The sequence below is a fragment of the Arthrobacter sp. 2MCAF15 genome, assembly GCF_052115605.1.
In the GTDB taxonomy this organism is placed as follows: domain Bacteria; phylum Actinomycetota; class Actinomycetes; order Actinomycetales; family Micrococcaceae; genus Arthrobacter.
The window spans coordinates 57672-283343 of record NZ_JBFRGZ010000008.1 but is presented as its reverse complement, the minus strand read 5'-3'; the positions used below and the strand labels follow the sequence as shown (position 1 = coordinate 283343).

The following is a 225672-nucleotide window of genomic DNA, read 5'->3' as shown; positions in this document are numbered from 1 at the left end:
GCACTCAAACACAGCCCACTCAAACACAGCCCAGCCCACACTGTTTTGATGGCGGTGCTGCCAGCGAGCTGTTCCCGAGGAACGCGACCAGCGAGCCGCGTCCCCGGCAGGTGCCGGCCTTACAGCGCCTTGACCGCGCCGAGCACCTTCGCCAGCGAATCCTTGGCATCCCCGAACAGCAGGGTGGTCTTGGGATCGTGGAGGAGCTCGTTCTCGATCCCGGCGAATCCCGGGCGCATGGAACGCTTCAGGAACACGACCTGCTGGGCCTGGACCACCTCCAGGATGGGCATCCCGTAGATCGGCGAACCGGGAGAGGACTTGGCCGCCGGGTTGACCACGTCATTGGCGCCGACCACCAGCGCAATGTCCGTGGTCGCGAACTCCGGGTTGACTTCCGCCAGCTCCCGCAGCGACTCATAGGGCACGTTGGCCTCGGCCAGCAGCACGTTCATGTGGCCCGGCATGCGTCCCGCCACGGGGTGGATGGCAAAGACCACCTCCACGCCGCGGGCGGACAGGGCCTCGGCGAGTTCCGCCACGGTGTGCTGGCCCTGCGCCACAGCTAGCCCGTAGCCGGGGACAATCACCACGCGCTGGGCATAGCCGAGCTGGACGGCCACGTCTTCCGGTGACGAGGAACGCACCGGCCGGTCACTCAACGCGGTGGAACCCGCCGTCGAGCCGCCCTTGAACGCCCCGAACAGGATGCCGGCGACTCCGCGGCCCATGGCCGAGGCCATGACCTTGGTCAGGATGGTGCCGCTGGCGCCAACAAGCGTTCCCGCGACGAGCAGCAGGACATTCCCCAGGACCACGCCGGACGCTGCCACCGCCAGGCCCGTGAAGGCGTTCAGCAGGGAGATCACGATCGGCACGTCTGCCCCGCCGACGGGCAACACCAGGAGCAGCCCGGCGGCCAGCCCCAGGCCCAGCAGCGCGAGAGACCAGCCGAGCGACCCCGTCAGGACCACCAGCCCGCCCGAGACGACCGCTCCCAGCAGGACGGCCCCCATGACCCAGGGCATGCCGGGAAACATCAGCGGGCGGGTGCTGATGAGTTCCTGCAGCTTGCCCACAGTCACCGCCGAGCCGGCGAAGGACACCGCGCCTACCAGCATGGTGAAGACCACGGCCAGGCGGACCCAGGGGTCCTCGTTGTGGCCAAGTTCCAGGACGGCGACCAGCGCGGCCGCCCCGCCTCCGACGCCGTTGAAGAGCGCCACCAATTGGGGCATCTGGGTCATCTGCACCCGCCGCGCCACCGGGACGGCAACGGCGGAGCCGACGGCGATAGCGCCAAGGATGGGCGGAATGTTGTCCAGCCGCGCCGAGAGGAACACGGTGACCACGGCCAGGAGCGCCCCGGCGGCACCGATGAGGTTGCCGCGGCGGGCGGTCCGCGGCGAGCTGAGGCCCTTGAGCGCCAGGATGAAGCAGACGGCGGCCGCAAGGTAGAGCAGGGCGGTCCACTCGGCGGTCAGGAGGCTCATCGGACCTCCCCCGCGGCGCCGCCGGAGTTCGCGCCGCCGGAGTTCGCGTTGCTGATATGCCCGTCGCTGGTGGGTACGTTGCCGGCATGCCCGTCGCTGGTATTCCCGCCTGCTGCGGCGCCGCCGGCCTTGGCGGGGACGGTGCGCGCCGGGGTGCCTGACCGCTTGTGGGCGCTGAACATCTCCAGCATCCGGTCTGTGACCACGAAGCCACCCACCAGGTTGACCGTTGCCAGAACCACCGCCAGCAGGGCAATGCCGAGCACCCACGGGTCGCTGGCCTGTCCGGCCACGATGATGGCGCCCACCAGGATGATGCCGTGGATCGCGTTGGCGCCGGACATCAGCGGTGTGTGCAGCTTGCTGGTGACCTTGGAGACCACTTCGAATCCGACGAACACGGCGAGCACCACCACTGTCAGCAACGCGACCGGGCCCATCATGCCTCCGTTTCCAGTGCTGCTTCCAATGCTGCCGCGGTGGCGGCATGCAGCACGGCGCCGCCGTGCGTCAGGCAGGTCCCGGCGACCACGTCGTCCTCGAAGTCCGGGGCCACCGAGCCGCAGTCGGTCATGAGGGCGAGGAAGTTGCTGACGTTCCGGGCGTAGAGCCGGGACGCATCCGACGGCATGGCTGACGCCGCGTCCTGCAGGCCCACAAGCGTAACTGACCCGCCGTCGACCGGCACCTGGACGTCCTGGCCGGCGATCACGCCTTCGACGTTGCCGCCGGACTCCGCGGCGAGGTCGACGACGACGGAACCGGCCCTCATGCCGGCCACCATGGCGGTGGTCACCAGCAAGGGAGCGGGCCGGCCAGGTATGGCCGCCGTTGTGATCAGGATGTCCGCTGCGGCGACGTGCGGGGCGAGCAGGCTGCGCTGGCGTTGCGCCCTGTCCTCGCCGAGCTCACGGGCGTAGCCGCCGGTGCCTTCTGCCGCCGTATCGACGTCCAGGTTGATGAAGGTGCCACCCATCGAGGCGACCTCGTCGGCGGAAGCGGCCCGGATATCGTTTGCCGACACGCGGGCGCCGAGCCGCTTCGCCGTGCCGATCGCCTGCAGCCCGGCGACGCCGGCCCCGAGGACCAGCACCCGCGCCGGCGGGATGGTTCCGGCTGCTGTCATGTAAAGCGGGAAGAAGCGCGGATACCGCACGGCGGCTTCCAGCACGGCGCGGTAGCCGGTGACCAGGGACTGCGAGCTGAGCGCGTCCATGGATTGTGCCCGGGAGATCCGCGGGAGCAATTCCAGGGCGAACGAGGTGATCCCGGCCGCTGCCAGCGCCCGGACGGCGGGCAGCTCCGATGCCGGCGATCCCAGGCCAATGGTGACCGTGCCGGGCCGGAGCCGGGCCGCTGTCTCGACCGTTAGCGGGCGGACATGCAGCAGGACGTCCAGGGCCCCGTACGGGAGCTCGGAGATCACCGTCGCTCCGGCCTCTTTGAAGGCTGCGTCCGCGAACCCTGCCTCGGTTCCGGCGCCGCTCTCCAGCAGGACATGGAGCCCGAGAGCCGTCAGCTGCTGGACCGTCTCCGGGGTGGCCGCAACGCGGCGCTCTCCGGTTCGCTGCTCTCGTCCGACACCGACCTGCACGGGCCACTCCTCTCGATTGCGTTCAGAGTAGGCATACCCCTGACGGTTTGGCGAGAGGCGGGCCCCGGAAGCCCGTCGGAGCGTCGGAGTCAGCGGCCGGGTACGGCTCCCACTCCGCGGGGCCCGGTGGCGTGGACGGCGGCCAGCAGGGCTTCGACAATCGGAAGATCCGCCGGGATCCACGGCAGGTCCAGGACCTCGGCCGGGTTGCGAAGGTCCAGCCAGCGCAGTTGGTCGTGGTCCTCCAGCGGGCGGGGCTCTCCCTCGGCGAGCTCGGCGAACCAGACCCGCATGACCGCTTTCTCATTGAGCGGCCAGCCGGCGGCGGTCTCGGCGGGCAGCTCGGACCCGAGCCGCACCAGCACGCCCAGTTCCTCCCGGAGCTCGCGGTGCAAGGCGTCTTCGGCTGCTTCGCCTGGCTCCACCTTGCCGCCGGGGAACTCCCACATGCCGGCAAACTGCGGGGGCGCCGTACGCCGCGCCACAAGGAGCTTTCCCGGTTCGGCCAGGGAGTCCACTACTGCGCCGCCAACGACGCCAATGAGTCCAGTCACGCCACCAAGTCTATGGTGACCGCTCGGCCGGGCGGCTGCGGTGCCGGGCTCCCGGCTGCGGCGCCGGGCGTCACGGCGGGGCAGGACCGGGAGGCGGAAACCCGTGCCGGCCGGGTAGGGGACAATAGTGGAGGGGCCGACCGGACCAGCTGCGGAATATCCGGCGCCCCCTCCGTGTTCTTTAAAGCATATTTATCTGGCCGACTCCTCCGGACTTTCCCGGAAAATCTCCCCGAAAAGACGAATGACAACCACCACACACGCCCCGGTATCGTCCAAGTCCGGCACCCGTCACCTTGCCCTGGCCATCATTGCCCTGGCGATGGGCGGCTTTGGCATCGGCACTACCGAATTCACCATGATGGGCCTGCTCAAGGAGATCGAGCAGGGCCTGAACATCAGCACCCCCGAGGCCGGCCACCTCATTTCGGCCTATGCCCTCGGCGTCGTGGTCGGCGCGCCGGTGCTGGCCGCCGTCGGGGCCAAGCTCCCCCGGAAGTACCTGGCGCTGGGGCTCATGCTCTTTTTCAGCATCGCCAACCTCAGTTCTTTCCTCGCCCCGGACTACGGCTCCATGCTGTTGTCCCGGTTCGCCGCGGGCCTGCCCCACGGCGCCTTCTTCGGGGTCGCGGCCGTGATCGCTGCTTCGCTTGTGGCGCCGACCAAGCGCGGGTGGGCCATTTCGATGGTCATGGCCGGGCTGACGGTATCCAACGTCATCGGCGTCCCCTTCGCCACCTGGCTGGGCCAGAGCTACGGCTGGCGGCTCCTGTTCCTGCTGGTCGGCCTGATCGGCATTATCACGCTCGCCATGCTGTGGAAGTTCGTGCCGTTCCAGAAGCCGCACGCGGATGCCAGCTTCCGCCGTGAACTGGGCGCGCTCAAACGGCTCCAGGTCTGGCTCGCCATCCTGGTCGGCATTGTCGGCTTCGGCGGTTTCTTTGCGACGTACACGTACATTGCGCACACCATGACCTCCGTGGCCGGGCTGCCCGCGCCGTGGCTGCCGCTGGTTGTCGCACTGTACGGGGTGGGCATGGTGGTGGGCAATATCGTTGGCGGCAGGATCGCCGATAGGTCTGTCATGGGCACTATCTACTGGGTGCTGCCCGCCACGGCGGTGGCGCTCGTGGTCTATGCCGTTGCGGTGCATTGGGCCTGGTCCGCGCTGGTCATGGTGTTCGTGGTTGGCGCGGCCGGGTCCATGCTGGTTCCGGCCCTGCAGACCAGGCTCCTGGATGCTTCCCCTGACGCGCCGTCGCTGGCGTCCTCGCTCAACCACGCGGCACTCAACGTCGCCAACGCCCTGGGCGCCTTCCTGGGCGGTCTGGTGATCGCCTGGGGCTGGGGTTACATCGCGCCGGCACTTGTGGGCGCAGTCCTTGCCATCCTGGGGCTCGGGGTCGCGGCCATCAGCGGCGCCGTGGAACGCAGGCGGCCGCTGGCGTCCTAGCCTCCGTTCGCCATTCAAACGCAGTGATCAAAAGAACGGCGGCCCCGTCCAGTTGAACTGGACGGGGCCGCCGTTTCTATGGTCTTTCCGGGGTGTCAGGGGGCGCTGACGCGCTGCACGTCCGGTTCCAGGTAGATGACCCGGGCGATCGGGACCGCCGCGCGGATCCGGACCTCGGCGTCGTCGATCGCCTTGGCAATGTCCTGGCCAGAGTCCGTGCGGGCGATGCTGATCTTGGCCGCGACCAGCAGTTCCTCGGGGCCAAGGTGCATGGTCTTGAGATGAATGATGCTGGTGCCGCCGGCTTCGATCGCGGTGCGGATCTTGGCCACGTCATCGCGGGTGGCCGACTCGCCCAGCAGCAGGGACTTGGTTTCCATGGCCAGCACCACAGCGATCGCGACGAGCAGCAGGCCGATCATCGCGGTGCCCAGGGCGTCCCAGATGCCGTTCCCGGTCAGGAGGGTCAGGCCCACGCCGAACAGCGCGAACACCAGGCCCACGAGGGCGCCGAAATCCTCGAGCAGGATCACCGGGAGCTCCGGTTGCTTGGCATTGCGGATGAATTTAACCCAGCTCTGCTTTCCCCTGAGGGGGTTGGATTCGATGATCGCTGTACGGAACGAGAACGACTCGGCAATGATCGCGCCGATCAGGACGGCGAGCGGAACCCACCAGAAGTCCCCCTCGATGGCGTGCGGGTGCTGGATTTTCCCCCAGGCCTCGTACAGCGCGAACAGGCCGCCGACGCTGAACAGCACAATCGAGACTATGAAGGCATAGATGTATCGCTCGCGGCCGTAGCCGAAGGGGTGTTCGGGGCTGGCCTGCCTCTGCGCCCGCTTTCCGCCCACCAGGAGCAGCAGCTGGTTGCCGGAGTCCGCGAGCGAGTGGATCGCCTCCGCCAGCATGGACGAGGACAGCGTCAGGAAGTAGGCGACGAACTTCAAAACGGCGATGGTCAGGTTTGCGGCCAGCGCCGCGAGAATCGCCTTGGTACCGCCATTTGCAGCCACGTGAGCTTCTCCTTATGGGGTTCTTCCGGGGTGGACACGGACACCGGAAGAACCCAGCGCCCACAAGGAATACCGTACCCGTTTCCGGGTTGCCGCCGAACCGCAAAAGGGCCAATGCTGCCACGTAACGATTGGGCATTCCCCTGCTGACAAGTAATCCGGCCTATGTTAGCTTGAAGCCATGTTCGGGATTCACAATTTGGATGCCGACAATTATGTAGGAGGAGACATGGGCTTTCTTGGCTGGATCATTCTCGGACTCATAGTAGGTGCAATCGTCAAGGCAGTTATGCCCGGCAGGGTCGGCGGCGGTTGGGTTACCAGCCTCGTGCTCGGCGTCGTCGGAGCAATTGTCGGCGGCTGGATCGGGGACCTTCTGTTCGGCGGCGGCAAGATGGAATTCTGGAATCTCGGTTCCTGGCTCCTGGCCATTGTCGGCGGCCTCGCCGTTGCGGGCATCTACGGCGCCATCACCGGACGCAACAAGACCACATAATTTCCCACTGCGCCGACCGCACACTGCGGATGCAGCGCCAGTAACAGTACGACGGCGGGACCCACGATTTGGTGGGTCCCGCCGTCTGTTTGATGTGCTTCCCCGTCAGGCGATTCGGCAGGAACGCGTTAGCCGCAAGTCCCTGCAACAAGCCCTTTGCAAAGTCCCTTATGTGGCCTGCTGGGAGCGGGCGCTGGCATAGAGGCAGACGGTGGCTGCGGTGCCGAGATTCAGGCTTTCCGCTTCCCCATAGACCGGAACGGCCACCCGGTGGTCTGCCAGCGCGACCTCGTCCTCGGACAGGCCCTGGGCCTCGTTGCCGAACAGCCAGGCGGTGGGCTTTTCGAGCGCGTAGACCGATTCGGCGTCCGAAGATCCCAGGCGTCGGGCCGCGTTTTCGTCCTGGAGGCGGTCCAGGTTCAGCTGGCCGTATCCGTCGGCGGCGAGCACCCCGATCCCCCGTTCCTTGCAGCGGGCCGCCACCTCCGCCACGTCGGCGCCGAGGACGATCGGCAGGTGGAAGAGGGATCCCGCCGTCGCGCGCACGGCCTTGGGGTTGTAGATGTCAACGCTGGATGCGGTCAGGATGACGGCGTCCGCGCCGGCCGCGTCGGCCGCCCGCAGCACGGTGCCGGCGTTGCCGGGGTCCCGGACCTGGCACAGCACGGCAATCAGCTGCGGGCCGGCGTCGAGGACCTGTTCAAGGCTCACGTCAAGGAAACCGCAGACCGCGAGAATGCCCTGCGGGGTGACCGTGTCTGCCATCGCGGCCAGCACTTCGTCGGTGGCGAGGTACGCCGTGGTGCCCTCTGCGAGAGCCTCCAGGTCCGGGTGCCGGTCCAGGCAGGCCTCGCTCGCATAGACCTCATGGACGACGCCGGGCTGGCCCGCGGCAACCCTTTTCTGGTGCAGCGCCAAGGCCTCGCGCACGGCCTGCGGCCCCTCCGCCAGGAACTCGCTGCGCTTTAAACGCGCCGGGCGCCCGGCAAGTTGTGCCACCTTCCTCACCCGATCAGCTCGAGGATTGGAGAGTGCAATATCTTGCGGGCGCCCGGTTTCGTTCATATAAGAACCTTAGTTGCTTTCGCAGCCGGTTCTGGAACGAAGCAGTCTTTCGACTACGGCAGGAACTACTTTGCGGCCTCGGCGTCAGCCTTCTTGGCAGCAGGCTTCTTTGCGGGAGCCTTCTTGGCAGCCTTCGGAGCTGCGGCGGCCTCGGCCTGGACGGCCGGAGCGGACGTGTCGGCGGGCAGCGAGTCCTTGGCGACCTTGACCAGCGCGGCGAAGGCGTTGGCGTCGGAAACGGCAAGCTCGGCCAGCATGCGGCGGTCAACCTCAACCTCAGCGGCCTTCAGGCCCTGGATCAGTCGGTTGTAGGTCAGGCCGTTGGCGCGCGATGCAGCGTTGATGCGCTGGATCCAAAGACGGCGGAAGTCGCCCTTCTTCTTCTTGCGGTCGCCGTAGCTGTACACAAACGAGTGCAGCAGCTGCTCTTTTGCCTTGCGGTACAGGCGTGAACGCTGTCCGCGGTAGCCCTTTGCGCGTTCGAGGATAACCCGGCGCTTCTTGTGGGCGTTAACCGCCCTCTTCACACGTGCCACGTGCGTACTCCTTAGAAAATTCTGATCCCAAGCGTCTACTGCCGGAACGGTCCGGCTGGCCTGAGAAGCCTTTTTGGTAGTTGACTGCTGCCAGGTGGCGAACAGTCAGAGAACTTGGAACTTAGATGCCGAGCATCTTCCGGATGACCTTGGCGTCGCCCTTGAAGACGATCTTGTCGCCGGCGAGGCGACGGGTCAGCCGCGAGGACTTGTGCTCGAGGTAGTGGCGGCGGTTGGCCTGCTGGCGGCGCAGCTTGCCGCTGCCGGTCAGCTTGAAGCGCTTCTTAGCACCACTGTGGGTCTTCATCTTCGGCATGGGAACCGATCTCCTTACGTATCCGCAGAAAGTCTGCAGCTCTTTCGTGCAGCCGCCCCTGCAGGCGGCGTGCTGGTTGCTTGCTGCCGGACATTGCTGTCCGGCAGCCGTGAACTAGTTGGTCTTCTTGCTGCCAGGCTTGGCGGCAGCCCGGGGGGCGGCCGGCCGTGCGGCGGGCTTCGGCGCTGACGGCCTCGGCACCGGCTTCGGAGCAGCAACCGGCTTCGGTGCCGCTGCCGGAGCCGCCGGAGCGGCTGCCTTTTCCTCGGGAGCCTTGGCTGTTGCCGCCGGGGCCGGAGCGGCCTTCGGAGCCGCAGGAGCCTTGGCTGCCGCCGGCTTCTCGGCCGCCTTCGGAGCCGCAGGAGCCTTAGCTGCCGCCGGCTTCTCGGCCGCCTTGGGAGCAGCTTCCTTCGGTGCTTCCTGGACGGGAGCCTCCTCGGCTTTGGTCTCCTCGACCGGGGCCTGCGGAGCTGCCGTCTCTTCAACCGTCGTCTCTTCGACCTTGGTCTCTTCGACCTTGGCTTCTTCGACCTGGGCTTCTTCGGCTGCGGGGGCTTCCGTTTCGGGAGCCTCCGCCGAAACGACGAAGCCTTCCGGCAGGAGGTCGGACAGCGACTGGGTCAGCGGGGCATTGCCACCGGAGACGTCGACGCGGCCCGAAGCCTTGGCCTCGTTCTCCGCCTTGGCTTCTGCGCGCTGCGTTGCGCGGCGGGCCTCCGCCTTGGCCTCGGCCTTGTTCTTCAGCGGGCCAACCACCATGACCATGTTGCGGCCATCGATCCGCGGGCTGGACTCAACCACGCCAACTTCGGCGACGTCGTCGGCGAAGCGCTGGAGCAGGCGGATGCCCATCTCGGGACGCTGCTGCTCACGGCCGCGGAACTGGATCATGGCCTTGACCTTGTCACCGGCGCCGAGGAAGCGGAGCGCGTGGCCGCGCTTCGTCTCGTAGTCGTGGGTGTCAATCTTCAGGCGGAAGCGGATTTCCTTCAGGACCGTGTTGGTCTGGTTCTTCCGGGCCTCGCGTGCCTTGACAGCGGCTTCGTACTTGTACTTGCCGAAGTCCATCAGCTTGCACACCGGAGGCTTCGCCTGCGGTGCAACTTCAACGAGATCAAGATCGGACTCGGCAGCCAAACGCAGGGCATCCTCAATACGGACAATTCCTACTTGTTCGCCTGCAGGGCCGACCAGCCGCACCTCGGGGACGCGGATACGCTCATTGATTCTTGGCTCGCTAATGTTAAAGCTCCTGTGTTCGTGAGGGGTACTCCACCGGCAAAAAGAGAAGGCCCCCAATTGCCGGAGCAATCGAAGGCCTCGAGATCGGAGCTGCCAACCTCTGCGAGGGGCATGCACTTCCTGTGGACCGGAGTCCAAGGTAGCGCCCGACCAGTACCCGGCAACCTTGACTCCCGAAGGGAGGGGCTTCCCGAAGGAAGTTTCGCGGCTGACGCGGGTGGGAGAGATCTCCGCTTGCAAACTAAAGTCAACTCTACAGAAAGATGCCCGTTCAACGCACATGTGCGTCGCCGGGTGTCCCAAAAACGTGGATTCCAACTGACTTGGATTCAAACTGCAAAATAGCGACATTTAGTCGGTCTGTGACAAGCTTACCAGCATGAGCACATCAGAGCGTAATTCCCACGTCTTCGAGCCCGCAGCCGCCCCGGCCGACGTCTCGGCGCAGATCCGCGACATCTCGGAAGTCCCCGCGATCGAGGTCATCACCACCGCCGCCGTCCACCTGATGAGCGCCGCCGCGGTAAAGCTCGGCCTCGCAGCCGAGGAAAATGCCCAGGAACTCAAGGACCTGGATGAGGCCCGCAAACTGATCACCGCCCTGGCCGGCCTGGTGACCGCAGCGGCCCCGGAGATCGGCTCGCAGCACGCGGGTCCGTTGCGCGATGGACTGCGTTCGCTCCAGCTCGCTTTCCGCGAGGAATCGATCATTCCGGATGCGCCGGGCAAGGGCCCGGGCGAGAAGTACACCGGCCCGGTCAACTAGGCAAAATCGTCAGCACCAAACCGGCGGCGGGCGGACCACTGAGGTCCACCCGCCGCCGTCGTCGTTAACGCCCCAGGGCGCGCGCTGCCCGCGGCCTCAGCCCGGTCAGACCTGGGCGAGGCGGCGGCGGCGCACCTGCTGCAGGGCGAGTCCCACCAGGCAGAGGGCCACTCCGGCCAGTCCCACGGAGAAGAAGCCGGCAGAGGGGCCGATGACGTCGATGAACAGGCCCGCGAGCGGCGCACCCAGGGCCACGCCGCCGGTGAGTGCCGAACCGTACCAGCCCATCGCCTCGCCGCGCCGGCTCTCGTCAACAAGTTCGGCCACCTTTTCCGAGGCTGCGGACAACACCGGTGCGCACAGCAGACCCGGCAGCAACGAGAGCAGGCTCAGCGTCCAGACGTCGGTCGCGAAGGCCATCGGGATGGTCAGCGCGGACATCCCCAGCAACAGGAGGATCGGAGAAACGGGTCGGTGCATGGCGCCGTATAGGATGCCGCCCACCACCGAGGCCGCGCACCAGAAGAGGAACACCATACCGATTTCGGCCTGGTGGCCGCCGGTCTGGAGAGCCGCAACGATGCCGACGTCGGTGCCGCTGAGGACCATGCCGGCACCGGCCGCTACAGCGAATACGGCTCCCACGGCGGCGGTGAACCAGCTGAAGTTGTGGATGACTCGGTGGCGCAGGCCGGAGCCCCGCTGGCGCCGTTCCTCGGCGGCGGCCGCCAGGGGTGCCAGTTCGGCTGCGGCCTCCTGGAGGTGGGCCGGCGCCGCGGCGACGACGGCGGCTTCCGCGCATTCCAGCTCCTGCGCCTCGAGTTCAGCGTCGGGGGAAGCGCTCCGGGTGGGCGGGTTGAACCACATGAGGAAGAGTCCCGAGACGGATGTGGCCACGCCCACGATTGTCAGGCCCAGGACGGACTGGCCACTGGTGGCCACGACGGCACCGACTGCCGGGCCGATCATGAAGACCAGTTCGGTGGCGATGGCGTCCAGGGTGAAGGCCGTGCGGCGCTGTTCCCCGGGGGCCAGCACGCCCAGTGACTGCCGCACCACGCTGAAGATAGGCAATGTCAGCAGGCCCCCGACGAACACCAGGGGCAGCAGGACCTCGTAGGAGACGTGCGGCACGATCGACCAGATCACGGTCTCGGCGACGACGGACGGAATGAGCGCCTTACGCAGCCCCACGGTGTCGACCCGGCGCCCGCGCCAGGGCGCCCCCACGGCGATTCCGATCGTCATCACGGCGGCCGCAGCGCCGGCTGCGGCGTAGCCCTGGCCCAGGGTCAGGACGATGTGCAGGGTCAGCAGAACGCCCGCCGCCGAGTGCGGTATGCGGGCGATCATCCCGACCAGCAGGAGCCGCCTGATGGGCCGGACGGCCAGCAGCTGACGGTAAAGCGCGAAGTTCACGGACTACATCCTTCTGGTACTGCCCACGGCAGCACCGGGGATGTCCCCCGTTGGGCCGTCAGCTATGGTGCTGCGCGCTGCAGCTTGACCTCGATCGAATCAACCCGCTCGGCAAAGATTTCATTCCGGGCCCAGGCGTTGTTGAGGCCGGCGACGACGGACTGCACGCCGGCGGCGTCGAGCCCGTCTTCAAGGTAGAGGACCACACGGAGTTCCGGGCCGGCTCCCCCACCGGGGAGCCGCCTGCCATCGGCCGTGGCCGAGGCAACTCCACCCCCCGGATGAATTTCAACACGGCGGACCGCCGGAAAGCCAACTGCGCCTTCCCCGAGGGCACCTGCGAGATCCGGATCGGCATAGGACGGCGTCCAGGTCTTCTGCTGGGCGAGGGCCCACACGGCCGGCCGGCGCACCACGAACGTCGCGTCGGAGCCGGGATCCAGCACCAGGAGCTGGGCGCCTTCCGCGACCGCGGACAGCGCTGCTCGGGCCGCGTACACGGCCACCGGCCTGGCCTCCGGATGCCACGCCTCCAGTGCCGCCGCCGAGGTGAACACCGGCATGGCCGTCCGCCCGTCCGGTGCCTTGAGCGTCACCAGGGCCATATCGGCCTGCTTGTCGCCGTGAAGTTCGTCCCCGTGGGGTCCAACAGCGCCTTCGTCTTCTTCGGCGAGCTGGGCGAGGATCGGCACGAACACCCGGGCGGTGGCAAGCGCGGCCACCACGGCCGCCTCGTCTCCCGTGCCCGCGACGAGATCCGCCAGGGCCGCCAGGTAGCCGGCGTCGGCGGCGCCGTCGTCGTCCTCGAAGTTGTGGATCTTTGCGTCATCGCCGGACAAGCTGCGGCCTGCCCAGGGCTGGCCGGCAGAGTCCGTGGGCCCGCCGGCGCCGGCGAGGGCAGCCGCGATGTGGCCGGGCAGGTGCCGGACGGGTCCCGCTTCGGTGCCCGCCGGCAGTCCCGGCCCGGTTGGTTCGTGCGGCCCGGATGGTTCTTGCGGCCCGTGGGGGTGCGTCATGAGAGCTGACCGCCTAGCGGCGACCGGCGACGTCGAGGGCCTGGGGCAGCGTGAAGTTGCCGTTGTAGAGAGCTTTGCCGACAATGGCGCCCTCCACGCCGAGCGGCACCAGCGACCGCAGGACTTTCAGGTCCTCAAGGCTGGAAATGCCGCCGGAGGCTACCACCGGCTTCCCCGTCTTTTCGACCATCTGGCGCAGGAGTTCGACGTTGGGGCCCTGGAGCGTGCCGTCTTTGGTCACATCGGTGACGACGTACCGGGCGCAGCCGGCTTCCTCGAGGCGGCCGAGCACCTCCCAGAGGTCCCCGCCTTCCTTGGTCCAGCCGCGGCCGGCGAGTGTGGTGCCGCGGACGTCCAGGCCGACGGCGATCTTGTCGCCGAAGCGTTCGATCACCCGGGCCGTCCACTCCGGGTTCTCCAAGGCCGCCGTGCCCAGGTTCACCCGGGCGACGCCGAGGTCGAGGGCTTTTTCGAGTGATTCGTCGTCACGCAGGCCGCCGGAGAGTTCGACTTTGATATCGAGCCGCCCCACGACCTCCCGCAGGAGTTCGGCGTTGGAGCCGCGGCCGAACGCGGCGTCCAGGTCGACCAGGTGCACCCATTCGGCCCCCTGCTGCTGCCAGTTGAGCGCGGCCTCCAGCGGGGTGCCGTAGCTCGTCTCGCTGCCGGCCTCGCCCTGGACGAGCCGGACGGCCTGGCCGTTGACGACGTCGACGGCGGGCAGGAGCTCAAGTACGGGCAGCGGGGTTTCGGTGGTCATCGTGGGGTCCTCAGCTTGGGGATGGATACGTGGGAGCGCGGCAGAATCGTCAGGACGCCGGCAGGGTCAGGAGGTAGGCGGCCAGGAGCGACATGCCGGCGAGGATGTAGAAGACGATCTGCACCCAACGAGGACTTTTCTGCTGCCGGAAGGAGATCGCGCCGCCAACCAGGAGGCCGGCGAGGCCCATCAGCACCAGGGACCACATCTAGGCGGTCCGTTCCGGGGCGGCCGATTGTGCCGGTGCTGCGGGGCGCAGGCCCTGGACCCAGTTGCGCAGGAGCCGGGCGCCGGCGTCGCCGGACTTCTCCGGGTGGAACTGGGTGGCGCACAGCGGGCCGTTTTCCACGGCCGCGATGAACGGGGCTCCGTGGTCGGACCAGGTCACCAGCGGCGCCGCCATCCGGGGCTGGATGACGTCGAAGTCCCAGTGCTGGACGCCGTAGGAGTGCACAAAGTAGAAGCGCTCGCCCTCTACGCCGGCGAACAGCTTGGACCCTTCGGGGGCTGAGACGGTGTTCCAGCCCATGTGGGGCACGACGTCGGCGGGCAGCAGTTCCACTTTGCCCGGCCACTCCCCCATGCCTTCGGCTTCCGTGCCGTGCTCGACGCCGGCCTCGAAGAGCACCTGGAGTCCGACGCAGATGGCCAGCACAGGCCGGCCCCCGGCGACGCGGCGGCCGATCATGCGGATGGCGTCAACGGCCTTGAGTTCGCGCATGACGGTTTCGAACGCGCCGACGCCGGGAACAACCAGGCCGTCGGCATTGAGGACATCTTCGGGCTTGGAGCTGAGGACGACGTCGGCGCCGGCCCGTTCCAGCGCACGGACGGCGGACCGGACATTCCCGGAGCCGTAGTCCAGCACGGTAACGGTGGGCTTGCCTTCCGGGGACACCAATTTGGTCCCGGCGGCGGGGTCGATGATGGCCCCGTCGCGCAGTACCGGGCCGGTCACAAGGCGCCCTTGGTGGACGGGATGCCCTCGACGCGGGGATCCGGTTCCACGGCCGCGCGCAGGGCCCGGGCAAAGGCCTTGAACTGGGCCTCAACGATGTGGTGGGGGTCGCGCCCGGCAGTGACGTTCATGTGCAGGCAGATCCCGGCGTGCAGCGTGATTGCTTCAAAGACGTGCCGGGTCAGGGAACCCGTGAAGTGGCCGCCGATCAGGTGGTATTCCTGGCCTGCCGGCTCCCCGGCGTGGACCAGGTAGGGACGGCCGGAGACGTCGACGACGGCCTGCGCGAGGGCCTCGTCCAGCGGAACGGTCGCTTCGCCAAACCGGCGGATCCCGGCCTTGTTGCCGAGGGCGGTCTTCAGCACCTCGCCGAAGGTGATCGCTACGTCCTCGACGGTGTGGTGGACATCGATGTGGGTGTCACCGGTGGCCTTGACGGTCATGTCAATCAACGAGTGCTTGCTGAGGGCCGTCAGCATGTGGTCATAAAACGGGACCGACGTGCTGATGTCCGAGACGCCGGTGCCGTCCAGGTTGATCTCGACCAGGACCGAGGACTCACTGGTGGTCCGTTCCATGCGTGCGGTCCGACCCTCGGCGGCGGTGGATCCTGGGTTGCTCATGTAAATGTGTCCTTTGGAAGAAGGCAGGGGTGTTGGGCGGTCTGGCGGGACGCTCGGGCTCCCCACCAAGTCTAGGCCTGCGGCTTTGCGGAGCCTGTCAGGATGCGTTCAAGGGCCTCGAGGAAGGCTGTGGTTTCCGTCTCAGTGCCGGCGGTCACGCGAAGGTGCCCTGGAATGCCGACGTCGCGGATGAGGACACCGGCCTCGAGCAGGCCTTTCCAGACCTCGTGCGGGTTCTCCAGCCCGCCGAAGAACACGTAGTTCGAATCCGAGGCGGCCGGCCGAAGGCCCAGCCGGATCAGCTCCGACACGATCCGGTCGCGCTGGCGCTTGATGTCCTCGACGTCCGCCATGAGTACCACCCGGTGGCGCAGGGCGGCCAGGGCGGTGGCCTGGGTGATGGCGGAGAGGTGGTACGGCAGGCGGACCAGGCGCAGCGCGTCCGCGACCTCCGGGGCCGCGGCCATGTAGCCAAGGCGTGCGCCGGCGAGGGCGAAGGCCTTGCTCATGGTGCGCGAGACGATGAGCCGTTCCCGGCCTGGCAGCAGCGTGAGGGCACTCGGCGTGCCGTCGTGGGCGAACTCGTGGTAGGCCTCGTCGACGATCACAATGGTCTGGCTGGCCTCACCGGCGTCGTAGACGGCCTCGACGACGTCAAGCCCAAGACCGGTACCGGTGGGGTTGTTCGGGGAGCACAGGAAGACGATGTTGGGCTGAAGCTCGCGGACCTGCCGGGCTGCCGACTCCGCGCTGAGCCCATAGTCTGCCGCGCGGGCACCGACGATGTACTCCGTGTCGGTGCCCGATGCCAGCAGCGGATACATCGAATATGTGGGAGGGAACCCGAGGGCCGTCCGGCCGGGGCCACCGAACGCCTGGAGGATCTGCTGAAGGACCTCGTTGGAGCCGTTCGCGGCCCAGATGTTCTCCGCGTCCAGGCCGTGGCCAAGATATTCGGCGAGGGCAACACGCAGTTCAGTGAACTCGCGGTCCGGATAGCGGTTCAGCCCGGCGGCGGCGGCGCTTACGGCCTCGGTAATGGCCTCGCGGACATCCGCGGGGACACCATGGGTGTTCTCGTTGACATTGAGCAGGATGGGGACGTCCAGCTGGGGCGCGCCATAGGGACGCAGGCCGCGCAGATTGTTTCGGAGGGGCAGTCGGTTGAGGCGCTCAAGCTGGTCAGTCACGTGACCAGTTTAAGTGGTAGCGGGACGGGCCCTGAAACTGTGACGCCCGCGACGGCACATGGGGCCAGGTGGATGGAGCTACTTTGACGGCACGAACAGCTGCTGGCCCGGCATCACACGCGCGGCGTCCAGGTTATTCAGCTGCACGATATCGGCAACGACATCGCGGGGGTCGCGCTCCGGGGCGACGGAGCCCGCAATGGCCCAGAGGGACTCCCCGGGCTGCACAGTCACCGAAACGGTGGGCGTCAGCGAGAGCTGGTCCGCGGAATCCGCCGCTTTCGCGGGGGCGTTGAGGAATCCGCTGAACGAGAGGATGAGCGCCGCCAGCAGGATCAGGGGGACGCCAAAGAAAACGAAACGTCCGCGACGGGTGAGCCGCAGCGGCGGCTGCTTCCGGCTTACCGAAGTAACGGCACTCAGGCCCTGCACCGCGGCCGGTGCCGCGGAAGGCCGCCGGCCGGCGCCGATCGGGTACACGTTGCCGTGGCTGCCGTGACCAGTGACGTTGCGACCCGCACGGCGCTGCTGATTCGTGACGCCATGAACAAAAGTGCTGTGAAACGCGCTTGAAGCTGACATGAACTGAGCCCTCCTGGACCTTACGGTGCCGCCCGACGTATTCCGCGTACTCGCCGCCAACCGACCGAAACCTTCGAACATAGAACCGAACATTGCCTCCGGAGCCGGAGCTCTGAAATCGAACACATATTCGAACCTTGCTTGTTCTGTTTTAGCACTTACTAACGAACGATGTCGAGACTCGCTAGAACAAATGTTTGAAAAAGCCTTGCAGCTGGCCTATTTTTGAGGGACAGGACAACCACTTGTGACTCGAACATTTGCGACTCGAACTTTTTACGACTCGAACATCGCCGGTTGATTCGAACATTGGTAGTTGATCAGCAGGGTCTGACATTTTCAGGCCGGAAGTTCCCGGTGACCAGACATGGCGGCCGGGCGGAACGGAAAGGCATTGGCGAACATGGCAGCACAAGCCACCGGCGGCAGGGCCTCCTCGCGGAGCCCACAACCCGCACGGGCCCCCAAAAGCCTCACCGTCCGGCAGAAGAAAATTCTGGAAACCATTCAGCGCTCCGTCACGGACAACGGCTACCCGCCCTCCATGCGCGAGATCGGTGACACCGTCGGCCTAGCTAGCCTGTCCAGCGTGACCCACCAGCTCTCCCAGCTCGAAAAGCTTGGCTACCTGCGGCGCGACCCCAAGCGTCCCCGGGCCATGGAAGTACTCATGCCGCTGACCTTGGATGAGGGGACCACGGCGATTTCGGGGGTCGAGAAGTCCAGCGGCCTGCGGGCCGTCGGCGGCCTCTCGGTCACCGAACTCGCCAGCGCCACCGACACGGCAATGGTGCCGTTCGTCGGACGCATCGCCGCCGGCGGGCCGATCCTCGCGGACCAGGTGGTGGAAGACGTCATGCCGCTGCCCCGGCAGCTCGTGGGCCATGGCGAACTCTTCATGCTCAAGGTCGCCGGCGACTCGATGATCGATGCCGCCATCTGCGACGGCGACTGGGTGGTTGTCCGCCGCCAGGGCGATGCCGTGAATGGCGACATCGTGGCCGCACTGCTGGACGACGAAGCCACGGTCAAGACCTTCCGCCAGCGGGACGGCCACACCTGGCTGCTGCCGCAGAACACCCAGTACGAACCCATCCTGGGCGACCACGCCGTCATCATGGGCAAAGTCGTCTCGGTTCTCCGCTCCCTCTGACGGCTGCGGCCGGGGTCATCCCGGATTACGTACGCCCAAAGAACATGTGCACCCAAAGCAAGGTCCCCGCCGGCAATCCGGACGGGGACCTTTGCGATTCCTGGTCTGCTGGCTGCGCGGCCGCCTACTTGGCGGCCTGTGCCGACTCTTTGGCGAGCCGTTCGAGGGCCGCCATGGCAATGGCGGAATCGGTGGTCGGCCAGAACGGCGGCAGCGCGGCACGCAGGAATCCGCCGTAGCGCTCGGTGGACAGCCGCGAATCCAGTACGGCCACCACGCCTTTGTCCGACGTCGAGCGGATCAGCCGGCCTGCGCCCTGCGCGAGGCGGATCGCGGCGTGTGTGGCGGAGACGGACATGAAGCCGTTGCCGCCGGCTTGGGCGACGGCCCGGGAGCGGGCCGTCATCAGCGGATCGTCCGGCCGCGGGAAGGGAATCCGGTCAATGACCACCAGCCGGCAGGACACGCCAGGGACGTCGACGCCCTGCCAGAGGGACATGGTTCCGAACAGGCACGTGTCCGGTTCGTCGGCGAACTGGCGCACGAGTGCGGTCATGGTCGACTCCCCCTGGCACAGGATGCTCATGCCCAGCCGGGGCCGCATGGCCTCGGCTGCGTCCTCGGCCGCGCGCCGTGAGGAAAACAGGCACAGGGCACCGCCGCCGGACGCGCGGATCAGCTTCTCTAGTTCGTCCAGCGCTTCAGGGGATGTCCCGCGACCGGGTTTGGGCAGGTGCCGGGCGACATAGAGGATGCCCTGCTTCGGATAGTCGAAGGGCGATCCGACGTCGACGCCGGTCCAGCTGGGGGCGCCGTTGCCGACCAGGCCCAGGCCGCCGGCGGCAGGCTCGAAGGCTGCGCCGATGGCGAGGGTGGCCGAGGTCAGGATGACGGTGTGCTCGGCGAACAGGCCCTCACGCAAACGCCCCGCGACGCTCAACGGGGCCACGTTGATCAACGCCGGCGCGCTCTCGTCGGGCTGTGAGAAGCCCTGTGCCGGGTCGAAGCTGCTGTTGCGGGAGAACCACACGACCTCGCGGTTTTCGCGCGCGGCCAGGAGTCGTTCGCAGAGTTCCAGGATCACCATCAGGCGTGAGCGGGCGAGCTGGCGCCCGCCGTCGGCCGTCGTGGAACTGTCCCCCTTCGAGTCGGACAGTGCGGCGCGGCAGGCGTCGCGCAGCTGGTCGATGCAGTCCAGCTGTTCGGAGTTCAGGCCGTTGGGCATCAAGCCGCTGGGGACGCCGTCGATGGCCAGTTCCAGGTGGGCGGCGGCATTGTTCAGGGCGTCCACGGTAATGCCCGTGTGCTTTCGGGCCCCGGATGCTGCGGCGTGCACCATCGCCGCGGAGAGTTGGCCGGAGACCGCGCCCGTGACCCGGTCCTGAAGTTCGTGCGCCTCGTCCACCACCACCACGTCGTACTCGGGCAGCACCGCAAGGCCTTCGAAGGCGCTCACGGCGAGCATGGCGTGGTTGGTGACCACGACGTCGGCGTCGGCAGCGTTCTGCCGTGCCAGTTCGCTGAAGCATTCGGCCGCGAGCGGGCATTTCTGCGCGCCCAGGCACTCCATGGAGGTGACCGAGACCTGACGCCAGGCCCGGTCCGTGACGCCGGGCATGAGCTCGTCGCGGTCCCCCGTGGCCGTCTCCTCGGCCCACTCACGCAAGCGGACGACTTCTTTGCCCAGCTGGGAGGACGGCCCGCCAAGTGCCGCCGCGAAGTGCGGAACGCTGGTGTCCTCGCCGAGGGAAAACAGCTGGCCCTCGGACGGTTCTTCGGACGGGAAGCCGCCCTCGAGCTTGTGCCGGCACACATAGTTGGACCGGCCCTTCACCAGGGCGACCTTCACGGGCCGCTCCAGGGCGGGCGTAATGTTCTTGAGCAGCCTGGGCAGGTCCCGCCCGACAATCTGCGTCTGCAGCGCCAGGGTCGCGGTGGAGACCAGGGTGGGCTTGTTGCTGGTCAGCGAATGGGCGATCAGCGGAATCAGGTACGCCAGCGACTTTCCGGTGCCGGTTCCGGCCTGGACCAGCAGGTGGTCGCCGCTGTCAATTGCGCGCACCACCTGCCGGGCCATTTCGTGCTGGCCATCGCGGCTCTGGCCGCCCATGCCGGACACGGCACGGTCGAGCAGTTTGATGACAAACTCCTCACCGGCCGCGCCCTCGGTCGCATCCCCGTCGGCGTCGTCCGCGCCATCGGTTGCGTCGGCCGAACGTGCCAATCCGGCGTCGTCAGGTTCCGCGCCATCGGTTGCGTCAGCGTCCGCAGCTTCAGCGTCAGCCCTGGTCACCGCGGCCTCAGTCATTGCTGATGAAGGGATCCAGTTCAGCGGCGAGTCCTTCGCGCACCATCACCACGGCCCGCGTACCCGTTTCCTCGTGGTCGAGGCTGAGGATCTCGGCGTCGGTCTCGTGGAGCTTGCTGAGCAGGTCCCCTCGGTTGTACGGGATCAGCAGTTCAAGCTTCACGCTGGGCCGCGGAATGCCGTCGCTGATGGCCTTGAGCAGCTCCGGAATACCTTCACCGGTGCGGGCCGAGACCACCACGTGGCGCGGTTCGCGCTGCTTGAGCCGCTCGACCACGAACGGGTCCGCGGCGTCGGCCTTGTTCAGCACGATGATTTCCGGAACCTTGCGCGCATCGACCTCGCTGAAGACGCTCCGGACGGCCGCGATCTGGCCCTCCGGGTCCGGGTGCGACACGTCCACGACGTGCAGGATCAGGTCCGAGTCGGCCACCTCTTCCAGCGTGGAACGGAACGCCTCCACGAGCTGGGTGGGCAGTGATCGGACGAATCCCACGGTGTCCGCCAGGGTGTAGCCCAGCCCGTCGGCCGTTTCGGCCTTGCGGACGGTGGGGTCCAGGGTGGCGAACAGGGCGTTTTCCACCAGCACCCCGGCGTCGGTCAGTCGGTTCAGCAGCGAGGACTTCCCGGCGTTCGTGTACCCGGCGATCGCTACCGAGGGGACGGCATTACGACGGCGGTTGGCCCGCTTCGTTTCCCGGGCCGGCTTCATGGCGGCGATTTCGCGCCGCAGCTTGGCCATCCGGGTGCGGATCCGGCGGCGGTCCAGTTCGATCTTGGTTTCACCGGGACCACGCGAGCCCATGCCGGCGCCGGCGCCGCCCACCTGGCCACCGGCCTGGCGGGACATCGACTCGCCCCAGCCACGCAGGCGCGGCAGCAGGTATTCGAGCTGGGCCAGCTCCACCTGCGCCTTGCCTTCACGGCTCTTGGCATGCTGCGCGAAGATGTCCAGGATCAGTGCCGTGCGGTCGATGACCTTGACCTTGACGATGTCTTCCAGGCCGCGCCGCTGGGACGGGGCCAATTCGGCGTCGACGACGACGGTGTCGGCGCCGGTGGACATCACGATGGCTTTCAGTTCCTGCGCCTTGCCGGAGCCGAGGAAGGTTCCGGGATCGGGCTTGGCCCGCCGCTGGACGAGCCCGTCGAGGACCTCCGAGCCCGCTGTCTCGGCGAGGGCAGCAAGTTCGCGCAGGGAGTTCTCGGCATCCGCGAGGGTGCCTTCGGTCCAGAGGCCGGCCAGGACGACGCGCTCAAGGCGCAACTGCCGGTATTCGACCTCGGTGACGTCTTCGAGTTCGGTGGACAGACCCGCCTTGCGGCGCAGCGCATGGCGTTCCTCGAGATCCTGCTGGGCGCCGTCGAAGTTCGTGTACACCTCGTCCAGGCGGGAGATGGCCTGCGCCTTGCCGAGTACCGACTTGAGGCCACTGACACCCGGACCGCCCGCGTCGCCGGCGGCTCCGGAGCCGGCGCCACGGCCTGCACCAGGGGCGGGGGTGTCCTTGGAAAGGATCCGGTCGATAACAGCCTGGATCTCCTCAGGACTCATGTCCTGGGCTGCTGAATCGGGTCCGGTGTTGGGGTGGCTGGTCATGGTCTCCTTTAAGGGTTCGGCACTTTCAGAATAGTGCCGATTGTTGCTCTGTGGGGCGGTATTCGCGCTGGGCTGACGGCGAGGGGTCATTCGGGCCTCCTGGAATGCCCGCGGCAACGGTGCCGGAGGGCAGGGCTGGCTCCGTGCGGAGCGGTGGCTGGATGGGGAATGGGGCGTCTATGCGCCTGGCTGTGGGTGCGGCACCCGGGAACGGCCGTGGGGGACACCGTCTCGTGAACACACCGTCTCGTGAGCACACCGGGGTAGTCACCATCCGCGGAGCGGCCTCGGAACGGGCCAAGGTGGTCAGCGGGCCGACGGCGCACAGTGTCGGCGAAACACGGTGGCTGGGAAGGCGGCTGGATTCCAAGTGGTTCGGGCACCCGCGGTGAGAAAGCTCACTCTTGCGTTGGCGCACTCAGCGGAAGGCATTTACCTGCGTCGCTCCGGAGACGGGCCAGGACCCGTGCCGGCTACTTGGAGATCAGGATCATGTTTAAAGCCTAGCAGACGCCCTCGCGCACCTTCGGTTTCCCATTCAGGCGCGGCGCCAACTAATCTGGCCCATTATGGAGTCTGCACACTATTTCAGCGCCCAGCCGGCCGGGCCTTTCACCCGCAAGCCGCTCACCGTGGAGCTTGCCGGTGAAACGCGCCGGCTGCAGACCTCCTCAGGGATCTTCAGCCCGGACGGGATCGACAAGGGGACGGCCGTGCTGCTCGCCGACGTCCCTGCGCCGGCGCCGCAGGGAAACCTGCTGGATATCGGCTGTGGCTGGGGACCTATCGCGCTCACCATGGCCCTGCGTGCACCGCATGCGCATGTCTACGCGGTGGACGTGAACGAACGCTGCGTGACCCTGACCAATGAAAACGCCGGACTGTTGGGGTTGGGCAACGTCAGCGCCAGCACGCCGGACGCCGTCGATCCTGAGCTGCGCTTCGCCACCATCTGGTCCAACCCGCCTATCCGGATCGGCAAGGATGAGCTTCATGCCCTCCTGCGGCTGTGGATTCCCAGGCTGGCGCCGGGAGGATCGGCCTGGCTGGTGGTCCAGAAGAACCTCGGCTCCGACTCGCTGCAGCGCTGGCTGGCGGCCGAGCTGGACTCCAGCTTCAGCGTGACACGGGAGAGCACGTCGAAGTCGTTCCGGATCCTGCGGGTCAGGAAAGCGTCCCACTAGCCACGATCACGGCCGGGCCGCTGAGTTCGACGTGTTCGTGCCCTTCCGGACCCACGAAGAATTTCACCCCGACGACGCCGCCGGGAACGTGGACGTTCCACACGTCCGGTGCGCCCTGGCCTGCCCAGTGCCGGATAGCGACGGCGGCGGCGCAGGCGCCGGTGCCGCAGGACTGGGTCTCCCCCACTCCGCGCTCGTGGACCCGCATGGTGATGGTGCCGGTGCCCTCATGGACCAGTGGTTCGGACGGCACGACGAATTCGACGTTGGTGCCGTGCGGCGGCGTCGGATCCACGCGGGGGGCGGTGAACAGCTGGGTGGCCTCGAGTTCGGCGGTTTCGGCCAGGGCCACCACGGTGTGCGGGTTGCCCATGCTGACCGAAAGGGCTGGCCGTGCGACTTCGAGCCCGTCGGCACTGACCAGCGAGTCCATGGCCCGTGCGGTCGCCTCGCCGGGGAAAATAAACTCCCAGGGGCCCATGTCCACTGCGTAGCCCGCGGCTGTGCGGACGATCGTCTTGGCACCGCCCCGGGTTCCAATGACGAGGGACTCGCCGGCGGGAAGGTCCACCAGGCCCTCGGCGATGAGGAAATGCACGAAGACGCGGACGCCGTTGCCGCACATCTCAGAGAGCGAGCCGTCGCCGTTGCGGTAGTCCATGAACCACTCGGCGTCCGGGTGCGCGGTCAGCAATTCCTGTCCCTCAGCCAGGAACCGGGAAGGGACGGCACGGATCAGGCCGTCCCCGCCGATGCCGCGGTGCCTGTCGCAGAGTGCCGCGACGTGCTCGGCACCAAGCGACAGTGCGCCGTTGGGGTCGGCGATCAGGACAAAATCGTTGCCCGTTCCGTGGCCTTTGGAAAACTTCAGACCGCTCAGGGCTGCGGTGTCGCCGGCAGTACGGTCAGCGGCTACGGCTTGGGATTCGTCCATGCTCCAAGGTTACCGTTCCGCCCTCCCAGCTCCGGTACCGTGACCGGGACGCTACGCGGGAGGCGAAACAGGTGGCGTCCTTCCCGCTGAGTCCACCACGGCGTCGTTCAAACGCCGGCGGCAGAACCAGCGCCCTTCAACACAGTGCCGGTCACCACAGCGCCCTTCAACACAGCACCGGTCACCACAGCACCCATCAACACAGAGCAGCGGCCCGTGCCGCCAGGTCGGCATCCTGCCAGCCCAGCCACGTCACCCGGGGATCGGCGCGGAACCAGGTCAACTGGCGGCGCGCGAACTGCCGGGTGGCGATGATGGTTTCGTCCGCGGCCTGCTCCACGGTGGAGGCACCGTCGAGCACCCGGAGGAACTGGGCATAGCCGAGGGCCCGGGGCGCGGTCCTGCCGCTGCGGAGACCCGCGGCGTCCAGGCGGCGCACTTCTTCCAGCAGCCCCCGGTCCACCATGGCGTGGACGCGGTGCGCGAGCCGTTCCCGGAGCAGTTCCCGGTCCACGTCAAGTCCGATCTGGACGGCGGGCTGAAAATACTCCCGGGCGGGCATGAAGGAGCTGAACGGGCGCCCGGTGAGCTCGAAGACCTCCAGGGCACGGATGACCCGCCTCGCGTCGCCGAGCCGGCCCGCCGACACGGGATCCACCGCTTCCAGCCGCTCCCGCAGCGGTGCGGGTCCCGCGGTCGCCAGCTCCGTCTCGAGCCGGTGGCGGATGTCCGGATCCGTGCCGGGGAATTCCAGGACATCGAGGGCGGCCCGGACGTAGAGCCCCGATCCGCCGGCCAGGATGGCCCGTTTCCCGCGGCCGTGGATGTCCGCGATCAGGGCACGCGCCTGCTGCTGGAAGTCCGAGACGCTCGCTTCCTCAGTGACGTCCAGAATGTCCAGGAGGTGATGCGGCACGCCCCGGCGTTCGGCGTCGGTGATCTTGGCGGTGCCGATGTCCATGCCGCGGTAGAACTGCATGGAATCGGCGTTGATGACTTCCCCGTCGAGCTCGAGGGCGAGCGACACGGCCAGGTCTGACTTGCCGGACCCCGTAGGCCCGACGACGGCGATCACCGGCGGCGCGGCCTGAGCGGCGGCTTGGGCGGCAGTTTCGGCGGCGGCCTGCGGGCCCGGCACGGCGCTAACGGCCGCGGACCGGGAGGCTGGGCATGCCCAGCGATACGCCGGACCTGCCCGAGGCGCTGGACGGGGCCGGGGCGCCGCAGGAATCGGCCTGGGAACGGTCCCAGGCATCACCGGCACGGGACCGGCGGAGGCTGTAGTCCTCTGCCGAGGCCGGGTCGGAAATGAGGTGGAACGCCGCCGCTTCAGTGATGGTGACGGTCACCAGGTCGCCGGGCCTGGGTGCTTCGGCGCCGGCGGGCACCGAGAAGTGCACCAACCGCTGGTCCTGGGAACGGCCGGAAAGGCGGTGGGTTTCCTCGGCTTTGCGACCAGACTGTGCTGTCACCATGACCTCGACCCGGCGGCCGAGCTGGCGGGCGTTTTCCTCTGCCGCAATCCGGTCCTGCAGGGCCGTGAGGCGCTCAAAGCGTTCCTGAACCACGGCCTTGGGCAGCTGGTCAGGCAGGTCCGCGGCAGGGGTTCCGGGTCGCTTGGAGTACTGGAAGGTGAAGGCTGTGGCGAACCGGGACTTCTCCACGACGTCGAGCGTGGCCTGGAAGTCCTCTTCGGTCTCGCCGGGGAACCCGACGATGATGTCCGTGGAGATCGCGGCGTGCGGGATCTTCTCGCGGACCTTGTCCAGGATGCCGAGGAACTTGGTGGAGCGGTAGGACCGCTTCATGTCCTTGAGGACCTTGTCCGAGCCGGACTGCAGGGGCATGTGCAGCTGCGGCATGACGTTGTGGGTCTCTGCCATGGCGTCGATGACGTCATCGGTAAAGGCTGCGGGATGCGGGCTGGTGAAGCGGACGCGCTCCAGGCCTTGGATTTCCCCGCACGCGCGCAGGAGCTTGGAGAATGCCTGGCGGTCACCGAACTCGACGCCATAGGAATTCACGTTCTGGCCCAGCAGGGTCACCTCGATGGCGCCGTCATCCACGAGTGCCTGGATTTCGGCCAGGATCTCCCCCGGGCGGCGGTCCTTTTCCTTGCCCCGCAGTGCAGGGACGATGCAGAACGTGCAGGTGTTGTTGCAGCCTACGGAGATGGACACCCAGCCCGAATAGACGGAGTCCCGCTTGGTGGGGAGGGTCGACGGAAAGACGTCCAGCGACTCGAGGATCTCCAGCTGGGCCTCGTGGTTGTGGCGGGCCCGGTCCAGCAGCGCCGGCAACGCACCGACGTTGTGGGTGCCGAACACGGCGTCCACCCACGGGGCCTTCTTGAGGATGGTCTCCCGGTCTTTCTGCGCGAGGCATCCGCCGACGGCGATCTGCATCCCGGGGTTGGCTGCCTTGACCGGGGCGAGGATGCCGAGGTTGCCGTACAGCTTGTTGTCTGCGTTCTCCCGGACGGCGCAGGTGTTGAAGACCACGACGTCGGCCAGCTCACCGGCGGACGGAACGTAGCCTGCGGCCTCCAGCATGCCGGCCATCCGTTCGGAATCGTGCACGTTCATTTGGCAGCCGAAGGTGCGCACCTGGTAGGTGCGGGGCTGGGCGGGCCCGGAATGGTCCTCGGTTGCAGCTGTGTCGGCGCTGGATGTTGCAAGCGCTGCTGGAGAGGGCGTGCCGGCTGCTGGGGAGGGAATGGTAAAACTCACCTGTTAAGGGTAACGGGTCGGAGCCGGCATGCGCTGACTCCTGGCTGACTCCTGATCGGCGGCCCTAGTCCCAGGCTTCAGTCCCAGGCGTCGCCGCGGCCGGCGACGGAATCGAGAACCTCTCCGACTATCCGGAAGGCGAGCGAGGGCTGGTATCCCTTGCGGGCCAGCATGGAGGCGAGGCGGCGGGTGATCTTATCGCGCTCCGCACGGTCCTCGGCGCCGGCGAAGCCCCGCAGCTTGCGCTCCACGAGTTCACGGGCCGCGGCCTCCTCGTCGGCGTCACTGAGTTGATCCAGCGCGCCGGCAGCGGTCTCGGCGTCGATGCCCTTGTCCGCAAGTTCGCGCCGCAGGGCCCCCTTGGCGAGCTTGCGCGTTTGGGACCGGCTGCGGACCCACATGTCGGCAAACTCTGCGTCGTCAACCAGGCGCACTTCCTCGAAGCGGTCCAGCACGGCCTCGGCGACGTCCTCTGGAATGTTGCGCTCGGCCAGCTTGCGCGAGAGCTGCAGACGGCTCTTGGGCGAATTCGTCAGCTGCCGCAGCACGATGGACCGTGCCACCGCCGCGGGGTCGGCGTCAGGATCCAGTTCCGGAGACGGTGCCGCCCTTGAGCCGCGGGAACCACGGGACCCGCGGGACCCGCGGGAACTGTGCCCGGGGGAACCGGCATGCGGGTCGGCAGCGCCGTCCGGGTCAGGGTTCCTCTGACGAAACCCTGACCCACGGCTCGCTCCTGCGTTAGAAGCCGTCAACGGCCTTCAGCTTCGGTGATTCTTCGGTCTCGGCGGGGGTCTTCACGCCCACGCCGAGCTTTTCCTTGATCAGGCGCTCAAGTTCGGCCGCCAGCTCCGGGTTGTCGCGGAGGAAGCGGCGGGAGTTCTCCATGCCCTGGCCCAGCTGGTCGCCGTCGTAGGTGAACCAGGAGCCCGACTTCTTGATCAGTCCGTGCTCGACACCCATGTCGATGATGCCGCCCTCACGGGAAATGCCCTGGCCGTAGATGATGTCGAATTCGGCGATCTTGAAGGGCGGTGCCATCTTGTTCTTGACGATCTTGGCCTTGGTGCGGTTGCCGACAGAGTCCGCGCCCTCTTTCAGGGTCTGGATGCGGCGGACGTCGATGCGGATGGAGGCGTAGAACTTCAGCGCCTTACCACCGGTGGTGGTTTCCGGGGAGCCGAAGAAGACGCCAATCTTTTCGCGCAGCTGGTTGATGAAAATGGCCGTGGTCTTGGTCTGGCTCAGGCGGCCGGTGATCTTACGGAGGGCCTGGCTCATCAGGCGGGCCTGCAGGCCCACGTGGCTATCGCCCATGTCGCCTTCGATTTCCGCGCGCGGAACCAGGGCCGCGACGGAGTCGATGACGATCACGTCAAGGGAGCCCGAACCGATGAGCATGTCCATGATTTCCAGTGCCTGCTCGCCGGTGTCCGGCTGGGAGACCAGGAGCGCGTCGGTGTCGACGCCCAGTTTCGCGGCATATTCCGGATCGAGGGCGTGTTCGGCGTCGATGAAGGCGGCGATGCCGCCCAGGCGCTGGGCGTTGGCAACCGCGTGGAGCGCGACCGTGGTCTTACCGGATGATTCCGGACCATAGATTTCCACGACACGGCCGCGGGGCAGGCCGCCAATTCCCAGGGCGACGTCCAACGCGATGGAGCCGGTCGGAATGACCTCGATAGGCGCACGGACTTCGTCGCCGAGGCGCATGACCGAGCCTTTACCGAACTGCTTGTCAATCTGGGCAAGCGCTGCGTCGAGCGCCTTCTGGCGATCCGGGGCTGCGGCCATGATTCACACCTCTAATACTTTCTCGCTGTGGAGTGGCCTTGGAGGCCCTTCGTCTGTCATCACTGACGCTACTGGCCCCCTCCGACAAAGTTGCCGGGAGAACCGCGTATGTGGAAAACACGTGAGTGAAAACGCTCTGAAAAAAGCATATCCCCATCCGAACAGATATTCGAACAAGTGTGCGGCGTGTCAGGCGTTAGCCCATGCCGGCGGCGTCTCGGGGCGTCAGCGGGGTCCTGCGTTGTCGCGGGGCTTGACGTCCCGGCCGAGGCGGCGTTCCTGCGGGACATCCTGGACATCGCACACGGCAAGCCAAACCTGGCGGGGCGGGATGCCGGCGCTGAGCGCCTGGTCCGCCGTGCGGCCGCCGACCCCGGCCAGGACCAGCGAGCTGCTCAGGACGCGGGAGTAGCCCGCGCCGAACTCGTCGTCCATTAGCCGCCAAAAGTCACTGATTCGCACCAGTAAAGTCTCTCACGGCGCGGGACTCTAGAATGGTTGCCATGAGCAACCCAACTGAGGCCGCGGGAGATTCGCATCCCGGAAATGCCGGCACAGACGCCGCCCTGGACGCCGTCGAGGACCAGCTTAGCCTGCTCTGGCGCCGGGGCCGGTCGATTTCCCATCAGCTCTCGCGCCAGGTCCACCCGGACATGGAGCCGGCCGCCTACGGGCTGCTCAGCGTAATCCGCAAGCAGGGCCCCATCAGGCTGACCGAGCTCGCCTCGTGCATCGGCGTCGGCAAGCCTTCGGTGAGCCGGCAGATCGCATTCCTCGAGGGCCTCGGCCTGGTATCGAAGGAGGCAGACCCGCTGGACGGGCGGGCGCAGGCCATCCGCCTGACCCCCGAAGGCGAGGAGCGGATGCACCAGGTCCAGGACGCCAGGCGCGAGGTCTTCCGGGAACGCCTTGCGGAATGGCCCGCCGAGGAGCTGCAGGCTCTTGCCATGTACATGGCGAAGCTCAATGCCACCTACGAACGCGACGGCTTCCCCCGGGACGAGCCCGCCTGACCTACCCGCCCCCGGAACGCGGCATCACGCCCGGGAGACGCCAAGGACCCCCAGCCTGGGCCGGGGGTCCTTTCTTAGGTCTTAGGTGGGTGGCGGCTAGCGTGCTCCGGAGAGGAGGCCCTTCGCCAGCTCGTCGTTAAGGTCGGCGTTGAGCTCTCGGTCGAGGTCGCGGCCATAGCGCTGCGCGAACTCCTGCGGGACGGTGTCCGGAACGGCGACACCTTCGGCGACCGCAACGCGGTCGCTGACTTCGCGGAGCATGCTCGAAAGCGGAACATCGAGGGCCGAGCAGATCGAGGACAGCAACTCCGAGGATGCTTCCTTCTGGCCGCGTTCCACTTCACTCAGGTAGCCCAGGGAAACACGGGCACTGTGCGAGACTTCGCGGAGCGTTCGGCCTTGGCGCTGGCGGACATCGCGCAGGACATCACCGATTTCGTGACGAAGTACAACCATCTTGCGCTCCTTCTGTTCGCTCTTTGCCTGATCGGCGAGGCCCACATCCTTCCAGCGGACAACGCCGTTTACGGATACGGGCTGCTTTACCATCTGTATCGCCTTGCTCCTCGTACTGTCGAGTCCGCCGGTGGGGGCGGACTCTGCTGATGATTTCATCCTAGGCGCCTCCCTTATTTGGAAGCGACACAATGTAACAACTATTCGGAATCAACTTTTGTTCCCGGCAACTTTACGCCGGGTAGCCTTCGGAAGATAGGGCTTCAAGCAGGCGTTCCAGCGCCGCACCGCATGCGAGGGCGCGGATCTCGGCGCGGCTCCCCTCGAATGAGTAAGGGTACGACGTCGAGCCTCCCGCCGTGGCGATGCCGATAAAGACCGTGCCGACGGCTTTGCCGTCGTGCGATTCGGGCCCGGCGACGCCCGTGGTGGACACGCCGATGTCGGCCCGGCAGATCCGGCGCGCACCGTCGGCCATGGCCGCGGCGACTTGGCCGTCCACGGAACCGACGGCGTCGAGCAGCTCGGCAGGGACGCCCAGGACATCGGACTTGACCGAGTTGGCGTAGGACACCACGCCGCCCTGCAGCATCCCGGAGGCGCCGGCGGTGTCGGCCAGCACGGCGGAGATCATCCCGGCGGTGAGGGATTCCGCGGTGGCGGCCGTCATTCCGCGGCCGATGGCGCCGGTCACGGCCTGCTCCGCCAGGCGGTGCAGATTGGGGTGGAGATTGGGGTGCAGATTGGGATTCGGATGGTTCATGGCTTGTTCTCCCCTATCCGTTCTTTCGCTGCCCTGATGCCGGCAGCCCGCAGCTTGAGGGCCTCGATGACGTATTCGCCGCCGGTCCACAGTGTGATGGCCACGGCAGCCATCATCACAATGAACGCCACAACGCCCAGCCACGGAGCAAGTGATGCCAGCGGGAGGACGTAGAGGAAGATGGCCACCGTCTGCACTACGGTCTTGAGCTTGCCGCCGCGCGAGGCCGGAATGACGCCGTAGCGGATCACGAAGAAGCGAAGGGCGGTGATGCCCCACTCGCGGACCAGGATCAGGATGGTGACCCACCACGGCAGTTCGCCGAGCAGGGAGAGCATGACCAGCGCGGAGCCGATCAGGAGCTTGTCAGCAATCGGGTCGGCAATCTTGCCGAAGTCGGTGACGAGGCCGCGGGACCGGGCGATGTCGCCGTCGAGCTTGTCTGTGTAGATGGCGACCGCGAAGACGACGGCGGCCGCCCAGCGCCAGGGGCCGTTCTGGGCGTGCAGCCCCGGCGCGTCGAGGATGAGGAACCAGACGAAGAATGGCACCAGCACTATCCGCAGCATCGTCAGGATATTCGGCAGGTTCCAGATCTGCGAGGCGGACCCGGCATTGGCTTTGGCGCTATTCACCTTCTTAGGCTACCCGCTTCCCTCGCTAGCGTCCGGTGAGCGACCAGGCGTCCTCTGAGCCGTCCTCGTCGGAGCCGCCGTCGGCGCCGTCGTGGTACTCGATCGCCTGGGTGCGGTTCTCCAGGTCGGCCGCCACGAGGTCCTCCGCGTAACCGCCCTGGGCGATGTTCGCGTTGGCGTTATCGCTCAGGGCCGCCGTCTGGGAGTCGGCGGCGGCGGGCGCGTCGAGCCCCTTCATCGCGGCCAGCACGGCGGCGAGGTCGTCCGGTTTGACCAGCACGTCGCGCGCCTTGGAACCCTCGGAGGGGCCCACCACTCCCCTGGACTCGAGGAGGTCCATGAGGCGGCCGGCCTTGGCGAAGCCGACACGAAGCTTGCGCTGCAGCATCGACGTCGAGCCGAACTGGGTGGTGACCACGAGCTCCGTGGCCTGCAGCAGCACCTCGAGGTCGTCCCCGATGTCGTCGTCGATCTGCTTCTTCTGCGCCTCCGGCGCGACGTCGTCACGGTAGACGGCCTTGAGCTGGCCCTTGACGTGTTCGACCACCTTGTGGATCTCGGACTCGGTGACCCAGGCGCCCTGGACGCGCATCGCCTTGGATGCACCCATCGGCAGGAACAGGGCGTCGCCCTGGCCGATGAGTTTTTCGGCGCCCGGCTGGTCCAGGACCACGCGGGAGTCGGTGACGGACGACGTGGCGAAGGCCATGCGGGAGGGAACGTTCGCTTTGATCAGGCCGGTCACGACGTCCACCGACGGGCGCTGGGTGGCGAGGACCAGGTGGATGCCGGCCGCGCGGGCCAACTGGGTGATGCGGACAATCGAGTCTTCGACGTCGCGCGGGGCGACCATCATGAGGTCGGCGAGTTCGTCCACGATCACCAGCAGGTACGGGTAGGGCTTGATGACGCGCTTGGAGTCGACCGGCGGGTGGACCTTGCCGGCCCGGACGGCCTTGTTGAAGTCATCGATGTGCTTGAAGCCGTAATTGGCGAGGTCGTCATAGCGGGCGTCCATTTCTCGGACCACCCATTGCAGGGCCTCGGCTGCCTTCTTCGGGTTGGTGATGATCGGCGTGATGAGGTGCGGGACCCCTTCGTACGCCGTGAGTTCCACACGCTTGGGGTCCACCATGACCATGCGGACCTCGTCCGGGGTGGCCCGCATCAGGATCGAGGTGATCATCGAGTTCACGAACGAGGACTTGCCCGCGCCGGTGGCACCGGCCACCAGCAAGTGCGGCATCTTGGCGAGGTTGGCCACGACGTAGCCGCCCTCGACGTCCTTGCCGACCCCCATGACCATGGGGTGGTCGGTGCGGCGGGCGTTCTGGCTTCGCAGCACGTCGCCCAGGGATACGGTCTCGCGGTCCGTGTTGGGAATCTCGATGCCGATGGCGGACTTGCCCGGGATGGGGCTGAGGATGCGCACATCGGAACTGGCGACGGCGTAGGAGATGTTCTTGGACAGGGCGGTGACGCGTTCCACCTTGGTGCCCGGGGACAGCTCGATTTCATAACGGGTCACGGTGGGACCGCGGCTGAAGCCGGTTACCTGCGCTTCCACGTTGAACTGGTTGAGGGTCTCGGTCAGCGAGGCGACAATCGCGTCGTTGGCCTCGGTCCGTTCCTTCGGGATGGACCCGGGCGTCAGCACGTCCGACGCCGGCAGCGTGTAGGTGACGTCGCCCGCCAGGGACAGCTGTTCGGTGCGCTGCGGAATCGGGGTGGGCAGGGGTGCCGGCGCGACCGGGTTCGCCGGAACGGCCGCGGCCACGGCGGCGGCATTGAGTGATCCGGCGGCCACCATTCCGGGAGTAACCAGCGGAATGGCCTCGGTGGCGCCCTCGCCACTGGACCCCGCGGCACCGGCCGCTGATGCTGCTGCGCCCAGGCCCTGGGCGGCCTTGATCTTTTCGACGGCGATCTCGGCCTGGGTGGGGCGGCGGACGCCGGGAGCGACATCGGCCGCGGCGCCCGACGGCGTTTTGGCCCCCTTCGCACCCTTGGCGCGGGGCGCGTCGCCCGCTTCCTCATCGGCGATGAGGGCACGCTCGAACGCTTCATCGCCGACATAGCCCTCCAGGCCGGACTCGTCGTCCTGGTCCTTGCCGAAGAGGCGCTTGCGCCTCTTCTTGGGCGCGGCCGGGGCGTCGTTCTCGTACAGGTAACTGCGGTCGTGCCGGTCGTCGGCGTCGTCGTCCTGCAGGTCGATGCCCATCAGGTGCTCGTACGCGTCCCGCAGCCGGCCCGGGATGGCGCCGAAAGGAGTCGCGGTGACGATCAGCAGCGAGGTGAAGGCCAGCAGGCCGTAGACCACCACGGGGACGGCGGGGTGCAGGGCCGCAAGCGGGGCGGCGGCGAGGTAGCCGAGCATGCCGCCGGCCCTGCGCAGGCCGTCGAAACCGTCCGCGACCGTCGGCTGTCCGCCGATGATGTGGGCCAGGCCGGTCCCGGCGAAGGTCATGATGAGGAAGCCGATGCCGATCCTGTTGTTCCCGCGGCCGTCGTCGGGCTGGCGGAACAGGCGGAACGCGCACACGAACAGCATCAGGGGCAGGAGCAGGGCCATCCAGCCGAACGTGCCGTTGACGATCGCGAAGATGAGATCGGGGAGCCAGCCTTGGAACCCCCACCACGCGAAAGTGGCGACAAAGATGGCCAGGGCCAGGTTGAACAGGGCGGCGCCGTCGCGGCGGTCCTCTGGTGCGAGGTCGCTGACGTCGTGGCCGACCCGCCGGATGCCCGCGCCGATCACGTGGGCGACACCCAGCCAGGCGCCGGCCAGCACGCGCACGACCCACGGCTGGCGCGCCTCCACCGCAGGCAACTGCCGCGTCCGCGCCGTGGCTGTTGTCCTACCTGCCGTGGTCCGCGGCCGGGCGGATTTGGATGCGGCGGGACTGGACCCCCGGCCGGGAGAACTGCCTGATTTGCCGCTTGAGTTTCCTCTAGGCGCGGAAGAAGTACGAGTCGCCATACCCGCCACGGTACCGGATGCCAGCCAGAAAACCCCGAATTTCCGGGGCGGCCGGGATCATGTTGCCGGCCGCCGCAACGGGAAACGGCCTCCCCCGTCTGCCTCAGCCCTTAGGCTGCGGCTGGCCGGGAAGGCCGTTCTCCAGGCATGTGCCCGGTACGCAGAAAGTACTACGCCCGGTGAACCACCTGAGGCTTACGCCCGGTGAACCACCTGAGGCTTACGCCCGGCGAACCACCTGAGGCTTACGCCTCAAGGACCACCGGGATGATCATGGGCTTGCGGCGCAGCTTGCGGTTGACCCACGTGCCCACGACGCGCCGGACGACCTGCTGGAGCTGGTGCGTCGTGTGGTCCGTGCGGTTCTGCACGGCTTCCTCGAGGGCCTCGTTGATCTTGGGGATGATTTCGTCAAAGACGGAATCGTCTTCCGCCACGCCGCGGGCGTGGATCTCCGGACCGGACACCACCTTGCCGGTGGCGCGGTGGATGACGGTGATGATCGAGATGAAGCCTTCGTCGCCGAGGGTCTGGCGGTCCTTGAGGTCGGCTTCGGTGACTTCGCCCACGCTGGAGCCGTCAACGTAGACGAAACCGACCTCGACCTGGCCGACGATGTCTGCCTGGTGGTCACGCAGGTCGATCACGGTGCCGTTGTCCGCGAGCAGGATGCTTTCCTCCGGTACGCCGGATTCGAGGGCGATCTTGCCGTTGGCAATGAGGTGGCGGGTCTCGCCGTGCACCGGCATGGCGTTGAGCGGCTCAAGGATGTTGTAGCAGTAGAGCAGTTCACCGGCGGCGGCGTGGCCGGAGACGTGCACCTTGGCGTTGCCCTTGTGGATGACGTCGGCACCGAGCTTCAGCAGGCCGTTGATGATGCGGAAGACGGCGTTTTCGTTGCCCGGGATAAGGCTCGAGGCGAGAATGACGGTGTCGCCCTCGCCGACAACGACGCGGTGGTCGCCGTTGGCCATGCGGGACAGGGCCGCCATGGGCTCGCCCTGGGAACCGGTGGACATCAGCACCACGCGGTTGTCCGGGAGGTTGTCGATGTTCTTGATGTCGACCAGGATCCCGGCCGGCACCTCCAGGTAGCCAAGCTTCGCGGCGATGGCCATGTTCCGGACCATCGAGCGGCCCACAAAGGCGACCTTGCGGTTGTGGTTGGCGGCAGCATCGAGGACCTGCTGGACGCGGTGCACGTGCGAGGAGAAGGAAGCGACAATGATGCGCTTGGAGGCCTGCCCAAACAAACGGTCCAGGGTGGGGCCGATTTCCTTCTCGGCGGTGGTGAAGCCCGGGACGTCTGCATTGGTCGAGTCCGACATGAACAGGTCCACGCCCTCTTCGCCCAGCTTGGCGAAGTGGCGGAGGTCGGTGATGCGGCCATCGAGCGGCAACTGGTCCATCTTGAAGTCACCGGTGTGCAGCACGGTGCCGCCCGAGGTGCGGAGGAACACGGCCAGGGCGTCCGGGATGGAGTGGTTGACGGCGACGAACTCGCATTCGAAGGGGCCGTACTTCTCGACCTGACCCTCGACGACAATCTTCGTGTTGGGCTTGATCCGGTGTTCCTGCAGCTTGGCCTCGATGAGGGCCAACGTGAGCTGCGAACCCACGATGGGGATGTCGGCGCGCAGGCGCAGGAGGTAGGGGACGGCGCCAATGTGGTCTTCGTGACCGTGGGTCAGGACGACGGCGACGATGTCCTGGAGGCGGTTCTCGATGTAGGAGAAATCGGGCAGGATCAGGTCGACACCGGGCTGGGTCTCCTCGGGGAAGAGCACCCCGCAGTCAACGATGAGGAGCTTGCCATCGATCTCGAAGACGGTCATGTTGCGACCGATTTCCCCGAGTCCGCCGAGCGGCACGATCCGCAGGGTGTTCTTCGGGAGACGCGGTGGCGTGACAAGGCCGGGAAGGGCGGTTTGGGTCATAGTGCACTACTTTCCAGGCAGATGCCGGGCTGGTTCTTAACGATCAGGAGTGGCTCCGGATCAGGAAAAGACCATCCCCGCTTCCGCCAAATCCTCGCGGATGATTGCGATCTCGGCCTCGCCCGGCTCCACGAGGGGCAAACGGACAACCGAGTTGGGCAGGACTCCCTGCCACTTAAGAACCTGCTTGGCAGCGACAGCACCCTGAATGTGGGTCATCACTGCGCGGACCACGGGGTCCAGTTCGAAATGTATGGTGCGGGCGGTAGCAAAATCGCCTGCAAGGGCAGCATCGATCAGCGCGCGGAACTGCCGCGACGCGACATGCGCGGAGACGCTGACCAGCCCGACGGCGCCGGCGGCCATCCACGGTAGCGTGAGGCCGTCATCGCCGGAGTAGACATCAAGATCGGTGTTCGCCAGAACCCGTGTGACGGCGGCGAAATCGGCCTTCGCATCCTTCAGGGCAACGATCTTAGGGTGGTCGGCGAGCCGGATCATGGTCTCCGGCTCGATGGCCACGCCGGCGCGGCCAGGAATGTCGTAGACCATGACGGGAAGGTCCGCTGCGTCAGTCACGGCCTCGACGTGCGCCTGGATGCCGGCCTGGCTCGGCTTGTTGTAATACGGCGTGACGATCAGCTGGCCGTGGGCTCCCGCCTTGGCGGCGCGCTTGGCCATCTCAATCGAGTGGGACGTGTGGTTGGTGCCGGTTCCGGCAATGACCTTGGCTCGGTCGCCGACGGCCTCGACAATGACGCGGAAGAGCTTCTCTTTTTCGTCGTCCTCGAGCGTCGAGGTCTCGCCCGTGGTGCCGGAGATAACGAGGGCATCATTGCCGTCGTCGACGAGCTTGCTCGCCAGCTCCGCTGACTGCTTGTAGTCGACCTCACCGTCCGAAGTGAAAGGAGTGACCATGGCAGTCACGAGGGTCCCGAACGTGTAAGAGCGAATATCAGAGTCAGCCATATGAAAAACGTTACCTTGTCCGCGGCATGTTAGGACAATGGCGGCGGTGTGACGAACGTCAAACTCGCCCGCCCCCGCGTCACGTTTCCGCCGATTGTCCCGGCTCAGGGCCGCCGAAACCGCGTCAGGACACTGTGTTGGAGGGTTGCCGTCAAGACCTCGGTGCCGGTGCCGTGGGCCTGCCGGAACGAAAGCCCGTCCGGACCCCAGAACCCGCTCAGCCCGCAGGAGGCTCCGAGCGGCGTGAGCCCCGCGAGGTTGGCCAGGACCGAAAACATCCGGTTGTCCATGGCCCGGGCGCCGAGATGCAGTCCCAGCCGGTGGTCCTCGCCGGCCGTGTAGAGAGCCGAGACGGCGTAAACGTCCGCACCGGCAGCGGCGGCCCATTCCGCGTGGCCGGGGCGGGCGGCGTCGAAGCAGATTGCCAGGGCGACCTTCCAGCCGTCAATCTCCAGGACCGCGGGATGGCTGGCGGCAACGAAGAGATCCCGTTCCGCACCGTGGAGGTGCGTCTTGAAGCTGGCATCGATGACGCCCGAGGGATGGACGGCGAGGGAGGCCAGCCGCGGCGTGCCGTCCTCCTCCTTGAACGCGGCTCCGACCACGGCGGTAATTCCGGTGTGCCGGCAGATTTCCCGGATGCCGTCCAGCCGCGGGTCAGCCGCGTTCACCCACTCCTGCGGGCCCTCCAGTAGGTCCAGCCGGTACCCGGTCAGGGAGAGTTCCGGAAAGATGACCAGCCGGGCCCCGTGCGAGTCCGCGTCCTCGATCAGCCGGATGTGTTCGGGTACGTTGGCGGCAACGCCGCCATCCAGGGCCGCGTACTGGACGGCGGAAAGCGTCAGATCAGTGATTGAGCTAATGGTCACCCTGCCATCCTAGGCACCTCCTCTTTCGATGATCAGAAACTGCGCCCGAGGTCACACAGGCGACTAGCCGACTGCACAGGCCGGCTGTTCAGGCCGGCTCCGGCTCACACCACCTCAGGTCGAAGCGGCAGCCCCGCCGGAGGGTGCCGCAGGAGCCGAGCAGTAGCGCTCGACGGCGGTTTCCCGCAGGACCTCCGCCCACGCTGCAAGGCGCTGGGCCGCCCGCACGTAATGGAACAACTCCGTTGGCGTGAGGGCATCGAGGTCTGTTTCGGCCAGCCGCCGCGCCAGTTCCGCTCCCGGCGGCTGCATGTCCAGGGCCGTTCCTTCACTTCCCCACTGGACATCCTCTGCCGGCTCTCCGGCGACCAACCGGCGGAAGAGAAAGTCCACCACGCCCGGACTCATGGCCTTCAGGACTCCAGATACGGCTTCGCCGCCGCGGGAAGGTCCCCCAGGTGGGGCGCCGGTCCGTTCCGGGCCGCCGAATTGCCGATCCGGACTTTCCCCGCCCGTCAGTTCCCGGCCCGTCACGGCCTGACCTGGGGATGCTTTGCCTGTTGACTTTGACTCCCGGCCCGGCGATTCCCGTCCCGAAGACGTTCCGCCTGAAAACTCCCGGCCCGAAGACCGTCGGGCCGAAGACTCTCGGCCTGAAGACTGTCGGCCTGAAGACTTTGGAGTCAGGAATATGGGCTCGGAGGCGTTGTTCATGCGCCCACTGTATTCGAACATATATTCGAATACAAGGTTTTCCCGGGGAGGAATTGAAGCTGCGGCCAGGCCGAACATGAGACGATCAGAAGATGGCCACGCGCGGAACACCGACTGCTTCCCGGACCGTCAGGGGCACGTCCTCCGGCGCCCGGCTGGTCGGCATTGACGCCGCCCGCGGGCTCGCGCTGCTGGCCATGATGGCCACCCACGTGTTGGCCACGTTTGAGTCGGATCCGCACCTGACGCCCACCTGGATCGGGCTTGCGTTTTCCGGGCGGGCAGCCGCCCTGTTCGCGGTGCTGGCCGGTGTGGGTCTCGCCTTATCGACGGGGAAGCAGCAACCGCTGGAGGGCACTGAGCTGCGGGCGGCACGCCGCGGCATCGCCCTCAGGGCGCTGGTGATCGGCGCCGTCGGGCTCTCCCTGGGCGGGCTGGAAGTCAACATCGCCATTATTTTGGTCCACTACGCCGTCCTGTTCCTGTGCGTGCTGCCCTTTGTCGGGCTCGGCCTGAAACGCCTGCTCGCATTCGCCGCCGGCTGGATTCTGGCAGCCCCCGCCTTGGCCTATCTGCTGCGGCCCTGGCTGCTGTCCGCCGACCCCCCGCTGCGGCTGGGGCACAACCCCGGCTGGGAGGACCTGGCCACACCGGCGCGACTGCTGGGCGACCTCTTCCTCACCGGCTACTACCCTGTCCTGCAGTGGATCGCCTATCTCCTGGTGGGGCTGGCGATCGGCCGGCTGGCGCTGTCCAAAGCAGCCGTGCCGTTCCTGCTGGTGGCCGCCGGGACCGCGGTGGCCGTCAGTTCCAAGTGGCTGGGGACAGTCATGATGGAGGACTGGGGCGGCAGGCGCGCATTGGAGGCGCAGATCGGCGATCCCGCCTACCCGCTGGAGAGCCTGCTGCAGGTCAACCTTGCAGGCGTCGAACAGTCAGGCTCCGCGTGGTGGCTGGCAACCAGCGCACCGCACGCGGGAACCACGCTGGATCTGTTGCACACTTCGGGGGTGGCCGCCGCCGTGATCGGCGCGTGCCTCCTGCTGGGCCGGCTGGGCGAATGGGTGGAGCTTGACTTGCTGCTCCCGATCCGTGGAATCGGGGCCATGACTCTGAGCCTATACACGGCCCATCTGTGCATCATGGCGGCCCTCCACGATCAGCCGCTGGCGCCCGGATGGACCGTGGATGGCGTGTACTGGGCGCAGGCGCTCGGAATGCTGCTGGTCGGCGGGGTCTTCGCGGCGCTGGCCTGGCGCGGGCCCCTAGAGTGGGTGACCCATGCGGCCAACCAGGTTGGCCGCTACCAGCAGGCCCCCATCCGCCAGACATCCCGCTTCCGCTAGGTCCAGGTGCCGGCAGGTCCAGGCGCCAGTCGCCTCGGCCGCGCCTCAGCTTCCCGCTTCAGCCAGGTCTAGCCGTTGCTGGGTCCCGCTGTTGCTGAGTCCAGCTACTGCTGAGTCCAGCTATCGCAGGGTCCCGCTACGGGTTCTGGGCTTCTGCTCGGAACATCCGCACGGCGTCGCGCATCGAGGCACGGGCCCGCTTGCGGTCTCCGGCGGCGTCGTAAGCACAGCTGAGCCGGAACCAGGAGCGCCAGTCATCGGGGGCGGCTTCCGCTTCGGCACGGTACTTCTCAAATTCGAGATCCGCTGCTTCGCGGATGATCCGGCCGGCGGGCGTGCGCGGCAAAGTGTCCTCGGGCAGGCCCCCCTCGGCTTCGAGGATCTTCGCCAACCGCTCGGTGCGGGCACCAAACAGCAGCTCCCGGATCAGCGCCCAGGCTCCGATGACCGGCAGCACCAGGTAGGCGACGCCGATCGCCTTCGCCACGAGGCTGGGGTCGGTCATCAGGAGCACGGAACGCTGAAGGGACACCACCAGGTAGAACACGAGCAGCAGGGTGACGGCACCCACCCAGATCTTGGTGCGGTTGGCTTTCAGGGCAGTCAGAGCAGCGGACACGGGACTCAGATCCCCAGGTCCAGGTAGCCGTCGAGGCCCATGGTGAGACCGGGGTGCGCGGTCACGTTTCGGATGCCCAGCAGCACGCCAGGCATGAACGAGGCCCGGTCGAAGGAGTCGTGGCGGAACGTCAGCTGCTCCCCCGGACCGCCCAGCAGGACTTCCTGGTGCGCGACCAGGCCGCGGAGCCGGACGCTGTGGACCCGGACGCCGTCGACGTCGCAGCCGCGGGCGCCCGCGAGCTCGGTGGTGGTGGCGTCCGGGCTGGAGGGCACCCCGGCGGCGGTCCGCTCGGCCGCGATCAGCTGGGCCGTGCGCACGGCCGTCCCGGAGGGGGCATCCACCTTGTCCGGGTGGTGCAGTTCAATGATTTCAACGGAGTCGAAGTACTTGGACGCCTTGGCGGCGAAGGCGGAGGCAAGGACCGAGCCGAGGGCGAAGTTCGGGGCGATGAGGACGCCGACGCCGGGGCGGTCGGCGAGGAGTTCCTCCAGCCCCGCGAGCCGGCCGGCATCCCAGCCGGTGGTGCCCACCACGGCATGCATGCCGTGCTCGACGGCGAACCGGACGTTCGCCTCGGTGCTTTCGGGGACGGTCAGGTCCACCATGATCTGCGCGCCGGAGCTGACCAGCGTGTCCAGGGAATCGTTGCGGCCAAGGGCTGCGACGAGCGTCAGGTCCGCGGCGGCGTCGATGGCTTTCACGGCTTCGGCGCCCATGCGCCCGCTGGCGCCCAGCACGGCGACGGAGAGTTGTTCGGTCATGCCATCAACCCTACCGCCGGGGCCGTCGCCTTCCTGAACCGGCGGCCCCGGGTTACAGACCCTCCCCGCCCCGGCTCCGGTCGCCCCCATTCCGAACCTGTCAGGCTGGATTGACGGAATATGCCTGTCAGTCTAACCTGACAAGCATGGAACCTGACGACCTGTCCGCACATATTCATTCGCTTGACCCCGCGGTCGGCCTGCGGGCGGTCGGCGCCCTTCATCGCCTGGCGGAACAGGTCGAGGCAGCGCAGGTAAGGGCAGCTCGAGAACAGGGCTGGACCTGGGAGCAGATCGGGGACGCCCTGGGCGTCTCGAGGCAGTCCGTCCACGCAAAATACCGAGAGTGAGATCAACCATGTTTGAGCGATTCGCCGACGACACCCGCAGGATCGTTGGCTTTGCAATGGAAGAGGCCCGCTACAGCGGCGACAAGCGGCTGGGCACGGATCACCTGCTCCTGGGGGCGCTTCACGATCCAGGTCCGGCCGGCACCCTTGGCGTCACGCTGGATGAGGCCAGGGCGGCGGCAGCGTCGCTGGACCGCACGGCACTCGCGTCAATCGGAATAGACGCGACGGGATTTCAACGCGCCACCATGCCCAGCCGCGGCAAGAAGCCGCCGTTCAGCTCAGGGGCCCGGTCGGTAATCGAAGGCACGCTGCGGTACGCCATTGCCCAGAAATCGCGACAGATCACCACCGCGAATCTTCTGCTGTCGCTGCTGGACCGCGACGAACATGATCCGGCGGCCTCGCTCCTGAAGGAACTGGGGGTCGACCGGGCCGCGGCCCGGCGCAGGGTCCTCGACTCCTGACTCTGCCTCCTGAGGGCGAGCCACCGCCGGGGTCCGGAGGGGAACACTGTCCCGTGCCTACTCGCCGGCGCCGACCCATTCGACGGTGCCGTCGGCGAAGAACTGTTCCTTCCAGATCGGCACCTGGGCCTTGATCCGGTCCACGAGTTCGGCACACACCGCGAACGCCTGGCCGCGATGGGCCGCGGAGACGGCACAGACCAGGGCGGGGTCGCCGATCTCCAGCATCCCGATCCTGTGGGCTGCCCAGATCCGCACCGGCTGCTGCTCCCCGGGGCCTTCGGCGCCGGCGTCGCCGGCGTCGGACGCCCGGTCAGGGACCGCCGGGACTGAGTGCTCCGCCACGAGCCCGGCGACGACGTCGGCCATCACCTGGTGCGCGGTCGGGTGGGCGCTGTAGCTGAGCCGGGAAACCTGCCTGCCGCCGTCGTGGTTGCGGACGACGCCACTGAAGCTGACCACCGCTCCTGCGGTGTCCGACTCGACCGCCGCTATGGCCTGCTCCACGGAAATGGGCTCGGCGCTCAGCACGGCATGCACGATTTCAAATCCTGTGTCAGTGCCCATGGCTTCCTTCCAGCTGGTCGCAGAGGTGCCCAACAATGGGATCCAGCACGCCCAGCCCATCCATCACGCCCTTCGGGGATCCGGGCAGGTTCACGATGAAGGTCTGCCCTGCCGCGCCCGCGTGGCCCCGGCTGAGCATGGCCATCGGCGTCTTGGCCATGCCGGCGTTCCTGATGCCCTCCATGATGCCCGGGATTTCCCGGTCCAGCAGGGGCAGGGTCTGCTCAGGTGTGGCGTCGGTGGGGCTCAGGCCCGTTCCCCCGCTGGTGATGATGACGGCTGGCTGCTGGCTCAGCAGGGCACGGATTGCGGCTCCCACGGGCGCGCCGTCGGGGACCACCATGGCCGGATAGGGTTCGAAGCCGTGTTCGGTCAGCCAGTCGATGATGACCGGACCGGTGAGGTCCTCATAGATGCCGGCGGCCGCCCGGGTGGAGGCGATCACGACGCCGGCCTTCCGCCCGGTGGCTTCGCCGTGGCGGTGCGGTTCGGGCATGTTCATAGGGTCCAGTCCCCGCTCTTGCCGCCGCTTTTGGCGAGCACCTTGATGTCGGTCAGGACCGCGTGTTTGTCCACGGCCTTGATCATGTCGTACACGCTCAGTGCAGCGACCGACGCGGCGGTCAGTGCCTCCATCTCGACCCCGGTGACACCGCGGGTCTTGACCGTGGCAAATATCGTCACGGAGTCGGCGTCGAGCTCAAAGTCGATGGTGACCTTGGCGATCGGCAGCGGGTGGCACAGCGGGATCAGGTCGGGCGTCTTCTTGGCCGCCATGATCCCGGCGATGCGGGCAACGGCAAGGGCGTCGCCCTTGGGAAGCTCGCCGCCGCCGAGGAGGGAAAGGACCTCGGCAGTGCTGCGGACGGTCGCGGTGGCCGTGGCTTCCCGGGTGGACTGCGCCTTGTTGGATACATCCACCATTTGCGCCGTGCCGTCGTGGCGGAGGTGGGTCAGGCGGGTGGTCTCCGCTGGGCCGGCATTCGCTTCAGCGTTGTCTGCTTCATTCACAGGATCCATACTTCCACTTCATCGCCCGCGGAGAGCACCGCCGTACCCTCGGGGACGTGGACCAAGGCGTTGGAACGGGCCAGGGCATGGACCAGGTGTGAGCCGGCGCCGCCCTCCAGCCGGACTGTGCCGTCGGGGGCCAGCGTGCCGCGCCGGACCTGGTGCTTGCCCGGCGGGGAGGTCAGCGGCGCGGCGAGGCGGGCGCGGACGGAGGGCCGGGGCGCCGGGGCGCCGATCAGCTCCGTGAGGACTGGGCGCAGGAACATTTCAAAGGACACGAGGCAGCTCACCGGGTTGCCGGGGAATCCCAGGACAGGGACACCGTCGAAGCTGCCGATTCCCTGCGGGCCGCCGGGCTGCATCGCCACGGCGCCGAACTCGACGTCGTGATCCGCCATGGCCTGCCGGACCACCTCGTAGGCACCCTTGCTGACGCCGCCGGTTGTGACGATCAGGTCCACGGCGGGCCCATGCCGGCGCAACAGCTCGGTGAGCTCGTCCGGCTGGTCCGCGGAGACGCCGGTCCGGGTGACCTGGAGCCCAGCCTGGCGCATGGCGGACTCGAGCAGCGTGCTGTTGGAGTCAAAGATCTTGCCCGGTCCCAGCGGGCTGCCCGGTTCCACGACTTCGTCGCCGGTAGTGACCAGGAGGACCCGAAGGGATGGACGGACCGGCACCTCCGTGTAGCCCATTGCCGCCAGCAGTCCGAGCTGGCCCGGCCCGAGGAAGGTCCCGGCGCCGAGGGCGAGCTCGCCGGAGCGGATATCGCTGCCGGCGTCGCGCACGAACGTTCCTGCAGCCGCGGCGGGCAGGTGTACCGTGGCGGGCTCCCCGGGCACGGGGAAGGAATCGGGCACGGCCTGTTCGATGGGAACGACGGCGTCGGCCCCGGCCGGCATCATCGCCCCGGTCATGATCGGAGCCGCCGTCCCGGCGGCAAGCTCCACGGGTGAGGCACCCGCCGGGACGGGCGCGACGACGCGCAGTTCCGTGCCGCCGTCGGGCACGTCGGCGCTGCGGATCGCGAAGCCGTCCATTTGCGAATTGGCAAAGGGCGGAAGGTCCAGGGGCGCCACGATGTCGGCGGCCAGACCCCGGCCCAAGGCGTCGAGCAACGGGAGCCGCTCCACCCGCGCTTCGGTGAGGAGCGGCGCCAGCAGTGCACGCACCTTGTCCCGGTGTGCTTCCACGCTGACATGCCTTGTCTCGGTGCGGTGCATGCGTTTCCTGACCTTTGCTCGGCTCGCTAGGACTTCACGTCAACTCTAACCGTGTGGTAACCCGTGGCTCCGTTCGGCGCGACCGGCGCGGACTCCTCCACTTGCGGCACCCCGTCCAGTGCGGTGGCCCGGACCTGGACCTCGTACTGGCCCGGCGTCAGCGGAAGTGCCAGCTTCCATTGGTACCAAGTGTCCTTGGAGATGCCCGGGGCCAGCTCGGCCTGGTGCCAGTCGCCGCGGTTGATGCGCAACTCCACCTTGCCGATGCCCGTGTGCTGTGCCCACGCGACACCGCCGAACACCACCGTCCCCGCCGTCACGCTTTGCCCGTCGCGCGGCACGTCAATGCGGGATGATGTCTTGATGGGCCCCCGTTCGCTCCAGCCGCGGGGTGTCCAGTAGGCGACGTCGTCCGCGTAGCGGGTCACTTTCAGCTCGGTGATCCACTTCGTGGCCGAGACGTAGCCGTACAGCCCGGGCACGATCATGCGGACCGGGAACCCGTGCTCCAGCGGGAGCGGCTCGCCGTTCATTCCCACGACCAGCAGGGCGTCCCGGCCGTCGGTGAGGGCCTCGAGCGGGGTGCCCGCCGTCCAGCCGTCCGTGCTGCGGGACAGCACCATGTCCGCCCCGGCTTTGGGGCCGGCCATGGCGAGCAGTTCGCGCACGGGCCAGCCGAGCCAGCGGGCATTGCCGATCAGGTCCCCGCCAACCTCGTTGGAGACGCAGGCTATGGTCACGTGGCGTTCCGTCATCGGTTTGGCCAGGAGTGTGGCGAAGTCGAGTTCGATCTCCCGATCCACCATCCCGGTCACCTTCAGGGACCATTCCTGTGGGTCCACCAGTGGGACCCGCAGGGCGGTGTCAATCCTGTAGAACTGCCTGTTTGGCGTCACCAGCGGGCTCAGGCCGGCCAGCCGGATCTCGGCACCGGCGGGTACGGGCGGCTCGGGAGAGGCGGGCGCCGGGAGGACCAGCTTGCTGCGCACATCACTGACGACGGCGGCCGCTCCCCTGAGGGTGGAGGCGAGCACACCGACGACGGCGGCAACCGCGGCGGTCCCGCCGAGGGCCACGAGGAAACGGCGCCGGGCAGGCCCGGTTTCACCTGCTGTGTCTACCGTGGCTCCGGTCTCCAGGGGTTGCCACTCCAGCAGTTTCCGGATGAGCCACCGCAGCAGCGCGATTCCCACCAGCGCCACGAGCACCGGAACCGGGATACCGTTGGCGGTCAGGTCGGCCCGGCTGAGCACGGCCACGAGGCCCACAACGCCGAACACCGCAATCAGAACCACCCCGGCGAAACGGCGCCGCACTTCAAGGACCCCGGACAGGGCCGCGAGCGCGGCGATGACCAGCGCCATCCCGCCCAGGAGTGCCACTTTGTCCGCAGTGCCGAAGAGCGAGATGACCCACTCCTTGACGCCCGGGGGCACGATATCGATCACTGCCCCGCCAACGGCCGTCACCGGGGAAACCGTGGGGCTCACCAGGCTGGCCGTGAGCTCACCGAGCACCACCGCGGTCCCCACAGCCACCAGCCCGGCCGCGGCAGCCCATAGGTCGCGCCGTCGCCGGGCATGCCGCTGCTGGGGCCTCGGTTCGGGGGTCCGCAATTCGGGAGTCATCGGTTCCGGGGTTGTCGATTTGGGGGTACTCGATTCGGGGGTACTCGGTTGCCCGGTTGGTCCCTGCTGCGCCTGCGTTCCCGTCCGTTGCTGTTCCTTGCCGGCGACTGTCTCGCCCATTTCATGCCCCTGACCGTCAAAGCCCACGCCGCTGCTCACTGTGTCCGTCCTGTCCGTATGTTGTCGTTCGCCGAGCCTTGCGGAATCCTGCCCGGCACTCCCCCGGCTGCCGGCTCAACGGAAGCTTGTGCGTCCGCCGGGTGCCCTGCGGCTCTCTGTTCGGCGGAGCCCCGGCCGTCGGAGCCTTGAACGTCTGAACCCTGCCCCTCTGAACCCTGCCCGGGGAGCAACAGCGAGAACCTGCATCCGCCGTCGACGTTTTCCACGGTGACCGTGCCCTGATGGGCGCTGACGATTCCGGCGACAATGCTCAGGCCCAGCCCCGCCCCGCTGTAACGCTTGGCGCCCGCCGGCTCATCTGTGTCGGGCACTCCAGTGCTGCCCACCCCAGTTCCGTCCAGCCCAGTCCTGCCCAGCCCAGTTCCGTCCAGACCTGTTCCGTCCAGCCCAGTCCTATCCATCCCGGGGCCTTCCGGGGCGGCCCAACGGCCGGCCCGTCTCCGGGCCGGGTCCTTCTGCCATCCGGTCTCGAACACGTGCGGGAGGTCCGCTTCCGGGATTCCGCCGCAGCCGTCAGTAACCGCGACGACGGCCCGGTCCCCGTCCCTGCCGACTTCGACGGTGACATGGGACCCGGGCGCGCTGTGGACAATGGCGTTGAGCACAACATTCCGGATGGCGCGCCCCATCGAGGGACCGTCGGCGAGGGCCAGGCTTTCGCGACGCCCGCCGCCGTCGAGCGTAATGCCGTGCTGCTCCGCCAGCGCGGCGAGGTCGGCAATGGCGTCGCTGGCGAGGTCGTACAGGTCCAATGGCTCGGCCTTGAGCCGCATCGTTCCGGCGTGGATTTTCGAGAGCTCCAGGAGGTCATTGACCATGCCGGCCATCAGGTCGGTCTGCGCGATGATCTTGCGGTAATAGCCGGGAACGTCCGCCGCCATGCCATCTTCCAGGGCCTCGGCCATGGCCCGCATACTCGCCAACGGAGTCCGGAGGTCGTGCGAAATCCAGCTGACGAGCTCGCGGCGGGCGTTCTCGATGGCGGCCTCCCGCTGCCGGGATGCCTCCAGCATCCTGCTGCTGGATTCGAGCTCGGCCGCGAGGGCGGCAAGTTCGTGGCTCATGACCACGGACTGGATGCCGGGGCTCTCGCCGCGGCCGATGCTCCGGGCGGCCTCGGCCAGTTCCTTGGCGTTGCGCGACACCCGCGATCCCAGCACCAGGGCGATGGCCACAGCAACCGCCGAGGCCACGGCCAGGACGTACCACATCACTTCGAGATCCCGTGCCGAAATGAACATGGCGTTGAAGGCGCTGACCATTCCGGCCGTCAGGACCGCCACCGCGGCAAGCACCACCACGCAGATCTGGACCGCGAAGGATGCCCTGCGCAGCGGCTTGAGGATAAGGAGCGACGCGGCCCCGATCACGGCTCCCCAGGCCACGGCCCAGCCGACGATGGTGAGCAGTTCAGAGGTCTGCACCGGCGGACTCTTCCTCTTCGCTGGGGTCGCTGGAGTCGCTCGGGTCCAGCCGGTAGCCCACTCCCCAGACCGTTTTCAGGACAGAAGGGCGGGTGGGGTCGTCCTCGATCTTCTCCCGCAGCCTCCGCACATGGACCGTGACCGTGGACAGGTCGCCGTAGTCCCAGCCCCAGACGGCTTTCATCAGTTCTTCGCGGCTGAAGACCTGCCGGGGTCGGCGGAGCATGAAGGCCAGCAGGTCGAACTCCCTGGCGGTCAAGGCCAGCGGCTTGCCATGGCGGGACACCGTGCGCGCGGCCGGGCTAAGGTCAAAGCCGCCCACCTCGACCGGGGGCTCCGGGCTGAATTCAGGAATGCTCCGGCGCAGGACTGAGCGTACCCGCAGTACCAGCTCGCGGGGCGAGAACGGCTTGGTGACGTAGTCGTCCGCGCCGGCTTCCAAACCCAGGATCCGGTCATCCTCTGTCCCGAGCGCCGTGAGCATGATGACCGGGACGCTGTGCGTGGCCCGGAGCCGCCGGCAGACTTCCACGCCGTCCAGGCCCGGCAGCATCCGGTCCAGGAGCACCAGGTCCGGGCGGCGTTCGGCTGCGAGGCGCAGGGCAGTGAAGCCGTCGGCGGCGAGGTCCACCTGGAAGCCCGCCTGGACGAGGTAGTCACGGACCACTCCGGCGATGGTCGGCTCGTCTTCGACGAGCAGGATGCGCCGATGATCCGTTGCGTCCGGGGCCGGCTGGGTCTTGTTCACGCTTCCAGCATAGGTTCGCGGTCCCGTCGCGGGCAGGGCTCCGGATCCCCGCAGGGCATCCTTCCCGAACACGTAATATCCGTGCCGTCATGCGGCTGTGACGTGGGACGTCACGTGGCGTAGCCTGACACTATGACAGTTCAACTGGGTATGCCCCAGCCCCGCGTGGCAGGCAGTCCCGGAACGGGCGAAGTTGCTGCAGCCGCACTGTCCGGGCGCCCGGAGGGCCTGCCCGCCGGGCTCGTCGATCGTTACGGCCGCCGTGCCACGGACATGCGGCTGTCCTTGACGGACAAGTGCAACCTGCGCTGTACGTACTGCATGCCGGCCGAGGGCCTGGAGTGGTTGTCCAAGCAGGCGGTGATGTCCGCGGAGGAGATCGTGCGGATCGTGCGGATCGGCGTGGACATGCTCGGCGTGCGTGAACTGCGGCTGACCGGCGGCGAGCCGCTGGTGCGCGCGGACTTGGTGGACATCATCGCCGCGCTCCGCCGGGCCCACCCGGGGCTGCCGATCTCGATGACCACCAACGGCGTCGGCCTGGACAAGAAGGCTGCCGGGCTCAAGGCCGCGGGACTGACCCGGATCAACGTCTCGCTGGACTCCCTGCATGAGGAAACCTTCACGAAGCTGACCCGCCGCCCGTTCCTGGATAAGGTCCTCGCCGGCGTCGATGCCGCTTGGGCTGCTGGCCTGGGACCGGTCAAGCTCAACGCCGTGCTCATGCGCGGGATCAACGACGCCGAGTCCCCTGCCCTGCTGGCCTGGGCTTTGGACCGCGGCTATGAACTGCGTTTCATCGAGCAGATGCCGCTCGACGCGGACCACGGCTGGACCCGACGGAACATGATCACAGCCGCGGAGATCCGCGAGCTGCTCTCCGCCGACTACGTGTTCAGTTCCGACCCTCGGGACCGCGACGGCGCCCCGGCTGAACGGTTCGAAGTCCGGGCCCGTGTTCCCGGCACAGACCGTCCCACCGGCCCCGTCCTCGGCACCGTGGGCATCATCGCGTCGGTCACGGAGCCGTTCTGTTCCGACTGCCGCCGGACCCGCATCACGGCCGAGGGCAAGATCATGAGTTGCCTGTTCTCGCGCGAGGAAGTGGACCTGCTGGGCCTGCTGCGTGAGGGCGCAAGCGATGAACAGCTCGCCGAACGCTGGCAGGAGGCCATGTGGATCAAGCCCAAGGCCCATGGCATGGACCACGTGGGCCTCGACGCCCCCGATTTCGTCCAGCCAGACCGCAGCATGAGCGCCATCGGAGGCTGACTTTTTCGTGAACGTACGCTACTTCGCTGCCGCGCGCGCTGCCGCCGGCGTGGATGAAGAACGCTTCGACCTCGACGACGGCGACACGCTCGCCTCGCTGCTGGAGGCGATCCTCGCCGTCGAGCGCCCCGAGCCGCCGGCCGGCACGCCGCCGCTGGCACGCATCCTGTCCCGCTCCAGCTTCCTGCTCAACGAAGTTGCCGTGCACGACCACGCCGCGGCGCTCAAGCCGGCCGACGTCGTGGATGTGCTGCCGCCGTTCGCCGGCGGGTAGGCGCCGCCGGGACGTGAATCCGGGACGCCTGTCCCGGATTCCGGGGCTACCGCGTGGACCAGACCGGTCCTAGAGTGTGGAATATCCCCGCGGCAGGCGACAAACATCAATGAGGAGAGCGGCATGTTCACACTGCAGATCGAGCATGGGATCAAGGACTTCGGCATGTGGAAAGCGGCCTTCGACCGCGACCCGGTGAACCGCGCAGCGTCCGGGGTCACGGCGTACCGGATCAGCCGCCCGGTGGACGACCCGCTCTATGTGGTGGTCGAGTTGGATTTCGAACAGCGCGATCAGGCGGAAACAATGTTGGCCAATCTTCAGGCGAAGGTCTGGAACTCCGCCGACGTCGCCCCGGCCCTGCAAGGGGCTCCAAAGACCAGGATCCTCGAGGCCGCATCCTGAGAGCGCAGGCCTGGGCAGGGTGACCGGCTCAGGCCGGGGGCGGGCCTAGGCCGGGATGGAGGCGCCCTCGGCGACCCGCCGGCACACGCTGGTCATGAAAGGCGTGAAGTCGCTGGCTTTGCCCAGGCGGAGTCCGGCCGCGTGAGTCAGTTCGCCGTCGTCCACCCGGAAGGTGTGCCGTGCCGTGCCGCGGTCGCTGCGCCGTTCCACGGTCAGCGTCCCACCTTCCAGGCTGGCGCGCGCCGGAGCCTCGGGCGGCAGTCCCATGCTGTTGACGTGGTACCACAAGGTGTCCGGGTGGTCCGGGTCCATGGTGAAAACACCATGGCCTTCGGAACGGGTCCCGTCCGCATCCGTGTTGCGGTAGCTGTGCGTGACGGCCAGCCCGGCGGCGGCCAGGGAAAAGATGATCTCGGTGTCCGCGCTGCGCGCAGGACCCCACGCCGTTGCCTCCCAGTGCGTGGTCCCCGTCCACCGGCCCAGAAAACCCTCAAGCGCCTCGACTGCACTGCCTGGCAGTGGCCGGTCCACAGTTCCTCCTATACGGAGTTCGTTCCGAGTGACCCCGCCCTTATCATCACGCCGGGCGTGCCGCGGTGTAAAGATGTGCCAGTGCAAAGATGCTGCCGTACAGACGCACCTCCCGGGCACGGGCCCGGGAATTACCTACAGCCCAAATGTCTCGGTTTCCTCGAATGGGCCGACCACGGTGATGGTCCGCGGCGCGGCCGCCAGCTCACGGGCGAGCTGCTGGACCTCCGAGGCGGTGACGGCCTTGATCTGGCGCAGGGTTTCATCGATGTCCTGGTACTCGCCGGACACAAGCTCCGCGCGGCCCAGACGGGACATCCGCGAACCGGTGTCCTCAAGCGCCAGGACGATTCCGCCACACAGCTGCCCCTCGGCCTTGCGGAGCTCCTCGTCCGAGATGCCGTCCGCGGCCAGCTTGTCCAGTTCGGCGCCGAGCAGCTCGATGACCTGCCGGACCTTTGACGGCGTGCATCCGGCGTACATGCCGAAATAGCCTGCGTCGGCGTAGGAGGAGGCGAAGGAGTAGGTCGAGTAGACCAGGCCGCGCTTCTCCCGGACCTCCTGGAAGAGCCGCGAAGACATGCCGCCGCCGAGGACCGCGTTGAGCACGCTCATGACAAAGCGGCGGCCGTCGGTGGCCACCAGCGACGGGCAGCCCATGATGATGTTGGCCTGCTCCACCGGGCGCTTCACCACATGCAGGCCGGCGGTGCCGGTGATCGCGGCGCGCTCTGTGGACCGGCGCTGCACGGGCGCGGCAGCGGGCTCAAGGTTCCAGCCGGCGGTGTGCAGGGCATCCACCACGAGCCCGCAGACGACGTCGTGGTCCAGGCCTCCGGCCGCGGTGACCACGAGCTCGTCGGGACGGTAGTAGCGGCGGTAGTGGTCCCACACGGAGTCACGTGCCACGGCCCGGATGGCTGCCGGTGTGCCGCCGATCGGGCGGCCGAGGGGGTGTGACCCCAGGACGGCGGACACAAAGTGTTCATGCGCGACGTCGGTCGGGTCATCGCTGTCCATTGCGATCTCTTCGAGGATGACGTCGCGTTCCTGCTCCATCTCCTGCGGGTCCAGGACCGCGCCGGTGATCATGTCCGAGATGACGTCGATCGCCATGGGAAGGTCGCTGTCCAGCACGCGGGCGAAGTAGCAGGTGCTCTCCTTCGCCGTGGCGGCGTTCGATTCCCCACCCACCTCGTCGAAGGCCGAGGCGATTTCCAGGGCGGTGCGGCGCTTGGTGCCCTTGAACAGCAGGTGTTCCAGGAAGTGGGTGGAGCCGTGCTGCCCGGGGGCCTCGTCGCGCGAACCCACGCCGACCCAAAAACCGATCGTTGCCGACCGCTGGCCGGGCATGGCCTCGGTCAACACACGGACGCCACCGGGAAGGACCGAGCGGCGAACCTCGGAACCGCCGTCGGCTCCGTGGATCAGGGTGTCTGCGTGCTGATTCTGCTCAAGCGGCAGGGGGACGACTGTCATCAAGGCCTTTCCATAAAACCGTCAAAAAACGCATCAAATCTGCCTGCCATCGTACCAGCGGACCACTGTGCCGGCGGAGGCCGGCAAGGCATCTCCCGGGTGCATACCGGGTGTTATCCGTTGTTAACCAACGGCGGGGCCGGTGGATCATCCACCGGCCCCGCCATTTGGTCAGGAAAGACTACTCTGCGGCGTCCGCGGAGACCTCAGCGCTGTCAGCGTCTGCGGAGGCAGCCTCTTCAGCCACAACCGGCGACAGGGAAAGCTTGCCACGGTCGTCGATCTTGGTGATTTCCACCTGGATCTTCTGGCCCACGGAGACGACGTCCTCGACGTTGTCCACGCGCTTGCCGCCGGCGATCTTGCGCAGCTCGGAGATGTGCAGGAGGCCGTCCTTACCCGGGGTCAGGGAAACGAAGGCGCCAAAGGTGGTCGTCTTGACGACCGTGCCCAGGTAGCGCTCACCGATTTCCGGGATCTGCGGGTTGGCGATGGCGTTGATCGCGGACCGTGCTGCGTCGGCAGACGGGCCGTTGGTGGCGCCGATGTAGACAGTTCCGTCGTCCTCGATCGAGATGTCCGCTCCGGTGTCTTCCTGGATCTGGTTGATCATCTTGCCCTTCGGGCCGATGACCTCGCCGATCTTGTCAACCGGGATCTTGACCGCGATGACGCGCGGCGCGAACTCGGAGAGCTCGTCCGGGGTGTCGATCGCGGAGTTCAGGACGTCCAGGATGTGCAGGCGGGCCTCGCGGGCCTGCTTCAGCGCGGCGGCCAGGACCGAGGCGGGGATGCCGTCGAGCTTGGTGTCGAGCTGGATGGCCGTGACGAACTCGGAGGTACCGGCAACCTTGAAGTCCATGTCACCGAAGGCATCTTCGGCGCCGAGGATGTCGGTCAGGGCGGCGTAGCGGGTCTGGCCGTCAACCTGGTCGGAGACCAGGCCCATGGCGATACCGGCAACGGCAGCCTTCAGCGGCACGCCTGCGTTGAGCAGGGACAGCGTGGAGGCGCAGACGGAACCCATCGACGTCGAACCGTTGGAGCTGAGAGCCTCAGACACCTGGCGGATGGCATAGGGGAATTCCTCACGGGACGGCAGCACCGGCATGATGGCGCGCTCTGCGAGGGCACCGTGGCCGATTTCGCGGCGCTTCGGGGAACCGACGCGGCCGGTCTCGCCGGTGGAGTACGGCGGGAAGTTGTAGTTGTGCATGTAGCGCTTGCGCGTCACGGGAGACAGCGAGTCGATCTGCTGTTCCATCTTGAGCATGTTCAGCGTGGTGACACCCATGATCTGGGTCTCGCCGCGTTCGAAGATGGCCGAGCCGTGGACGCGGGGCAGAACCTCAACCTCGGCGGTGAGCTGGCGGATGTCCGTCAGGCCACGGCCGTCGATGCGGATCTGGTCCTTGAGGATGCGCTGGCGAACAACCTGCTTGGTGACGGAGCGGAACGCTGCGGACAGCTCCTTCTCGCGGCCTTCGAACTGGCCGGCCAGGGAGGAGGTGACCTCGTCCTTGAGCTCGTCGGAGGCGGTGTCGCGCTCCTGCTTGTCGGCGATCTGGAAGACAGCAGCCAGCTTCTCGGCTGCTGCGGACTCCACAGCGGCGTAGACGTCGTCCTGGTAGTCCAGGAAGACCGGGAACTCGACGGTCGGCTTGGCAGCGCGGGCGGCCAGGTCGGACTGTGCTTCGCAAAGGGCCTTGATGAACGGCTTGGCAGCCTCGAGGCCTTCGGAAACAACCTCTTCGGTCGGGGCGGTGGCGCCCTGTTCCTTGATGAGGTTCCAGGAGTTGTCGGTGGCTTCGGCTTCAACCATCATGATGGCAATGTCATCGCCTTCGGCGCCGCCGGCGATGCGGCCGGCAACGACCATGTTGAAGACGGCGTTCTCGAGCTGGGAGTGCTTCGGGAACGCAACCCACTGCGAGCCGTTCTCGTCGGCGACGAGGGCAACGCGGACGCCGCCGATCGGGCCGGAGAAGGGCAGGCCGGAGAGCTGGGTGGACATCGAGGACGCGTTGATCGCGACGACGTCGTAGAGCTCGTCCGGGTTGATGGACAGCACGGTGACGACGATCTGGACCTCGTTGCGCAGGCCCTTGACGAACGCGGGGCGCAGCGGGCGGTCCATGAGGCGGCAGGCCAGGATGGCTTCCGTGGAGGGACGGCCTTCGCGGCGGAAGAACGAGCCCGGGATGCGGCCGGCGGCGTACATGCGCTCTTCGACGTCGACAGTCAGCGGGAAGAAGTCGAAGCCTTCACGCGGGTGCTTGCCGGCGGTGGTGGCGGACAGCAGTGCGGTCTCTTCGTCGATGTAGACCATCGCTGCGCCGGCTGCCTGCTTGGCAAGACGGCCGGTTTCAAAGCGGATTACACGCTTGCCGAAGCGGCCATTGTCAATGACTGCTTCTGAGAACTGGATTTCGGGACCCTCCATAGAGAGTCACCTCCGTTTCATGGTTCACGGAGCCCAGCCGCATCAACCCAGTCCAGCATCTGTCTACTGGCCTGCACTGCACCCGGTCATCGATCGAGACCCACGGGCCGGGCCTCATTCCTTGAGGCCGTTCCCGGGGATCACTACCGAGGACCGCGAATGCGTGATGCGGTTGATCCTCCTGTTTAGTTTTGTCCTGAAGAGGGCGGCCCGTTCCGGTCCGGAAGGGGCCGCCCCTTAAAGCTGACTAGCGACGCAGGCCGAGGCGCTCGATGAGCTGACGGTAGCGGGTGATGTCAGTGTTCTTGAGGTAGGTGAGCATGCGCTTGCGACGACCAACCATGGCCAGCAGACCGCGCTGGGTGTGGTAGTCGTGCTTGTGCTCCTTCATGTGCTCAGTGAGATCCTTGATCCGCTGAGTCAGGACTGCAACCTGGACCTCCGGCGAACCGGTGTCGCCCTCGGACGTTGCGAAATCCTTGATGATGGACTGCTTTACAGCGGCTTCAAGTGCCACAATAACTCCTAGAGATGTGCCGTGAGGCCCGAATCAGTAATTCACTGCCGGGGGTGCCGTCCCGGAATCCCCCGCCGAAGCCGGGCATTCCGTACACAACAGGAACCAGCCGCCACGGACTGCAGCCGGATCCAACGTCCAGTTTAGTGGCACGTCCGCGATCTTGTCGAAACCGCCGGCCGCGCGCACCGGCTAAACGGCCGCGGCGTCCTGGCCCGCGAGCAGCTCGCGCACCGCCGCGACGCCCCGGTAGACCTCCGCGAAGGAGGTACTCAGCGGCGACAGCCCGATCCTGATGCTCTGCGGGGCACGGAAATCGGGAATCACATCCTGGTCCCACAACGTAGCTGTCATCTCACGGAAGGCAGGGTGGTCGATCGTGACGTGGCTGCCGCGCAGTGCCGGGTCCCGCGGGGTGGACAGCTGCACACCGGCCGGTGCCAGCCACGCATCGTAGAGTTCGAGGGCGAAGGCGGTCAGCAGCTCTGACTTCGACCGGAGCGCGGCCATCCCCGCTGCCTCGATCAGGTCCAGCGTGCCGCGCATGGCAAGCATCCCGAAAATGGCCGGGGTGCCGCTGAGGAAGCCCCGGATGCCGGCAGCGGCCTCATAGCCGGGACCCATCTCGAACGCATCCTTGCGTCCCATCCAGCCCCAGATTGGCTGCTGCAGCCCGGCCAGGTGCCGGGCGTTGACGTAGGCGAACGCGGGCGAGCCCGGTCCCCCGTTCAGGTATTTGTAGGTGCAGCCGGCCGCGAAGTCGACGTCGGCGTCGTCCAAAGCGATCTCCACCGACCCGGCGGAGTGGCAAAGGTCCCACACCACCAGGGCGCCGGCGTCGTGGACTGCGGCCGTGATGGCCGGCAGTTCCGCGAGGAAGCCGGAGCGGTAAGCGATCTGGCTCAGGACCACGACGGCGGTGGCCGGCCCTGTGACGGCCCGCACCTGTTCGACGGTGACACCGGAGGCAGGATCGGCGTCGATCCAGCGCAGGGTCAGGCCTTCTTCGCGGGCGATGCCCTCCACCAGGTAGCGGTCGGTGGGGAAATTGTCCGTGTCCAGGACGATTTCTTTCCGGGCCGGATCCGTAACCGCGGCCAGGGCGGCGCGGATGAGCTTGTAGAGCACAACCGTGGTGGAATCAGCAATGATGGTCTGTCCGGGTGCCGCGCCGAGCACTGAGCGGCCCAGCTGGTCGCCGATGGCCTGCGGCAGTTCGAGCCATTCCTCGTCCCAGCCCCGGATCAGGCGGCCGCCCCAGCTGTCCTGGATGAAGCTGCTGATGTCGGTGACGGTCCGCTTGAGCGGCCGGCCCAGGGAGTTACCGTCAAGGTAGGACAGCTCGGTGTCCGTGCCGACGAAGTGGTCACGGTAACGTGCCAGCGGATCGGCGGTGTCGAGGTCCAGGGCGCGCTGCCACAGGTTGTCCGTTGCGTTGTTGGTGGCGGGGATGCTCACTGGCCGATCTCCGTCCGCACGGCGAAGAGCTCCGGGAAGAAGGTCAGCTCGAGGGCCTTCTGCAGGAACGCCGCACCGCTGGATCCGCCGGTGCCGGATTTCATGCCGATGGTGCGCTGGACCGTGCGCAGGTGGCGGAACCGCCATAGCTGGAAATTGTCCTCGAGGTCCACCAGTTCCTCGCAGGCCTCATACGCGCCCCAGTTGTCCGCGGCGTTCTCATAGATGTACTTGAAGACCGGGACCAGTTCGGGGCAGAACTCGTGGGCCTTGGTGACGTCCCGCTCCAGCACCGATGCCGGGACGTCAAAGCCCTGGCGCTTGAGATAGGCGAGGAAGTCGTCATAGATGCTGGGTGCTTCGAGCAGTTCGCGCAGCATCTCGTGGGCTTCCGGGTCCGATTCGAAGACCGGGAGCATCTTGGCGTTCTTGTTGCCGAGGAGGAACTCGACGGCCCGGTACTGGCTGGACTGGAATCCGGAGGAGTTGCCGAGGAAGCCGCGGAACTGCGAGTACTCGGTGGGCGTCAGCGTGGCCAGCACGGACCATTGCTCGGTGAGGGTTTTCTGGATGTGCTTGACGCGGGCGATCGCCTTCAGGGCGGACCCGCGGTCGTCCGAGCGCAGCCAGGCAGCGGCGCTGCGCAGCTCATGCAGTACCAGCTTCAGCCAGAGCTCCGTGGTCTGGTGCTGGATGATGAACAGCATTTCATCGTGGTGTTCCGGTGTGCTGACCGGCTTCTGGGCGCTGAGCAGGGTGGGCAACTGCAGGTACGACGCGTAGCTCATCCGCTCGCTGAAGTCCCGGACAATGTCCTGGTCCAGTTCCCTTGTGTTCTTCTCGATGGTCACGTCTTTTGCCTTCCTTGCCGCACGGCTGCGAACCAGTGCGCGGCTCCAGTGAGTCAGAACGCCGTCAGCGCGGGGGTCGACGCCGATCCGGCCCCGTTTTTAGCGGGCGAACAGGATGTCATGAGCCTGGACGACGTCCAGGCGCATCTGCTCCACCAAAGCTTCAGGCCCACGGTACGCCACCATGCCGCGGAGCCTTGAGACAAATTCCACCACAACTGTCTGGTCGTACAGATCGAAGTCATCTACGGACTCCTCGGGGCGGTCGATCACGTGGGCCTCGACCTGGCGGCTCACACCGTAGAACGTGGGGTTCGAGCCCACGGAGATGGCGGCCGGCCACCGGGTGCCGTCCTGGTCCACCAGCCAGCCGGCGTAGATCCCGTCCGCGGGGATGTACCCTGTGGCCGTTGGGGCAAGGTTTGCCGTGGGGAATCCGAGGTCGCGGCCGCGTGCAGCACCGTGCACCACCTCGCCGCGCATCCGGTGTGGCCTCCCGAGTACCGCAGCGGCGGTGGCAACGTCGCCCTCACGGAGTGCCTCACGGACCCACGTGGACGAGCAGCGGCGGTCCGTCCCGGCGTCGTCGTGGATGGGGAAGCCTTCCGAGCCGAACTCGCTGATGACCAGCACCTCGAAGCCGAGCTTCCGGCCCAGCTCCTGCATGGTGGCGAGATCCCCGGAATTGCCGCGGCCGAACCGGGCGTCGTGTCCGATCACCACATAGCTCGCCTTCAGGCCGTCCACCAGGACCGTGGCGACAAATTCTTCGGGGGTCAGGCTGGCGAGCTCCAGCGAGTACTTCATCACCAGGACGGCGTCGAGGCCGAGCTCTCCCAGTGCCACGAGCTTGTCCTCCAGGCCCATGATCAGCTCGGGGGCCGACTCCGGACGGTGCACTTGCGCCGGGTGCGGATCGAAGGTGATGGCGACGGCGCGGGCGTGGTTCAACCGGGCGGTGCGGATGAGCTGCGAGAGCACCTGCTGGTGGCCGCGGTGCACGCCGTCGAAATTGCCGAACGTGACAACCGACGGACCAAAGTCCGCCGGGACCTCGGACAGATCGTTCCAGATGTGGACCATCAACCTCGCCTTTTGCTGCCTGCCATGAACTCCTCCGGAGCGACCGTGCCGGCTCCGGAACTCTCTAAGATTACCCGCAATCCGGGCCGCTCCCGGACGGTTCGCCGGGCTTCCGGCGCAGCCTTCCACGGGCTGATCTGCGGGCCTACGATTCAAGGGCACTGGTTCGACGGCGTCCAGGCAGGCGCCGTTTCCCGCGATGCCCGCTGCCACGCGAAGCTGAAGGAGAACGACATGACTGAGCTCCAAGACATTATCGGCCAGATCCCCATGGGCCAGATTGCCGGCCTGCTGGGCACCGACGAACCCACGGCGCGCGCCGCGGTGGAAGCCGTCGTGCCCACGCTCCTCGCCGGTATGCATAACAATGTGCAGGCGCCGGACGGTGCTGCGTCACTGGAATCGGCGCTGGGCCAGCACCAGGATGGACTGATCGACGGCGGCGTCGACGTCGATCAGGTGGACACGGCCGACGGCGAGAAGATCGTCAATCACGTCTTTGGCGGTCAGCAGGATCAAGTAGCCAGTCAGCTCGCCGGGACGGGACAACTGGGCGGGGCCGGAAGCGACCTGGTCCGGAAGCTGCTGCCCATCCTGGCGCCGATAGTCATGTCCTATCTGGCGAAGAAACTTCTCGGCGGAAGCCAGGCGGGGTCTGGTTCCCAGGCCGGAGCCGGCGCTCCGGACGATTCCGGTCAGGGAGGCGGAATGGACCTCGGCGGCATACTGGGCGGGATCCTCGGTGGAATGGTGGGCGGACAGGGCGGCCAGGGAGGCCCGGGACAGCAGGGCGGCTTCGGCGGCCTTGGCGACCTTGGCGATATCCTTGGCGGGCTGTTCGGGGAGAGGAAGTAGGCGGTTTGCCCCTGGGTCGGTAACGGACGCTGGGAACGGCCCGCTATCGCCCGAGCAACAGCCTCCGCTGGCTATCCCGGACTGAATGATGCTGCCAGTTCCGCCAGTGCAGCACGACGGCGGCGAGGATCAGCGGGACGTGGATTCCGGGCAGCATCCGCGCGAACCATCGCGGCAGGTAGATGTCCGTGACCGAGCCGTTGCTATCGCCGAGGTCCTGGGCGACGGCGGTCAGCGGGCAGTGGAAGCCATTAGCGGCAAAGATCAGCGTTTCGCCCGCGACCACGACGGCGGCCACACCTGTTTTCCGGTCGGTTCGGCCCCTGAGTCCGGTGTACAGGACGTAGGCCATGCAGGCCTCGATCGTGAACCAGGCAATCGTGTGAATCGACTTCACGGCCCGCAGCAGCAGACGGCGGTGGTCCATGCCTCCACCCTAGTCTTTCCCCCAAAGCGCGCGGTATGCCATTGGCATTCTCGCCCCTTCGAAACGTCCCCATTCGAAACGTCCCTGTTCGATTCGTCCCCCGCAGCAAAACTAGCTACGTCTGAGGATTCGGCGAGCAGCGGGGTCAGACGAAACGCAGGGTCACTCGAGGCGGAAATAGCGGTTCCGGCGTGGCGTCCGCGCGGGGTCGATGTGCGGCGGTGGGATGAACCAGGGGGTGCCGCTGCGCATCCGGACGGTCCACTGTTCTTTGTGAATCAAGTGGTGGTGGTGCGAGCACAGCAGCGTTCCGTTCTCTGTGCCGGTGCTGCCGCCGCGGGACCAGTAGGTGATGTGGTGGGCCTCGCACCAGGGGGCGGGGATGGTGCATTGCGGGAAGGCGCAGCCCTGGTCCCGGGCCGTGAGGGCTTTGCGGACATGGGGCGGGAAGACCCGGGAGGCGCGGCCGATATCCAGGATCCGGCCGTCCCCGCCGAGCACGACCGGGATGATGTCGGCGTCGCAGGCGAGTTTGCGGATGGTCGAGGCGGTGATGGGGCCGGTGAACGTCAGCGATCCGGTGCTCTCGTGGTCGGGTCCCGCACCTCCGAGCCGCTGGAGGAGGTCTCGGTAGTCGATGGTGGCCATGATCTGGGGCCGGAGACCACCTGTTGCGGGCAGTCCTCCGGTGGCGAGGGCCACCTTGCAGGCTCCGACCAGGCCGTCGAGCAGCCGTTGCGGCCGGGAGCGCTGGTCGAGCAGGTCAGCTGCTCCGGTTTCGGCGCCCAGGGCTACGCCCGTGGCGGCGTCCGCGACCATGGCGGCGCCCATGCCTACGCCCGTGGCGGCGTCAGCGACCGTGGCGGCGCTGGCATCCGGCACCGTGCCCGTTGGGCTGTCGGGTCCCGTTCCCGTGCGGATGTCTAGGCCGGTGCGGGGGTTGGTGGCGGTGTTCATGACGGTGACGAGGTGTTCGTACTGTTCGGCGGTGGCGAAGATTTCCAGGTGGTGCAGGCCGTGCCGGGGTTTGCGGATGAAGGCGCCCTGGATACGGCGCAGCAGTTCCTCGGAGGGTTCCGCGCCGTCCTGGTCCAGGGCGTCGGTCCATCGCCGAGCGATCCGGACCAGGAAGTCGGCGTCGTTCTCTAGCGCCGTCAAGGTCAGGGCACGTTCCATCGTGGCCGCGGCCTCGGGGCGGCAGATGTGCCGGACCCGGTCCAGGGCGAGCGTGATGACTGTCGCGGCGCGCGAGGCGACCATGCCGGAAGCGACGGCAGCGGCGAGCTCTACCCGCGCCGGCGGCTCGGTGTGGCCGCCGGTACCGGTGTGGGGCAGAAGCTCGGCGGCGAGCGTGAGCCGGCGCCGGGCTTCGGCGGCGCTGATCCGCAACCGGACCCGCAGGAACTCTGTGGCGTTCCGGCAGCCGTCGTCCGCCGCCGCGGACAGGGCGTCTGGCCCGGCCGGGCCGCCGGGGCCTGTCCCGGCGCCGTATCCGGCGTCAGAACCGCTGTCAGCCCCTGCGCCAGTCGCGCCGTTTTGTCGGGCGTCGGGTTCCTGTTTCCACCCGGTGAGCCAGCCCTCCGGCGCCACAGACTCCGGGACCTGGCCCGGAAGGGCCGGCCGGGTCCCGGTTGACTGTTTGCGTGTCCGGTCCACCGCGGCTGCGGCAACGAGCTGCAGGTATTCGAGCGTGCAGGACATTTCCTCCACCCGGCCGGCGAAGTCCGCGGCCTCCAGCAGGCCGAACCGGACCGCCTCGGCGCACGCCGTCGGGGTCGAGGACCGGAGCAGGGCCAGCGCAGAGTTCAGCGCCGAGCCGACGGACGTTTCCCCGGCGTCTGTAGTTGCGCTGCAGCTGATACTGGTCGCCGTGGCGTTCCCGGCGCCGGCGACTGCCTCAGTCCAGGGATCAAAGGCCGCGAACCGGGGCAGCAGGGAGGACACCACCGGCCCGGCCCACGGGGCCGGATCCGGGACGAAATCTCCAATGGCTTCCATAACTGAACTCTGCCAGAGGGGTACGACAAAAAACGGACCTGGTCCTGCTGAGGTTTCGCCCGTAGGAAATCGCCCCGTAGGAAGCGCCGCAGCACGATTCGCTCCACCTCAATTGGGTGCCGGGCGGCCTTAGCTGAGGACCTTGGTCGCGGAATCGGTCAGCGCCCCGACGCCCACGCGGCAGCTCCCCCGACGCCCACGCGGCAGCGCCCGAGGCCCAAGCAGCACCCGAGGCCCGGACAGCAACACCCAGCCGTCACCCGTAACACTGCGTAGGTTGCCCGCCCCTCTGCGGACCGTCGCGTGGCAAGCTGTAGGGATGGACATCACAGCCACGCCGCAGGCCGGGGAATCACCATTCGCGCTGTCGGCGCCGGGCGATCCGCGCCAACCGCACGGTCCACGCGATCCGGGTGACGCCTGGGTCGAGGGCGACCGCGGACGGTTCTGGGGACGGTTCGGTTCCGCCGGGCTCCTAGTCCACGACCCTGGAAAGGGAATCCTGCTCCAACACCGCGCGCTGTGGAGCCACCAGGGCGGCACATGGGGGCTCCCCGGCGGCGCCCTGCACCACGGTGAAGAGGCAATCCACGGGGCATTGCGGGAAGCAAAGGAAGAAGCGGCCGTTCCTCCGGAGAACATCCGCGTCCTGTTCACGTCGGTGTTCGACGTCGGCTATTGGACATACACCACGGTGGTTGCCGAAGCGCGGCAACCGTTCGACGCCGCGATCAGCGACCAGGAAAGCCTCGAACTGCAATGGGTGGAGGTTGACGAGGTCGGCAGCAAGGAACTGCACCCCGGTTTCGCCGCGTCGTGGCCCGGGTTGCGCAGCAGGCTCACGGATCACTGGCGCGTCGTCCGCCGAGGCTAGCCAGCAGCCCGTAGCCAGCCGGGCGCCGATGGGTCAGTCCCGGACGGTACAGCCGGGGCTAGCCGTGCAGGGGCGCGGGCCGCCGGCGATACAGCCAGATGAGTCCCAGAATGGGCAGCAGGAGCGGGATGAATCCGTAGCCGCGGCCGAACAGGGACCATACGGTCTCGTGCGGGAAGTTCACCGAGTCGAACACGCTCAGTGCCCCCACCACGAGGACGCCCACCAGTTCCACCAGGACTGCCACCACCGAAACCTTGAATGCGGTGCGGCCAGGCTTCGCAAGGGAAACCGTAGCCACGACGTAGACAACTGCGGCGAAGGCTGACAACAGGTACGCCAGGGGCGCCTCGGAAAACTTCGTCAGAATCTGGTAGCCGGCGCGGGCCGTTGCCGAAATCGCGAACACGGCATAGACCGCGATGAGCAACCGTCCCGGCCCGGTGTTGCGGGTATTGGCCGCAACCGGTGCAGTGTCCGCCGTCCCGGGCGAATCCGCCGCGGCGTCCGTGGACCCGGAGGCCGCCTCCGCCGGGTTGCCAGTGCCGTCCTGCGAGGGTTTTGCCGTCACGTTTTCTGCCTCTTCCATCTCAATACCAGATCTGGTTCATTCGGGCCGCCATCACCAGGGCGGTGACGCCGACGGCGGCCAGGACGAAGTTGCTCCAGCGGGTCCGCTCCAGGATGGCCCAGTACACTGCGCCGATCGGGAGCAGCAGCGCCGTGGCCAGATAACCCCAGAACTCCCACGGCTCCCCTGCCATCTGCTCGCCGGTGGCCACCCTGACAATCGAGCCCACCAGATAGACCAGCAAGGCAAGTTCGACGACGGCCACCGACAGTATGGTCGTGTCGTTGGGCGCCTTCTTCAGGATCCCTGCTGCGATGCAGATGATGGTCGAGAGCAGGCCAACGACCAGAATGATGTAAAAATACGCGTCCACTACTGGCCGGCCAACTTATCGTTGCCGTGCTTCTCATTATCTGGCGCGAATACCAGGACAGGCTTGGCGTAGCTTCCGGCGTCGGCCAGGAGGGCCACGAGCGTGCCGTCGGGCGCGAACGCCGCCGCGGGCTTGTCCGCGGTCGCAGCCTCCGGCGTGTCGGCGGTGGCGCCGGCAGCGATCCTTCGGCCGAAGGAAATCTCGGTGGTCTCCGCCTCGCTGAGTTCACGGTTGGGCATCAGCGCACGGGCCGCGTCCGAGATCTCGAGGACGTCCAGCTTCTCGGCCAACTGTTCAAGCGTGTGCGCCTGGTCCAGGGTGTACGGACCCACTTGGGTCCTGCGGAGTGCCGTCAGGTGACCGCCGACGCCGAGGGCCTCACCGAGGTCGCGGGCCAGGGCGCGGATGTAGGTCCCGGACGAGCACTCGACCGTGACATCCACGTCCACGGCCTCGCTGCCTGCGCCACTGTCACCGTCACTTCCGTCATTTCCGCGGCGGATCTCGTGAACCTCAAAGCGGTGGATCGTCACGGGGCGCGCGGCGAGCTTGACCTCTTCACCGGACCGGACCCGGGCGTAGGCGCGCTCGCCGTTGACCTTGATGGCACTGACGCTGCTGGGAACCTGTTCGATGTCCCCTGTCAGTGCGGCGACGCCGGCACGGATGGCATCATCGGTGACCCCGGCGGCACTGCGGGTGGCAGTGACCTCGCCTTCGGCGTCGTCCGTCACTGTGGATTCACCCAGCCTGATGGTGGCGGTGTAAGTCTTGGACGTGCCCACGATGTAAGTCAGCAGCCGGGTGGCTTTGTTGATGCCCACCACCAGAACCCCGGTGGCCATGGGATCCAGCGTCCCGGCGTGGCCGACCTTTCGGGTACCGGCGATCCGCCGCATCCGTCCAACCACATCGTGGCTGGTCCATCCTTGCGGCTTGTCAACTATCACCAGTCCAGAAAGCACGCCTCCCAGTATATGCGGGCCAGCAGCGCCCCACCGCCCACGTCCCCGCCGCCGACCGCCCTCACCCGGGTGGACGCCGGGCGTTAGGATGGCACACATGCCCGAGCTTGCCGCACATGTCCGCGACGTCCCGATCAACCAGATCCGCGAGATCACCGAAGCCGCCTGGGGAACGCCGGGTGCGATCGTGTTGAGCATCGGGGAGCCGGGCTTCGCCGTCCCGCGCCATGTCCTGGAGGCCGGGATGGCCTGCCTTGACCGCGACGAGACCAACTACACCCCGAACGCCGGGATTCCCGCGCTGCGGGAGGCCTTCGCGGCCCGCTTCCGGGAACACAATGCGACGCCGGTCGGCGCCGATCGGGTCTATGTTGTGGATGGTGCCCAGCAGGGCCTGCACTTCGCCATGAGCCTGCTGCTCTCCCCCGGGGACGAGATCCTTATTCCCAACCCCGGCTACCCCACCTTCGCGATGACGAGCAGCCTGCTGCACGCTGTGCCCGTCCGCTATCCGCTGTATCCGGAGCACGATTTCCAGCCGCGGATAGAGGACATCGAGGCGCTCATCACGCCGAGGACCAAGGTGCTGATCCTGAATTCGCCGTCCAACCCGCTCGGCGCTGTCCTGGGCGAGGACCTGACGCGCCGCCTTGTGGAACTGGCCAGGCGGCACGATCTGTGGGTCATCTCCGACGAATGCTACGAGGCGTTCACCTACGATGTCCCGCATGTCAGCCCGGCCCGCTTCGACAGCGATGTTCCGGGAGAAGCGCGCGTGTTCACGTCGCTCACGCTGTCCAAGACCTATGGGCTGACGGGTCTGCGCATTGGCGCGCTGATCTGCCCGCCGGGGCTGGAACAGAAGATGAATAACGTCATGGAGTCGATCGTGTCCTGCGTGGCGTCGCCGTCGCAGTACGCCGCGCTGGCGGCGCTGACCGGCCCGCAGGACTATGTCAGCCACGCCCACGCCCACTACCGGGCCAACCGCGACGCGGCTTCGGAAGTGCTCCGCTCCCACGGCATCCCCTATCTCGCGGCCCAAGGCGCGTTCTACCTGTGGGCGGACGTGTCGCATGCCAGCGGCGGGGACGTCCGGGCCTGGACTCGCCGCTTCCTGGCCGATTCCGGCGTCGCCTTCGCTCCCGGCACAGCGTTCGGGTCCATCGGCGAGGGCTGGATCCGCATTGCGCTCTGCGGCAACAGGGCCGATCTTGTGGAGGGCCTGGGCCGCATCCCTGCCCGCGAGCCGGCGGCAAACCACGCCGGGACCACCGGCCCTGTTGCCGGTGCCGCTGGAGTCATAGCCTAAACACACGGCGCTCCCAGCCGACCCGGTTATCCTGACTTTGGGCTGTCCCGGCTCGTCCGGGCACCCTGGAATTCCGGCCAAGGGGGTACATCGTGTGGTGGCAAGACCTGCTGTGGGGTTTCTGGAACGGGCTGACGGCCTGGATCGTCCTGATCGCCCATGTTTTCGGAGCCTGGACTGAGTTCCCGTTCTACAACTCCGCCCGCGCGGGGAACTGGTACGACTTCGGTTTCCTCCTGGGCGCAGGATCGCCTGTGCTGGGCGGCCTGGGTGTGGGGCGCTCCCGGCGCCGTTAGGGCATATCGAGATGGCACTTAGCGGCAATGATTCTGGTGCGCACTGCCGTGATCTGCCGTCTCGGCGGCATCTGCGTGCCAACCCCGGACCACCCGACGGTTACCTCGGGTTTGCCGCCAAGGCCTCATCCAGCCAACTGCGGAGGGCCGCGGCTGGCGGCGCCCCGGCCTGGCGGGCCGCCACTGCCCCATGCTTGATGACAAGCAGCGTCGGGATGGCCTGGATATCGAACCTTCGGGACAACCCCGGGGAGGTGTCGACGTCGACCTTCACGAGCTTGACCTTCCCGGCCCGCTCCTTCGCCAGCTTGTCCAGCACCGGGCTGACCATCCGGCAGGGTCCGCACCACGCCGCCCAGAAGTCCACCAGGACCGGGACGGAAGACTCCTCGGCGACAACCGGGAAGTCGGCATCGCCCGCGGACACGATCCAGGGAAGGTCCTGCCCGCAATTGCCGCAGCGCGGGCGCCCGGGCGCGGCCGCAGGAATCCGGTTGGTCTTCCCGCAACGCGGGCACTTGGTCAGGCTGGTTTCCACGGCACTCCGGCGCTTTCCCGCATCCCTGCAGTCATTTGCTCCATGAGACTCCCCGGCCCCTGAACGGGCCTAGAGTCGAAGGTCCCCAGGAAACAGCAGGGGCCGGACCCGTTGCCGGATCCGGCCCCTGCTGGTGAAGGCACTGCCACAAAGGCAGTCTTACTTGTTGCGGTCCTCGTCGATCGCTTCGTTGTCGATGAGGTCCAGGTCCTCTTCGTCGAAGTCGTCCTCGTCCAGCTCAACGTCCTGAGGGGTGTCGCTCTTGTAGGGATCGGCGTCGCCGGCGTGCGTGGCGCGTTCGGCCAGGGCGGCCACCTCGGCGTCGCGCTTCTTCGCCTCGCGGAGCAGCTCCTCAAGGTTCGAGGCGTTCACGGGGATCTGGTCAGCCACGAATTCGAGGGTGGGAGTCAGCCGCACGGTGATGTTCCGGCCGACTTCCTGCCGCAACACGCCCTTGGCCTTCTCCAGGCCCTTGGCGGCGTCGGCCTGGGCCACTTCGTCACCGAACACGGTGTAGTAAACGGTTGCGTGCTGCAGGTCGTTGGTGACCCGCGAGTCGGTCACGGTAACGCCCTCAAGCCGGGGATCCTTGACCCTCCGGCCCAGAGCCTCCGCAACAACAACCTTAATCCGCTGCGCCAACTTGGCAGCCCGTGCGGGATCAGCCATTTCCACTCCTAAAAATTTGGATGTACGACGGCGCCGGAACGGTGGCCGCACAACTGTTGGGTTTTGATGCCACGCGCCTAAGGCGAGTCTACGACGGACTCCCGTTGGGTTTTTTCCGGCGGCCGGGGAGTGGCATCGGGCCTATCGGAGCCGGGCGGTTTGCGATCGAAGATCGAAAACCGCCCGGCGAAGGGGCGGGGCCGCCGGAAAAAATCCAACGGCCCCGCACCTGTAACGCTAGGACACCTTAGACGCGCGGCTTTTCGCGCATCTCGAAGGTCTCGATGATGTCACCTTCGTTGATGTCGTTGTACGAGCCAAGACCGATACCACACTCGAAGTCCGTGCGGACCTCGGTGGCGTCGTCCTTGAAGCGCTTGAGCGTCTCAACGGTGAGGTTGTCGCCGATGATCTTGCCGTCGCGGGTAATGCGGGCCTTGGCGTTGCGTCGGATAACACCCGAGCGGACGATCGAGCCTGCAATGTTGCCGAACTTGGAGGAACGGAACACTTCGCGGACCTCGGCGGTGCCAAGCTGGACCTCTTCGTACTCCGGCTTGAGCATGCCCTTGAGGGCTGCCTCAATGTCATCGATTGCTGCGTAGATGACGGAGTAGAAGCGCATGTCCACGCCTTCGCGGTCTGCCAGTTCGGCAACACGCTCGGCGGGCTTGACGTTGAAGCCGATGATGACGGCGCTGTCGACCGTTGCCAGGTTGACGTCGTTCTGCGTGATCGCACCGACACCGCGGTGGATAACGCGGAGCTGGACACCCTCGCCGACGTCGATCTTGAGCAGCGCGTCTTCGAGGGCTTCCACGGCACCGGACACGTCACCCTTGAGGATGAGGTTGAGGGTGTCGATCTTGCCATCGGCGACGGCCTGGTCGAAGTCTTCCAGGCTGATGCGCTTGCGGCGCTTGGCCAGTGCGGCGTTGCGGTCGGCGGCTTCACGCTTCTCGGCGATCTGGCGGGCGGTGCGCTCGTCAGCGGTCACGAAGAAGGTGTCACCGGCGCGCGGGACGTTGGACAGACCCAGCACCTGCACGGGGCGGGACGGGCCGGCCTCGGTCAGGGCGCTGCCGTCGTCGTCGAACATCGCACGGACGCGGCCGTGGGCCGTGCCTGCCACGATGGTGTCGCCGACGTGCAGGGTACCGGACTGAACCAGGACGGTAGCCACGGAACCGCGGCCCTTGTCCAGGTTGGCTTCGATCGCGATACCGCGGGCGTCCTTGTTCGGGTTGGCGCGCATGTCCAGGGCAGCGTCTGCGGTGAGCAGGACGGCGCCGAGGAGCTCCTCGATGTTGAGGTTCTGGCGGGCAGAGACCTCAACGAACATGGTGTCGCCACCGTATTCTTCCGGAACCAGGCCGTACTCGGTCAGCTGGCCGCGGACCTTGTCCGGGTTGGCGCCTTCCTTGTCGATCTTGTTCACGGCCACGACGATCGGCACGTTGGCCGCCTGGGCGTGGTTGAGGGCTTCAACGGTCTGGGGCATGACGCCGTCGTCCGCTGCGACCACCAGGATGGCGATGTCGGTGACCTTCGCACCACGGGCACGCATGGCGGTGAACGCCTCGTGGCCCGGAGTATCGATGAAGGTGATCTTGCGGTCGACGCCTTCGTGGGCGTGGGTGACCTGGTAGGCACCGATGTGCTGCGTGATGCCGCCGTGCTCGCCCGCCATAACGTCGGACTTGCGGATGGCATCGAGCAGTCGGGTCTTACCGTGGTCAACGTGACCCATGACGGTGACAACCGGAGGACGTGCCTCGAGGTCTTCGTCGCCTTCGGCTTCCAGTTCGGCGTCGAAGTCGATGTCGAAGGTGGAGAGCAGCTCGCGCTCCTCGTCCTCCGGGGACACAACCTGGAGCTTGTAGCCAAGCTCCTCGCCGAGCAGCGCGAAGGTCTCTTCATCCAGCGACTGCGTGGCCGTGGCCATTTCGCCGAGGTGGAAGAGGACCGTCACCAGTGCTGCGGGGTTCGCCTCGATCTTGTCGGCAAAGTCCGTGATGGACGAGCCACGGCGAAGCCGGACTACGGTGTTGCCGTCGCCGCGGGGTACGCTCACGCCACCCAGCGACGGGGCACTCATCTGCTCGAGTTCCTGACGCTTGGCACGCTTCGACTTGCGCTGCTTGCCACGGCCTGCGCCGCCCTTACCGAAGGCACCCTGGGTGCCACCGCGACCGCGGCCACCCTTGCCGAAGCCGCCGCCGGCCGGAGCGCCGCCACCGGCACCGGGAGCACCGGTACCCGGAGCGCCACCCGGACGGCCCGGGCCACGGCCTCCGCCGCCGGGACGGCCGGCACCAGCGGGTGCGGGACGTTCGGTGCGGTTGGGCATCATGCCCGGAGTCGGGCGGTTGCCGCCGGCTCCTGCCGGACGACCGGCACCGGGGGCGCCAGCCGGACGCGGAGCGCCGGGGCGGGGGCCGCCTGCGCCTGCTGCCGGACGGGGACCACCCGGACGGGGGCCGCCTGCGCCTGCTGCGGGGCGCGGACCACCGGGGCGTTCGCCCTCGGTGCGGCTTCCTCCCGGACGGGGCATGCCCTGGGAAGGAGCGAACGGGTTGTTGCCCGGACGCGAGGGGCGTTCGTTGTCGCCGCCACGGCCGCGGGGCATGCCCTGGGACGTGGCGAAGGGGTTGTTGCCGGGACGGGGACCGCCCGGACGGGGTGCAGAGCCGCCCTGGCGTGCCGGAGCAGCCGGGGTTTCAGCCTTGGGGGCGGGACGCGCGCCGGGCTTGACGCCGGTCGAGGGAGCAGCCGGGGCCTGGGCAGCGGGGGCTGCCGGAGCCTGCGCGGCGGGGGCTGCCGGAGCGGCGGGCGCGGCGGCAGGTGCCGCAGCAGCCGGAGCCGCAGCGGCCGGAGCCGGAGCTTCAGCCTTCGGTTCGGCAGCCTTGGGCGCAGCGGGTCCAGGCGCAGGCGCCGGACGGGTCGCTGCCGGGCTGGCAGGTGCCTGGGGGGCGGACGCCGGAGCTTCGGACTTCGAAGCTGCGGGGGCGTCGGGGTAGGCGTTGCGCAGTTTCCGCACAACGGGGGCCTCAATGGTTGAAGAGGCGGAGCGAACGAATTCGCCCAGTTCCTGCAGTTTGGTTACTGCATCTTTGGAAGTAATACCGAGCTCTTTAGCAAGCTCATGTACGCGGACCTTGGCCACATTTCTCCTGTCTCGGTCCGCACCGAGCCAGGCACGAACCGTCTACTTCTTACTGCGGGCCTCCGCCGCGAATGCAGCTGAAAGGCCCATTGCAGAGCGCAACAAAGTTGTCATCGTTGCGCACTCATCGCTGGGAACTCATCGGGTTTCCATCAGTTTTCTGACCCGCTTTCAGGTTGGACGGTTGTTGCTGCGGCCACCGGGGTGCCCACGGCTTCCATGCCGGCAGTGATCCGGCGTTCCACGTCGGCTGTACCGGTAGCGCCATTGAGGGCGCGACCGAACGCTCGACGTTTGACCGCCAGTGCCAGGCACTTTTCGCTGGGGTGCAGCCATGCTCCCCGGCCAGCCATCCGGCGTCGTTCATCCACCACGACGGCGGACGAACCGCCGGCGCCGGCGACGAGCCGGAGTAACTCCGACCGCGATCCCTTTTGTCGGCATCCGATACAAGTGCGCTGCGGCTGATCCCCGAGGTGTTGCACATGTGCCACGTTCGAGTATCTTCCTGCCAGTTCAACTGCTTGGTGTATCACCGCGTCCCCGGCAAGCTGGAAAACCCAGACGCGCCAAAGACACACGGATACCGGCCGTTAGGCGCGGTCATGTCTATTCTAGCCCCTCCGGCGCCCGGGTCCCGAACCCGGGCGTGCCAGCCAGCCGGGACATCACGGCTGACCGGTGAGATGAAGCATGCACAGCGGGCGGCCACGGCGGCCCGCTGTGCATCTGCCGGCGCTTGCGCGCTCCGGGCTATTTGCCGCTGTTGACCGCGGCGTCGGAGACGATATCGATCCGCCACCCTGTGAGCTTGGCGGCGAGGCGGGCGTTCTGGCCCTCCTTGCCGATGGCCAGGGAAAGCTGGTAATCGGGAACGACCACACGTGCGGAGCGGGTCGCTTCGTCGGTGATGGTGACCGAATTCACGCGCGACGGCGAGAGGGCGCTGGCGATGAAGGTCGCGGGATCGTCGCTGAAGTCAACGATGTCGATCTTTTCGTCGTTCAGTTCGGTCATGACCGCCCGGACCCGCGAACCCATTTCGCCGATGCAGGCACCCTTGGCATTCACGCCGGGGGTGTTTGCCTTGACGGCGATCTTGGTCCGGTGGCCGGCTTCGCGGGCCAGTGCCACGATTTCGACGGAACGGTCCGCGATCTCGGGAACTTCCAGTTCGAAGAGCTTCCGGACGAGTCCGGGGTGGGAGCGGGACAGCGTGATGGACGGGCCCTTGGTGCCGCGGTGGACGTCGATCACGAAAGCGCGGAGCCGGTTGCCGTGGATGTACTTCTCACCGGGAACCTGCTCGGGCGGCGGCAGCAGCGCCTCCACCGTGCCCAGGTTCACCTGGATCATGTGCGGGTTGTTGCCCTGCTGGATGGTGCCGGCCACGAGCTCACCTTCGCGGCCCTTGAACTGGCCCAGCACGTTGTCATCCTCTGCGTCCCGGAGGCGCTGCAGGATGATCTGCCGCGCGGTGCTCGCAGCGATGCGTCCGAAGCCCGCGGGGGTGTCCTCGAATTCGCCGATCGGGGCGCCGTCGTCGTCGATCTCGGTGGCCCAGATGGTCACGTGGCCGCTCTTGCGGTCCAGCTCGGCGCGGGCCTTTTCGAAGGCGCCGGGGGTCTTGTGATAGGCCACCAGCAGTGCCTGCTCGATCGTGGGAATCAGGAGATCCAGCGGGATTTCACGCTCACGCTCCAGAAGTCTCAGCGCGCTCATGTCAATATCCATCAGGCCTCCTCAGAAGGTCCATTGTTTGCTTTTTCCAGACCGGCCTCTTCGAGGTGGCTGAACTCTATCTCGACTTTTCCGCTGCGGATCCTGTCGAAAGGAAGCTTGACGGGCTCGCCCTGCTTGGGCTTCATGCCCTTTTTGACCGCAATTTCCGGGACGAGGGTGACTCCCCCATCGTCCACGGACTGGACCCTGCCGGTGACGTTGTCGCCCTGGATCACGTTGACGTTGACCATCCGTCCGCGGGCGCGGTGCCAGTGCCGTTCCTCGGTCAGGGGGCGTCCGACGCCGGGGGACGAGACCTCGAGCTCATAGGGTCGGGCGTCCATGCTGGGATCGTTGTCCAGGGTGTCCGAAAGGGTCTTGGAGATCTCCGCGATGACGTCGAGCCCGACGCCGCCGGTTTCCTCCTGCGGCAGGTCCACCACTACGTGGACCACCCGGTTGGCGCCGGCGACATGGATGGATACGTCTTCCAGGTACAGCCGGTTCGCCAGCACGGCGGGTTCCAGGAGAGCATACAGGCGCTCGGCCTCGACGTTAACGGATGCGGCTTCAGCCTTCCCCGTCCCGGTCCGGTCTGTTGAAGTCGTGGCTTCTGCGTTGGTCATGATGCCGGCCGCCTCCCGCTAGATGATGTTGTGTGTACTAGCCTAGCGATTTTCCGGGCGACGTGGTGCACTTCAGTCCCGGGCCGGCATGACAACATGGTCTGTTGTGAACGACGACACCAGGGAACAGCGATGGCAGGATCACATTCCCCGGACGCTCCCCCGCTACGCGCTTTTGGCGTGCCTTGCCTTGGTGGTGGTGAGCCTGGGGGTGGCCCTGATGCCGGGCAGGCCCCCGGAACCCGCGCAACCGCCCTTTTCCGAACAGGCACGTGCCTCCGCGCTGGCTGAAACCCTGCAGCTGTTGGCCGCCGGCAGCCAGCTTGGCACTACTACTGAAGGCAATTCTGCGGACAATTCGGCCGACCAGTCAGGGAAATCGGACCGCTCGGCCGGTGCTGGGAACCCTGCCGTCGAACGGACTGTGACCTTGCTGACAACCCAGGCACACGCGCTGCTGGCACCGGGGGAAAACCTGCCCGATCCATCCGGCGCGGCGGCCACGGACTCCGGCCGGGCAACGCCATCGGCCGCCGAAACTCCCTCCGTCCCGCCGGCGTCGTCCACGGGCTCGACGGCGGAATCGACGACAGGCTCGTCGACCGCACCGTCCGCCGCACCCCTGCCCTCGACCCCCGCCGGGCTGGCAGCTGCCCTCGCACACAGCGGCACCCAGCGCCTCGCGGACGCTGCCTTGGCTGACGGCGGCATGGCCCGGCTGTTGGCCGCCGTCGGCACCGCTCAGCTGCTGCAGGCGTCCGCCCTCGCGGCCGGCACCGGAACCGCGGCGCCACCCGCCGACGCAGCCGTCCCGCAGTTGTCCGGCACTTGTCCGTCCGAATCGGCTGCCGGCCAGTCGGCCACAGACCAGTCCACCAAAGCCCAGTCACCAGCCGGGCAGTCCGCAGCGGCATCGGGTGTTGGGGATGCCCTGGCGGCGGTGGCCCGCACCGAGGCCCAGACCATCTACGGCTACCAGGTGGCGCTGCCCCGGCTGGGCGGGGACGCCGCGAAATCCGCGGCCGAGCAACTGGCGCGCCACGACGAGCTTCTCAGCGATGCGGAAATGCTCAGCCGGCTGCACTGCGCCGCCGTTCCGCCGCGCGAGGCCGGCTATGCGCTTGGCAAGGCCTTCCTGGCCTCCCCCGCGGCGGGCCTCGGCAGCCTGGAGGCCGCCGCCCTGCCCGCCTACGGCGACCTCGTGGCCCTCAGCGACGGCGAGACCCGGCAGTGGGCCATCGCGGCCCTGCTCGGATCGGGGAAGCGCGCCGTGCTGTGGGGCGCGGATCCCGGCGCCCTGCCAGGCTTGGACCGCGCGGCGTTGGAATCGCTGCCGGCCGGCTGACCCGGCAGGGTGAAGCAGCGGGCTGAAGCAGCAGGCTGATGTAGCGGCTGAAGCAGCGGGCCACACGCCGGGCAAGCCTCGGCTAATTTTGGTAAGCCTTGGAATACTGGCAGTGCTCCGGCCCGGGTGGTTTGCTGTAGGCATGGACACGATCGGCGACGCAGCACTGCATGAGAACGAGCCTCACAACAACGACATCGCGCAACGCCTCAATTGGCTCCGCGCCGGCGTCCTCGGTGCCAATGACGGCATCGTCTCCGTCGCCGCGATCGTCGTCGGCGTCGCCGGCGCCACATCCGATACCGGTCCAATCCTGCTCGCGGGCACCGCGGGGGTGGTGGGCGGCGCCATCTCAATGGCCTTGGGAGAATATGTCTCGGTCAGTAGCCAGAAGGACAGCCAGCACGCCCTGATCGAAAAGGAGCGCCGGGAACTGGCGGAACAGCCGGAGGAGGAGCTCGAGGAGCTCGCGGCGATCTACCAGGGCAAGGGCCTCAGCCCCGCGACGGCGCGCACGGTAGCCAAGGAACTCACGGCCCACGATGCCCTCGGCGCGCACCTCTCCGCCGAACTGAACATTGACGAGGCCGACATCGTCAGTCCGTGGCACGCGGCGTTCGCTTCGGCCATCGCGTTCCTCTGCGGGGCGGTACTGCCCATGCTGGCCATCCTGCTGCCGCCGGAAAGCATCAGGATCCCGCTGACCTTCGTGGCTGTGCTCGTGGCCTTGGCGGCCACAGGTGCCGTTGGCGCGTGGATTGGCGGCGGCTCGAAGCTGAAAGCCGCCGTCCGCGTGGTGATTGGCGGCGCGTTGGCGCTGGTGGGCACCTTCGCGATCGGCAGCGCGCTCGGCGCGAGCGGCATCGTCTAGGCCCGCCGGGCCCGGCGCCGGGCAGCCAATCCGGCGGCAAGAACTGCGCCAGCACCTACGATAGGTCCGGTGAGCCCCATTCAAGACGTTCCCATTCCACCCGATCTCTCCCGCCGCTACGGCCGGACACAGGACGGACGTGCCTGGCTGGCGTCACTTCCGGGACTTATCGGACAATTCCTCGATCAGTGGGCGCTGGTGACGGATTTGGAGCCGGGGGCCCTGCCCTGGAACGGTCACGGCGGCGTCGTCATCCCCGTGCGGCGCCGGGACGCGGATGGATCCCCCGATCACGGCAGCGCCGACGGCAACAGCAACGCCGCCGTACTGAAGGTGGCGTTTCCGCATGAGGAAGCCACCCGCGAGCACCACGCCCTGGCCCTGTGGGGAGGCCATGGCGCCGTGCGGCTGCTGGCCGCCGACGCCGGATCCTGCGCGATGCTCCTGGAGCGCCTCGACGCCTGCCGTTCGCTCCTGGATGTCCCCTTGGAGACGGCGGTGACGGTGTGGGGTGGCCTGGTCCGCCAGCTCAGCGTGGTCCCGGACGACCGCCCGCAGTGGCAGGAAATAGACCACGTGGCGGCCCGGGCCGAACAGTGGAGCGATGACTTCCCCGCAACGTGGGAACAGCTGGGGCGGCCGTTCCCGCGGTGGTTGCTCGAGGCGGCGCTGGAGGTCTGCCAGACCCGCGGCGCCGTGGGCAGGCGGTCAGGGAAGGACGTCCTGGTCCATGCGGACCTGCACTACCTGAACGTCCTGGCCCGGCCCGGCGTGCCGGAACCAGGAAACGGACAGGCGGCGGAACTGGAGTCGTACGCCGCGATCGATCCCCAGCCCTTGATCGGCGAGGCGGAGTTTGCCGTGGCCCCGCTGCTGTGGAACAGGCTCCGTGAATTGCCGCAGAGGGATCCCGGGCGCGCCCTGCTCGCCCGCTGCGCTGATTTCAGTGCGGCAGCCGGCCTCGACGCCGAGACTGCCCGGCAGTGGAGCCTGGCGCGGGAGGTGGAGAACGCCCTCTCCTATGCCTCGCTGCGTCATCACGAGGGCGATCTGGCCCGTTCCCTATGGGTGGCGAGCACGCTGGCAGGCCGGACACTTCCGGGGCTGCCCGCCCCGCAGGAGCTCCGGGCGCCCGGGGAAGCATACGGCGAAGTTCAATGGGACGCGGCAGGAGGCTAGCCCCGCGCTGCCGCCAGCGCGTCGCGGACGGCGTCGACGGCGACTCTGACGTCGGCGTCGTCCGTGCTCCAGTTGCTCACCGAAATCCGAAGGATGTCCCGGTCCTGCCAGCGTGAACCGGACATCCAGACCCGGCCGTCGCCGATGATCCGCTCCGTCACGGCCCGCGTCAGGGCATCGTCCCCGAACGCCAGGGACACCTGGGTGTAGTCGACGTCGTTGAGCACTTCGACGCCGTCCAGCGCCGCAAGCTGTTCGGCCAGCTGCGCGGCACGCTGCACCAGCGTCCGGACCTGGCTGGCGACGCCGTCGCGGCCCAGGGATTTCAGCGCCGCCCACACCGGCACGCCGCGTGCCCGCCGGGAGAGCTCGGGCACGCTCTCGAACGGGTCGCCGGCTCCGTCCGCGGCCTGGATCAGGTAGCTGGTGTGCAGCCCCATCGCGGACCGCAGGGCCTGGGCGTCACGAACCATCACGATCCCGCAGTCGTAGGGAACGTTGAGGGTCTTGTGCGCATCCGTCCCCCACGAATCGGCCAGCCCGAGTCCGGCGGTCAGGGCGGACAGTTCGGGCACAGCAGCTGCCCAGAGTCCGAACGCCCCGTCCACGTGCACCCAGGCGCCATGGGCCTTCGCGACGGCGATGGCCTCGACGAAGGGGTCGAAGGCGCCCGAATGCAGGTTGCCGGCCTGCAGGCACACGAGCAGTGGGACCGGGCTGCCCTCCCCCGCGCTGAGCGCGAGGTCCAGGGCACAATCCAGCTCGGCCGGAATGATGCGCCCCTGGCGGTCGGAGGGCACCAGGGCGGGACGTCCCAGGCCCAGATACCGCAGGCCAAGGTCGATGGTGTCGTGGCGTTCCCGTCCCACGAAGCAGCGGATCCGGGGCGCGCCGGCGAGTCCGTCGCCGTCGAGGTCCCACCCGGCATCGGCCATGAGCCGCCAGCGGGCGGCGGCGAGGCCGGTGAAGTTGGCCATGGTGGCGCCGGTGGCAAAACCAACGCCGGACTCTTCGGGAAGCCCAAGAAGCTCAAGGATCCAGTGGCCGGCGGCTTCCTCGATTGCGGCGGTCGCGGGCGTGGCGAAGCGCAGCCCCGCGTTCTGATCCCAGGCGCTGAGCAGCCAGTCCGCCGCCAGCGCTGCCGGCAGTGTCCCGCCGATGACCCAGCCGAAGAACCGTCCGGACGGCATGCCCATGAGTCCGGGCTCGGCCTTGGCCGCGAGGTAATCCACCACTTCGGCGGCCGGCATGCCGGTCTGGGGCAGCGGACCGCCGAAGTCGGCGGCCAACTCGGCGGCCGTGGCCTGCGGTCCGATGTGGCGTGTGCCCTGGCTCTCGAGCCACCGGCGTGCGTGCCGGGCGGCGGCTTCGAGGGCATCCCTGTAACGTTCCTCGCCTGCTGACATAGCTGCATGCTACGCCCGGCGCCAGCGGACCGGGAGCCCCTCGCAGAGCCGTTGATTAGGTGAAGTTGTCCTGCCAGACGTCGGAGCCGAGCTTGATGATCAGCGCGGCAACGACCACCAGGAAGACGATGCGGATGAAGCGGCTGCCCTGCCGGACGGCGGTCCGGGCACCGATGTAGCCGCCGGCCATGTTTGCCGCCCCCAGCAGCAGCCCCAGGCCCCACAGCACCGCGCCGTGGGGCGCGAAGAACAGCAGGGCGCCGGCGTTCGTCGCCACGTTCACGATCTTGGCCTTGGCGCTGGCCTCCAGGAAGGCGTAGCCCATGGCCGAGACGAGCGCGATGATCAGGAACGAGCCCGTTCCGGGTCCGATCAGCCCGTCATAGAAGCCGATCGCGCCACCGATCAGGCAGGCCACCACGTAGTGCCGGTGCCCTTCGTGGCGCAGTTTGGTCAGCTGGCCGACGCTGGGTTGGAAGGCGGTGAAGAGGGCGACGGCGATCAGTGCGGCCACGATGATTGGCTTGAAGACGCTCGCGGGCAGGTTGGCGGCCAGCACCGCACCGCCGTAGCTGCCCGCCATCGCGATCGCCGCCATGGGCAGGGCGGTGCGCAGATCGGGCCGGACGCGGCCGTAATACGTGACCGCGCTTGTGGTGGTGCCGAAGATGGACCCCATCTTGTTGGTGGCCAGCGCCTGCACCGGGCTGATGCCGGGCACCAGGAGCATGGCCGGGAGCTGGATGAGCCCGCCGCCGCCGACCACGGCGTCGACCCAGCCCGCCGCCAGACCAGCCAGAATGACCAGGACGACGGTGCCGAGCTGGATCGACTCGAGACCGGAAACCACTAGTGGGAACTGTGCAGCATCAGCCGTTGCGCACGGCGTTGACCACGTAGTCAACAGCCTTGTCAACGGCTACGTTCTCGGCGTCGCCGCTGCGGCGGTCCTTGATCTCCACGACGCCGTCCACGAGTCCGCGCCCGACGGCGAGGATGGTGGGGACGCCGACGAGTTCGGCGTCGCCGAACTTCACGCCGGGGGAAACCTTGGGGCGGTCGTCATAGATGACGTCGAGGCCGGCGGCTTCGAGCTCCAGGGACAGCTGCTCGGCGGCCGCGAAAATCTCCTCGCCGCGGCCCACTGCCACAACGTGGACGTCGGCCGGGGCGACGGCGCGCGGCCAGACCAGGCCCTTGTCGTCATGGTTGGACTCAGCCAGGGCAGCCACAGCGCGGGTAACGCCGACGCCGTAGGAACCCATGGTCACCACGACCTGCTTGCCGTTCTGGTCCAGGACCTTCAGGTCCAGGGCCGCGGCGTACTTCCGGCCCAGCTGGAAGATGTGGCCCATTTCGATGCCGCGGGCGGTTTCGAGCGGGCCGGAGCCGTCCGGTGCCTCATCGCCGGCGCGCACATCGGTGCACTCGATGACGCCGTCCCAGCCGAAGTCGCGTCCGGCGACGAGGCCGAACACGTGCTTGCCGGCCTCATTGGCGCCGGTGACCCAGGCGGAGCCGCTGACGACGCGGGGATCCACGAGGTAGAGCAGCTTCGCGGCGCCCTCGGTGCCCAGCAGCGGCGCGTCCAGTGACATGCCGGGGCCGAGGTAGCCCTTGACGATCAGGGGCTGCTTCTTCAGATCGTCGTCGTTGGCGGCTTCGAGCGTGATTTCGCCGGCGATCGGCAGGAAGGATCCAATGTTCGCTTCGACGCGCTTGAGGTCCACGCCGCGGTCGCCCGGGAGGCCGATCACGACGAGCTGGCGTTCACCGGTCGGCAGCGTCACGGCGAGCACGACGTTCTTGAGCGTGTCGGCGGCGGTCCAGGGGCCGCCGTCGGCCTCTGCCCGGGGAACCAGGACGTTGGCGGCGTCGACGAGGGTGTCGATGGTGGGAGTGTCCGGGGTGTCCCGGACATCGGCGGCCGGTGCGTTGCTGAAGTCGATGTCTGCGGGGACCACGGTGGTGACGGCCTCGACGTTGGCCGCGTAGCCGCCGGCGGAGCGCACGAACGTGTCCTCGCCGATCTCGGTGGGGTGCAGGAATTCCTCGCTCTTGGACCCGCCCATGGCGCCGGCGGTGGCAGCAACCGGAATAACTTCAAGGCCCAGGCGCTCGAAGATCTTCAGGTACGCGCCGCGGTGGGCGGCGTAGCTGGCGTCCAGTCCGGCGTCGTCGACGTCGAAGGAGTAGGAATCCTTCATGATGAATTCGCGGCCGCGCAGCAGGCCTGCCCGGGGGCGTGCCTCGTCGCGGTACTTGTTCTGGATCTGGTAGATGCTCAGCGGCAGGTCCTTGTACGAGGAGTACAGGTCCTTGACCAGCAGGGTAAACATTTCCTCGTGCGTGGGTGCCAGGAGGTAGTCGTTGCCCTTGCGGTCCTTGAGCCGGAAGATGCCCTCGCCGTATTCGGTCCAGCGGTTGGTGGCCTCGTAGGGCTCCTTGGGCAGCAGCGCCGGGAAGTGGACTTCCTGGGCTCCGATGGCGGTCATTTCCTCGCGGATGACCTGCTCCACCTTGCGCAGGACACTCAGTCCCAGCGGCAGCCAGGTGTAGATGCCCGGGGCGGCGCGGCGGATGTAGCCGGCGCGGACCAGGAGCCGGTGGCTGGCCACCTCGGCGTCGGCGGGATCTTCGCGCAGGGTGCGCAGGAACAGCTGGGAGAGTCGAAGGACCACAGGTGGGGTATCCGTTTCTGGGGAAGTGCGGGCAAAGCCTAAGAAAAGCGTCTAGATACTAATCTACCGTCCTGACGGCCCCCGCTTGCCCCGATGTCCTGCCGCGATGCACTGTTGCGTGGCCTGCCGCCGCAGCGCCCATGGCGCGGAAGAGGACAGGAAAGAGCCACGCCATAACTGATGGAAGCCCCTGGCCGTTTCCAGCTGGTCATCCCGTCATGGCGTGGCTCCCGTGGCCCCAGCACCCCCAGATCTCAGGCTGCGAGCTACTTGGTGTCGCCTCCAGGCGTCGCCTTCCCCGGAATTTTCGCCGGGGAATGCACGCTCCTTTGCGACACGGCTAGGTAGAACCTATGTGACACGGCGCCCGGAATCAAGAGTCTGCACCCGGTTAATTTCAGCAGTGTCGCTGTAGGACCGGTCCGGGCTCCGAGCGGCTTATTTCCCGACCAGCGCGGCGGCCTCGTCCAGCATCTTTCCCGCCCGGGTCACGGCCTCGGCCTCGCTGGCTCCCCCCGCGGCGACGACGGTGACGAGAACGCCGCCCTGGAGCACCTGCCCGGTGATCGCGGACTGCTTTCGGCCGTCCGCCAGGGCGGTGTCCGTCCGGTACGCGACGCCGCCCGGGGTGGTGCCGAGTCCGTCCAGCTTGGTCAGTTTCAGGTCCACTTTGGTCCCGCCGGTGGTGAACGACATGGCTGAGCATTTGTTGAGGACCTCGCCCTGGGCGATTCCCTGTTCAAGGACCTTGGAGTCGGCGCGGTAGGCCAGGGAGACCCCGGTGCTGGCGCCGGTCGCCGCGTCCTGGGACACGCCCGCCGCGACCGCCGTGCCTTCGCTCGACGCCGCCTGCCCGCCCAGGGCCAGCGGCGCGCACTCTGCAGGTTCCACCGAGATCGACGCCAGCATGGACTTTGCCTGGTCAATCGATTTCTGGAGATCGGCGCCCGACATCATGGTGAGCGACTTGCCCTGGGCGTCCTTCAACTGCGCCACGATGGCCGTCAGTTCCGCGCTCGTGTACGCCTTGGCCTGCGTCTGCGTGGGAGTCGGCGTGATTGCCTGGCTGGGCGCCGGGTTTCCAGCCTGGGTTTGCGCACTCTTGGCGGCGTCCGGCGAGCCGCCGGGGGTACCGCACGCGGACAGCCCCAGGGCGCCCCAGGCGAGTAGTGCCGAGGCACCGGCAATGCGCAGCGCTGACGTCTTCATGTTTCCCCCAAGAACTAGACCGGTCGCCGGCAGCTGCCCGCTAGAAGAGCACTGTAGCGAACGTGCCCACCTGGCGAAAGCCCACCCGTTCGTAGGTGGCCCGCGCCCTGGCGTTGAAGCCGTTGACGTACAGGCTGGTGACCGGCGCCAGCGTCTGTGCGAGGACGACGACGGCGGCCATGTAACCCGCGCTCAGTCCCTGCCCGCGGAACTCGGGATTCATCCAGACGCCCTGGACCTGGGTCACTTCCGGCGTGACGGCGCCCAGCTCGGCCTTGAAGACGACGTCGCCGTTAGCGTTCAGGTGCACGAGTGAATGGCCTTGGCGGATGAGGCTCTTGACGCGCCGGCTGTAGTATTCCCGGCCGCCAAGGTAGGGCGAATAGCCCACTTCTTCTTCGAACATGGCGGCGCACGCCGGCAGGATCTTGTCGAAGTCGGCCAGTTGGCCAAAGCCGAGTGCAGGCTCCGGCCGGACAGCGGGCGGGCCCGAGATTGTCAGCAGGGGCTGGTTGTCCCGGACTTCATGGGCGCCCTGGCCGAGCCGCTCCAAGGCCGAGTGGATGGCCAGGACAGGCTCGGCCGGCCCGAAGATCGAGGCGTAGCGGCGCCCGGAGCGGTGCGCGGCCATCGCGATGAGGCCGGCGAGGTCCGCGTCCAGCTCGATCGGCACCAGGTTGGCGCCGGCCCAGCAGGCGCCAAGGAGGGTGCCGCCGTCGAACGCGCCAAAGATGCTGGCGCCCCCGGCCGTGGGCGCCGCCGTGCCGGCGGCCTCCAGGTGCGAGAGGATGAAGACATTGGCGACGGCGTCCCGGTGAGCGAGCGCCAGCAGCGCTCCGGTGTCGGCGCCGCCCAGGGCCCTGACGACGACGCCGGGTGCGGCGTCGTCCCTACGAGACGCTAACCACGGGGCTACCCTTTGCAGCATCTTCGCCACCGGCGTCCCCCATCTCTTCAGCGATTCGCATGGCTTCTTCGATCAGTGTCTCAACAATCTGATCCTCGGGCACAGTTTTGATGACTTCGCCCCTGACGAAAATCTGGCCCTTGCCGTTACCTGAGGCAACGCCGAGGTCCGCTTCGCGGGCCTCGCCCGGGCCGTTCACGACGCAGCCCATGACGGCCACGCGCAGCGGGACCTCCATGCCTTCCAGGCCCGCGGTGACCTGCTCGGCAAGCGTGTAGACGTCCACCTGGGCGCGGCCGCAGGACGGGCACGAGACGATTTCCAGCTTGCGCGGGCGCAGGTTGAGCGACTGCAGGATCTGGTTGCCCACCTTGATTTCCTCGACCGGCGGGGCCGAGAGGGAGACCCGGATGGTGTCGCCGATCCCGCGGGAAAGCAGGGCGCCGAACGCCGTCGCGGACTTGATGGTGCCCTGGAAGGCCGGTCCGGCCTCGGTGACGCCAAGGTGCAACGGCCAGTCACCCTTTTCGGCCAGCATCTCGTAGGCGGCGACCATGATGACGGGGTCGTTGTGCTTGACGGAGATCTTGAAGTCGTGGAAGCCGTGTTCTTCAAACAGCGAGGCTTCCCAGACGGCGGATTCGACGAGGGCTTCCGGGGTGGCCTTGCCGTATTTCTTCATGATGCCCGGTTCCAGGGATCCTGCGTTGACGCCGATCCGGATCGAGGTGCCGTGGTCCTTTGCGGCCCGGGCGATTTCCTTGACCTGGTCATCGAACTTGCGGATGTTTCCCGGGTTCACGCGCACGGCCGCACAGCCGGCCTCGATCGCGGCGAAGACGTACTTCGGCTGGAAGTGGATGTCCGCGATCACCGGGATCTGGGACTTCTTGGCGATGATCGGCAGGGCCTCGGCGTCATCGGCGGACGGGCAGGCGACGCGCACGATGTCGCAGCCGGAGGCCGTGAGTTCGGCGATCTGCTGCAACGTGGCGTTGATGTCCGTGGTCGGCGTCGTGGTCATCGACTGGACGCTGATGGGCGAGTCGGAGCCTACGCCCACGGAACCCACCTTGATCTGGCGCGTCTTCCGGCGGGGGGCAAGGACGGGGGGCGGTGCTGACGGCATTCCCAGGCTGACCGAGGTCACGTGGACTCCCTTTTAGTAGCGATGTAAAGAAGGTGTGGGCGGAAGGGGCTAGGCGTGCTCGGCCAGGAGACCGGTCAGCGGAGCCCACACCGTGGTGCGCGTGCCCGAGATGGCACCGGCGGCCGCGAAGGGGTCCTGCCGCAACAGGTCGTTCAAGGCCGACTCGTCGGCCGCCTTGAAGATGAGCAGTGCACCTGCACCGTCGCCGTAGGGGCCGCTTGCCAGCAGGGCGCCCTCGCGGGCAAGTCCCGCCGTCCATTCACGGTGTGCCGGTCGGCTGGCATCGCGGACCTCGGAAGATTCGGCGTCGTACACGTACTCCACAGCAAAAACAGTCATACGGATACACTATCGCCCTGTTTGCCCGGTTCCCATCCGGGGACGCCCGGGCACGCTGTCAGCCGAAGACGAGGACCTTGGTTACGGCCGCCACGCCGGCTGCCCACAGCATGGATGTGAGGGTCCCGATGATGAACCGCTCGGCGGCGACCGGAGTCTCCTTCAACTCGGCAAACCGGCCCAGGCCCTTGATGGCCACGACGTAGGCGATGGCGACGGGCTGGCCGGCGAGGATGGCCAGGCACACCGCGAACCGTTCCAGGATGCCGATGATGGCGCCGCCGCGCAGGATCCGGGCGCTGCTGACGGTGTCGGCAGGCCCGGCCGCGTCAGGCGCCGGGACAGCGTCCGGGGCAGGCTCCTGGCCGGCCCGTGTTTCGGGGTCAGTGGTGGAGTCGGCGGAGGGGTCCTCGGCCGTGTCCGCGCCGGAAGCGCTGCCCCTGCCGCCGGCCCTGCCGTCAAGGGTGCGGTCGTCGATGGTGCGGGCGAGGCGGAACACCCCGGCGGTGACCGGCCAGCCGGCGAAGCCTGCTATCAGCAGGGCCAGCGTGATCCAGAGGGCGTTCACGTGTCTCCTTCTGTCATGCCGGTCATCAGGCTGTCCGCGAGGGCCAGCAGCATTTCCGCCGCCGGCCTCGCCCCCCATTCTTCCTGCCAGCCGGAGCGCATGACCGCGCGGCTCACCGATTGCTCGGTGATTCCAAGTTTCTGGGCCGCAATTTTTTGGGTCCCGTGAGTGCCGTTGGTGCCGTGCCGCACCGAGCGCAGCACATCCACCACCTTCCATTGCGCCGCTGTCCGGTCCTGGACCAGCCGGCCAATCAATCGAAGCACCGCCTCTGCATTGGCGCAGGCGGCCGACGCACGGGACCTGGCCGCGCCGTTCGCGGCCGCTGCGGCACCTGCCCTGCGGGCGGCCCCGCCGGCCACCACGGCGAGCGGCACGTGGGCAGCCGCCCCCTTGGCCCGGTCGACGGCGGCGCGGGCTGCCACGAAGGCCGGTCCGGAGCCTTCCCGCGGGCTGGCGGGCAACGGCAGATCCACCTCCCCCACGCCGATCCCGACGTACCAGCGGCCGCTGCGCAGGGCGTGAAGTGCGATGTCCACAACCTCGTCGGCCCGTTCCACGACCCCCTGGACCTCGTCGCCGACCGAACGCTCAAAGCGCCCGCTGGTGGAGAGGCTCCCGAGTTCCTTCAGGAGGTCCGGGACGCGGTCGACGTCGCCGGTGCTGCCCCGCTGGTCGATAGTCATGACGTACATGACCCCAGCCTAGGGAGGTGATTCTAAATAATCAATCATTTTCAACTGATTATTCTAAATCAGCCGAAATAAGCTTATGTATGGAAATCATCCGAATTCGGCTGGAGCGGCCTGCGTGGAGGCCGCTACCCGAAGAGGTTGACCGGCTTGACGATGTCCGCGTAGATCAGCAGCGCCCCCATGCCCATCAAGAGCACCGCCACCACGTAGGTCACCGGGAGCAGCTTGGCGATGTCGAAGGCGCCCGGATCCGGGCGGCCGAACAGCTTGGCGATCTGGCGGCGGGCCCCCTCGTACAGCGCGCCCGCCACGTGCCCGCCGTCGAGCGGCAGCAGCGGAATGAGGTTGAAGACGGCCAGGGCGAAGTTCAGCCCGGCCAGCAAACCGATCAGGGCGGCGAAGCGGGACTGCAGCGGGACCTGCTCCATGGCGGCGACCTCGCCGGCCACGCGGCCCACGCCCACCACGCTGATGGGGCCGTTGGGGTCCCGGGGTTCCTCGCTGAAGGCCGCCTTGGCCACCCCGGCCACGCGAGCGGGCAGGTTGACCACAACGCCGGCCACCTGCGCGATGTTCTCCCCCGCCATCGGCAGCACGGACGATGCCGGCTGCTGCACCAGCGCCGTCTGGGCGCCGATGCCCAGGAAGCCGACGTCCTGGTACTGGAGGCTTCCGTCGGCGGCCTTGGCCTGCCGGCCGTCGGCGCCGACCACCGGCCGGGACGAGAGCACGGGCGTGACCGTGGTGTTGACCGTGGCGCCGCCGCGCTCCACGGTGATGCTGACCTGCCTGCCCGCCGAGGCGCGGATCCAGCCGGTGAGTTCGTCCCAGCTGGTGACGGCCTTGCCGTCGAAGGAGGTGACGGTGTCATTCGGTTTCAGCCCCGCGGCCGCGGCGGGCGTGAGCTTGCAGTCCGCCGAGTCCGGGTCCACGGTCTCGCCGGCCTTGACCTGGCACTTGGAGACATCGGCGATAGTGGTGGTTTGGCTGGCGGTCCCGAACCCCATCAAGAGCACCGCGGTCAACACGACGCCGATCAGCAGGTTCATCACGGGCCCGCCGAGCATGATGATGACCTTCTTCCAGACCGGCAGCCGGTAGAAGACCCGGTTTTCGTCGCCGGGGCCGATTTCCTCGTGGGCCAGGGAGCGGGCATCGGTTGCCAGCGACTGGAACATGCCGGTGCTGGACGGGCGGACGGTGCCGTCTTCCTTGTTCGGCGGGTACATCCCGATCATGGACACGTAGCCGCCCAACGGGATGGCTTTGAGGCCGTATTCGGTCTCGCCCCGCTTCCTGGACCAGACAGTGGGTCCGAAACCGATCATGTACTTGGTGACGCGGACTTTGAACAGCTTGGCCGGCAACAGGTGGCCGACTTCGTGCAGGGCAATGGACACGGCGATGCCGATCGCCACGAAGACGACACCGAGGATAAAGAGGAGGACGGGGCTCATGTGCGTGATCTGCTGCTTCCTAGACGCTTCTGACGGCTAAACGTTCGTGGGTGCGGGCACGTGCCCATCTTTCAGCATCCAATACGGACTCCACCGTCAGCCCGGAGGATCCTGTGTGTTCGCTGAGCACGGCGTCGATCGTGTCCACAATGTCGGTGAAGCGGATCTGCCCCGCGTGGAAGGCCATCACCGCTTCCTCGTTGGCGGCGTTGAACACGGCCGGGAAGGTGCTGCCCTGCCGGGCGGCGGCCTTGGCGAGGGCGACGGCGGGGAAGGCGACACCGTCCAGCGGCTCGAATGTCCAGCTGGTGGCCTTGCTCCAGTCGCACGCGCTCGCGGACCCGGGGACCCGGTCCGGCCAGCCGAGGCCCAGGGCAATGGGCAGGCGCATGTCCGGCGGCGAGGCCTGGGCGATCGTGGAGCCGTCGACGAACTGGACCATGGAGTGCACCACGGACTGAGGGTGGACCACAACGTCGATCTTCTCCAGGGGGATGTCGAAGAGCAGGTGCGCCTCGATCACCTCCAGGCCCTTGTTGACCAGGCTGGCGGAGTTGGTGGTGACCATGAGGCCCATGTCCCATGTGGGGTGCGCGAGGGCGTCCTGCGGCGAGACGTCATGCAGCTCCTCGCGGGTCTTGCCGCGGAACGGGCCGCCGGATGCCGTCAGGACCAGCCGGTCCACTTCGGCGGCGGAGCCGGAGCGCAGGCATTGGGCAATGGCCGAATGCTCAGAATCCACGGGGACGATCTGCCCCTCGCGCGCCGCGGCCTTGACCAGGGCGCCGCCGACGATCAGGGATTCCTTGTTCGCCAGTGCCAGTGTGGCTCCGGATTTGAGGGCAGCCAGTGTGGGGGCCAGGCCGATGGAGCCGGTGATTCCGTTGAGGACGACGTCGGCGCTGATTTCCGCGATCCGTGTGGAGGCGTCCGGGCCGGTGATGATCTCGGGACGGTAGCCCGTCACGGAAGCCGCGCGGGCGGCGTCGTCGATCATGTCCCGAAGGGCGGTGGCCTCCCCGGAGGCGGCGCCGACGGCCCAGGCGCGGGTGTGCACGGCCTGCCGGGCCAGGAGCTCGAGGTTGCCGCCGCCGGCGCTGAGCGCCACGACCTCAAACAGGTGCGGGGCGCCGTCGACGACGTCAATCGCCTGTGTGCCGATGGAACCGGTGGACCCGAGGAGGACGATTTTGCGCGGCTGCATGGTTCAAGTATCCCGCACGGCGACGGCGACTTAGTTGAGGCGTAACGTGGAAAACGTGGAGTGGACCGCGTGGTTCGACGCGCCAGAGTACGAGTTCGCCCGGCAGGTGCTGCAGCGCGGCACTGCCACCCTCTACTTCGTGGCCTTCCTCTCCTCGCTCAACCAGTTCCCTGCCCTCCTCGGCGAGCGCGGCCTGTTGCCCGTGCCGGTCTATCTCGAGGGCTTCAACCGGCTGGGCCGGCCCAGCCTGTTCCGCTGGCGCTACTCGGACCGGTTGCTGCGGACGGTCTGCTGGAGTGGCATGGCGATTGCCGCCACGCTCGTTGCCGGGCTCCCCCAGCTCGGCCCGCCGTGGGTTCCGCTGCTCGCGTTCCTGGCCCTGTGGCTGCTGTACATGTCGATCGTGAACGTGGGGCAGACTTTTTACAGCTTCGGCTGGGAGATTCTGCTCCTGGAGGCCGGGTTCACTGTGGGGTTCCTCGGCTCAGACCAGATTCCCCCGCCCCGGACCATCCTGATCCTGCTGGCCTGGCTGGTGTTCCGGCTGGAGTTCGGCGCGGGCCTGATCAAGATCCGGGGCGGCTCCGAGTGGCGGGATCTGACGGCCCTGTACTACCACCACGAAACCCAGCCGATGCCGGGGCCGCTGAGCCGTCAGGCCCATCTGCTGCCCAAGGCATGGCACCGGCTGGAGGTCCTGGGCAACCACTTCGCCCAACTCGTGGTCCCGTTCTTCCTCTTTGCCCCGCAGCCGCTGGCCAGCGCCGCCGCCGGGATCATCATCTTTACGCAGTTGTGGCTGGTGGCGAGCGGCAATTTCGCCTGGCTGAACTGGATGGCGATCATCCTGGCCTTCGCGGCGGTCAGCGATCCCGTGGCGCACGCCGTGGTGCCGGCACTTCCGCTTGACTGGCACGCCGCGTCCGCAGGAGCGGGATCAGGCGCCGGATCCGGCGCCGCGTCGGGTGTCGGAAGCCAGGCGCCGGTCCCTTGGCTCGTGGTGGTCACGGTCGCCACCGTGTTCCTGGTGGTGCTGAGCTACCGGCCGATCGAGAACCTCTTCTCCCACCATCAACTGATGAACGCCTCGTTCAACCGCTGGCAGCTGGTGAACACCTACGGCGCGTTCGGCACCGTCACGAAGCGGCGGATCGAGATTGTGGTGGCGGGGACCCTCGAGGAGGAACCAGGGGACGACGCCGAGTGGCGGGAGTACGGCTTCAAGGGCAAGCCGGGAGACATCCGGCGCCTCCCGCGCCAGTTCGCCCCGTACCACCTGCGGCTGGACTGGCTGATGTGGTTCCTGCCGCTGCGGACTGTGCACGAAGAGTGGTTCTATGCGTTCCTGGCCAAGCTGTTGGAGGCGGACCGGCCCATGCTGCGCCTGCTGCGCTACGACCCGTTCGACGGCGAACGGCCCCGCTGGGTGCGTGCCAGCAGCTATCTCTACCGGTTCACCACCCGGGCCGAATTCCGTGCGACGGGCCAACGCTGGAACCGGACCCTGCTGTACGTCGCCATCCCGCCGTCGAGGCTGCCGCCGGAGCGCTGAGACGCGTTTGCCGCACATGGCCGGAATGGGGTTGCCATTCCGGCCATGTGCGGTAAATCAGTGACACCCGCAGGCTTAGACGGACACCTCTTCCTTCGCCGGTGCGGCCTCCAGCGTTGCCTGGCGGCGGCGCAGCCACCACGAGGCAACGAAGATCAGCGCCATGGAGATGTACACCACTAAGGCGAACGGCGAGCCGAACAGGGCCGTGGGGTCGTTCTGCGACAGCTGCAGCGAGCGCCGCAGCTGCACCTCGAACATCGGGCCCAGGATCATCGCCACCACCATGGGCGCCACGGGGTAGCCGTAGCGGCGCATGAAGTAGCCCAGGATGCCCACCACCAGCAGGATGCCGACGTCGCTCGGGGAGAAGTTCACCGAGAACGCGCCCAGGGCGGCGAACACCAGGATGCCTGCGTAGAGGTAGGGCCGGGGGATCTGCAGGATTTTTACCCACAGGCCCACGAGCGGGAGGTTCAGCACCAGCAGCATGAGGTTGCCGACATACAGCGAGGCGATCAGGGTCCAGACCAGTGCCCCCTGGTTTTCGAACAGGAGCGGTCCGGGCTGGATCTGGTAGCGCTGGAACGCCGTGAGCATCATGGCCGCCGTCGCCGTCGTCGGGATGCCGAGGGTCAGCAGCGGCACCAGGACCCCGGCGGCCGCGGCGTTGTTCGCGGCCTCCGGTCCGGCGACGCCTTCGATCGCGCCCTTGCCGAACTGGGCCTTGTTGGCGCCCCTGGCCAGCTTCCGCTCGGCCGCGTAGGACAGGAACGTGGAGACGTCCGCGCCGCCTGCCGGGACGGTGCCGATCGGGAACCCGATGAAGGTTCCGCGCAGCCATGGCTTCCAGGACCGCTGCCAGTCCTCCTTGGACAACCAGGCGTTCTTGCCCTTGCTGACCGGGATGAGCTCCACGGGGCCGTGCCGCAGCTTGGACGCGACGTACAGCGCCTCCCCGAGGGCAAAGAGGCCCACGGCCACGAGGACCATGTCGATGCCGTCCACCAGGGTGGGGTTGTCGAACGTGAAGCGCTGCTGGGCGGTGCTGTCATCGATGCCGATCAGGCCGATGAACAGTCCGAGAGCAAGGGAGGCCAGGCCGCGCAGGACGGAGGCGCCCAACAGCGCACCGACGGTCAGGAAGGCCACCACCATGAGGGCGACATAGTCCACCGGACCGAGGCCGACGGCGAAGTCGGCCACGACGGGCGCCAGGAAGGTCAGCAGGACCGTGGCGATGGTCCCGGCGATGAAGGAGCCGATCGCCGCCGTCGCGAGGGCCGCCGCTCCCCTGCCGGCCTTGGCCATCTTGTTTCCCTCCAGCGCCGTGACGATCGAGGAGGACTCGCCGGGCGTGTTCAGCAGGATGGAGGTTGTGGAACCGCCGTACATGCCGCCGTAGTAGATCCCGGCGAACACGATCAGCGCGGCGGCAGGATCCAGGGCGTAGGTGATGGGCATGAGCAGCGCCACGGTCATGGCAGGGCCAATGCCGGGGAGCACGCCGACGGCGGTGCCGACGAAGACCCCGCCCAGGGCGTAGAGCAGGTAGACCGGCTGCAGCGCGGTGCTGAACCCTTCGAGCAGGAGCATGAAGCTATCCATGGAAGAAGGGCACCCCCTCGAGCAGCGGCCCCGGCGGCAGGGATACGCCCAGCAGCCCGCCGAAGACGTACTGCAGCACCAGCGCCAGGACGATGGAAATGATGATGGCCTTCCAGAGGGGTTTGGCGTCCAGGGACCAGGCGGCACCGCTGAAGAGCACGGCGGCGGCCACCGGCCAGCCGGCCGGTTCGATCAGGAAGATGTGCAGCACCACGAAGCCCACGAGTTTGGCCAGGGCCACCCAATCGGTCTTGGCCGTCACGTCGAGGTCTTCGCTGTCCTCGGCCTGGCCGACTTTGCCGCGGAGGACCTGCAGGACCACCCCGGCGCCGCACAGCACCAGCATGCCGCACACGATGTAGGGGAAGGCGCGCGGGCCGATGCCGGTCTCCGACGGCGGGACCGGAATGGATCCCGCCGTCAGCAGCCCCGCGCCGCCCACGCTGACGAACACGAGGGCGAAGAGGATCTCGCCCGTGGGCCGTTTGGCGGGCGTTGTTGCTTGTACGGACATTGTTACTTGACCAGGCCGATCTGGGTCAGCGTGGTCTTGACCTTGGCGATGTCCTCGGTCAGGAAGGCCTTGAAGCCGTCGCCGGCCAGGAAGGCGTCGTCCCAGTTGTTCTTGGTCAGGGTGGACTTCCAGGCCTCGGACGCGTGCAGCTTGGTGACGACGTCGGTCAGCTTCGCGCGCTGGGCGTCGTCGATGGAGCCGGGGGCCACCACGCCGCGCCAGTTGGTCAGCACGACGTCGATCCCCTGGTCCTTGAGAGGCTTGACGCCGGGCAGCGCCGGGGCCTCGGCCTTGCCGGAGACGGCGAGCGCCCGGACCTTGCCGGCCTTGACCTGCTCGGCGTACTCGCCCACGCCGGAGATGCCGGCCTGGACCTTGTTGCCGAGCAGCGCCGCGATGGATTCGCCGCCGCCGGAGTAGCCGATGTAGTTCAGCTTGTCCGCCCCCACGCCCTGGGATTTCAGGATCTGCCCGGCCAGGATGTGGTCCGCACCGCCGGCCGAGCCGCCGGTGATGGCCACCCCCTTGCCATTGGCTTTGATGTCTGCCACGAGGTCGGCGACGGACTGGTATTTCGACGACGCCGGCACTACCAGGACCAGCGGTTCTTCGGTGAGCCGTGCGATCGGGGTGGTGTCTTCGAGCCGGGTCTTGGCGCCATTGGTCTCGACTGCGCCGACCATGACGTAGCCCATCACCATGAGGGTGTTGACGTCCTTCTCGGTGGCAAGCTTGGCGAGCCCGTTGGTTCCGCCGCCACCGCCGATGTTGGTGACCTGGGCGGAGGAGACCAGCTTGTTGGTCTGCAGGTCCTGCTGGATGGCGCGTCCGGTCTGGTCCCAGCCGCCGCCCGGGTTGGCGGGGACGATGATGCTGAGCTTCTTGATCGGGTCGGCGCCCGCGGCCGTGCCGGCAGCCGTGCCGGTTCCGCTTCCAGCGCAGGCGGACATGGCCAGGACGACTCCGGCGGCACCGGCGATGAGGGCGGCGCGGCGGGTGTAGGCGGACCGCGTGAAAGTGGACTGCGTGAGAGTGGACTGCGTGAGAGTGGACTGGCCAGACATGGTTTCTCCTTGGGCGAATGTGATGCACATCATTGGAATCACGTCACTGACCCTAGGAGCGCCCGGCGAAGGGCAACAGAATTTGGCCTTAGAGGTAGTAGTGGTCATATTGGTCACGGCCGCGGCCGTCTTTTTGGCGGGCGGACGCCGCTACCGATGGGAAACTTGTGACATGTTTCACAGGATTCCCCTACGGTTCCAGCTGGTCGCATTGCAGCTGGGCATCGTGCTGGCTGTCCTCACGGTGGTGGGAGCCGTGACCATCCGGATGCAGGAACAACAGCTCCGGGATGCGTACAAGGGCCGGCTGATCGGCGTCGCCGAAAGTGTCGCCCAGCTGCCCTCGGTCATCAACGCGTTCGGAACGCCCTCGCCGGCCCAGACCATCCAGCCGATCGCGGAAGTCATCCGGCAGGCCTCCAATGTCACCTACGTGGTGGTGACGGACCGGCACGGGGTGCGGCAGTCGCACCCCAATCCGGCGGAAATCGGCCGGCCGGTCTCCACCGATCCCTCCGTTCCCCTGTCCGGCGAGATCTACGTCGGCACCCAGACCGGAACCCTCGGCGAGTCCTGGCGGGTCAAGGTCCCCATCTTCGACCGGACCGGCACCGTGATCGGCTCCGCCTCCGTGGGGGTGCTGGAGAGCACGCTGGCCGCCGACCTCCATGACGACATGCCACAGCTGTTCGCCTGGCTGCTCGGGGCCGCGCTCCTGAGCTCGCTGGGCGCGATGTACGTCTCGAAACTGGTCTGGCGGCGGATCTACAAGCTTGAGCCCGAGGACATCGCTGCCCTGCTGGAAACGCGCGACGCCATGCTCCACGGCCTGGGCGAAGGGCTCGTGGCGGTGGACGCCGACGGCAGGATCGCGCTGGTCAACGACGAGGCCCGGCGCCTCCTCGGACTGTCAGCGGATATCACCGGGACCCCCGCCGCGGCAAGCCTGGAGCCGGCGGTCCACCGCCTGCTCTCGGCCGGGTCCGCCACGGAGGAACTGGTGCTCTCGGGAGAGCGGATCCTGCTGGGCAAGGTCAATGCCGCCACGGTCGACGACCGCGAAGTCGGCAAGGTGCTGATCCTGCGCGACCGCACGGAACTGCACACCGTCCTGCGTGACCGCGACGGCGCCGTGGACGTAACCCAGGCCCTCCGCGCCCAGGCGCACGAGTTCGCCAACAAACTGCACGTTATTTCCGGACTGCTGGAGCTCGGGAAGCAGGACAAGGCCATTGAATACCTTGGCCGCAGCCACAACGACGCCGTCTTCGCGAACCGGCCGCTGGCGCCCGGAATCACCGACCACGGGGTCCAGGCCCTGCTGATAGCCAAGTCCACAGTCTGCGCCGAGCGCGGCATCGACATTGTGGTCAGCCCGGATTCGGTGTGCTCCGCCGATGACTCGGGCGACGTCATCACGGTCCTGGGCAACCTGATCGACAACGCCGTGGACGCCGCGGGCTTCGACAGCACCGTGGCCATCCGGCTCGGCGAGAGCGCCGACGGCGAGCGGACCATCGTGGTGGAGGACGACGGGCCCGGCGTCCCCGTTGCGGAACGCGCTAAAGTGTTCGAGCCCGGTGTGACCAGCAAGGAGGCCGAGGGGATCAACAGCCGCGGGTTTGGGCTGGCCCTGGTCCAGCGGGTTGCCCTCCGGCGCAGAGGCCGGGCCGCGGTATCCTCATCGGCATTGGGCGGAGCCTGCTTCTTGGTGGTGCTCAGGACAAAAGAGGCGGAACTACAGAAGCAATGAGCGCCATACGCACCCTCATCATCGACGATGACGTAGCAGTGGCCGGGATCCATCACGGGTTCCTGCTGGCACGCGGCGGATTCGACGTCGTGGCCATGGCCCACACCGGGCAGCAGGGCATCGATCTGGCCGCCGAGCTGGCGCCGGAGCTGGTGCTGCTGGACATTCATTTGCCGGACATGTCCGGCCTGGATGTCCTGCAGCGGCTGCGCGGGCACCGGCGGCCTGTGGATGTCCTGGTCATTACGGCGTCCCGGGAACTCGATACGGTCCGTGGCGCGATGGCCGGCGGGGTGCTTCACTACCTGGTCAAGCCCTTTTCCTCGCAGGCGTTGAACGAACGGCTGGACGAGTACGTCATGCTGCGGGACGAACTGGCCTCGGGCTCCGCCGGGCCGCTGGACCAGGCCAGCATCGACCGTCTGGTGGCTCCCTCCCGCCGGTCCGCGCCGGCAGAGCCGGCCCAACCGCCGGGCCAGGCTGCGCTGCGGCTGCCCAAGGGACTCTCCCGTCCCACCCTGGACGCGGTCATCGAGGCGCTGAAGGCCAGCGCCGAGGACGTATCCGCCGCCGGCCTGGCGCTGCAACTGGGCCTGTCCCGGGTCAGCGCCCGCCGCTACCTTGAGTACCTCGTGGTTCACGGCCATGCCCGGCTGACGCCCCGCTACGGAGCGGCGGGCCGGCCGGAGAACCGCTACCTCTGGCGCCGCTGAGATTGCGGAGCCAAGGATCCAGGCGTTGGGCGCCGAGGGTTAGGAGCCGAGGGTCAGGAGCTGACGTGGCCCGCGCGGCGCAGCGTCGACGCGGCGTGCTTGAGGATGGGCCCGTCGATCATCTTGCCCTTGAACGCGAACACGCCCGTGCCTGCCGCGGAGGCGGCATCAAGCAGCTCCGCGGCCGCCGAGACGTCGGCCTCGGTGGGCGCGTAGGCTTCGCGGACCACGGCCACCTGGTCCGGATGGATGCAGGCTTTGGACGAGAACCCGGACGCCACGGCGTCACGGGATTCCAGGGCCAGCCCGGCCAGATCCGGAATGTTGACATAGACGGCGTCGATCGCGTCCTTGCCGAAGGCGCCGGCGGCCAGGAGCACGCTGGAACGGGCGTGCAGCGCGACTGCCCGGTAGCTGCCGTCCTCGAACCGGCTGGAGGTTCCGCCAAGCGAGGCGAGCAGGTCTTCCGCGCCCCACATCAGGGCCACCACGTTGGGTTCGGCGGCGATGGCTGCGGCGTTGAGGACTCCCGCGGCCGTCTCGCAGAGGGCAATCACGCTGTAGCCCTGGAGTTCCTTGAGTTGGGCGGCGCTCTCGGCCTTGGCCAGCATGATGTGCCGGTAGGGCGTGTGCTTGAGGCAGTGCAGGTCCTTCTCGAACTCGTCCGTGCCGGCGGGATTGACCCGGATGATGGTGCGGCTCGGGTCCAGTTCCGGGACGTCGCCGGTGGCGCCCAGCTGGGCGAGGATGGCGCCGCGGGCCCGCTGCTTGTCGGCGGGCGCGACGGCGTCCTCGAGGTCCACGATCACGGTATCGGAGCGCTCGGCGGCCTTCTGGTACCGCTCGGGGCGGTCGGCGGGGCAGAACAGCAGGGCAGGGCCCATCAGGAAACTCATGTTTCTATTGTCCCCTTTTGCGCGGCTTCCAGCTCGGCAGCCGCGTGCGCCTCGCGTGTCCACATCAGGCAGCTGCGGGCAGCCAGCGCCACCACATCGCCATGCTGGTTGCGTCCGGTGTGCTGCATGGTCACGATGCCCTGCCCGGGGCGGGACGCGGACAGCCTTTTCCCGGTGACCACTGTCTCCGTGTACAGGGTGTCCCCGTGGTACAGCGGGCGCGGAAAGGACACGTCCGTCAGTCCCAGCTGGGCGATGATGGTCCCCTGGGTCAGCTGCGGCACCGACTGGCCCACCACAGTGGCGAGGGTGAACATCGAATTCATCAGCCGCTGGCCGAAAGGCTGCCCGGCGCTCCAGGCCGCGTCCAGGTGCAGGGCCTGGGTGTTCATGGTCATAGTGGTGAACAGGACATTGTCCGTCTCCGTGACCGTCCGGCCCGGCCGGTGGGCGTAGACCACGCCCTCCTGGAGCTCGTCGAAATAGAGGCCGCGCTGTTCAATCACCCGGGGGGTGCCGGCAGCGGGGCTTGGGGAGGGCCGGTCGGCGTCGCTCATACAGTCAGTTCCTGGTCTTCCTCGAAAAGTTCGGCTCCGGTGGCGGCCACGACGTCCTCAACGGTGACGTCAGGAGCCAGTTCCCGCAGCACCAGCCGGGACTGCCCGGCCTCGGTCACGACGTCGATCACGGCGAGGTCGGTGATGATCCGGTCCACACAGCCCTTGCCGGTCAGCGGCAGCGTGCACGATTCAACGATTTTCGGCTTGCCGTTGCGGTCCACGTGGTCCATCATCACGATCACCTTTTTGGCCCCGAACACGAGGTCCATCGCGCCGCCCATGCCCTTGACCATCTTGCCCGGGATCATCCAGTTGGCGAGGTCGCCGTTGGCGGCGACCTCCATGGCGCCCAGCACGGCCACATCGACGTGCCCGCCCCGGATCATGCCGAAGGAGGCGGCGGAATCGAAGAACGCCGCACCCTTGTTGACCGTGACGGTTTCCTTGCCGGCATTGATCAGGTCCGGATCGATCTCATCCTCGGCCGGGTAGGGCCCGACGCCCAGGATGCCGTTCTCGGAGTGCAGCACCACCTCGACGCCGGCCGGAATGTAGTTGGGGATCAGCGTCGGCATGCCGATGCCAAGGTTGACATACTGGCCGTTGTGCAGCTCCTGCGCCACCCGCGCGGCGAGTTCGTTGCGGTTCCAGCCCTTTGTTTCAGTACCGGGGGCGTGTTCGACGGCGGAGCGCCGGTATTCGTGGCGCACGGCCTCGGGACGGGGCGGCGCGCCCTGGGCGTTGTTTGTTTCCACGGCTATGCTCCTGCCTGGTTTGGTGTGCCGGGGGCAGCCGAAACTGCGACCGTCCGCTTTTCGATGCGTTTCTCCCCTTGCGGGGCCAGGACCACGCGCTGGACGAAGATCCCCGGAACGTGGACGTGCTCCGGGTCCAGCTCCCCCGGCTGCACAAGTTCCTCGACCTCGGCGATCGTGATCTTCCCGGCCATGGCGCACAGCGGGTTGAAATTCATCGCGGTGGCGTGGAAGACGAGGTTGCCGTGGCGGTCCCCCTTCCAGGCGTGCACCAGGCCGAAGTCGGGCGTCAGCGACTCTTCCAGCACGTAGTCGGCGCCGTTAAAGCTGCGGACCTCCTTCGGGGCGGAGGCAATCGCGACGTTACCCTCGGCGTCGTACTTCTGCGGCAGCCCGCCGTCGGAGACCTGGGTGCCGACGCCGGCCGGCGTGTAGAAGGCGGGAATGCCGGCGCCGCCGGCGCGCAGCTTTTCGGCCAGGGTGCCCTGCGGGGTGAGCACCACCTCGAGCTCACCGGCAAGATACTGCCGGGCGAACTCCTTGTTCTCCCCGACGTAGGAGCTGATGGTGCGCCGGATCCGGCCGTCCTTGAGCAGGATCCCGAGTCCCCAGTCGTCCACGCCGCAGTTGTTGCTGACGGTTTCCAGATCCGTGGCGCCGCGCTGGTGCAGCGCCTCGATGAGGGTCACGGGGATGCCGCAGAGCCCGAACCCTCCCACGGCGAGGGAGGCGCCGTCGTGGATGTCCGCGACAGCCTCGGCTGCGCTGGCGACTACTTTGTTGATCATCAGGATCCTTCCGGCCGGCTACAGTCCCAGTTCGCGGGCGATCAGCATCAGCTGGACCTCCGTGGTGCCTTCGCCGATTTCGAGGATCTTGGAGTCGCGGTAGTGGCGTGCCACGGTGAATTCGTTGATGAAGCCATAGCCGCCGAACACCTGGGTGGCGTCCCGCGCGTTGTCCATGGCTGCCTCGCCTGCGACCATCTTAGCGATGGCCGCCTGCGTCTTGAACGGCTTGCCGGCAAGCATCCGGGCGGCCGCGTCGTAGTAGGCCAGGCGGGCCGTGTGGGCGCGGGCTTCCATCCGGGCAATCTTGAACGCGATGGCCTGGTACTTGCCGATGTTCTGCCCGAATGCGCTCCGTTCCTTGGCGTATTTCACCGACTGGTCCACGCAGCCCTGGGCCGCGCCGACGGCCAGCGCCGCGATAGCGATCCGGCCCTCGTCCAGGATGGACAGGAAGTTGGCGTAGCCCCGGCCCTGGGTGCCAAGCAGGTTGGCTTCGGGGACGTGGACGTTGTCCAGCGTGAGCGGGTGGGTGTCCGAGGCGTTCCAGCCGACCTTGTTGTAGGCCTTCTCCGCCGTGAACCCCGGGGTGTTGGTGGGCACCAGGATGGTGGAGATCTCCTTCTTGATGCTGCCGTCCGGACGTTCCTCCTGGCCGGTGACGGCCGTGACGGTGACGAGCTTGGTGATGTCCGTGCCGGAGTTGGTGATGAACGCCTTGTTGCCGTTGATGACCCATTCACCGCCGCCGAGTTTGGCCGTGGTCTTGGTGCCGCCGGCGTCCGAGCCGGCCTCGGGCTCGGTCAGGCCGAAGCCGGCGAGCGCCTTGCCGGAGGCGAGCAGGGGCAGCCATTCCTCTTTTTGGGCGTCGTTGCCGAAGCGGTGGATCGGCATGGCGCCGAGGGAGACGCCGGCCTCCAGGGTGATGGCGACGGACTGGTCCACGCGGCCGAGCTGTTCCAGCGCGAGGGCCAGGGCGAAGTAGTCCCCGCCCATGCCGCCGAACTCTTCCGGGAAGGGCAGGCCGAAGAGGCCCATGTCCGCCATCTGGGAGACAACCTCGTAGGGGAAGCTGTGTTCCTCGTCGTGCTTGGCGGAAACGGGGGCCACTACTTCGTCGGCGAATTCGCGGACGGTGTTGCTGAGGTCCTGGTAGTCCTCGCTGAGCTCAAAATCCGGCATGGGGGGTGACTCCTTTGTCTGATGTAAATCCGCGGTCTGGTGATGGTGTCTGGTGATGGTGTCTGGTGATGATGTGTGCTGCTGTTTTTCTGCAAAAGCTGCTCCGTGGCCGCCGGTCAGGAAGTTTGCTAGTCGGCCGCGCCCATTGCGATCACGGCTTCCTCGATCGTGTCCTCGGCGGCGTTCTCCGCCGGGGACGGAGCATGGACCGCGGGGTGGACGGTGGCGAGCACCTGGTCTGCCTTCACGAGGTCCCCGGGACCGATGCTGATGTGGACGGTTCCCTCGAGCGGCGCCACGAGCTGGTGCTCCATCTTCATCGCCTCCACGGAGAGCAGCACCTGGCCGGCTTCCACCGTGTCGCCGTCGCTGACAGAGACGGACACCACCGTCCCTGGCATCGGCGAGCGCACGGCCGGGTCGGCGGCGCCTTCCTCGCGTTCGATCGCGGCCAGCACCCGGGCGAGCCGGGACTCGCGGGTGAGCACCTCCAGGCGGCAGGACCAGCCCTCGTTGCCGAGGAAGAGCTCCTGCGGGCCGCCGGAGGCCGGGCCGCTCTGGTCCGGTGTTCCCGGGCCCCCAAGCGTCGACACCAGCGCGTACTCCCGAGCTTCGCCATCGAGGGTCAGCTCGGCGTGGTTGCGCTTGGGGAAACGAAGCGATGCCGTGCGTTCCGGCCCGCCGTCGACACTCACCTCCGCGGCGCCCTGCCCGACGGCGCCGGACACCGTCACCGTGGCGACGCCGCCGCCGGGCGTGCCCAGGCTGATCCGCCGCGGGGCAGGCACACCGATCCGCCAGCCGTCGCGCCGGCTCCACGGGCCTCCCCCGGGGTTCCGTGCATCGCGTTCCTCCATCGCAGCGGCGAATACCGCGGCGGCAGCCGCCTCGAAGTCGCCCACGCGGCGGAAAGAGAACTCCGGCATTTTGCGCTCGATCAGGCCGGTGTCGAGCCGGCCGGCGCGGACGTCGGCGTCGTTGATCAGCAGCCGCAGGTACTCGATGTTGGTGTCGATGCCCAGCGCCGTGTACCCGGCCAGCGCCCGGTCCAGGGTGTCCAGGGCTTCGGTGCGGTCCCGGCCCCACGCGATGACCTTGGAAATCATGGGGTCGTAGCTGCTGGAGATTTGCAGGCCCTCGACAAGGGACGAGTCGACCCGGACCTGGCCATCGGCGTGATCGGGCATTTCGTCCATCAGGACCACCCGCCCCGTGGAGGGCAGGAAATTCTTCTCCGGTACCTCGGCGTAGACGCGGGCCTCCACCGAGTGTCCGGTGAGGACGACGTCGTCCTGGGTCACGGTGAGTTGCTCGCCTGCGGCGATCCGGACCTGCCATTCGACGAGGTCGACGCCGGTGACCATCTCGGTGACGGGGTGTTCGACCTGCAGCCGGGTGTTCATTTCCATGAAGAAGAATTCGTCCGGGGCGCTGTCCGAGACCAGGAACTCCACGGTGCCGGCGCCGGAGTACTTGACGCTGCGGGCCGCGTTGCAGGCGGCCTCGCCGATCCGGGCCCGGATGTCCGCCCCGTCGGGCAGGGATTCCAGCAGCGGGGAGGGCGCTTCCTCGATGACCTTCTGGTGGCGGCGCTGCAGGGAGCACTCGCGCTCGCCCAGGTGGATGACGTTGCCGTGGTTGTCGGCGAGGACCTGGACCTCGATGTGCCGCGGGGTGAGCACGAGCCGCTCCAGGAACAGGGTGTCGTCGCCGAAGGCACTCGCCGCGACCCGGCGGGCGGTCGCCAGGGTGGCTGCCAGGTCCTCGGGGCGTTCCACGATGTGCATGCCCTTCCCGCCGCCGCCGGCTGAGGGCTTGATCAGCAGCGGGAAGCCGACGCCGGCCGCGGCCTCGATCAGCTGCGCGTCCGTCATCCCCGGTTCGGCGATGCCCGGGACCACCGGCACTCCGTAGCCGGTGACATGGTTCTTCGAGCGGATCTTGTCGCCCATGACGTTCAGGGATTCGACGCCGGGTCCAATGAACGTGATCCCGGCCCCGGCCAGGGCACGGGCGAAGTCGACGTTCTCGCTCAGGAAGCCGTAGCCCGGGTGCACGGCCTCGGCCCCGGTGTCGCGGCAGGCCTGGATGATGGCCTCGATCTTCAGGTAGCTCTCGGTGGCGGCGGCCGGACCGATCCGCACCGCCACGTCGGCTTCACGCACATGCCGGGCGCCGGCGTCGGCGTCGGAATAGACCGCCACCGAACGGATGCCCAGGTCCCGCAGGGACCGGATGACGCGGCAGGCGATCTCGCCACGGTTGGCGACCAGCACGGTGCCGAACAGGGGCTTGTGAGGGGTCGAGGGTGCACTCGAGGAAGAGGAAGTAATTGTCATTGCTGGCTCACATCCGGAACAGGCCGAAGGAAGTCTCCGGCAGCGGGGTGCGGGAAACGACGTCGAGCGCCAGTCCCAGGACGGTGCGGGTGTCCGCGGGGTCGATCACGCCGTCGTCCCAGAGGCGGGCGGTGGAGTAGTAGGGGCTGCCCTGGTCCTCGTACTGGGCCTTGATGGGGGCCTTGAAGGCTTCCTCGTCCGCGGCGGACCATTCCTCGCCGCGGGCCTCGTACTGGTCCCGCTTCACGGTGGCCAGCACGCTGGAGGCCTGGTTTCCGCCCATCACGGAGATCCGCGACGCCGGCCACATCCACAAAAAGCGCGGCGAGTAGGCCCGCCCGCACATAGAGTAGTTGCCGGCGCCGAACGAGCCGCCGATCACGACCGTGAGCTTGGGGACGCGGGCGGTGGCGACGGCGGTGACCATCTTGGCGCCGTTCTTGGCGATGCCGCCCTGCTCGTAGTCCTTGCCGACCATGAAGCCGGAGAGGTTCTGCAGGAAGATCAGCGGGATGCCGCGCTGGTCGCACAGTTCGATGAAGTGCGCGCCCTTGAGCGACGATTCGCTGAACAGCACCCCGTTGTTGGCCACGATGCCCACCGGGTGGCCGTGCAGCTTCGCGAAGCCGGTGACCAGGGTGGTGCCGTAGTTCTTCTTGAATTCATGGAATTTGCTGCCGTCCACCAGCCGGGCGATGACCTCGCGCACGTCGTACTGGGCGTTGACGTCCGTGGGAACGGCGCCGTAGAGCTCAGCCGGATCCGCTACGGGTTCGACGGCGGTGTCCACGTCCCAGACGGGCGCGGCCGGCCGCGGCAGGGTAGCCACGATGTCCCGGACGATCTGGAGGGCATGCTCATCGTTCTCGGCCAGGTGGTCCGTGACCCCGGAAATCTTCGAGTGCACGTCTCCGCCGCCAAGCTCCTCAGCCGTGACGATCTCGCCGATCGCGGCCTTCACCAGCGGCGGCCCGCCCAGGAAGATGGTGCCCTGGTTGCGGACGATGACGGTCTCGTCGCTCATCGCGGGGACATACGCGCCGCCGGCGGTGCAGGAACCCATCACGGAGGCGATCTGCGGGATCTTCGCCGCGGACATCCTCGCCTGGTTGAAGAAGATCCGGCCAAAGTGCTCCTTGTCCGGGAAGACCTCGTCCTGCTTGGGCAGGAACGCCCCGCCCGAGTCCACGAGGTAGATGCAGGGCAGCCGGTTCTCCAAGGCGATTTCCTGGGCCCGGAGGTGCTTTTTCACCGTCATCGGATAGTAGGTGCCGCCCTTGACGGTGGCGTCGTTGGAAATGACCAGGACCTGGCGGCCGTGCACCAGGCCGATCCCGGCGATCACGCCGGCGCCCGGGGAGTCATCGTTGTACATGCCGTTGGCCGCGAGCGGCGCGATTTCCAGGAAGGGGCTGCCGTCGTCCAGCAGCCGGTCGATGCGTTCGCGCGGGAGGAGCTTGCCGCGGGCCACGTGACGTTCGCGGGACTTTGCCGGCCCGCCCAGCGCTGCGGCGGCGAGCCGTTCCCTCAACCCGCAGGCCAGGTCCAGCTGGGCCTGGCGGTTCGCGGCAAAGGCGGCGCTTGTCGCATCCACCCGGCTGGCGATTGTCTCCATTGACTGCTTCCGTTCCCTGAACTGCGGCCGCCCGGATATTTCGGCTGATTCCGCAAATATTTCGGTTAGTACCGCATAACTGAGATTTAGGTTAGTCTCTATTAACTGTGATGTCCAACACAGGGATCATTTGCAACGAGGGGATGCGCCGGTGACCGAGCCCAGCCTGACCACCCAGCTTCCGACAGTCCCGGCGGCCTCCACCCCGGCCCTCTCCAGTCCGGCCCCCTCCACACCGACCCCCTCCACACAGCGCAGCCAGGCCAAGGCGAACAGGCGGCAGGCCCTCCTGTCCGCCGCCGCCGCGCTGTTCGCCCTGGAGGGCTTCAACCGCGTTTCACTGGAGGATCTGGGGGCTGCGGCCGGCGTCAGCGGCCCGGCGGTCTACCGCCACTTCGCCGGCAAGCAGGCAGTCCTCGGTGCGCTGCTCCTCAGCGTCAGCCAGGACCTGCTCGACGGCGGCCGCAAGGTGGTGGCCGATGCCGACGGCGATCTGGCGGCGCTGGGCGGCCTCGTGGCCTTCCACGTCGACTTTGCCCTGAGCAATCCCGACGTCATCCGGGTCCAGGACCAGGACTTCAGCAACCTTGCCGGCGAGGACCAGGCCGAGGTCCGCACACTCCAGCGCAACTACGTTGAACTCTGGGTGGACGTGCTGGCCGGGCTGCATGAAGGCACGGAGGCGGCCGAACTGCGAATGCGGGCACATGCCACCTTTGGACTGATCAACTCGACCCCGCACTCGGTGCGCAGCCACGGCCGCCGGGTCGGCGTCCGACGCGCCCGGCCGCTGCTCGAAAGCATGGCACTGGCCGCGCTCCTGGCACCGGCCGCGCCGCCGGCAGACTGACGCTCCCGCCCGACTGACCAGTCCCCGTCCGGGCACACTCCGATCCCGGCATTTTCCCGCTGCGGCACACTCCCGGGGCAGTTTGGCGCGGACACGCCGTCAACTGGGCCGCCGCCGTCGGGCATGGCGCCCAAAGTGCCCCCGGAGGGAGGCACCGGCGGAGACACCCCGCACACAACAAAGCTGCCGGCCGCTCGTTCCTTTCGGACGGAGCAGCCGGCAGCCGTGGTGAGCCGGAGCCTAGACCATCGCGAGGACCATGCCCGGATCGGCCAGCATGGCGCCGAGGTCCTGGAGGAACCGTGAGCCCTGCTCGCCGTCCACCAGGCGGTGGTCGAAGGAGAGGCTGAGCGTCATGACCTGGCGCAGGGCGACCTCGTCCTGGTACTCCCACGGCATCTTCCGGACCGCGCCGAGGGCCAGGATGGCGGCCTCGCCCGGGTTCAGGATGGGCGTGCCGGCGTCAATGCCGAAGACGCCGATGTTCGTGATGGAGATGGTGCCGCCGGAGAGCGCCTCAGGGCTTGTCTTCCCGGCCCGGGCCGTGTCCGTCAGTTCCGTCAGGGCGGAGGAGATCTCCAGGAGGGACATCCGGTCCGCGTCCTTGATGTTCGGGACCGTCAGCCCCCGCGGGGTCGCGGCCGCGATGCCCAGGTTCACGTAGTTGAACTGGACGATCTCTTGGTTGGCCTCATCCCACCGTGCGTTGAGCGTCGGGTGGTTGCGCAGCGCGATGAGCACCGCCTTGGAGACGAGCGTCAGCGGCGTGAGCTTGTACCCGGCGAACGCGCGGCTCGCCTTCAGCCGTGCCAGCAGCTCCATCGTGGGCGTGACGTCGACGGTCAGGAACTCGGTGACGTGCGGTGCGGTGAAGGCACTGGCCACCATGGCGGCGGCCGTGAACTTCCGCACGCCCTTGATCGGCGTGCGGGTCTCCCGCTCGCCCCGGGCCTGGGGCGCAAGGGCCTGCGCCGGAGCACCGGCGAGTTCGTGAGCGGCCGCGGGCTGGTCGCCGCCGGCGAAGTTCTGGACGTCCTCGCGGGTAATGAGGCCATGTTCGCCCGTGCCGGTCACCGCTTCGAGGTCGACGCCGAGATCCTTGGCCAGCTTGCGCACCGGCGGCGTGGACCGAGGACGCTCCCCCGGCGCCGACGCGGCAGGCTTGGCCTCAACCGGCTCGGCCGCGCGGACCGGTGCCACCGGCTCGGCGCGGACCGGTGCAACTGGAGAAGCCGCCGCCGGAACTGCCGGGGCTGCGAACGTGCGGGCACGGCGGGCCGGCCGGCCGGAGGCTTCGAGCACGGCGCCGTAACCCACAAGGTTCGGCTCACGCTTGGCCGCGGCCGCGTCGGGTGCGGACCCTGCGGAGCCGTCGTCCTCAATCTCGAAGGAGACGATCGGCTTCCCGACCTCAACCACGGTGCCGGGCTGTTCGTGCAGGGCCGCGACCACACCGGCGAACGGCGAGGGCAGCTCGACGACGGCCTTGGCCGTCTCCACCTCGGCGATGATCTGGTTGAGGGTGACCGTATCCCCTACCGCGACCTTCCAGGCGACGATTTCCGATTCCGTCAGTCCTTCACCGAGGTCCGGGAGCCTGAATTCTTTGATCATGGTGGCGCTCATCCTTCCAGCCCGCTGAGGGAGTTGGGGCGGCCCATGGCACGGTCAACGCCGTCGAGAATCCTGTCGAGGCCCGGCAGGTGGTGCATTTCCAGCTTGGAGTACGGGTACGGAACGTCGAAGCCGGTCACGCGGACCGGGGCGGCTTCGAGGTGGTAGAAGCAGCGTTCGGTGATGCTCGCGGCAACTTCGGCGCCGAGGCCGCCGGACTGGCCGGCCTCGTGGGTAATGACCAGCCGGCCGGTCTTGCGGACCGACGCCTCAAGGGTGACGAAGTCCAGCGGAGCCAGGGAGCGGAGGTCGATGACCTCGACCGAAACGCCTTCGTCCGCGGCCGCCAGTGCGGCATCGCGGGCAGTCTTGACCAGCGGACCGTAGGCCACAAGGGTGACGTCGTTGCCCTCGGTGACCACGCGGGCCTTTTCCATGGACAGCGCAGTGCTCAGGTCGACGGTCTCGTCCACCTCGCCCTTGTCGTGGTAGCGCCGCTTGGGCTCGAAGTACAGGACAGGATCGTCGGAGGCGATGGCCTGCTGGATCATGGTGTAGGCGTCCTGGGGGTTGGACACGCTGATCACGCGCAACCCCGAGGTGTGGGTGAAGTAGGCCTCGGGCGATTCCGAGTGGTGCTCCGGAGAGCCGATGCCGCCGCCGAACGGGACGCGAATGGTGATGGGCATCTTGACGGCGCCCTGCGTGCGGTAGTGCATCTTGGCGACCTGGCTGACGATCTGGTCGAACGCCGGGTAGATGAACCCGTCGAACTGGATCTCCACCACCGGGCGGTAGCCGCGGTAGGCCAGGCCGACCGCGGTGCCCATGATCCCCGACTCTGCCAGCGGGGTGTCCACGACGCGGTGCTTGCCAAAGTCTTTCTGCAGGCCGTCGGTGACACGGAAGACACCGCCGAGTGCGCCGATGTCCTCCCCCATCAGGACCACCTTGGGATCGTTTTCGAGGGACTTGCGCAGGCCCGAATTGATGGCTCGGGCAAAGGTCATCTGCGTCATCAGCGTGCACCTTCTTCAGAAGAGGCTTCTGCGGGATCGCCGAAGGAAGCCAGGTAACGGGAGTAGTGCTCCTGCTGGCGGTCCAGCCAGGAGTTGGGCGTGCTGTACACGTGCTTGAAGATATCCAGCGGCTGCGGCTCGGGCATGTTGATGGTGCCGGCCCGGAGTTCCTTGGCCACGGCGTCGGCCTTCGCGGCGACGGCGGCCTCAAGATCCGCGGTCAGCAGCCCCTTGCGGTCCAGCAGCGACTTCATCCTGCTGATCGGGTCCTTGGCGGCCCAGTCCTCGAGCTCGTTGGCGTCCCGGTAGCGGGTGGGATCATCCGCCGTCGTGTGCGGGCCCATCCGGTAGGTAACGGCCTCGATGAACGTCGGGCCGCCGCCGTGCCGGGCACGGTCCAGGGCGATGCGGGTGGCCGCCATGACGGCGAGGACATCGTTGCCATCGACCCTCATGCTGGGGATGCCGAAGCCTGAGGCGCGGTCCGCCAGCTGGATGTGGGACTGCAGCCGGACAGGCTCCGAGATGGCCCAGTGGTTGTTCTGGCAGAAGAAGACCACCGGCGCCTGGAAGCTCGCGGCGAAAACCATGGCCTCGTTGACGTCGCCTTCGCTCGTGGCGCCGTCACCAAAGTAGGCCACGGCGACACAGTCGGCGCCGTCGTTCTGGATGCCCATGGCATAGCCGGTGGCATGCAGGCTCTGCGCACCGATGATGATCTGCTGGGTGGCGACGTTGACCGTGAACGGATCCCAACCGGCGGACGCGTTGCCCCGCCAGGCCCGGACCAGGTCCTCCGGCTTCACTCCCCGGCAGTAGGCGACACCGTTGTCGCGGTAGCTGGGGAAAACAAAGTCGTCTTCGCGCAGAGCGCGGGCCGAGCCGATCTGGGATGCTTCCTGGCCGAGCAGCGGCGGCCAGAGAGCCAGCTCGCCCTGCCGCTGGAGGGCGGTGGCTTCGGCATCGATCCGGCGGATGGCCACCATGTCCTCGTAGAGCCCGCACAGCTGCTCGTCGCTGACGTCCTGGAGCCAGGAATCGAACTCCGGATGGCTGATGCGCTCGCCCGCCGGTGTGATGAGCTGGACGAGATCGCCGCCCGTCCGCCGCGCTGAATTCTCACTGTTTCCGGGGCCCCCGGCGGAAATGCCGCCCTTGCCCGCGTCGTCGGTAAACACTGTTTGTCCACACCTTCTGACGTCGTCTGACCGGAACTCGCAGGACTCGTGATCCCGCGGCGCGCCAGCCGTCCGGGCGCCGTTGCCCCGGATAATTGTGACCCTACTCACAATGCTCATCAGGCACAACCACCGGTAAAAATACTGAGCATTATGCACTATTGGCCGCCACCAGACCGTGCTAACCTTGCGCATTATGCAACCCTTGGATGGCACTGACACCCGCCTGCTTTCGGCCATGGCGCGGGACCCGCGGCGGACCGTGGTTGCCCTCGCCCAAAAGCTCGGGCTCTCCCGCAATACGGTCCAGGCCAGGATGGCCCAGCTGGAGAAGAAGCACGTCTTCCTCTCCTTCGAGCGGCGCATCAACCCGGCGTCCCTGGGGTACCCGCTGATGGCCTTCATCTCCGTCCACGTCCAGCAACAGAAACTCGGCGCCCTTGCCGTGGAACTTGCCGGGATTCCGGAAATCCTTGAGGGCTTCGGCCTCACCGGTTCCGCCGATCTTCTCCTGCGGGTGGTGGCCCTCGACGCCGAGGACCTGTTCCGGATCAACGGCAAGATCCTGGCCTGCGACGGCGTGGACCGGACCGATACCGCCCTGGCAATGAGCGAGCTGATCCCGTTCCGAATGCAACCGCTGCTGGAACGCGGATCCGCCGACACCTGAGCCAAGTCTCAGGGCCCGGAGCCGCGCTCCGGATCTGTGCTGTACATCTGTGCTCGGGACATCTGTACCCTACATCTGTGCTGGGGGCGGCCGCGGCGCTAGGCTGTGTCCGTTGGGTCCCCTTGAGTCCTTTGGGGCCGCGCAAGCGGCCCTGCGCAACAGGCAGTGGCTGTCTGGACTGCCGGAAAGGCTTGAACCGTGAGCAGCCCCGAGGAACCATACCGCCCGGTACCGCCGCAGCCCGGGCACGAGCCTGCGGCCGGCCACCCGGCGCCCGGACAGCCGCCCGTTCCGTACTACGCGGCCCCGCCCGGTCCGCCCGCCAACGGCGCGCCATCCAATTACCCGCAGCCGAACGACGGCGGCCCTCCCGCCAACGGCGCCCCATCCAATTACCCGCAGCCGAACTACGGGCCGCCCGCCAACTACGGCCCGCCGCCCTACTACGGGGGCCCGGGCCAGCCGCCGCCGAAAAAGAGCCGCAAGGCCCTGTGGATCGTGTTGGGGATCGTCGGAGGCGTCCTCCTGCTGGTGACGGTCGGCGTCGTCGTCCTCCTCAACGTGGTGGGCGGAGCCACCAACCACGCCCGGGGTATCGCAGACGACTTCACCAAGCTCATCATCGCCGGCAACTTAAACAGCGCGTATGACAAGTACCTGGATCCTGCCCTGATGGAGAAGATTTCCCGGGAGGAGTTTGCCACCGGGGTGCAAAGCCTGGAGCTGGACGGCAGCTGCAAGCCAAACTTTTCAAGCCTTAACGTCAGCTCGAACAACGGCGCCAACGCGGCCGACGTCGCGGGATCCATTGACTGCGACACCAAGCATGTGGAGCTGACCTACCGCTTCGAGGGCCGCGACGAGCTGAAAATGGTGAACATCCGGCTGCGGCCGCAGCGCTGACCTCGGAAAACTCTCTCGCAGCCGGCGCCCATCCACAGGCGCAAGTGGTCCGAATCGCCTTCAGAGAGTCCCGCCCGGGACCCCGCTCCGCGGCCGATGTTCCAGTCGGCCCGACAGAAAAGGATTCGGACCATGCGCACTTCACCGAACCGTCTGATCGCCACCGTTTTCGGTGCCGTCTACCTGCTGGTTGGCCTCCTTGGCTTTGTGGTCACCTCCGGCGTGGGCTTCGCCGCGACCGAGGGCGCCAACCTGATCATCTTCGAGGTCAATCCGCTGCACAACGTCATCCACCTCGCCATCGGCGCCGCCCTGCTCTACGCCGGGCTGCAGGGTGTGGCCCTGTCCAAGTCGATCAACACCGCTGTGGGTGCTGTCTACCTGCTGGTGGGCATCGTCGGGCTCTTCCTGCTCAGCTCGCCGCTGAACATCATCGCCCTCAACGGCCCGGATAACGTCCTGCACCTTGCCAGCGCCGTGCTGCTGCTGGGCGTCGGGCTGTCCATGGACAAGGCAGTCGCCCCTGCCCGCGCCCGCGTCTAAGGCAAGCGTTCCGTACTGCACCTGATCCACATCCATGCTGGACACCGATCCCTGGTACTACCCAGCATCCCGGCCCGGCGTCCCAGCGACGTCGCTCCCCCACAACGCGAAAGGACGGGCGAGATGAGTTCTGTTCCGCTGAACACCAATGCACTCCCGGAACAGTTCCCCCAGCCGCGGTTGCAGCGGGAGAACGATGACAGCGAGCACCCTGGGGTCACGACCGGCCCGGCCGGCGGCGCCACGAAGGCCGCAGCCGTTGGTCTGCTCGCCGGCTTCGCCGGCTTCGGCGCCGGAGCGGTGAACCTGGCAATCGCAGCGAGCCTGCTCCTGGCGCCCGCCTCCGGCGCGGGCGCGCCGCCGGTCAACGGCCTGTCCATTGCGGCGGGAGCAGCCGCCGGACTCTGGGGGTGCGCCCTTCTTGCCTGGACCGTCCTGACACTCCGCAAGGGGCAGATACCATGGGCCACCGGAACCATACGAGTGCTCGTGGCGGCAGCCTTCGTGCACGCGGCCGCTGCGGCCGGGCAGGGGCTGAACGGCGGATCGCCGGACGGGCAATCGCAGAACGGCAGCTCACTGGTGGTCAGCCAACTTGCCGCGCTGCTGCTGACCCTGATGATCGTGGCCTCCGCAGGCTGGCTGCGCCGGCAGGGCAACGGCACGGACATGGCGGCCGGCAGTGGCACGGCGGCGGGCGCGGACACGGCCGGGCTCCGGCCCGGGCGGCTCCTGCTCGCGGCCTTTGGCTTCGCGGTCCTGGTGGCGGCAGTGGCCACGCCGGGCCTGGCCGCCTCCACGGCGGGCCAGTTCGCGGTGCCTCACGGCAGCCACGGGATCCCCGCCCCCGGCGGCCAGCACCACGGCCACTAGGCACGAGGTTCGAGGCAAGGGGCTCGAGTCCGAACCCAAACGCAAGGAGCTCCCGTGCTGATGCACGGGAGCTCCTTGCGTTGCGGCGCCTGCCCTAGTGGTTGGTGGCCTTTTCGGCACCCACACCGGTCAGGGAACGGACCTCCATCTCGGCCTGCTTCGTCGCATCTTCCTTCCGTTTGTCCAGGACCGTGCCGAGCCAGCCGAGGAAGAACGCCAGCGGGATGGACACGATGCCCGGGTTGCTCAGCGGGAAGACGGCGAAGTTGGCGCCGGGGATCATGGACGTCTTCGCCCCCGATACCACCGGGGAGAGCGCAATCAGGATGATGGCCGCGGACAATCCGCCGTACATGCTCCAGACGGCCCCCTGGGTGGTGAACCGGCGCCAGAACAGCGAGTAGAGGATGGTCGGAAGATTGGCGGAGGCGGCCACGGCGAAAGCGAGCGCTACGAGGAACGCCACATTCTGTCCGTTGGCGAAGATTCCCCCGGCGATGGCCAGCAGGCCGATCACCACCACGGTGCGGCGGGCAACCTTGACCTCAGTGCCGGCGTCGGCCTTCCCCTTGGCCAGCACGTTGGCGTAAATGTCGTGCGCGAAGGACGCCGCGGCGGTAATGGTGAGGCCCGCCACCACGGCCAGGATCGTGGCGAACGCCACCGCGGAGATGAAGCCCAGCAACAACGGTCCGCCGAGGTGGAACGCCAGCAGCGGCGCGGCCGAGTTGACCCCGCCCGGGGCGGACTTGATGGTGTCGGCTCCCACGAGCGCTGCGGCGCCGTAGCCGAGCACCAGGGTGAAGAGGTAGAAGATGCCGATCAGCCAGATGGACCACACCACGGATTTGCGGGCTTCCTTGGCCGTGGGCACCGTGTAGAAGCGCATCAGCACGTGCGGCAGGGCGGCGGTGCCGAGCACCAGCGCCAGGCCCAGGGACATGAAGTCGAGCTTGGAGGTATCGGACTTGCCGTACTGCAGGCCCGGGTTCAGGACGGCCGGGTTCTTCGCGGTTTCGGCGGCACCGCCCAGCAGGTCAGAGAGGTTGAAGCCGTAAATCGCCAGGACCCAGAAGGTCATGACGGCGGCGCCGGCAATCAGGAGCATGGCCTTGATGATCTGAACCCAGGTGGTGCCCTTCATGCCGCCGATCAGCACGTACATGATCATCAGGACCCCGACGACGATGATCACCAGGGCCTGTCCGCCCCAGTCGCTGATGCCCAGCAGCAGCGAGATGAGGCTGCCGGCGCCGGCCATCTGCGCCAGCAGGTAGAAGAAGCAGACGGCAAGGGTGGAGATGGCGGCCGCGATGCGCACGGGGCGCTGCCTGAGCCGGAAGGACAAGACATCGGCCATGGTGAACTTGCCTGTGTTGCGGAGCAGCTCGGCCACGAGCAGCAGGGCTACAAGCCAGGCCACCAGGAAGCCGATGGAGTACATGAAGCCGTCGTAGCCGTTGATGGCGATCGCTCCGGTGATGCCCAGGAAGGACGCCGCGGAGAGGTAGTCGCCCGCGATCGCCGTGCCGTTTTGGGATCCTGTGAAGGAGCGCCCGGCCGCGTAGTAGTCGGCCGCGGTCTTGTTGTTGCGGCTGGCGCGGAACACGATCACCATGGTGACCGCCACGAACAGGGCGAAGATGCCCATGTTCAGCAGGGTGGTGTCTTTGAGGGCGGCGACATTGACCGCGGGGACCATAAGCGTCATTTTGCCGCCCCTCCTACCGGGTTGCCGTGCTTGTCGAATTCGTGCCCTTCGATGCCGTGGCGGATTTCGGCGGCGATGGGGTCGAGCCTGCGGTTGCAGTAGCTGACGTACCAGCCGGTGATGGCGAACGTGGTCACGAACTGGAGCAGGCCCATGATCAGGCCAACGTTGATGTTGCCCCAGACTTTGGTGGACATGAAGTCCACGGCGTAGTCGGCCAGCAGCACATAGGCGAAGTACCAGAGCAGGAATGCAATGGCCATTGGAAAGACAAAGCTGCGGTGACGTGTGCGCAGTTCCTGGAACCGCTCCGTCGACTGGACTTCCTTGAAGTCCACGGCCGCCTCAGCGGCCGTTTCTTGGGCTTCGTGACCCATCGTTCCTCCTCATTGAGACTGGTGAGCCCACACCGGCTGCTTTGCTTATCGCGGGAAACCGCAGACAATCCCACCCGCCAATGTGACTGTGATCACTCTGTACCCTCGCGCGCGCTGCGTTCCAGAACCCGCGCGGCCTGCGTCGCTCAACGGTCCCGATGCTGCGCCAAACGGTGCCCCGTGACGCCCAAAAGAGCCCGCCGGGCCGCGACGGTAGGCTGGCACCATGCCGGACTCTCCCCTGTTCACCGCCGCCGCAGTCGCGGTGATCGCCCTGGCAATCGCCGTCGTCGTGGCCGTGGGGCTGAAGGTCCTCCGTTCCTTCCGTGACCTCGGCACTGATGCGGAGCGGGCCACCTACAAGACGCTGCATGCGGCGTCCCGTGCCGGCCAGTACCTGCGGACGGGCCTGAACCCTGCCGGCGCGGCCAAGGCCAGCAAGCAGCTGCGCACCCTCCTGGGCTGCGACGCCCTGGCCATCACCGACACAACCGGGGTGCTCGCGTGGGACGGCGCCGGCGAGGAACTCAAGCCTGCCCTGATGGGGCTCGCGTCAAAAGTGCTCGACGGCGGCCACCTCGCCGTGATTCCGGCGGGCGAACTCCAGTTGCGCGCCGTCGGCGACGGCGGCCGGACGCTGACGCCGGAGGTGGAGCGCGCCGTCGTGATCGCCCCGATCAAAGCCGGCACGCGCGTGGTGGGCGTGGTCGCCGCCTTCGCGCCGGCCGCGGGCGCCGGACTGGTCCGCGCCACCGGCGAGGTGGCCGACTGGGTGGCCACCCAGGTGGAACTCGCCGAACTCGACGCCTCCCGCACGCTCCTGATGGAGGCGGAAGTCCGGGCCCTGCGCGCCCAGATCAGCCCGCACTTCATCTACAACTCGCTCAACGCGATCGCCTCCTTCATCAACACGGATCCGGTACGCGCGCGCGAGCTCGTGGTGGAGTTCGCCGACTTCACCCGCTACTCCTTCCGCCGCCATGGCGACTTCACCACCCTGGCCGAGGAGCTGCGCTGCATCGACCGCTACCTGCTCCTGGAACGGGCCCGGTTCGGGGACCGTGTGCAGGTTAGCCTGCGGATCGCGCCGGAGGTCCTCAGCACCGTGATCCCCTTCCTGAGCCTGCAGCCCCTGGTGGAAAACGCGGTCCGGCATGGCCTGGAGGCCAAGGAGGGGCCGGGCCATATTTCGATCACGGCGAACGACTCCGGCGCGTTCGCGGAAGTGACGATCGAGGACGACGGCGTGGGCATGGACCCGGAGCAGCTGCGCTCCGTCCTCGCCGGGCACAGCGACGGCGATCATGTCGGGCTGCGCAACGTCGACGCCCGCCTGCGGCAGGTCTACGGTGACGAGAACGGCCTGGTGATTGAGACCGCACCGGGGGAAGGCACCCTGATCACGATGCGCGTCCCCAAGTCCCAGCCCCGGCACGACGCCTGAGCCGAACAAAATGACCGCCGCAGTAGGCTAGAGCCATGATTAACGTCCTCGTCGCCGACGACGAGCTCCCCGCCGTCGAGGAACTGGCCTTCCTGCTCGGCAAGGATGACCGGATCGGCACCATCCACCGTGCCTCCTCCGGCGCCGAGGCCCTCCGGGCGCTCGAAGCCGAGACGGTCGACGCCGTCTTCCTCGACATCCACATGCCGGCCCTGTCAGGGCTGGACATTGCCCGGGTCATTGCCCGCAGCGCCCGTCCTCCCGCCGTGGTCTTCGTAACCGCGGACGAGGACTGCGCGCTGGAGGCCTTCGAGCTCGCGGCCGTGGACTATCTCCTCAAGCCCGTGCGCGCCGAACGGCTGGCGAAATCGATCGGCCGCATCAGCGAACTGCTCAAGGACGGCGCCCCGGCCCCCGAAATGATCACCGTGGACCTGGGCGGGACCACCAAGATGATCCGCCGCGAAGACGTCACGTACGTCCAGGCGCAGGGCGACTATGCACGGCTGCACACGGCGGAGGCGAGCTACCTGGTCAGGGTTCCGCTGGCCGACCTGGAACAGCAGTGGGCCGACGCCGGATTCCTGCGCATCCACCGCTCCTACCTGATCGCGCTGAGCCATGTCAGCCAGATGAAGCTGGCTGCGGCGCGGCCCAGCGTCACCGTGGCCGGGGCCGAACTGCCCATCAGCCGCCGGCACCTGCCGGCGGTCCGGGAAAAGCTCGAAGCAAGCCGGATCCGGCCGCAGGCATGACGCGGGTCCGGGTCACGGCGCCGCAAAGCGTCACGGCAGGCAGCGTCAAGGCAGGAACCGTCACGGCGACCAGCCCCTCGCCGGGCAGTGCCACACCGAACGGTTCCGCCCTGGCCGGCGGGCACTCCGCGGCGGCCGCGCGCGAGGCGGCGGAGGAATCCGACGCCGGCCAGTTGTTCGTCCGCTCCCTCATCCGGTCCCAGCTCCGGCTGGCCCTGGTGGTGGGCCTGGGGTTCCTGCTGATCCTGCTGGCCTTCCCGCTCATGCTGGGGCTGGTTCCGGGCCTGGCCGGCTCCACTATTGCCGGCCTTCCCTTCGACTGGGTCCTTCTCGGTGCCGGAATCTACCCCGTGATCGGCCTGAGCGCGTGGCTGTACGTGCGCACCGCCGCCAGGAACGAGGCCCGCTACCGGGACCTCGCCGGCGAAAAGTGAGGGGCACGGGCAGGGTGAGCGGAACGTGAACCCAGCCGTCGGGGTGGCGGCGTTCGCTGCCGTCTCACTCGCCACGGCCGTCATCGGCTTCTACGGGTTGCGGGTCTCGCGCACCACAGGGGACTTCTACGTCGCTTCCCGGACGGTCAAGCCATGGTGGAATGCCTCGGCCATCGGCGGCGAGTATCTCTCCGCCGCGAGCTTCCTCGGCGTCGCAGGGCTCATCCTGCTCTCCGGCACGGACGCTCTGTGGTATCCGGTGGGGTACACGGCCGGCTACCTCATGCTGCTCCTGTTCGTCGCGGCTCCCCTGCGCCGCTCGGGCGCCTACACGATTCCGGATTTCACCGAGGCGCGCCTCGATTCGCGGGCCGTCCGCCGCGTCACGAGCCTGGTGGTGGTCCTGGTCGGCTGGCTCTACATCGTCCCGCAGCTCCATGGGGCCGCCCTGGCCATCCGCATCACCACGGGCCTGCCGGCCTGGGTGGGCCCGGTGGCGGTGGTCGGCGTCGTGTGCATCACCGTGGTGGCCGGCGGGATGCGCTCCATTACCTTTGTCCAGGCGTTCCAGTACTGGCTCAAGCTCACCGCACTGGCGGTGCCGTTCGTGTTCCTGCTGTTTGTGCTGGGCGGCAGCAACGCCGCGGCGACGTCCCCGGCTGCCAACCCGACGGCGCTGGCCCCCGCGGGACCGTACCAGATCATTTCGCTGCTGGTGGCCCTGCTCTTTGGGACGCTCGGCCTCCCCCACGTCCTGGTGCGTTTCTACACCAATCCGGACGGGCAGTCCGCCCGGCGGACCACCCTGATTGTCCTGGGCCTGCTGTCGGTCTTCTACTTGTTCCCGACCGCGTACGGGATGCTGGGCCGGTTGTTCGCCGCGGACCTTGCCCAGAGCGGCCAGGCCGATGCCCTGGTCCTCCTGCTGCCGGGCCGGATGGTCGGCGGGCTGGCAGGAGACCTGCTGACCGCGCTCGTGGTGGCCGGGGCGTTCGCGGCGTTCCTGTCGACGACCTCCGGCCTGGTGGTCTCGCTGGCGGGTGTGATCAGCCAGGACGTGTTCGGCGGCAGTGTCCGGGGTTTCCGGCTGGCCGCACTGATCTCGGCCCTCGTCCCGCTGGGGATCGCGGCGATGACCGAATCCCTGGCGCTGGCCGGCAGCGTGGGGCTCGTGTTTGCCTTTACCGCGTCCACGATCTGCCCCGTGCTGCTGCTGGGCATCTGGTGGCGCGGGCTGACGGACGCCGGGGCGATCGCCGGCATGGTGACCGGGGGTGTGCTCTGCGGCAGCGCAATGGTGGCCGGCTCGGTGCTGGGCGCTGCGCAGACGCCGTCGTGGCTGGCGATGCCCGCGGCGTGGACGGTCCCGGCGGCGTTCGCCGTCACTGTCCTGGTCTCCCGGGCCACGCAGGGCCGGGTTCCGCGGACCTTGACCCGCATCATGACCCGGCTGCACACCCCGGAACGGCCGCTCGCGACGGAGCGGTAACCCGGCGTCGGCATTCCGCGTCGGGCATTCCGGCGTCGGGCAGGATCAGTCGAGGAACCTAGTCGATGGCGGCCATGAGCTCGACGGCGCGCTCGAGGAACGCGTCCACCTGGCTTTCCTCGTAGCCTTCCCGGCCAACGGCGGGGCGGAACACGGCGCGCCGGACGTTGTCCACGCTCAGCGGCTGGTCCTCTTCGAGGTAGCCGATCAGGTCGTGGCACAAGTCGTCGACGTCAGTGGTGTTGTAGCTGCGGGCCTTGGCCTTGGACGGGCGGCGGAAGCGCTGGCCGTCCGGGCGGTGCAGGCGCCCGCGCAGGACGCCCGCGAGCCGGCCGATTTCACGCAGCCAGGCTTCCTCGCCGCGTTCGGCAACCAGCTCATCGCGCTCCTGCCGGGCGAGGGCGTCTTCGAGCCGGTCCAGCGCGGCATCCACGCCGGCTGCGGCGTAGCCGCCCTTCACCGGGTCGAAGGACACTGCGCGGACGTCGGAGCTCTTGATGGCGCGGGCGGCCGGGGACGGAGTTTCGAATGACACCCTGGCGCGCTGCAGGAAATCGTCGACCTGCCTGGCGTTGTAGCCATACTGGTTCCGCTGCACGCGGTCAAAAGACGCAGGAATCTGCCGTTGAATGTCCACTGTTACTTTGTTCCTTTGATGCCGTTCGGCTGGTTTGCTCGGCACCATTCTAGGCGCCGGAGGGGCTGGTCCGGGTGCTTCTAGCTGCCAGCGACGGCCGAGAACAGGATGAACGCCGCCGGCGAGGCGAACACAATCGAGTCCAGGCGGTCCATGACGCCTCCGTGGCCGGGGAGGATGCTGCTCATGTCCTTGATGCCGAGCTCGCGCTTGACCATGGATTCGGCGAGGTCGCCGGCGGTGGCCGCCGCCACCATGCCCACGGCGAGCACGACGCCGAACCACCACGGCTTGCCGAGCACGAAGATCATGGCGAGCACGCCGACAATCACGGCCCCGGCAATCGAGCCGGCAAAGCCTTCCCAGGTCTTCTTCGGGCTGATCTTGGGGGCCATCGGGTGCTTGCCCAGGGATGCGCCCACGAGGTAGCCGAAGGTGTCGTTGGCGACCACCAGGAGCAGCAGCGTCGCGATCTGCCACGCGCCGGGCGGGATCACCCCGTCAGGCCAGAGGCCAATGGGGGTCTCGCCGTCGGCGGTGTGCAGGAGCAGTGTTGCGAAGCTGATCAGGAACGGCACCCAGGACAGCGTGAAGACACCTGCGAAGATGCTCCGCGCCGATCCAGCGGCGCCTTCCAGGGTCCGCCACAACAACACCGCCACGCTGCTGACGAGCATGGCAAAGAGCAGGCTCTCGAGGCCGCCGAAGTAGGCAGCGACCGGCATGCCGACCGTGCCGACCATCACCGGGACGATCGGCAGTCGGGTGCCGGCGGCTTCAAGCGCGCGGTAGATTTCCCAGACGCCGAAGATCGCGAACGTGGTGGTCACCAGGACGAAGCCGAGCGGCAGGAACAGCAGGCCGCCGAGGACACACACGAGCATGCCAACGCCAGAACCGATGGCCGCGGGCAGGTTCCGGCCAGCTTTGGGCGTAGGGTTTTCGCGCCGTGTCCCCCGCCTCCGGGCGCGTGGCCCGGGGGCCTCCTTTGCCTGATCCATCAGACCTCGAGCAGCTCAGCTTCCTTGCGCTTGAGCAGCTCGTCAATGCCGTCCACATGCGCCTTGGTGAGGGCGTCGAGTTCCTTCTCGCCGCGTGCGCCTTCGTCTTCGCCGGCTTCGCCGTCCTTGACGAGCTTGTCCAGGGTTTCCTTGGCCTTGCGGCGGATGTTGCGGATGGACACCTTCGCGTCCTCGCCCTTGGACTTGACGATCTTGACGTATTCCTTGCGCCGCTCGCTGGTCAGCTCGGGAATCGTGATCCGGATGACGTTGCCGTCGTTGGAGGGGTTGGCGCCCACCTCCGAGTCGCTCAGGGCGCGTTCGATGTCGCGCAGGGCCGTCTTGTCGTACGGGGTGATGAGGATCGTCCGGGCATCCGGGACCGCGAAGGAAGCCAGCTGCTGCAGCGGCGTCGGCGTGCCGTAGTACTCAACGATGACCTTGTTGTACAGGCCAGGCGTCGCGCGGCCCGTCCGGATCGAGGCGAAGTCGTCCTTGGCTACCTCAACTGCCTTGTCCATCTTGTCCCCGGCTTCGAGCAAGGTTTCTTCGATCACGGTCTCTCCTCAGAAATTGGTGCGTCCCGGGGGCCGGGGCGCGGCACGTCTTCTTGTGCGCCTGCGGCTTCCGCCCGGCGCGTGTGTCTTCCGCCTAGCGGCGGAAAGGTCCTGAAAACATCCTAGCCGTTGCTACGGGGTGACGACGGTGCCCAGGTCTTCGCCGAGGATGGCGCGGGTGACGTTGCCCTCCCCTTCCATGCCAAAGACCACCATGGTGAGGTTGTTGTCCTTGCACATGGTCATGGCGGTCTGGTCCATCACGCGGATGTCCCGGCGCAGGGCGTCATCGTAGCTGAGGTGGTGCAGCTTCTCCGCCGTCGGGTCCTTTTTCGGGTCGGCGGTGTAAACGCCGTCGACGCCGCTCTTGGCCATCAGGACGACGTCGGCGTGGACCTCCAGGGCGCGCTGGGCAGCGACGGTATCGGTGGAGAAGTACGGCAGGCCGGCGCCGGCGCCGAAGATGACAACCCGGCCCTTTTCCATGTGGCGGATGGCGCGGCGCGGAATGTAGGCCTCGGCGACCTGGCCCATGGTGATGGCGCTCTGCACGCGCGTTTCCACCCCGGCCTGCTCCAGGAAGTCCTGGAGGGCGAGGCAGTTCATGACGGTTCCGAGCATGCCCATGTAGTCGGCGCGGGAACGGTCCATGCCGCTCTGGGACAGTTCGGCGCCGCGGAAGAAGTTGCCTCCGCCGACGACGATTGCTACCTCGACGTCGGGAACTGCTGCGGCGATCTGCTTGGCCACGCCGCGGACGGTATCCGGGTCAACGCCAAGTTTCCCGCCGCCGAAGACCTCGCCGGAGAGCTTCAAGAGGACGCGGCGCCTGTTCTTCTTTGGCTGGGCTGAAGTGGTGACGGTTTCCATGGTGCCTTCCCGTTGGTGAACTCTGAGTTAGGTTATCGTGCTGGACGCCGAAGGCGGCATTCGGGCCGTGACCGGAACGGGTGCCTCGCGCGTGCATGCAAAAGGGGTGGCCACCATGGTGACCACCCCCTTAGCGTGTCTGGCTAGTGCCTGACTGGTGTCTGGCTAGCCGCTGACTAGGAACCGACGCGGAAGCGCGTGAACGCGGTGCCCTTGACGCCGGCCTCTTCGAGGACCTGCGCGACGGACTTCTTGGCGTCCTTGGCGAAGGCCTGGTCGAGGAGAACCTCGCCCTTGTAGAAGCCGGTAACGCGGCCTTCTACGATCTTGGTCATCGCAGCTTCGGGCTTGCCCTCGGCCTTGGCGGTTTCCTCGGCGATGCGGCGCTCGGACTCGACGAGCTCGGCCGGAACGTCCTCGCGGGAGAGGTAGTTCGGGGACATCGCGGCGACGTGCACGGCGACGTCGTGAGCTGCGGTGGCAGCCGCTTCGCCTTCGCCGTCGACAGCGAACAGAACGCCGACCTGGGCCGGGAGGTCCTTGGAGGTCTTGTGCAGGTAAGCGTCGACCGTTGCACCCTCGATGCGGGAGATGCGGCGGACAACAACCTTCTCGCCCAGGATGGCGCCTTCTTCGACGACAACCTCGGAGAGCGGCTTGCCGTCAACCTCGGTGGCTAGCAGGGTCTCGAGGTCGGCAGCACCGGACTCGACGGCCACGGCCAGGACCTTGTCGGCCAGCTGGATGAACTTGTCAGCCTTGGCGACGAAGTCGGTCTCGCAGTTGACTTCGATCATCACGCCGACGCCGTTGGCGACCTTGGCAGCAACCAGGCCTTCAGCGGTGGAGCGGCCTTCGCGCTTGGTGGCGCCCTTCAGGCCCTTGATGCGGATGATTTCGATGGCCTTCTCGGCGTCACCGTTGGCTTCGTCAAGAGCCTTCTTGACATCCATCATGCCGGCGCCGGTGCGCTCGCGCAGAGCCTTGATATCAGCGGCAGTGTAGTTCGCCATGTGAACCCCTCTGTCTAGAAATTTTATGTGGTGTACGGACCGACAGGACGGCTGCTCACCAGGTGAGCGGCCATCCTGTCGGTACCCCTATGCACCGGAGCGCATGCGGGGAGATCCAGATTTATTTGTCTGACTACTTGGCTTCGTCGGCGGCCGGTGCTTCTTCAGCAGCCGGTGCGGCTTCAGCGGCCGGAGCAGCCTCGGCAGCGGGAGCCTCTTCGGCTGCCGGTGCTTCTTCAGCGGCGGGCGCTGCAGCAGCTTCAGCCTTGTTGCCTTCGAGGAGCTCGCGCTCCCACTCGGCCAGCGGCTCTTCCGGAGCTTCCGTGGTGCCGGTGGCGCGCTGGTTGCGGGCGATGAGGCCCTCAGCAACGGCGTCGGCGACAACGCGGGTCAGCAGGTTGACGGAGCGGATGGCGTCGTCGTTGCCCGGGATCGGGAAGTCGACTTCGTCAGGATCGCAGTTGGTGTCCAGGATGGCCACAACCGGGATGTTCAGCTTCTTGGCTTCGTCGACAGCAAGGTGTTCCTTCTTGGTGTCAACGATCCACAGAGCGGAGGGCGCCTTGGTCAGGTTGCGGATACCACCGAGGTTGGTTTCCAGCTTGGTGAGTTCGCGGCGAAGGAGCAGCAGTTCCTTCTTGGTGTACGCGGAACCGGCGACGTCGTCGAAGTCGATCTCTTCGAGTTCCTTCATGCGCTGGATGCGCTTGGAGACCGTCTGGAAGTTGGTCAGCATACCGCCGAGCCAACGCTGGTTGACGTACGGCTGGCCAACGCGGGTGGCCTGCTCGGCGATGGATTCCTGCGCCTGCTTCTTGGTGCCGACGAAGAGGACGGTGCCGCCGTGTGCAACGGTGGCCTTCACGAACTCGTAGGCACGGTCGATGTAGGACAGCGACTGCTGCAGGTCAATGATGTAGATACCGTTGCGCTCCGTGAAGATGAACCGCTTCATCTTCGGGTTCCAACGGCGGGTCTGGTGTCCAAAGTGGACGCCGCTGTCAAGCAGCTGGCGCATAGTTACGACGGGCATGCCGACGCTCCTTCCGGCAGGTCATTCATGAGAGAGCCCATGGCCCTCTTACCCTGCCAATAGTTGACGGTTGTTTAGCTTTCGCCCGGGGCGGGCGTTGCTCCTGGTATCCACCGCGCTTCCCATCCGTGCCATATGGAACGGACCGCAGGAGGCGCAGTCCTCCGCAGCGGAAGTTTTCGGCTTCTTTTGAGGAGGGCTGGATACGCGTAGTCAGCCACTGCTCCCCCGCACCCCTGAATGAGGCGTGCCGGCTCGGACAATCTCGATTAACGCGATGAACTAGCGTGAGGGCACAGCAAACTGCTCCACCAAGTGTACTACAGCGGCCCCGCCCCGGAGGACGGTTTTCGCAGGGCAGCGGACCGGCGAAACAGGGCTTGGGCGGGGGCCTGCGGTCCTGGGCCGGCGGGGTCTCCGGAGGCGCAGGCAGGCCTGCTGAAGGGCGGGCCGGCGGGGTCTCCGGAGGCGCAGGCAGGCCCGCTGAAGGGCTGGCTGACGGCGGGACTGGCGGCCGAGCCGGCGGGCTGATTGTCTGCCGGGCTGGCGGCCGGATCCACCCCTGACTTTCCCCCCACTTTCCGGACTTACCGCTATCCACATAGCCACCCGCGGGAGTTCCACCCGGCTCCCCGCCCGGGCAGGCTGGTGCCATGAAGATTCTCCCCGGCCTGGCGGCTGCACTCCTGGCGCTGTCGTCCCTCCCCGCCGATTCCCCCGCAGAGGTTCCTGGGCTTGCGACTTTCACGGTCCGCGACTCCCACGAGGCAGGGTCTGCCCCGGCACCTAACTGGAGTTGGCCACTCAGCCCGCGGCCGGCGGTTCTGCGGGCCTTCGATCCACCGGCCAGGCCATGGCTCAGCGGCCACCGCGGCGTGGACCTTGCGGCGGCCTATGTTGGCGCCCCAGTTGTCTCGCCGGCCGCCGGGACGGTGAGCTTCGTCGGGGTCGTGGTGGACCGGCCGGTCATCACGATCGATCACGGCAACGGGCTGCGCAGCAGCTTCGAACCGGTGGCGAGCGCCCTGACAGTAGGGGCCGCCGTGGCGGCGGGCGACATCCTGGGGCAGGTGCAGGCCGGCCACTGCGGCCCGGCGCCGCCCTGCCTCCATTGGGGCGTCCGCCGCGGCGAGGAATACATCAATCCGCTGGCGTTCGTGATGGATCTCAGACCCTCGGTCCTGCTCCCGCCCCTTGGCTCCGGGCCCGGGTGACGCCGGCCCGAACGGCCGGCCGCAGTTGATTCCGCACGTATGCGCGTACCGGCCACCGCGCACTGTTCCTCCGTGCACGGTTCACCGCGCACGGCCCCTACGGCGGCGGCGAGGCGGTGGCCGCCGCGCATCAGGGGACCGCATCAGCGGACCGTGCCAGAGGACCCGCTCAGCGGACCGTCTCAGCAAACCGCGTCAGCGAACCGCCTCACCAAACCGTGTCAGACGATCGCGGAAATGCCTGTGATCGCCCGGCCGGTGACGAGGGTGTTGATTTCGTGCGTGCCCTCGTAGGAATAGATGGCCTCGGCATCCGCGAAGATTTTGGCCATCTCGAAGTCGGTGACGATCCCATTGCCGCCGAGGATGCTCCGGCCCAGTGCCACGCTTTCACGCATGCGGGCCGTGGTGAACGCCTTGGCCAGGGCCGACTGCTCGTCCTTGGCCTCGCCCGCGTCCTCGAGCTGGGACAGCCTGACCATCATGCCCATGGAGCTGACAGCGTTGCCGAGGATCTGCACGAGCTGGTTCTGGACCAGCTGGAAGGAGGCAATCGGGCGGCCGAACTGGCTGCGTTCCACGGCGTAGCGCCGGGCGACGTCGAAGGCCGCGAGCTGCTGTCCCACTGCCTGCCAGGCCACGGCGAGGCGGGTGACCTTCAGGACCTTGTTGGTGTCGCGGAAGCTGTTGGCGTTGGCAAGCTTGAAGAAATCCGGCACCACTACGTTCTCCAGCGTGATGTCGGCGTTTTGAACCGTGCGCAGCGAGATCTTGTTCTCGATCTTCGTGGCACTATAGCCCTCGGTCTTGGTGTCGACGAGGAAGCCCTTGACCTGGTTGTCCTCGACGTCCCGGGCGTAGATGACCACCCAGTCTGAGAAGGTGGCGTTGCCGATCCAGCGCTTGGCCCCGTTCAGGATCCAGTTCCCGCCCTCGCGCCGCGCCGTGGTCCGCGTTCCGCCGGCGACATCGGAGCCACCGAGGGGTTCAGTGAGGCCGAATGCGCCGATCTTCTTGAGCGAGTAGATGTCCGGGAGCCAGGCGTCCTGCTGCTCCTGGGAGGCAAGGGCTTCGATGGAGCCGGTGAACAGCCCGTCGTGGACGCCCATGAAGGTGGCGATCGACGTGTCCGCACGGGTGGCTTCGGCGTGCAGGATTCCAGCGAACAGGTTCGAGTAGCCCTGCCTCCTGACCGGGCTGACCAAGTCGATCTCGGCAAGCTTCGGGATCAATTCCATCGGGAACTCGGCGCGATTCCAGCAATCCACGGCGATCGGCTTGACCTCGCGGGCCAGGAACTCGCGGACCTCGGCCAGCCTGTCCTGCTCCTTGGCACTGAGGAGCTGCTCGAACGCGAAGAAGTCGCCATCGGCGTAGGGCAGGTTGTGGATGTCGATTGCAGCTTTGGACATGATGTTCCTTCACTCGTGATCAGCGGCGACCTAAAGGACGCGGGGTTTCGCGCCGGCGATATGTTACTGGTCAGTAACATATCGCAGTTTGGAGGCGCCTGCAAGCGCCCGCTCGCCCACGAAAAGGAGCCGTGGCCGACGTCGTACGTCAGCCACGGCTCCTTTTTTCGTGGGGGTTGCGGGCTCCGGATGAGGAGGATTCCGCAGAATGGTAGGGCTACTCGGACTTGAACCGAGGACCTTAGGATTATGAGTCCCGCGCTCTAACCAGCTGAGCTATAGCCCCTTGCGCCCGGAACCAGACCTGGCCCGTGGGGGCCGGATTGATTCCGGGCAAAAATACTCTAGCAATAGTAGACGCATTACACGTGCAGGCGGCCACCGGAGAGCGTCCAGCCCGCGGGCGAAGCGCCCACCTACGGCTTGCCCAGCCCTCAGCTGGACCGACGCAGACCGCCGGAGGCAGCCTGCCTAGACCACCAGGTCGTCGTAGCTAGCGCCCCGGTAGATGTCTTCAAAGGTCTGCAGCGTGCGCGCGATGCCATGGTTCTCCACCATTTCGCGGCTGGTCTTGCCCATCGCCTCGCGCTCGTGCGCGGGCAGCGAGAAAACGCGCTCCAGCTTTGCGGCGAGGTCATTGCTGTCGTTGGGCGTGAAGAGGAAACCGTTTTCCCCATCGCGCACCAGGTGCGGCAGCGCCATGGCGTTGGCCAGCAGGACCGGCGTCGAGGCCGACATCGCTTCGAGGGTCACGAGGGACTGGAGTTCTGCCGTGCCGGGCATGCAGAACACATCGGCCGTGATGTAGGCCCTGCGGAGGTCCGCGTCGCTGGCCAGTCCGAGGAATTTGACCCTGTCCGTCAGTCCGAGGCGGGCCACCTGGGCCTCGAGGGCCGGACGGACTTCCCCGCCGCCAACGATTTCCAGGTGGATGTCCAGTTCCTTGGGCGTTTTAGCCAGGGCGTCGATCAGCACGTCCACGTGCTTCTCCTCGGCCAGGCGGCCGGCAAAGAGTGCGGTTGGGCTGGCATGGCGCTCCACGGTTTCCCCGGGACCCAGCTCGTAGGCGGAGGCATCGATGCCGTTGGAGAGCGGCAGGACCTTGCGGAGGAAGGCATGCTGGTGCATGGCCTTGGCGGCGAGCGGAGTGGGCGTGGTCACCACATCGGCCTGGCCCATCACCTTGCCCATGTCCTTCCAGGAGATGCGCCCGATAATGTCCTTGAACCATTGCGGGAATGGCAGGAAGGGGTTCAGGTTTTCCGGCATGAAGTGGTTCGTCGCCACCACCCGGATCCCGCGCTTCACGGCCTCGTAGAGGACGTGCTCGCCAATCATGTAGTGGCTCTGGATGTGCACCACGTCCGGCTGGATCCGGTCGAACAGGAGTCCGATTTCCTTCTTGATCTCCCAGGGGAAGGTGACTCGAAAGTACTCGTGCGTGGGCACGGAGTGGGAGCGCAGGCGGTGGACGGTGGCTTCCTCGCTGAACTCGCTGTAGCTCGCGCCCTTGCCCGGGCGGCAGGCCAGGACGTGCACTTTGTGTCCGCGTGCCGTCATACCCTTGGCGAGGCGGTACCCGAACTGGGCCGCGCCGTTGACGTGGGGCGGATAGGTGTCAGCGGCAATCAGGATGGTCAGCGGGGGCTGGTTGTCGGACTTGGTCACGTGAAGAGCTCCTGGTGGTCGCTGTGCGGACAGCTGGATCAATGGCGGCCGGCTGGCGGTCGGCGCAGGCGCGCCGGGCCTGCAGCCGAAGTCTGGACTGATGCCCTAGGACCTGCCCGCCGCCTTCCGCGCGTCCTTCTTGCGCTTGGTGACTTCCGGGTGGTGCCTGGAAAGGGCTATGACTCCCACGATAGCAAGCAATGCGGCCGTCCCCATGGCAATAGCCGTCACAGGCTGGACATCCGGGCGCAGTTCGCCCAGGATCACGATGCCGATCGCGATGCCCACAATCGGGTCGATCACAGTCAATCCGGCGATCACAAGGTCAGGAGGCCCGCTGGAGTAGGCGTTTTGGACAAACCACGATCCCAGGGCGCCGGCAGCAATGATCGCAACCACGCTGTACCACGGCACATTCAGCAGGAACTGTCCGTTGGGATCGAGCAGATGCCTGCCAATGATGCGGGTCAGGACAGCCACGAAGCCGAACAGGACGCCGGCGCCGAGGATATAGACGAATGCGCTCAGGCGGTGCCTGAACAGGACGGCGAGTGTGCCGAAAAGCCCCACAGCCAGGGCAAGAAGCAGCACGATGGTCAGCTCGTCCGAGGCACTGACGTTGTGGTTCTCCTGGGTCGCGTTGACGGCCAGCAGCACGAAAAGCGCTGAGCCGGTCACGCAGCAAGAGATCGCCACAACCGTTGCCCGGTTCATACTCAGGCCCTGGTCCTTGGTGTTGACCACGGTGGTGATGACCAGCGCAATCGCGCCGATCGGCTGCACCACCGTCAAGGGGGCCATGACGAGGGCGACGGCGTTCATCGCCATCCCGGCGCAGAGCAGCAAGAGCCCGAAAACCCAGCGCGGATTGCGGGCGAGCCGCAAGAGACCGTGGCTGCTCAGCGCCAGGCCGCCGGTATCGGCCTTAACCGCGCTGCCCTGGCGCTGGGCGCCAAACGCCAGGCAGAAGGCGCCGAGGACCGCAAGCAAAACCGCAAGCCAGACCATCAGCGGGTGCCGCCGTCGTGCTCGCGGAGTTGCCGGCCCTTGCCAATGATGGCCCAGACGTAGTTATAGGCCGCGATCCAGTGCCCCACCAGGCCCAGGCCCAGGAAGATCCACGCGAGGGTGGCGTAGACCTCGGCGGCGGGCACCGGGAGTTTGGACAGCACCAGCAGCGGTGTGCCCACAAGCAGCAGGCCCGTGCGGATCTTTCCGATGCGGCTCACCGGCAGGTCCGGGTGGCCATGGAAGTAGAACAGGGACAGGGCCAGCAGGACAGCGTCGGGGACCAGCAGTGCGGCGAGATACCACCACTGGACGACGCCGGCGATCACGAGGGTGACCGCCACGGCGATCAGCGACAGCCTGTCGGCGATGGGGTCCATGACCCGTCCGAGGTTGGACATCTGGTTGAAGCGGCGGGCGATGTAGCCGTCCACCCAGTCGGTGCTGGCCATGATGGCGAGCACGAGGGCACCGTAGCCGTAAGCGTGCTCGGCGAGGACGAGCCAGATGAAAAGGGGAACGCCAAGGAAGCGCACCACGGTCAGGACATTGGGAACCGTGAAGACCGCATCGCGGTGGACGAGGGGCTGCCCGGGGCGGGCGCCAGCGCCGATGAACTTCATCGATTCCCCCTTTCCGTGGACGGCAACGGTTTGGCGTTCGGCTTCAGGGGCCCGCCTATCCCTTCATCAGCCTGCGCACCAGGACCGCAAGGGCGGCCCCGGACGCGGCGAGCACTGCAAGAGGCTTCCAGCGCTGCATGATCTTGGCAGCAAGGCCCTGCCCGTCAGCGGATGTGGGCGACCACGACGAGGAGCGGGCTGAAGAGCGGAAGCCTGCGATCTTGTCGCCGAGCTGCTCCTTGCCGTCCTGCAGCCGGGCCTGGGTGGCGGCCAGCAGGCCCTGGGCCTGGGTCTTGACATCGAGTTCCCGGCCGAGGTTGTCCCGGACTTCGGTGAGATGCGTGCGCCGCTGATCCAGCCGGCGCAGGAGTTCGGCCTCTGTGAGGACGGGCCCGAGGTCGGGCTTCGCGGCAGCCTTGGCTTCCTTTTCCGCCTTTGCCTCGGCAGCAGCGGCTTCCTTGGCGGCCTTCGCGGCCTTGTACTTTTCGGAGTTCGGGTCCAGGACCGAGGCGTCGAAGGCGGAGCCTTCCTTGGCGATGCCGAGATCATGCTTGAGTCCCCGGATGGTCTCCTCGGGGACCAGCGGCATGAGCGCCTTGAACTTCCTGAGCCCGATCAGCGCCCCGATCACGGCGATGACCAGGCAGACCGCGCAGACCAACAGGGCTGCGAGCCATGCCGGCATGATCGTGGCCAGACCCATGATCGCGGCCACGACGAGTCCGATCACCAGGAGCGCTACGAAGACCAGGGCGACGGCGAAAAAGGCGCCGGCGACGCCGAGCTTGACACCCTTGCGCTTAAGTTCGGCCTTGGCCAGAGCAATCTCGTCATTGAGCTGTCGGGGCGCCAGCGTGAAGATTGTCTTTACGGTTTGCGGCAGCTCGGAGATTCGCAACCCGCTGTTTGTCCCGCCGCTGTGACGTCCGCTCATCGGTCCCGCCTAACTGGTGCCATCCGTCGATCCGCTACCGCGGGCTTGCCGGGTCTGGACAGCATCGCACAGACCCCGGTGTCAAAACTATCATTTCGGCTCGTGGGAGGCCTTTTCGGGCAAGGCGTGGCGCGCCCGCCCAACCACCCGTCGGGCGCGTGTACGGGCCCTAGGATGGACCTCTGTGAGCACACCCCCCAATCCCGGTGATTCCCTGACCCGCCGTCGTAAATTCCTGTACATCCTGACGCTCGGCGCGTTGACGGCCCTCGGGCCGTTCACAGTGGATCTCTACCTGCCGGCGTTCCCGGCCCTGGAAGACAGCCTTGGCGTCTCCGAGGCCGCTGTGCAGCTGACGCTCACGGGGACGACCATCGGTTTCGCGCTGGGACAGCTCGTAGTGGGCCCGCTGAGCGACAAGTTCGGCCGGCGGCTGCCCCTGATCCTGGCGACGGCGGTCCACATCACGGCATCGCTGGGCGCCGCCCAGTCCACGGACATCGCCACGCTGGGTTTCTTCCGTGTCCTCATGGGCATCGGGGCTGCAGGAGGCGGCGTTGTGGCCATGGCCATGGTCCGCGACCTGTTCAGCGGCTTCGCCATGGTGCGGATGTTCTCGCGGATGGCCCTGGTCAACGGCCTGGCGCCGATCCTCGCCCCGGTGATCGGCTCCCAACTGCTGTTGCTGATGCCCTGGCCGGGCATCTTCCTGTTCCTGGCCGCCTACGGGACCTGCGTCATCATCGCGGCCCTGTTCGTCATCCGGGAGACCCTGCCACCCGAGATGCGCGGCAAGACCGGGATGACCGCGCGCCAGCGCTACAAGGTGCTGTTCTCCGACCGGATCTTCGTGGGCCTGCTGCTGGTGGGCGGCATGAACTTCGCGGGCCTCTTCGCCTATCTCTCCGCCTCGCCGTTCCTGTTCCAGAATGTCTACGGTTTCACGCCCCAGCAGTACGGCCTGCTCTTCGGCATCAACTCCCTCGGCATCGTGGCAGGCGTCCAGACCAGTGCCCGGCTCATCAGGCGCGTCCCGCCGCAATGGATCCTGGCCTGTTCCACCGCCTGGATGTTCGTCATGGCCGTCCTGATCGTCGTCTTCGACCAGCTCGGCTTCGGGCTGTGGGGCGTCCTGGTGCCCCTGTGGTTCTACATCCTCGGTGCGGGCTTCACGTTCCCCACCGTTCAGGTGCTCGCCCTGGCGAAGCACGGCGCCCAGGCCGGAACCGCGGCGTCCCTGCTTGGCGCGGCGACGTTCATGATGGCCGGCCTGGTCTCCCCGGTGGTCGGCTGGCTCGGCGTCGGGTCCGCGACCCCCATGGGCGCCGTCCAGGCCGTCTGCATCCTGCTGGCAGCCGCGGCGCTGTGGCTGGTCGTCCGCCCCAGTACGGTTCCCCCGATCCAGTAACGGGCCCCTGGCGGCCTCCCCGGGGGACATGCCCATTCTTCGAGGCCTGCCCGGGGGACATACCCATTCTTCGCGGCCTCCCCCGCGGGACATGCCACCACGTGAGGACATCGCATGGAACATGCCCATTCTTCGAGGCCTCCCCCGCGGGACATGCCCATTCTTGGCGCCGAGGACTGGGCACGGGGGCATTATGTCCACTCCCCAGGGCCAGGACTGGGCATGTCCCCCCGGGCTCTTTTCGGAACTGAGCACCCACTGGGCATGGATAGGACATGCCCGTTCTTAGGGCTCCCCAGAGGGGCATGCCCATTCTTCGAGGCCTCCCCCGTGGGACATGCCCATTCTTGGCGCCGAGGACTGGGCACGGGGGCATTATGTCCACTCCCCAGGGCCAGGACTGGGCATGTCCCCCGGGCTCTTCTCGGAACTGACCACCGACGGGACAGGCAGAGGACATGCCCGCCCCGTTACATTTATTGGGTTCCCGAAGGTCGGGGATTTGGTCGCTGGGCCCGGTATGACTTTCTTGCCCTGTCTTTGATGATCCGGGGGGTGTTGTCGCCGGGCTCGGAGACACGCGTTGACTGCTGATAGGGACACGGCCGGCTCCTTCCACTGGTGCCAGGTCTCTTTGTAACGTGGGTGCCAGCATCGGGTGTCGTGACTGCGGCCATGTCGTGGTGCAAAGGAGCGCCGGATGGACGAAGGATACGAGGTCTACTGCGGACTCGATGTCGGCAAATCCGAGCATCACGCCGCGGCGTTGAATGCCGCTGGAGAACGGGTCTTCGATAAGCCGTTGCCGCAGGATGAGGCGCGGTTGCGCGAGCTTTTCCTCGGCCTGCAGCAGCACGGCCGGGTGCTGGTGATCGTGGATCAGCCCAACACCATCGGGGCGCTGCCGATAGCCGTGGCGCGGGACTGCGGCTGCACCGTGGCCTACCTTCCGGGCCTGGCGATGCGCAAAGCCGCGGACCTGTACCCGGGCAAGTCCAAGACGGACGCCCGGGATGCGTTCATCATCGCCGAGACGGCACGGTCGATGCCGCACACCCTGCGGGCCGTTGACCGGGACAGCGAGGTGCTCGCGGCGCTGAAGGTGCTCTCCGGATTCGATGCGGATCTGACCCATGAATGCACCAGGGCGATCAACCGCCTGCGCTCCCTGCTGCTACAGATTTTCCCCGCCCTGGAGCGCGCCTTCCCCGGAACGGTACTGACGAGATCCCTGGTCTTGGAGTTGTTCATCAAGTACTCCGGACCCACCGGCCTCCGCGCCGCGGGCCGGTCCAACGTGCTGCGCTGGGCCAGGAACCACAGCCGCAAGGACCCTGTGAATCTTATCGATGCGGTCTTCTCGGCTCTGGGCGAGCAGACCGTCACCGTGATCGGCACCGAGGCCGTCGAACTGGTCATCCCCCGCGTCGCGGCGCAAATCAGAGAACTCAAACACCAACGCGCCATCGTCGCCGAAGAAGTCGAAAAACTCCTCGATGACTTCCCTCTTTCCACGGTCTTGATGTCCATGCCGGGAGTCGGCATCAAGACCGCAGCGACGATACTCCTAACCATCGGCGATGCCCGAAACGCGCCCAGGGAAAGAAACACAACGCCGCCGTCATCTGTCTGGCCCGGCGCCGCTGCGACGTCATCTACTGCATGCTCAGACACGGCACCTTCTACGACGAGAAGCCCACCCAGGCAGCTTGACCAAGAGCATAGGGACACCCCCCCCCGACACACCCGCACCCTGTTCGAGGTCCACGGCGGGCGATAAAGTTATTTCATGCCCGACAGGCAGGACCACCAGCCCCTTCCGGCCACATGGCAGCGGTGCGACGCCGGAATCCTGCCCCTGTGGTGGGATCGGTTGTGCAGCCAGACCAGTCCGCAGTCGGCGGCCCTGTACGCCTCCGGGCTGTTCACCGAAGACCGCCGGCGCCCGATTGCCCAGTGGTACAACCCCGCATACGACTCCGCTCTCCTCGTGGCACCGGAAAGCTCCCCGGAGTGGCCGGTGCAAAGGTTCGGCATCTTCTACGCGCCCCCGGGCGGCGGATTCACCCAGGTCCATTCGGCGCCGCACGAATGGCACCCGCGCGAGCCGCGGAAGTCCCCCACGGAGCGGGAGGCCTTCGAGGCCGCCGTCGCTGAGGCCCAGCGTTTCCTCCAGGTGGAAATGTACTTCGTCTGAGCCGGCAAAGGCGGGCACAAGCCCCGGAAGCCGCCAACGGCCACAACGGAACCAAAAGCAGCGCGACAAGAACCAGGGAAATAAAAAAGGTCCCGCGGCGGGTTTTCACCTGCCGCGGGACCTGTCCGCTCCTCCTGCTGGACTTGAACCAGCAACCCTTCGATTAACAGTCGAATGCTCTGCCAATTGAGCTAAGGAGGAATGAAGCAGGTATGACATTAGCAAAGGTTTTGCCGGTAGGGAAATCGGCGGCGGGACCAGTGCCGGCAGGACGTGAAATACCCCCTCCGGGTATAAAAAAGTCCCCGTTCCGGAACCCGGAACGGGGACTGCGCGCTCCTCCTGCTGGACTTGAACCAGCAACCCTTCGATTAACAGTCGAATGCTCTGCCAATTGAGCTAAGGAGGAATGAAGCGGGTATAAGCCTAGCAAACACCAGCCCGGGAAACGAAATCGGCGGCTCAGGCGTCCGCGCGCAGGGACCGCCGCTGCATCTCCAGCTGCATGAGCTCGCGATTGAGCCGCTGGAATTCCTCGGGATCGGCCGAGGCGTCCAGACGCTGCAGCTGGCCCATTTTCTCGGCCTTCACCCTGGTGATCTGGAGTTCGAACAAGCGCGCGAGAATGTCCTTGCAGTACCGCTGGACGCCCTCGGGCGTGCTGGCCGGCAGGGGCACGACAGCGAGTTCGGACACGAGCGGCCGCAGCGGCTCGGGGACCTCGTGGAGCAGCTGCTCCACCCAGCGCACCGGGTCTCCGGCGAACGCCAGTCCGGCGGCACGGATGGCCTCGTGGATGGCGAGGTAGGCGGGCGTGGAGAACCGCGCTTCCGAGAAACGCTGCCACGTTTCACCCACCAGAATGCCGGGCTCCTGCAGTGCGACTTCGAGCGCCTGGCGCTCCATCGCTGCCACGGGATCCCGCGGATCCGGCCGGTTGAAGGACGGAAGCACGGCCGACGGGGGCAAGGGGGCAACACCCGGTCCCGGCCCCGCAAAGCCGCGGCCGGACCCGGCATAGCCCTGCCCGCCGCCTTGTCCCGGCGCGTTCCCGTGGCCGTGGCCGGTGCCCGGCGGGGCCGAGGCAGCCTGAGCGGCACGCTTTGTCGCCGCTCCGACGGCCCTGCTGACCTCCTCGACCGGCATTCCCAGCCAGCCGGCCAGCTCCCGGGCGTAGGCCGGCCGGATACCGGCGTCGCGGATTTGGGCCACCACGGGCGCGGATTCGCGCAGGGCAGCGATCCTGCCCTCGACGGTGTCCAGGTTGTGCCGTTTCAGGGTGGCCCGGATGGCGAACTCGAACAGCGGGCGGCGGCTCGCGATCAGGTCCCGGACGGCGGAATCGCCCTTGGACTGTCGGAGTTCGCAGGGGTCTGCGCCGCTGGGCTCCACAGCCACGAAGGTTTGCGCGACGAACCGCTGGTCCTCTTCAAAGGCGCGCAGGGCGGCCTTCTGCCCGGCGGCGTCGCCGTCGAAGGTGAAGATGACCTCTCCCCCGCTGCCGTCGTCGGAGAGGAGCCTGCGGGCGACCTTGATGTGCTCGGTGCCGAAGGCAGTGCCGCACGTGGCCACCGCCGTCGGGATGCCGGCCAGGTGGCAGGCCATGACGTCGGTGTAGCCTTCCACGACCACGAGCTGGCGGTCCTTGGCGATGTTTCGCTTGGCGAGGTCGATCCCGTAGAGGACCTGGGATTTCTTGTACAGCGCGGTTTCGGGTGTGTTGAGGTACTTCGGGCCCTGATCGTCCTCGTAGAGCTTGCGGGCGCCGAAGCCGATGGTGTCGCCGGCGATGTCCCGGATGGGCCAGATCAGCCGGCCACGGAAACGGTCGTAGATTCCCCGGCCGCCTTCAGAAAACATGCCGGTGAGTTTGAGCTCGGGGTCGGTGTAGCCGCGGCCGCGGAGGTGCTTGAGCAGCGAGTCCCAGCCCTGCGGCGCATAGCCCACGCCGAACTGTTCGGACGCGGCACGGTCAAAGCCCCGCTCGTACAGGAAGTTGCGGCCCTCCGCCGCGCCCGGGGTGAGGAGTTGGGCGCGGAAGTATTCGTCGGCGATCTTGTGCGCGTCCAGCAGCCGCTGGCGCCGGCCGATGTCCTCCCGGTTGGGTCCGGAGCCGCCGTCCTCGTAGTGGAGTTCGAAGCCGATCCGGTGGGCCAGCTTTTCCACGGCCTCGTGGAAGGAGGTGTGGTCCAGCTTTTGGACGAAGGAGATGACATCGCCGTCCTCGCCGCAGCCAAAGCAGTGGTACCGGCCAACCTGGGGCCGGACGGTGAAGGAGGGTGAACGTTCGTCGTGGAAGGGGCACAGGCCTTTGTAGGACCCCAGCCCGGCCCCCTTGAGCGTCACGTAGCCATCGATGACTTCCTTGATGTCCGTGCGCTGGCGTACTTCGTCGATGTCTTCGCGTTTGATCAGGCCGGCCACAGTGCCATCCTAGTCCCCGGGTACGACGCCGGTCCTCCGGCCACGGTGCCCGTCACCACAGCGACGGCAGGCTGCCCACGAGGCGCTCGTACATGGCCAGGGCCGAGCCGTCCGTCAGCGATGCGACCTGGTCGATCACGACGCGCAGCCGTGCGCCGTCGTCCGCGGCGTCGCGCCAGTCGGCGGCGAACATCGGCTCCAGGTGGCGGTCACCCGTGGCGCTGAGGGCGGTGACGAGGGCGTGCAGGACCTCGCGCTGGCGCTCGTAGATGGGCTGCCGGTGTTCGGTGGTCATCACGAAGGTGGTGGCCAGGCCCTTCATCACCGCGATTTCCATGACGGTGTCATCCGGGACGATCAGTTCGGCGTTGTAGCGGGTCAGGTTTTCCGGGCCGTAGACGGCGCGGGTGGCTTCCAGGGCGCTCTGGCAGAAGCGGCCGATGAGCTGGCTGGTCATGTCCTTGAGCGCCGCCATGGCTTTGCGGCTGCCGTCGGCCTCGCGCACCCAGACGTTCGTGGCTTCCAGCCGGGCCAGGGCCGCGTCGATCGCGGCGGGTTCGTTGTGCGGCAGGTACCACTGCTTGGCGTAGCCGACGACGCGGGCGCGGTGGTCCGGGTTGTCCATCCAGCGCAGCTGGAAGTGGCCCGCGACGATCGCGTCCTCGACGTCGTGCACCGAGTAGGAGATATCGTCCGCCAGGTCCATGACCTGGGCTTCGAGGCAGGACCGGCGTTCCGGGGCGCCGTCGCGGATCCAGTCGAAGATGGGGAGATCGTCCTCGTAGGTGCCGAACTTGCTGGTCCGCTCGCCGTGGATGACGGGCGCGTTCACGGCGGACCACGGGTACTTGGCGGCGGCGTCGAGGCTCGCCCGGGTCAGGTTCAGGCCGGCAGGCCGGCCATCGGTGGCCAGGACCTTTGGCTCCAGCCGGGTCAGCAGCCGCAGCGTCTGGGCGTTGCCCTCGAAGCCGCCAATTCCATGGGCGACCTCGTTGAGGGCCGATTCGCCGTTGTGGCCGAAGGGCGGGTGGCCGAGGTCGTGGCTGAGGCACGCAGTGTCCACGACGTCGGGGTCGCAGCCGAGCGCGCGGCCCAGCTCGCGGCCCACCTGGGCCACCTCGAGGCTGTGGGTGAGCCGGGTCCGGACGAAGTCGTCAGTATCGGGGGCCACCACCTGGGTCTTCGCGCCGAGCCGGCGCAGCGCCGAGGAGTGCAGGACCCGGGCACGGTCGCGCTCGAAGTCGGACCGGTAGGTGCTCTTGGGCGGCTCTTCGACCCAGCGGGCGGAGTCGCGGGAGGTGTAGCCGTCCAGGACGGGGGCGGTGGTTCGGGTCTCAGCCACCGGAGACGTCCAGTTCGGCGAAGGAGATGTCGCGGGTCTGCTCGTCATCCAGCGTCCGGTTGAGCAGCCAGTCCTTGGGCAGCGCGGGCTTTTTGGGAGAGCCGGCGCGGCCGCGCGGGCCTTCGGCGTCGATTCCCGGATACGGTGAGTCGAGGTCCAGCTGGTCCAGGGTTCCGCGCAGCACCTCAAGGCTGGTGACGAGCGCCAGTTTGGTCCGCAGTTCGCTGCCGACCACATAACCCTTGAAGTACCAGGCAATGTGCTTGCGGATTTCGCGCAGGGCCTTGCCCTCATCCCCGAACGTCTCGACCATGAGTTCGGCGTGCCGGTACACGCTCTCGGCCACCTGGCGCAGATCCGGCCGGTAGCGCTGCTCGCTGCCTTCGAACGCGGCCATGAGATCGCCGAACAGCCACGGCCGGCCCTGGCAGCCGCGGCCGACGACCACGCCGTCCACGCCCGTTTCGCGGACCATCCGGACCGCGTCTTCGGCGGACCAGATGTCACCGTTGCCCAGGACGGGAATGTCTGGCAGGGCCTCGCGCAGCCGGGCAATGGCGGACCAGTCGGCCTGGCCGGAATAGAACTGTGCGGCCGTGCGGCCGTGAAGGGCGACGGCGGCGACCCCGGAATCGCGGGCAATCCGGCCGGCGTCGAGGTAGGTCAGGTGGTCATCGTCGATGCCTTTGCGCATCTTGATGGTCAGCGGAATGTTGCCCTTGGAGGCTTCCTTGACGGCGGTCTGGACGATCGAGGTGAAGAGGTCGATCTTCCACGGCAGGGCGGAGCCGCCGCCACGCCGGGTGACTTTGGGGACGGGGCAGCCGAAGTTGAGGTCGATGTGGTCCGCCCGGTCTTCCTCGACCAGCATCCGGACCGCCTGCCCGACGGTCACGGGGTCTACGCCGTAGAGCTGGACGGAGCGGACTTTTTCGTCGTCGTCGTGCGAGATGATGCGCAGCGACTCCGGTGTGCGCTCGACGAGGGCACGCGAGGTGACCATCTCCGCCACATACAGGCCGCCGCCGTATTCACGGCATAGCCTGCGGAAGGCGGAGTTGGTGATGCCCGCCATGGGAGCCAGGATCACGGGGGTGTCCACGGTGATCGGGCCCAGCTTCAGGGGCGGGAGTTCCAGCTTGGGGGCGGGAGGCGTTGCTACAACAGTCACCCGACCATTGTCTCAAAGCCGGGCAAATCGGCCCGGTCCCCGCTTCGGCTATGTGGAAACCTTCCGCTGCGCGGGAAAAGGGCGGGTGCCGCCGCGGCCCGGAACGGAGCCCGCGTTCGTCCGGGTTAAGGCCCGGATCAACTCCAGATCAATGCCGGATCAGCTGCGCAGGGCGGCACGCCGTCCGCGCCGCGTGGCAGGGCCGGCGTCGTCGGGCCCGCCGCCTGCGGACCCGCCGTCGTCAGCGTAGCCAACACTGCCGGACTCAATACCGCCGGACTCAACACTGTAGGGCCCGCCGCCGTCGGCCGCCGCGCCTGCGAGCGCGCCGACGGGTACCGCAGCAATGGCCCCAGCCCCAGTCCCCTTGGCTGCATGGCCTTTGATTCCGGTGGCCTTGACCACCAGCACCGCGATGAGCGTGGTGACCGGAACGGCCAGGACAAGCCCCACGGAACCGACGAGTGTGCGGATGACTTCCTCGGAGAGTTCGGCGCTGGTGAGGGCGTCCCCGAGCGGGCGTTCGTAGAGCATGACCAGGATCAGGACGGGCAGGGCCGCGCCGGCATAGGCGAACGCGATGGTGTAGACCGTGGAGGCGATGTGGTCCCGGCCGATCCGCATCGCGGACGCGAACAGCTGCCGGGCACTGGTCTCGGGGGCGAGTTCCCACAGTTCCCAGACAGCAGAGGACTGCGTAATGGTGACGTCGTTCAGCACGCCGAGGCCGGAAATGATCAGCCCGCACAAAATGATGCCGGAGATCGAGATGTTGTCCGACATGTTGGTGAGCGTGGCGGCGTCGTGGCTGCCCACACCGGCGAGGTTGGCGGCGTCGGTGGCCCAGGCCGCCAGCAGCGCTGTAATGGCGAGGCCGAACATCGTCCCCAGCAGCGCCGTCGATGTGCGGGCGGAGAAGCCGTGGGCGAAATACAGCACCCCGATCATGATCACCGTGGAACCCACGAGCGCCAGCAGCAGCGGCGGCTTTCCCTCGACCAGCCCGGGCAGCATGAAGGAGACGAGCACGACGTAGGCGCCGACAAGCCCGATCAGGGCCCTCAGGCCGCGCCAGCGCGCCACCGCGATCACGACGACGGCGTAGAGCACCGCCAGGAAGATGATGGGCAGCGTCCGGACGAAATCGACGAAGACGTAGGCCGGTGCACCTTGGCCGGTGGCGCCCTGGGCTTTGGACAGGTTGAGGTAGCGGATGTTGTCCCCGGGCTTCACGCCGTGGGATTTCGCGATGTCAGGGTTGATGACCACCTTCACCGGGTTGCCGCCCTTGTCCGGCTCGGTGTAGGCGAAGGTGCACTGCGATCCCTCCTGCGGTGCCTGCACGGCGGCGTCACCGCCCGCCTGGGCGTCCGAGCAGCTGCCGACAACGACGCGCTGGATCTTGCCGGTGTCAAACGTCACGCCCGGAGCCGCCGCGTAGGGGCTGGCCAGCGTGATGCCTTCCTTGCTTCCCGAGGGCCACATGAGCACCATGGCCGCCAGGGTCAGCAGCGTCAGCGGGATCAGGATGGCAGCCAGGATCCAGTTGGCCTTCTTCCTCGCCGCGCGCGTCTGGGGCGTCGGCTCCGGATGTTCAGTATGGGAATGGGAGTGTCCGGCGCCCATCAGCAGTTCAACCTCATGCCGAAAACTTTACGGCGTGGGCGGGCGTGGTCCGGACGGATGACGCGTCACGCCGTGCAGTGCCGGCGTGCCGGTGTTCCGGCGGGAGGTCCAGTTAGGCCGGAGCGATGTTTTGGTTGACGTGGAAGAAATTCTGGGGATCGTACTTGGCTTTGACCTCGCGCAGGCGGCTGTAGTTCGGACCGTAATTCTCCGCAATCCTGGGCAGGTCATCGCCGTCCATGAAGTTGATGTAGCCGCCGGGAGCCGAATAGGGCCGCAGCGCGGCCGCGTAGTCCCGCACCCAGGCGATGTTGGCCTCGTTGTCCGCGGGGTCCATCCACTGCGCCGCGATCACGGGCGAAAACTTCACGTTCCGGTTGGCGAACGCCGTGTCCGTGGCGCCCACCCGCTGGACAGCACCATCGATGGGGTAGATATGTACCGCTGTCTGCACGCTGGGGACCTTGGCGCCGTGTTCGATGTGGGCAGCGATGGCGCCGTCATTGAGCTCCGCCAGGAAATCGGCTTTCCAGTAGGCCTGCATGCCCGGAGGCTGCAGCGGGTCGAAGGCCGAGTTCAAGGCGGGGTACGGCATTGGCCCCACCATGAATCCGGCCGGTTGCGCGACGTCCAGGAACGGCTGCCAGCGTGCCGGTCCTTCCGCCGGGTCGCCGGTCCACATGCCGACGACGACGCACACCGGTTTGCCGTGCCACTCCTCGGGCAGGAACGGCACTGGCGGGCCCTGGTGGAAGCCCATGAAAGCCCCAAACTCTTCCGGGGCGGAAGCCATGTGGTCCCGGTAGAACCTTGCCACCGTCTCCGCATGCTCGATGGGGTAAATGATGATGCCGGCGTGGACCATGTCCACGGGGTGCATCCGGTACTCGAACGAGGTCACGACGCCGAAGTTCCCGCCGCCTCCGCGCAGCGCCCAGAACAGGTCCTCGTTCTCGCTTTCGCTGGCGGTAAGGAATTTTCCCTCCGCCGTAACGACGTCGGCTGAGAGGAGGTTGTCGCAGCTGAGCCCAAACTTGCGGCTCAGGTAGCCGATGCCGCCGCCGAGGGTCAGCCCGGCGATGCCGGTTGAGCCGACAATGCCGCCGGGAGTTGCCAGTCCGAAGGCATGGGTCGCGTGGTTGAAGTCGGCCCATGTCGCACCGGCCTCCGCGCGCGCCGTCGCGGCTGCGGGATCGACCCGAACCCCTCTGGTGTTGGAGAAGTCGATGACCAGGGCGTCATCCCACGTGCCAAAGCCGGGGGCGCTGTGTCCTCCCCCGCGGACCGCCAAGTCCAGGGAGTTGTCCCGGGCGAAGTTGACGCAGGAGATGACATCGGCCACTTGGGCCACCTGGGCCACCGCTGCCGGCCTCTTATCGATCATGCCGTTGAAGACCGCACGCGCCGCGTCGTAGCCGGCGTCGCCGGGCGTGATGATCTGCCCGCGGACTTGCTCGCGAAGGCCATCGAACTTTGTTCCGTTCATTTTCTCTACCGTCGATTTCGTGGGATTCGACCCGGACGGTTTCTGGCGCTCCCAGCCGGCGTGGCGCCCGGAGGTTTACCTGCACATGCCTACTCTCCCCGCAATCCCCAGTCAAGGGCACTTTGGCGGGCCGCACCCATCGCAGGTGGCACCGGCTCCGAATCCACACTAGGCACCCCTCTGCCTTGACGAGCCGGGGCGGCGACCTAGGGTTGGTTATTGACGGACGAAGGACCGGAAGGACACACGTGGCGATGCGCAAACTAGACGACCGCGAACCGGAGGCGGGCCGATCCCGGCCCTCCGCCAAGGCCGTGCTGAGAATCGCCGAGGCCGCCGGGGAGACCCGCGGCGTCGCGCTGGTCCTGCACGGCGGTCGGGCCGACAGCTACGATCCGGTCCGTGGCCGGCACCTGAGCCCGGCCCGGATGCAGCCTTTCGCCCGTGCGCTGACCAGGCAGGGCGGCCCGCACGGGCTGGCCGTGTGGACCCTGCGGAACCGGTACCGCGGCTGGAACGGCAAGGACATGTCACCCGTGCAGGATGCCCGCTGGGCGCTGTCCCGGATCAGCAAGGAACATCCCGGCGTACCGGTGTACCTGCTGGGCCACTCCATGGGAGGGCTCACGGCATTGTGCGTAGCCGACGACCCCCAAGTCGAGGCCGTCGTCGCGCTCGCCCCGTGGCTCAATCACGAAACTCCCATCGAACCGGTCACCGGCCGCAGGGTCCTGATCGTCCACGGCACCGAGGACCGCTGGACCAGTCCGGCGAACTCGTTGGACTACGCCCGGAGGTCTGAGGGCGTCGCCGCTTCCGTCGACTATGTCTCCCTCCGGGGTGCCGGCCATTTCATGTTCCGCCGGGTTGGACTGTGGAACACGCTGGCGGACGGCTTCGTCCTGGCTGCCTTTGGCGAGGCCACGGGAGCCGACGTCTCCACTGCCACGGCGGCGCTCCGCGGCGCTCTCGGCAGCGCCGTGCCGGCGGCCGGTGCCCGTATGCCGGTGGTGTTGTGATGCCGCCGTTCCCGCTTGATGCCTTCCTTGCCAGCCTCCCGTGGGTCATCGCCGGATTGGTGGTGCTGCTGGCGCTGACCTTCGCGGTTGCCGTGCGGCAGAACCGGCACTCCGTCATTGACACCGTCTGGGGCCTTGGCTTCGTGGTGGTGGCCGGCATCTCCTGGGCGCTCTCCGCCGGGTACGGTGACGCCGGCCGCCGGCTGCTGCTTCTTGTCCTGGACGCGGTGTGGGGCATCCGCCTTGCTGTCCACATCGGGCTTCGTGCCCGTGGCGGCCACGAGGATCCGCGCTATGTGGCCATGCTCGCCGCGGCTCCGGGATCACGCAATGTCTATGCCCTGCGCCGGGTCTACCTGCCCCAGGGCGTGGTGATGTTCTTCGTCTCGCTCACCATCCAGGTCGGCATGTTCGCCACCGGAAGCGTGGGCTGGCTGGCCTTCGCCGGCGTCTTCCTCTGGATCCTTGGCTTCGTGTTCGAGACGGTCGGCGACTGGCAGCTGACCCGGTTCAAGGCCGATCCCGCCAGGCGCGGCACCGTCCTCAACACCGGCCTGTGGCGCTACACCCGGCATCCGAACTACTTCGGCGACGCCGCCGTCTGGGCCGGGCTTTTCCTCGTGGCGGCCGATTCGTGGCCCGGCGTCCTGACAATCCTCTCCCCCGCCTTGATGATCTGGACACTCGCCGGCAAGACCGGGAAGCCGCTGACGGAAAAGGCAATGTCGGCTCGGCCCGGATACAAGGAGTACATCGAATCCACGTCCGGCTTCCTGCCCCTGCCGCCCCGGCGGACAGGCGGCCCAAAGGCCGGCGGACACCACGCCGGCGGGCAACAGGCCGGCGGGCACTGACGTGCGGGGGCAGGCCGGGTCCGGCGCCGGTTCCGTCCTGGGCTGGCGGCCGAGGCGGTGGCGGCCGAGGCAGTGGAGGCCACAGCCCAGCGACCGCTTCTACCGTTTCATTGTCCGTACCGGGCTGGCGCTGCGCTGGCTGTTCCGGATCCGCGTCCTCATCACCGGCCAGGAGCACCTGCCGCACCCCGGACCGGCAGTGGCCTCCCCGCAGTATGCTTCCCCACTGAAGGTCTCCGCCCGCGGCCCGTCGCGCACGGTGGTGCCCGGCCAGGGGGCCGTCATCGCGATCACGCACTTCGGCTACCTGGACTTTGCCTTCGCCGAAATGCTGCTGTGGTGGAACAACCGGGCCCAGCTGCGCTTCCTCATCACGCAAGGAGCCGCCGACCACTGGTTTGCCGGGCCTGCAGTCAGCGCGGCCGGGCACGTCGTGGTGGGCTACGGCTCGGGGACCCACGCCTACGATGCCGCGGTCGCCAGGCTGAAGGAGGGCGAGTACATCGGCATCCTGCCCGAGGCCGGCGTGAGCCGCAGCTTCATGGTCCGCGAATGCAAGACCGGCGCCGTGCGGATGGCCGCCGAGGCCGCCGTACCGATCATCCCGGTCTCCGTCTGGGGCGCCCACCGGCTGATGACCCGCCACCACGCCTTCTCGCCGTGGCGTGCCTGGCGTGCCCCGGTCCGCATCCACGTGGGCGAACCCCTGCTTCCGGGCTCGCTCCCGGACCCGGCAGACGACGCCCAGCCCGCAACGGCGCGACTGGCCAGGACCCTCCAGGACGGGATCGACGTCGGGATTGCAGACTTCCCGCTGAACCCGGCGCCGGGAGCCTGGTGGATGCCGGCCGGACGCGGCGGCGGCGCCCCGACAGAAGAGGAACGACGCCGGCTCGACGAGGCCGACGGCCCGCGGCGCGCAGGTGCCAGGCGCCGATAAGCCCCACTTCCGCTGCTGGCGGTGCTGACGCTGCGCCATTAAACGACAACTGACCCGCAGCTGCGGCCGATATCACGCTTCATAACGGCCGCCAGCTGCGGGTCAATCGGGTTATAAGGTCAGTTCGGTTGCGGATTACACCGGGTCGGAGACAACCAGAGTTTCCGAGCCCTGGACATGGGCCTTGCCGCTCTCGAGCAGCGGCTCGACGGCGGCGCGCAGGGCGGTCATCGCATCGTCCAGTTCCAGCATCACCGGATGCTGATAGGCGATCAGGGCCAAAAGATCCCGGACGGCGGTCAGGGCTTCCTCCGTGCCCAATGCGGGCTCGTGGCCGAGGAAAACCTCAGTGGGCTCGCCCGAGGCCGCACCGGAGCCGTCGGCGTCGGCGCCGGGAATGCCCTGCGCGTAGCTGATGGCAAAGCCCTCCAGCCGGCCCTTTCGGCTGGCCGCGACGCCGTGTCCGAAGGCACTGGCCTTGGGCGCCCGCAGCACGATCGCACCGTGGGCGCCGCTGAGATCATCCAGGAACAAACGCTGCACCGTGGCAACGCTCAGCTCCCCCGGACTGTCCCAGCCGTGCACGGCGGTGTAATAGCGGCCCACGACGTCGCTGAGCTCCACCGAGCCGGTGGCCAGGTCTTCGACCTGATCGGTGGCCGCGGACTCCGAACCGTCGCCGAACACCGGCAGCTTCAGCGGCGCCGGGTCCACGACGATCAGGCGGGACCGCTGGATCGGGGCCAGTCCCGCGGCCTCGGCAAACGCCGCCCCGGGGGTGCCCGGCTCCACCTTGCAGCGCAGTTTGGACACTCCCGACGGCGCCTGGGCGGCCTCGTGCCGCAGCATGCTCAGCAGCGTGGACCCCAGGCCCGCGCGGCGGTGGTCCCGGGCGACCTCGACATACGCCCAGAGCCGTTCCGGATGCAGTGAGGCCTCGTGGACCACGGCCGCCGCCACGGGAATGGCGACACCGTCCACGACGTCCTCGGCCACAATGCAGCGGCGCCACGGCGAGTTGCCAGAGGGCGCCAGCGTGCCGCGGAACTGTCCGGCCTGGACCGTCTCGGGACCGCCCCAGACTTCCAGCAGCGCGAGGTCGTCGCCCTCCCGCCACTCCCGGTATTCGATGGCCATGATCAGGCGCCGATCAGCCGCGCGGCCAGGTAGCCCTCGACCTTGTCCAGGGACACGCGTTCCTGGCTCATGGTGTCGCGTTCGCGGATGGTGACGGCCTGGTCGTCCAGGGTCTCGAAGTCCACGGTGATGCAGAACGGGGTGCCGATCTCGTCCTGGCGGCGGTAGCGGCGGCCGATGGCGCCGGCGTCGTCGAACTCGATGTTCCAGCTCTTGCGCAGCTGCGCGGCGAGGTCCTTGGCCTTCGGGGACAGATCCTCGTTGCGGCTCAGCGGCAGCACAGCTGCCTTGACCGGGGCCAGGCGCGGGTCGAGCTTGAGCACGGTGCGGATGTCCACGCCGCCCTTGGCATTGGGGGCCTCGTCCTCGGTGTAGGCATCGATCATGAAGGCCATGAACGAGCGGGTGAGGCCGGCGGCCGGCTCGATCACGTACGGGGTGTAGCGCTCGTTCGTGGCCTGGTTGAAGTAGCTCAGGTCCGCGCCGGAGGCCTTGGCGTGGGTGGAGAGGTCAAAGTCGGTGCGGTTGGCGATGCCTTCCAGCTCGCCCCACTCCGAGCCCTGGAACCCGAAGCGGTATTCGATGTCCGTGGTGCCCTTGGAGTAGTGGCTGAGCTTGTCCAGCGGGTGCTCGAAGAAGCGCAGGTTTTCTTCGCGGATGCCCAGGCCCGTGTACCAGGACATGCGTTCCTTCATCCAGTACTCGTGCCACTGCTCGTCGGTGCCGGGCTCGACGAAGAATTCCATCTCCATCTGCTCGAACTCGCGGGTGCGGAAGATGAAGTTGCCCGGCGTGATCTCGTTGCGGAAGGACTTGCCGATCTGGCCGATGCCGAACGGGGGCTTCTTCCGCGAGGTGGTCAGGACGTTGCCGAAGTTCACGAAGATGCCCTGGGCCGTTTCGGGCCGCAGGTAGTGCAGGCCTTCCTCGCTGGCGACGGGGCCCAGGTAGGTCTTGAGCAGGCCGGAGAATTCGTGGGGCTCGGTCCACTGGCCGCGGGTGCCGCAGTTGGCGCAGGCGATGTCCTTCAGGCCGTTCTCGGCGGGACGGCCCTTCTTCTCCTCGTATTCTTCCTCGAGGTGGTCCGCGCGGTAGCGCTTGTGGCAGGACAGGCACTCCACCAGCGGGTCGGAGAAGACATCCACGTGGCCGGAGGCCTCCCACACCTGGCGGGGCAGGATGACCGAGGAATCCAGGCCCACGACGTCGTCGCGGCCGCGGACCACGGACTGCCACCACTGGCGCTTGATGTTTTCCTTGAGCTCGGCGCCGAGGGGCCCGTAGTCCCAGGCAGAACGGGAGCCACCATAGATTTCACCGGCCTGGAAAACGAATCCCCGGCGCTTGGCGAGGGAAATGATCTGGTCGAGGACGGATTTTGCTGCCATGGGAACTCCAATTTTGTACAGGGCCGCTGGGTGCGGTCCGCGGTGTCAGCCCCGGTCACCGGCTGGTTACCGGGCGGGGTGATACGAACAATGCGATGCGTCTGGGCGATGCAATCTCCAAGCCTACCGGTTACCGCTTCAGCGCGCCCCGCGGCCAGGGCAGGGTGGCCAGGATGATGGCGCCAAGTGTCAGCACGGTGCCGAGGACAGTCGGAAGCGCGATCACGGTCCCGGGCACGGGCAGGATCAGGTCCAGTCCGAGGGAGCCCAGCAGCTGGCCGGCGATCATCCCGAGCCCGGTGACCAGCACGCCAAGGCTGCGGACCAGGAGGGCGCCGACGCCGATGAAGACGCAGCCGAGCGGGCCGCCCAGGTACAGCCACCACTGCGCCGGGAGCGGGTTGCCGGCGCCGGCCACGGCGAGCTTGATCAGCCAGGCCACCCACAGCAGGGTGGCTCCGGCGATGAAGTTCACCAGCGTCGCAGCGATCGGGGACCCGTAGTGGACGGTGGCCGTGCCGTTCATGGCCTGCTGGAAACTCATGAGGAAGCCGGCCAGAACCGGGAGCAGCAGGGGAAGCAGCAGCTGCACCCCGGACTCCCCGGCGCTGAACCGGGGCGACACGGCCCATGCGACGGCGGCGACGGTCAGCGCACTGCCCAGCACCCGGATGCCGGTGATGGGCCGCTTCCCCGCGGGCCCGATTCCGAGCCGGTCCACCAGCAGGCCGCTGAGGGTCTGTCCGGTCACGGCGGCAACGGTGAAGAGGGCGACGCCAAGCAGCGCCACAGTGAAGGACTGGGCGAAGACGAAGAGGGCCCCGATGCAGCCGGCCAGCACGTAGTAGGGCGGAAACTGCCGCTCCCGCACCGCGGGCACGATCCGCGCCAGCCCGGCCCGGCCCTTCGGCAGCGCCAGGGAAATGACCGCCATCACCACCAGTCCGGTGCTGAAGCTGACGACGGCGGCGGCGATGCCGTCCCCCAGCGCCACCCCGAGGGCGCCGTTGATCCGGCCCTGGAGCGGGATGAACAGCCCCGCCGCGACGGCGATGGGCAGCCCCGCGATGAGCGGGAGCCGGGGGGTGTGGGTCATGGGTGTCACCTTTGGTCAGGCATCATTGCCTATATGAGCAATTCGGAATTCGAAGACATTACTATCCGCGACGACATGATCCGGCTGGGCCAGTTGCTGAAGCTTGCGAATCTGGTCGAGGACGGTGTGGAGGCCGCGGAGCTGATCAAGAACGGGCTGGTCAAGGTCAACGGCGAAATCGACGAGCGCCGCGGCCGCCAGCTTCACGACGGCGACACCGTCACCGTCAACAACCGGACCGTGCGGATCAGCGCGCCCGCAGCCTCCTAGCGGCCGGCGCGCCCGGTTGTTGGGGCGCGGCTGTTGGCCGGGTGCGCTTACTTCTTGGAGTTGAGCACGACGTGAGTGAGGAACTCGGAGACGTGGCCGATTTCCTGCTGGTTGATCCCGTGCCACATGCCCGTGTAGAGGACCTTGGTGAGCTTCACGTGCTTGCGGACCCAGCCGACGGTGAAGTCGATCTTGTCCTCGGTGATTACCGGGTCCTGCTGGTCGCGGCCCCAGAACAGCGGCACGGTGCCGTCGAGTTCGCCGTCGTGGAAGCTGGGGTCATCGCCGGCGTCGATGACAAAGCCTGAGAGGCCGACGACGGCGGCGAAGTCCGCCGGGCGCTGCCGCAGCAGCGTCGTCGCCATGGCCATGCCCATCGAGAACCCCAGCAGCGTCACCGACGGGTGGTTGGCCTTGACGCCGTCGAGCCAGTCCTGCACATACGCCGCGGCGACCTTGACGGCGTCGAGCGAATAGTCAATGGACGCCGTCAGCGGGAACCAGGTGAAGCCCGGACCCATGGGAAGCGGGGCACGCAGCGAGGCCACCGCGAATTCCTGCGGCAGCATCTCCCCCAGGCTGAGCAGATCCTGTTCGTTGGCCCCGTAGCCGTGCAGCAGGACCAGCAGCGGTTTGCCGGCCCGCTCCTGCTCCGGCTTGGACCACAGGACGACGGGGGCGGGAAGGGCATCAGCGTGAGTCATGGAACCATTCTTACAGTTACCCGACGGTAACAACCTACGGTGGCGTAGCTTAACGTGAACAGTGCAGGATAAGAGGGTGAGCGAAACCGAAGCCATGGAAAATTCACCAGACACCTCAGCGGACACTTCGGCGGATACCGTCGTAACCCACCCGTGGACCCGCTACGTGGCCATGGGCGACTCCTTTACCGAAGGCATCGGCGACCCGGAGCCGGCCAGCCCTGGCGGCCATCGGGGCTGGGCAGACCGGGTGGCCGAAGAACTCAGCCGCGGGCACAACGACTTCGCCTACGCCAACCTGGCTGTCCGCGGCCGGCTCCTGCAGCAGATCGTGGACCAGCAAATGGCGCACTGCTTGTCCCTCAAGCCGGACCTCATCACACTCTCAGCCGGCGGCAACGACCTCATCCGCCCGGGTGGCGATCCGGACATACTGGCCGAAAAGCTGGACTCAGTGGTCCAGATCCTGAGCCTGGGTGGCGCCACCGTGGTCCTGTTTAACGGCCCTGACACCGGCTCCACCGTGCTGGGCCGGATCCGCAGCAAGGTGGCCATCTACAACGAGAACCTGCGCACCATCGCCGCGCGCCACGACGCCGTGATCGCGGACATGTGGTCGCTGCGACAGCTCAATGATCCGCAGATGTGGAATGTTGACCGGCTGCACTTCTCACCGCTGGGCCACCACACCATCGCGGCCATGGTGCTGGACTCCCTGAATGTCCAGCACACCCTGCAGCCGCTCTCCCCCAAGCCGCTGCCGCAGCGCAGCTGGCGCGAGGCGCGCAGCGGGGACCTGGTGTGGGCCAAGGAGTATTTTGTGCCCTGGGTGGTGCGGCGGCTGCGGCACCGCTCCTCGGGAGACGGCGTGACGGCCAAGCGGCCCCTGGCTGGGCCGGTGTTCGGCCCCGGCGTTCCGCTGGGCTCGGGCGAAGGACCGCCCGGCGCCGAGGACGCGGTACGGTCCTGAGCCTGCGGGGCATAAGCTGGAGGAACACTTCTCCGGCCCGATGTTTGAGCCCGCAGACGAGAAGGCCCAGCAGCTGAAAGGCCCCATACCGTGAGCAGTATGTTCTTCTGGATCATCGTGTTGTCGTTCCTGATTCCCGTCGCCATGCGCTTCTACCGCAGGTCCGCCCGCGGCCGGAACCAGGGCACTCCTGGCCAGTTCGGCGGGTTCCCCGGAACCCCGGGAAGCAACAACCAAAGCAACCAGCCGCGCGATGGCTACACCCAGCAGGACTACTTTGGCGGCTTCGGCCAGCTGGGCGCTCCCAGGCAGCCGGGACCGGCAAACGGGCAGTACCCGAACCAGCAGAACCCAAACGAGCAGTACCCGAACGCGCAGTTCCCGAACCCGCGGTTCCCCAACCAGCCGTTCCCGACCGAGCCGTACCCCGGCCAGCAGTACCCCAACCCGCCATATTCCGGTCCGGCCGGCTACCAGTCCCCGGTTCCCTTCGAGGACAGCCCCGAATACCTGAACAACCCGCCGCAGCCGCAGCGGCAGGCAGCCCAGACTCCCCCGGCACCGGAAGCGGCACAGCCGCAGGCGCCGTCGGCCCCGCAGGGCTACCGGGCGCGCAAGCTCGCCGAACTCGACCAGCAGTACAGCGACGGCAAGCTGTCCATGGAGGATTACATGGCCCAGCGCGCTGAAATCATGAAGGGCTAGGTTCTGACGGGCCAGATCATGAACGGCCAGCGAAGTCGACGTCGGCCGCTTTGACTGTTCCTGCGGTCCGCCCAGGTGCCTTGTGATACTGCCAGTACAGGTTGGTGTGGGACACCACGAGTTCCGGCGGCGGAGCGCCAAAGTCGGTCAGGTCCTCAGTGGTGTGGGCGTCGGCCACCAGCGTGACGTCGTAGCCGCGGGTGATCGCGCCGTGGAGGGTCGAACGGATGCACTCGTCGGTCTGGGCGCCGGCCAGGAAGAAGCGGCCGATGCCGCGGTCGGCAAGCACGGATTCCAGGTCGGTCGCCTCAAAGGCGTCGCTGTATTCCTTGGCCACTAGCGGCTCCGCATCGCGCCGGATGAGCTCGGGCACATACTGCCAGCCGTCGCTTCCCCGGGGCAGTTCCTCGGAGTTGTGCTGCACCCAGACGACCTCCACCCCGGCGCCGCGCGCCTTGTCCACGAGGGCGGCAATGGTCGCAACGACGGCGTCCCGGCGGTAGGCCTCTGCGACCACGCCGACCTGCATGTCGACAACGAGCAATGCCGTGTTGGGGCGGTTGATGAGCGTGGTCATGGTGCCTCCCGGATCGTGGCTGTCCCTGGCTGCCTACTCTAATCCCGGAGCCCTATACCGGCGACAGACCAGGGCAACGCGGGGTCAGTCGACCTGGGGGAAGCCGAGGTCGATCACCGAGGTGGCCGGGTCCGGCCACCTCGTCGTCACCACCTTGCCGCGGGTGTAGAAACGGATGCTTTCCGGACCGTACATGTGGGTGTCGCCGAAGAGCGAGTTCTTCCAGCCGCCGAAGGAGAAGGTGCCCACCGGCACCGGGATGGGCACGTTGACGCCCACCATGCCGGCCTCGACGTCGAACTCGAACTGCCGCGCCGCGCCGCCGTCGCGCGTGAAGATGGCCACGCCGTTGCCGAACTCGTTGTCGTTGACCAGCTTTACGGCGTCCGCATAGGTTTCGACCCGCACCACGGAGAGGACGGGGCCGAAGATCTCGTCGTCGTAGACCTTCATGCCGGGCTTGACGTGGTCGATCAGGCTGACGCCGATGAAGAAGCCGTTGGAGTCGAACTCGTGCTCCCGGCCATCCACCACCACGGTGGCGCCCTCGTTGGCAGCGCCGGCGACGTAGGAGGCCACCCTGTCGCGGTGCTCGGCGGTGATGAGCGGGCCCATCTGGGAGGCCGGGTCCGTGCCGGGACCGATCGTGAGGGTGGCCATCCGGGTGCTGATCGCGTCCACGAGTTCATCCGCGATGCTGCCGACGGCGACAAGGACGCTGACGGCCATGCAGCGCTCCCCGGCGGAGCCGTAGGCGGCCGAGACGGCGGCGTCGGCGGCCATGTTCAGGTCCGCGTCCGGCAGGACCACCATGTGGTTCTTCGCCCCGCCCAGGGCCTGGACGCGCTTGCCGTGATCGGCGGCGCGCTTGTAGATGGACTGTGCGATCGGCGTCGAGCCCACGAAGCTGATGGCCTTGACCTCCGGGTGTTCCAGCAGGACGTCGACGGCTTCCTTGTCGCCGTGGACCACGTTGAGCACCCCTGCCGGCAGTCCGGCCTCGGCGAAGACCTCGGCGATGAAGATGGCGGAGGACGGGTCCTTTTCGCTCGGTTTGAGCAGCACGGTGTTGCCGCAGGCAAGGGCGCTGCCGATCATCCACAGCGGCACCATCGCCGGGAAGTTGAACGGCGTGATGCAGGCGACGACGCCGACCGGCTGGCGGACCGAGTGGACGTCGACGCCGCCGGCGACCTGCTCGGAGCGTTCGCCTTTGAGCATGTGGGACAGCCCGGTGGCGAACTCGATGTTCTCCAGGCCGCGGGTGATTTCACCTTCCGCGTCGGAGAGGACCTTGCCGTGCTCGCTGGTGAGCAGGGCTGCGAGTTCGGGGCGGCGCTGCATGAGCAGTTCGCGGACCTTGAAGAAGATGCCGGTGCGCTTGGCCAGGCTCGTGGCGCGCCAGCCGGGCAGGGCGGCGCGGGCGGCGGCGATGGCTTCCTCGACGCGGGCGGCTGAGGCCAGGGCAACCTCTTTCTCCTGGTCGCCGGTGGCGGGGTTGAAGACCGGGCCGAAGCGCTCGGCGTCGGAAATCAGGGCGCCGTTGATGAAGTGCGGAATGCGTTCCATGGGGTGGTTCTCTTTCTAAAAGGGGTGGGGGCTAGTTGGCGGACTCGAAGGAGCCGTCGACGAGCTTGACGATGGCGGAGCAGTCGGTGCCGGACTGGCCGGCGTCGATGAGCCGCTGGAAGAGCTGCTGGACGTGCTCGCCGAGTTCCAGCGGGGTGCCGGTATCCCGCGCGGCGCTGATGGCCAGGCCGATGTCCTTGTTAGCCAGCTCGGTGGTGAACGTCGGGGCGAAGTCGTTGTTCGATGCCGCGGTGGGCACCACGCCGGCCACGGGATACCAGGTGCGCAGCGCCCAGCTGTCGCCGGAGGAGACCGATGCGATGTCCCAGAAGACCTGCTTGTCCAGGCCGAGCCGCTCGGCGAGGACCGCTCCCTCGGCGGTGGAGGCAAGGTTGATGAAGAGCATGAGGTTGTTGCAGATCTTCGCGGCCTGGCCGGTGGTGGCGCCGCCGGTGGGAATGATGTTCGCCGCCATGGGGCGGATGTATTCGGTGGCATCGGCGACGGCGCCGGCCTCGCCGCCGACCATGAACGTCAAGGTGGCGGCCTTCGCGCCGCTCATCCCGCCGGAGACGGGCGCATCGACAAAGCGGAAGCCGGCGGCAGCGGCGGCGTCGTGCAGGGCCTGGGCGGAGGCAATATCGATGGTGGAGGAATCCACCAGCAAGGTTTTGGTGTCCGCGTGGGACAGGACGCCGTCCTCGCCGAGGTACACAGCGCGGGCGTGCTCGCCCTTGGGCAGCATGGTGAAGACGACGTCGGCACCGGCGACGGCCTCGGCGATGCTGCCGGCGGCCCTGACTCCCCCGGCCTCGGCGGCGGCAACGGCTGCGGCGTTGAGGTCGAAGCCGCGGACCTCGTGTCCGGCCTGCGCGAGGTTGACCGACATGGACCCGCCCATGTTTCCCAGTCCGATCCAGGCGATAACTGCCATGGCCTAAGCTCCTTTGCTTGGTGGTTGCGGTGCGCTGCGGCGTGAAAGCCGAGACCCTCTGTGTCCACCATCACATCCTGCTAGAGTGCAATCAAGGCAAAAAATCACAGAGGGTATGTGCATGAATGCACACAGGCGGCGTGGGCTTCCGTATCCGTTGACGACAGACCCGCTGAGGAGGGACCACAAGTGGACTTGCGTCGGCTTCCGAGCCCCGATGACCTGCTGATCCTGCTGACGGTGGCCCGGCTGGGCCGGTTCAACGCGGTGGCCGAGACGCTCGGGACCACTCACACCACCATTTCCCGCCGCGTCCTGGCCCTGGACAAGCAGCTCGGCGGCCGGACGCTGGAACGCAGCCCGCATGGCTGGGAGCTGACCGAGCTCGGCAGCCAGGCCGTCGCCGCGGCCGAGGCCATCGAGGGCACGCTGGGCGCCCTGTCCAGCAGCATTGCCCGGTCCGGCGATGTGGTGTCCGGCCTGGTCCGGATCAGCACCCCGGACGGCTTTGGCGCCGAATTCCTGGCCCCGGCCCTCGTCCGGCTGCAGCGGGCGAACCCCATGCTCAACGTGGAGTTGCTCAGCGCCACGCGCAAGGTCAGCCAGAACCGCTCCGGCGTGGACCTGGAAGTGGTGGTGGGCAACATGGAGACCACCAATGCCCGGGCCATCTTCCTGAGCAACTATTTCCTCCGGCTGTATGCCAGCCTCGGCTACGCGCAGGAGCACGGGCTTCCGGCAACGCTCGACGACGTCCGGCAGCACGGGTTTGTCTCGTACGTGGAATCGGCGCTGCAGGTCGCGGAGCTGGGCCACCGCTCCACGCAGCTGCCCGTGCCGCGGTCCAGTTTCCAAGCCACCAGCGTCTTCGCCCAGCTCGAGGCGGTACGGCGGGGAGCCGGTATAGGACTGCTGCCCAATTTCCTCGTGGCGGGCAGGTCCGGTTTCCTGCCCGTCCTGCCGGACGATTTCCAGCGCCAGCTGCCGATCTGGGCGGTCGCCCGGCCCGAGTCCCTGCGCTCGGCCCCGGTCCGCGCCGTGCTCGAGGCGATACGCGGCGAAATCCGGGAGCGGCAGGACGTGCTGTCCGCCTGAGCTCGCGTAAACGCAGGCTGCCCGGGTCGTTAAACGCAGGCTGCCCGGGTCCGCGCGGTGCGCGGACCCGGGCAGCCTCCCCCACTGCGGTTATTCCTGGCGGGGTCTCCTCGGGCGGAACTACCGCTTGCCGGCGGCGAGGAGGTCTGCGGTGCCCCGGGCGTCGGCGGCGTCGACGTCGTGGAGCGAAATGCCGCGGGTCTCCTTGAGGAAGAACACGGCGACGGCGGTAATCGCGCAGGCGATCATGAGGTAGATGGCTACCGGGACCGAGGACTTGAACTGGCCCAGCAGGGCGACGGCGATGATCGGCGCCAGCGAACCGGCCACGATCGAAGTCACCTGGTAGCCAAGGGAAACACCGGAATACCGCATGCGGGTCGGGAACATCTCGGCCATGATGGCCGGCTGGCCGGCGTACATCAGGGCGTGGAAGAGCAGGCCGATGACGACCGCGGCGAGGATGATGAAATCGTTGCCGGTGTCCATCATCGGGAAGGCGAAGAAGCCCCAGGTCGCACCGAGAACGGCGCCGGCCATGTAGACCGGCTTGCGGCCCAGGCTGTCCGAGAGCCTGCCGACCATGGGCACCACGGAGAAGTGGACCACATGCGCCACCAGCAGGAGCAGCAGGATCCGGGAGGTGTCGGCGTGGACCACCGTCTTGAGGTAAGTGATGGAGAAAGTGACCACGAGGTAGTACAGGATGTTTTCCGCGAAGCGCAGGCCCATGGCGGTGAACACGCCGCGGGGGTAGCGGCGGAAGACTTCGGCAACGCCGTAGCCCTTGTGGCCGGCCTCAACCTCCTTGCGTGCTTCGAGGAAGATCGGGGCGTCGCTGACCTTGGTGCGGATGTAGTAACCGATCAGGACAATCACGGCCGAGAGCCAGAAGGCGACCCGCCAGCCCCAGCCGAGGAAGTCCGCGGAGGACAGCACGGAGGACAGGATGAACAGCACGGCGGTGGCGAAGAGGTTGCCGAGCGGGACGGCTGACTGCGGCCAGCTGGCCCAGAAGCCACGGGACTTGCTCGGGCTGTGCTCCGCGACGAGCAGGACGGCGCCGCCCCATTCACCGCCGACGGCGAAGCCCTGGGCGAAGCGCAGGAACACCAGCAGCGCCGGGGCCCAGTAGCCGATCTGAGCGAAGGTGGGGAGGCAGCCCATCAGGAAGGTGGACACGCCCACCAGGATGATGCTGAGTTGGAGCAGCTGCTTGCGGCCGAACTTGTCGCCAAAGTGGCCGAACACAATCCCGCCGATCGGGCGGGCGACGAAGCCGACGGCGTAGGTCAGGAACGCCGCGAGGATGCCGTCCAGTTCCGTGCCTGAATTGGGGAAGAACGTTTTGCCGAAGACCAGCGTGGCCGCGGATGCGTAGAGGAAGAATTCGTACCATTCCACCACGGTGCCGGCCATCGAGGCCGCCACCACCTTCTTCAGGCCGGACGTCTTGACGTCTGGCTCGTCTGCGCGCGTTGCGGCGGCGTTTTCCGTGCTCATGAGAACTCCTTCGGTGTCGCCTTCGACACCCCGTGGACCATTGGGCTGAAAATTTGTGTGAGTTAGCACACACAGCGTTATTCTCAACGAGTATGGGTCCGCGGGCACTGAGCCACAACGACCATTAGTGCAGAGAGCATCTGCAAAAATGCACAGGAACGCGACGCCTAGTGGCCGAAGAAGGTCTCCCGCAGCTGGCCGCCAAGCTGCCCGATCTCGGTCAGGAAGCCGTCGTGGCCGATCGGAGCCTGAATCATGTGCAGTTCCGCACCGCCCGGCAGGGCATCGGCCAGTTCGCGGGTCTGGGCCGGGAAGTACAACCGGTCCGAGTCCACGGCCGCCACCAGGAACTCGGCGGTGGCCGGGGCAAGCGCCTCCGGCAGGCTTCCGCGCCCCCGGCACACATCGTGGCTCATGAGCGCCTCGGTAATGGCGATGTAGCTGTTGGCGTCAAAGCGCCGGACCAGCTTGCTGCCCTGGTGGTCCAGGTAGCTTTCCACCTGATAGCGCCCGCGTCCGGCCAGCGATCCGGCTTCCAGCGGCGCCTCGGGCGCCTGCGGGTTCCGGCCAAACCTGCCGTCCAGTTCGGCCGCGGAGCGGTAGGTGATGTGGGCGATGCGGCGGGCGAGGGCCAGCCCCGCTTCGGGCTCCGGGCCGCCGTAGTAGTTCCCGCCGTTGAAATGGGGGTCCTGCCGGATGGCCAGGGTCTGGGCCTGCGCAAAGGCAATCTGTTCGGCGGTGCTGCTGGGGCCGACGGAAATCACGGCGCAGCGGCGGACCCGGTCCGGGTAGGTGACGGCCCATTCAAGGGCGCGGGCGCCGCCGAGCGAGCCGCCCACCACGGCATACCAGCTTCCGATGCCCAGGGCGTCGGCCAGCCGGGCCTCGGCGGCGGTGGTGTCCCGCAACGTGACGAGCGGAAACCGCGATCCCCACGGGCGCCCGTCGGGCGCCGGGGTGGAGGGGCCGGTGGAACCGTAACAGCCGCCCAGGATGTTGACCGAAACGACGAAGTACTTCTCCGTGTCCACGGGAGCCCCGGGTCCGGCGAGCTGCTCCCACCAGCCGGGCTCCTCGCTGGCGCCGCGGGTCACGTGGGTGTCGCCGGTCAGGGCATGTTCAATGAGGACGGCGTTGGAGGCGTCCGCGTTCAGGGTCCCCCACGTCTCGAAGCCGAGGACCACATCCGGCAGCAGGATCCCGGATTCAAGCTGCAGGTCACCGATCCTGACGTACTGGACTGTGCCGTCCTGAACCGTGCCATCCTGGACCGTGCCGTCCGGCACAGGGGAAGCAGCGTGGATCGGCCTGCTTTCCGGCCTGTCTTCCGGCGTTCTATCCAAGGCCGCTGCGGCGGCAACAGGGTTCGGGGATGGCTGGGTTACGGATTCACCACTGCGGGTGACGGCAATCGTCATAATGAGGACCTATCTTCGCGCTTGCCTGCCGTCAGCTGACCGGCAGGCCAGGTCTTCACCCGGGGCACCCCGCCGCAAATGGAGGGTTGCCGGCCAGCAAGCCGGGGCTGTCACTGGCACTCATGACCTGGTACGAGTCTACGAAACGGGGTGCGGAAATGACGAAGATTGTGACTCCCGTGTGACAGCCCGGCGGTTCCCACGTCGATCAAGCCCCACATCGATCCAGGCCCACGTCGATCCAGCCCGCCGAGTTCGCCGGAAGCCTGCCCAGTCGCCGGAAGGTTACGGCGACTGCGACGGGTTCCGGCGAACTCGGGGCCGGCGGCTACCAAAGCGCCCGGTCAGGCGCCCTTGGCGGCGCGGAATCCGGCGTCGAGGTCCGCGAGGATGTCATCGATGTGTTCCAGGCCCACCGAGAGCCGCACCAGCCCGGGATTGACCCCGGCGATCTCCTGCTGCTCGGGCGAGAGCTGGCTGTGCGTGGTGGACGCCGGGTGGATCACCAGGGAGCGGACATCGCCGATGTTCGCGACATGGGAGTGCAGCTCGAGGGCATCGACGAACCGCTTGCCGGCATCCGCTCCCCCGGCGAGGTTGAAGGCGACGACGGCGCCGGTCCCCTTGGGCCCGTACTTGCGGCCACGCTCATACCAGGGGCTGGACGGCAGCCCCGCGTAGGCGACCGATTCGACGTCGTCCCTTGCCTCCAGCCACTGCGCCACCTTGGTGGCGTTGGCCACGTGCCGTTCGACGCGCAGGCTCAGCGTTTCGATGCCCTGGGCAATGAGGAAAGCGTTGAACGGGGACACGGCAGAGCCGAGGTCGCGCAGGAGCTGCACGCGGGCCTTGAGGATGTAGGAGAGGTTGGCGCCCAGTGCGCCGTCCGCACCGAGGTCCCGGGCGTAGACCAGGCCGTTGTAGGTGGGGTCCGGCGTGTTGAAGCCCGGGAACCGGGCGGGGTCCTTGCCGAAGTCGAACTTGCCGGAATCCACGATCACCCCGGCGATCGCGGCGCCGTGGCCGCCCAGGTACTTGGTGGCGGAGTGGACCACTATGTCCGCGCCCCACTCGATCGGACGGATGAGGTACGGGGTGGAGAGTGTGTTGTCGACGATCAGGGGCACGCCGGCCTCGTGGGCCACCCCGGACACGCCTTCGATGTCCAGCACGTCCTGGCGCGGGTTGGAGACCACTTCGCCAAAGAACAGCTTGGTGTTGGGCTGGACGGCGTCCCGCCAGTGGTCCAGGTTGTCCGGGTCCTCCACAAAGGTCACGGAGATGCCGAACTTCTTCAGCGTGTGGGCGAGCAGGTTGTAGGTTCCGCCGTAGAGGCTGGGGCTGGCCACCACGTGGTCCCCGGCCTCGGCGATGTTGAGGATCGCAAACGTCTCGGCGGCCTGCCCGGAGCTGAGCAGCAGGGCCGCGAGGCCGCCCTCAAGGCTGGCCACGCGCTGTTCGACGGCATCCTGGGTGGGGTTGCCGATCCGGGTGTAGATGGGCGCGAGTTCGGCGAGTGCAAAGCGGTTCGCGGCGCTTTCGGCGCTAGGGAACACGAACGACGTCGTCTGGTAGATCGGCAGGGACCGCGCGCCGGTGGCGGAGTCGGCCTCCTGGCCGGCGTGGATCTGGCGGGTTTCAAAGGACCAGGCAGTGGACATTGACGCTCCTGAGGGTACTGGGCACAGCACCGGCCAGGGCCTTTCGGCTCGTACCGGCGCAGACGCCGCGCTTGCCTTCCGGCGGGCGCCGGACGGCCGGGTCCTCACCCGGGGCACCCCACCGCGAGACGAGGGTTGCCGGCCAGCAAACCGGGGCTTTGCGCTGGCACTCATGACCTTGCTTCAGTGTAGGAATGGCGGCGGAGCGCTGGATAGCTTTGTGACGAAGATGAAGGCGCCGGTCCAGGATGCCTCTCGGGATGCAACGGCAGGTAGCACTGGACATCCCACGACGGTAAGGTGAGCCTAAGCTGAGAGGTCCATCACAAAGTGCCAAGATGAGGGCATGCGCATGGATCACGTCTCTTACGCCTGTGAACACGATGGCTTGGCAGCCACCACTGAACGTATTGCGTCTGCCCTCGGCGTCGAAGCCGTGAAGGGTGGAGTGCACCCCCGTTTCGGGACACGCAACATGATTATCCCGCTCGCGGGACACAAGTACCTGGAAGTCGTGGAGGTCCTGAACCACCCGGCGTCGGACAAGGCCCCCTTTGGCCAGGCTGTCCGGGCACGCTCCGAAGCGGGCGGCGGCTGGATGGGGTGGTGCGTCGAAGTTGACGATCTCGCCCCGTTCGAGGAGCGGCTCGGCCGCGCGGCCGTGAACGGCAACCGGAAGTTTCCGGACGGCCGTGAACTGGTCTGGAAGCAGATCGGCATCCTGGGGCTCATCGCCGACCCCCAGGTGCCCTACATGCTCAAGTGGGAGGGCGACCCGGGACTGCACCCGTCCAACGCCTACGCGAGCGAGGTCAAGATGTCCGCGCTGACCATTGCCGGTTCGGCAGCGCGCGTGACGGAATGGCTGGGCGAGCCGGTTGAAAAGCCGCTGGAAGACGTCGCAGTGAACTGGATCGCACCGCACGGCACGCCCGGCATCCTCTCGGTCACCTTCGAGACCGCCTCCGGAGCGGTCACGATCTAACGCTCCACCCGCCCCACGCTTCGGCCGCCATCCCCTAGGTGCCAACGATGTCACCCAGGAGATGGCGGCCGAGATTATTTAACGCCCGTCGTCCAGAACAACCCCTCAGCCCAGGCCCACGGCCTTGCCGAACAGGCTGAACCCCACGAACGCAACGGTGTCCAGGATGGCGTGCGCGATCACGAGCGGCATCACCCGTTTGGTCCGGATGTAGAACAACGCGAAGATGACGCCCATTATTGCGTTGCCGATGAACGGCCCGAACCCCTGGTACAGGTGGTAGCTGCCGCGGAGCAGGGCACTGGCGATGACTGCCGCCGGCACGCTCCAGCCCAGTTTCCCGAGCCGGTCCAGCAGATACGCCACCACAATGACTTCCTCGACCACCGCGTGCCGGATCGCGGACAGGACCAGCACCGGCACGGTCCACCAGTACGCGTCCAGGGCGCTGGGGATGATCGACGTCGTGATCCCCAGCGCCCGGCCGGCGGCGTAGAGCCCGAGGGACGGAATGCCGATGAGCGCGGCGAGCCCCAGGCCCTGCAGGAGGTCCTTGCCGGGCCGGGCGAAGTCGAAGCCGATCCTTCGGAACGCCGAGGTTCCGCGCACACCGGCCGGCCAGTGTTCGGTGAGGAAGTAGATCACCAGGGCCACCGGAACCAGGGCGAAGAAGATGTCCAGCACCTGGTAGGTGAGGTCGAAGTATTCGCGCGTGCTCTGCGAACGGTTCAGCGTGGACGTCCCCTGGGCCAGCGGCGCCGTGGTCATCTTGTCCAGCAGCTGCACCAGGGAGTAGACCGCGGACTGCCCCAGCGACAACCCCAGGACAATCAACACTTCGAACCGCAGCCGACGGCGGGAGGGAACCAACATGTTTCTATCTTGCCTGCAGTTGCCGATAGTTTGCTGGTGCCCGCGTGGTGCAGGCCGCGCGGGCACCGCCGGCATTTTGGGAGCCCTATGCTTGGGGATTATGAGTGCGCCCCGGAAAATCATCATGATCCGGCACGGCCAGTCTGCCGCCAATGCCGATACCTCGATCTACAACCGTGTTCCGGATTACCGGATTCCGTTGACGCCGCTTGGCCTGGAGCAGGCGACCGCGGCCGGCGAGGAGGTCAAGCGCCAGCTGGACGGGCGGCCGGTGTGCGTCTACGTCTCGCCGTATCTGCGCGCCTACCAGACCCTCGAGGCGCTCAATCTTGGCCCGCTCGTGGAGCGGGTGATCGAGGAACCGCGGCTGCGGGAACAGGACTGGGCCAACTTTCAGATCGCCGGCGACATTGAGGACCAGAAGGAACTCCGTAACGCCTACGGGCACTTCTTCTACCGTTTCCGCGAGGGCGAGTCCGGTTCCGATGTGTACGACAGGATTTCCTCTTTCATGGAAACCCTGCACCGGCACTGGTCCAAGCCCAACTACGCCCCGAACGCCCTGTTTGTGACCCACGGGCTGACCATGCGGCTGTTCTGCATGCGCTGGTTCCACTGGTCCGTGGAATATTTCGAGTCCTTGAACAACCCGGAGAACGCCGAGGTCCGCACCCTGCTGCGCACTGCCCGCGGGAAGTACGAGCTCGACAAGCCCTTCACGCAGTGGGAGTTGCGGCGCGTGGACGAAACAGTCCTCGACGCTCCGCCCATGATGTTCTAGCCGGCCCTGGCGGACCGCCGGCGCTACCGGAGCTTCTGCGGAACGCCGGCCCGCCACACCGCGTGGGTCAGCGGGATGCCGGGCCGGTAAGCAAGGTGCGTCGCTGACGGCGCGTTGAGCAGGTGCAGGTCCGCGCGGTGCCCGACGGCGATCGAGCCCACCGCACGTTCGCCGTCGACGTCGTTGCCGGACTCCCGGCCGAGGGCCAGCGCGCCGCCATACGTCGCGGCGCGGACCGCCTCATGGACGCTGAGCCGCATCTGCAGCACGGCGGTGGTTACGCAGAACGCCATGGAGCTCGTGTAGGACGTGCCGGGATTGCAGTTGGACGCCAAAGCGATCTGCACGCCGGCGTCGAGCAGTTCCCGGCCGGGGGCCAGGGGCTGCCGGGTGGACAAGTCGCAGGCCGGCAGGCACGTGGCCACGGTGCCGCGGGTGCCGGAGCCGCCGGTGCCCTTGCCGGAGCCGGAGCCGCCGTCGGCGTCCCACCCGGACCAGCTGGCGGCGAGGGCTTCGATGTCCGCGGCCGACAGGTAATTCACGTGGTCCACGCTCGCGGCGCCGACTTCCACCGCCAGCCGGACGCCGGGGCCCTCGCCGAGCTGGTTGCCATGGACCCGCAGCCCCAGCCCGGCAGCCTTGCAGGCCAGGAGCACCCGGCGGGACTGCTCCTCGTTGAAGGCGCCCTGCTCGCAAAAGACGTCGGCCCAGCGGACGTAGGGCCGGACCGCGGCGAGCATCGGCCCGCAGACCAGCTCGGTGTATTCCTCCGCGTCCGCCCCGGCGGGCACCAGATGCGCCCCAAGGTAGGTCACCTCGTCCGCGACGGTGGAGGCGATGCGGGCACTGCGGGCCTCGTTCTCGAGGTCCAGGCCGTAGCCGGTTTTGGTCTCCAGGTAGGTGGTGCCCTGGGCGACGGCCTCCGCGACGCGGCCCATGGCAAGGCGGGTGAGGTCGTAGTCGCTCGTGCTCCGGGTGGCGCCGGTGGTGACGGCGATCCCGCCCGCGCTGTAGCTCTCCCCCGCCATCCGGGCCTCGAACTCGGCGGTGCGGTCCCCCGCGAAGATCAGGTGGGTGTGGGAGTCAACCCAGCCGGGCAGGAGCGCCCGGCCGCCGGCGTCCACGGCCTCGTCGGCCGCCGGCGCCTCGGATGCGGGGCCGAGCCAGGAAATCCGCTCGCCCTCGATCACCACCGCCGCGTCGCGGAGGACGCGGTGTTCCGCGTCCTGGGTCATCAGTTCGGCGATATTGGTGATGAGGGTGCTCATGGGTCCATTCTTCAGCGCCGGATGGACCAGCGGGTCGCGGCCAGCGCTTCCGCTGTCCGGGATGCCGGACTGGCCTCGGTGGGCGGGACCGTGGCGGCGGGTCCCTGGCCGGCGCCTTTTCCGGAGAGGATCAGCCCGGCGGCCAGTTCGGCGATGCCGGAGGAGGTTTGGAAACCGTATCCGCCCTGCCCGGCGAGCCAAAAGAATCCGGTGGCCTCGGCGTCGAACCCCACCACGGGAACGCCGTCGGCCGCCTCCGTCCGCAGCCCCGTCCAGGCCTGGCGGACGCCCCTGATCCCGAGCGTGGTGATGGCGTTGAGCCGGGTGACGAGCCGTTCGATGTCGCCGGGGTATGGCCGGGCGTCCTCGGGGCCGCTGGGCACGTGCTCCGCGGGCGAGATCAGGATCTGGCCGTGTTCGGGCCGGAAGTAGAAGCTGTCATCGGCCGCCGCCACAAAGGGGCTGGACTCCGGGAGGGGATGCTCGACGTCGACGATCGCCGCGGTGCGCCGGTACGGCTGCAGCTGGACTTTTTCGACGCCGCTGAGGACGGCAAGCTCATCCGCCCAGGCCCCGGCGGCATTGACCACGACGGCGGACTGGAAGCCTTCCTGCCCGGCGCCCAGTTCCCAGCCGGTGCCGAGGCGCTGGGCCGAATGGACCCTTGCGCCGGTGATGATGTCCACGCCGCCGGCCTCGGCACGGCGCCGGTGGTCCTCGAGCAGTACGGGGGCGTTGCAGGCGAAAGATCCTGTGTCCAGGCCGGCGGCGCTGAAGGAGTCCGGGACAAGCGCCGGGCACAGCTCCAGTGCTTCGGCGTGGGTGATCCGGCGCATGTGGCCGCTGGCCTCCGCCTGGACGGTGGCGTCGTCCCCGATCAGCATGAAGCTGCGCGGCGAGAGCACCGGTTCCGGGCGGTCAGCGTCCTGGGCGGCGATGACGTCCAGCGTCCGGGCGGTGAGTTCCTGGACCACGGGCGGGCCGTAGCTGGGAATCAGTTGCCGGGCCGAGCGGGCCGAGGTGTGGTAGGCCAGGGTCTGCTCGGCTTCGATCAGGGCCACGCTGCATTGCCCGGCGAGGGCGGAGGCAAGGGACAGTCCGGCGATACCGCCGCCGACAATTACGACATCGTAATGAGCTGACATAGGTCCATCCTTGCAGATGGTCCCGTGTCAGGTCAGATGGTCCCCGTCAGGCCACGCCGATTCCGCCGCTGGTGCGGCCCGCGCCGTCGGTGGTCCGGGGCAGCGGGTCCAGGTGGCTGATGCCGGCAGGGGTCACCTGCAGCACCTGTGCCGTGGCGATGTCATAGAACAGGCCTGTCAGGTGCAGCTCGCCTGACCGCAAGGCCTGCTGCAGGCTGTGGTGCCGCCCCAGCTGCTCCAGCTGGATGGCGACGTTGACCATGGCCAGCTGGTCCGCCTCCCCGTAACCGGCGTAGGCCGCGTCGGCCTGCACCGGGTGGCCCGCACGGAACGCGGCCATGCTCGGCCGGGCATGATCCAGCCAGACGTCGACCGGGGTGCGGCCGGCCCCGGCCTCAGCTTCACACGGGTGCCCGGCCGGGTGCTCCGGCGTCGACGACGGCGCGTGCTCCGGCGTCGTCGACGGCGTCGTCTCCGCCTCGGCCATCAGGGCGGACATCGCCCCGCAACCGGAGTGCCCGCAGATGACCACGGACTTGACGGAGAGCTCCTTGAGCGCGAATTCGAGGGCGGCCGCCACCGAGGGATCAAGGCCCTCGCTGCCCGCGGCGTTACCTACAACGTTGCCCACGTTGCGGACGGTAAAGAGGTCTCCGGGCCCGCTGCTGGTGATCAGGTTCGGCACCAGCCGGGAGTCGGCGCAGGTAAGGAACAGCGTGTCCGGGTCCTGCCCGGCGGAGAGTTCCTGCACGTGGGGACGGAGCAGGTGCGCGTGCCGGCGGTGGTAGCTGTCCACGCCGGCCAGCACCGGGCTCAGCGGGCCGGGCACGTCGGGCGTCTCGGGCGTCGTGCTTGCATGGCCACTCCGCCCGTGCCGCTGCCAGCTGCGCCAGGGGGCGAATCCGCCACGGAGCGCCGAGCGTGAACTGCCGCGCGCCGGCGGGCGGTCCTGGGCCTGGCGAAGCGTGGCCGTGCCGCTTTCCTCGATCTCCACGGTGCCGCCGTTGCTGACGTGGCGCCGGCGCCAGGCGTCCAGGGTGTCATGGACCGGGTGGTCGAGGAAGTCCACCTCCAGCTCGACGGTCACGTGCGATCCCGACGGCACGGACGCGAGCACGTGGCTGAGGCGGGGCAGGGACAGGAAGCTGCAGGAGCCGTCAATGACCACCCGCCAGCGCTGTTCGTCCCGCGCGCCGAGCGGTTCGGCGTGGATCCCGGCGCGGACAACCCGCCACAGGACGGACGCCATGGCAAGGGCGAGCCCGGTGACCACCCCTGCCAGGAGGTTCGCGAACACCACGGTCAGCAGCGTGACGGCGTAGATGGCCATGTCTCCGGTGACGCGGGCCGTGGTGAAGTCCTCCACCTTCACCAGCCGCACCCCGATGATGATCAGCAGGCCCGCCAGGACAGCCACCGGAACCAGCTCGATGACACTTGCCAGCAGAAGCGAGAAGACCAGGACCCAGACGCCGTGAAGAATGGCGGACTTGCGGGTCCGCGCCCCGGCTTCGAGGTTGGTGGCGCTGCGCACGATCACCCCGGTGACGGGAAGGCCGCCCAGCATGCCGGACGTGACGTTGGCCGCGCCCTGGCCGACGAGCTCACGGTTGAAATTAGTTCGGTCGCCATGGTGCATCCGGTCCACGGCCACCGCGGAGAGCAGCGACTCGACACTCGCCACCAGGGCGATCGTCACGACGCCGACGACGACGGCGCTCCAGTGTCCGCCCGGCAGCTGAGGCAAGGACAGCGCGTCCAGCAAGGACCCGTCGAAAGTGATGCGGTCGACGTCGGACGCCAAGGGCAGCGACAGCGCCGTCGCGGCGACCACCGCCACCAAGGGTGCCGGGATGCGCCGCAAGGACGCCGGCATGAACTTCCAGCCCAGCAGCAGCAGGATCACGGCGGCGCCCAGGACCGCGGCCTGGGGGTCCAGCGAGGCGACACTCGCCGGAAGGGCCTTGACGTTCTGCCAGGCTGATTCGCCGGCCTCGGCGCCGAGCAGCACGTGGGTCTGCTGCAGCACGATGATGATGCCGATTCCGGCCAGCATGGCGTGCACGACCACCGGGGCGATGGCCAGGGCCACCCGGCCGACCTTCGCGAAGCCGAGCAGAGCCTGCAGGACACCCGCAGCTGCCGTGATGGCGCAGGTGGCGGGCCAGCCGAACTGGTCGATCAGGCCCGCCACGATGACGGTCAGGCCTGCGGCGGGGCCGCTGACCTGCAGGGGCGAACCGCCGAGGGTGCCGGCCACGATCCCGCCGACGGCCGCCGCGATCAGCCCGGCCATGACCGGCGCGCCGGACGCCGCCGCGATGCCCAGTGACAGCGGAACCGCTACGAGGAACACCACAAGGGACGCCGGTAAATCCCAGCGGAGCCCGGAAGTCAGGGCTGTTCGGAGGGGAATCCGGCTGCCCGTGGCAGCGGCTGGGCGTGGATCCGTGACGGCGGGTGCGGGCATTTCAGTCCTTGGCTCGTTGGGCGGGTCCTGATCCACGCTATTGGCGCCGCCGCCGGGCCCGCAAGGATGCCTGCCGTGAGAAGAAACACGAGGTCAGAGCCGTAAGAATGCCCGTAACAGAGTCCTTTCTGCCCGACTCCGATCCCGGTCTGGTACGGCCTCAGGGGGCAGGTCTGACCCCCGAAAAAATCCCGGGCAATTTCAAGTCACATGGGAGAATTGAGGCGAATTTGTGGACCTGATTTCGAAAAGAAAATTCCCGCGCGGCGGCCGTTTGCAGGACACGAGCGTGTGCAGGCCCCCGGGGTCCATCGGGCATGAGGCAGGTTCCGCCGTCACTGCCGTGGCTGTTGTCAGGTTCCAGGGCGCTGAAGAGTCCAGTGGCTCACGGTGTTGTCGGCAGATGGCATCTCCACCATTCCGAGTTTGGCCGCGACCTTCTTGGACGGCCCGTTGCCTGGGTCAATAGTTGCGGAGATTGACCGGAGAGGGGAGATTTTGAAGACGTGGGCGAGCATTTCCCGCCCGATTTCGGTTGCGTAGCCTTCGCCCCAGAACTTCCGGTGAAAGACGTAGGTGAGTTCATCGAAGTCCCGATCCGGCGCCCTCACCACGCCGCAGTAGCCGACAAAGGCTTTCGAGGACCGTTCGAAAATGGCTGACGTGCCATATCCACGTTGCGCGTATTTTTCCTGACAGACATCTATCCAGAGGGCGACTTCTGCCCGCTCCAGCGTTGAACCATCGCCGACAAATCGCATGACCGCGACGTCCGCGCAAAGTGCTGCGAAGTCATCTAGATCTGTCTTTTCAAACTGGCGGGCAATGAGTCTGTCCGTCTGAAACATCATGGTGAAACTGTAGTGGCTGCGCCCGCGTTAGGCTGCCGGAGAAGACGTTCCCATGGGCCGCCCACCACCCGCAGGCTCAGGAGGATCCCGACCGTCCCGCCTGCGAATTCGTTCGTCCCACGAGGAACCAGAGCATTAGTCCGAAAACTGGCAGCGCGAACACAACCAATAGCCAGAGCGCCCGGCCGGACGGCGTGTGATTGGTGCTCCGCGCGATGCTGATCAGCGCACCAATGAAAGTTGCGGCACAGATCATGCCGGCAACAATGACCAAGACCTCCCACACAGAAGGGACGATCGGATTCACGCTCTCGGCACCAGCCAGCAACAGCAACTTCTATTCCCCCAATTTCGATTCACGGCCCGCGTTCCCAACTGGAGTTCGCGGGTGCCGAAAACCCTACAGCTACTCCCGCCCCGACCATAGTCACTGCTGAGCAGGGAAGGCCGCCGCGCACTTGGAGAAGTCCCGAGAGGTTAGGCCGGGTCCGTGTAACTGGGTCCGGCTGCTGGGATCAGGCCACTCCGTCTGCGGCGATCGTCGCGCGGCCGCGCACGAACGCCCGCACCATTGGACATGCCCTCCCCTGGCGCGCACGACTGGGACATATCCATCGCTGCCGTCCGCCGGCTAGGGACATGCCCGCCGTTGGTCGCGGCCAGTGGACATAGTGGCATTATGTCCACTCATGGCCGCCAGGGCTGGGCATGTCCCGCGGGCAAGCAGCGGATGAAGCCCGATGAACGAGCATGTCCAGTCATGGCCGCCGGGGCTGGGCATGTCCCGCGGGCAAGCAGCGGATGAAGCCCGATGAACGGGCATGTCCAGTCATGGCCGCCGGGGCTGGGCATCTCCCGCGGGCAAGCAGTGGAGGAAGCCGGGATGAACAGGCGAGGACGAACCGGCCGGACCCCTGTGACTGAACTGGGGTCCGGCCGCTGGGATCCGCCTAGGCTGCTGCCACCGCCGCGCGGCTGCGCACGAATGCCTGGACGCAGGCTTCGACGTCGTCGGCGCTGTGCGCGGCCGAGAGCTGGACGCGGATCCGGGCGGCGCCCTTGGGGACCACCGGGTAGCTGAATGCCGTGACGAAGACGCCGTGGTGGAGCATGGCGTCGGCCACCTTGGCCGCCATGACGGCGTCGCCGAACATGACCGGGACAATCGCGTGCTCGCCGGGAAGCAGGTCGAAGCCTTCCTCGCTCATACGGTTCCGGAAGAGCTCCGCGTTGGCGAAGAGCTTGCCGCGCAGTTCGCCGGAGTTCTCCACGAGGTCCAGGGCCTTGAGCGTGGCCGCGACGATCGCCGGGGCCAGCGAGTTGGAGAACAGGTACGGGCGGGCCTTCTGGCGAAGCATGGCGATGACTTCGCTACGGCCGGAGACGTACCCGCCGGAGGCGCCGCCGAGGGCCTTGCCGAAGGTGCCGGTGTAGATGTCCACGCGGTCCGAGACTCCGGCGTGCTCCGGCGTGCCGGCACCGGTGGCGCCCATGAAGCCAACCGCGTGGGAATCATCCACCATGACCAGGGCGTCGTACTTCTCGGCGAGGTCGCAGATCGCTTCGAGCGGGGCCAGGAAGCCGTCCATCGAGAAGACGCCGTCGGTGACGATGATCTTGCGGCGGGCCGGGTTCTCCTGGGTGGTTGCCGCAATCAGCTTCGCCTCGAGGTCGGCCATGTCCTGGTTGGCGTAGCGGAAGCGCTGGGCCTTGCAGAGCCGGATCCCGTCAATGATGGAGGCGTGGTTCAGAGCGTCGGAGATGACGGCGTCTTCCGGGCCGAAGAGCGACTCGAAGACACCTCCGTTGGCGTCGAAGCAGCTGGAGAACAAGATGGTGTCCTCGTTGCCGAGGAACTTCGAGACGCGCTGCTCGAGTGCCAGGTGCAGGTCCTGGGTGCCGCAGATGAAGCGGACGCTGGCCATGCCGAAGCCGCGCTCGTCCATCGCGGTCTTGGCGGCGGAAATGATCTCCGGGTGGTCCGCGAGGCCCAGGTAGTTGTTGGCGCAGAAGTTCAGCACGTCGGCACCGGACTCGCCGATCTGCCCGGCCTTGATGCGGTTGGCCTGCGGCGAGTCGATGTGCCGCTCGGTCTTGAACAGGCCGGCGCTGCGGATCTCATCGAGTTCGTGCTGCAGCTGGTCCTTGATGGCTGAATACATGGGTTGGCTCCTCAGCTGGTTGGATGCGGGGGCAAAATGCGTGCGGGTCGGGAAGGGGTTCTGAAAAGTGGCTGGCCTAGAAGACGGTCCAGTCGAGGACCACCTTGCCGCCGATGCCGGCGCGGGCCACTTCGAAGCCCTTTTCCCAGTCGGTGGCCGGCAGCGTGTCCGTGACGACGGCCGAGATGTTCGCGTGCAGGGCCGGGTTGGAGGAGAGCATGGCGCTCATCGCGTACCAGGTCTCGAACATTTCGCGGCCGTAGATGCCCTTCATGGTCAGCATGTGCGTGACCACCTTGCCCCAGTTGATGTCGATGGACTGGCTGGGCAGTCCCAGCATCGCGATCCGGCCGCCGTGGTTCATGTTGTCGATCATCTCAGGCAGCGCGGTGGGGTGTCCCGACATTTCCATGCCGATGTCGAAGCCTTCGCGCATGCCCAGTTCCCGCTGGGCGTCCTTAACCCGCATCTTCGAGACGTCGATCGCGAGGTCGACTCCGAGCTGCCGGGCCAGTTCGAGGCGGGGGGCGGAGACATCGGTGATGGCGATCTTGCGGGCGCCGGCGTGGCGGGCGACGGCGATCGCCATCAGGCCGATGGGGCCGGCGCCGGTGATCAGGACGTCCTCGCCGACCAGCGGAAAGCTCAGGGCGGTGTGGACGGCGTTGCCGAAGGGGTCGAAGATGGCGCCCAGTTCCGGGGTGACGGACGGGTCCTGGTGGACCCAGACGTTGGTCTCGGGGATGACGACGTACTCGGCGAAGGCGCCGTCGCGCTGGACGCCGACGCTGACGGTGTTGATGCACATCTGCCTGCGGCCGGCGCGGCAGTTGCGGCAGATCCCGCAGACGATGTGGCCTTCGCCGGAGACGCGGTCGCCCACCTTGACGTCCAGGACGTCCTCGCCGATTTCCACGACCTCGCCGTAGAACTCGTGGCCGGCGATCAGGGGGGCGTTGATGATGCCCTGCGCCCAGGCGTCCCAGGCCTGGATGTGCAGGTCCGTGCCGCAGATGCCGGTGGTCATGACGCGGATCTTGACGCCGCCGGGGCCGGTCTCCGGCTCGGGACGGTCGACGAGTTCGAAGCCTGCGTGGGCGCCGGCCTTGTAGAGAGCCTTCATGGGCCTGCCTAACTGTGTGGAACGCATCGGAAAGGATGCGGTCGTGTGGGACAACTCACCCCATTAGACCCATCCAAAAGCATTAGCACAACCGACTTTTTCTCAATCGACGAATTAGCAATGGCTGTTGCATAGAATGGCTGGCATGGAAATCCACCAGCTGGAAATGCTGCGCGAACTCGGGGCCCTGGGCAGCGTCAAGGCCGTCGCCGAAACCCTCCTCGTGACCCCGTCGGCCGTGTCCCAGCAACTGGCCGCGCTGCAGAAGACCGTTGAGGTGCCCCTGACCCGCAAGGAGGGCCGGAACCTGGTGCTGACGGAGGCGGGGCAGGTCCTGGCGGACGCCGGGGCCGCCGTCGTGAGCGCCATGGCGGATGCGAAGATGGCGATCGGCGCGTACCACGGCTCGCCGGTCGCTCCGGTGACACTCAGCGGTTTCCACAGCGCTGGGCAGGCGCTCTTCGCGCCGCTGGCGCGGTTCCTGGATGGCCCCGGCCAGCCGCGGATCCTGCTCTCGGACGAGGACGTGGCCCAGCAGGATTTCCCGGCGCTGACGGCGCGCTATGACCTGGTGCTGGCGCACCGGATGGACCACAGCCCGCGCTGGCCCGAGGAACGCGTCGCGGTGATCCCGCTGGCGCACGAGCCGCTGGATGTGGCCCTGCCCGCGGGGCACCGGCTGGCCGGACAGCGGGCGGTGACGGCGGACGACGTCGTGGGCGAACCGTGGGTGACCAGCCGGGCAGGCTACTCCCCCGCGGACGTGCTCTCCGCCGTCGCGGCCGTCTCCAGCCGCGAGCTGAACATTGTGCACCGCATCAACGACTATTCGACCGTGGCGGCGCTCGTGGCGGCCGGCGGCGTGATCGGCCTGCTGCCGCGGCACACCGCGCGGCCCGTGCTGAATCCGGACATCGTGCTGCGGCCGCTGGAGGGCATCAGCACCCGGCGCCGGATTGACCTCCTGGCCAGGCCGGAGAACCTTAAACGCACATCGGTCATGATGGTCTGCGAAGCATTGCAGACCATCATGACCGATTTAGTGGGTGGCTAGGACCTAGCCTTCGACGCCGAGGCGCTGCAGGATCAGTTCCTTGACCCGGCCGGCGTCCGCCTGCCCGCGGGTTGCCTTCATGACGCCGCCGACGATCGCGCCGATCGCCTGGACCTTGCCGGCGCGGATCTTGTCCGCGACGCCGGGCTGCGCGGCCAGGACCGCGTCGATGGCTTCCAGGAGGGGGCCGTCGTCGGAGACCACGGCGAGGCCGCGCTGCTCGACGATTTCCGCCGGGGTGCCCTCGCCGGCGAGCACGCCGTCCAGGACCTCGGAGGCCATCTTGTTGTTGATCTTGCCGTCCTCGACCATCTTGTTCAGTTCCACGATGGTGGCCGGTGCGACGCCGAGCTGGCCGGGGTCGACGTCGGCGTTCTTGGCACGGCCGACGATCTCACCCATCCACCATTTGCGGGCCACGGTGGCGGTGGCGCCGGCGGCGATGGTTTCCTCGATCTCGTCCATGACGCCGGCGTTGACGACGTCACGGAATTCCAGGTCCGAGTAGCCCCAGTCGGCCTGCAGGCGCTTACGGCGGGCCGCCGGCGGCTCGGGCAGGGTGGCGCGCAGTTCCTCGACCCATTCGCGGGACGCGGTGATCGGGACCAGGTCCGGTTCCGGGAAGTAGCGGTAGTCGTCGGCATCGGACTTGGCCCGGCCCGACGTCGTGGTGCGGGTGTCCTCGTGCCAGTGCCGGGTTTCCTGGGTGACCGGCTCGCCGGAGTCCAGGACGGCGGCGTGCCGCTGGATCTCGTAGCGGACGACGTGTTCGACGGCGCGCAGCGAGTTGACGTTCTTGGTCTCCGAGCGGATGCCGAAGCGTTCGCGGCCGTGCGGGCGCAGCGAGACGTTGGCGTCGCAGCGGACGTTGCCGCGTTCCATCTTCGCGTCCGAGACGCCGAGGTTCTTGACGATCTCGCGGACGGCGGCGACGTAGGCCTTGGCCAGCTCGGGGGCACGGCTGCCGGCGCCCTCGATCGGCTTGGTGACGATCTCGACCAGCGGCACGCCGGAGCGGTTGTAGTCCACCAGGGAGTAGTCCGCGCCCTGGATGCGGCCGGTGGCCCCGCCCATGTGGGTCAGCTTGCCGGCGTCCTCCTCCATGTGCGCGCGTTCAATCTCGACGCGGAACACGGTGCCGTCGGAGAGCTCGACGTCCAGGTAGCCGTCGTACGCGATGGGCTCGTCGTACTGGGAGGTCTGGAAGTTCTTCGGGGTGTCCGGGTAGAAGTAGTTCTTCCGGGCGAAGCGGCACTTCTCGGCGATCTTGCAGTTCAGCGCCAGGCCGATCTTGATCGAGGACTCGATCGCGGTCTTGTTCACCACAGGGAGAACGCCGGGCATGCCCAGGTCCACCTCGTTGACGTTGGTGTTCGGCTCGTCGCCGAAGACGTTCGGCGCGGAGGAGAACATCTTGGTCTTGGTGTTGAGCTCCACGTGGACCTCGAAGCCCAGGACGGGATCGTACTTCTCCATCGCCTCTTCAAAGCTGAGGGTTGCGTCAGTCATTAGTGTGAACCTCCGTGGCTCGCGACGGCATCATTAAGGGAAGTTGCTGTCAGTGACGGTGCCTTGTCCAGCAGCGGGCCGCCCCACTGCGCCTCGAGCAGGGATTCCAGGACCGCGCCGACGCGGTACAGCCGGGCGTCCTGGCGGGCCGGGGCCAGCAGTTGGATGCCGACCGGCAGTCCGTCCTCATCGGCCAGGCCGCCGGGCAGCGAGAGCCCCGGCACGCCTGCCATGTTGGCGGGGATGGTCGCGACGTCGTTGAGGTACATCGCCAGCGGGTCGTTGAGCTTCTCGCCGAGCTTGAAGGCCGTGGTGGGGGCCGTCGGGGAGATCAGCACGTCGGCCTTGGCGAACGCGGCCTCGAAGTCGCGCTGGATCAGGGTGCGCACCTTCTGGGCCGAGCCGTAGTAGGCGTCGTAGTAGCCGGCGCTCAGGGCGTACGTGCCCAGGATGATGCGGCGCTTGACCTCATCACCGAAGCCGGCCGCACGGGTGGCGCCCATGACACGTTCGATCGTCAGCGGCCCCTCTTCGGGCAGGACCCGCAGGCCGTACCGGACGCCGTCGAACTTGGCCAGGTTGGAGGAGGCCTCCGAGGGCATGATCAGGTAGTAGGCGCCCAGGGCGTACTTGAAGTTGGGGCAGGAGACCTCGACGATCTCGGCGCCCGCGCCCTTGAGCAGCTCGAGGGATTCGTTGAAGCGGTTCTCGACGCCGGCCTGGTAGCCCTCGCCGTGGAGCTCCTTGATGATGCCGATCTTCATGCCCTCGACGTTGCCGGTCCGGGCCGCGGCGACGAGATCCTCCAGCGGGTCCGGGAGCGAGGTGGAGTCGCGCGGATCGTGCCCGCCGATCACCTGGTGCAGCAGGGCCGAGTCCAGCACGGTTCGTGAGACCGGGCCGATCTGGTCCAGCGAGGAGGCCATGGCGATCGCGCCGTAGCGGGAGACCCCGCCGTAGGTGGGCTTGACGCCGACCGTGCCGGTGACGGCGCCGGGCTGGCGGATGGACCCGCCGGTGTCCGTGCCCAGGGCCAGCGGGGCTTCGAAGGCCGCGACGGCGGCAGCGGAGCCGCCACCGGAACCGCCGGGGATGCGCTCCAGGTCCCACGGGTTATGGGTGGGGCCATAGGCGGAGTGCTCGGTGGAGGAGCCCATCGCGAACTCGTCCAAGTTGGTCTTGCCCAGGATCGGCATCTTGGCCGCGCGCAGGCGCTCGACGACGGTGGCGTCGTAGGGGCTGTTCCAGCCTTCGAGGATCTTCGAGCCGGCCGTGGTGGGCTGGCCGATGGTGACAATGAGGTCCTTGACGGCGATCGGCACGCCCGCGAGGACGTGGAGCTCGTCGGCGGCGGCACCGCCCGCGGCGCGGATCGCGTCCACTTCGGCGGCGACGGCGAGCGCCTCATCCGTGTTGACGTGCAGGAAGGCGTGGACCTTGCCGTCGACGGCGGCGATGCGGTCCAGGTACGCCTGGGTGACCTCGACGGCGGTGATCTCGCGGGCGGCCAGCTTCTCGGCGAGCGCGGCGGCGGAGAGGCGGATCAGTTCGTTGTTCTCAGTCATGGTCTTAGTCCTCATCCAGGATTGCCGGGACCTTGAAACGGCCTTCGTACGCGTCGGGGGCACCGGAGAGGGATTGCTCGGCCGTAAATGTGTGGCCCACGACGTCCTCGCGGAACACATTGGTCAGCGGAATCGGGTGCGACGTGGCCGGGACGTCGTCACCGGCAGCTTCACTGACGGACTTCACTGATTCGACGATGACGGCGAGTTCGCCAGCCATCCTGTCGAGCTCTTCGGCACTCATCTCGATGTGCGCGAGTTGCGCGAGATGCGCGACGTCGTCGCGGTTGATCGCAGCCATGGATCTCCCCTGCAAGTTCGGATTATTTTCCGTCCCAGTCTACGTTGATTGAACTGCGGTTACCGTCGGACGCCGAGATGACAGTTCGCGGCAATGTTTTGTGCAAACACTGCCGGGAACTGTCATCTCGTGGGGGGCTTAGCCGATGCCGATGGCTCCGGTGAGGACTCCTACTCCCAGCATGACCAGGGAGATGACGGCCGTGCGCCAGAGGACCTTCTTGTGGTGGTCGCCCAGGTCCACCTTGGCCAGGGAGACCAGGAGCAGGATGGCCGGGACCAGGGGGCTCTGCAGGTGGAAGGGCTGGCCGGTGATGGAGGCCCGGGCCATGTCGGCGGCGCTGACGCCGTAGTGGGCAGCCGTCTCGCTCAGGACCGGCAGGACACCGAAGTAGAAGGCGTCGTTGCTCATGAAGAACGTCATCGGGATGCTCAGGACGCCGGTGATGACGGCCATCAGCGGGCCCATGTCGGACGGGATGATCTGGACCAGCCATTCCGACATTGCCTTGACCATGCCCGTGCCGTTGAGGACGCCGGTGAGGACCGCGGCGGCCATGACCATGCTGACGACGGCGACAATCGAGGGTGCGTGGGCGATCAGCTGGGCGCCCTGGTCCTTGACGTTGGGGAAGTTGACCAGCAGGGCGATGGCGGCGCCGACCATGAAGACGAACGGCAGCGGAATGATGTTGGCGACCAGCGTCACCATGACCGCGACTGTCAGGCCGAGGTTGAACCAGAACAGCTTGGGGCGGAGGGTCTTGCGGTTGGGGTCCAGGGCGGTGTCGGCCATGGCGGAGTCCCGGTCATCGACGAGGACGTCGGTGCGTTCCAGGACTGCAACGGAGGATCCCTCCGGGGAGAGCCCGGCCGGCGAGTTTCCTGCGGGGCCGGAGCCCTTGCGGCCGCGGCCGGTTCCGGAACCGCCGGCCGTGCTGCCGCTGCCGCCGTCGAACCCTTCAGCCGAGTCCGGCACGCCCCAGATTTCCGGCGCAACGGCGCGGAGGCGGTTGCGCTCCTGCAGGCCGAGCAGCCAGGAGAAGACCAGCACCACAACGAGGCCGGCGATCAGGGACGGGATCATGGGAACGAAGACATCGTTGACATCGAGCTTCAGCGCGGTGGCGGCGCGGGCGGTGGGACCGCCCCACGGCAGGATGTTCATGGTGCCGTTTGCCAGGCCGGCCACGCAGGTCAGGACCACGGGGCTCATCTTGAGCCGCAGGTAGACCGGCAGCATCGCCGCGGTGGTGAGGATGAAGGTGGTGGAGCCGTCGCCGTCGAGGGACACGGCTGCGGCGAGGATGGCTGTGCCGAGGACCACCTTGGCGGGGTCGTTGCCGAGCTTGCGCAGGATGAACCGGACCAGAGGGTCAAAGAGTCCGACGTCGATCATCAGGCCGAAGTAGATGATCGCGAACATCAGCAGCGCTGCCGTGGAGGTCATGGACTTCATGGAATCCATGACCATGGGCCCGATGCCGAGGCCCGCGCCGGCGAAAAGCCCGAAGATTGTGGGGACGATGATGAGCGCCAATACGGGCGTCAACTTCTTCGTCATGATCAGCACCATGAATACCGCGATCATGGCGAATCCTAGTAATACCAGCACGGCCGGCTCCTTCTTCTTTGAATGACACCACTCCGGTGTGATGCGCACTACAGACGTTAGAGTGGCGCCCGTCACGGCTGGGCCTTTGGCTCAATTGATTGGCATACTGCTTATTGGACGCATTTTGCGCATTTTGCTCACGTCCCTATCGACCACCAGGCAGGAGCCCGATGAAGCGCCGCACACCCCTGCCGGCCCTGCGCTTTTCCACCCAGACACTGCTGCTGCAGCTCGGCGTCGTGGCGCTCGTGGTCCTGCTGAGCAGCGCCGTCCACGCCTGGCTGACCTACGACCGGCTGGGCCGCGAAGCGGAGAACCAGGCGCTGACCCTGGCCCGGACGGTGGCCTCGGACCCCTCGGTACGGGCAGACGTCCAGTCCATCAGTGCCCTGCCCGCCGCTCCCCCGGCGGCAGAGCTGCTGGCCGGCCCGTTGATGGCTGCCGCCGAGGGCGCCCGCACCCGCACCGGGGCCCTGTTCGTGGTCATCACGGACGAGACCGGCATCCGGCTGGCGCACCCGGACGCGGAACGGCTGGGCGAAAAGGTCAGCACCGACCCCTCCGAGGCCCTTGCCGGCAAGGAGGTCACCACGCGCAACACGGGCACGCTGGGTCCGTCCGCCGGGGCCAAGGTCCCGGTGTTCGCCCCGGACTCCACGGCGGTGGTGGGCGAGGTGAGCGTGGGCTACTCCACCGAAACGATCAGCCAGAGCCTGGCCCGGGACATCCTCCCCATCGCCGTCACGGCCGCCGGGGCGCTCCTGGCCGGCGTGCTGGCCTCCTTCCTGTTGCGGCGGCGGCTCCAGCGGCTCACCCTCGGGCTGGAGCCCGAGGAGATCAGCACGCTCGTCCACGACCAGGTGGCCGTGTTGCAAGGGGTCGACGACGGCGTGATCGGCGTCGCGGCCGACGGCCGGGTCAGTGTCTTCAACGCCGCCGCCCAGCGGCTGCTCGGCGTTCCTGACCTCGCGGGCACTGCCTGGGCCGCGGCTCCGGTCCCGGCGCAGCTCAAAGCCCTGACCCGGGCCGATGCGGCCGAGGGCGATGCCGTGGAACTCGTCGCCGGCGGCCGGGTCCTGGTGGCGAGCGCCCGCAAGGCCCTGCATGGCCGCGAGGATCTGGGCTGGGTGGTGATGCTGCGGGACCGGACCGAGCTGCAGCAGCTGACCCGCCAGCTCGACGCCGTCGGCACCATGTCCGCGGCGCTGCGGGCGCAGCGCCACGAGTTCGCCAACCAGCTGCACACGATTGCCGGCTTTATGAGCATCGGCCAGCCGCAGCAGGCCCAGGACTACCTCGCCAAACTGGCGGGCACCGGGCCGCTGGCGTTCCCGGTGGACCAGGCCGAGCTGCTCCAGGACCCCTATCTGCAGGCCTTCCTTGGAGCCAAGGGCGTCGAGGCGGACGAGCGCGGCGTGAGCCTGCGCCTCGGCCCCGAATCCGTGGTCCGCGGCCACGTCACCGAACCCCAGGACGTCACCACCGTCCTGGGGAACCTGATAGACAACGCGGTGAACGCCGCCGTCGCAGGCTCGGCGGCCGAGCGCTGGGTGGAAGTGGAAGTGCTCGACGAACCGGGAACCGAGGGCGGCCCCGGCACCCTGCACATCGTCGTCGCGGATTCCGGCGACGGCCTGGGCTCGGCAATCACTGCCGACGGGGCGGAGGGGGCGGAGGCGGTCTTCTCGGAGGGCTTCACGACGTCGGAACACCCGGCGCGGGCCGGGGCCGGGCAGGGCCTGGGGCTGGCGTTGTCCCGGCAGCTCGCACGCCGCCGCGGCGGGGACGTGCGGATCCTGGACCCGGGCTCCCCCGGCGGCCCGGGCGCCGTGTTCGTCGCCACGCTCCCGGGAACCACACTGCCCGGAACTACGCTGCCGGGAACGACGCTGCCGGGGACCTCCCAGCCGGGAGCCCTACAGCCAAACGGAGAGGACAACGATGTCTGAGGATTTCAGGGTGCTCATTGTCGACGATGACTTCCACGTCGCCAAGCTGCACGCCGCCTACGTGGATTCGGTGGCCGGCTTCCTGGCGCTGCCGCCGGCCGGCTCGGCCTCGCAGGCCCTGCAGGCCATTCACAGCCTGCGCCCGGACCTGGTGCTGCTGGACGTCTACCTCCCGGACGCTTCGGGCCTGGAGCTGCTGCACCAACTGGACGTGGACACCGTGATCCTCAGCGCGGCCTCGGACACGGCCTCGCTGCGGCTCGCATTCCGCCGCGGGGCACTGGGCTACCTGCTCAAGCCCTTCACGTCCGAATCCCTCTCGCAGCAGCTGCGCTCCTACGCCCGCTACCGGCGGATCCTGGGCCAGCCGGGCTCTGTCAGCCAGGAGACGGTGGAACGGGCCAAGCGCGCCCTGATCCCGGGCGACGTGGTCGCCTCGGCGCGGCCCCGTTCGGCCACCGAGGCCGCGGTGCTGGAGTCCCTGGTTCCCGGCGAGCAATATTCCGCCGCCGACGTCGCCGCCCGGGTCGGCGTGTCCCGGGCCACCGCCCAAAGGTATCTGTCCGCGCTGGCGGACGACGGCGCAGTCGACATCCAACTGCGGTATGGCACCACGGGTCGGCCCGAGCACCGCTACGGGATCCCCGCCGCAACCGGCCACTAGCCCCACAGCACAGGCAACTAGCTGGCGTCAGGTTCCTTCTGCGCGTCCGCCTGCTCTGCCTGGACGGCCCTGAAGATGTTGCCGTGGATCATCTCCGCCCCGAGGCGCTCGATCACGCCGTCGCGCTCCAGGACTGCCCGGACGGCGGGCTTGAGCCGGGTCAGGCGCAGGTTCATGTCCGCCTCCCGGGCCAGGGTCACGATGTCCGCCATCTTCGCTGCCCCCTGGGAGTCGACGAAGTTGATTCCGCCGCAGTCGAGCACAATCCCGGTGAGTCCGGGCGTGGACTGGATGACCTCGCGCAGGCGGTCCTCCAGGGCGTCGGCGGTGGCGAAGAACAGGCCGCCGTCGAACCGGATGACGGCTATGCCGGGAACGGTTTCATCACCCGGGTGTTCGCCGGCTTCGCGGAAGACCTGGGTGCCGGGCTCGCGGCCGAGGGAGGGCATCTCGGGGTGGGTGGCCACCCGGACGAGCCAGATGAGCGAGAGTCCGATCCCGATGACGACGCCGGCGAGCACGCCGAAGATGAGGGTGCCGATGATCGCCGCGACCGCAATCCAGAAGTCGAACTTCTGCACCCGGGCAAGCCGGCGCATTTCCGGCAGGTTCATCATGCCCATGACCACGGCCTCGATGATCAGCGCCGCCAGTACAGGTTTGGGCAGGATCGAGAACAGCGGCGCCAGGAAGAGCAGCGTGAGCAGCACGGTGACCCCCGAGGTGAGGGAGGCAAGCCCGGTCTTCGCTCCGGAGTGGTCGTTCAGCGAGCTCGCGGACAGGCTGGTGGAGACGGGCATCCCTTTGAAGAGTCCCGCGGTGATGTTGGCCAGCGACTGGGCAATGGATTCCTGGTTGATGTCGATCTGGTAGCGGTGTTTGGCGGCGAACGCGCGGGCATCCCCGGCGGTCTGGGAGAAGCCGATCAGGACCAGCGCCACGGCCGCGACAGCCACTGTTCCCACGTGGTCCCACATCAGCTGGCCGTTCGGGACCTGCAGCGATGGCAGCCCGCTGGGGACGTCGCCTACGAGGGCCACGCCCTTGGCCCCGAGATCGAACAGTGCCGCGGCCAGCAGCCCGCCCACCACCAGGACCAGGGCGCCGGGGACCTTGGGCGCGATCGCCTTCAGTCCGAAGACCACTACCAGCGCGATCACGCCAACCACCACTGTGGTTTGCTGGGCCTCGCCCAGGGTCCCCAGCCATGACCAGAGTTCCTGGATCGGGTTCGAGCCGGTGACCTCGGTCCCGGTGAGCTTGGGAAGCTCACCGATCACGACGTCGATCGCCGCGCCGAAAAGGAAGCCGGTGACCACGGCCTTAGAAAGGAACTGCGCAATCCAGCCCATCTTGAAGACGGCCAGAAGCAGGAACAGGATCCCGGAGGCAAGGGTGATTCCGGCAACGAACGAGGCGACATCCTGCTCGCCGGTGATGCCTGCTGCGAGCACGGCACTCGCGGCCACCGCCGCCAGGCCGGAGCTCGGCCCCATGGAGATCTGCCGGCACGTGCCGAAGATCGCATACACGATGGCGCCGGCGGCCGCGGCATACAGGCCGTTCTGCAGCGGTACGCCGGCGATTCCGGCGTACCCCAGGTTCTTCGGAACGATCAGGGCCGCCACCGTGACTCCGGCGATCAGGTCGCCGCGCAGCCACGTGCGGTCATACGAGCGGAACTGGCCAATGATCGGGACCCCGGCGGGACCTCTTCCCTGCGCCCTCTTCATGGGCCAGTCATACTCCAAGTCCGGAGGTTCCACCAGAGTCCGGCGCCGGCGCCCGGCACAAGCAACCGGTTTCTAGCTGGCGCTCTTCTGGGCGACGAGTTCGATCTCGACGAGCATCTTGGGGTCCAGGAACGGCAGCACGTGAACCAGGGAGAGAGTCGGGCGGATGTCCCCGAAAACCTCACCGTGGGCGCGGCCGGCCTCTTCCCACTTGCTGATGTCCGTCAGGTACAGCTTGGACTGCACCACGTCTTCGAAGCCGAAGCCGGCGTCGGCCAGGACGGCGCCGAGCTTCTGCAGGATGTAGCTGGTCTGGGTGTAGAAGTCGTCGCCGACAATTCCGTCGTCGCCGCTGGCGGCCGTCGCGGAAATGTACAGGGTGTTGTCCACCTGGACAGCCCGGGAATAGCCGAGTGTCTGTTCCCAGGTGGAGCCGGTGCCGAAGGTTTTGCGCATGGTGTGCCTTTCGCAGTTGCCGCAGGGATCGGCACAACTGTAGGTCGCAAGGCACTCGGGCCGCCAAACCCGGCGGCTTTGTGTCGTGCGGTGCGGGGGCACGGGGCGGGGCGGGGCGGGGCGGGCAGGCTGGCCGATGGGCGCCGCTGCCGGGGCCTACAGCTCCTGGCGGTAGACGAGCAGCTTGATGTCCGTGCCGGGGACCAGCCAGTCGCGGTCCGGTGCCCGGAGGAAGCCGGTTTTCCGGTAGAGGCCGTGGGCGCTTTCCCAGCTCTGGCCCGTGGTGAGGGCCACGGCGCCGATGCCCGGCAGCGACCTGGCGTGCTCGATGATGGCCTCGACCATGGTCTTGCCGGCGCCGCTGCGCTGGACCGCCGGGTCCACCACGAGCATGCGGAACTCCAGCTCGTCGCTGAGGGCAATGTCCGCGTACGGCTCGCCCGCGACCGCCAGCGTGACCGAGCCGAGGATCCGGCCGTCGCGCTCCGCGACCCACACCGTCGCGTCAGCGGCGCGCTGCCCGACGTTCTGGATCTGGCGCATGTACGGGTGGTCCGCGCTCTCGAAGTAGCCCGCCGCCAGGTAGGCGTCCCGGGTGATGCGCGCTATGGCGTCGAAGTCGGCCGGAACGGCGGGGCGAATGAGGATCTGCGAAGGCACCTGTCAATGGTACGGGCGTCCGAGGCCGGTCACCCCCGGAACCGCCGTTTCCGTGACTGAACTATCACTACAGCGCTCAGCGACTACCTCGCTCAGGCACCGCCCTCGGGCACTCCGCCGCTTAGAGCGGGAACTTGCCGGAGAGTTCCAGCGAGCCGGCGCACGTCCAGGCGGCCAGGCGCTCGTCGTCGGACGGTCCGCCGACCAGGGGGCTGGTGAGCCGGGGCCGCCGGACCCAGCAGCCTGCTTCCTCGGCGACCAGGGCCCCGGCGGCGAAGTCGTGTTCGTTGAGCCCGCGCTCGCCATAGGCGTCGTGGGTGCCGTCCGCGACGAGGCACAGGTCCAGCGCCGCCGACCCGAGCCGGCGCATGTCGGCGAAGCCGTCCATCAGGCTGCCCAGGGCGGTGGCCTGTTCCGCCCGCACGTCGGGGTCGTAGCTGAAGCCCGTGGCCAGGATCTGGCCGGTCCGGCCGGGGACAGGGCCCAACAGGGCGGTCAGCCGGCCCTGCTCCTGGAGCCAGGCCCCCTCGCCGCGGGACGCGTAGTAGGTGCGTCCCAGCGCCGGTGCGCTGACGACGCCGGCCAGCCAGACGCCGTCGGCGTCCGCCACAGCCACGGAGGTGGCGTAGTAAACGATGTTGCGGATGAAATTGGTGGTGCCGTCGAGCGGGTCGATGGACCAGCGATATCCGCTGGGCTCGGCAGGCAGGACGGTGCCGCCCTCCTCCCCCGTGATGATGTCCCGCGGCCGGGCTGCGGTGATGACGTCGCGGACGGCGGCCTCGGCGGCAAGGTCGAAAGCCGTCACCCAGTCACCGGAGTCACCCTTGTTGTTGACCTCCAGGGCGGCGGTCTCCCGGGTGGCCAGGACCGCGGCCCCCGCTGCCGCTGCCGCCTTGGCCAGCTCCAGCAACTCCGCGGTGCCGGGGTCCGCAGCGGAGGTGCCAGCGGGATGTGAGCTCATTCGGCCGCTGCCGCAGCTTCGACGCCGAGGGACTCGCCGCCGTCGTCGTCCACGTCAGCCACATTGTCCGCGTCGGCATCCGCGGGGCTGTCCGCGCCGGCCGGCCCGTCCGCCAGCAGCGCCCGGAAACCGTCCTCATCCAGGACGGGGACGCCGAGCTGCTCGGCTTTGTCCAGTTTGGTGCCGGCGTTCTCGCCCGCCACCACGTAGCTGGTGTTCTTCGAGACCGAACCGGCCGCCTTGCCGCCGCGGATCAGGATGGCTTCCTTGGCCTCGTCGCGGCTGAAGCCCTCGAGGCTTCCGGTCACCACGATGGTCAGCCCTTCCAGGGTCCGTGGCGTGGATTCGTCGCGTTCGTCCGCCATCCGGACACCGGCGGCCGCCCAGCGGTCCACGATCTCGCGGTGCCAGTCCTCGGCGAACCATTCCGTGAGCGCCTGGGCGATGACCGGGCCGACGCCGTCGACGTGGGCGAGCTCCTCTTCGGAGGCCCGCCGGATGGCGTCCATGCTGCCGAACGCGGTGGCGAGCGCGCGGGAGGCCCGCGGGCCGACATGCCGGATGGACAAGGCCACCAGGATCCGCCACAGCGGCTGGGCCTTCGCTTTCTCCAGTTCGCGGAAGAGCTTGTCCGTTGTGGCGGTGGGCTTGGACGGGGTCTTGGTGGTGGCCTTGGTGAAGAAGTAGGGCACCAGCTCCACTTCGCCGGTGGCCACGCCCTTGGAGCGCTTCTCGCGGCGGACGCGGACGTCGGCCAACTGCTCCGGGGTGAGGTCGAACAGTGTCGCCTCCGTGGTCAGCGGCGGGTCCGAGGGCTCGGCGGGCTGGGTCAGGGCGATGGCGGCTTCCCAGCCGAGGGCCTCGATGTCGAAGGCGCCGCGGCCGGCGAGGTGGAAGACGCGTTCGCGCAGCTGCGCCGGGCAGGACCGGGAGTTGGGGCAGCGGATGTCCACGTCCCCTTCCTTCCCGGGCGCCAGGGGTGTGCCGCAGGAGGGGCACTCGGTGGGCATGATGAAGTCGCGCACGGGCGGGTCCTGGGCGTCCCGGAGCGCCAGGACCGGGCCGACGATTTCCGGAATGACGTCGCCGGCTTTGCGCAACACCACGATGTCGCCGATTTTCACGCCTTTGGCAATGACTACTTCCTGGTTGTGCAGGGTGGCCATTTCCACGGTGGAGCCGGCGACCTTGACCGGTTCCATCACACCGTACGGGGTGACGCGGCCGGTGCGGCCGACGTTGACGGCGATGTCCAGCAGCTTGGTGTGGACCTCTTCCGGCGGGTACTTGTAGGCCACGGCCCAGCGGGGCACCCGGGTGGTGTAGCCCAGGGACCGCTGCGTGGCGAAGTGGTCCACCTTGATCACGATGCCGTCGATCTCGTGGGTGAGGCTGTGCCGCTTGTCCCCGTAGCGTTTGATGAAGGCCAGCACGTCCGCCAGCCCGGGCAGGACCTCGAAGTACGGGCTCGTGGGCAGTCCCCACTCGGCGAGCTTGCGGTAGGTCTCGGACTGGCTGGCGGTTTCGAGTCCCTCGCGGGCGCCGATCCCGTGGACGTACATCCGCAGCGGCCGCTTGGCGGTTTCCGCGGGGTCCTTCTGCCGCAGCGATCCGGCGGCGGCGTTGCGCGGGTTGGCCAGCGGCGCCTTGCCGGCCGCGATCAGGGCCTCGTTGAATTCCGCGAAGGCCTGGGACGGGATGAAGACTTCGCCGCGGACTTCCATCTCGGCCGGGAAGCCGGTGCCGCTGAGCTGCTGCGGGATTTCCTTGATGGTCAGGACGTTGTGGGTGATGTCCTCGCCGGTGGTGCCGTCCCCGCGGGTGGCGGCCCGGACCAGCGCGCCGTCGCGGTAGAGCAGGTTGACGGCCAGGCCGTCGATCTTCAGTTCGGTGAGCCACGACGCCGGGCTGCCATTGCCGCCGTTGCCGAGTTTGGCGATGCCTGCCTCGGCCTTCACCATCCAGGCCTCAAGCTCCTCGAGCGAGAACACATCCTCCAGGCTGTACATCCGCTGCAGGTGCTGGACGGCCGTGAACGCTGCCGAGACCTCGCCGCCGACTTCCTGGGTGGGCGAATCGTTGGCAACCAGTTCCGGGTGCAGGGCCTCAAGGGTTTCCAGCCGCCGGTAGAGCTCGTCGAACTCGGCGTCGGAGATGATCGGCGCATCTTCCTGGTAGTAGGCAAAGCGGTGTTTGCGGACCTGTTCGACGAGGTCCTCGTACTCCTCGCGGACGTCTCCGGAGGGCGTTTGTGTGTCTTCTGCTGCGGTGTTCCCTGTGCTCACAGACCTATCCTGCCCTAGATCACGGCACTTGTCCGGTCCAGTGCCCGTCCTGTCAGGACTGCGCATCTCCGGCTGCAAACGTAGCGTCAACCACGATCGCTGTGATGTTGTCCCGTCCGCCGCTGCGCAACGCCGCCTGGATCAGTTCGTCGACGGCCGCCTGGGGGTCCGCCTCAGACTTCAAGATGCCGCCAATCTGCTCATCGCTCAGCTCTCCGTTGAGGCCATCGGAGCAGACCAGCATCCTGTCGCCTTCTTCAAGGGGAAGCAGCCAGTAGTCGGCTTCGGAGTCGTCGCCGGTTCCCAGGGCGCGTGTCACAACGTGCCTGCGCGGATAGACGGCGGCCTCGGCCTCGGTGATCTGCCCGGCGTCGAAAAGTTCCTGCACCTCGGAATGGTCAACACTGACTTGCGTGAGCCTGCCGTGGCTGTACCGGTAGGTGCGTGAATCGCCGATGTTAAGCACGAGCCAGTGTGGACCATCCGGCTGTTCGACTACCACGACGCCGGTCAGGGTGGTTCCGGCGCGGGACCCGGTGGCGTGACGGATGCCGGCGTCGGCCATGAGCACGTACTCCTGGAGGATGGCGGCCGTTGCGTTCCGGACCCCTGTCTTCACCTGGGGCAACTCCGCCAAGGTGCGCACGCAAATGCCGCTCGCGACTTCGCCGGCTTCATGGCCGCCCATGCCGTCCGCCACTGCAAAGACGGGATCGGTGGCGATGAAGGAGTCCTCGTTCATCTCGCGGCGCAGCCCCCGGTCGGTGCCGTACCCGCAGCGCAGGCGCGGTCCCCGCCCGTCCGACGGCGGGAAGGTGGAGTCTGGCGTTGGGTTCATCGTGGTCCTCAAGAAAGTGTGCGCGTGGGTCGACGGCGGTCACAAACCCGGGCCGAGCGCAACTGCCGGTCCGACTATTGCATATGGCCGTACAACTGAGAAGCCCGCCACGCGCTGCAGCCGGCTGATCCGGCTCAGTCCAGGATGAGGCCCCGGCCCTCGCCGGGCTGCAGCAGCACCGGGTGGATTTCGCCGAACCCGCGGACGTCCTCGGCCGTGCGGGGCACCAGGATAAAGCGTTCGTCCTGTTCCAGCGCGGCCGCTGTCATCGAATCCACCAGCACGGTGCCGGGGTCCGCGAGAGCGGTCAGGCGTGCGGCGAGGTTGACTGTGGGTCCGTAAATGTCGCCCAGGCGGGAGAGGATGCGGCCCCAGACCATGGCCACGCGGGCCTGCGGCAGGATCTCGTCCTCGGTGAAGGCGCGGGAGAGCGCCAGGGAGATCTCGGCGCCGGCCGCGGGGGTTTCGGCGATGTAGAGGACTTCGTCGCCGACGGTCTTGACCAGCCGGCCGCCGCCGACAGAAATAATTTCGGCGCATTTGTTTTCGAAGCGCTGCACCAGCTGGGCGAGGGTTTTCTCGTTCATCCGGCGAGACAGGCTGGTGTAGGACACGAGGTCGGCGAAGCCGACGGCCCGGGCCAGCGGCAGCGGGGAATCGTCCTCGTCGCCTTCGCGGCCCTCTTCGCTGGACTGCAGCCCAGCCTCGGCCCGGACGGCGAGGCGCTGCACACCGGCGTTGAGCTGGCGGCGCCAGGAATAGACGAGCATTTCCTCGAGGGCGTCGATCAGGTTGGGCAGTTCGCTGACGAGCCGCTTCCGCGCGACGGCGTCCGGCACGCCCTGCTCCTGGACCATGTCCTCCACCAGGGCCTCGATCTGCCACACGACCATCCGGTCGGTCATCTGACCGATGGCCCGGGTGATCGAGATGGCGGCTTCCTCGGTGAGCTTGCCGTCACGCACCAGGTCCACGATGGTGGACAGGGCGGACTGGTCGCGCTCGGTGAAGGCGACGTCCTCATCCCCGAGGTTGGGAAAGCCGAGGGCACGCCAAAGTTTCCGGGCCGAGAGCAGGGACAGGCCGGCACCGGCGGCGACTTCCCGGCGCCGGAGCTTGCGTTCGCCGCCCAGCAGCCGGGCTTCCAGGGCCTTGGCGGCGAGCCGGTCGGCGGACATGGTTCCGGTGGGCGGGGCTACAGGTTCGGGGTCGGGCCCAGGTTCGAAGTCCTCATCGGCGACGTCGGGCCCGCCGTCGGCCGGTTCGTGTCCGGCAGAGGCAGGATTGTGTTGGGCGGGTTCGATGGGCTCTCCGGCATCGGCGTCGAAGGAAGCCTCAGCGTCGAAGGAAGCCTCAGCGTCGAAGGAAGTGCCACTATCTAGGGAAGTTCCCGTATCCAAGGAAGTTCCAGTGTCGAAGGTGGTCACGGCGTCGCTGTCGGCCGCAGCCGGGTCGGCAGCGTGCTCGGGCTCCCGGGGCAAATCCGGGGCGGCGAGGTCGATGTCCTGGTGGACGTTCTCAGCGTTCATCTCTTCCACCTTCTCTCGTCTCCCACGGTGGGGCTTCGTCCGGGTTGTAGTTCATGCCATCGGCCCCGGACATCCCGCCCTTGGGGAGCTCGCTGATGGCGTCGAGCATGAAATTTCGGAATGTCGCGGCCTCCGGGACATCCGGAACCACCATTCCATCGGGGTACCCGGTCTCCAAGGATATATTCCCGGAGCGCAATAGGCGCTGCAACAACGATTGCTCAATGGCCACATTGCGGACGCTCGCGAGGGGAACCTGTTCATCGCGCCGCCGTAACATGCCGTAGCGGGTAACTAATCGCTGGCTGGTCAGGATGTAGCGCGTGGCGTGCCAGGCAACGACCCGCGGGAGGCAATAGCCCAGGAGCACCCACGCCGCCAGGCCCAGGCAAATAGCCACCAGCCACGGCGTCCAATCCTTGGGGATGAAGGGCACCAACCTCGCAGGGCCGCCCTTGACCACCCAGGCACAGGCGTACGCGGCCAGCGCCGGAACAACAACAAAAAACAGCGCCGGGACAATGAGCATCCTGGGCTGGGGCCGGGTCACAACAATCACTTGCTCTCCCGGCACGAGCACTTTACGCATAGCCGCTTTCTGCCCCGCTGCGGCCTTCGCCCTGCCCGCCGGTCCCGGCCGGGTTCCACGGCCTGAGGTGCACAACGTCGCCTGCGGTCACCACGTGTTCGTGGCCCGTCGCATCAGTCACCAGGAGCGAACCATATTCGTCCAGGCGCGTGGCGTGGCCAATGATCTCGTGGTCGCCGGGGAGCTGGGCCCGGACCTGCTTGCCGAGGGTCGTCAGCAAGTGTTCCAGCCGCTTGTGCAGCGAGGGGCCGCCGGCCATGCCGGCGGCGGGGTCGCCGTCGGCGTTGCAGAAACTCCGGTAGAGGGCGGCGAAGCGGGACAGGTAGCTCTTCAGGAGTTCCGTCCGGTCCACGGTGTCCGGGTTCTCCAGCAGCACGGACGTGGCGGTGGGCACGGGCAGTTCGGGTTCGGTGAGCGTGACGTTCAGGCCGGTACCCAGGATGACCGGAGGCGTGCCGGCGCCGCCGAGCGGGCCGAGCTGGGCCAGGATGCCGGCGATCTTCCGGCCCCGCACAAGGACATCGTTAGGCCATTTGAGTTCCGCCGGAAGCCCCGCCGTCTCCGCGAGCGCCTCACGCAGGGCGAGGGCGGCCAAGAGGGAGAGCCAGGAGTAGCTGTGGGTCGGCAGCGGTCGGCCGGCAGCATTGACCGGGCGGAGCACGAGCGAGACGGAGACGGAACTCCGGGCCGGGGCTTCCCACCGGCGGTCGAGCCGGCCGCGCGCGGCGCTCTGGTATTCCGCGGTCAGCACCGACAGGTCCGGCCACGCACCCGGGTCCTCGGTCACGCCGCGCAGGAGATCTGCATTCGTGGAACCGGTGGATTCGACCACCGTCAGGTGCGGAATTCCGTTGGCTGACAGGAACGCCTCATCGCTAAGGGCATTGAGGTCCAGGGGCGGACGGTCCGGGGTTTCCTGCACGGCTTCCATGTTTGAATCCTACCGAGGAAAGCCCGGCCCGGCTCGCGCACCTGCCGGGTCAATGACTCCGCGGAAACTCCCCACGTTTGGCTGCCATGCCCGGCGTGTCGGCCGGACATGCCGGGATTTTTCGGCGTCCGGTCCTCAAACATGGGGAAATTCAGCTGGGCACGCCGCCGAAAACACTCAGCATGTTCAGAGGAAGATGTCCGGGACCAACTGGTCCTCCGGCGCACCGAGGCTGTACGGGCTGAAGTCCGTCACCCCGGCCCCGGCGAGGACCTGTTCATCGGTGTAGAAGTTGCCGCTCCGGCTGCTGCCGGCCGGGACCGCGTTGGCACCGGTCAGCACGGCGTGGGCGGCGTCGGCCATGATCTCGGGGCTGCGGGCACCCTGGACGATCTTCTCGCCGCCGGGCATGTTGCGGATCGCCGCGGTGTCGATCAAGGTGCAGGGCCAGAGCGAGTTCACGCTGACGCCGTCGGCCTTGAGTTCCTCGGCCAGCCCCAGCGTGGTCAGGCTCATGCCGTATTTGGCCATGGTGTAGGCCAGGTGCAGCCCGGCCCACTTGGGGTCCAGGTTCAGGGGCGGGGAGAGCGTCAGTATGTGGCCGGCCCCGGATGCCCGCAGCGCAGGCAGCGCCATCTTCGAGAGCAGGAAGGTGCCGCGGACGTTGATGTCCTGCATAAGGTCGTAGCGTTTCATGTCCACGTCATCGGTGCTGGAGAGGTCGATCGCCGACGCATTGTTGATCACGACGTCGATCCCGCCAAAGCGGTCCACGGCGGCGCCGACAGCGCCGGCGACGTCGGCGTCGTTCCGGACGTCGCCAACCAGCGGCAACGCCTGGCCGCCGGCGGCCTCGATCTGTTCGGCGGCGGTGTACACGGTGCCTTCGAGCCGGGCGTGGGGCTGGCCGGTCTTGGCCATGAGGACGATGTTTGCGCCGTCCCGGGCTGCGCGGAGCGCGATGGCGAGGCCGATGCCGCGGCTTCCCCCGGAGATGAGGACAGTGCGGCCCTGGAGGGAACCGGCGGCCTGGTACGGCACCGGCTGCTGGGATTGCGGGGCGGCGCCCGAAGCATCATTGCTTGAAGTCATGAGCACACTCTAGCCGACGTATGTTACTGGCGGGTAACAAAGCGGTGCGGGAGCTTCATCGCGGGAATATTGTAGGTTCCCTACAGCGGCACCCGCCAATACCGTCACTAGACTTGCCAGCAGAGCCCTGCTTTTGTGGATTCCAACCAAAGGACCCCGCAGGACGGGCACCGAATAAGCTAGCGACAGAGCCGGAGACACTTGATGAGCCACGATCTGACCACGACTGCGGGAAAGATTGCAGATTTCCGCGACCGCCAGGCCCGTGCCGAGCAGCCTTCCGGCCCGGAAGCGATCGAGAAGCAGCACGCGCGCGGCAAGAACACCGCCCGCGAGCGCATCGACCTGCTGCTGGACGCCGATTCCTTCGTCGAATTCGATGCGCTGGCCGTGCACCGCTCCACCGCCTTCGGCATGGAGAAGAAGAAGCCGCTCGGCGACGGGCTCGTGTCCGGCTACGGCACGGTGGACGGCCGCCCCGTCGCCGTCTACAGCCAGGATTTCTCTGTCTACGGCGGCTCGCTGAGCCAGGTCAACGGCGAGAAGATCGTCAAGGTCCAGGAGTTCGCGCTGCGCAACGGCTGCCCCGTGGTGGGCATCCTCGACGGCGGCGGCGCCCGCATCCAGGAAGGCGTTGCCTCGCTGGCCATGTTCGCGGACATCTTCCGCAACAACGTCCACGCGTCCGGCGTCGTCCCGCAGATCTCCCTCATCATGGGCCCCTCCGCCGGCGGCGCGGCCTACTCCCCTGCCCTGACCGACTACGTGGTCATGGTGGACAAGACCTCCCACATGTTCATCACCGGCCCGGATGTCATCAAGACCGTCACCGGCGAAGACGTGGACATGGAAACCCTCGGCGGCGCCCGCCAGCACAACGCCAACACCGGCACCTCGACGTACCTGGCCTCCGACGAGGCCGACGCGGTCGAGTTCGTCCGCGAACTGCTGGACTTCCTGCCCTCCAACAACCTCGCCGAGGCTCCGGTGCTGGAGCACCAGCAGGAGCTGGAGATCGACGACGACGACCTCACCCTCGACACACTGATCCCGGACTCGGCCAACCAGCCCTACGACATGCGCAAGGTCATCGAGCAGATTGTCGACGACGCGCACTTCCTGGAGATGCAGTCCCTCTACGCCCCGAACGTGATCATCGGCTACGGCCGGGTGGAGGGCCACACGGTGGGCATCGTGGCCAACCAGCCCATGCAGTTCGCCGGCACCCTGGACATCGCCGCGTCGGAGAAGGCCGCCCGCTTTGTCCGGCACTGCGACGCCTTCAACATCCCGATCATCACCCTCGTGGACGTGCCCGGCTTCCTTCCCGGCAAGGACCAGGAGTTCCAGGGCATCATCCGGCGCGGAGCGAAGCTGCTCTACGCCTACGCCGAGGCCACCGTGCCCAAGCTGACCGTGATCACCCGCAAGGCCTACGGCGGGGCCTACATCGTGATGGGCTCCAAGAAGCTGGGCGCGGACCTCAACCTCGCCTGGCCCACCGCCCAGATCGGCGTCATGGGCGCCCAGGGAGCCGTTAACATCCTGTACCGCCGCGAACTCGCCGCGGTGGCCGAGAACGGCGGCGACGTCGAGGCCAAGCGCGCCGAAGTGATCCGCCAGTACGAGGAAGAGCTGCTCAACCCCTATCAGGCCGCCCAGCTGGGCTACGTGGACGCCGTGGTGGCACCGTCCGAGACCCGTGTGCAGATCATCAAGGGCCTGCGCGCGCTCCGGGACAAGCGCGCCGCGCTGCCCGCCAAGAAGCACGGGAACATCCCGCTGTGATCCCCACCGACTCCCAACCTTCGCAGGTCCCCACCGGCACCCAGCCCTCGCAGGCTCAGGCCGGGTCCCCCGAAGCGGCCACCGCGCCGGAGACCGCACCCGCAGTCCTGTTCTCCGTCGCCAAGGGCCAGCCGACGCCAGAAGAGCTGGCGGCCCTGACCGCCGTCGTGCTTTCCCTGGGGCAGGCCGAGCAGGCGGCACCGGAAACCCCTGGAGTCCGGCACTGGGTGCGCCGGCAGCAGCTGCGCCTGGCGCCCCGGCCGGGACCGGAGGCCTGGCGCCGCAGCCTGGGCTGATCGTCCCGGGCTGGGCGAAGGCAGAAAAAGTTCAGTGACTCTTTCATAACTGACTTGCCCGGGCTAGTCTCGTCGGGTGACTACCGAAACGATTGCCTCAGACAACACTGCCCCCGTGCGCCAGCAGACCGCCATCGACGCCGTCGCCGACGCCTACACGGACACTCTGATCCGGTTGAATCCGAGCTTCGCCACCGAGCTTGGCCTGCCCGGGCACGAGACCGAGTACCAGGACTTCTCCCCCGCCGGCCATGAGGAATTCGCGGCCGCCGCCCGCGAAGCACTCGCGGCACTGGACGGGTTGGAACCGGTCGACGACGTCGACGCCGTCACGCTCGACGCCATGCGTGAGCGGCTGGGCCTGCAGCTGGAAATCCACGAATCCGGCTGGGACACGGCCGACCTGAACAACATCGCCTCACCGTCCCAGGACATCCGCGCCATTTTCGACCTCATGCCGACGGACACCGCCGCGCAGTGGGACCACATCGCGGGCCGGGCACACAATGTCCCCGCCGCGATCGACGGCTACATCGAGTCGCTGCGCTCGGCATTGCAGGACGGCAAGGTTTCTGCCGCCCGCCAGGTGTCGATCGTGATCGAGCAGGCCACCAAGCACGCCGCGGAGGACGGCTTCTTCGCGAAGCTCGCCGCCGGCGCCAAGACCGCTGAAGGTCCGCTGCCCGCCGACGTGCAGTCAAAGCTCGACGCCGGCGCTGCCGCCGCGCGCGTGGCCTACTCCCGGCTGGCCGGCTTCCTGGAGTCCGAGCTGCTTCCGGTCGCCCCGGCCAAGGATGCCGTGGGCCGCGAACGCTACGCCCTGGCTTCCCGGGACTTCCTCGGCGCCACCGTGGACCTGGAGGAAACCTACGCCTGGGGCGTGCAGGAGCTTGACCGCCTGATCGCCGAGCAGGAGCGCGTGGCCGGAGAGATCCGGCCCGGCGCCTCGATCGAGGAAGCCAAGGAGATCCTGGACAACGATCCCGCGCGGCAACTCAAGGGCACCGACGCCCTCCAGGCCTGGATGCAGGAGCTCTCCGACAAGGCCGTGGCCGACCTCGCGGGCGTGCACTTCGAGATCCCGGACGTCATGAAAACGCTGGAATGCCGAATCGCCCCCACCGATGAGGGCGGCATCTACTACACAGGCCCCTCGGACGACTTCAGCCGCCCGGGCCGGATGTGGTGGTCCGTGCCGGCCGGCGAGGACACCTTCACCACCTGGGCCGAAACCACCACGGTCTACCACGAGGGCGTTCCCGGCCACCACCTGCAGGTCGCCACCGCCACCTACCGCCGCGAGCTGCTGAACAAGTGGCGCCGGAACGTCTGCTGGACTTCGGGCCACGGCGAGGGCTGGGCGCTCTATGCGGAGCGGCTCATGCAGGAACTTGGCTACCTCACCGATCCCGGCGACCACATGGGCATGCTGGACGCCCAGCGGATGCGTGCGGCCCGTGTGGTGTTCGACATCGGTGTGCACCTGGAGCTGGAGGTCCCCGAACGCTGGGGCTCCGGGACGTGGACCCCGGACAAGGGCTACGAATTCCTGAAGCAGAACCTCGCGATCAGCGAAGGGCAGCTGAAGTTCGAGTTCACCCGTTACCTCGGCTGGCCGGGACAGGCGCCCTCCTACAAGGTGGGCCAGCGGCTCTGGGAGCAGATCCGGGCCGAGCTTGAATCCCGCCCCGGCTTCGACCTCAAGTCCTTCCACACGAAGGCGCTGAACATCGGCTCGGTGGGCCTGGATACCCTCAAGCGAGCGCTGCTGGGCTAGTCCCCACCGTCTCGAGACCGCAGTTCGCGGCAGTGTTTCCTTGGAACGTTGCCGTGAACTGCGGTTTCGTGTGACTGGGTCATCCCTATGACGAGACAATCGCCACATCCCGGCCGGGAATAACTTCACAAAAGTCCCACGCCGTGCGGGAAACACCGGGAATTAGTGCTGCGGCGCCACAAGTCGGCCCGTAATACTTCTCAACATCCGTTCGTCATGCTATGAATCGCCGCCCTAGCGTGTTCCGGTGACCACTCAGACAAACACCCCCGCACCTGCTGGAAAGACCGGGTTCCAGCTGCCCAAATGGGCCGGCTCCTTCGGCTTCCAGATCATCGCCGCCCTGATCGTCGGCCTGGGCCTTGGCCTCCTCGCCAAGTACACCGGCAGCACCAAGACGAGCCCCAACGCCCTCGGCGCCACACTGCAGACCATCGGCTCGAGCTACGTCTCGCTGCTGCAGACCGCCGTGGTCCCCCTGATCTTCACCGCCGTCGTCAGCTCCATCTCCAACCTGCGCGCCGTTTCCAACGCCGCCCGGCTGGCGTGGAACACGCTGCTCTGGTTCGCGATCACCTCGCTGATTGCGGTGCTGATCGGCATCGGCCTGGGCGTGCTGCTGCAGCCCGGCGCCGGCACCGGCATCAACCAGGAAGCCAAGTACACCGGCAAGTCCGGCGACTGGTGGGCCTTCCTCACCGGCCTGTTCCCGAAGAACTTCCTGGGCCTTGGCGCGAACACCACCATCACCGACGGCGTCGCCACCACCGCCGTGAGCTTCAACGTCCTCCAGATCCTGGTGATCGCGATCGCCGTCGGAGTCGCCGCCCTCAAGGTGGGCAAGGCCGCCGAGCCGTTCCTGAACCTCAACGCCTCTGCCCTCGCCGTGATCCAGAAGGTCCTCTGGTGGATCATCCGGATCGCGCCGCTGGGCACCGTCGGCCTGATCGGCAACGCCGTGGCCGTCTACGGCTGGGACACCATCGGCTCGCTCGGCAAGTTCACCGTGGCGATCTACATCGGTCTGGCCCTCGTGCTGTTCGTGGTCTACCCGGTCCTGGTCCGCAGCCACGGGCTGTCCGTCAAGCAGTACTTCTCCGGCGTGTGGCCGGCCGTGCAGCTGGCATTCGTCTCGCGCTCCTCGATCGGCACGCTGCCGCTGACCCAGCGCGTCGCGGAGCGGAACCTGGGCGTCCCCCGCGCCTACGCCTCCTTCGCGGTGCCGCTCGGAGCGACCACCAAGATGGACGGCTGCGCCGCGATCTACCCAGCCGTAGCGGCGATTTTCGTGGCCCAGTTCTTCGGCATCGAGCTTGATTTCACCCAATACCTGCTGATCGCGCTGGTGTCCGTGCTCGGCTCGGCCGCGACCGCCGGCACCACCGGCGCCGTCGTCATGCTGACCCTGACGCTCTCCACGCTGGGACTGCCGCTGGCCGGCGTCGGCCTCTTGCTGGCCATCGACCCCATCCTGGACATGGGCCGCACCGCGGTGAACGTGGCCGGGCAGGCCTTGATCCCGGCGATCGTTGCCAAGCGCCAGGGCATCCTGGACGAAACGCTGTACAACGCGCCGCGGAACGGCGATCCGTTCAGCGATGACGACGTCGACGCCGATGGCGGGACCGCCGTCGAACCCGCGGAAGCCTCCACCCTTGCGGCAGCCGAGGCGGGACGCGACGATCGCGAACTGGCGGACGCGAAAGCATAGCGACAGAAACGACCGCAAAACAAGAGGAGTCCCCGGGTACACCCGGGGACTTCTCTGGTTATGGCGGCGCCTGAAGCGTGGCCTAGCGTCCGCCGATCACGCCCTTTTCTGCGGCCTTGGTGACGGCATCGGCTTCGGCCTGGGTCAGGGTCCCGTCCTTGACGGCCTGGTCCAGCCGCGGCTTCAGCGCCGCGGCGTGGTTGGCCTGCTCGGCGGTGCGCAATTCCTCAAGCGCGGCGGTGACCTTGGCTTCATCGATGCCGAGCGACTTCGCCAGGGAGGCGGCCAGGGCCTTCTCCATGGCGGCGCGGTCCGGTTTCTGCCCCGGGGCAGGAGGAGTGGCTGGCGGCGTGGCCGGCCTGTTGGCTTCGCGGAAGGCCTTCAGGGCATCGGTGACCTTGGCCTCGTCGACGCCCAGCTTGGCGGCGAGGTCTTTGACGGGGGTGCCGAATTCCGCACCCCCGTGGCCGTGGTGGCCGCCGCGCATGCCGTGGCCGCCGTCGAAGTTGTCCGCCGGGGCACTCGAACTGGGGGTCGGTGTGGGAGTCGGCGTCGTGGTGGCCGAGGCCATCCCGGCAACTCCGAGCCCGGCGCCCAGCGCCACAGCCGCTGCACCGAGGCCGAGCGCAATTCTGGTTGTGCGTGACATGTGCTGTCTCCTGGATCTGCCGCGCGGTGACGGCGCTTGAAGCCAATGGTTCTGCCGGGGAAGGCTGTTCCACGGGCATCTTTAGTCTGCACCCGCCCCAGCAGAGATAGCTGTTTCCCACCTTTCACTTTCCTGTGAATCTCACAGGGAAATGCGGGCGGCAAAAGTGGATAGGCTCTGGGCATGCTGATCGTCACATCGAACGACATTCCAGGCCACCGGATCGACGCAGTCTTCGGCGAAGTCATGGGCCTGACGGTCCGCTCCCGGGACATCACCGCCCAGGTCATGGCCGGTTTCCGTTCCCTCGGCGGCGGTGAGGTGCTGGAAATGACGCGGGCGCTCTACGACAGCCGGCAGGACGTCATGGCCCGGATGGTGGCCGAGGCCGAGCAGCGCGGCGCGAACGCCATCGTCGCCATGCGCTTCGACACGTCAGCGATCGGGGCGAACTGGACGGAGATCTGCGCCTACGGCACTGCCGTTTTTGCGATTCCGCTGTCCCAGGATCAGCCCGGCGCCACAGGCCAGTCGATCTATCTGACCAACTCCGGCGACACTGCGCCGCAGCTCAAGCCCTGATTTCCGGCTTCAGGCTCCCTCGAAAAAGATACTTGCGCAGAGTGCAAATATGCACGTAGTGTAAGCGCGTGACCCCAGAACCATCTCCTGCCGCCGCCCAGGCTGCCTCCTCCAGCGGACCCGATACCGCACCACCCTCGAGCCGCGAACTGAGCCGTCGCGAACTAAACAAGGCGGCCACCCGTCAGGCCATCATCGACGCCGCCATGGACTTGCTCCGCACCCGGGGTCCCGGAAACTTCACGGTGGAGGACATCGCCGAGGCCGCAGGGATATCCCGGCGCACGTTCTTCAACTACTTCGCCAGCACCGAAGTGGTCATTGCCTCGGTGACCCACGGGTTCCTGGACACGGCACTGCAGCAGTTCCGGCTCCGCCCGGCCGGCGAGCCCATCCTGGAATCCGCGCGGGCCGCCCTGGTTGAGCTCGCCGACCCCATGACCGTGGCTCCCCTGGCCGAGCTGTACAGCATGGGCCAGGCGAACCCCATGCTCAGCCGTTCCGAGCTTGAAGCCTGGGACCACTGCACTGTGGAGATCATCGACGCCGCCCGCGAGCGTTTCGCCCAGGGCCCCGGCATCGAGATCGACGAACTCTACCTCCGCGCCCTCGCGGGCTCCATCATCTCCTGCGGGAAGGCCGCCATGGACGTCTGGTTCGCCCGCTGCGGCGGCGACCTCAGTCCGGCTTCCTTGTCCATCCTGCGCCAGCTCCTCATCGACTCCATGAGCCTCCTCGGCTCCGGCTTCGCGTCCCACTCCCCCGCCACCCCTTCCCCAGATCGGCACTGACATGGCCCTATTGCTCTACCGTCTCGGCAAGTTCTCCTACCGCCGCCGCTGGCTCGTCATCTCCCTCTGGCTCGCCGTCATGGTGGCCGTCGGCGGAGCCGCGGCAGCCTTCCACGGCACCATGTCCAACAACTTCCAGATTCCCGGCACTGAAACCCAGCAGATGGCCGACAAGCTCAAGCAGGAGCTACCCAAGTCCTCCGGCGGTTCGGCCGGCATCGTATTCCAGTCGCAGAACGGCCAGTTCACCCAGGCCGGCAAGGACGCAGTCTCTGCCGCCCTGGCCAAACTGAAAACCCTGCCCGATGTTCAGGGCACCGTGGACCCGTTCGCTACCCAGGCCCAGCTGGACAAGGCCGTCACGGACGTGGCAGCCGGCGAGCAGCAGGCATCGGCAGGCAAGGCGCAGCTCGATGCCTCGGCCACCCAGCTGGCCGCCGGGAAGTCCCAGCTGGCCGCCGCGGAGCAGCAGATGACCGCGGCGCGCATGTCCCCGGAGGCCATCGCAGCCCAGCTCGGCCAGCAGAAGGCCGCCCTCACCGCAGGCCAGGAAAAACTCGACGCCGGGACCAAGGAACTCGACGCGGGCGCGGCCAAGCTTGATCTGGCCAAGCGCCAGCTGGAGGCCTCCCAGGGCATGCGGTTCGTCTCCGAGGACGGCACGGCGGCGATTGCACAGGTCCAATTCAAGACCTCGATCAACGGGCTGGCCCCCGCTGTGCGCCAGCAGGTCCAGGACATCGCCCACGAAGTCTCTTCTGCCGGCGTGACCGCGCTGGCCAGCAAGGAAATCACCGAGGACGTCTCCGAACTCTTCGGCATCTCCGAGATCCTCGGCATCGCCATCGCCGCCCTGGTGCTGATCGTCATGCTGGGAACACTGATCGCCGCCGGCCTGCCCCTGCTGATGGCGATCGTCGGTGTGGCCGTGGGCGTCGGCGGCACCTTCGCGCTCAGCGGCGCCATCGACATGAGCTCCATTTCCCCGATGCTGGCGCTCATGCTGGGCCTCGCCGTCGGCATCGACTACTCGCTCTTCATCGTCAACCGGCACCGCAGCCAGCTCCTGGCCGGCATGGACGCGGAGGAATCCGTGGCCCTCGCCACCGGCACCTCCGGCAACGCGGTGCTCTTCGCTGGCCTGACGGTCATCATCGCCCTCGCGGCCCTCGTCATACCCGGCCTTCCCTTCCTGGCCGTCATGGGCCTGTCCGCCGCCGCAACAGTGGCAGTCGCCGTCGTCGTGGCCCTGACCCTCACTCCGGCCATGCTGTCCCTGATTGGCCCGAGGCTCATTTCCCGCCGTGCCTGGGCCAAGGCGGAGAAGCACAACGCCGCCCCGGGCCACGAGCGCGAGGACCGTGCCCGCGACGAACGCCGCAGCACCCGCGGCTGGGGCGGCCTGGTCACCCGGCACCCGGTCCTGTCCCTGCTCGCCGGCGTCCTGCTGCTGGGCATCGTGGCGCTGCCGGCCAGCCAGCTGCGGCTGGCGCTGCCCGACGGCGGGTCCGAGCCCGTTGAGTCACAGGCGTTCAAGGCCTATGACGTCACCGGCCGAAGCTTCGGCGAAGGCATGACGGGCCCGATCGTGGTGGTGGGCGACTTCCCCGCCGGCCTCACCGAAGCCGAAGCCACGGCAAAGCAGCTCGACGTCGCCGACATCCTCCGCGGCACGGACAACGTCACCGCCGCCGTTCCGGTGGCGCTGAGCGAGGACCGCCGCACCGCAGTCTTCCAGGTCATTCCCCGGGAGGGCCCCGCCAGCGCCAGCACGGTCAAGGTGGTCTCCGAGCTGCGCGCCGAGAAGAGCCGGATCAAGGACTCCACCGGCGTGAGCATCGGCCTCACAGGCCAGACGGCCGGCAACGTCGACGTGTCCACCAAACTCGGCGACGCCCTGCCCCCGTACCTGGCAATCGTCGTCGGACTGTCCCTGATCCTGCTGCTGCTCGTCTTCCGTTCGATCGTCGTGCCGCTGCTGGCCACCGGCGGCTTCCTGCTCTCGCTGGCGGCCGCCTTCGGAGCCGTCGTCGCGGTTTACCAGTGGGGCTGGCTCGGGGGCGTGTTCGGCGTCGAAAATCCGGGCGCCGTGCTGAGCTTCCTGCCGATCATCCTGATCGGCGTGCTGTTCGGCCTGGCCATGGATTACCAGGTGTTCATTACCTCCGGCATGCGTGAGTCGTTCATGCACGGCGAATCGGCCAAACACGCCGTCCGCACCGGCTTCAGCCATGCCGCGTCCGTGGTTACCGCGGCCGCCATCATCATGGTCAGCGTGTTCTCGGGCTTCATTTTCTCGCACCTGAATATGGTCCGGCCGCTGGGCTTCGCGATGGCCTTCGGTGTCCTGGTGGACGCGTTCGTGGTCCGCATGACGATCGTCCCGGCCGTGATGTACCTGCTCGGCGACAAGGCGTGGTGGCTGCCCCGCTGGCTGAACCGGATCCTGCCGGACGTCGATGTTGAGGGTGCGAAGCTCCGGCAGCCGGCGCCCGCCGCGGCGGCCTCACCCGAAGCCGAGCCTGAAGAGGTCGCAGCGCGCTGACGTTACCGCCGCACGCTGAACCAACGCGGGGTCACTTAGCGCCGATAAATCCCCTCCGGATGGGCGCTAAGCGGCCCCGCGTTGGACTACGACGCCGGAGCTGCGGGCATCCCCGGGATTCTCCGATGCCGGGGGTCACAGCTTGCCTGCGGACTCAACGGTTGCGGTAGTAGTCCTTCCAGATCAGGCGATGAAGGGGGATCACCCGCGGCAGCGACCTCAGTCCGGGGATGAACGGCAGGAAGGCCAGCAATGCCGTGAGCACGAGCATCGTGACGACGACGAGGGCATCGGCATTAGGCGAGGACTTGAACGGTTCCACCTGGTAAAGGAGCGAGAAGAGCCACAACCAGGACTGCCCTGGCGTATCGCCGGTTTCGTTCATCACCCCCCACTGATCCCCGGCGAGGTGTTGGCTGGCCGCAAGATCCGGGAAGTACCCGCCGTCTCCCAGAAAGAGCAGGCTGCGCGTGTAGTCCATGTTGTAGAAGTTTCCGTCGTTCTGCAGCACGCCATCGAGACTGCCTTGGCGCGCCATGTCCAGCAGCGCTCCCGTCAGTGCAGGGACCGGGCCATAGTCGCCGTCGGCTACCTTGGCCGGGTCGTTATCGGGCGCAGCGGCGAGGGCGTCGGAATAGGCTGCTGCCCAGCCTGAGCGCTGCTGATCCGTGGCTTCCGCCCAACGTTCCAGTCCTGCTGGCGGCGACGGCAGCGTCGCAAGCGGGGCGATCACGAAGTCATTGGCGGTATCAACTGGAAGGCGAACGCCGGAGAGGCTTTGAAGGTCCACGGGGCCGATCCTTTGCGACGCGTCCGGAGTCGAGTTGTAGGGCGGCCCATATCCAGCAGTATCGCTCGTGCCGGCCAGTTCTTTTACTGCAGTGCCAACGAAATCCGCCGGGGCGGCCGTGGCCCACGCCTTGAGCCTGACGCTGGGTTCATCAGGGGACCCGAAGATGGCGGATACACCGAGCACGAGCAGGCCGACCACCACCACGCCGATGATCAGTTCCTTGATGAGGTCATATTCGCGAACGCTGCCCGTCCAGGGCCGACTGGCAACATCGTCCGTCTTCCGCCAAGAGGTACTGCTGCTTTTCCTGGTCATTGCACTGTGCCCCTGGGTTCGGCCGCCTCCGGGCGGTTGTGAAGCAGCTGGGCATCGGACTCCGCGGCATCCAGTGGAGGTGCAACGCCATGGACCCGGACCAGCAGGACGTGCAGGACCACCACGGCGCCCACGGCCAAGGGCAGCAGTGTGACGTGCCAGGCGAACAGCTGACCGACGTTGGCCACATTGAACCAAGCGCCTACTCCGACCGCGTTCAGCGCATCCTTCGCTTCGAAGGCAATCCACTGCGAATCGAAGTTCGTCTGGAGCAGATACCCGGTGAAGGCCGCCACGATGGAAACGACAAAGGAGATCACGCCGGTGATCCAGGTCAGGACCCGGCCCCCGCGCCAGGCCGCCATCCAGAATTTCAGCCACAGGTGCACCACCATGAAGATGAAGAAGAGCTCCACGCTCCACAAATGGGTGCTGTTGACGAAGCTCCCCAGCGAGGAAACGTGATACCACTGGGGTCCGTTCATTCCCAGCACGATCCCGGAAACGATGATCCACAGCAGGGATGCGATGGCCCCCATGCCGAATACGTACGCCCAGGATGCCACGAAGCTTGGCTGGTCCTCGGGCAAGAGTTTGTCCGGGGGAAGCTTTCTCAGGAGCCACCGGCGGGCCCTGCCGGTCCAGGTGTGGGCGTCGGTTTCATCGCCCGGCGCATGGTGCCGCGGTGTGGCATGGGCGGTCATTTCCGCCGCTTCCCGCCGGGAAAAGGCAGGACCAAGGCCAGGACGAACAAGATGATCATCACCACGATCACTATCAGGTTTCCGGACTGGATGATGAAGCCATCCCAGCCAAAATATGTCCCGACACCAACTATGCCAACGCTTGCCGCCAGCCATCCGGCCATGGGCTGCTCGATTCTTCGTAGGATCCCCGTTCAACTCCACCACGGCCAGATATCTGCAAATAGAGTCTTCCGTCCCGGCCGGGCGCCCACCCGGGACTCCAACTGCTGCAGAGGTCGCCCACCGAACCAACGCGGGGTCACTAGAAACCGCCCTCCGGATGGGCGCTAAGTGACCCCGCGTTGCTTTGGGGCGGTGGATTAGGCTGGACCCGTGACCCGCCTCATTCTTGCCTCCCAGTCCCCCGCCCGCACCAAGCTGCTCAGCCACGCCGGGATCCGGCACGAGGTCCTCGTCTCGGATGTGGACGAGGACGCCGTCCAGGCCCGCTATGGTGTCACCGATCCGCATGACACGGCCCTGCTGCTCGCCCGGGCCAAGGCCGAGGCCGTCGCCTCGCTGCCCGAGGCCGACGGCGCAATCGTGATTGGCTGCGATTCCGTCTTCGAATTCGACGGCGAGGCCCACGGCAAGCCCTACACGGCCGAGGTCGCGCGCGAGCGCATGCTGCGCATGAGCGGCAGCATGGGCGTGCTGCACACCGGCCACTGGCTCGTCGACTGCCGCGACACCGACGGTGAAGAAACAGACGGTGAAGACACAGACGACGACGGCGACCTCACCGCACGCGGCTCCGGCGCCACCCTGGGCTCGGTATCCTCCGCCGAAGTGCACTTCATGGAAATGAGCGTCGAGGAAATCGACACCTACATCGCCACCGGCGAGCCGCTGCAGTGCGCCGGCTCCTTCACGATCGACGGCTACGGCGGGGCGTTCATCCGCAAGGTCGACGGCGATCCCCACACCGTCGTCGGGCTCTCCATCTCCACTCTGCGCGCGCTCCTCAGCCAGGCAAATGTGGGCATCACCGAGCTTTGGACCGGCGGGGCCGTGGACCCGGCGGACGTCCGCGCCGAGTGAAAGCGGAGTGAAAGCCGAGTAGGGACTAAGTGGGGACCGAGTGAGCCATTTCGCCTCTCTTTGTGGCAACCCTACAAAGGAGGGGCCGTTTACGCGCGGAATCCGCAAGTAATATCGGCGGAACCCACAAAACCGCGCTAGGCTCCCTGAAGGAAAGAAGGAGACGCCTTGTCAGCAAATTCGGAGCAGTCCGCCACCACCGTGCCGGGATCAACACAGTCATCTGCAACCGCGGGCAGCCGCCCGCTTAGCAAGGTGCTGATCGCCAACCGCGGAGAAATTGCGGTGCGCATCATCCGCGCCGCCCGCGATGAAGGCATCACCTCGGTGGCCGTCTACGCGGATCCCGACCGCGATGCCCTGCACGCGCGGCTTGCCGACGAGGCCTACGCACTCGGTGGCAACACCGCCGCAGAGTCCTACCTGGTGATGGACAAGATCATCGACGTCGCCCGCCAGTCCGGCGCGGACGCCATCCACCCCGGGTACGGCTTCCTGGCCGAAAACGCCGAGTTCGCCGCCAAGGTGATCGCTGCCGGCATCACGTGGATCGGCCCCTCCCCCGAGGCGATCTCGGCCCTCGGCGACAAAGTCCAGGCCCGCCACATCGCCGAGAAGGTCGGCGCCCCGCAGGTCCCCGGCACCGCCGACCCGGTCGAATCCGCCGAGGAAATCCTCGAATTCGTGGACAAGTTCGGCCTGCCCGTCGCCATCAAGGCGGCCTTCGGCGGCGGCGGACGCGGCATCAAGGTGGCCCGCACGCGGGAGGAAATCCCCGAACTCTTCGAATCTGCCGTGCGCGAGGCGACTGCCGCCTTCGGCCGCGGCGAGTGCTTTATCGAGCGCTTCTTGGACGCCCCTCGGCACGTCGAGACCCAGTGCCTCGCCGACGCCTACGGCAACGTCGTGGTGATCTCCACCCGCGACTGCTCGCTCCAGCGCCGCAACCAGAAACTCGTCGAAGAAGCCCCTGCCCCCTTCCTCACCGAAGAGCAGAACAAGCGCCTCTACGAATCTTCCAAGGCCATCCTCAAGGAAGCCGGCTACCTCGGCGCCGGCACGTGCGAATTCCTCGTCGGCCAGGACGGCACCATCTCCTTCCTCGAGGTCAACACCCGCCTCCAGGTGGAGCACTGCGTCTCCGAGGAAGTCACCGGGATCGACCTCGTCCGTGAACAGTTCCGGCTGGCCCGCGGCGAGGAACTCGGCTACGACGACCCCGAAGTCCGCGGCCACTCCATCGAATTCCGCATCACCGGCGAGGACCCGGGCCGGAACTTCATGCCCGCCCCGGGCACCATCACCACGCTGAAGAACCCGACCGGCCCCGGTATCCGCATCGATTCCGGCGTGGAGCAGGGCGACGTCATCAGCGGAAACTTCGACTCCATGCTCTCCAAGCTGGTGGTCACCGGCGCCACCCGCGCCCAGGCCCTGCAGCGGTCCCGGCGTGCGCTGGAGGAAATGGTGGTCGAAGGCATCCCCACCGTCATCCCGTTCGACCTCGCGGTTGTGTCCAATCCCGATTTCGCCCCGGCCGAGGGCGCCTTCAAGGTGCACACCCGCTGGATCGAGACGGCCTTCGTCAACGACATTCCGGCCTGGACCCCCACCGGCACCGACGCTGAAACGCCCGACGGCGGCGATCGCCAGCGGGTGGTGGTCGAGGTCGGCGGCAAGCGCCTCGAAGTGGTGTTGCCGGCGTCGCTGGGCACCGGCACGTCCGGCGGTACGGGCGGCGGCAAGCCGGCCAAGGTCAAGAAGCGCGTCCGTGGCGGCGGCGCCACCGTGGCTGCGAGCGGCAACGCGCTGACCTCCCCCATGCAGGGAACCATCGTGAAGGTGGCCGTCGCCGAAGGCGCCACGGTCGCCGAGGGCGATCTCGTCGTCGTGCTCGAAGCGATGAAGATGGAACAGCCGCTCACCGCCCACCGCGCCGGGATCGTGATGGGCCTCACCGCGGCTGCCGGCGAGACCGTGTCCGCCGGCGCTGTGATCGCCATGATCGAAGACGGCGAGTGACCGTCAGCCACGGCGGACAGTAGAAAGAACCAGCAGGACAGTAAGACCACTCCGGTCACGGGCGCGCCTCTGGCGCCTCCGTGACCGGCCAGTGGAAACTTGGAGTGTGAAGCCATTCCTGCTCCTCGCCTCGCGCGCGGAAGAAACCGCCGCCGAGGACGAATACCGCGCCTATCTGCGCTACTGCGGGCTCGAGCCCGAGCAGCTGCACCGCATCCGGATGGAAGCCGCCCCGCTCCCCCCACTGGAGCTGTCCGACTATTCGGGCGTCATTGTGGGCGGCAGTCCCTTCACCTCCAGTGACCCGGCCGATCACAAGAGCGCCACCCAGCACCGGGTGGAGCGCGAACTCGCCGGACTGCTGGACAGGATCGTGGCCGAGGACTTCCCGTTCCTCGGTGCCTGCTACGGCGTCGGAACGCTCGGCCTGCACCAGGGCGCCGTGATCGACCGGACCTACGGTGAAGGCCTGGGCGGTGTCACCATCAAACTGACGGCCGAAGGGCTGCAGGATCCCCTCCTGCGCGGACTGCCGGAGAGCTTCGTAGCGTTCACCGGCCATAAGGAGGCCTGCACCGTCCTGCCCTCCCACGCTGTACTCCTGGCGAGCTCGGCCGCCTGCCCGGTGCACATGTTCCGGATCAAGACCAACCTGTACGCCACCCAGTTCCACCCCGAACTCGACGCCGAGGGGCTCGTCACGAGGATCGACATCTACCGCCACGCCGGCTACTTCCCGCCGGAATCGGCCGAAATGCTCATGGAGGACGCCCGCCGGTACACCGCGACGGAGCCAATGAAGATCCTGCGGAACTTCGTGGAACGCTACGCGAGCTAGGAGAGCTGAAAGCTAGCAGGCACGGAAATGCCCGGTGTGTTCGACGAACACACCGGGCATTTCCGTCAGCAGCTTCGCTGGAGCGTCAGGCTACGTTGTTCTCGTAGTCCAGATCGCGGGTTTCCTTACTAACGAACAGGGCAATCAGCGTCAACACGGCCATGACGGCGAGGTAGACACCGACCAGCGCCGGGCTGCCCTTGCCGACTTCCCAGAGCCAGACGGCGATGAACGGAGCCACCGCCGCACCCAGGATGCTGGAGAAGTTGTAGCTGATGGCCGAGCCGGTGTACCGGACGTTGGTCGGGAACAGTTCCGGCAGCAGCGCACCCATGGGCCCGAAGGTCAGGCCCATCAGGGAGAAGCCGATGATCAGCAGTGCCATGGTGCCCACGAACCCTGCGCTGAACAGCGGGACGAACAGCAGGCCGAAGGCCAGGATGCCGGTCGTAACCACCATGAGCATCTTGCGGCGGCCGTACTTCTCGGCCAGGGGGCCGGAGACCAGGGTGAAGATGCCGAAGAACACGACGCCGACAATCAGCATCCAGAGGAAGTCGTTGCGGGTGTAGCCCAGGCCGGGGACGAACGCGGCGGCCGCGGACTCGCTCATCGGCTTGCCTGCCTTCTCGGCCGCGGCCTTGGCGGCATCCAGGCTGGAGGCGCGGGTTCCGTAGGTGAGCGTGAACGTGGTCATCAGGTAGAAGAGCACGTAGGTGGCGAGCATGATGAACGTGCCCAGGATCAGGTGGCGCCAGCTGGTCTTGAAGACCCGGGCCAGCGGCAGCTTGGCGACCTCTTTGGATTCGATGACCTTGGTGAACGCCGGGGTTTCGATCAGCTTGAGGCGGACGTAGAGGCCGATGATCACCATGACGGCGCTGAGCAGGAACGGCACGCGCCAGCCCCAGTCCATGAAGGCCTGCGGCGTCAGGGTGTAGCTGAAGACCAGGAAGATCACGTTGGCGATGATGAAACCGATCGGGGCACCGAGCTGCGGGAAGGTGCCGTAAATGGCCCGCTTGTTCGCGGGGGCATTCTCGGTGGCCAGCAGTGCCGCACCGCTCCATTCGCCGCCAAGGGCAAGGCCCTGGAAGAAGCGCATGACGACCAGGAGGGCCGGAGCCCAGAATTGCCAGCCGGGTACGGTCGCCGTCGGCAGGCAGCCGATCAGGAAGGTAGCAATACCCATTGTCAGCAGCGAGGCCACGAGGGTGCCCTTGCGGCCGAACTTGTCGCCGAAGTGGCCGAAAACAATAGAACCGAGCGGGCGGGCGATGAACGCGACACCGAATACAGCGAAGGATGCCAGCAGCTGGGCGGTTTCGTTCTGCGCCGGGAAGAACAGCGAGGGGAAGACCAGCACGGCAGCAGTGGCGTACACGTAGAAGTCATAGAACTCGACGGTGGTGCCGATCAGGCTGGCGACAATCACGCGGCCGCGCGAATTCACCTGCTTCGTGGACCCATGCTCCGAGGAGGTTGCAGTGGATGACATGTAGTAGCGCTTTCATGAAGACCGGACGGAAATTCCCCAAGAGCCCGATGCCCGGGGCCGCCGGATAGGGAGTCGTATATGTCTGATAATAGTTCCCACCGTCCAGTCAATGGACAAATGTTCCGCTATTTGGACGCCGTGTCGTCGTCTCACGTGGTGGTCGTCACACCCATTCTCACACCGTAATAAAGGCCCCGATAGGCAAAAGTCACAGCGCGTTAATAAACGGCGACCGTCCCTGAAACGCGGGATCCCTACCTTTGAAGGACAACACCCCCAAGGAGGTCTCCCAAGTGACTGCTGAACGCACCGCCGAAATCGGCGCCGTAGATGCCGATGCCACCCGTACCGGCGGCACCCTTACCCTCGACCACCGGCCCGGCCGCTGGATCGCCAACTGGGATGCAGAAAACAAAGAACAGTGGGAGTCTGCCGGCCGCTCGATCGCCCGCCGCAACCTGAACTGGTCCATCTTCGCCGAGTTCCTGGGTTTCGTGGTCTGGCAGCTTTGGTCGATCGTGGTGGTCCAGCTTCCCTCCGCCGGCTTCAAGTTCTCCACCAATGAGATCTTCTGGCTGATCTCCATGCCAAGCCTCGTGGGCGCCACGCTCCGGATCCCCTACACCTTCATGGTGCCGCGCTTCGGCGGCCGCAACTGGACCATCGTCTCGGCCCTGCTGCTCCTGCTCCCCTCGGTGGGCCTGGGGCTGTGCGTGGCCAACCCGGGCACCCCGTTCGGCGTCATGCTGTTCGTGGCGGCGCTGGCAGGATTCGGCGGCGGCAACTTCGCAAGCTCGATGGCCAACATCACCTTCTTCTACCCCGCCCGGGAAAAGGGCTGGGCCCTGGGCCTGAACGCCGCCGGCGGCAACCTCGGTGCCGCCGTCGCACAGCTGGCCGTGCCGATCGCCATCACCCTGCTGGCAGCCGGCACCGTGAACCTGCCCGTCGCCGGCTTCATGTGGGTACCGCTGATCCTGCTGGCCGCCTTCGGCGCCTGGAAGTACATGGACAACCTCACCAGCGCCAAGGGCGACGTCGCGGGCTCACTGGCCGCGCTGAAGGAACCGCACCTGTGGATCATGGCGCTGCTGTACATCGGCACCTTTGGCTCCTTCATCGGCTTCGCCGGCGTGTTCCCCAAGCTCATCAAGGACTACTTCCCGGCCTTCTCCTCAATCGGCGTCGGCACCGTGGCATTGTCCCTGGCCTTCCTCGGCCCGCTGGTCGGCTCACTGGCCCGCCCCTACGGCGGACGCCTGGCTGACCGGAATGGCGGGGCCCGCATGACCGTCACCGCCTTCGGCGCGATGGCCGTGATCACCCTGACCATGATCTGGACCCTGCCGCTGAAGAACTTCTGGCTGTTCCTGGTCCTGTTCCTGCTCCTCTTCACCGCCAGCGGCTTCGGAAACGGCGCCACCTACCGCATGATCCCGGTCATCTTCGCCACCTCCAGCCGGGCCGCCCGCTCCGGTGCCAGCACGGTCACCACCCAGCGGCTCGCGTCCTCGGCCCTGGGCCTGATCTCGGCCATCGGCGCCTTCGGCGGATTCGTCATCCCGCAGGTACTCAACGCCTCGAACACCGCCAGCGGCTCCTACACCCCGGCGTTCTACGGATTCGTGGGTGCCTACGTCATGATGCTGGCGGTCTGCTGGTTCTTCTACATCCGCAACGCCAACCGAAACGCGATGGGACACGTCTAACATGACCATCGGCGCCGACACGCACTGCCCTTACTGCGCCCTGCAGTGCGCCATGACGCTCACGTCTCCAGCGGCTCTGACCCCGGCTGTCCAGCCGGGGTCAGACCCCGTTCACGCCGCGCCGGCGCCGGCGCCCGCCGTCGCCCCGCCGCTCCTGACAGTCGCTGGACGGGACTTCCCCACCAACCGCGGCGGCCTGTGCCGCAAGGGCTGGACCTCTGCCTCGCTGCTGAACCACACCGGCCGCGTCACCGAGCCCCTGCTCAAGGGCGCCGACGGCGTCCACCGCCCGGTCAGCTGGGACGAGGCCCTCGGGCTGATTGTCTCCGCCGTGAAGAGTGCCCGCGCCGGGCACGGTCCGGACGCCGTCGGCGTGTTTGGCGGCGGCGGCCTCACCAATGAGAAGGCCTACCAGCTGGGCAAGTTCGCCAGGCTGGGCCTGGGCACCTCGCGGATCGACTACAACGGACGGTTCTGCATGTCCTCGGCCGCCGCGGCCGGCATGCGCGCCTTCGGCCTGGACCGCGGGCTCCCGTTCCCGCTGGCGGACCTCGACGCCGCCAGTACCATCCTGATGCTCGGCTCCAACGTTGCCGAGACCATGCCGCCCTTCGTCCAGCACCTCCAAGGCGCGCGCGACGCCGGCGGGCTGATCGTCGTCGACCCCCGGCGCTCCGCCACCGCCGCGTTCACTTCCGACGGCGGCGGCCTGCACCTGCAGCCGCTGCCGGGCACCGACCTCGCCCTGCTCCTGGGCATCTCCCACGCGGTGATCCACGAGGGCCTGGCCGATGCCGCGTATATCGCCGAGCGCACCACCGGCTACGACGCCGTGGTCCGCAGCGTCGGAAGCTTCTGGCCGGAACGGGTCCAGTCGATCACCGGCGTCCCCGCCGGGCTGATCCGCGAAACCGCGCGGCGGCTGGCCGACGGCGCCGGCAAGGGCGGCAGCTACATCCTCACCGGCCGCGGCGTTGAACAGCACGTGGACGGCACCGACACCGCCACGGCCGCCATCAACCTCTCCCTCCTGCTGGGCCTGCCGGGCTCAGCGCGGAGCGGCTACGGCACCCTCACCGGCCAAGGCAACGGTCAGGGCGGCCGCGAACACGGCCAGAAGGCGGACCAGCTCCCCGGCTACCGGAAGATCACCGATCCAGCGGCCCGCGCCCACATGGCAAAGGTCTGGGGCGTGCCCGAAGCGCTCATCCCGGGACCCGGCGTTCCCGCCGTCGAACTGCTCAAGTCCCTCGGACAGCCCGACGGCGTCCGCTGCCTCTTCGTGCACGGCGCCAACGTGGCGGTGTCCGCCCCCGATGCGAACGCCGTGATCGCCGGCCTGCGCAGCCTGGACTTCCTGGTGGTGTGCGACTTCTTCCTCTCCGAGACCGCCGCCGAGGCCGACCTGGTCCTGCCGGTCACCCAGTGGGCCGAGGAAGAAGGCACCCTGACCAACCTCGAGGGCCGCGTGCTGCGCCGCCGCCGGGCCCTCACTCCCCCGCCCGGGGTGCGCAGCGAGCTCTGGATCATGACCCGTCTGGCCGAACTGCTGGACGCGCCCTCCACCTTCAGCGAGGACCCCGAAACCGTGTTCGAGGAGCTCCGGATTGCATCCTCCGGCGGACTGGCCGACTACTCCGGGATCGACTACGCCATGCTGGACCGCGGCGAGGAGGCCTACTGGCCCTACCCATCCGGCAGCACCGGCACGCCTCGACTCTTCCTGGACGCCTTTGCCCACGGGAACGGCCGGGCAGTGTTCACCCCCGTTGCGCCCCGGCGACGTACTCCTTCCGCCTCAGCGACCGGCACCTCCCCGTCCGGAAGGCCAATGACCCTGATCACGGGCCGGCTGATGGAGCACTACCAGTCCGGCGCCCAGACCCGCCGGGTGGCCGCCCTGGCCGAGGCCCAGCCGGAGGCGCGGCTGCAGCTGCACCCCGCCGCGGCTGCCGCCCAGGGCATCGCCGACGGCGACTTCGTCTCCATTTCCAACGAACGCGGCGTGGTCAGCTGCCGTGCCGAGCTGAGCACGGACATCCGCCCGGAGACGGTGTTCCTGCCGTTCCACTTCCCGGAGCTCGAGAGCGCCAACCGGCTCACCGAGGCGGCCACGGACCCCATTTCCGGGATGCCCGAGTTCAAGACGAGCAAGGTATGGATCCGCCCGACAAGTTCCTGCGACACGGTTTCCGGCTCTGTCCCGGCCGGTGCTTCCGCCGGTGTTGGCGGCCGCATTCTTCAAGCAGAGGAGACCTCATGACTGAGCGGATTGTGGTGGTGGGATTCGGGCCTGTCGCCGCGAGGCTGATCGACGAGCTGCTGCCGGCTATGCGCAGCGGAATCGCGCACCTGACGGTGATCGGCGAAGAGTCCGAGGCGGCGTACAACCGCGTGCTGGTGGCGGATCTCGGCGTCGGCCGGACCACGCCCGCTGCCCTGGCTCTCGCGGATGCTGCCGCACTCGTGGCTGAGGGCGTCGATGTCCGGCTGGGCGTCCGGGTCCGCCGCGTGGACCGCGCCCGGCAGCAGGTCCTGCTCAGCGATGGCACCTCCCCTGGCTACGAGCGGCTGGTCTTCGCCACCGGTTCGCGGCCTGTCATCCCCAACCTCACCGGTCTCAACCCGGACCCGGCCGCTCCTGTTCTGCCGCCGGGCGTGACCGCCCTTCGGGATCTCCGCGACGCGTCCATGCTCCACTCCGCCGTGGGCGGCGGCAAGCGCGTGGTGGTCCTGGGCGGCGGCGTGCTGGGTCTGGAGACTGCCCTGGCCGCGGCCGAGGAAGGCGCCACCGTCACGGTGGTGCACAACGGACCGCATCCCCTGGGCCGGAACATCGACCGCGGCGGTGGCGCCATCCTCGCGGCTTCCTTGCGGAACTGCGGCGTGCGGGTTGCGGGCAACGCCCGCTCCGTCGGCGTCGAACACAACGCCCCCGACGGCGGCTTCTCGGCGCTGCTGCTCGATGACGGCTCCGCGATCGACGGCGACCTCCTGGTGCTCTCCTGCGGTGTCCGGCCGCGGACCGAACTGGCGGAAGGCTGCGGTCTCTCCACCGCCGCCGGGATCCTGGTGGACCACAAGCTCCGGGCCCACCACGAGCCGCACATTTTTGCGATCGGTGACTGCGCAGAGGTCCGCTGCCCGGACCCCGAGTGCGTGGAGTGCCGGACCGCGCGGGGCCCGTCCGGGCTGGTGGGGCCCGGCTGGCGCCAGGCCGAGTGGCTCGCCGATTACTTGACCCTGCTGGCAACCGGCGCCGAGGCAGAGGCCGAGGCCCTGCCCTCGCTTCCCGCGGAACTGCCGGGCGTGATCGTGCTCAAGGCCCGTGGCATGAACATGGCCGTGGCCGGGGATGTATCCGCCGACCCGTGGGACGAGGAAGCCCTGGCCGCCGGCGCCGTCAACGGCCGGGCGCGGCTGCAGATCGCACAGTGGGCCGATCCCGAGCACGGCCGCTATGTCAAGATGATCACGCGTGGCGGCGTGCTCGAGGGCCTCGTGTCCGTGGGCATGCCCCGCACCTCGGCCGAGCTTGTGCAGTTGTTCGAGCGCGGCGCCGAACTCCCCGCGGACAGGTCGCTGCTGCTGCGCCTGGACGGGCCCGACCAGCTCGCATCTCCCGGCGCTGCCGACCCCGCCCGGACCGTCTGCCGGTGCGCGGGCGTCAGCGGGACAGCCATTGCTTCTGCCGTCACTGAGGGCTGCGGGACCGTTCCCGAAGTCTCCGCGGCCACCCGCGCCGGCACCGGCTGCGGCGGCTGCCACGACGACATCAAGGGGATCATCGAGGCCCACTTTCAGGGGGCGGTTGCCTGAGGCTTAGTTCGATGGGCAGACGCGCTCGCCGGACATCGCCGCGGCCGCGCTACCCGTTTGAGGCGCCCGGTCCGGCAGGGTTGTAATGCATTGCGTTGTCGAATCTCTTCTGCCACTGGGCATGCTCGCGGGCGGCATCCAGCCGGCGGCTTGGAGTCCACCTGGGCAGGTAGTCGGGCGCGGGCAGCTCGCGGGCAGGCTTGGGTTTCGCCACGGGCCGGGTCTGGACGGGCCGGGCCGCTGGCCGCGTCTGGACGAGTGTGGTCGCATACCGGGTCTGAACGTGCTCCCGGCGGTAGTTCGGCTTGGGGTCGGCGATCGTCCAATTGATCAAGGTGCGCATGATCAGCACGAGCACCCACAGGCCGAGCCCAGCCACGATGTATTGCCAAAACAGGACCAGCAACACGATGGCCAATAGTACGAAAAGGAACATGGCGACATTATGCATTTGCGATGCGCCAGGAGGTAGAGGTCTTTTTTCCCTGATCGCGCCCGAGTGAGTCGTCGTCCGCGTAGTCCTCACCAAATCGGGACGGATGGTGGGCAGGAACTGCGCCATGCCGGTCCGATTGCTCCCACGGGAGTCTGCGCGCCCGCACTTCCCGTTCGCAACAGACGTGTTCCGTTTACAGGGAATGGGGTCGGTGCCATGCTGAGCTCACCGCGGTTGCTTGGGGTGTGGTCGAACAGGGGGTAGCGAGATGCAATGGAGCGCGCCGAGAGAAGGGAATCCGTGGCCGCATGACATGGTGATCAGCGTAGATGATCACCCCCTGGCCCTGAATTTGCTCCTGTTCGTTCGGCACTGCTGGTCTATTGCACAGGAAGTAGATATACCGGAACTCGCCCCAGCCCCAGACCCGGGCGCCTCCCAAATGCCAGCGTCAGCCAGCATTGCCGAGTGGACTGCCCGCTGGCGCATCGCCTGGGATCGGGCATGGGACTGGTACAGAATTCAGGACCCGGACATGCAAAATCACCCGACCCAGGAGATCATGCGGCAAGTTTTACGGCCTGGCCAGGAGCTACATCCACTCATACCCCCGTTGTGGACCACCGAATACGACTGGGACGGTTTGGACCCCGAGGCTTTCAATAACTGGCACGGGGATCTGATCCCGACTGTCCCTAATGATGCGGAACGCAGGAACCTCTCGGATCTGATCACTGCGTGGGAGAGCGGCGTGGACACCATCATCGTGCTGCCGTACGCCGGGTATTTCGCTAACCGCATTAGCCATCGCCACGTCGCAGTGTCGGCAGCGACTCGAAATGAGCCCACCACCTACAGCAGGGCATTGCGGGAGACTGCGCCGTAAGACACGCGCCATTTCCAGCGCCCCCATGGAGGTCGCGGCGCCGGGGCAAGTCCTTGTCCGCTCCCGAGTATGACCCAGATGTCACGTCTGTGATCGGTACTGCGCGCTTCGCTGCCGCTGGTCATCAGGGTCGTGGGTGGTCCCGGATCAGTCCGCCCCAATGGTCCTGATTCAGGTTGACATACTCGAAATACCCCATCCGCCGCCGTCGGGGCCGGCGTGCCCACGACCGTAGACAACACTGGCAGGCCGAAATTCAGGACGATCAGCGACTCCGGCCAACGCGAAGCGGGCCTTTCTCCCCTTGGCAGCGCAACTGGACCGTGGATGCAATGGACGTAGGCTCCGTTCGCCATCAGGAGGCATCCCATGAATGTCCCGGTCATTTTGGCGCTCGGCGCGATTATTGTATTCGCCATCGTCGTGGTCAGAACGCGCGACAAGGATCCGCAGCAGCGGTCCACCGTGTTGCTGCGGACCGGGGCGGCCATCATGGCGGTGTTCACCGTCCTCGCGGGAATCGTCATTGTCGGCGACTCAATGCAGAGCCCGGGCGGAACGGCAGCGATGCTGATAACCCTGGCCTGGGTGGTGCCGATGCTCATCCTGGCTGTCGCGGCCTGGTTCTGGCCGGCGGCCACCGCTCCCCTGCTGCTCGCCCTGTCGTCTGCCTTCATCGCGGCCTGCGTCTGGCTGGCCTTCGACCCTGCCGGCCTGCGCAGCTTCGTCAGCGAAAACGGACCCATCATCGCCGTCAGCGTCGTCGCGCTGGCCTTTCCCGCCGCCGTCCTGGGCCTGAGGCGCACCGCGTTGGCCGGCTGGCTGCTCGTGGCCCTCGGCGTGCTGCCGCTTGTCATCACAGTCATTGCACGGTCCGGACCGGTCGGATCGATCACCGCCGCAAGCGTCGTCCCCCTGATCGCTGGAATCAGCTACCTCGCCTCCGCCCGCATGGCCCGCGGGAGCACCGCGGCGGGCGGGCACCGGGCGGCTGCCGCCTGACCCGCCGGTTACCCGGCCGCGTAACGCGAATCGGGACAAGGAACCATCGGCGGGTAGCATCGGGGCCATGAGCGCCGACGACGACGACATCACCGAAGAACTGCTGGCCGACGCCGGGAAACTCACCGGGTTGAGCCTGGAACTGCTGGGACTCGACCCGCATCCGGACGACATGACGGCCGAGCAACGGCTCCAGTTTGATCCCGAAGACCTGGCCGAGATGGCCGCCGTCTCGCCGGAAGACCGCCAGAAAGCAGTGCGCCAGACCCGCTTGCTGGCCGGACTCCTGTGGAATTCGTCGAGCATCCTCATCGACCAGCTGTTCCGCGATCTCGGAGCCCTCAGCACGCTGGAAGTTGCCACGGCCACCGACATAGCAGGGACCTCAGTCCTGTCCTCCCTGCCGCCCCAGTTCGCCGCCAGCTACGACGCGAAGTTCACTCAAATGTTCATCGTCGTCGCTGCAGACGTCACCGCCTCCCTGGTCCGGGGCTGGACCGCCCCCGGATGCCTCGCGGCGGAACTCGCCGTCCGCTGCCTGCTCGATCAGGCGGAAATCACCGAGGACATCTACGAACTGGACCTCCCGGAGGACTGGAGGGCCGACGTCGAGGAAGTCCTGTTGGAGGACGCCGACAGTGAGGCCCTGTACTCGGACAGGCTCGATGAGCTCGAAGATGACGCCAGGGAACTGGACTTCGAGCACTGGTTCAAGCCTTTCGCCCCCGGCGACACGGTCCCGCCCTACGCCTGCTCCTGAACCCTGCTTCTCAACCCTGCTTCTGAGCCCTACTCCGGACCGGCCGGCTTGGCCAACCACGCCAGGTAGTCCTCGGTGAAGCGCCGGACGCCGTCCCACTCCGTGTAGACATAGTCACGGGACGTGTCCGTGTCCGGTGAGCCCTTGTCCTTGGCGATCTTCTTCATCAGGTGCTTCTTGATGAAGCCGTAGTGGGTGTAGAGCAGCGCACCGGCGAACAGCCCGACGTGCTTTGGTCGCCACCCCGTGTCCTCTTCGAACTTCTGCACGTAGCCCTCGGCGTGTTCCTCGTCTCCGTGGGCGGCCATGCTGACGGACACTAGCGCTGAAGGCAATCGTTCGAGCTCGCCGCGGTTCTTCTTCACAAAGTCCGTGACGTGCCTTTCGTGTTTGCCCACATGAACAGAAGCCGCCACGATCACGCCGTCGTAACCCTCCGGCAGGGTGTCGCCGGAATGTTTGAGGTCCGCGGTCTCCGCCTGGTGCCCGTGCACACGGATCAGATCGGCCATGTACTCCGCGATCTGGGCTGTCTGTCCTTCAACCGTTCCGTACGGGATGTAGATGTTGGCCATGATCCAGTGTGGGAGCGGTGCGGGTTGCTGCCCTAGGGTCCAACGCCCCGGGACAAGAATGCGCAAGGCCACTGAAAAGTGAAGAATCCCTGCCCCGATTCCCCGGGCAGGGATTCTTCACTTGCGGAACTCCGTCGCTTTCCGAACTCCCTGGCTTTCGGAACTCCCTAGTAGCCGGAGGGCTGGTCGAACCTCTGGCCGGCCGGATTGGACGGCAGAATTGCCATCACCAACAGCGCCAGGCCACCGAGGAACGGCACCAGGACCAGCAGGATCAGCCAGGCGCTCATGTTCACGTCATGCAGGCGCCGGGCCAGCAGGGCCAGGGACGGAACGATCGTCCCCAGTCCCCAAACGACAGCAAGGATCAGCCCAATGACGGCGCCGGGTCCAATCGTGGCGGCTCCGGACGCATTGGTCGTCATGCCAGTACTCGTGATGATGTTGATGACGATGCCCACCAGGAGTGACACCAGCGCCCACCACCAGTACTCACTGCGGCTGGCCCGGCCGGTGAAGGTGGCGTACTTTTTGAAGAATCGCTGGACGGCCTGCGTGAGGCTGGCCCCGTACAGCGGGGCCCAAAGCGGCGGCTCTCCGGTCTGCGGCGGTAATGCATTCGGTTGCTGCGGATAACTCATGTAGTCCCCTTCGATGAGTGCCAGTGACGAGACTCATCCTAGGGCCGCCAGCGCCCAGGAATCAGGGTTGGGCGTCGAGAATTTACAAGGCGTTCATCCGCGCAGGCGCGCGGGACCATCAGGCACCGGTTTAGCCTTCGCGCTCAGACGCCCGGCTCGAACTCTGCCTTTCCCATCATCAGGATGCCTCGCCGGGGTATCCAGAAATCCCCCAACCTGTCCTGGACCGTCAAGGCTGCCGGCTTTCCCAGGTCGCGCCCCTTCAGCACGGCCCGGCTGCTTGCGACGAACCTCAGGCGCCGGGGATAGACGGCGAACCGTTGGCTGTTGGGAACGTGGCCCGTCAGCCTTAGGTGCCCAGCCCTCAACGCAGGGCCGGCGACGGCGCCCATGGCGCGCAGGAACGTCCGGCTGCGCCAGAGCCGCTCCGGTGCAGCGCCTGAGACTGCCGACATGGCCCTGGTGACCGGCGTTGCCCGGAGCATGAGTTCCCAGTGCAGGACAGCCCCGCCGTCGACGTCGACTGTGAAGGCGTGGCTGCTGTTCCAGGCGAGGGAGATGCGGGAAGTCGACGCCGATTCGAGGGCGGCGCCAAAGTACCGGGGGCAGGACAGGCCGGGGTCCACGGTGCCGTGCATTGACCAGGCGCCGGCCGGGTCGCGGATCCAGACCGAGGTGTACCCTGGCCCGATCGATGACCCGGCAAAGCGCCGCAAGGCCAGGACATAGCCTGAACTGAATGGAACCCCGGTGACGCCGAACCCGGTAAAGCGCTCCGCATCCGCGGGACGGCCATCCGCGCCGGCCCCGGCCGGACGTTCGACCGCCCGCTCGAGGGCTTCAATCAAAGCCTGGGGACTCTGCATGGCATCAGCCTCCGGATTGCGGACCCGGCTGGGAACTACAGGTACACGGACTACATGTGGACGTGGAGCCGGCGGGCTGCTTCGGAGATTGAGCCGCTCAGCGACGGGTACACGGTGAAGGTGCTGGCGACGTCGTCGACGTGCAGTTTCTGCGTCACGGCGATCGAAATCGCGAAGATGAGCTCGGAGGCGTTCGGGCCCACCACCACCCCGCCGATCACGGTGCCGGAGCCCTTGCGGGCGAAGATCTTGACGAAGCCGTCGCGGTGGTTGCGCATCTTGGCGCGCGCGTTGCTGCGCAGGGAGAGCTTGACGATGTCGCCCTGGTACTTGCCGGATTCGATCTCGGCTTCGGACACTCCCACGGAGGCGATCTCGGGCGAGGTGAAGATGTTGGACGCCACCTGGTGCAGCTTGATCGGCATGACGGCGTCGCCCAGGAAGTGGGCCACGGCAATCCGGCCCTGCATCGCGGCCACGGAGGCCAGGGCCAGGACGCCGGTGCAGTCGCCCGCGGCGTAGATGTTCGGCGCGGTGGTGCGCGAGACGCCGTCGACCTTGATGTGGCCGCTCTCGGTGAGCGCGACGCCGGCTTCCTCCAGGCCGATGCCGGCCGTGTTCGGGATGGAACCGACGCAGACCAGGCAGTGGCTGCCGGTGACCTTGGAACCGTCGCCCAGGGTGACCACGACGCCGTCGTCCGTGCGTTCGACGGTTTCGGCGCGGGCGCGGGAGAGGACCTTGAGCCCGCGTCGTTCGAAGACGCCCTCGAGGACCTCGGCGGCGTCGGTGTCCGAGCCCGGCAGCACCCGGTCGCGGCTGGAAATCAAGGTGACTTTGGAGCCCAGGCCGTTGTAGGCGGAGGCGAATTCTGCGCCCGTCACACCGGATCCCACCACGATGAGTTCCTCGGGGAGTTCGTCCATGTTGTAGATCTGGGCCCAGTTCAGGATCCGCTCACCGTCCGGCCGCGCGGTGGGCAGCTCGCGCGGGTGGGCGCCGACGGCCAGCAGGATGGTGTCTGCCTCCACGGTTTCGGTGCCGTCGGCGGTCAGGACCTCGATGGTGTGGTTGTCCAGCAGCCGGCCGGAGCCGATCAGGATGCGGACGTTCTGGTGCTCCAGCCCGGCCTGGATGTCCTCCGACTGCTTCCGCGCCAGCCGCAGGAGACGGTCGTTGATGTGCTTGAGGTCCGCGCGCATCGACGGGGCGAAGTCGCCGCCGTCGACGTCGAACTTGACGCCCAGCTCCCCCGCCTCGGCCACGCGGGTCATCAGGTCTGCGGTCGCGATCAGGGTTTTGGAGGGAACGACGTCGGTCAGCACGGCGGATCCGCCGAGGCCCGCGCGTTCGATGATGGTGACCTGCGCCCCCAGCGAGGCGGCGACCATGGCGGCTTCGTAGCCGCCAGGCCCTCCGCCGAGAATTGCGATGCGGGGTGAGCTGAAGTCAGGATGCGTAGTCACAATCAACCATTGTCCACCATCCGAACCGGAGCCACCAAAGAGTCCGGGCCGCCGAGCGTCCGCACGGCTCCCGGTGGCGCGGGTGCTGTGCAGCCGGCCGCCGGCACGATAACTTGTACCGGTGAGTACAACAGAATTCCTGAACACGGATCCCTTCGAGGCCGCCCGCGCCGCCGCCGACTACATCGCCGCAGAGACGGGCGTCGATTCCCACGACGTCGCGCTGGTCCTCGGCTCGGGCTGGGGCGACGCCGCGGAGCTCATCGGCGAGACCACCGCGACCCTGTCCGCAGCCGAAATCCCCGGTTTCTCCGCACCCTCCGTGGTGGGGCACGTGGGCACCATCCGCTCCGTGCTGACCAAAGAGGGAAAGCGCGCCCTGGTCCTGGGCGCACGCACCCACTACTACGAGGGCAAGGGCGTCCGCGCCGTGGTCCACGGCGTGCGTACCGCCGCGGCCGCCGGCTGCAAGACCCTGGTCCTGACCAACGGCTGCGGCGGCCTGAACGAGGACTGGGCGCCCGGCACCCCGGTCCTGATCAGCGACCACATCAACCTCACCGCCACTTCCCCGCTGGAAGGGGCAACGTTCGTGGACCTCACGGACCTGTACTCCTCCCGCATCCGCGGCCTGGCCCGTGAGGTGGACCCCTCCCTGGATGAGGGCGTCTACGCGCAGTTCACCGGCCCGCACTACGAGACGCCCGCCGAGGTGCAGTACGCCAAGCGCATCGGCGCATCCCTGGTCGGCATGTCCACAGCGCTGGAGGCCATCGCCGGCCGCCACGCCGGCATGGAGGTCTTCGGCATCTCGCTGGTCACCAACCTCGCCGCAGGGATCAGCCCTGTGCCGCTCAGCCATGAGGAAGTCCTTGAGGCCGGCCAGGCCGCGGGACCGCGCATTTCAAAGCTGCTCGCGGAGATCATCGCAAAGCTCTGATCCAGCCCGGCGTAAGGTCCTGGACTACCTGGCTGCGGCTACTCCGCAGCCAGGTAGTCCAGGACCTTCGCTTTGTCCGCCGGGAACCGCCGCTCGATCGAGTCCGCGATCCCGGCGATGCTCTGCCGCGCCAGCGCCTGCCGCCAGGCGAGTTCGGCCTGCCGCATGGTCTGGGAAATGAGGCAGGACCGGGCAAAGTTGTCCTGCCGGTCCGGGTCGGGGATATTTCCCAGGATCGCCTCACACCGGAATGCCGGGTCCTGGCCCTCCAGCGCCAGCACGATGTCCAGCACGGTGATGTGTTCCGGCCGGCGCGCCAGGAGAAATCCGCCGCGGGGCCCCGAGACCGAGTCCAGCACCTTGGCCCGGACCAGCGACTGAAACTGCTTGTTCAGATAGGCGGCCGGAAGCTTGTAGAACTCCGCCAGCCGTGCACTGTTCACCGGCTCACCCGGCGGTGTCCAGGCCATGTTGACGCAACTGTGCACGGCCCATTCCACGCCACGCCCCATCTTCATATTCCAGACGTTACGTGTCCGGAAATTTGGGTGTCAAGGTCCTTCTGAACGCCCCAAATTGGCACGTGAAATGCCAATTCCCCGCTGTCTGGGCAAGCTTCTCCCAGGATTGGCGATAGTTTGGTTCCTATGACGTCTTCTGATGCCGAACTCGCCCGACTCCTGAGCGATGCCCGCGACTGGGCCGACCAGGACCCGGACCCCGCAACCGCCGCCGCCCTCTCTGAGCTGATCCGCCTCACCGACGGGGGCGTCGGGGCGGCCCGCCAGGAGCTGGCAGACAGCTTCAGCGGCACCCTCCAGTTCGGCACCGCCGGACTGCGGGCGGCCCTCGGCCCGGGTCCGAACCGGATGAACCGCGTGGTGGTCCGCCGCGCCGCCGCCGGCTTCACCGCTTTCCTCACGAGCGCCGTCGAGCAGACCTCCCCCGGCACCCGGCCGCGCGCCGTCGTCGGCTACGACGCCCGCTACAACTCCGATATCTTCGCCGAAGAAACCGCCGCGATCCTCACAGCGGCCGGCGTGGAAACGTTCTTGATGCCCTCCGCGCTGCCCACCCCGCTGCTCGCGTACGCGGTGCGGGCACTGGACTGCGACGGCGGCGTCATGGTCACGGCCAGCCACAACCCGCCGCAGGACAACGGGTACAAGGTGTACCTGGGCCGTCACGCGGTTGAGGAAAGCGGCCGCGGCGCCCAGATCGTGGCGCCCTACGATGCCCTAATAGCGGCGAAGATCGACGCCGTCGGCGCCCTGGACTCCATCGTCCTGGCCGCGGACGGGTGGACCGTGCTGGAGCCCTCGATCGCCACCGAATACCAGAGCGCCGTCGCGGCCCTGGCCATCCCCGAACACTTCCCGGCCCGTGGGCTGAAGATCATCCTGACCCCCATGCACGGCGTGGGCGGGGAAACGGCAGTGGCGGTGCTGAACGCCGCAGGTTTCGAGGACGTCACGCTCGTCACGGAACAGGCGCTCCCGGATCCGGACTTCCCCACAGTGAGCTTCCCCAACCCCGAAGAGCCCGGGGCGCTGGACCTGGCCCTCGAGGCGGCAACGCGCGGGGACGCCGACATTGTGATCGCCAACGACCCCGACGCTGACCGGGCGGCCGTGGCGGCGAAGGATCCGGCCACCGGCGCGTGGCGCATGCTGCGCGGCGACGAGGTCGGTGCCCTCCTGGGTGCCCACGTCGTGGCGCGGCAGGCCGCAGGCGGCGAGGCGCCGGCCGGCGTGTTCGCGAATTCGATCGTGTCTTCCCGGTTGCTGGCGCGGATCGCGGCAGCGGCAGGCTACGCGCACGAGGAAACCCTGACCGGCTTCAAGTGGATTGCCCGGGTGCCGGGGCTGGTCTACGGCTACGAGGAGGCGCTGGGCTACTGCGTGGCCCCGTCCCTGGTGCGGGACAAGGACGGCATTTCGGCCGCCGTCCTCATCGCCGAACTCGCGGCGGCGGCAAAGGCCGAGGGCAAGACAATCTTCGACACCCTCGATGAGCTCTACCTGGTTCATGGGCTGCACGCGAGCGACCAGCTCAGCATCCGCGTGGCGGACCTTGGCCTGCTGGACGCGATGATGAACCGGCTGCGCGTCAGCCCGCCCGAATCGTTCGGCGGCTCAGGCGTCGAAGCCGTCACGGACCTGGCCGTGGGCACCGAGCAGCTGCCGCCCACTGAAGGCCTGCTGTACCTGACCAGGGACCTCAGCCGCGTCATCATCCGTCCCAGCGGCACGGAACCGAAGCTCAAGTGCTACCTGGAGGTCATCCGCAGCGTGGACTCGGCGGCCGAACTTCCGGCGGCCCGGGACGAAGCCCGCGCCGCGCTGGACAGCGTCCTGGCTGACGTCCGAGAGGCCCTGGGCCTGTAGGGCTCAACCCACAGGGATCAGCTGCTAGAGCTCAACCTCAATGTACCCGCCCACAATCCGGGTACCGAAGGTTGCGAGCCGGAGTCCCGGGTTGCCCAGGCATTCACCGGTTTCGAGGTCGTAGACCTCTTTGTGCAGCGGCGAGGCGATGGTGGGGCGGTCGCCGCGGGAACCGGTGATGCCGCGGGCCATGACATTGGCCCCGGTTGCCGGGTCCTCGTTGGCGACGGCGAAAACCTCACCGTTCGCGGTCTGGAATACCGCTACCTGGTGCCCGGCAATCAGTGCGGCCTCGCCCCACGCGGGTTCCAGGTCCGTGACGGTGCAAACCCGGTGCCAGCCGGCGCCGGATCCGGAAATCTGACCTTCAAGGTCGTGTAGCGCGTCGTGTGCTGCGGTTTCAAGTACGGCGGTCATCCCGGCCCCTCTCTGATACTTCCCTTGCGGGTTCAACCGCTGCTGCGGCCACATATTCAAGCTAGGCCTCCGGTGTTTCATCCGGGCGCGCCGGATGTGTCCGGCGCGTAAAAGAGAGCTCACACGGCCGGAAATGCATTCGTGATGCAGAAGTTAAGATCACGAAACATAAGGGAAACTGAAGCGAAATTCCGTTTGCCTAGTCTGGGACGACAAGCTGCAGAGCACCGTCTGCGGCCCATGCGAAAGGCCCACCGTGACCGGACTCCCTTCAAGCCACCCGAACCAGGGTGCAGCCAGCGCCGCCCCGCGCCGTATTGTGGTGGCCGGCGGCGGCCCCGCGGCGCACCGATTCGCCGATGCCATGCACGCCCGCGGACTCGATGGCTGGCACGTTACTGTCCTCACCGAGGAAGCCCACCTCCCCTACGACCGCGTCGCGCTGAGCAAGGCACTCACCGACAGCGACGTCGACCTCACCCTGGGCAGCGCTTCCATGTGGGACCACACGGCCCTGGACCTGAAGACCGGCGAGCGCGTCACCAGCATCGACGCCGCCGGCAAAACCGTCACGACCGCCGCGGGTACCACCTATCCGTACGACGAGCTCGTGGTCGCAACGGGCTCGGACGCGGCCCGCCTGCCCATCCCGGGCGCCGAACTTACCCACGTGTACCGCACCCTTGAGGACGTCTGGTCCATCAACAAGGCCATCGCGGACCTCACCGTGAAGCTGGGCCGCCAGGTCAAGGCGGCCACCATCGGCGGCGGTCTGCTGGGCCTGGAATCAGCGGCCGGCACCGAACAGCTCGGCGCCACCCCGATCGTCATCAACGGCTCGCCCTGGCTCATGAACACCCAGCTGGACGAGGGCGCCGGGCAGGCGCTCGGCCGGCTCATCGAGGCCAAGGGCTTCACCGTCCACGGCGGGGTGTTCCCCTCCGAGGTCCTCTCCGACGACGACGGCCAGGTCACCGGCGTCCTCATGGCCGACGGCCGGACCATCGACGCCGACATCGTGATCGTGGCGATCGGTGTGCGGCCCCGCGACGAGCTGTTCCGGGCCGCAGAGGGTGCAGTGCAGCAGTTCCAGCTCGGCCAGCGCGGCGGCGTCGTCATCTCAGACGACTGCTCCACCGAGGTTCCCGGCATCTGGGCGATCGGC

The 225672-nt window shown here is 67.5% G+C and carries 212 protein-coding genes, 3 tRNA genes, 1 pseudogene and 2 riboswitches (2 of these 218 running past the window's edge); of the genes and pseudogenes, 67 read left to right on the top strand and 149 right to left on the bottom strand.

What is annotated here, in order from left to right; all coding sequences use genetic code 11:
* On the top strand, positions 1–49 hold the 3' portion of the coding sequence (locus tag AB4089_RS11845) for an Rv2578c family radical SAM protein (protein ID WP_441409471.1). 1148 nt of this gene lie to the left of the window's left edge; only the last 49 of its 1197 coding nucleotides appear in the window; the start codon falls outside the window, past its left edge; it ends in the stop codon at positions 47–49.
* 70 nt (positions 50–119) lie between these two features.
* On the opposite strand, the gene AB4089_RS11840 is transcribed toward AB4089_RS11845, so the two are convergent.
* The 4 genes from AB4089_RS11840 to AB4089_RS11825 all read right to left on the bottom strand — a co-directional run bounded on the left by AB4089_RS11840 (position 120) and on the right by AB4089_RS11825 (position 3641).
* Positions 120–1493 carry an NAD(P)(+) transhydrogenase (Re/Si-specific) subunit beta gene (locus AB4089_RS11840; protein WP_441409470.1) on the bottom strand — a complete coding sequence of 458 codons (1374 nt, stop codon included), beginning with the start codon at positions 1491–1493 and terminating at the stop codon, positions 120–122.
* Positions 1490–1936 (bottom strand): NAD(P) transhydrogenase subunit alpha, encoded by a 447-nt coding sequence (locus tag AB4089_RS11835; RefSeq protein WP_441409469.1) that lies wholly within the window; start codon positions 1934–1936, stop codon positions 1490–1492. Before AB4089_RS11835 ends, AB4089_RS11840 begins: the two co-directional genes overlap by 4 nt.
* Positions 1933–3087: a Re/Si-specific NAD(P)(+) transhydrogenase subunit alpha gene (locus AB4089_RS11830; protein ID WP_441409468.1), complete on the bottom strand. Its 1155-nt coding sequence runs from the start codon at positions 3085–3087 to the stop codon at positions 1933–1935. Before AB4089_RS11830 ends, AB4089_RS11835 begins: the two co-directional genes overlap by 4 nt.
* 89 nt (positions 3088–3176) lie before the next feature.
* Positions 3177–3641 (bottom strand): (deoxy)nucleoside triphosphate pyrophosphohydrolase, encoded by a 465-nt coding sequence (locus AB4089_RS11825; protein WP_441409467.1) that lies wholly within the window; start codon positions 3639–3641, stop codon positions 3177–3179.
* 244 nt (positions 3642–3885) lie between these two features.
* Here AB4089_RS11825 and AB4089_RS11820 point away from each other — a divergent pair, with 244 nt between their 5' ends.
* The gene (locus AB4089_RS11820; RefSeq protein ID WP_441409466.1) at positions 3886–5094 is read left to right on the top strand and encodes an MFS transporter; all 1209 of its coding nucleotides are present in this window, start codon (positions 3886–3888) and stop codon (positions 5092–5094) included.
* Between the two features lie 95 nt (positions 5095–5189).
* Here AB4089_RS11820 and AB4089_RS11815 read toward each other — a convergent pair whose 3' ends face one another.
* Positions 5190–6110, bottom strand: a complete 921-nt coding sequence (locus AB4089_RS11815) for a cation diffusion facilitator family transporter (protein ID WP_441409465.1) — start codon at positions 6108–6110, stop codon at positions 5190–5192.
* A 229-nt stretch (positions 6111–6339) separates the two neighbouring features.
* On the opposite strand from AB4089_RS11815, the gene AB4089_RS11810 reads away from it, so the two are divergent.
* A complete protein-coding gene (locus AB4089_RS11810; RefSeq protein WP_090956472.1) occupies positions 6340–6606 on the top strand; it encodes a GlsB/YeaQ/YmgE family stress response membrane protein in 267 nt (88 codons plus the stop codon).
* A 168-nt stretch (positions 6607–6774) separates the two neighbouring features.
* Here AB4089_RS11810 and AB4089_RS11805 read toward each other — a convergent pair whose 3' ends face one another.
* The 4 genes from AB4089_RS11805 to infC form a co-directional block, all read right to left on the bottom strand.
* Positions 6775–7671, bottom strand: coding sequence for a TrmH family RNA methyltransferase (locus AB4089_RS11805; RefSeq protein ID WP_441409464.1), 897 nt, complete (start codon positions 7669–7671; stop codon positions 6775–6777).
* A gap of 65 nt (positions 7672–7736) precedes the next feature.
* On the bottom strand, positions 7737–8207 hold the full coding sequence (gene rplT / locus AB4089_RS11800) for a 50S ribosomal protein L20 (protein WP_441409463.1): 471 nt from the start codon (positions 8205–8207) through the stop codon (positions 7737–7739).
* Positions 8208–8328: 121 nt separating this feature from the next.
* On the bottom strand, positions 8329–8523 hold the full coding sequence (gene rpmI / locus AB4089_RS11795) for a 50S ribosomal protein L35 (RefSeq protein WP_009358635.1): 195 nt from the start codon (positions 8521–8523) through the stop codon (positions 8329–8331).
* A gap of 114 nt (positions 8524–8637) precedes the next feature.
* Positions 8638–9723: a translation initiation factor IF-3 gene (infC, locus tag AB4089_RS11790; RefSeq protein WP_441409462.1), complete on the bottom strand. Its 1086-nt coding sequence runs from the start codon at positions 9721–9723 to the stop codon at positions 8638–8640.
* A gap of 421 nt (positions 9724–10144) precedes the next feature.
* Here infC and AB4089_RS11785 point away from each other — a divergent pair, with 421 nt between their 5' ends.
* Positions 10145–10531, top strand: a complete 387-nt coding sequence (locus AB4089_RS11785; RefSeq protein WP_441409461.1) for a DUF1844 domain-containing protein — start codon at positions 10145–10147, stop codon at positions 10529–10531.
* A gap of 105 nt (positions 10532–10636) precedes the next feature.
* Here AB4089_RS11785 and AB4089_RS11780 read toward each other — a convergent pair whose 3' ends face one another.
* The 8 genes from AB4089_RS11780 to AB4089_RS11745 form a co-directional block, all read right to left on the bottom strand.
* Entirely contained in the window at positions 10637–11950 is a 1314-nt protein-coding gene (locus tag AB4089_RS11780; protein WP_441409460.1) for an MFS transporter, read from the bottom strand.
* A gap of 62 nt (positions 11951–12012) precedes the next feature.
* Positions 12013–12966: an SseB family protein gene (locus AB4089_RS11775; protein WP_441409459.1), complete on the bottom strand. Its 954-nt coding sequence runs from the start codon at positions 12964–12966 to the stop codon at positions 12013–12015.
* A 13-nt stretch (positions 12967–12979) separates the two neighbouring features.
* A complete protein-coding gene (gene priA, locus AB4089_RS11770; protein ID WP_441409458.1) occupies positions 12980–13726 on the bottom strand; it encodes a bifunctional 1-(5-phosphoribosyl)-5-((5-phosphoribosylamino)methylideneamino)imidazole-4-carboxamide isomerase/phosphoribosylanthranilate isomerase PriA in 747 nt (248 codons plus the stop codon).
* Positions 13727–13775: 49 nt separating this feature from the next.
* Positions 13776–13934, bottom strand: coding sequence for a hypothetical protein (locus AB4089_RS11765; RefSeq protein WP_208748425.1), 159 nt, complete (start codon positions 13932–13934; stop codon positions 13776–13778).
* Positions 13935–14684, bottom strand: coding sequence for an imidazole glycerol phosphate synthase subunit HisH (hisH, locus tag AB4089_RS11760; RefSeq protein WP_441409457.1), 750 nt, complete (start codon positions 14682–14684; stop codon positions 13935–13937). It abuts the gene before it with no gap.
* Positions 14681–15307: an imidazoleglycerol-phosphate dehydratase HisB gene (hisB, locus tag AB4089_RS11755; RefSeq protein ID WP_441409456.1), complete on the bottom strand. Its 627-nt coding sequence runs from the start codon at positions 15305–15307 to the stop codon at positions 14681–14683. Before hisB ends, hisH begins: the two co-directional genes overlap by 4 nt.
* 71 nt (positions 15308–15378) lie before the next feature.
* Positions 15379–16497 (bottom strand): histidinol-phosphate transaminase, encoded by a 1119-nt coding sequence (locus AB4089_RS11750; RefSeq protein ID WP_441409455.1) that lies wholly within the window; start codon positions 16495–16497, stop codon positions 15379–15381.
* Positions 16498–16575: 78 nt separating this feature from the next.
* The gene (locus AB4089_RS11745; protein ID WP_441409454.1) at positions 16576–17079 is read right to left on the bottom strand and encodes a LysM peptidoglycan-binding domain-containing protein; all 504 of its coding nucleotides are present in this window, start codon (positions 17077–17079) and stop codon (positions 16576–16578) included.
* A 403-nt stretch (positions 17080–17482) separates the two neighbouring features.
* Here AB4089_RS11745 and lexA point away from each other — a divergent pair, with 403 nt between their 5' ends.
* Positions 17483–18232 carry a transcriptional repressor LexA gene (gene lexA / locus AB4089_RS11740; RefSeq protein WP_441409453.1) on the top strand — a complete coding sequence of 250 codons (750 nt, stop codon included), beginning with the start codon at positions 17483–17485 and terminating at the stop codon, positions 18230–18232.
* 124 nt (positions 18233–18356) lie between these two features.
* Here the strand turns inward: lexA and AB4089_RS11735 are convergent, their stop codons facing one another.
* A complete protein-coding gene (locus AB4089_RS11735; RefSeq protein WP_441409452.1) occupies positions 18357–20540 on the bottom strand; it encodes an ATP-dependent DNA helicase in 2184 nt (727 codons plus the stop codon).
* Positions 20533–22140 (bottom strand): GTPase HflX, encoded by a 1608-nt coding sequence (hflX, locus tag AB4089_RS11730; RefSeq protein WP_441409451.1) that lies wholly within the window; start codon positions 22138–22140, stop codon positions 20533–20535. Before hflX ends, AB4089_RS11735 begins: the two co-directional genes overlap by 8 nt.
* 569 nt (positions 22141–22709) lie before the next feature.
* Between hflX and AB4089_RS11725 the strand changes: the two genes are divergently transcribed.
* Entirely contained in the window at positions 22710–23324 is a 615-nt protein-coding gene (locus AB4089_RS11725; RefSeq protein ID WP_441409450.1) for a class I SAM-dependent methyltransferase, read from the top strand.
* Here the strand turns inward: AB4089_RS11725 and dapF are convergent.
* The 6 genes from dapF to AB4089_RS11695 form a co-directional block, all read right to left on the bottom strand.
* Positions 23305–24258 (bottom strand): diaminopimelate epimerase, encoded by a 954-nt coding sequence (gene dapF / locus AB4089_RS11720; protein ID WP_441409449.1) that lies wholly within the window; start codon positions 24256–24258, stop codon positions 23305–23307. The two genes, AB4089_RS11725 and dapF, sit on opposite strands and share 20 nt — an antisense overlap.
* A 196-nt stretch (positions 24259–24454) precedes the next feature.
* Positions 24455–25396, bottom strand: coding sequence for a tRNA (adenosine(37)-N6)-dimethylallyltransferase MiaA (miaA, locus tag AB4089_RS11715; RefSeq protein WP_441409448.1), 942 nt, complete (start codon positions 25394–25396; stop codon positions 24455–24457).
* A gap of 4 nt (positions 25397–25400) precedes the next feature.
* Positions 25401–26987 (bottom strand): tRNA (N6-isopentenyl adenosine(37)-C2)-methylthiotransferase MiaB, encoded by a 1587-nt coding sequence (gene miaB / locus AB4089_RS11710; protein WP_441409447.1) that lies wholly within the window; start codon positions 26985–26987, stop codon positions 25401–25403.
* Positions 26988–27064: 77 nt separating this feature from the next.
* Positions 27065–27550 (bottom strand): regulatory protein RecX, encoded by a 486-nt coding sequence (locus tag AB4089_RS11705; RefSeq protein ID WP_441409446.1) that lies wholly within the window; start codon positions 27548–27550, stop codon positions 27065–27067.
* A 178-nt stretch (positions 27551–27728) separates the two neighbouring features.
* Positions 27729–28781, bottom strand: a complete 1053-nt coding sequence (gene recA / locus AB4089_RS11700) for a recombinase RecA (RefSeq protein ID WP_441409445.1) — start codon at positions 28779–28781, stop codon at positions 27729–27731.
* A gap of 225 nt (positions 28782–29006) precedes the next feature.
* Positions 29007–29243 (bottom strand): DUF3046 domain-containing protein, encoded by a 237-nt coding sequence (locus AB4089_RS11695; protein WP_441409444.1) that lies wholly within the window; start codon positions 29241–29243, stop codon positions 29007–29009.
* A gap of 41 nt (positions 29244–29284) precedes the next feature.
* Between AB4089_RS11695 and AB4089_RS11690 the strand changes: the two genes are divergently transcribed.
* Positions 29285–29794: a MarR family winged helix-turn-helix transcriptional regulator gene (locus AB4089_RS11690; RefSeq protein ID WP_441409443.1), complete on the top strand. Its 510-nt coding sequence runs from the start codon at positions 29285–29287 to the stop codon at positions 29792–29794.
* Positions 29795–29890: 96 nt separating this feature from the next.
* Here AB4089_RS11690 and AB4089_RS11685 read toward each other — a convergent pair whose 3' ends face one another.
* The 8 genes from AB4089_RS11685 to AB4089_RS11650 form a co-directional block, all read right to left on the bottom strand.
* On the bottom strand, positions 29891–30343 hold the full coding sequence (locus AB4089_RS11685; RefSeq protein ID WP_441409442.1) for a helix-turn-helix domain-containing protein: 453 nt from the start codon (positions 30341–30343) through the stop codon (positions 29891–29893).
* 139 nt (positions 30344–30482) lie between these two features.
* Positions 30483–31013, bottom strand: a complete 531-nt coding sequence (locus AB4089_RS11680; RefSeq protein ID WP_441409441.1) for a CinA family protein — start codon at positions 31011–31013, stop codon at positions 30483–30485.
* A complete protein-coding gene (pgsA, locus tag AB4089_RS11675) occupies positions 31010–31648 on the bottom strand; it encodes a CDP-diacylglycerol--glycerol-3-phosphate 3-phosphatidyltransferase (protein ID WP_441409440.1) in 639 nt (212 codons plus the stop codon). The genes AB4089_RS11680 and pgsA overlap by 4 nt, the downstream gene beginning before the upstream one ends.
* A 25-nt stretch (positions 31649–31673) precedes the next feature.
* Positions 31674–34628, bottom strand: coding sequence for a DNA translocase FtsK (locus AB4089_RS11670; protein ID WP_441409439.1), 2955 nt, complete (start codon positions 34626–34628; stop codon positions 31674–31676).
* A gap of 245 nt (positions 34629–34873) precedes the next feature.
* The gene (locus tag AB4089_RS11665) at positions 34874–36565 is read right to left on the bottom strand and encodes a ribonuclease J (RefSeq protein WP_441409438.1); all 1692 of its coding nucleotides are present in this window, start codon (positions 36563–36565) and stop codon (positions 34874–34876) included.
* A gap of 60 nt (positions 36566–36625) precedes the next feature.
* A complete protein-coding gene (gene dapA / locus AB4089_RS11660; RefSeq protein WP_441409437.1) occupies positions 36626–37534 on the bottom strand; it encodes a 4-hydroxy-tetrahydrodipicolinate synthase in 909 nt (302 codons plus the stop codon).
* 104 nt (positions 37535–37638) lie between these two features.
* Entirely contained in the window at positions 37639–38403 is a 765-nt protein-coding gene (locus AB4089_RS11655; protein ID WP_441409436.1) for a carbon-nitrogen hydrolase family protein, read from the bottom strand.
* Between the two features lie 114 nt (positions 38404–38517).
* On the bottom strand, positions 38518–38811 hold the full coding sequence (locus AB4089_RS11650) for a hypothetical protein (protein ID WP_441409435.1): 294 nt from the start codon (positions 38809–38811) through the stop codon (positions 38518–38520).
* 398 nt (positions 38812–39209) lie between these two features.
* Between AB4089_RS11650 and AB4089_RS11645 the strand changes: the two genes are divergently transcribed.
* The gene (locus AB4089_RS11645) at positions 39210–40463 is read left to right on the top strand and encodes a heparan-alpha-glucosaminide N-acetyltransferase domain-containing protein (protein ID WP_441409434.1); all 1254 of its coding nucleotides are present in this window, start codon (positions 39210–39212) and stop codon (positions 40461–40463) included.
* A 136-nt stretch (positions 40464–40599) separates the two neighbouring features.
* On the opposite strand, the gene AB4089_RS11640 is transcribed toward AB4089_RS11645, so the two are convergent.
* On the bottom strand, positions 40600–41082 hold the full coding sequence (locus AB4089_RS11640; protein ID WP_441409433.1) for a hypothetical protein: 483 nt from the start codon (positions 41080–41082) through the stop codon (positions 40600–40602).
* Positions 41083–41087: 5 nt separating this feature from the next.
* Positions 41088–41846: a 4-hydroxy-tetrahydrodipicolinate reductase gene (dapB, locus tag AB4089_RS11635; RefSeq protein ID WP_441409432.1), complete on the bottom strand. Its 759-nt coding sequence runs from the start codon at positions 41844–41846 to the stop codon at positions 41088–41090.
* Between the two features lie 146 nt (positions 41847–41992).
* On the opposite strand from dapB, the gene AB4089_RS11630 reads away from it, so the two are divergent.
* Positions 41993–42196 (top strand): helix-turn-helix domain-containing protein, encoded by a 204-nt coding sequence (locus AB4089_RS11630; RefSeq protein ID WP_441409431.1) that lies wholly within the window; start codon positions 41993–41995, stop codon positions 42194–42196.
* A gap of 8 nt (positions 42197–42204) precedes the next feature.
* A complete protein-coding gene (locus AB4089_RS11625; RefSeq protein WP_441409430.1) occupies positions 42205–42663 on the top strand; it encodes a Clp protease N-terminal domain-containing protein in 459 nt (152 codons plus the stop codon).
* 57 nt (positions 42664–42720) lie between these two features.
* Here the strand turns inward: AB4089_RS11625 and AB4089_RS11620 are convergent, their stop codons facing one another.
* The 7 genes from AB4089_RS11620 to AB4089_RS11590 form a co-directional block, all read right to left on the bottom strand.
* Entirely contained in the window at positions 42721–43230 is a 510-nt protein-coding gene (locus tag AB4089_RS11620; protein WP_441409429.1) for a molybdenum cofactor biosynthesis protein MoaE, read from the bottom strand.
* Positions 43220–43732, bottom strand: coding sequence for a MogA/MoaB family molybdenum cofactor biosynthesis protein (locus tag AB4089_RS11615; RefSeq protein ID WP_441409428.1), 513 nt, complete (start codon positions 43730–43732; stop codon positions 43220–43222). Before AB4089_RS11615 ends, AB4089_RS11620 begins: the two co-directional genes overlap by 11 nt.
* Entirely contained in the window at positions 43729–44250 is a 522-nt protein-coding gene (moaC, locus tag AB4089_RS11610) for a cyclic pyranopterin monophosphate synthase MoaC (protein ID WP_441409427.1), read from the bottom strand. The genes AB4089_RS11615 and moaC overlap by 4 nt, the downstream gene beginning before the upstream one ends.
* Complete coding sequence (locus AB4089_RS11605) at positions 44238–45461, bottom strand: molybdopterin molybdotransferase MoeA (RefSeq protein WP_441409426.1); 1224 nt, start codon at positions 45459–45461, stop codon at positions 44238–44240. Before AB4089_RS11605 ends, moaC begins: the two co-directional genes overlap by 13 nt.
* A 26-nt stretch (positions 45462–45487) precedes the next feature.
* On the bottom strand, positions 45488–47089 hold the full coding sequence (locus tag AB4089_RS11600) for a molybdopterin-dependent oxidoreductase (RefSeq protein ID WP_441409506.1): 1602 nt from the start codon (positions 47087–47089) through the stop codon (positions 45488–45490).
* 155 nt (positions 47090–47244) lie between these two features.
* Positions 47245–48693 carry a sensor histidine kinase gene (locus tag AB4089_RS11595; protein WP_441409425.1) on the bottom strand — a complete coding sequence of 483 codons (1449 nt, stop codon included), beginning with the start codon at positions 48691–48693 and terminating at the stop codon, positions 47245–47247.
* A complete protein-coding gene (locus AB4089_RS11590) occupies positions 48680–49441 on the bottom strand; it encodes a response regulator transcription factor (protein WP_441409424.1) in 762 nt (253 codons plus the stop codon). The genes AB4089_RS11595 and AB4089_RS11590 overlap by 14 nt, the downstream gene beginning before the upstream one ends.
* A gap of 132 nt (positions 49442–49573) precedes the next feature.
* Between AB4089_RS11590 and moaA the strand changes: the two genes are divergently transcribed.
* From moaA to AB4089_RS11575, 3 genes are all read left to right on the top strand, one after another.
* Entirely contained in the window at positions 49574–50713 is a 1140-nt protein-coding gene (moaA, locus tag AB4089_RS11585; protein ID WP_441409423.1) for a GTP 3',8-cyclase MoaA, read from the top strand.
* 7 nt (positions 50714–50720) lie between these two features.
* Positions 50721–50987 (top strand): MoaD/ThiS family protein, encoded by a 267-nt coding sequence (locus tag AB4089_RS11580; RefSeq protein ID WP_390204483.1) that lies wholly within the window; start codon positions 50721–50723, stop codon positions 50985–50987.
* A 123-nt stretch (positions 50988–51110) separates the two neighbouring features.
* Positions 51111–51392, top strand: coding sequence for a hypothetical protein (locus tag AB4089_RS11575; protein WP_441409422.1), 282 nt, complete (start codon positions 51111–51113; stop codon positions 51390–51392).
* Positions 51393–51437: 45 nt separating this feature from the next.
* Here AB4089_RS11575 and AB4089_RS11570 read toward each other — a convergent pair whose 3' ends face one another.
* From AB4089_RS11570 to AB4089_RS11540, 7 genes are all read right to left on the bottom strand, one after another.
* On the bottom strand, positions 51438–51923 hold the full coding sequence (locus AB4089_RS11570; protein WP_441409421.1) for a DUF1579 domain-containing protein: 486 nt from the start codon (positions 51921–51923) through the stop codon (positions 51438–51440).
* A gap of 135 nt (positions 51924–52058) precedes the next feature.
* Positions 52059–53402: a M16 family metallopeptidase gene (locus AB4089_RS11565; RefSeq protein ID WP_441409420.1), complete on the bottom strand. Its 1344-nt coding sequence runs from the start codon at positions 53400–53402 to the stop codon at positions 52059–52061.
* Positions 53403–53583: 181 nt separating this feature from the next.
* Positions 53584–55845, bottom strand: coding sequence for a polyribonucleotide nucleotidyltransferase (locus tag AB4089_RS11560; protein WP_441409419.1), 2262 nt, complete (start codon positions 55843–55845; stop codon positions 53584–53586).
* 247 nt (positions 55846–56092) lie between these two features.
* On the bottom strand, positions 56093–56362 hold the full coding sequence (gene rpsO / locus AB4089_RS11555) for a 30S ribosomal protein S15 (RefSeq protein WP_120953920.1): 270 nt from the start codon (positions 56360–56362) through the stop codon (positions 56093–56095).
* Between the two features lie 192 nt (positions 56363–56554).
* The gene (kynU, locus tag AB4089_RS11550) at positions 56555–57820 is read right to left on the bottom strand and encodes a kynureninase (RefSeq protein ID WP_441409418.1); all 1266 of its coding nucleotides are present in this window, start codon (positions 57818–57820) and stop codon (positions 56555–56557) included.
* The gene (gene kynA, locus AB4089_RS11545; protein ID WP_441409417.1) at positions 57817–58671 is read right to left on the bottom strand and encodes a tryptophan 2,3-dioxygenase; all 855 of its coding nucleotides are present in this window, start codon (positions 58669–58671) and stop codon (positions 57817–57819) included. Before kynA ends, kynU begins: the two co-directional genes overlap by 4 nt.
* 99 nt (positions 58672–58770) lie before the next feature.
* Entirely contained in the window at positions 58771–59754 is a 984-nt protein-coding gene (locus AB4089_RS11540; protein ID WP_441409416.1) for a bifunctional riboflavin kinase/FAD synthetase, read from the bottom strand.
* Positions 59755–59988: 234 nt separating this feature from the next.
* On the opposite strand from AB4089_RS11540, the gene AB4089_RS11535 reads away from it, so the two are divergent.
* Entirely contained in the window at positions 59989–60609 is a 621-nt protein-coding gene (locus AB4089_RS11535; protein WP_441409415.1) for a DUF937 domain-containing protein, read from the top strand.
* Between the two features lie 43 nt (positions 60610–60652).
* Here the strand turns inward: AB4089_RS11535 and AB4089_RS11530 are convergent, their stop codons facing one another.
* Positions 60653–61036: a hypothetical protein gene (locus tag AB4089_RS11530; protein ID WP_441409414.1), complete on the bottom strand. Its 384-nt coding sequence runs from the start codon at positions 61034–61036 to the stop codon at positions 60653–60655.
* Positions 61037–61198: 162 nt separating this feature from the next.
* A complete protein-coding gene (locus AB4089_RS11525; RefSeq protein WP_441409413.1) occupies positions 61199–63034 on the bottom strand; it encodes a DUF222 domain-containing protein in 1836 nt (611 codons plus the stop codon).
* Positions 63035–63353: 319 nt separating this feature from the next.
* On the opposite strand from AB4089_RS11525, the gene AB4089_RS11520 reads away from it, so the two are divergent.
* On the top strand, positions 63354–63908 hold the full coding sequence (locus AB4089_RS11520) for an NUDIX domain-containing protein (RefSeq protein WP_441409412.1): 555 nt from the start codon (positions 63354–63356) through the stop codon (positions 63906–63908).
* 58 nt (positions 63909–63966) lie between these two features.
* Here the strand turns inward: AB4089_RS11520 and AB4089_RS11515 are convergent, their stop codons facing one another.
* Genes AB4089_RS11515 through truB form a run of 3 tightly spaced genes read right to left on the bottom strand, consistent with a single transcriptional unit; the run spans position 63967 to position 65817 of the window.
* Positions 63967–64497 (bottom strand): hypothetical protein, encoded by a 531-nt coding sequence (locus AB4089_RS11515; RefSeq protein ID WP_441409411.1) that lies wholly within the window; start codon positions 64495–64497, stop codon positions 63967–63969.
* 1 nt (position 64498) lies between these two features.
* Positions 64499–64852, bottom strand: a complete 354-nt coding sequence (locus tag AB4089_RS11510) for a hypothetical protein (RefSeq protein WP_441409410.1) — start codon at positions 64850–64852, stop codon at positions 64499–64501.
* Complete coding sequence (gene truB / locus AB4089_RS11505; protein WP_441409409.1) at positions 64852–65817, bottom strand: tRNA pseudouridine(55) synthase TruB; 966 nt, start codon at positions 65815–65817, stop codon at positions 64852–64854. The genes AB4089_RS11510 and truB overlap by 1 nt, the downstream gene beginning before the upstream one ends.
* A gap of 97 nt (positions 65818–65914) precedes the next feature.
* Here truB and AB4089_RS11500 point away from each other — a divergent pair, with 97 nt between their 5' ends.
* Together AB4089_RS11500 and AB4089_RS11495 are read left to right on the top strand one after the other, a co-directional pair.
* Positions 65915–67129 (top strand): pyridoxal phosphate-dependent aminotransferase, encoded by a 1215-nt coding sequence (locus AB4089_RS11500; protein WP_441409408.1) that lies wholly within the window; start codon positions 65915–65917, stop codon positions 67127–67129.
* A gap of 92 nt (positions 67130–67221) precedes the next feature.
* Positions 67222–67425 (top strand): hypothetical protein, encoded by a 204-nt coding sequence (locus AB4089_RS11495; RefSeq protein WP_441409407.1) that lies wholly within the window; start codon positions 67222–67224, stop codon positions 67423–67425.
* Positions 67426–67525: 100 nt separating this feature from the next.
* Here the strand turns inward: AB4089_RS11495 and trxA are convergent, their stop codons facing one another.
* From trxA to rimP, 6 genes are all read right to left on the bottom strand, one after another.
* A complete protein-coding gene (trxA, locus tag AB4089_RS11490; protein WP_441409406.1) occupies positions 67526–67963 on the bottom strand; it encodes a thioredoxin in 438 nt (145 codons plus the stop codon).
* 159 nt (positions 67964–68122) lie between these two features.
* Positions 68123–68632 carry a 30S ribosome-binding factor RbfA gene (gene rbfA, locus AB4089_RS11485; protein WP_441409405.1) on the bottom strand — a complete coding sequence of 170 codons (510 nt, stop codon included), beginning with the start codon at positions 68630–68632 and terminating at the stop codon, positions 68123–68125.
* A 247-nt stretch (positions 68633–68879) separates the two neighbouring features.
* Positions 68880–71798 carry a translation initiation factor IF-2 gene (gene infB / locus AB4089_RS11480; RefSeq protein ID WP_441409404.1) on the bottom strand — a complete coding sequence of 973 codons (2919 nt, stop codon included), beginning with the start codon at positions 71796–71798 and terminating at the stop codon, positions 68880–68882.
* Positions 71799–71950: 152 nt separating this feature from the next.
* Positions 71951–72283: a YlxR family protein gene (locus AB4089_RS11475; protein WP_441409505.1), complete on the bottom strand. Its 333-nt coding sequence runs from the start codon at positions 72281–72283 to the stop codon at positions 71951–71953.
* A gap of 268 nt (positions 72284–72551) precedes the next feature.
* Positions 72552–73532 (bottom strand): transcription termination factor NusA, encoded by a 981-nt coding sequence (nusA, locus tag AB4089_RS11470; protein ID WP_390204455.1) that lies wholly within the window; start codon positions 73530–73532, stop codon positions 72552–72554.
* Positions 73532–74146 carry a ribosome maturation factor RimP gene (rimP, locus tag AB4089_RS11465; protein ID WP_441409403.1) on the bottom strand — a complete coding sequence of 205 codons (615 nt, stop codon included), beginning with the start codon at positions 74144–74146 and terminating at the stop codon, positions 73532–73534. The genes nusA and rimP overlap by 1 nt, the downstream gene beginning before the upstream one ends.
* A gap of 106 nt (positions 74147–74252) precedes the next feature.
* Between rimP and AB4089_RS11460 the strand changes: the two genes are divergently transcribed.
* The 3 genes from AB4089_RS11460 (at position 74253) to AB4089_RS11450 (ending at position 77541) form a co-directional block, all read left to right on the top strand.
* The gene (locus AB4089_RS11460; RefSeq protein ID WP_441409402.1) at positions 74253–75491 is read left to right on the top strand and encodes a DUF4439 domain-containing protein; all 1239 of its coding nucleotides are present in this window, start codon (positions 74253–74255) and stop codon (positions 75489–75491) included.
* A 142-nt stretch (positions 75492–75633) separates the two neighbouring features.
* Positions 75634–76362 (top strand): VIT1/CCC1 transporter family protein, encoded by a 729-nt coding sequence (locus AB4089_RS11455; protein WP_441409401.1) that lies wholly within the window; start codon positions 75634–75636, stop codon positions 76360–76362.
* 69 nt (positions 76363–76431) lie between these two features.
* Positions 76432–77541 carry an aminoglycoside phosphotransferase family protein gene (locus tag AB4089_RS11450; RefSeq protein ID WP_441409400.1) on the top strand — a complete coding sequence of 370 codons (1110 nt, stop codon included), beginning with the start codon at positions 76432–76434 and terminating at the stop codon, positions 77539–77541.
* Here the strand turns inward: AB4089_RS11450 and AB4089_RS11445 are convergent.
* The 11 genes from AB4089_RS11445 to dxr form a co-directional block, all read right to left on the bottom strand.
* Positions 77538–78947: a pyridoxal phosphate-dependent decarboxylase family protein gene (locus AB4089_RS11445; protein ID WP_441409399.1), complete on the bottom strand. Its 1410-nt coding sequence runs from the start codon at positions 78945–78947 to the stop codon at positions 77538–77540. The genes AB4089_RS11450 and AB4089_RS11445 overlap by 4 nt on opposite strands.
* Positions 78948–79002: 55 nt before the next feature.
* Positions 79003–79797 (bottom strand): sulfite exporter TauE/SafE family protein, encoded by a 795-nt coding sequence (locus tag AB4089_RS11440; RefSeq protein WP_441409398.1) that lies wholly within the window; start codon positions 79795–79797, stop codon positions 79003–79005.
* Between the two features lie 19 nt (positions 79798–79816).
* The gene (locus AB4089_RS11435) at positions 79817–81628 is read right to left on the bottom strand and encodes a proline--tRNA ligase (RefSeq protein ID WP_441409397.1); all 1812 of its coding nucleotides are present in this window, start codon (positions 81626–81628) and stop codon (positions 79817–79819) included.
* Positions 81629–82066: 438 nt separating this feature from the next.
* The gene (locus tag AB4089_RS11430; protein ID WP_441409396.1) at positions 82067–82837 is read right to left on the bottom strand and encodes a hypothetical protein; all 771 of its coding nucleotides are present in this window, start codon (positions 82835–82837) and stop codon (positions 82067–82069) included.
* A gap of 40 nt (positions 82838–82877) precedes the next feature.
* A complete protein-coding gene (locus tag AB4089_RS11425) occupies positions 82878–83765 on the bottom strand; it encodes a GNAT family N-acetyltransferase (RefSeq protein ID WP_441409395.1) in 888 nt (295 codons plus the stop codon).
* Positions 83728–84894, bottom strand: coding sequence for a flavodoxin-dependent (E)-4-hydroxy-3-methylbut-2-enyl-diphosphate synthase (gene ispG, locus AB4089_RS11420; RefSeq protein ID WP_441409394.1), 1167 nt, complete (start codon positions 84892–84894; stop codon positions 83728–83730). Before ispG ends, AB4089_RS11425 begins: the two co-directional genes overlap by 38 nt.
* Positions 84895–84942: 48 nt before the next feature.
* The gene (locus tag AB4089_RS11415; protein ID WP_441409393.1) at positions 84943–85233 is read right to left on the bottom strand and encodes a YciI family protein; all 291 of its coding nucleotides are present in this window, start codon (positions 85231–85233) and stop codon (positions 84943–84945) included.
* 58 nt (positions 85234–85291) lie between these two features.
* Entirely contained in the window at positions 85292–85801 is a 510-nt protein-coding gene (locus tag AB4089_RS11410) for a hypothetical protein (RefSeq protein ID WP_441409392.1), read from the bottom strand.
* Positions 85798–86496 (bottom strand): MarR family transcriptional regulator, encoded by a 699-nt coding sequence (locus AB4089_RS11405; protein WP_441409391.1) that lies wholly within the window; start codon positions 86494–86496, stop codon positions 85798–85800. Before AB4089_RS11405 ends, AB4089_RS11410 begins: the two co-directional genes overlap by 4 nt.
* A gap of 125 nt (positions 86497–86621) precedes the next feature.
* On the bottom strand, positions 86622–87953 hold the full coding sequence (locus AB4089_RS11400) for a M50 family metallopeptidase (protein WP_441409390.1): 1332 nt from the start codon (positions 87951–87953) through the stop codon (positions 86622–86624).
* A 19-nt stretch (positions 87954–87972) separates the two neighbouring features.
* Positions 87973–89157, bottom strand: a complete 1185-nt coding sequence (dxr, locus tag AB4089_RS11395; RefSeq protein WP_441409389.1) for a 1-deoxy-D-xylulose-5-phosphate reductoisomerase — start codon at positions 89155–89157, stop codon at positions 87973–87975.
* A gap of 55 nt (positions 89158–89212) precedes the next feature.
* Here dxr and AB4089_RS11390 point away from each other — a divergent pair, with 55 nt between their 5' ends.
* On the top strand, positions 89213–90709 hold the full coding sequence (locus AB4089_RS11390) for a lipase maturation factor family protein (RefSeq protein ID WP_441409388.1): 1497 nt from the start codon (positions 89213–89215) through the stop codon (positions 90707–90709).
* A gap of 75 nt (positions 90710–90784) precedes the next feature.
* On the opposite strand, the gene AB4089_RS11385 is transcribed toward AB4089_RS11390, so the two are convergent.
* Genes AB4089_RS11385 through AB4089_RS11375 form a run of 3 tightly spaced genes read right to left on the bottom strand, consistent with a single transcriptional unit; the run spans position 90785 to position 93895 of the window.
* Positions 90785–92317 carry a tripartite tricarboxylate transporter permease gene (locus AB4089_RS11385; protein WP_441409387.1) on the bottom strand — a complete coding sequence of 511 codons (1533 nt, stop codon included), beginning with the start codon at positions 92315–92317 and terminating at the stop codon, positions 90785–90787.
* Positions 92310–92831, bottom strand: a complete 522-nt coding sequence (locus AB4089_RS11380; protein ID WP_441409386.1) for a tripartite tricarboxylate transporter TctB family protein — start codon at positions 92829–92831, stop codon at positions 92310–92312. The genes AB4089_RS11385 and AB4089_RS11380 overlap by 8 nt, the downstream gene beginning before the upstream one ends.
* A gap of 2 nt (positions 92832–92833) precedes the next feature.
* Positions 92834–93895: a Bug family tripartite tricarboxylate transporter substrate binding protein gene (locus AB4089_RS11375; RefSeq protein WP_441409385.1), complete on the bottom strand. Its 1062-nt coding sequence runs from the start codon at positions 93893–93895 to the stop codon at positions 92834–92836.
* A 172-nt stretch (positions 93896–94067) separates the two neighbouring features.
* Between AB4089_RS11375 and AB4089_RS11370 the strand changes: the two genes are divergently transcribed.
* Both AB4089_RS11370 and AB4089_RS11365 read left to right on the top strand, forming a co-directional pair.
* The gene (locus AB4089_RS11370; RefSeq protein ID WP_441409384.1) at positions 94068–95648 is read left to right on the top strand and encodes an ATP-binding protein; all 1581 of its coding nucleotides are present in this window, start codon (positions 94068–94070) and stop codon (positions 95646–95648) included.
* Entirely contained in the window at positions 95645–96361 is a 717-nt protein-coding gene (locus AB4089_RS11365; RefSeq protein WP_441409383.1) for a response regulator, read from the top strand. The genes AB4089_RS11370 and AB4089_RS11365 overlap by 4 nt, the downstream gene beginning before the upstream one ends.
* A 53-nt stretch (positions 96362–96414) precedes the next feature.
* On the opposite strand, the gene AB4089_RS11360 is transcribed toward AB4089_RS11365, so the two are convergent.
* The 7 genes from AB4089_RS11360 to AB4089_RS11330 all read right to left on the bottom strand — a co-directional run bounded on the left by AB4089_RS11360 (position 96415) and on the right by AB4089_RS11330 (position 104496).
* Positions 96415–97257, bottom strand: a complete 843-nt coding sequence (locus AB4089_RS11360; RefSeq protein ID WP_441409382.1) for an HpcH/HpaI aldolase/citrate lyase family protein — start codon at positions 97255–97257, stop codon at positions 96415–96417.
* Positions 97254–97814, bottom strand: a complete 561-nt coding sequence (locus tag AB4089_RS11355) for a MaoC family dehydratase (protein ID WP_441409381.1) — start codon at positions 97812–97814, stop codon at positions 97254–97256. The genes AB4089_RS11360 and AB4089_RS11355 overlap by 4 nt, the downstream gene beginning before the upstream one ends.
* Positions 97811–98572 (bottom strand): CoA transferase subunit B, encoded by a 762-nt coding sequence (locus tag AB4089_RS11350; protein WP_441409380.1) that lies wholly within the window; start codon positions 98570–98572, stop codon positions 97811–97813. The genes AB4089_RS11355 and AB4089_RS11350 overlap by 4 nt, the downstream gene beginning before the upstream one ends.
* 2 nt (positions 98573–98574) lie before the next feature.
* On the bottom strand, positions 98575–99360 hold the full coding sequence (locus AB4089_RS11345; RefSeq protein ID WP_441409379.1) for a CoA transferase subunit A: 786 nt from the start codon (positions 99358–99360) through the stop codon (positions 98575–98577).
* 18 nt (positions 99361–99378) lie between these two features.
* Positions 99379–100542 (bottom strand): acyl-CoA dehydrogenase family protein, encoded by a 1164-nt coding sequence (locus AB4089_RS11340; protein ID WP_441409378.1) that lies wholly within the window; start codon positions 100540–100542, stop codon positions 99379–99381.
* 128 nt (positions 100543–100670) lie between these two features.
* Entirely contained in the window at positions 100671–102881 is a 2211-nt protein-coding gene (locus tag AB4089_RS11335) for an ATP-binding protein (protein ID WP_441409377.1), read from the bottom strand.
* Between the two features lie 7 nt (positions 102882–102888).
* Positions 102889–104496 carry a carboxyl transferase domain-containing protein gene (locus AB4089_RS11330; protein ID WP_441409376.1) on the bottom strand — a complete coding sequence of 536 codons (1608 nt, stop codon included), beginning with the start codon at positions 104494–104496 and terminating at the stop codon, positions 102889–102891.
* A 151-nt stretch (positions 104497–104647) separates the two neighbouring features.
* Here AB4089_RS11330 and AB4089_RS11325 point away from each other — a divergent pair, with 151 nt between their 5' ends.
* Complete coding sequence (locus AB4089_RS11325) at positions 104648–105346, top strand: SACE_7040 family transcriptional regulator (protein ID WP_441409375.1); 699 nt, start codon at positions 104648–104650, stop codon at positions 105344–105346.
* A gap of 240 nt (positions 105347–105586) precedes the next feature.
* On the opposite strand, the gene AB4089_RS11320 is transcribed toward AB4089_RS11325, so the two are convergent.
* The 3 genes from AB4089_RS11320 to pdhA are packed head-to-tail and all read right to left on the bottom strand — an operon-like array spanning position 105587 to position 109157.
* On the bottom strand, positions 105587–106972 hold the full coding sequence (locus AB4089_RS11320) for a dihydrolipoamide acetyltransferase family protein (RefSeq protein WP_441409374.1): 1386 nt from the start codon (positions 106970–106972) through the stop codon (positions 105587–105589).
* Positions 106969–107979 (bottom strand): alpha-ketoacid dehydrogenase subunit beta, encoded by a 1011-nt coding sequence (locus tag AB4089_RS11315; RefSeq protein ID WP_441409373.1) that lies wholly within the window; start codon positions 107977–107979, stop codon positions 106969–106971. The genes AB4089_RS11320 and AB4089_RS11315 overlap by 4 nt, the downstream gene beginning before the upstream one ends.
* Positions 107979–109157 carry a pyruvate dehydrogenase (acetyl-transferring) E1 component subunit alpha gene (gene pdhA, locus AB4089_RS11310; protein ID WP_441409372.1) on the bottom strand — a complete coding sequence of 393 codons (1179 nt, stop codon included), beginning with the start codon at positions 109155–109157 and terminating at the stop codon, positions 107979–107981. Before pdhA ends, AB4089_RS11315 begins: the two co-directional genes overlap by 1 nt.
* A 196-nt stretch (positions 109158–109353) precedes the next feature.
* Here pdhA and AB4089_RS11305 point away from each other — a divergent pair, with 196 nt between their 5' ends.
* From AB4089_RS11305 to AB4089_RS11290, 4 genes are all read left to right on the top strand, one after another.
* Entirely contained in the window at positions 109354–109827 is a 474-nt protein-coding gene (locus tag AB4089_RS11305; RefSeq protein ID WP_441409371.1) for an Lrp/AsnC family transcriptional regulator, read from the top strand.
* Positions 109828–110025: 198 nt separating this feature from the next.
* Complete coding sequence (locus tag AB4089_RS11300) at positions 110026–110730, top strand: hypothetical protein (protein ID WP_441409370.1); 705 nt, start codon at positions 110026–110028, stop codon at positions 110728–110730.
* A 132-nt stretch (positions 110731–110862) separates the two neighbouring features.
* The gene (locus AB4089_RS11295) at positions 110863–111273 is read left to right on the top strand and encodes a DUF4383 domain-containing protein (protein WP_441409369.1); all 411 of its coding nucleotides are present in this window, start codon (positions 110863–110865) and stop codon (positions 111271–111273) included.
* A 123-nt stretch (positions 111274–111396) separates the two neighbouring features.
* Entirely contained in the window at positions 111397–112146 is a 750-nt protein-coding gene (locus tag AB4089_RS11290) for a hypothetical protein (RefSeq protein WP_441409368.1), read from the top strand.
* A gap of 94 nt (positions 112147–112240) precedes the next feature.
* Here the strand turns inward: AB4089_RS11290 and AB4089_RS11285 are convergent, their stop codons facing one another.
* The gene (locus tag AB4089_RS11285) at positions 112241–113857 is read right to left on the bottom strand and encodes a solute symporter family protein (protein ID WP_441409367.1); all 1617 of its coding nucleotides are present in this window, start codon (positions 113855–113857) and stop codon (positions 112241–112243) included.
* Positions 113854–114234 carry a DUF485 domain-containing protein gene (locus tag AB4089_RS11280; RefSeq protein WP_441409366.1) on the bottom strand — a complete coding sequence of 127 codons (381 nt, stop codon included), beginning with the start codon at positions 114232–114234 and terminating at the stop codon, positions 113854–113856. The genes AB4089_RS11285 and AB4089_RS11280 overlap by 4 nt, the downstream gene beginning before the upstream one ends.
* Before the next feature lie 226 nt (positions 114235–114460).
* On the opposite strand from AB4089_RS11280, the gene AB4089_RS11275 reads away from it, so the two are divergent.
* The 4 genes from AB4089_RS11275 to AB4089_RS11260 are packed head-to-tail and all read left to right on the top strand — an operon-like array spanning position 114461 to position 118356.
* On the top strand, positions 114461–115678 hold the full coding sequence (locus tag AB4089_RS11275; protein ID WP_441409365.1) for a sensor histidine kinase: 1218 nt from the start codon (positions 114461–114463) through the stop codon (positions 115676–115678).
* A 35-nt stretch (positions 115679–115713) separates the two neighbouring features.
* Positions 115714–116433: a LytR/AlgR family response regulator transcription factor gene (locus tag AB4089_RS11270; RefSeq protein WP_441409364.1), complete on the top strand. Its 720-nt coding sequence runs from the start codon at positions 115714–115716 to the stop codon at positions 116431–116433.
* Positions 116430–116867, top strand: a complete 438-nt coding sequence (locus tag AB4089_RS11265) for a hypothetical protein (protein ID WP_441409363.1) — start codon at positions 116430–116432, stop codon at positions 116865–116867. Before AB4089_RS11270 ends, AB4089_RS11265 begins: the two co-directional genes overlap by 4 nt.
* A gap of 25 nt (positions 116868–116892) precedes the next feature.
* Entirely contained in the window at positions 116893–118356 is a 1464-nt protein-coding gene (locus AB4089_RS11260) for a sodium/solute symporter (RefSeq protein ID WP_441409362.1), read from the top strand.
* A 58-nt stretch (positions 118357–118414) separates the two neighbouring features.
* Here AB4089_RS11260 and AB4089_RS11255 read toward each other — a convergent pair whose 3' ends face one another.
* The 6 genes from AB4089_RS11255 to rpsB all read right to left on the bottom strand — a co-directional run bounded on the left by AB4089_RS11255 (position 118415) and on the right by rpsB (position 123467).
* A complete protein-coding gene (locus AB4089_RS11255) occupies positions 118415–119041 on the bottom strand; it encodes a DivIVA domain-containing protein (protein WP_441409361.1) in 627 nt (208 codons plus the stop codon).
* Between the two features lie 32 nt (positions 119042–119073).
* Positions 119074–119994, bottom strand: coding sequence for a phosphatidate cytidylyltransferase (locus tag AB4089_RS11250; protein WP_441409360.1), 921 nt, complete (start codon positions 119992–119994; stop codon positions 119074–119076).
* Positions 119994–120551, bottom strand: coding sequence for a ribosome recycling factor (gene frr, locus AB4089_RS11245; RefSeq protein WP_441409359.1), 558 nt, complete (start codon positions 120549–120551; stop codon positions 119994–119996). Before frr ends, AB4089_RS11250 begins: the two co-directional genes overlap by 1 nt.
* A gap of 132 nt (positions 120552–120683) precedes the next feature.
* A complete protein-coding gene (gene pyrH / locus AB4089_RS11240; protein WP_441409358.1) occupies positions 120684–121421 on the bottom strand; it encodes a UMP kinase in 738 nt (245 codons plus the stop codon).
* Positions 121422–121597: 176 nt separating this feature from the next.
* Positions 121598–122434 carry a translation elongation factor Ts gene (gene tsf / locus AB4089_RS11235; RefSeq protein ID WP_441409357.1) on the bottom strand — a complete coding sequence of 279 codons (837 nt, stop codon included), beginning with the start codon at positions 122432–122434 and terminating at the stop codon, positions 121598–121600.
* Between the two features lie 133 nt (positions 122435–122567).
* Positions 122568–123467, bottom strand: coding sequence for a 30S ribosomal protein S2 (gene rpsB, locus AB4089_RS11230; RefSeq protein ID WP_441409356.1), 900 nt, complete (start codon positions 123465–123467; stop codon positions 122568–122570).
* 653 nt (positions 123468–124120) lie between these two features.
* Between rpsB and AB4089_RS11225 the strand changes: the two genes are divergently transcribed.
* Positions 124121–124681, top strand: a complete 561-nt coding sequence (locus tag AB4089_RS11225) for a M23 family metallopeptidase (protein ID WP_441409355.1) — start codon at positions 124121–124123, stop codon at positions 124679–124681.
* 221 nt (positions 124682–124902) lie between these two features.
* On the opposite strand, the gene AB4089_RS11220 is transcribed toward AB4089_RS11225, so the two are convergent.
* From AB4089_RS11220 to AB4089_RS11195, 6 genes are all read right to left on the bottom strand, one after another.
* Positions 124903–126093: an acyl-CoA dehydrogenase family protein gene (locus AB4089_RS11220; RefSeq protein ID WP_441409354.1), complete on the bottom strand. Its 1191-nt coding sequence runs from the start codon at positions 126091–126093 to the stop codon at positions 124903–124905.
* A gap of 209 nt (positions 126094–126302) precedes the next feature.
* Positions 126303–126379 (bottom strand) — tRNA-Ile (locus AB4089_RS11215).
* A 185-nt stretch (positions 126380–126564) separates the two neighbouring features.
* Entirely contained in the window at positions 126565–127761 is a 1197-nt protein-coding gene (locus tag AB4089_RS11210; RefSeq protein ID WP_441409353.1) for a glycosyltransferase, read from the bottom strand.
* Between the two features lie 105 nt (positions 127762–127866).
* A complete protein-coding gene (locus AB4089_RS11205; protein ID WP_441409352.1) occupies positions 127867–128769 on the bottom strand; it encodes a DMT family transporter in 903 nt (300 codons plus the stop codon).
* Entirely contained in the window at positions 128769–129392 is a 624-nt protein-coding gene (locus AB4089_RS11200; protein WP_441409351.1) for a CDP-alcohol phosphatidyltransferase family protein, read from the bottom strand. Before AB4089_RS11200 ends, AB4089_RS11205 begins: the two co-directional genes overlap by 1 nt.
* A 55-nt stretch (positions 129393–129447) precedes the next feature.
* Entirely contained in the window at positions 129448–130326 is an 879-nt protein-coding gene (locus AB4089_RS11195) for a phage holin family protein (protein ID WP_441409350.1), read from the bottom strand.
* A gap of 184 nt (positions 130327–130510) precedes the next feature.
* Here AB4089_RS11195 and AB4089_RS11190 point away from each other — a divergent pair, with 184 nt between their 5' ends.
* From AB4089_RS11190 to AB4089_RS11180, 3 genes and pseudogenes are all read left to right on the top strand, one after another.
* Positions 130511–131734, top strand: coding sequence for a multidrug effflux MFS transporter (locus AB4089_RS11190; RefSeq protein WP_441409349.1), 1224 nt, complete (start codon positions 130511–130513; stop codon positions 131732–131734).
* 700 nt (positions 131735–132434) lie between these two features.
* Positions 132435–133447: pseudogene (locus tag AB4089_RS11185) on the top strand (IS110 family transposase).
* A gap of 76 nt (positions 133448–133523) precedes the next feature.
* Entirely contained in the window at positions 133524–133931 is a 408-nt protein-coding gene (locus AB4089_RS11180; protein WP_390204371.1) for a hypothetical protein, read from the top strand.
* A gap of 128 nt (positions 133932–134059) precedes the next feature.
* Here the strand turns inward: AB4089_RS11180 and AB4089_RS11175 are convergent.
* From AB4089_RS11175 to AB4089_RS11145, 7 genes are all read right to left on the bottom strand, one after another.
* Positions 134060–134132: transfer RNA gene (locus tag AB4089_RS11175), tRNA-Asn, on the bottom strand.
* Between the two features lie 135 nt (positions 134133–134267).
* Positions 134268–134340: transfer RNA gene (locus tag AB4089_RS11170), tRNA-Asn, on the bottom strand.
* A 53-nt stretch (positions 134341–134393) separates the two neighbouring features.
* A complete protein-coding gene (dnaG, locus tag AB4089_RS11165) occupies positions 134394–136355 on the bottom strand; it encodes a DNA primase (RefSeq protein WP_441409348.1) in 1962 nt (653 codons plus the stop codon).
* A 52-nt stretch (positions 136356–136407) separates the two neighbouring features.
* Positions 136408–137697 carry a deoxyguanosinetriphosphate triphosphohydrolase gene (locus tag AB4089_RS11160; protein ID WP_441409347.1) on the bottom strand — a complete coding sequence of 430 codons (1290 nt, stop codon included), beginning with the start codon at positions 137695–137697 and terminating at the stop codon, positions 136408–136410.
* Complete coding sequence (gene dusB, locus AB4089_RS11155) at positions 137690–138868, bottom strand: tRNA dihydrouridine synthase DusB (protein WP_441409346.1); 1179 nt, start codon at positions 138866–138868, stop codon at positions 137690–137692. The genes AB4089_RS11160 and dusB overlap by 8 nt, the downstream gene beginning before the upstream one ends.
* A gap of 159 nt (positions 138869–139027) precedes the next feature.
* Positions 139028–140494, bottom strand: a complete 1467-nt coding sequence (locus AB4089_RS11150) for a YibE/F family protein (protein ID WP_441409345.1) — start codon at positions 140492–140494, stop codon at positions 139028–139030.
* A 112-nt stretch (positions 140495–140606) separates the two neighbouring features.
* Entirely contained in the window at positions 140607–141980 is a 1374-nt protein-coding gene (locus AB4089_RS11145; protein ID WP_441409344.1) for an FAD-binding oxidoreductase, read from the bottom strand.
* Positions 141981–142234: 254 nt separating this feature from the next.
* Between AB4089_RS11145 and AB4089_RS11140 the strand changes: the two genes are divergently transcribed.
* The 3 genes from AB4089_RS11140 to AB4089_RS11130 are packed head-to-tail and all read left to right on the top strand — an operon-like array spanning position 142235 to position 144793.
* Positions 142235–142999 (top strand): alpha/beta hydrolase, encoded by a 765-nt coding sequence (locus AB4089_RS11140; protein WP_441409343.1) that lies wholly within the window; start codon positions 142235–142237, stop codon positions 142997–142999.
* On the top strand, positions 142999–143853 hold the full coding sequence (locus AB4089_RS11135) for a DUF1295 domain-containing protein (RefSeq protein ID WP_441409342.1): 855 nt from the start codon (positions 142999–143001) through the stop codon (positions 143851–143853). The genes AB4089_RS11140 and AB4089_RS11135 overlap by 1 nt, the downstream gene beginning before the upstream one ends.
* Positions 143854–143890: 37 nt before the next feature.
* Positions 143891–144793 (top strand): lysophospholipid acyltransferase family protein, encoded by a 903-nt coding sequence (locus AB4089_RS11130; protein ID WP_441409504.1) that lies wholly within the window; start codon positions 143891–143893, stop codon positions 144791–144793.
* A 135-nt stretch (positions 144794–144928) separates the two neighbouring features.
* On the opposite strand, the gene AB4089_RS11125 is transcribed toward AB4089_RS11130, so the two are convergent.
* The 3 genes from AB4089_RS11125 to AB4089_RS11115 all read right to left on the bottom strand — a co-directional run bounded on the left by AB4089_RS11125 (position 144929) and on the right by AB4089_RS11115 (position 148414).
* Complete coding sequence (locus AB4089_RS11125; protein WP_441409341.1) at positions 144929–145930, bottom strand: GNAT family N-acetyltransferase; 1002 nt, start codon at positions 145928–145930, stop codon at positions 144929–144931.
* A gap of 2 nt (positions 145931–145932) precedes the next feature.
* Positions 145933–147318, bottom strand: coding sequence for a glycine--tRNA ligase (locus AB4089_RS11120; RefSeq protein ID WP_441409340.1), 1386 nt, complete (start codon positions 147316–147318; stop codon positions 145933–145935).
* A 130-nt stretch (positions 147319–147448) separates the two neighbouring features.
* Positions 147449–148414, bottom strand: coding sequence for a DMT family transporter (locus tag AB4089_RS11115; protein ID WP_441409339.1), 966 nt, complete (start codon positions 148412–148414; stop codon positions 147449–147451).
* Between the two features lie 33 nt (positions 148415–148447).
* Between AB4089_RS11115 and AB4089_RS11110 the strand changes: the two genes are divergently transcribed.
* Positions 148448–148684 (top strand): RNA-binding S4 domain-containing protein, encoded by a 237-nt coding sequence (locus AB4089_RS11110; protein WP_441409338.1) that lies wholly within the window; start codon positions 148448–148450, stop codon positions 148682–148684.
* A 47-nt stretch (positions 148685–148731) separates the two neighbouring features.
* Here AB4089_RS11110 and AB4089_RS11105 read toward each other — a convergent pair whose 3' ends face one another.
* Positions 148732–149388: an alpha/beta hydrolase gene (locus AB4089_RS11105; RefSeq protein ID WP_441409337.1), complete on the bottom strand. Its 657-nt coding sequence runs from the start codon at positions 149386–149388 to the stop codon at positions 148732–148734.
* Between the two features lie 94 nt (positions 149389–149482).
* Between AB4089_RS11105 and AB4089_RS11100 the strand changes: the two genes are divergently transcribed.
* The gene (locus AB4089_RS11100; RefSeq protein ID WP_441409503.1) at positions 149483–150358 is read left to right on the top strand and encodes an SGNH/GDSL hydrolase family protein; all 876 of its coding nucleotides are present in this window, start codon (positions 149483–149485) and stop codon (positions 150356–150358) included.
* A gap of 99 nt (positions 150359–150457) precedes the next feature.
* The gene (locus tag AB4089_RS11095; RefSeq protein WP_441409502.1) at positions 150458–151063 is read left to right on the top strand and encodes a hypothetical protein; all 606 of its coding nucleotides are present in this window, start codon (positions 150458–150460) and stop codon (positions 151061–151063) included.
* 16 nt (positions 151064–151079) lie between these two features.
* On the opposite strand, the gene AB4089_RS11090 is transcribed toward AB4089_RS11095, so the two are convergent.
* From AB4089_RS11090 to mmsB, 3 genes are all read right to left on the bottom strand, one after another.
* Positions 151080–151640 carry an isochorismatase family protein gene (locus tag AB4089_RS11090; RefSeq protein ID WP_441409336.1) on the bottom strand — a complete coding sequence of 187 codons (561 nt, stop codon included), beginning with the start codon at positions 151638–151640 and terminating at the stop codon, positions 151080–151082.
* 84 nt (positions 151641–151724) lie between these two features.
* Complete coding sequence (locus AB4089_RS11085; protein WP_441409335.1) at positions 151725–153209, bottom strand: CoA-acylating methylmalonate-semialdehyde dehydrogenase; 1485 nt, start codon at positions 153207–153209, stop codon at positions 151725–151727.
* Positions 153210–153240: 31 nt separating this feature from the next.
* Positions 153241–154143, bottom strand: a complete 903-nt coding sequence (mmsB, locus tag AB4089_RS11080; protein ID WP_441409334.1) for a 3-hydroxyisobutyrate dehydrogenase — start codon at positions 154141–154143, stop codon at positions 153241–153243.
* 195 nt (positions 154144–154338) lie between these two features.
* Here mmsB and AB4089_RS11075 point away from each other — a divergent pair, with 195 nt between their 5' ends.
* Positions 154339–155238, top strand: coding sequence for a LysR family transcriptional regulator (locus AB4089_RS11075; RefSeq protein WP_441409501.1), 900 nt, complete (start codon positions 154339–154341; stop codon positions 155236–155238).
* A 120-nt stretch (positions 155239–155358) separates the two neighbouring features.
* On the opposite strand, the gene AB4089_RS11070 is transcribed toward AB4089_RS11075, so the two are convergent.
* The 3 genes from AB4089_RS11070 to AB4089_RS11060 all read right to left on the bottom strand — a co-directional run bounded on the left by AB4089_RS11070 (position 155359) and on the right by AB4089_RS11060 (position 159820).
* On the bottom strand, positions 155359–156741 hold the full coding sequence (locus AB4089_RS11070) for an MFS transporter (protein ID WP_441409333.1): 1383 nt from the start codon (positions 156739–156741) through the stop codon (positions 155359–155361).
* A gap of 167 nt (positions 156742–156908) precedes the next feature.
* Entirely contained in the window at positions 156909–158159 is a 1251-nt protein-coding gene (metX, locus tag AB4089_RS11065) for a homoserine O-acetyltransferase MetX (RefSeq protein WP_441409332.1), read from the bottom strand.
* A gap of 12 nt (positions 158160–158171) precedes the next feature.
* Positions 158172–158287, bottom strand: a riboswitch (SAM riboswitch).
* A gap of 216 nt (positions 158288–158503) precedes the next feature.
* The gene (locus AB4089_RS11060; protein ID WP_441409331.1) at positions 158504–159820 is read right to left on the bottom strand and encodes a bifunctional o-acetylhomoserine/o-acetylserine sulfhydrylase; all 1317 of its coding nucleotides are present in this window, start codon (positions 159818–159820) and stop codon (positions 158504–158506) included.
* Positions 159821–159882: 62 nt separating this feature from the next.
* Positions 159883–159998, bottom strand: a riboswitch (SAM riboswitch).
* Positions 159999–160166: 168 nt separating this feature from the next.
* Between AB4089_RS11060 and AB4089_RS11055 the strand changes: the two genes are divergently transcribed.
* Positions 160167–160805: a VOC family protein gene (locus AB4089_RS11055; RefSeq protein ID WP_390204337.1), complete on the top strand. Its 639-nt coding sequence runs from the start codon at positions 160167–160169 to the stop codon at positions 160803–160805.
* 105 nt (positions 160806–160910) lie between these two features.
* On the opposite strand, the gene AB4089_RS11050 is transcribed toward AB4089_RS11055, so the two are convergent.
* Entirely contained in the window at positions 160911–161678 is a 768-nt protein-coding gene (locus tag AB4089_RS11050; protein ID WP_441409330.1) for a CPBP family intramembrane glutamic endopeptidase, read from the bottom strand.
* 100 nt (positions 161679–161778) lie between these two features.
* On the opposite strand from AB4089_RS11050, the gene AB4089_RS11045 reads away from it, so the two are divergent.
* Positions 161779–162459, top strand: coding sequence for a histidine phosphatase family protein (locus AB4089_RS11045; protein ID WP_441409329.1), 681 nt, complete (start codon positions 161779–161781; stop codon positions 162457–162459).
* Between the two features lie 23 nt (positions 162460–162482).
* On the opposite strand, the gene AB4089_RS11040 is transcribed toward AB4089_RS11045, so the two are convergent.
* From AB4089_RS11040 to tdh, 7 genes are all read right to left on the bottom strand, one after another.
* Positions 162483–163727, bottom strand: coding sequence for an imidazolonepropionase (locus AB4089_RS11040; RefSeq protein ID WP_441409328.1), 1245 nt, complete (start codon positions 163725–163727; stop codon positions 162483–162485).
* A gap of 11 nt (positions 163728–163738) precedes the next feature.
* The gene (locus AB4089_RS11035; RefSeq protein WP_441409327.1) at positions 163739–164872 is read right to left on the bottom strand and encodes an NAD(P)/FAD-dependent oxidoreductase; all 1134 of its coding nucleotides are present in this window, start codon (positions 164870–164872) and stop codon (positions 163739–163741) included.
* A 46-nt stretch (positions 164873–164918) separates the two neighbouring features.
* Positions 164919–167342 (bottom strand): SulP family inorganic anion transporter, encoded by a 2424-nt coding sequence (locus AB4089_RS11030; protein ID WP_441409326.1) that lies wholly within the window; start codon positions 167340–167342, stop codon positions 164919–164921.
* 353 nt (positions 167343–167695) lie between these two features.
* Positions 167696–168193, bottom strand: coding sequence for a GNAT family N-acetyltransferase (locus AB4089_RS11025; RefSeq protein ID WP_441409325.1), 498 nt, complete (start codon positions 168191–168193; stop codon positions 167696–167698).
* 76 nt (positions 168194–168269) lie between these two features.
* Positions 168270–168449 carry a PLD nuclease N-terminal domain-containing protein gene (locus AB4089_RS11020; protein WP_441409500.1) on the bottom strand — a complete coding sequence of 60 codons (180 nt, stop codon included), beginning with the start codon at positions 168447–168449 and terminating at the stop codon, positions 168270–168272.
* Between the two features lie 694 nt (positions 168450–169143).
* Positions 169144–170355: a glycine C-acetyltransferase gene (locus AB4089_RS11015; protein WP_441409324.1), complete on the bottom strand. Its 1212-nt coding sequence runs from the start codon at positions 170353–170355 to the stop codon at positions 169144–169146.
* A 76-nt stretch (positions 170356–170431) separates the two neighbouring features.
* Entirely contained in the window at positions 170432–171478 is a 1047-nt protein-coding gene (tdh, locus tag AB4089_RS11010; RefSeq protein WP_441409323.1) for an L-threonine 3-dehydrogenase, read from the bottom strand.
* A 145-nt stretch (positions 171479–171623) separates the two neighbouring features.
* Here tdh and AB4089_RS11005 point away from each other — a divergent pair, with 145 nt between their 5' ends.
* The gene (locus AB4089_RS11005; protein WP_026537693.1) at positions 171624–172532 is read left to right on the top strand and encodes a LysR family transcriptional regulator; all 909 of its coding nucleotides are present in this window, start codon (positions 171624–171626) and stop codon (positions 172530–172532) included.
* 3 nt (positions 172533–172535) lie between these two features.
* Here AB4089_RS11005 and gatB read toward each other — a convergent pair whose 3' ends face one another.
* From gatB to AB4089_RS10985, 4 genes are all read right to left on the bottom strand, one after another.
* Positions 172536–174041: an Asp-tRNA(Asn)/Glu-tRNA(Gln) amidotransferase subunit GatB gene (gatB, locus tag AB4089_RS11000; RefSeq protein ID WP_441409322.1), complete on the bottom strand. Its 1506-nt coding sequence runs from the start codon at positions 174039–174041 to the stop codon at positions 172536–172538.
* Positions 174041–175606 carry an Asp-tRNA(Asn)/Glu-tRNA(Gln) amidotransferase subunit GatA gene (gene gatA, locus AB4089_RS10995; protein ID WP_441409321.1) on the bottom strand — a complete coding sequence of 522 codons (1566 nt, stop codon included), beginning with the start codon at positions 175604–175606 and terminating at the stop codon, positions 174041–174043. The genes gatB and gatA overlap by 1 nt, the downstream gene beginning before the upstream one ends.
* A gap of 4 nt (positions 175607–175610) precedes the next feature.
* A complete protein-coding gene (gene gatC, locus AB4089_RS10990; RefSeq protein ID WP_091249523.1) occupies positions 175611–175907 on the bottom strand; it encodes an Asp-tRNA(Asn)/Glu-tRNA(Gln) amidotransferase subunit GatC in 297 nt (98 codons plus the stop codon).
* Positions 175908–176045: 138 nt separating this feature from the next.
* Positions 176046–177521, bottom strand: a complete 1476-nt coding sequence (locus tag AB4089_RS10985; protein WP_441409320.1) for a CitMHS family transporter — start codon at positions 177519–177521, stop codon at positions 176046–176048.
* A gap of 170 nt (positions 177522–177691) precedes the next feature.
* On the opposite strand from AB4089_RS10985, the gene AB4089_RS10980 reads away from it, so the two are divergent.
* Together AB4089_RS10980 and AB4089_RS10975 are read left to right on the top strand one after the other, a co-directional pair.
* Positions 177692–179470: an ATP-binding protein gene (locus AB4089_RS10980; protein WP_441409319.1), complete on the top strand. Its 1779-nt coding sequence runs from the start codon at positions 177692–177694 to the stop codon at positions 179468–179470.
* Positions 179463–180134 carry a response regulator gene (locus tag AB4089_RS10975; protein WP_441409318.1) on the top strand — a complete coding sequence of 224 codons (672 nt, stop codon included), beginning with the start codon at positions 179463–179465 and terminating at the stop codon, positions 180132–180134. Before AB4089_RS10980 ends, AB4089_RS10975 begins: the two co-directional genes overlap by 8 nt.
* A gap of 17 nt (positions 180135–180151) precedes the next feature.
* Here the strand turns inward: AB4089_RS10975 and AB4089_RS10970 are convergent, their stop codons facing one another.
* The 10 genes from AB4089_RS10970 to AB4089_RS10925 all read right to left on the bottom strand — a co-directional run bounded on the left by AB4089_RS10970 (position 180152) and on the right by AB4089_RS10925 (position 191211).
* Positions 180152–181867, bottom strand: coding sequence for a SulP family inorganic anion transporter (locus AB4089_RS10970; RefSeq protein WP_441409317.1), 1716 nt, complete (start codon positions 181865–181867; stop codon positions 180152–180154).
* 72 nt (positions 181868–181939) lie between these two features.
* Positions 181940–182323, bottom strand: a complete 384-nt coding sequence (locus AB4089_RS10965; RefSeq protein WP_441409316.1) for a RidA family protein — start codon at positions 182321–182323, stop codon at positions 181940–181942.
* A 156-nt stretch (positions 182324–182479) separates the two neighbouring features.
* Positions 182480–182983 carry a GNAT family N-acetyltransferase gene (locus AB4089_RS10960; protein ID WP_441409315.1) on the bottom strand — a complete coding sequence of 168 codons (504 nt, stop codon included), beginning with the start codon at positions 182981–182983 and terminating at the stop codon, positions 182480–182482.
* Between the two features lie 121 nt (positions 182984–183104).
* Positions 183105–183947 (bottom strand): inositol monophosphatase family protein, encoded by an 843-nt coding sequence (locus tag AB4089_RS10955; protein WP_441409314.1) that lies wholly within the window; start codon positions 183945–183947, stop codon positions 183105–183107.
* The gene (gene ligA / locus AB4089_RS10950; protein ID WP_441409313.1) at positions 183944–186298 is read right to left on the bottom strand and encodes an NAD-dependent DNA ligase LigA; all 2355 of its coding nucleotides are present in this window, start codon (positions 186296–186298) and stop codon (positions 183944–183946) included. The genes AB4089_RS10955 and ligA overlap by 4 nt, the downstream gene beginning before the upstream one ends.
* Positions 186285–187070 carry a PP2C family protein-serine/threonine phosphatase gene (locus AB4089_RS10945; protein WP_441409312.1) on the bottom strand — a complete coding sequence of 262 codons (786 nt, stop codon included), beginning with the start codon at positions 187068–187070 and terminating at the stop codon, positions 186285–186287. Before AB4089_RS10945 ends, ligA begins: the two co-directional genes overlap by 14 nt.
* A 134-nt stretch (positions 187071–187204) precedes the next feature.
* Positions 187205–188599, bottom strand: coding sequence for an adenylate/guanylate cyclase domain-containing protein (locus AB4089_RS10940; protein WP_441409311.1), 1395 nt, complete (start codon positions 188597–188599; stop codon positions 187205–187207).
* Positions 188589–189188: a PH domain-containing protein gene (locus AB4089_RS10935; protein WP_441409310.1), complete on the bottom strand. Its 600-nt coding sequence runs from the start codon at positions 189186–189188 to the stop codon at positions 188589–188591. The genes AB4089_RS10940 and AB4089_RS10935 overlap by 11 nt, the downstream gene beginning before the upstream one ends.
* Positions 189181–190119: a biotin--[acetyl-CoA-carboxylase] ligase gene (locus AB4089_RS10930; RefSeq protein WP_441409309.1), complete on the bottom strand. Its 939-nt coding sequence runs from the start codon at positions 190117–190119 to the stop codon at positions 189181–189183. Before AB4089_RS10930 ends, AB4089_RS10935 begins: the two co-directional genes overlap by 8 nt.
* 186 nt (positions 190120–190305) lie before the next feature.
* Positions 190306–191211, bottom strand: coding sequence for an SDR family oxidoreductase (locus tag AB4089_RS10925; protein ID WP_441409308.1), 906 nt, complete (start codon positions 191209–191211; stop codon positions 190306–190308).
* Between the two features lie 204 nt (positions 191212–191415).
* Here AB4089_RS10925 and AB4089_RS10920 point away from each other — a divergent pair, with 204 nt between their 5' ends.
* The 4 genes from AB4089_RS10920 to AB4089_RS10905 all read left to right on the top strand — a co-directional run bounded on the left by AB4089_RS10920 (position 191416) and on the right by AB4089_RS10905 (position 196783).
* Positions 191416–192999, top strand: a complete 1584-nt coding sequence (locus AB4089_RS10920; RefSeq protein ID WP_441409307.1) for an acyl-CoA carboxylase subunit beta — start codon at positions 191416–191418, stop codon at positions 192997–192999.
* Between the two features lie 107 nt (positions 193000–193106).
* Complete coding sequence (locus AB4089_RS10915) at positions 193107–193295, top strand: acyl-CoA carboxylase subunit epsilon (RefSeq protein WP_441409499.1); 189 nt, start codon at positions 193107–193109, stop codon at positions 193293–193295.
* A 76-nt stretch (positions 193296–193371) separates the two neighbouring features.
* On the top strand, positions 193372–195072 hold the full coding sequence (locus AB4089_RS10910) for a DUF885 domain-containing protein (protein WP_441409306.1): 1701 nt from the start codon (positions 193372–193374) through the stop codon (positions 195070–195072).
* Between the two features lie 247 nt (positions 195073–195319).
* Positions 195320–196783 (top strand): dicarboxylate/amino acid:cation symporter, encoded by a 1464-nt coding sequence (locus AB4089_RS10905; RefSeq protein ID WP_441409305.1) that lies wholly within the window; start codon positions 195320–195322, stop codon positions 196781–196783.
* An 82-nt stretch (positions 196784–196865) separates the two neighbouring features.
* On the opposite strand, the gene AB4089_RS10900 is transcribed toward AB4089_RS10905, so the two are convergent.
* Positions 196866–197432 (bottom strand): Clp protease N-terminal domain-containing protein, encoded by a 567-nt coding sequence (locus AB4089_RS10900; protein WP_441409304.1) that lies wholly within the window; start codon positions 197430–197432, stop codon positions 196866–196868.
* A gap of 183 nt (positions 197433–197615) precedes the next feature.
* Here AB4089_RS10900 and AB4089_RS10895 point away from each other — a divergent pair, with 183 nt between their 5' ends.
* The 3 genes from AB4089_RS10895 (at position 197616) to AB4089_RS10885 (ending at position 201350) form a co-directional block, all read left to right on the top strand.
* On the top strand, positions 197616–198014 hold the full coding sequence (locus AB4089_RS10895; RefSeq protein ID WP_441409303.1) for a YbjQ family protein: 399 nt from the start codon (positions 197616–197618) through the stop codon (positions 198012–198014).
* A 68-nt stretch (positions 198015–198082) separates the two neighbouring features.
* Positions 198083–198805, top strand: a complete 723-nt coding sequence (locus AB4089_RS10890) for a TetR/AcrR family transcriptional regulator (protein ID WP_441409302.1) — start codon at positions 198083–198085, stop codon at positions 198803–198805.
* A gap of 1 nt (position 198806) precedes the next feature.
* Positions 198807–201350, top strand: a complete 2544-nt coding sequence (locus AB4089_RS10885) for an MMPL family transporter (RefSeq protein WP_441409301.1) — start codon at positions 198807–198809, stop codon at positions 201348–201350.
* A 154-nt stretch (positions 201351–201504) separates the two neighbouring features.
* On the opposite strand, the gene AB4089_RS10880 is transcribed toward AB4089_RS10885, so the two are convergent.
* From AB4089_RS10880 to AB4089_RS10870, 3 genes are read right to left on the bottom strand one after another with little or no spacing between them, the layout of a single operon-like run.
* Positions 201505–202458 (bottom strand): hypothetical protein, encoded by a 954-nt coding sequence (locus AB4089_RS10880; protein WP_441409300.1) that lies wholly within the window; start codon positions 202456–202458, stop codon positions 201505–201507.
* Complete coding sequence (locus AB4089_RS10875) at positions 202455–203162, bottom strand: cytochrome b N-terminal domain-containing protein (RefSeq protein ID WP_441409299.1); 708 nt, start codon at positions 203160–203162, stop codon at positions 202455–202457. The genes AB4089_RS10880 and AB4089_RS10875 overlap by 4 nt, the downstream gene beginning before the upstream one ends.
* Entirely contained in the window at positions 203159–203326 is a 168-nt protein-coding gene (locus AB4089_RS10870) for a hypothetical protein (RefSeq protein ID WP_441409298.1), read from the bottom strand. The genes AB4089_RS10875 and AB4089_RS10870 overlap by 4 nt, the downstream gene beginning before the upstream one ends.
* Positions 203327–203537: 211 nt before the next feature.
* Between AB4089_RS10870 and AB4089_RS10865 the strand changes: the two genes are divergently transcribed.
* The 3 genes from AB4089_RS10865 (at position 203538) to AB4089_RS10855 (ending at position 207105) form a co-directional block, all read left to right on the top strand.
* The gene (locus tag AB4089_RS10865) at positions 203538–204245 is read left to right on the top strand and encodes a Maf family protein (protein WP_441409297.1); all 708 of its coding nucleotides are present in this window, start codon (positions 203538–203540) and stop codon (positions 204243–204245) included.
* Between the two features lie 201 nt (positions 204246–204446).
* Positions 204447–206267, top strand: a complete 1821-nt coding sequence (locus AB4089_RS10860; RefSeq protein ID WP_441409498.1) for an acetyl/propionyl/methylcrotonyl-CoA carboxylase subunit alpha — start codon at positions 204447–204449, stop codon at positions 206265–206267.
* Between the two features lie 106 nt (positions 206268–206373).
* Positions 206374–207105 carry a glutamine amidotransferase gene (locus AB4089_RS10855; protein WP_441409296.1) on the top strand — a complete coding sequence of 244 codons (732 nt, stop codon included), beginning with the start codon at positions 206374–206376 and terminating at the stop codon, positions 207103–207105.
* Positions 207106–207190: 85 nt separating this feature from the next.
* Here the strand turns inward: AB4089_RS10855 and AB4089_RS10850 are convergent, their stop codons facing one another.
* The gene (locus tag AB4089_RS10850; protein WP_441409295.1) at positions 207191–208603 is read right to left on the bottom strand and encodes an MFS transporter; all 1413 of its coding nucleotides are present in this window, start codon (positions 208601–208603) and stop codon (positions 207191–207193) included.
* A 293-nt stretch (positions 208604–208896) separates the two neighbouring features.
* Here AB4089_RS10850 and AB4089_RS10845 point away from each other — a divergent pair, with 293 nt between their 5' ends.
* From AB4089_RS10845 to AB4089_RS10835, 3 genes are read left to right on the top strand one after another with little or no spacing between them, the layout of a single operon-like run.
* Positions 208897–210312: an MFS transporter gene (locus AB4089_RS10845; RefSeq protein WP_441409294.1), complete on the top strand. Its 1416-nt coding sequence runs from the start codon at positions 208897–208899 to the stop codon at positions 210310–210312.
* A 1-nt stretch (position 210313) separates the two neighbouring features.
* A complete protein-coding gene (locus AB4089_RS10840; protein WP_441409293.1) occupies positions 210314–212575 on the top strand; it encodes a molybdopterin oxidoreductase family protein in 2262 nt (753 codons plus the stop codon).
* The gene (locus tag AB4089_RS10835; protein ID WP_441409292.1) at positions 212572–214131 is read left to right on the top strand and encodes an FAD-dependent oxidoreductase; all 1560 of its coding nucleotides are present in this window, start codon (positions 212572–212574) and stop codon (positions 214129–214131) included. The genes AB4089_RS10840 and AB4089_RS10835 overlap by 4 nt, the downstream gene beginning before the upstream one ends.
* A 49-nt stretch (positions 214132–214180) precedes the next feature.
* Here the strand turns inward: AB4089_RS10835 and AB4089_RS10830 are convergent, their stop codons facing one another.
* Positions 214181–214567: a hypothetical protein gene (locus tag AB4089_RS10830; RefSeq protein WP_441409291.1), complete on the bottom strand. Its 387-nt coding sequence runs from the start codon at positions 214565–214567 to the stop codon at positions 214181–214183.
* Positions 214568–214880: 313 nt separating this feature from the next.
* Between AB4089_RS10830 and AB4089_RS10825 the strand changes: the two genes are divergently transcribed.
* From AB4089_RS10825 to AB4089_RS10815, 3 genes are all read left to right on the top strand, one after another.
* On the top strand, positions 214881–215453 hold the full coding sequence (locus tag AB4089_RS10825) for a hypothetical protein (protein ID WP_441409290.1): 573 nt from the start codon (positions 214881–214883) through the stop codon (positions 215451–215453).
* A gap of 369 nt (positions 215454–215822) precedes the next feature.
* On the top strand, positions 215823–216455 hold the full coding sequence (locus AB4089_RS10820) for a hypothetical protein (RefSeq protein WP_441409289.1): 633 nt from the start codon (positions 215823–215825) through the stop codon (positions 216453–216455).
* Positions 216456–216522: 67 nt separating this feature from the next.
* Complete coding sequence (locus AB4089_RS10815) at positions 216523–217215, top strand: hypothetical protein (RefSeq protein WP_441409288.1); 693 nt, start codon at positions 216523–216525, stop codon at positions 217213–217215.
* Positions 217216–217244: 29 nt separating this feature from the next.
* Here the strand turns inward: AB4089_RS10815 and AB4089_RS10810 are convergent, their stop codons facing one another.
* The 4 genes from AB4089_RS10810 to AB4089_RS10795 form a co-directional block, all read right to left on the bottom strand.
* Complete coding sequence (locus tag AB4089_RS10810; protein ID WP_441409287.1) at positions 217245–217790, bottom strand: flavodoxin domain-containing protein; 546 nt, start codon at positions 217788–217790, stop codon at positions 217245–217247.
* A 167-nt stretch (positions 217791–217957) separates the two neighbouring features.
* Positions 217958–218431: a DUF805 domain-containing protein gene (locus AB4089_RS10805; protein ID WP_441409286.1), complete on the bottom strand. Its 474-nt coding sequence runs from the start codon at positions 218429–218431 to the stop codon at positions 217958–217960.
* A 143-nt stretch (positions 218432–218574) separates the two neighbouring features.
* Positions 218575–219297, bottom strand: a complete 723-nt coding sequence (locus AB4089_RS10800) for a hypothetical protein (RefSeq protein WP_441409285.1) — start codon at positions 219295–219297, stop codon at positions 218575–218577.
* Between the two features lie 50 nt (positions 219298–219347).
* Positions 219348–220763, bottom strand: a complete 1416-nt coding sequence (locus AB4089_RS10795; protein ID WP_441409284.1) for an NAD(P)H-quinone dehydrogenase — start codon at positions 220761–220763, stop codon at positions 219348–219350.
* Between the two features lie 121 nt (positions 220764–220884).
* Between AB4089_RS10795 and AB4089_RS10790 the strand changes: the two genes are divergently transcribed.
* Positions 220885–221703, top strand: coding sequence for a purine-nucleoside phosphorylase (locus tag AB4089_RS10790; RefSeq protein ID WP_441409283.1), 819 nt, complete (start codon positions 220885–220887; stop codon positions 221701–221703).
* A 38-nt stretch (positions 221704–221741) separates the two neighbouring features.
* On the opposite strand, the gene AB4089_RS10785 is transcribed toward AB4089_RS10790, so the two are convergent.
* Positions 221742–222221, bottom strand: a complete 480-nt coding sequence (locus AB4089_RS10785) for an RrF2 family transcriptional regulator (protein ID WP_441409282.1) — start codon at positions 222219–222221, stop codon at positions 221742–221744.
* 129 nt (positions 222222–222350) lie between these two features.
* On the opposite strand from AB4089_RS10785, the gene AB4089_RS10780 reads away from it, so the two are divergent.
* Complete coding sequence (locus AB4089_RS10780) at positions 222351–224090, top strand: phospho-sugar mutase (protein WP_441409281.1); 1740 nt, start codon at positions 222351–222353, stop codon at positions 224088–224090.
* A gap of 24 nt (positions 224091–224114) precedes the next feature.
* Here the strand turns inward: AB4089_RS10780 and nirD are convergent, their stop codons facing one another.
* Positions 224115–224507: a nitrite reductase small subunit NirD gene (gene nirD / locus AB4089_RS10775; protein ID WP_441409280.1), complete on the bottom strand. Its 393-nt coding sequence runs from the start codon at positions 224505–224507 to the stop codon at positions 224115–224117.
* A 256-nt stretch (positions 224508–224763) separates the two neighbouring features.
* Here nirD and nirB point away from each other — a divergent pair, with 256 nt between their 5' ends.
* Positions 224764–225672, top strand: the beginning of a protein-coding gene (gene nirB / locus AB4089_RS10770; protein ID WP_441409279.1) for a nitrite reductase large subunit NirB. Its footprint extends 1773 nt past the window's final position; the window shows 909 of its 2682 coding nt (coding positions 1–909); its start codon is at positions 224764–224766; its stop codon lies beyond the right edge, outside the window.

What these genes read in the sequence shown, in the direction of transcription:
- AB4089_RS11840 (WP_441409470.1), bottom strand. Translation starts at nt 1,493, where the DNA reads ATGAGCCTCCTGACCGCCGAGTGGACCGCCCTGCTCTACCTTGCGGCC.
- AB4089_RS11835 (WP_441409469.1), bottom strand. Translation starts at nt 1,936, where the DNA reads ATGATGGGCCCGGTCGCGTTGCTGACAGTGGTGGTGCTCGCCGTGTTC.
- AB4089_RS11820 (WP_441409466.1), top strand. Translation starts at nt 3,886, where the DNA reads ATGACAACCACCACACACGCCCCGGTATCGTCCAAGTCCGGCACCCGT.
- AB4089_RS11810 (WP_090956472.1), top strand. Translation starts at nt 6,340, where the DNA reads ATGGGCTTTCTTGGCTGGATCATTCTCGGACTCATAGTAGGTGCAATC.
- AB4089_RS11805 (WP_441409464.1), bottom strand. Translation starts at nt 7,671, where the DNA reads ATGAACGAAACCGGGCGCCCGCAAGATATTGCACTCTCCAATCCTCGA.
- rpmI (WP_009358635.1), bottom strand. Translation starts at nt 8,523, where the DNA reads ATGCCGAAGATGAAGACCCACAGTGGTGCTAAGAAGCGCTTCAAGCTG.
- AB4089_RS11785 (WP_441409461.1), top strand. Translation starts at nt 10,145, where the DNA reads ATGAGCACATCAGAGCGTAATTCCCACGTCTTCGAGCCCGCAGCCGCC.
- AB4089_RS11775 (WP_441409459.1), bottom strand. Translation starts at nt 12,966, where the DNA reads ATGACGCACCCCCACGGGCCGCAAGAACCATCCGGGCCGCACGAACCA.
- priA (WP_441409458.1), bottom strand. Translation starts at nt 13,726, where the DNA reads ATGACCACCGAAACCCCGCTGCCCGTACTTGAGCTCCTGCCCGCCGTC.
- AB4089_RS11765 (WP_208748425.1), bottom strand. Translation starts at nt 13,934, where the DNA reads ATGTGGTCCCTGGTGCTGATGGGCCTCGCCGGCCTCCTGGTTGGCGGC.
- hisB (WP_441409456.1), bottom strand. Translation starts at nt 15,307, where the DNA reads ATGAGCAACCCAGGATCCACCGCCGCCGAGGGTCGGACCGCACGCATG.
- AB4089_RS11745 (WP_441409454.1), bottom strand. Translation starts at nt 17,079, where the DNA reads ATGTCAGCTTCAAGCGCGTTTCACAGCACTTTTGTTCATGGCGTCACG.
- lexA (WP_441409453.1), top strand. Translation starts at nt 17,483, where the DNA reads ATGGCAGCACAAGCCACCGGCGGCAGGGCCTCCTCGCGGAGCCCACAA.
- AB4089_RS11735 (WP_441409452.1), bottom strand. Translation starts at nt 20,540, where the DNA reads ATGACTGAGGCCGCGGTGACCAGGGCTGACGCTGAAGCTGCGGACGCT.
- hflX (WP_441409451.1), bottom strand. Translation starts at nt 22,140, where the DNA reads ATGACCAGCCACCCCAACACCGGACCCGATTCAGCAGCCCAGGACATG.
- AB4089_RS11725 (WP_441409450.1), top strand. Translation starts at nt 22,710, where the DNA reads ATGGAGTCTGCACACTATTTCAGCGCCCAGCCGGCCGGGCCTTTCACC.
- dapF (WP_441409449.1), bottom strand. Translation starts at nt 24,258, where the DNA reads ATGGACGAATCCCAAGCCGTAGCCGCTGACCGTACTGCCGGCGACACC.
- recA (WP_441409445.1), bottom strand. Translation starts at nt 28,781, where the DNA reads ATGGCCGCAGCCCCGGATCGCCAGAAGGCGCTCGACGCAGCGCTTGCC.
- AB4089_RS11690 (WP_441409443.1), top strand. Translation starts at nt 29,285, where the DNA reads ATGAGCAACCCAACTGAGGCCGCGGGAGATTCGCATCCCGGAAATGCC.
- AB4089_RS11685 (WP_441409442.1), bottom strand. Translation starts at nt 30,343, where the DNA reads ATGGTAAAGCAGCCCGTATCCGTAAACGGCGTTGTCCGCTGGAAGGAT.
- AB4089_RS11680 (WP_441409441.1), bottom strand. Translation starts at nt 31,013, where the DNA reads ATGAACCATCCGAATCCCAATCTGCACCCCAATCTCCACCCCAATCTG.
- AB4089_RS11670 (WP_441409439.1), bottom strand. Translation starts at nt 34,628, where the DNA reads ATGGCGACTCGTACTTCTTCCGCGCCTAGAGGAAACTCAAGCGGCAAA.
- AB4089_RS11665 (WP_441409438.1), bottom strand. Translation starts at nt 36,565, where the DNA reads ATGACCCAAACCGCCCTTCCCGGCCTTGTCACGCCACCGCGTCTCCCG.
- dapA (WP_441409437.1), bottom strand. Translation starts at nt 37,534, where the DNA reads ATGGCTGACTCTGATATTCGCTCTTACACGTTCGGGACCCTCGTGACT.
- AB4089_RS11650 (WP_441409435.1), bottom strand. Translation starts at nt 38,811, where the DNA reads ATGAGTCCGGGCGTGGTGGACTTTCTCTTCCGCCGGTTGGTCGCCGGA.
- AB4089_RS11645 (WP_441409434.1), top strand. Translation starts at nt 39,210, where the DNA reads ATGGCCACGCGCGGAACACCGACTGCTTCCCGGACCGTCAGGGGCACG.
- dapB (WP_441409432.1), bottom strand. Translation starts at nt 41,846, where the DNA reads ATGACCGAACAACTCTCCGTCGCCGTGCTGGGCGCCAGCGGGCGCATG.
- AB4089_RS11630 (WP_441409431.1), top strand. Translation starts at nt 41,993, where the DNA reads ATGGAACCTGACGACCTGTCCGCACATATTCATTCGCTTGACCCCGCG.
- AB4089_RS11625 (WP_441409430.1), top strand. Translation starts at nt 42,205, where the DNA reads ATGTTTGAGCGATTCGCCGACGACACCCGCAGGATCGTTGGCTTTGCA.
- AB4089_RS11620 (WP_441409429.1), bottom strand. Translation starts at nt 43,230, where the DNA reads ATGGGCACTGACACAGGATTTGAAATCGTGCATGCCGTGCTGAGCGCC.
- AB4089_RS11615 (WP_441409428.1), bottom strand. Translation starts at nt 43,732, where the DNA reads ATGAACATGCCCGAACCGCACCGCCACGGCGAAGCCACCGGGCGGAAG.
- moaC (WP_441409427.1), bottom strand. Translation starts at nt 44,250, where the DNA reads ATGGATCCTGTGAATGAAGCAGACAACGCTGAAGCGAATGCCGGCCCA.
- AB4089_RS11605 (WP_441409426.1), bottom strand. Translation starts at nt 45,461, where the DNA reads ATGCACCGCACCGAGACAAGGCATGTCAGCGTGGAAGCACACCGGGAC.
- AB4089_RS11600 (WP_441409506.1), bottom strand. Translation starts at nt 47,089, where the DNA reads ATGACTCCCGAATTGCGGACCCCCGAACCGAGGCCCCAGCAGCGGCAT.
- moaA (WP_441409423.1), top strand. Translation starts at nt 49,574, where the DNA reads ATGACAGTTCAACTGGGTATGCCCCAGCCCCGCGTGGCAGGCAGTCCC.
- AB4089_RS11575 (WP_441409422.1), top strand. Translation starts at nt 51,111, where the DNA reads ATGTTCACACTGCAGATCGAGCATGGGATCAAGGACTTCGGCATGTGG.
- AB4089_RS11565 (WP_441409420.1), bottom strand. Translation starts at nt 53,402, where the DNA reads ATGACAGTCGTCCCCCTGCCGCTTGAGCAGAATCAGCACGCAGACACC.
- AB4089_RS11560 (WP_441409419.1), bottom strand. Translation starts at nt 55,845, where the DNA reads ATGGAGGGTCCCGAAATCCAGTTCTCAGAAGCAGTCATTGACAATGGC.
- AB4089_RS11540 (WP_441409416.1), bottom strand. Translation starts at nt 59,754, where the DNA reads ATGGTCCACATCTGGAACGATCTGTCCGAGGTCCCGGCGGACTTTGGT.
- AB4089_RS11535 (WP_441409415.1), top strand. Translation starts at nt 59,989, where the DNA reads ATGACTGAGCTCCAAGACATTATCGGCCAGATCCCCATGGGCCAGATT.
- AB4089_RS11530 (WP_441409414.1), bottom strand. Translation starts at nt 61,036, where the DNA reads ATGGACCACCGCCGTCTGCTGCTGCGGGCCGTGAAGTCGATTCACACG.
- AB4089_RS11525 (WP_441409413.1), bottom strand. Translation starts at nt 63,034, where the DNA reads ATGGAAGCCATTGGAGATTTCGTCCCGGATCCGGCCCCGTGGGCCGGG.
- AB4089_RS11520 (WP_441409412.1), top strand. Translation starts at nt 63,354, where the DNA reads ATGGACATCACAGCCACGCCGCAGGCCGGGGAATCACCATTCGCGCTG.
- AB4089_RS11515 (WP_441409411.1), bottom strand. Translation starts at nt 64,497, where the DNA reads ATGGAAGAGGCAGAAAACGTGACGGCAAAACCCTCGCAGGACGGCACT.
- AB4089_RS11500 (WP_441409408.1), top strand. Translation starts at nt 65,915, where the DNA reads ATGCCCGAGCTTGCCGCACATGTCCGCGACGTCCCGATCAACCAGATC.
- rbfA (WP_441409405.1), bottom strand. Translation starts at nt 68,632, where the DNA reads ATGGCTGATCCCGCACGGGCTGCCAAGTTGGCGCAGCGGATTAAGGTT.
- nusA (WP_390204455.1), bottom strand. Translation starts at nt 73,532, where the DNA reads ATGGATATTGACATGAGCGCGCTGAGACTTCTGGAGCGTGAGCGTGAA.
- rimP (WP_441409403.1), bottom strand. Translation starts at nt 74,146, where the DNA reads ATGACCAACGCAGAAGCCACGACTTCAACAGACCGGACCGGGACGGGG.
- AB4089_RS11455 (WP_441409401.1), top strand. Translation starts at nt 75,634, where the DNA reads ATGGACACGATCGGCGACGCAGCACTGCATGAGAACGAGCCTCACAAC.
- AB4089_RS11445 (WP_441409399.1), bottom strand. Translation starts at nt 78,947, where the DNA reads ATGTCAGCAGGCGAGGAACGTTACAGGGATGCCCTCGAAGCCGCCGCC.
- AB4089_RS11430 (WP_441409396.1), bottom strand. Translation starts at nt 82,837, where the DNA reads ATGAAGACGTCAGCGCTGCGCATTGCCGGTGCCTCGGCACTACTCGCC.
- AB4089_RS11425 (WP_441409395.1), bottom strand. Translation starts at nt 83,765, where the DNA reads ATGCTGCAAAGGGTAGCCCCGTGGTTAGCGTCTCGTAGGGACGACGCC.
- AB4089_RS11415 (WP_441409393.1), bottom strand. Translation starts at nt 85,233, where the DNA reads ATGACTGTTTTTGCTGTGGAGTACGTGTACGACGCCGAATCTTCCGAG.
- AB4089_RS11405 (WP_441409391.1), bottom strand. Translation starts at nt 86,496, where the DNA reads ATGTACGTCATGACTATCGACCAGCGGGGCAGCACCGGCGACGTCGAC.
- AB4089_RS11400 (WP_441409390.1), bottom strand. Translation starts at nt 87,953, where the DNA reads ATGAGCCCCGTCCTCCTCTTTATCCTCGGTGTCGTCTTCGTGGCGATC.
- dxr (WP_441409389.1), bottom strand. Translation starts at nt 89,157, where the DNA reads ATGCAGCCGCGCAAAATCGTCCTCCTCGGGTCCACCGGTTCCATCGGC.
- AB4089_RS11385 (WP_441409387.1), bottom strand. Translation starts at nt 92,317, where the DNA reads ATGGATAGCTTCATGCTCCTGCTCGAAGGGTTCAGCACCGCGCTGCAG.
- AB4089_RS11380 (WP_441409386.1), bottom strand. Translation starts at nt 92,831, where the DNA reads ATGTCCGTACAAGCAACAACGCCCGCCAAACGGCCCACGGGCGAGATC.
- AB4089_RS11375 (WP_441409385.1), bottom strand. Translation starts at nt 93,895, where the DNA reads ATGTCTGGCCAGTCCACTCTCACGCAGTCCACTCTCACGCAGTCCACT.
- AB4089_RS11370 (WP_441409384.1), top strand. Translation starts at nt 94,068, where the DNA reads ATGTTTCACAGGATTCCCCTACGGTTCCAGCTGGTCGCATTGCAGCTG.
- AB4089_RS11365 (WP_441409383.1), top strand. Translation starts at nt 95,645, where the DNA reads ATGAGCGCCATACGCACCCTCATCATCGACGATGACGTAGCAGTGGCC.
- AB4089_RS11360 (WP_441409382.1), bottom strand. Translation starts at nt 97,257, where the DNA reads ATGAGTTTCCTGATGGGCCCTGCCCTGCTGTTCTGCCCCGCCGACCGC.
- AB4089_RS11355 (WP_441409381.1), bottom strand. Translation starts at nt 97,814, where the DNA reads ATGAGCGACGCCGACCGGCCCTCCCCAAGCCCCGCTGCCGGCACCCCC.
- AB4089_RS11345 (WP_441409379.1), bottom strand. Translation starts at nt 99,360, where the DNA reads ATGATCAACAAAGTAGTCGCCAGCGCAGCCGAGGCTGTCGCGGACATC.
- AB4089_RS11340 (WP_441409378.1), bottom strand. Translation starts at nt 100,542, where the DNA reads ATGCCGGATTTTGAGCTCAGCGAGGACTACCAGGACCTCAGCAACACC.
- AB4089_RS11335 (WP_441409377.1), bottom strand. Translation starts at nt 102,881, where the DNA reads ATGACAATTACTTCCTCTTCCTCGAGTGCACCCTCGACCCCTCACAAG.
- AB4089_RS11330 (WP_441409376.1), bottom strand. Translation starts at nt 104,496, where the DNA reads ATGGAGACAATCGCCAGCCGGGTGGATGCGACAAGCGCCGCCTTTGCC.
- AB4089_RS11320 (WP_441409374.1), bottom strand. Translation starts at nt 106,972, where the DNA reads ATGAGCGCCACCATGATCAAAGAATTCAGGCTCCCGGACCTCGGTGAA.
- AB4089_RS11315 (WP_441409373.1), bottom strand. Translation starts at nt 107,979, where the DNA reads ATGACGCAGATGACCTTTGCCCGAGCCATCAATTCGGGCCTGCGCAAG.
- AB4089_RS11305 (WP_441409371.1), top strand. Translation starts at nt 109,354, where the DNA reads ATGCAACCCTTGGATGGCACTGACACCCGCCTGCTTTCGGCCATGGCG.
- AB4089_RS11295 (WP_441409369.1), top strand. Translation starts at nt 110,863, where the DNA reads ATGCGCACTTCACCGAACCGTCTGATCGCCACCGTTTTCGGTGCCGTC.
- AB4089_RS11290 (WP_441409368.1), top strand. Translation starts at nt 111,397, where the DNA reads ATGAGTTCTGTTCCGCTGAACACCAATGCACTCCCGGAACAGTTCCCC.
- AB4089_RS11285 (WP_441409367.1), bottom strand. Translation starts at nt 113,857, where the DNA reads ATGACGCTTATGGTCCCCGCGGTCAATGTCGCCGCCCTCAAAGACACC.
- AB4089_RS11280 (WP_441409366.1), bottom strand. Translation starts at nt 114,234, where the DNA reads ATGGGTCACGAAGCCCAAGAAACGGCCGCTGAGGCGGCCGTGGACTTC.
- AB4089_RS11275 (WP_441409365.1), top strand. Translation starts at nt 114,461, where the DNA reads ATGCCGGACTCTCCCCTGTTCACCGCCGCCGCAGTCGCGGTGATCGCC.
- AB4089_RS11270 (WP_441409364.1), top strand. Translation starts at nt 115,714, where the DNA reads ATGATTAACGTCCTCGTCGCCGACGACGAGCTCCCCGCCGTCGAGGAA.
- AB4089_RS11265 (WP_441409363.1), top strand. Translation starts at nt 116,430, where the DNA reads ATGACGCGGGTCCGGGTCACGGCGCCGCAAAGCGTCACGGCAGGCAGC.
- AB4089_RS11255 (WP_441409361.1), bottom strand. Translation starts at nt 119,041, where the DNA reads ATGGTGCCGAGCAAACCAGCCGAACGGCATCAAAGGAACAAAGTAACA.
- AB4089_RS11250 (WP_441409360.1), bottom strand. Translation starts at nt 119,994, where the DNA reads ATGGATCAGGCAAAGGAGGCCCCCGGGCCACGCGCCCGGAGGCGGGGG.
- pyrH (WP_441409358.1), bottom strand. Translation starts at nt 121,421, where the DNA reads ATGGAAACCGTCACCACTTCAGCCCAGCCAAAGAAGAACAGGCGCCGC.
- tsf (WP_441409357.1), bottom strand. Translation starts at nt 122,434, where the DNA reads ATGGCGAACTACACTGCCGCTGATATCAAGGCTCTGCGCGAGCGCACC.
- rpsB (WP_441409356.1), bottom strand. Translation starts at nt 123,467, where the DNA reads ATGCCCGTCGTAACTATGCGCCAGCTGCTTGACAGCGGCGTCCACTTT.
- AB4089_RS11225 (WP_441409355.1), top strand. Translation starts at nt 124,121, where the DNA reads ATGAAGATTCTCCCCGGCCTGGCGGCTGCACTCCTGGCGCTGTCGTCC.
- AB4089_RS11220 (WP_441409354.1), bottom strand. Translation starts at nt 126,093, where the DNA reads ATGTCCAAAGCTGCAATCGACATCCACAACCTGCCCTACGCCGATGGC.
- AB4089_RS11205 (WP_441409352.1), bottom strand. Translation starts at nt 128,769, where the DNA reads ATGGTCTGGCTTGCGGTTTTGCTTGCGGTCCTCGGCGCCTTCTGCCTG.
- AB4089_RS11200 (WP_441409351.1), bottom strand. Translation starts at nt 129,392, where the DNA reads ATGAAGTTCATCGGCGCTGGCGCCCGCCCCGGGCAGCCCCTCGTCCAC.
- AB4089_RS11195 (WP_441409350.1), bottom strand. Translation starts at nt 130,326, where the DNA reads ATGAGCGGACGTCACAGCGGCGGGACAAACAGCGGGTTGCGAATCTCC.
- AB4089_RS11180 (WP_390204371.1), top strand. Translation starts at nt 133,524, where the DNA reads ATGCCCGACAGGCAGGACCACCAGCCCCTTCCGGCCACATGGCAGCGG.
- AB4089_RS11150 (WP_441409345.1), bottom strand. Translation starts at nt 140,494, where the DNA reads ATGGGCGCCGGACACTCCCATTCCCATACTGAACATCCGGAGCCGACG.
- AB4089_RS11145 (WP_441409344.1), bottom strand. Translation starts at nt 141,980, where the DNA reads ATGAACGGAACAAAGTTCGATGGCCTTCGCGAGCAAGTCCGCGGGCAG.
- AB4089_RS11140 (WP_441409343.1), top strand. Translation starts at nt 142,235, where the DNA reads ATGCGCAAACTAGACGACCGCGAACCGGAGGCGGGCCGATCCCGGCCC.
- AB4089_RS11135 (WP_441409342.1), top strand. Translation starts at nt 142,999, where the DNA reads ATGCCGCCGTTCCCGCTTGATGCCTTCCTTGCCAGCCTCCCGTGGGTC.
- AB4089_RS11125 (WP_441409341.1), bottom strand. Translation starts at nt 145,930, where the DNA reads ATGGCCATCGAATACCGGGAGTGGCGGGAGGGCGACGACCTCGCGCTG.
- AB4089_RS11120 (WP_441409340.1), bottom strand. Translation starts at nt 147,318, where the DNA reads ATGGCAGCAAAATCCGTCCTCGACCAGATCATTTCCCTCGCCAAGCGC.
- AB4089_RS11115 (WP_441409339.1), bottom strand. Translation starts at nt 148,414, where the DNA reads ATGACCCACACCCCCCGGCTCCCGCTCATCGCGGGGCTGCCCATCGCC.
- AB4089_RS11110 (WP_441409338.1), top strand. Translation starts at nt 148,448, where the DNA reads ATGAGCAATTCGGAATTCGAAGACATTACTATCCGCGACGACATGATC.
- AB4089_RS11105 (WP_441409337.1), bottom strand. Translation starts at nt 149,388, where the DNA reads ATGACTCACGCTGATGCCCTTCCCGCCCCCGTCGTCCTGTGGTCCAAG.
- AB4089_RS11100 (WP_441409503.1), top strand. Translation starts at nt 149,483, where the DNA reads ATGGAAAATTCACCAGACACCTCAGCGGACACTTCGGCGGATACCGTC.
- AB4089_RS11095 (WP_441409502.1), top strand. Translation starts at nt 150,458, where the DNA reads ATGTTCTTCTGGATCATCGTGTTGTCGTTCCTGATTCCCGTCGCCATG.
- AB4089_RS11090 (WP_441409336.1), bottom strand. Translation starts at nt 151,640, where the DNA reads ATGACCACGCTCATCAACCGCCCCAACACGGCATTGCTCGTTGTCGAC.
- AB4089_RS11085 (WP_441409335.1), bottom strand. Translation starts at nt 153,209, where the DNA reads ATGGAACGCATTCCGCACTTCATCAACGGCGCCCTGATTTCCGACGCC.
- mmsB (WP_441409334.1), bottom strand. Translation starts at nt 154,143, where the DNA reads ATGGCAGTTATCGCCTGGATCGGACTGGGAAACATGGGCGGGTCCATG.
- AB4089_RS11070 (WP_441409333.1), bottom strand. Translation starts at nt 156,741, where the DNA reads ATGAGCACGGAAAACGCCGCCGCAACGCGCGCAGACGAGCCAGACGTC.
- metX (WP_441409332.1), bottom strand. Translation starts at nt 158,159, where the DNA reads ATGACGATTGCCGTCACCCGCAGTGGTGAATCCGTAACCCAGCCATCC.
- AB4089_RS11060 (WP_441409331.1), bottom strand. Translation starts at nt 159,820, where the DNA reads ATGTCCACTGCCTGGTCCTTTGAAACCCGCCAGATCCACGCCGGCCAG.
- AB4089_RS11055 (WP_390204337.1), top strand. Translation starts at nt 160,167, where the DNA reads ATGCGCATGGATCACGTCTCTTACGCCTGTGAACACGATGGCTTGGCA.
- AB4089_RS11050 (WP_441409330.1), bottom strand. Translation starts at nt 161,678, where the DNA reads ATGTTGGTTCCCTCCCGCCGTCGGCTGCGGTTCGAAGTGTTGATTGTC.
- AB4089_RS11045 (WP_441409329.1), top strand. Translation starts at nt 161,779, where the DNA reads ATGAGTGCGCCCCGGAAAATCATCATGATCCGGCACGGCCAGTCTGCC.
- AB4089_RS11040 (WP_441409328.1), bottom strand. Translation starts at nt 163,727, where the DNA reads ATGAGCACCCTCATCACCAATATCGCCGAACTGATGACCCAGGACGCG.
- AB4089_RS11035 (WP_441409327.1), bottom strand. Translation starts at nt 164,872, where the DNA reads ATGTCAGCTCATTACGATGTCGTAATTGTCGGCGGCGGTATCGCCGGA.
- AB4089_RS11030 (WP_441409326.1), bottom strand. Translation starts at nt 167,342, where the DNA reads ATGCCCGCACCCGCCGTCACGGATCCACGCCCAGCCGCTGCCACGGGC.
- AB4089_RS11025 (WP_441409325.1), bottom strand. Translation starts at nt 168,193, where the DNA reads ATGATGTTTCAGACGGACAGACTCATTGCCCGCCAGTTTGAAAAGACA.
- AB4089_RS11020 (WP_441409500.1), bottom strand. Translation starts at nt 168,449, where the DNA reads ATGATCTGTGCCGCAACTTTCATTGGTGCGCTGATCAGCATCGCGCGG.
- AB4089_RS11015 (WP_441409324.1), bottom strand. Translation starts at nt 170,355, where the DNA reads ATGTATTCAGCCATCAAGGACCAGCTGCAGCACGAACTCGATGAGATC.
- tdh (WP_441409323.1), bottom strand. Translation starts at nt 171,478, where the DNA reads ATGAAGGCTCTCTACAAGGCCGGCGCCCACGCAGGCTTCGAACTCGTC.
- AB4089_RS11005 (WP_026537693.1), top strand. Translation starts at nt 171,624, where the DNA reads ATGGAAATCCACCAGCTGGAAATGCTGCGCGAACTCGGGGCCCTGGGC.
- gatB (WP_441409322.1), bottom strand. Translation starts at nt 174,041, where the DNA reads ATGACTGACGCAACCCTCAGCTTTGAAGAGGCGATGGAGAAGTACGAT.
- gatA (WP_441409321.1), bottom strand. Translation starts at nt 175,606, where the DNA reads ATGACTGAGAACAACGAACTGATCCGCCTCTCCGCCGCCGCGCTCGCC.
- gatC (WP_091249523.1), bottom strand. Translation starts at nt 175,907, where the DNA reads ATGGCTGCGATCAACCGCGACGACGTCGCGCATCTCGCGCAACTCGCG.
- AB4089_RS10980 (WP_441409319.1), top strand. Translation starts at nt 177,692, where the DNA reads ATGAAGCGCCGCACACCCCTGCCGGCCCTGCGCTTTTCCACCCAGACA.
- AB4089_RS10975 (WP_441409318.1), top strand. Translation starts at nt 179,463, where the DNA reads ATGTCTGAGGATTTCAGGGTGCTCATTGTCGACGATGACTTCCACGTC.
- AB4089_RS10970 (WP_441409317.1), bottom strand. Translation starts at nt 181,867, where the DNA reads ATGAAGAGGGCGCAGGGAAGAGGTCCCGCCGGGGTCCCGATCATTGGC.
- AB4089_RS10965 (WP_441409316.1), bottom strand. Translation starts at nt 182,323, where the DNA reads ATGCGCAAAACCTTCGGCACCGGCTCCACCTGGGAACAGACACTCGGC.
- AB4089_RS10955 (WP_441409314.1), bottom strand. Translation starts at nt 183,947, where the DNA reads ATGAGCTCACATCCCGCTGGCACCTCCGCTGCGGACCCCGGCACCGCG.
- ligA (WP_441409313.1), bottom strand. Translation starts at nt 186,298, where the DNA reads ATGCGCAGTCCTGACAGGACGGGCACTGGACCGGACAAGTGCCGTGAT.
- AB4089_RS10945 (WP_441409312.1), bottom strand. Translation starts at nt 187,070, where the DNA reads ATGAACCCAACGCCAGACTCCACCTTCCCGCCGTCGGACGGGCGGGGA.
- AB4089_RS10940 (WP_441409311.1), bottom strand. Translation starts at nt 188,599, where the DNA reads ATGAACGCTGAGAACGTCCACCAGGACATCGACCTCGCCGCCCCGGAT.
- AB4089_RS10935 (WP_441409310.1), bottom strand. Translation starts at nt 189,188, where the DNA reads ATGCGTAAAGTGCTCGTGCCGGGAGAGCAAGTGATTGTTGTGACCCGG.
- AB4089_RS10930 (WP_441409309.1), bottom strand. Translation starts at nt 190,119, where the DNA reads ATGGAAGCCGTGCAGGAAACCCCGGACCGTCCGCCCCTGGACCTCAAT.
- AB4089_RS10925 (WP_441409308.1), bottom strand. Translation starts at nt 191,211, where the DNA reads ATGACTTCAAGCAATGATGCTTCGGGCGCCGCCCCGCAATCCCAGCAG.
- AB4089_RS10920 (WP_441409307.1), top strand. Translation starts at nt 191,416, where the DNA reads ATGAGCCACGATCTGACCACGACTGCGGGAAAGATTGCAGATTTCCGC.
- AB4089_RS10900 (WP_441409304.1), bottom strand. Translation starts at nt 197,432, where the DNA reads ATGTCACGCACAACCAGAATTGCGCTCGGCCTCGGTGCAGCGGCTGTG.
- AB4089_RS10895 (WP_441409303.1), top strand. Translation starts at nt 197,616, where the DNA reads ATGCTGATCGTCACATCGAACGACATTCCAGGCCACCGGATCGACGCA.
- AB4089_RS10885 (WP_441409301.1), top strand. Translation starts at nt 198,807, where the DNA reads ATGGCCCTATTGCTCTACCGTCTCGGCAAGTTCTCCTACCGCCGCCGC.
- AB4089_RS10880 (WP_441409300.1), bottom strand. Translation starts at nt 202,458, where the DNA reads ATGACCAGGAAAAGCAGCAGTACCTCTTGGCGGAAGACGGACGATGTT.
- AB4089_RS10875 (WP_441409299.1), bottom strand. Translation starts at nt 203,162, where the DNA reads ATGACCGCCCATGCCACACCGCGGCACCATGCGCCGGGCGATGAAACC.
- AB4089_RS10870 (WP_441409298.1), bottom strand. Translation starts at nt 203,326, where the DNA reads ATGGCCGGATGGCTGGCGGCAAGCGTTGGCATAGTTGGTGTCGGGACA.
- AB4089_RS10850 (WP_441409295.1), bottom strand. Translation starts at nt 208,603, where the DNA reads ATGTCATCCACTGCAACCTCCTCGGAGCATGGGTCCACGAAGCAGGTG.
- AB4089_RS10840 (WP_441409293.1), top strand. Translation starts at nt 210,314, where the DNA reads ATGACCATCGGCGCCGACACGCACTGCCCTTACTGCGCCCTGCAGTGC.
- AB4089_RS10835 (WP_441409292.1), top strand. Translation starts at nt 212,572, where the DNA reads ATGACTGAGCGGATTGTGGTGGTGGGATTCGGGCCTGTCGCCGCGAGG.
- AB4089_RS10830 (WP_441409291.1), bottom strand. Translation starts at nt 214,567, where the DNA reads ATGTTCCTTTTCGTACTATTGGCCATCGTGTTGCTGGTCCTGTTTTGG.
- AB4089_RS10825 (WP_441409290.1), top strand. Translation starts at nt 214,881, where the DNA reads ATGGTGATCAGCGTAGATGATCACCCCCTGGCCCTGAATTTGCTCCTG.
- AB4089_RS10820 (WP_441409289.1), top strand. Translation starts at nt 215,823, where the DNA reads ATGAATGTCCCGGTCATTTTGGCGCTCGGCGCGATTATTGTATTCGCC.
- AB4089_RS10815 (WP_441409288.1), top strand. Translation starts at nt 216,523, where the DNA reads ATGAGCGCCGACGACGACGACATCACCGAAGAACTGCTGGCCGACGCC.
- AB4089_RS10810 (WP_441409287.1), bottom strand. Translation starts at nt 217,790, where the DNA reads ATGGCCAACATCTACATCCCGTACGGAACGGTTGAAGGACAGACAGCC.
- AB4089_RS10805 (WP_441409286.1), bottom strand. Translation starts at nt 218,431, where the DNA reads ATGAGTTATCCGCAGCAACCGAATGCATTACCGCCGCAGACCGGAGAG.
- AB4089_RS10800 (WP_441409285.1), bottom strand. Translation starts at nt 219,297, where the DNA reads ATGCAGAGTCCCCAGGCTTTGATTGAAGCCCTCGAGCGGGCGGTCGAA.
- AB4089_RS10785 (WP_441409282.1), bottom strand. Translation starts at nt 222,221, where the DNA reads ATGAAGATGGGGCGTGGCGTGGAATGGGCCGTGCACAGTTGCGTCAAC.
- AB4089_RS10780 (WP_441409281.1), top strand. Translation starts at nt 222,351, where the DNA reads ATGACGTCTTCTGATGCCGAACTCGCCCGACTCCTGAGCGATGCCCGC.
- nirD (WP_441409280.1), bottom strand. Translation starts at nt 224,507, where the DNA reads ATGACCGCCGTACTTGAAACCGCAGCACACGACGCGCTACACGACCTT.